This is a genomic window from Mannheimia sp. USDA-ARS-USMARC-1261, assembly GCF_000521605.1.
Taxonomy (GTDB): Bacteria; Pseudomonadota; Gammaproteobacteria; order Enterobacterales; family Pasteurellaceae; genus Mannheimia; species Mannheimia indoligenes.
Genome location: NZ_CP006942.1, coordinates 57,672 through 288,357 on the forward strand (window position 1 = coordinate 57,672; position 230,686 = coordinate 288,357).

The 230,686-nt window shown below is 39.7% G+C and carries 214 protein-coding genes, 12 tRNA genes, 3 rRNA genes and 2 pseudogenes (2 of these 231 only partly in view); 135 read left to right on the forward strand and 96 right to left on the reverse strand.

Annotated elements, in window-relative coordinates:
* Positions 1-125, forward strand: partial view of a hypothetical protein gene (locus X781_RS00245; RefSeq protein WP_025234999.1) — the 3' portion only. 160 nt of this gene lie to the left of the window's left edge; only the last 125 of its 285 coding nucleotides appear in the window; the start codon falls outside the window, past its left edge; its stop codon occupies positions 123-125.
* Between the two features lie 98 nt (positions 126-223).
* The gene (locus X781_RS00250; protein ID WP_025235000.1) at positions 224-1,267 is read left to right on the forward strand and encodes a Gfo/Idh/MocA family oxidoreductase; all 1,044 of its coding nucleotides are present in this window, start codon (positions 224-226) and stop codon (positions 1,265-1,267) included.
* 162 nt (positions 1,268-1,429) lie between these two features.
* Here X781_RS00250 and X781_RS00255 read toward each other — a convergent pair whose 3' ends face one another.
* Entirely contained in the window at positions 1,430-2,458 is a 1,029-nt protein-coding gene (locus tag X781_RS00255) for an Abi family protein (RefSeq protein ID WP_038643830.1), read from the reverse strand.
* 267 nt (positions 2,459-2,725) lie between these two features.
* On the opposite strand from X781_RS00255, the gene X781_RS00260 reads away from it, so the two are divergent.
* The 21 genes from X781_RS00260 to X781_RS00360 all read left to right on the forward strand — a co-directional run bounded on the left by X781_RS00260 (position 2,726) and on the right by X781_RS00360 (position 22,747).
* Complete coding sequence (locus X781_RS00260) at positions 2,726-3,832, forward strand: transglutaminase-like domain-containing protein (protein WP_025235001.1); 1,107 nt, start codon at positions 2,726-2,728, stop codon at positions 3,830-3,832.
* Complete coding sequence (locus tag X781_RS00265) at positions 3,807-4,187, forward strand: mercuric transporter MerT family protein (RefSeq protein WP_025235002.1); 381 nt, start codon at positions 3,807-3,809, stop codon at positions 4,185-4,187. Before X781_RS00260 ends, X781_RS00265 begins: the two co-directional genes overlap by 26 nt.
* A gap of 1 nt (position 4,188) precedes the next feature.
* Positions 4,189-4,494 carry a heavy-metal-associated domain-containing protein gene (locus tag X781_RS00270; protein WP_025235003.1) on the forward strand — a complete coding sequence of 102 codons (306 nt, stop codon included), beginning with the start codon at positions 4,189-4,191 and terminating at the stop codon, positions 4,492-4,494.
* A gap of 238 nt (positions 4,495-4,732) precedes the next feature.
* On the forward strand, positions 4,733-5,287 hold the full coding sequence (gene srlA / locus X781_RS00275; RefSeq protein ID WP_025235004.1) for a PTS glucitol/sorbitol transporter subunit IIC: 555 nt from the start codon (positions 4,733-4,735) through the stop codon (positions 5,285-5,287).
* Between the two features lie 31 nt (positions 5,288-5,318).
* Positions 5,319-6,311, forward strand: coding sequence for a PTS glucitol/sorbitol transporter subunit IIB (gene srlE, locus X781_RS00280; protein ID WP_025235005.1), 993 nt, complete (start codon positions 5,319-5,321; stop codon positions 6,309-6,311).
* 73 nt (positions 6,312-6,384) lie between these two features.
* Positions 6,385-6,750: a PTS glucitol/sorbitol transporter subunit IIA gene (gene srlB, locus X781_RS00285; RefSeq protein WP_025235006.1), complete on the forward strand. Its 366-nt coding sequence runs from the start codon at positions 6,385-6,387 to the stop codon at positions 6,748-6,750.
* A 47-nt stretch (positions 6,751-6,797) separates the two neighbouring features.
* Positions 6,798-7,586, forward strand: coding sequence for a sorbitol-6-phosphate dehydrogenase (gene srlD, locus X781_RS00290; RefSeq protein ID WP_025235007.1), 789 nt, complete (start codon positions 6,798-6,800; stop codon positions 7,584-7,586).
* An 84-nt stretch (positions 7,587-7,670) separates the two neighbouring features.
* Entirely contained in the window at positions 7,671-8,039 is a 369-nt protein-coding gene (gene gutM, locus X781_RS00295; protein ID WP_038643832.1) for a transcriptional regulator GutM, read from the forward strand.
* A gap of 74 nt (positions 8,040-8,113) precedes the next feature.
* Entirely contained in the window at positions 8,114-8,761 is a 648-nt protein-coding gene (hxpB, locus tag X781_RS00300; RefSeq protein ID WP_025235008.1) for a hexitol phosphatase HxpB, read from the forward strand.
* A 41-nt stretch (positions 8,762-8,802) separates the two neighbouring features.
* Positions 8,803-9,600, forward strand: a complete 798-nt coding sequence (gene srlR / locus X781_RS00305) for a glucitol operon DNA-binding transcriptional repressor SrlR (RefSeq protein WP_025235009.1) — start codon at positions 8,803-8,805, stop codon at positions 9,598-9,600.
* A gap of 10 nt (positions 9,601-9,610) precedes the next feature.
* Positions 9,611-10,546 (forward strand): KpsF/GutQ family sugar-phosphate isomerase, encoded by a 936-nt coding sequence (locus X781_RS00310; protein ID WP_025235010.1) that lies wholly within the window; start codon positions 9,611-9,613, stop codon positions 10,544-10,546.
* 303 nt (positions 10,547-10,849) lie between these two features.
* Positions 10,850-12,727: a PTS mannitol transporter subunit IICBA gene (locus X781_RS00315; RefSeq protein WP_025235011.1), complete on the forward strand. Its 1,878-nt coding sequence runs from the start codon at positions 10,850-10,852 to the stop codon at positions 12,725-12,727.
* A 57-nt stretch (positions 12,728-12,784) separates the two neighbouring features.
* Positions 12,785-13,924, forward strand: coding sequence for a mannitol-1-phosphate 5-dehydrogenase (locus X781_RS00320; protein ID WP_025235012.1), 1,140 nt, complete (start codon positions 12,785-12,787; stop codon positions 13,922-13,924).
* 8 nt (positions 13,925-13,932) lie between these two features.
* Positions 13,933-14,448, forward strand: a complete 516-nt coding sequence (locus X781_RS00325) for an MltR family transcriptional regulator (RefSeq protein ID WP_025235013.1) — start codon at positions 13,933-13,935, stop codon at positions 14,446-14,448.
* 183 nt (positions 14,449-14,631) lie between these two features.
* On the forward strand, positions 14,632-16,497 hold the full coding sequence (locus X781_RS00330) for an SLC13 family permease (protein ID WP_025235014.1): 1,866 nt from the start codon (positions 14,632-14,634) through the stop codon (positions 16,495-16,497).
* A gap of 234 nt (positions 16,498-16,731) precedes the next feature.
* Positions 16,732-17,730, forward strand: coding sequence for a 3-dehydro-L-gulonate 2-dehydrogenase (gene yiaK, locus X781_RS00335; protein ID WP_025235015.1), 999 nt, complete (start codon positions 16,732-16,734; stop codon positions 17,728-17,730).
* Between the two features lie 113 nt (positions 17,731-17,843).
* Positions 17,844-18,305, forward strand: a complete 462-nt coding sequence (locus X781_RS00340) for a YhcH/YjgK/YiaL family protein (protein ID WP_025235016.1) — start codon at positions 17,844-17,846, stop codon at positions 18,303-18,305.
* 8 nt (positions 18,306-18,313) lie between these two features.
* Positions 18,314-18,796, forward strand: a complete 483-nt coding sequence (locus X781_RS00345; RefSeq protein WP_025235017.1) for a TRAP transporter small permease — start codon at positions 18,314-18,316, stop codon at positions 18,794-18,796.
* Entirely contained in the window at positions 18,793-20,070 is a 1,278-nt protein-coding gene (locus X781_RS00350; protein ID WP_025235018.1) for a TRAP transporter large permease subunit, read from the forward strand. Before X781_RS00345 ends, X781_RS00350 begins: the two co-directional genes overlap by 4 nt.
* Positions 20,071-20,174: 104 nt before the next feature.
* Positions 20,175-21,161 (forward strand): TRAP transporter substrate-binding protein, encoded by a 987-nt coding sequence (locus X781_RS00355; RefSeq protein ID WP_025235019.1) that lies wholly within the window; start codon positions 20,175-20,177, stop codon positions 21,159-21,161.
* Positions 21,162-21,286: 125 nt separating this feature from the next.
* Positions 21,287-22,747, forward strand: a complete 1,461-nt coding sequence (locus X781_RS00360; protein WP_025235020.1) for an FGGY-family carbohydrate kinase — start codon at positions 21,287-21,289, stop codon at positions 22,745-22,747.
* A 128-nt stretch (positions 22,748-22,875) separates the two neighbouring features.
* Here X781_RS00360 and X781_RS00365 read toward each other — a convergent pair whose 3' ends face one another.
* From X781_RS00365 to X781_RS00405, 9 genes are all read right to left on the reverse strand, one after another.
* The gene (locus X781_RS00365; protein ID WP_442914796.1) at positions 22,876-23,769 is read right to left on the reverse strand and encodes an IS256 family transposase, variant Zn-binding type; all 894 of its coding nucleotides are present in this window, start codon (positions 23,767-23,769) and stop codon (positions 22,876-22,878) included.
* Between the two features lie 122 nt (positions 23,770-23,891).
* The gene (locus X781_RS00370) at positions 23,892-25,103 is read right to left on the reverse strand and encodes a capsule biosynthesis protein (RefSeq protein ID WP_025235022.1); all 1,212 of its coding nucleotides are present in this window, start codon (positions 25,101-25,103) and stop codon (positions 23,892-23,894) included.
* A 23-nt stretch (positions 25,104-25,126) separates the two neighbouring features.
* Positions 25,127-27,214: a capsular polysaccharide biosynthesis protein gene (locus X781_RS00375; RefSeq protein WP_025235023.1), complete on the reverse strand. Its 2,088-nt coding sequence runs from the start codon at positions 27,212-27,214 to the stop codon at positions 25,127-25,129.
* A gap of 24 nt (positions 27,215-27,238) precedes the next feature.
* A complete protein-coding gene (gene glf, locus X781_RS00380; protein WP_025235024.1) occupies positions 27,239-28,390 on the reverse strand; it encodes a UDP-galactopyranose mutase in 1,152 nt (383 codons plus the stop codon).
* 53 nt (positions 28,391-28,443) lie between these two features.
* Entirely contained in the window at positions 28,444-29,373 is a 930-nt protein-coding gene (locus X781_RS00385; RefSeq protein ID WP_025235025.1) for a glycosyltransferase, read from the reverse strand.
* Positions 29,374-29,379: 6 nt separating this feature from the next.
* Positions 29,380-30,102: a hypothetical protein gene (locus X781_RS00390; RefSeq protein WP_025235026.1), complete on the reverse strand. Its 723-nt coding sequence runs from the start codon at positions 30,100-30,102 to the stop codon at positions 29,380-29,382.
* Positions 30,103-30,131: 29 nt separating this feature from the next.
* A complete protein-coding gene (locus X781_RS00395) occupies positions 30,132-30,848 on the reverse strand; it encodes a hypothetical protein (RefSeq protein WP_025235027.1) in 717 nt (238 codons plus the stop codon).
* Between the two features lie 18 nt (positions 30,849-30,866).
* On the reverse strand, positions 30,867-31,607 hold the full coding sequence (locus tag X781_RS00400) for a hypothetical protein (RefSeq protein WP_025235028.1): 741 nt from the start codon (positions 31,605-31,607) through the stop codon (positions 30,867-30,869).
* Between the two features lie 118 nt (positions 31,608-31,725).
* The gene (locus tag X781_RS00405; RefSeq protein WP_158497203.1) at positions 31,726-33,483 is read right to left on the reverse strand and encodes a glycosyltransferase; all 1,758 of its coding nucleotides are present in this window, start codon (positions 33,481-33,483) and stop codon (positions 31,726-31,728) included.
* 314 nt (positions 33,484-33,797) lie between these two features.
* Between X781_RS00405 and X781_RS00410 the strand changes: the two genes are divergently transcribed.
* From X781_RS00410 to X781_RS00450, 10 genes are all read left to right on the forward strand, one after another.
* Entirely contained in the window at positions 33,798-34,976 is a 1,179-nt protein-coding gene (locus X781_RS00410; RefSeq protein ID WP_025235030.1) for a polysaccharide biosynthesis/export family protein, read from the forward strand.
* A gap of 72 nt (positions 34,977-35,048) precedes the next feature.
* On the forward strand, positions 35,049-36,152 hold the full coding sequence (locus X781_RS00415) for a capsule biosynthesis protein (protein WP_025235031.1): 1,104 nt from the start codon (positions 35,049-35,051) through the stop codon (positions 36,150-36,152).
* On the forward strand, positions 36,152-36,949 hold the full coding sequence (locus tag X781_RS00420; protein ID WP_025235032.1) for an ABC transporter permease: 798 nt from the start codon (positions 36,152-36,154) through the stop codon (positions 36,947-36,949). Before X781_RS00415 ends, X781_RS00420 begins: the two co-directional genes overlap by 1 nt.
* Positions 36,946-37,593 (forward strand): ABC transporter ATP-binding protein, encoded by a 648-nt coding sequence (locus tag X781_RS00425; RefSeq protein WP_025235033.1) that lies wholly within the window; start codon positions 36,946-36,948, stop codon positions 37,591-37,593. Before X781_RS00420 ends, X781_RS00425 begins: the two co-directional genes overlap by 4 nt.
* 190 nt (positions 37,594-37,783) lie before the next feature.
* Positions 37,784-38,095 carry a DUF883 family protein gene (locus tag X781_RS00430; protein WP_025235034.1) on the forward strand — a complete coding sequence of 104 codons (312 nt, stop codon included), beginning with the start codon at positions 37,784-37,786 and terminating at the stop codon, positions 38,093-38,095.
* 90 nt (positions 38,096-38,185) lie between these two features.
* Positions 38,186-38,593 carry a phage holin family protein gene (locus X781_RS00435; protein WP_025235035.1) on the forward strand — a complete coding sequence of 136 codons (408 nt, stop codon included), beginning with the start codon at positions 38,186-38,188 and terminating at the stop codon, positions 38,591-38,593.
* Positions 38,594-38,597: 4 nt separating this feature from the next.
* Entirely contained in the window at positions 38,598-38,876 is a 279-nt protein-coding gene (locus X781_RS00440) for a hypothetical protein (protein ID WP_235068755.1), read from the forward strand.
* Positions 38,877-39,092: 216 nt separating this feature from the next.
* The gene (gene tnaC / locus X781_RS12640) at positions 39,093-39,176 is read left to right on the forward strand and encodes a tryptophanase leader peptide (protein ID WP_428981785.1); all 84 of its coding nucleotides are present in this window, start codon (positions 39,093-39,095) and stop codon (positions 39,174-39,176) included.
* Between the two features lie 82 nt (positions 39,177-39,258).
* Complete coding sequence (tnaA, locus tag X781_RS00445; RefSeq protein WP_025235037.1) at positions 39,259-40,677, forward strand: tryptophanase; 1,419 nt, start codon at positions 39,259-39,261, stop codon at positions 40,675-40,677.
* A 64-nt stretch (positions 40,678-40,741) separates the two neighbouring features.
* Entirely contained in the window at positions 40,742-41,956 is a 1,215-nt protein-coding gene (locus X781_RS00450) for an aromatic amino acid transporter (RefSeq protein WP_025235038.1), read from the forward strand.
* A gap of 76 nt (positions 41,957-42,032) precedes the next feature.
* Here the strand turns inward: X781_RS00450 and X781_RS00455 are convergent, their stop codons facing one another.
* Positions 42,033-43,625: a glycerol-3-phosphate dehydrogenase/oxidase gene (locus X781_RS00455; protein WP_025235039.1), complete on the reverse strand. Its 1,593-nt coding sequence runs from the start codon at positions 43,623-43,625 to the stop codon at positions 42,033-42,035.
* A 364-nt stretch (positions 43,626-43,989) separates the two neighbouring features.
* On the opposite strand from X781_RS00455, the gene glpT reads away from it, so the two are divergent.
* Both glpT and glpQ read left to right on the forward strand, forming a co-directional pair.
* Complete coding sequence (glpT, locus tag X781_RS00460) at positions 43,990-45,435, forward strand: glycerol-3-phosphate transporter (RefSeq protein ID WP_025235040.1); 1,446 nt, start codon at positions 43,990-43,992, stop codon at positions 45,433-45,435.
* Between the two features lie 70 nt (positions 45,436-45,505).
* The gene (glpQ, locus tag X781_RS00465; RefSeq protein ID WP_025235041.1) at positions 45,506-46,579 is read left to right on the forward strand and encodes a glycerophosphodiester phosphodiesterase; all 1,074 of its coding nucleotides are present in this window, start codon (positions 45,506-45,508) and stop codon (positions 46,577-46,579) included.
* A gap of 71 nt (positions 46,580-46,650) precedes the next feature.
* Here glpQ and fbpC read toward each other — a convergent pair whose 3' ends face one another.
* The 3 genes from fbpC to X781_RS00480 all read right to left on the reverse strand — a co-directional run bounded on the left by fbpC (position 46,651) and on the right by X781_RS00480 (position 50,916).
* Positions 46,651-47,697: a ferric ABC transporter ATP-binding protein gene (gene fbpC / locus X781_RS00470; protein ID WP_025235042.1), complete on the reverse strand. Its 1,047-nt coding sequence runs from the start codon at positions 47,695-47,697 to the stop codon at positions 46,651-46,653.
* 97 nt (positions 47,698-47,794) lie between these two features.
* Positions 47,795-49,831: an ABC transporter permease gene (locus X781_RS00475; protein ID WP_025235043.1), complete on the reverse strand. Its 2,037-nt coding sequence runs from the start codon at positions 49,829-49,831 to the stop codon at positions 47,795-47,797.
* 50 nt (positions 49,832-49,881) lie between these two features.
* Positions 49,882-50,916 carry an ABC transporter substrate-binding protein gene (locus X781_RS00480; protein WP_025235044.1) on the reverse strand — a complete coding sequence of 345 codons (1,035 nt, stop codon included), beginning with the start codon at positions 50,914-50,916 and terminating at the stop codon, positions 49,882-49,884.
* Between the two features lie 210 nt (positions 50,917-51,126).
* Here X781_RS00480 and X781_RS00485 point away from each other — a divergent pair, with 210 nt between their 5' ends.
* The 5 genes from X781_RS00485 (at position 51,127) to glmS (ending at position 55,539) form a co-directional block, all read left to right on the forward strand.
* A complete protein-coding gene (locus X781_RS00485; RefSeq protein ID WP_025235045.1) occupies positions 51,127-51,561 on the forward strand; it encodes a MarR family transcriptional regulator in 435 nt (144 codons plus the stop codon).
* Positions 51,554-52,396, forward strand: a complete 843-nt coding sequence (locus tag X781_RS00490) for an ABC transporter six-transmembrane domain-containing protein (protein ID WP_235068756.1) — start codon at positions 51,554-51,556, stop codon at positions 52,394-52,396. The genes X781_RS00485 and X781_RS00490 overlap by 8 nt, the downstream gene beginning before the upstream one ends.
* Before the next feature lie 96 nt (positions 52,397-52,492).
* On the forward strand, positions 52,493-52,693 hold the full coding sequence (locus tag X781_RS00495) for a glycine zipper 2TM domain-containing protein (RefSeq protein WP_025235047.1): 201 nt from the start codon (positions 52,493-52,495) through the stop codon (positions 52,691-52,693).
* A 157-nt stretch (positions 52,694-52,850) separates the two neighbouring features.
* On the forward strand, positions 52,851-53,612 hold the full coding sequence (locus tag X781_RS00500) for a DeoR/GlpR family DNA-binding transcription regulator (RefSeq protein WP_025235048.1): 762 nt from the start codon (positions 52,851-52,853) through the stop codon (positions 53,610-53,612).
* Between the two features lie 91 nt (positions 53,613-53,703).
* Positions 53,704-55,539, forward strand: a complete 1,836-nt coding sequence (gene glmS, locus X781_RS00505) for a glutamine--fructose-6-phosphate transaminase (isomerizing) (RefSeq protein WP_025235049.1) — start codon at positions 53,704-53,706, stop codon at positions 55,537-55,539.
* A 132-nt stretch (positions 55,540-55,671) separates the two neighbouring features.
* Here glmS and X781_RS00510 read toward each other — a convergent pair whose 3' ends face one another.
* The 9 genes from X781_RS00510 to ltnD all read right to left on the reverse strand — a co-directional run bounded on the left by X781_RS00510 (position 55,672) and on the right by ltnD (position 64,125).
* The gene (locus X781_RS00510) at positions 55,672-56,499 is read right to left on the reverse strand and encodes a cysteine ABC transporter substrate-binding protein (RefSeq protein WP_025235050.1); all 828 of its coding nucleotides are present in this window, start codon (positions 56,497-56,499) and stop codon (positions 55,672-55,674) included.
* A gap of 20 nt (positions 56,500-56,519) precedes the next feature.
* The gene (locus tag X781_RS00515; RefSeq protein ID WP_025235051.1) at positions 56,520-57,251 is read right to left on the reverse strand and encodes an amino acid ABC transporter ATP-binding protein; all 732 of its coding nucleotides are present in this window, start codon (positions 57,249-57,251) and stop codon (positions 56,520-56,522) included.
* Positions 57,252-57,518: 267 nt separating this feature from the next.
* Positions 57,519-57,833: a hypothetical protein gene (locus X781_RS12455; protein WP_025235052.1), complete on the reverse strand. Its 315-nt coding sequence runs from the start codon at positions 57,831-57,833 to the stop codon at positions 57,519-57,521.
* 291 nt (positions 57,834-58,124) lie between these two features.
* Complete coding sequence (locus X781_RS00525; RefSeq protein ID WP_025235053.1) at positions 58,125-59,597, reverse strand: GntT/GntP/DsdX family permease; 1,473 nt, start codon at positions 59,595-59,597, stop codon at positions 58,125-58,127.
* 14 nt (positions 59,598-59,611) lie between these two features.
* Complete coding sequence (gene denD / locus X781_RS00530) at positions 59,612-60,559, reverse strand: D-erythronate dehydrogenase (protein WP_025235054.1); 948 nt, start codon at positions 60,557-60,559, stop codon at positions 59,612-59,614.
* Positions 60,560-60,571: 12 nt separating this feature from the next.
* Entirely contained in the window at positions 60,572-61,348 is a 777-nt protein-coding gene (gene otnI, locus X781_RS00535; RefSeq protein WP_025235055.1) for a 2-oxo-tetronate isomerase, read from the reverse strand.
* 1 nt (position 61,349) lies between these two features.
* Entirely contained in the window at positions 61,350-61,982 is a 633-nt protein-coding gene (gene otnC / locus X781_RS00540) for a 3-oxo-tetronate 4-phosphate decarboxylase (protein ID WP_025235056.1), read from the reverse strand.
* Entirely contained in the window at positions 61,979-63,220 is a 1,242-nt protein-coding gene (otnK, locus tag X781_RS00545) for a 3-oxo-tetronate kinase (protein WP_025235057.1), read from the reverse strand. Before otnK ends, otnC begins: the two co-directional genes overlap by 4 nt.
* Entirely contained in the window at positions 63,220-64,125 is a 906-nt protein-coding gene (gene ltnD / locus X781_RS00550; RefSeq protein WP_025235058.1) for an L-threonate dehydrogenase, read from the reverse strand. Before ltnD ends, otnK begins: the two co-directional genes overlap by 1 nt.
* Positions 64,126-64,299: 174 nt before the next feature.
* Here ltnD and X781_RS00555 point away from each other — a divergent pair, with 174 nt between their 5' ends.
* Positions 64,300-65,058: a DeoR/GlpR family DNA-binding transcription regulator gene (locus tag X781_RS00555; protein WP_025235059.1), complete on the forward strand. Its 759-nt coding sequence runs from the start codon at positions 64,300-64,302 to the stop codon at positions 65,056-65,058.
* Between the two features lie 3 nt (positions 65,059-65,061).
* On the opposite strand, the gene X781_RS00560 is transcribed toward X781_RS00555, so the two are convergent.
* From X781_RS00560 to ulaG, 6 genes are all read right to left on the reverse strand, one after another.
* Positions 65,062-65,730, reverse strand: a complete 669-nt coding sequence (locus X781_RS00560) for an amino acid ABC transporter permease (protein ID WP_025235060.1) — start codon at positions 65,728-65,730, stop codon at positions 65,062-65,064.
* Positions 65,720-66,379 carry an amino acid ABC transporter permease gene (locus X781_RS00565; protein WP_025235061.1) on the reverse strand — a complete coding sequence of 220 codons (660 nt, stop codon included), beginning with the start codon at positions 66,377-66,379 and terminating at the stop codon, positions 65,720-65,722. Before X781_RS00565 ends, X781_RS00560 begins: the two co-directional genes overlap by 11 nt.
* Positions 66,380-66,516: 137 nt before the next feature.
* Positions 66,517-67,236 carry an L-ribulose-5-phosphate 4-epimerase gene (locus X781_RS00570; RefSeq protein ID WP_025235062.1) on the reverse strand — a complete coding sequence of 240 codons (720 nt, stop codon included), beginning with the start codon at positions 67,234-67,236 and terminating at the stop codon, positions 66,517-66,519.
* Complete coding sequence (locus X781_RS00575; RefSeq protein WP_025235063.1) at positions 67,233-68,093, reverse strand: L-ribulose-5-phosphate 3-epimerase; 861 nt, start codon at positions 68,091-68,093, stop codon at positions 67,233-67,235. The genes X781_RS00570 and X781_RS00575 overlap by 4 nt, the downstream gene beginning before the upstream one ends.
* An 89-nt stretch (positions 68,094-68,182) precedes the next feature.
* Positions 68,183-68,926, reverse strand: coding sequence for an HTH-type transcriptional regulator UlaR (gene ulaR / locus X781_RS00580; RefSeq protein WP_025235064.1), 744 nt, complete (start codon positions 68,924-68,926; stop codon positions 68,183-68,185).
* An 84-nt stretch (positions 68,927-69,010) separates the two neighbouring features.
* Positions 69,011-70,102 (reverse strand): L-ascorbate 6-phosphate lactonase, encoded by a 1,092-nt coding sequence (ulaG, locus tag X781_RS00585; RefSeq protein WP_025235065.1) that lies wholly within the window; start codon positions 70,100-70,102, stop codon positions 69,011-69,013.
* A gap of 363 nt (positions 70,103-70,465) precedes the next feature.
* Here ulaG and X781_RS00590 point away from each other — a divergent pair, with 363 nt between their 5' ends.
* From X781_RS00590 to X781_RS00605, 4 genes are read left to right on the forward strand one after another with little or no spacing between them, the layout of a single operon-like run.
* On the forward strand, positions 70,466-72,259 hold the full coding sequence (locus X781_RS00590; protein ID WP_025235066.1) for a PTS ascorbate-specific subunit IIBC: 1,794 nt from the start codon (positions 70,466-70,468) through the stop codon (positions 72,257-72,259).
* 50 nt (positions 72,260-72,309) lie between these two features.
* Positions 72,310-73,029, forward strand: a complete 720-nt coding sequence (gene aphA / locus X781_RS00595; RefSeq protein WP_025235067.1) for an acid phosphatase AphA — start codon at positions 72,310-72,312, stop codon at positions 73,027-73,029.
* Positions 73,030-73,070: 41 nt separating this feature from the next.
* The gene (locus tag X781_RS00600; RefSeq protein WP_025235068.1) at positions 73,071-73,541 is read left to right on the forward strand and encodes a PTS sugar transporter subunit IIA; all 471 of its coding nucleotides are present in this window, start codon (positions 73,071-73,073) and stop codon (positions 73,539-73,541) included.
* A gap of 37 nt (positions 73,542-73,578) precedes the next feature.
* The gene (locus tag X781_RS00605) at positions 73,579-74,259 is read left to right on the forward strand and encodes a 3-keto-L-gulonate-6-phosphate decarboxylase UlaD (RefSeq protein WP_025235069.1); all 681 of its coding nucleotides are present in this window, start codon (positions 73,579-73,581) and stop codon (positions 74,257-74,259) included.
* Between the two features lie 69 nt (positions 74,260-74,328).
* On the opposite strand, the gene X781_RS00610 is transcribed toward X781_RS00605, so the two are convergent.
* The 4 genes from X781_RS00610 to X781_RS00625 all read right to left on the reverse strand — a co-directional run bounded on the left by X781_RS00610 (position 74,329) and on the right by X781_RS00625 (position 78,939).
* Positions 74,329-75,468: a glycerate kinase gene (locus tag X781_RS00610; protein WP_025235070.1), complete on the reverse strand. Its 1,140-nt coding sequence runs from the start codon at positions 75,466-75,468 to the stop codon at positions 74,329-74,331.
* A 9-nt stretch (positions 75,469-75,477) separates the two neighbouring features.
* Complete coding sequence (locus tag X781_RS00615; protein WP_025235071.1) at positions 75,478-76,857, reverse strand: GntP family permease; 1,380 nt, start codon at positions 76,855-76,857, stop codon at positions 75,478-75,480.
* A 122-nt stretch (positions 76,858-76,979) separates the two neighbouring features.
* Positions 76,980-78,074 carry a CdaR family transcriptional regulator gene (locus tag X781_RS00620; RefSeq protein ID WP_025235072.1) on the reverse strand — a complete coding sequence of 365 codons (1,095 nt, stop codon included), beginning with the start codon at positions 78,072-78,074 and terminating at the stop codon, positions 76,980-76,982.
* 31 nt (positions 78,075-78,105) lie between these two features.
* On the reverse strand, positions 78,106-78,939 hold the full coding sequence (locus X781_RS00625; protein WP_025235073.1) for an alpha/beta hydrolase: 834 nt from the start codon (positions 78,937-78,939) through the stop codon (positions 78,106-78,108).
* Positions 78,940-79,165: 226 nt separating this feature from the next.
* Between X781_RS00625 and X781_RS00630 the strand changes: the two genes are divergently transcribed.
* Genes X781_RS00630 through X781_RS00640 form a run of 3 tightly spaced genes read left to right on the forward strand, consistent with a single transcriptional unit; the run spans position 79,166 to position 82,768 of the window.
* The gene (locus X781_RS00630; protein WP_025235074.1) at positions 79,166-80,710 is read left to right on the forward strand and encodes a YjjI family glycine radical enzyme; all 1,545 of its coding nucleotides are present in this window, start codon (positions 79,166-79,168) and stop codon (positions 80,708-80,710) included.
* Position 80,711: 1 nt separating this feature from the next.
* A complete protein-coding gene (locus X781_RS00635) occupies positions 80,712-81,500 on the forward strand; it encodes a 4Fe-4S cluster-binding domain-containing protein (RefSeq protein ID WP_025235075.1) in 789 nt (262 codons plus the stop codon).
* 11 nt (positions 81,501-81,511) lie between these two features.
* Positions 81,512-82,768, forward strand: coding sequence for a NupC/NupG family nucleoside CNT transporter (locus tag X781_RS00640; RefSeq protein WP_025235076.1), 1,257 nt, complete (start codon positions 81,512-81,514; stop codon positions 82,766-82,768).
* Between the two features lie 81 nt (positions 82,769-82,849).
* On the opposite strand, the gene X781_RS00645 is transcribed toward X781_RS00640, so the two are convergent.
* The 4 genes from X781_RS00645 to X781_RS00660 all read right to left on the reverse strand — a co-directional run bounded on the left by X781_RS00645 (position 82,850) and on the right by X781_RS00660 (position 87,161).
* Positions 82,850-84,715: a UDP-glucose:protein N-beta-glucosyltransferase gene (locus tag X781_RS00645; RefSeq protein WP_025235077.1), complete on the reverse strand. Its 1,866-nt coding sequence runs from the start codon at positions 84,713-84,715 to the stop codon at positions 82,850-82,852.
* 10 nt (positions 84,716-84,725) lie between these two features.
* Positions 84,726-86,060: a 30S ribosomal protein S12 methylthiotransferase RimO gene (rimO, locus tag X781_RS00650; protein ID WP_025235078.1), complete on the reverse strand. Its 1,335-nt coding sequence runs from the start codon at positions 86,058-86,060 to the stop codon at positions 84,726-84,728.
* Between the two features lie 133 nt (positions 86,061-86,193).
* Complete coding sequence (mtnN, locus tag X781_RS00655) at positions 86,194-86,886, reverse strand: 5'-methylthioadenosine/S-adenosylhomocysteine nucleosidase (RefSeq protein ID WP_025235079.1); 693 nt, start codon at positions 86,884-86,886, stop codon at positions 86,194-86,196.
* A 53-nt stretch (positions 86,887-86,939) separates the two neighbouring features.
* On the reverse strand, positions 86,940-87,161 hold the full coding sequence (locus X781_RS00660; protein WP_025235080.1) for a SlyX family protein: 222 nt from the start codon (positions 87,159-87,161) through the stop codon (positions 86,940-86,942).
* A gap of 86 nt (positions 87,162-87,247) precedes the next feature.
* On the opposite strand from X781_RS00660, the gene fkpA reads away from it, so the two are divergent.
* The 6 genes from fkpA to X781_RS00690 all read left to right on the forward strand — a co-directional run bounded on the left by fkpA (position 87,248) and on the right by X781_RS00690 (position 90,779).
* Positions 87,248-87,973 carry an FKBP-type peptidyl-prolyl cis-trans isomerase gene (fkpA, locus tag X781_RS00665; RefSeq protein WP_025235081.1) on the forward strand — a complete coding sequence of 242 codons (726 nt, stop codon included), beginning with the start codon at positions 87,248-87,250 and terminating at the stop codon, positions 87,971-87,973.
* Positions 87,974-88,068: 95 nt separating this feature from the next.
* Positions 88,069-88,737 carry a helix-turn-helix transcriptional regulator gene (locus tag X781_RS00670; protein WP_025235082.1) on the forward strand — a complete coding sequence of 223 codons (669 nt, stop codon included), beginning with the start codon at positions 88,069-88,071 and terminating at the stop codon, positions 88,735-88,737.
* The gene (gene tusD / locus X781_RS00675; protein ID WP_025235083.1) at positions 88,737-89,114 is read left to right on the forward strand and encodes a sulfurtransferase complex subunit TusD; all 378 of its coding nucleotides are present in this window, start codon (positions 88,737-88,739) and stop codon (positions 89,112-89,114) included. The genes X781_RS00670 and tusD overlap by 1 nt, the downstream gene beginning before the upstream one ends.
* 1 nt (position 89,115) lies before the next feature.
* Positions 89,116-89,487: a sulfurtransferase complex subunit TusC gene (gene tusC / locus X781_RS00680; RefSeq protein ID WP_025235084.1), complete on the forward strand. Its 372-nt coding sequence runs from the start codon at positions 89,116-89,118 to the stop codon at positions 89,485-89,487.
* 8 nt (positions 89,488-89,495) lie between these two features.
* On the forward strand, positions 89,496-89,768 hold the full coding sequence (gene tusB, locus X781_RS00685; RefSeq protein WP_025235085.1) for a sulfurtransferase complex subunit TusB: 273 nt from the start codon (positions 89,496-89,498) through the stop codon (positions 89,766-89,768).
* A 63-nt stretch (positions 89,769-89,831) separates the two neighbouring features.
* Positions 89,832-90,779: a hypothetical protein gene (locus X781_RS00690; RefSeq protein ID WP_025235086.1), complete on the forward strand. Its 948-nt coding sequence runs from the start codon at positions 89,832-89,834 to the stop codon at positions 90,777-90,779.
* Positions 90,780-90,902: 123 nt separating this feature from the next.
* Here the strand turns inward: X781_RS00690 and X781_RS00695 are convergent, their stop codons facing one another.
* From X781_RS00695 to X781_RS00705, 3 genes are all read right to left on the reverse strand, one after another.
* Entirely contained in the window at positions 90,903-91,796 is an 894-nt protein-coding gene (locus X781_RS00695; RefSeq protein WP_442914790.1) for an IS256 family transposase, variant Zn-binding type, read from the reverse strand.
* A 133-nt stretch (positions 91,797-91,929) separates the two neighbouring features.
* Positions 91,930-92,682, reverse strand: coding sequence for an esterase family protein (locus tag X781_RS00700; RefSeq protein ID WP_025235088.1), 753 nt, complete (start codon positions 92,680-92,682; stop codon positions 91,930-91,932).
* A gap of 10 nt (positions 92,683-92,692) precedes the next feature.
* Positions 92,693-93,877 carry an ATP-grasp domain-containing protein gene (locus X781_RS00705; protein ID WP_025235089.1) on the reverse strand — a complete coding sequence of 395 codons (1,185 nt, stop codon included), beginning with the start codon at positions 93,875-93,877 and terminating at the stop codon, positions 92,693-92,695.
* A 306-nt stretch (positions 93,878-94,183) separates the two neighbouring features.
* On the opposite strand from X781_RS00705, the gene X781_RS00710 reads away from it, so the two are divergent.
* Both X781_RS00710 and X781_RS00715 read left to right on the forward strand, forming a co-directional pair.
* Positions 94,184-94,615 carry a PAS domain-containing protein gene (locus tag X781_RS00710; protein WP_025235090.1) on the forward strand — a complete coding sequence of 144 codons (432 nt, stop codon included), beginning with the start codon at positions 94,184-94,186 and terminating at the stop codon, positions 94,613-94,615.
* Positions 94,616-94,695: 80 nt separating this feature from the next.
* On the forward strand, positions 94,696-96,252 hold the full coding sequence (locus tag X781_RS00715) for a diflavin oxidoreductase (protein WP_025235091.1): 1,557 nt from the start codon (positions 94,696-94,698) through the stop codon (positions 96,250-96,252).
* A 75-nt stretch (positions 96,253-96,327) separates the two neighbouring features.
* Here the strand turns inward: X781_RS00715 and ffh are convergent, their stop codons facing one another.
* The 8 genes from ffh to mutY all read right to left on the reverse strand — a co-directional run bounded on the left by ffh (position 96,328) and on the right by mutY (position 101,237).
* On the reverse strand, positions 96,328-97,728 hold the full coding sequence (gene ffh, locus X781_RS00720; protein ID WP_025235092.1) for a signal recognition particle protein: 1,401 nt from the start codon (positions 97,726-97,728) through the stop codon (positions 96,328-96,330).
* A 354-nt stretch (positions 97,729-98,082) separates the two neighbouring features.
* Positions 98,083-98,158: transfer RNA gene (locus X781_RS00725), tRNA-Asn, on the reverse strand.
* Between the two features lie 5 nt (positions 98,159-98,163).
* Positions 98,164-98,239 (reverse strand) — tRNA-Phe (locus tag X781_RS00730).
* A gap of 171 nt (positions 98,240-98,410) precedes the next feature.
* Positions 98,411-98,486: transfer RNA gene (locus X781_RS00735), tRNA-Asn, on the reverse strand.
* A 5-nt stretch (positions 98,487-98,491) separates the two neighbouring features.
* A tRNA-Phe gene (locus X781_RS00740) sits at positions 98,492-98,567 on the reverse strand.
* A 131-nt stretch (positions 98,568-98,698) separates the two neighbouring features.
* Positions 98,699-99,796, reverse strand: coding sequence for a membrane-bound lytic murein transglycosylase MltC (gene mltC / locus X781_RS00745; RefSeq protein ID WP_025235093.1), 1,098 nt, complete (start codon positions 99,794-99,796; stop codon positions 98,699-98,701).
* 18 nt (positions 99,797-99,814) lie between these two features.
* Positions 99,815-100,084, reverse strand: coding sequence for an oxidative damage protection protein (locus tag X781_RS00750; protein WP_025235094.1), 270 nt, complete (start codon positions 100,082-100,084; stop codon positions 99,815-99,817).
* Positions 100,085-100,094: 10 nt separating this feature from the next.
* Entirely contained in the window at positions 100,095-101,237 is a 1,143-nt protein-coding gene (gene mutY, locus X781_RS00755; RefSeq protein ID WP_025235095.1) for an A/G-specific adenine glycosylase, read from the reverse strand.
* Positions 101,238-101,318: 81 nt separating this feature from the next.
* Between mutY and gloA2 the strand changes: the two genes are divergently transcribed.
* The 15 genes from gloA2 to X781_RS00830 all read left to right on the forward strand — a co-directional run bounded on the left by gloA2 (position 101,319) and on the right by X781_RS00830 (position 118,528).
* A complete protein-coding gene (gloA2, locus tag X781_RS00760) occupies positions 101,319-101,711 on the forward strand; it encodes an SMU1112c/YaeR family gloxylase I-like metalloprotein (RefSeq protein WP_025235096.1) in 393 nt (130 codons plus the stop codon).
* A 1-nt stretch (position 101,712) separates the two neighbouring features.
* The gene (locus X781_RS00765) at positions 101,713-102,582 is read left to right on the forward strand and encodes a DMT family transporter (protein WP_025235097.1); all 870 of its coding nucleotides are present in this window, start codon (positions 101,713-101,715) and stop codon (positions 102,580-102,582) included.
* Between the two features lie 15 nt (positions 102,583-102,597).
* Positions 102,598-103,308, forward strand: a complete 711-nt coding sequence (gene sfsA / locus X781_RS00770) for a DNA/RNA nuclease SfsA (RefSeq protein ID WP_025235098.1) — start codon at positions 102,598-102,600, stop codon at positions 103,306-103,308.
* A 69-nt stretch (positions 103,309-103,377) separates the two neighbouring features.
* Complete coding sequence (locus tag X781_RS00775; protein ID WP_025235099.1) at positions 103,378-103,881, forward strand: cytochrome b; 504 nt, start codon at positions 103,378-103,380, stop codon at positions 103,879-103,881.
* Between the two features lie 133 nt (positions 103,882-104,014).
* Positions 104,015-104,536 (forward strand): ATP-dependent protease subunit HslV, encoded by a 522-nt coding sequence (hslV, locus tag X781_RS00780; RefSeq protein WP_025235100.1) that lies wholly within the window; start codon positions 104,015-104,017, stop codon positions 104,534-104,536.
* Between the two features lie 202 nt (positions 104,537-104,738).
* Positions 104,739-106,061 (forward strand): HslU--HslV peptidase ATPase subunit, encoded by a 1,323-nt coding sequence (gene hslU / locus X781_RS00785; RefSeq protein WP_025235101.1) that lies wholly within the window; start codon positions 104,739-104,741, stop codon positions 106,059-106,061.
* Between the two features lie 67 nt (positions 106,062-106,128).
* Positions 106,129-107,001, forward strand: a complete 873-nt coding sequence (locus X781_RS00790; RefSeq protein WP_025235102.1) for a VirK/YbjX family protein — start codon at positions 106,129-106,131, stop codon at positions 106,999-107,001.
* Positions 107,002-107,356: 355 nt separating this feature from the next.
* The gene (locus tag X781_RS00795) at positions 107,357-107,857 is read left to right on the forward strand and encodes a toxin-activating lysine-acyltransferase (protein WP_025235103.1); all 501 of its coding nucleotides are present in this window, start codon (positions 107,357-107,359) and stop codon (positions 107,855-107,857) included.
* A 15-nt stretch (positions 107,858-107,872) separates the two neighbouring features.
* Positions 107,873-110,722, forward strand: a complete 2,850-nt coding sequence (locus X781_RS00800; protein ID WP_025235104.1) for an RTX family hemolysin — start codon at positions 107,873-107,875, stop codon at positions 110,720-110,722.
* Positions 110,723-110,796: 74 nt separating this feature from the next.
* Complete coding sequence (locus tag X781_RS00805; RefSeq protein ID WP_025235105.1) at positions 110,797-112,923, forward strand: type I secretion system permease/ATPase; 2,127 nt, start codon at positions 110,797-110,799, stop codon at positions 112,921-112,923.
* A gap of 11 nt (positions 112,924-112,934) precedes the next feature.
* The gene (locus X781_RS00810) at positions 112,935-114,371 is read left to right on the forward strand and encodes an HlyD family type I secretion periplasmic adaptor subunit (protein ID WP_025235106.1); all 1,437 of its coding nucleotides are present in this window, start codon (positions 112,935-112,937) and stop codon (positions 114,369-114,371) included.
* Positions 114,372-114,592: 221 nt separating this feature from the next.
* Positions 114,593-115,378: an ABC transporter ATP-binding protein gene (locus tag X781_RS00815; protein ID WP_025235107.1), complete on the forward strand. Its 786-nt coding sequence runs from the start codon at positions 114,593-114,595 to the stop codon at positions 115,376-115,378.
* A gap of 8 nt (positions 115,379-115,386) precedes the next feature.
* Positions 115,387-116,553, forward strand: a complete 1,167-nt coding sequence (locus tag X781_RS00820) for an ABC transporter substrate-binding protein (protein WP_025235108.1) — start codon at positions 115,387-115,389, stop codon at positions 116,551-116,553.
* 15 nt (positions 116,554-116,568) lie between these two features.
* Positions 116,569-117,312, forward strand: coding sequence for an ABC transporter permease (locus tag X781_RS00825; RefSeq protein ID WP_025235109.1), 744 nt, complete (start codon positions 116,569-116,571; stop codon positions 117,310-117,312).
* 157 nt (positions 117,313-117,469) lie between these two features.
* Complete coding sequence (locus tag X781_RS00830) at positions 117,470-118,528, forward strand: acyl-CoA dehydrogenase family protein (protein ID WP_025235110.1); 1,059 nt, start codon at positions 117,470-117,472, stop codon at positions 118,526-118,528.
* 116 nt (positions 118,529-118,644) lie between these two features.
* Here X781_RS00830 and X781_RS00835 read toward each other — a convergent pair whose 3' ends face one another.
* The 3 genes from X781_RS00835 to X781_RS00845 all read right to left on the reverse strand — a co-directional run bounded on the left by X781_RS00835 (position 118,645) and on the right by X781_RS00845 (position 121,643).
* Positions 118,645-119,190 (reverse strand): carboxymuconolactone decarboxylase family protein, encoded by a 546-nt coding sequence (locus X781_RS00835; protein WP_025235111.1) that lies wholly within the window; start codon positions 119,188-119,190, stop codon positions 118,645-118,647.
* A gap of 152 nt (positions 119,191-119,342) precedes the next feature.
* Positions 119,343-120,854: a glycerol kinase GlpK gene (gene glpK / locus X781_RS00840; protein ID WP_025235112.1), complete on the reverse strand. Its 1,512-nt coding sequence runs from the start codon at positions 120,852-120,854 to the stop codon at positions 119,343-119,345.
* A 3-nt stretch (positions 120,855-120,857) separates the two neighbouring features.
* Positions 120,858-121,643 carry an MIP/aquaporin family protein gene (locus X781_RS00845; protein WP_025235113.1) on the reverse strand — a complete coding sequence of 262 codons (786 nt, stop codon included), beginning with the start codon at positions 121,641-121,643 and terminating at the stop codon, positions 120,858-120,860.
* A gap of 195 nt (positions 121,644-121,838) precedes the next feature.
* Here X781_RS00845 and X781_RS00850 point away from each other — a divergent pair, with 195 nt between their 5' ends.
* The gene (locus X781_RS00850; protein WP_025235114.1) at positions 121,839-122,204 is read left to right on the forward strand and encodes a CrcB family protein; all 366 of its coding nucleotides are present in this window, start codon (positions 121,839-121,841) and stop codon (positions 122,202-122,204) included.
* 59 nt (positions 122,205-122,263) lie between these two features.
* Here X781_RS00850 and X781_RS00855 read toward each other — a convergent pair whose 3' ends face one another.
* Positions 122,264-123,586, reverse strand: a complete 1,323-nt coding sequence (locus X781_RS00855) for an anaerobic C4-dicarboxylate transporter (protein ID WP_025235115.1) — start codon at positions 123,584-123,586, stop codon at positions 122,264-122,266.
* 149 nt (positions 123,587-123,735) lie between these two features.
* Between X781_RS00855 and dapF the strand changes: the two genes are divergently transcribed.
* Positions 123,736-124,560, forward strand: coding sequence for a diaminopimelate epimerase (dapF, locus tag X781_RS00860; protein ID WP_025235116.1), 825 nt, complete (start codon positions 123,736-123,738; stop codon positions 124,558-124,560).
* Between the two features lie 36 nt (positions 124,561-124,596).
* On the opposite strand, the gene X781_RS00865 is transcribed toward dapF, so the two are convergent.
* The gene (locus tag X781_RS00865) at positions 124,597-125,136 is read right to left on the reverse strand and encodes an RBBP9/YdeN family alpha/beta hydrolase (RefSeq protein ID WP_025235117.1); all 540 of its coding nucleotides are present in this window, start codon (positions 125,134-125,136) and stop codon (positions 124,597-124,599) included.
* Between the two features lie 79 nt (positions 125,137-125,215).
* Between X781_RS00865 and X781_RS00870 the strand changes: the two genes are divergently transcribed.
* Complete coding sequence (locus X781_RS00870) at positions 125,216-125,539, forward strand: DMT family transporter (protein WP_025235118.1); 324 nt, start codon at positions 125,216-125,218, stop codon at positions 125,537-125,539.
* A 56-nt stretch (positions 125,540-125,595) separates the two neighbouring features.
* Here X781_RS00870 and xylB read toward each other — a convergent pair whose 3' ends face one another.
* Together xylB and xylA are read right to left on the reverse strand one after the other, a co-directional pair.
* A complete protein-coding gene (gene xylB, locus X781_RS00875) occupies positions 125,596-127,041 on the reverse strand; it encodes a xylulokinase (protein WP_025235119.1) in 1,446 nt (481 codons plus the stop codon).
* Between the two features lie 152 nt (positions 127,042-127,193).
* Positions 127,194-128,513, reverse strand: coding sequence for a xylose isomerase (gene xylA, locus X781_RS00880; protein ID WP_025235120.1), 1,320 nt, complete (start codon positions 128,511-128,513; stop codon positions 127,194-127,196).
* 245 nt (positions 128,514-128,758) lie between these two features.
* Between xylA and xylF the strand changes: the two genes are divergently transcribed.
* The 6 genes from xylF (at position 128,759) to gntR (ending at position 135,907) form a co-directional block, all read left to right on the forward strand.
* Positions 128,759-129,760 (forward strand): D-xylose ABC transporter substrate-binding protein, encoded by a 1,002-nt coding sequence (gene xylF / locus X781_RS00885; protein ID WP_025235121.1) that lies wholly within the window; start codon positions 128,759-128,761, stop codon positions 129,758-129,760.
* Between the two features lie 63 nt (positions 129,761-129,823).
* On the forward strand, positions 129,824-131,338 hold the full coding sequence (xylG, locus tag X781_RS00890; RefSeq protein WP_025235122.1) for a D-xylose ABC transporter ATP-binding protein: 1,515 nt from the start codon (positions 129,824-129,826) through the stop codon (positions 131,336-131,338).
* A gap of 3 nt (positions 131,339-131,341) precedes the next feature.
* Positions 131,342-132,469 carry a sugar ABC transporter permease gene (locus X781_RS00895; RefSeq protein WP_025235123.1) on the forward strand — a complete coding sequence of 376 codons (1,128 nt, stop codon included), beginning with the start codon at positions 131,342-131,344 and terminating at the stop codon, positions 132,467-132,469.
* 142 nt (positions 132,470-132,611) lie between these two features.
* Positions 132,612-133,592 carry an aldo/keto reductase gene (locus X781_RS00900; protein ID WP_025235124.1) on the forward strand — a complete coding sequence of 327 codons (981 nt, stop codon included), beginning with the start codon at positions 132,612-132,614 and terminating at the stop codon, positions 133,590-133,592.
* A gap of 86 nt (positions 133,593-133,678) precedes the next feature.
* Positions 133,679-134,839 (forward strand): XylR family transcriptional regulator, encoded by a 1,161-nt coding sequence (locus X781_RS00905; protein WP_025235125.1) that lies wholly within the window; start codon positions 133,679-133,681, stop codon positions 134,837-134,839.
* A gap of 72 nt (positions 134,840-134,911) precedes the next feature.
* Positions 134,912-135,907, forward strand: coding sequence for a gluconate operon transcriptional repressor GntR (gene gntR / locus X781_RS00910; RefSeq protein WP_025235126.1), 996 nt, complete (start codon positions 134,912-134,914; stop codon positions 135,905-135,907).
* A gap of 28 nt (positions 135,908-135,935) precedes the next feature.
* On the opposite strand, the gene X781_RS00915 is transcribed toward gntR, so the two are convergent.
* A complete protein-coding gene (locus X781_RS00915) occupies positions 135,936-136,457 on the reverse strand; it encodes a gluconokinase (protein WP_025235127.1) in 522 nt (173 codons plus the stop codon).
* Positions 136,458-136,642: 185 nt separating this feature from the next.
* Between X781_RS00915 and idnD the strand changes: the two genes are divergently transcribed.
* Genes idnD through X781_RS00930 form a run of 3 tightly spaced genes read left to right on the forward strand, consistent with a single transcriptional unit; the run spans position 136,643 to position 139,836 of the window.
* Positions 136,643-137,686 carry an L-idonate 5-dehydrogenase gene (gene idnD / locus X781_RS00920; protein ID WP_025235128.1) on the forward strand — a complete coding sequence of 348 codons (1,044 nt, stop codon included), beginning with the start codon at positions 136,643-136,645 and terminating at the stop codon, positions 137,684-137,686.
* 13 nt (positions 137,687-137,699) lie between these two features.
* Positions 137,700-138,464 (forward strand): gluconate 5-dehydrogenase, encoded by a 765-nt coding sequence (gene idnO, locus X781_RS00925; RefSeq protein ID WP_025235129.1) that lies wholly within the window; start codon positions 137,700-137,702, stop codon positions 138,462-138,464.
* Positions 138,465-138,486: 22 nt separating this feature from the next.
* Entirely contained in the window at positions 138,487-139,836 is a 1,350-nt protein-coding gene (locus tag X781_RS00930; protein WP_025235130.1) for a GntP family permease, read from the forward strand.
* A gap of 92 nt (positions 139,837-139,928) precedes the next feature.
* Here the strand turns inward: X781_RS00930 and rfaD are convergent, their stop codons facing one another.
* Together rfaD and def are read right to left on the reverse strand one after the other, a co-directional pair.
* On the reverse strand, positions 139,929-140,858 hold the full coding sequence (gene rfaD, locus X781_RS00935; protein ID WP_025235131.1) for an ADP-glyceromanno-heptose 6-epimerase: 930 nt from the start codon (positions 140,856-140,858) through the stop codon (positions 139,929-139,931).
* 94 nt (positions 140,859-140,952) lie between these two features.
* Positions 140,953-141,465 carry a peptide deformylase gene (gene def, locus X781_RS00940; RefSeq protein WP_025235132.1) on the reverse strand — a complete coding sequence of 171 codons (513 nt, stop codon included), beginning with the start codon at positions 141,463-141,465 and terminating at the stop codon, positions 140,953-140,955.
* A gap of 87 nt (positions 141,466-141,552) precedes the next feature.
* Here def and dprA point away from each other — a divergent pair, with 87 nt between their 5' ends.
* The gene (gene dprA / locus X781_RS00945) at positions 141,553-142,692 is read left to right on the forward strand and encodes a DNA-processing protein DprA (protein WP_025235133.1); all 1,140 of its coding nucleotides are present in this window, start codon (positions 141,553-141,555) and stop codon (positions 142,690-142,692) included.
* 29 nt (positions 142,693-142,721) lie between these two features.
* Here the strand turns inward: dprA and X781_RS00950 are convergent, their stop codons facing one another.
* The 4 genes from X781_RS00950 to X781_RS00965 are packed head-to-tail and all read right to left on the reverse strand — an operon-like array spanning position 142,722 to position 146,107.
* The gene (locus tag X781_RS00950; protein ID WP_025235134.1) at positions 142,722-143,654 is read right to left on the reverse strand and encodes a transketolase family protein; all 933 of its coding nucleotides are present in this window, start codon (positions 143,652-143,654) and stop codon (positions 142,722-142,724) included.
* Positions 143,644-144,468 carry a transketolase gene (locus X781_RS00955; RefSeq protein WP_025235135.1) on the reverse strand — a complete coding sequence of 275 codons (825 nt, stop codon included), beginning with the start codon at positions 144,466-144,468 and terminating at the stop codon, positions 143,644-143,646. Before X781_RS00955 ends, X781_RS00950 begins: the two co-directional genes overlap by 11 nt.
* Positions 144,468-145,826 (reverse strand): PTS ascorbate transporter subunit IIC, encoded by a 1,359-nt coding sequence (locus X781_RS00960; RefSeq protein ID WP_025235136.1) that lies wholly within the window; start codon positions 145,824-145,826, stop codon positions 144,468-144,470. The genes X781_RS00955 and X781_RS00960 overlap by 1 nt, the downstream gene beginning before the upstream one ends.
* Before the next feature lie 11 nt (positions 145,827-145,837).
* Complete coding sequence (locus tag X781_RS00965) at positions 145,838-146,107, reverse strand: PTS sugar transporter subunit IIB (RefSeq protein WP_025235137.1); 270 nt, start codon at positions 146,105-146,107, stop codon at positions 145,838-145,840.
* Positions 146,108-146,327: 220 nt separating this feature from the next.
* Here X781_RS00965 and X781_RS00970 point away from each other — a divergent pair, with 220 nt between their 5' ends.
* The 9 genes from X781_RS00970 (at position 146,328) to X781_RS01010 (ending at position 152,114) form a co-directional block, all read left to right on the forward strand.
* A complete protein-coding gene (locus X781_RS00970) occupies positions 146,328-147,347 on the forward strand; it encodes a LacI family DNA-binding transcriptional regulator (protein WP_025235138.1) in 1,020 nt (339 codons plus the stop codon).
* Positions 147,348-147,460: 113 nt separating this feature from the next.
* Positions 147,461-147,874 (forward strand): preprotein translocase subunit SecE, encoded by a 414-nt coding sequence (gene secE, locus X781_RS00975; protein WP_025235139.1) that lies wholly within the window; start codon positions 147,461-147,463, stop codon positions 147,872-147,874.
* Between the two features lies 1 nt (position 147,875).
* Positions 147,876-148,439, forward strand: a complete 564-nt coding sequence (nusG, locus tag X781_RS00980; protein WP_025235140.1) for a transcription termination/antitermination protein NusG — start codon at positions 147,876-147,878, stop codon at positions 148,437-148,439.
* A gap of 417 nt (positions 148,440-148,856) precedes the next feature.
* Positions 148,857-149,285 (forward strand): 50S ribosomal protein L11, encoded by a 429-nt coding sequence (gene rplK / locus X781_RS00985; RefSeq protein WP_025235141.1) that lies wholly within the window; start codon positions 148,857-148,859, stop codon positions 149,283-149,285.
* A 4-nt stretch (positions 149,286-149,289) separates the two neighbouring features.
* Positions 149,290-149,979, forward strand: coding sequence for a 50S ribosomal protein L1 (gene rplA / locus X781_RS00990; RefSeq protein WP_025235142.1), 690 nt, complete (start codon positions 149,290-149,292; stop codon positions 149,977-149,979).
* Between the two features lie 286 nt (positions 149,980-150,265).
* A complete protein-coding gene (rplJ, locus tag X781_RS00995) occupies positions 150,266-150,757 on the forward strand; it encodes a 50S ribosomal protein L10 (RefSeq protein ID WP_025235143.1) in 492 nt (163 codons plus the stop codon).
* A 55-nt stretch (positions 150,758-150,812) separates the two neighbouring features.
* The gene (gene rplL / locus X781_RS01000; protein ID WP_005621166.1) at positions 150,813-151,178 is read left to right on the forward strand and encodes a 50S ribosomal protein L7/L12; all 366 of its coding nucleotides are present in this window, start codon (positions 150,813-150,815) and stop codon (positions 151,176-151,178) included.
* A gap of 295 nt (positions 151,179-151,473) precedes the next feature.
* On the forward strand, positions 151,474-151,713 hold the full coding sequence (locus tag X781_RS01005; protein ID WP_025235144.1) for an antitoxin: 240 nt from the start codon (positions 151,474-151,476) through the stop codon (positions 151,711-151,713).
* On the forward strand, positions 151,710-152,114 hold the full coding sequence (locus X781_RS01010) for a type II toxin-antitoxin system VapC family toxin (protein ID WP_025235145.1): 405 nt from the start codon (positions 151,710-151,712) through the stop codon (positions 152,112-152,114). The genes X781_RS01005 and X781_RS01010 overlap by 4 nt, the downstream gene beginning before the upstream one ends.
* Positions 152,115-152,290: 176 nt before the next feature.
* On the opposite strand, the gene X781_RS01015 is transcribed toward X781_RS01010, so the two are convergent.
* Positions 152,291-152,551, reverse strand: coding sequence for a helix-turn-helix domain-containing protein (locus tag X781_RS01015; protein ID WP_025235146.1), 261 nt, complete (start codon positions 152,549-152,551; stop codon positions 152,291-152,293).
* A gap of 213 nt (positions 152,552-152,764) precedes the next feature.
* Between X781_RS01015 and X781_RS01020 the strand changes: the two genes are divergently transcribed.
* The 7 genes from X781_RS01020 (at position 152,765) to X781_RS12355 (ending at position 163,820) form a co-directional block, all read left to right on the forward strand.
* Positions 152,765-153,259, forward strand: coding sequence for a hypothetical protein (locus X781_RS01020; protein ID WP_025235147.1), 495 nt, complete (start codon positions 152,765-152,767; stop codon positions 153,257-153,259).
* A gap of 11 nt (positions 153,260-153,270) precedes the next feature.
* Entirely contained in the window at positions 153,271-153,573 is a 303-nt protein-coding gene (locus tag X781_RS01025) for a hypothetical protein (protein ID WP_025235148.1), read from the forward strand.
* A 327-nt stretch (positions 153,574-153,900) separates the two neighbouring features.
* Positions 153,901-157,926, forward strand: coding sequence for a DNA-directed RNA polymerase subunit beta (rpoB, locus tag X781_RS01030; protein WP_025235149.1), 4,026 nt, complete (start codon positions 153,901-153,903; stop codon positions 157,924-157,926).
* Positions 157,927-158,107: 181 nt separating this feature from the next.
* Complete coding sequence (gene rpoC / locus X781_RS01035; RefSeq protein WP_025235150.1) at positions 158,108-162,391, forward strand: DNA-directed RNA polymerase subunit beta'; 4,284 nt, start codon at positions 158,108-158,110, stop codon at positions 162,389-162,391.
* Between the two features lie 212 nt (positions 162,392-162,603).
* A complete protein-coding gene (locus tag X781_RS01040; RefSeq protein WP_025235151.1) occupies positions 162,604-162,960 on the forward strand; it encodes a helix-turn-helix domain-containing protein in 357 nt (118 codons plus the stop codon).
* Positions 162,960-163,487, forward strand: a complete 528-nt coding sequence (locus tag X781_RS01045; RefSeq protein ID WP_025235152.1) for an ImmA/IrrE family metallo-endopeptidase — start codon at positions 162,960-162,962, stop codon at positions 163,485-163,487. Before X781_RS01040 ends, X781_RS01045 begins: the two co-directional genes overlap by 1 nt.
* A 195-nt stretch (positions 163,488-163,682) precedes the next feature.
* Positions 163,683-163,820 carry a hypothetical protein gene (locus tag X781_RS12355; protein ID WP_200865317.1) on the forward strand — a complete coding sequence of 46 codons (138 nt, stop codon included), beginning with the start codon at positions 163,683-163,685 and terminating at the stop codon, positions 163,818-163,820.
* 171 nt (positions 163,821-163,991) lie between these two features.
* Here the strand turns inward: X781_RS12355 and hemL are convergent, their stop codons facing one another.
* Positions 163,992-165,272 carry a glutamate-1-semialdehyde 2,1-aminomutase gene (hemL, locus tag X781_RS01050; RefSeq protein WP_025235153.1) on the reverse strand — a complete coding sequence of 427 codons (1,281 nt, stop codon included), beginning with the start codon at positions 165,270-165,272 and terminating at the stop codon, positions 163,992-163,994.
* Positions 165,273-165,414: 142 nt separating this feature from the next.
* On the opposite strand from hemL, the gene wecA reads away from it, so the two are divergent.
* Genes wecA through rffA form a run of 5 tightly spaced genes read left to right on the forward strand, consistent with a single transcriptional unit; the run spans position 165,415 to position 170,370 of the window.
* Positions 165,415-166,479, forward strand: a complete 1,065-nt coding sequence (wecA, locus tag X781_RS01055; protein WP_025235154.1) for a UDP-N-acetylglucosamine--undecaprenyl-phosphate N-acetylglucosaminephosphotransferase — start codon at positions 165,415-165,417, stop codon at positions 166,477-166,479.
* An 11-nt stretch (positions 166,480-166,490) separates the two neighbouring features.
* Positions 166,491-167,300, forward strand: a complete 810-nt coding sequence (locus X781_RS01060) for a Wzz/FepE/Etk N-terminal domain-containing protein (protein WP_025235155.1) — start codon at positions 166,491-166,493, stop codon at positions 167,298-167,300.
* 48 nt (positions 167,301-167,348) lie between these two features.
* Positions 167,349-168,593 (forward strand): UDP-N-acetyl-D-mannosamine dehydrogenase, encoded by a 1,245-nt coding sequence (gene wecC / locus X781_RS01065; RefSeq protein WP_025235156.1) that lies wholly within the window; start codon positions 167,349-167,351, stop codon positions 168,591-168,593.
* The gene (gene rffC, locus X781_RS01070) at positions 168,581-169,225 is read left to right on the forward strand and encodes a dTDP-4-amino-4,6-dideoxy-D-galactose acyltransferase (RefSeq protein ID WP_025235157.1); all 645 of its coding nucleotides are present in this window, start codon (positions 168,581-168,583) and stop codon (positions 169,223-169,225) included. The genes wecC and rffC overlap by 13 nt, the downstream gene beginning before the upstream one ends.
* A complete protein-coding gene (gene rffA / locus X781_RS01075) occupies positions 169,222-170,370 on the forward strand; it encodes a dTDP-4-amino-4,6-dideoxygalactose transaminase (RefSeq protein ID WP_038643841.1) in 1,149 nt (382 codons plus the stop codon). The genes rffC and rffA overlap by 4 nt, the downstream gene beginning before the upstream one ends.
* 34 nt (positions 170,371-170,404) lie before the next feature.
* On the opposite strand, the gene glnA is transcribed toward rffA, so the two are convergent.
* A complete protein-coding gene (glnA, locus tag X781_RS01080; protein WP_025235159.1) occupies positions 170,405-171,826 on the reverse strand; it encodes a type I glutamate--ammonia ligase in 1,422 nt (473 codons plus the stop codon).
* 170 nt (positions 171,827-171,996) lie between these two features.
* Here glnA and X781_RS01085 point away from each other — a divergent pair, with 170 nt between their 5' ends.
* From X781_RS01085 to rrf, 11 genes are all read left to right on the forward strand, one after another.
* Positions 171,997-173,058: a TDP-N-acetylfucosamine:lipid II N-acetylfucosaminyltransferase gene (locus tag X781_RS01085; RefSeq protein WP_025235160.1), complete on the forward strand. Its 1,062-nt coding sequence runs from the start codon at positions 171,997-171,999 to the stop codon at positions 173,056-173,058.
* The gene (locus X781_RS01090; protein WP_025235161.1) at positions 173,058-174,323 is read left to right on the forward strand and encodes a WzyE family oligosaccharide polymerase; all 1,266 of its coding nucleotides are present in this window, start codon (positions 173,058-173,060) and stop codon (positions 174,321-174,323) included. Before X781_RS01085 ends, X781_RS01090 begins: the two co-directional genes overlap by 1 nt.
* On the forward strand, positions 174,313-175,035 hold the full coding sequence (gene wecG / locus X781_RS01095; protein WP_025235162.1) for a lipopolysaccharide N-acetylmannosaminouronosyltransferase: 723 nt from the start codon (positions 174,313-174,315) through the stop codon (positions 175,033-175,035). Before X781_RS01090 ends, wecG begins: the two co-directional genes overlap by 11 nt.
* A gap of 156 nt (positions 175,036-175,191) precedes the next feature.
* A tRNA-Arg gene (locus X781_RS01100) sits at positions 175,192-175,268 on the forward strand.
* Between the two features lie 28 nt (positions 175,269-175,296).
* Positions 175,297-175,372, forward strand: a tRNA-His gene (locus tag X781_RS01105).
* 27 nt (positions 175,373-175,399) lie between these two features.
* A tRNA-Pro gene (locus X781_RS01110) sits at positions 175,400-175,476 on the forward strand.
* 188 nt (positions 175,477-175,664) lie between these two features.
* Positions 175,665-177,204: ribosomal RNA gene (locus X781_RS01115) — 16S ribosomal RNA — on the forward strand.
* A gap of 109 nt (positions 177,205-177,313) precedes the next feature.
* Positions 177,314-177,390, forward strand: a tRNA-Ile gene (locus X781_RS01120).
* Between the two features lie 50 nt (positions 177,391-177,440).
* A tRNA-Ala gene (locus X781_RS01125) sits at positions 177,441-177,516 on the forward strand.
* 312 nt (positions 177,517-177,828) lie between these two features.
* Positions 177,829-180,729, forward strand: a 23S ribosomal RNA gene (locus X781_RS01130).
* 145 nt (positions 180,730-180,874) lie between these two features.
* Positions 180,875-180,990, forward strand: a 5S ribosomal RNA gene (gene rrf / locus X781_RS01135).
* The 16S, 23S and 5S rRNA genes sit together here with 5 tRNA genes alongside, the layout of an rRNA operon.
* A gap of 209 nt (positions 180,991-181,199) precedes the next feature.
* Here the strand turns inward: rrf and X781_RS01140 are convergent.
* From X781_RS01140 to X781_RS01185, 10 genes are all read right to left on the reverse strand, one after another.
* Positions 181,200-181,991 (reverse strand): glycosyltransferase family 2 protein, encoded by a 792-nt coding sequence (locus tag X781_RS01140; RefSeq protein WP_025235163.1) that lies wholly within the window; start codon positions 181,989-181,991, stop codon positions 181,200-181,202.
* Positions 181,988-182,689 carry a UDP-2,3-diacylglucosamine diphosphatase gene (lpxH, locus tag X781_RS01145; protein ID WP_025235164.1) on the reverse strand — a complete coding sequence of 234 codons (702 nt, stop codon included), beginning with the start codon at positions 182,687-182,689 and terminating at the stop codon, positions 181,988-181,990. The genes X781_RS01140 and lpxH overlap by 4 nt, the downstream gene beginning before the upstream one ends.
* A gap of 73 nt (positions 182,690-182,762) precedes the next feature.
* On the reverse strand, positions 182,763-183,284 hold the full coding sequence (locus tag X781_RS01150) for a DUF1523 family protein (protein ID WP_025235165.1): 522 nt from the start codon (positions 183,282-183,284) through the stop codon (positions 182,763-182,765).
* Positions 183,285-183,294: 10 nt separating this feature from the next.
* Positions 183,295-184,083 carry a TatD family hydrolase gene (locus X781_RS01155; protein ID WP_025235166.1) on the reverse strand — a complete coding sequence of 263 codons (789 nt, stop codon included), beginning with the start codon at positions 184,081-184,083 and terminating at the stop codon, positions 183,295-183,297.
* A 10-nt stretch (positions 184,084-184,093) separates the two neighbouring features.
* Positions 184,094-185,071, reverse strand: a complete 978-nt coding sequence (locus tag X781_RS01160) for a DNA polymerase III subunit delta' (RefSeq protein WP_051411622.1) — start codon at positions 185,069-185,071, stop codon at positions 184,094-184,096.
* Positions 185,071-185,691 (reverse strand): dTMP kinase, encoded by a 621-nt coding sequence (gene tmk / locus X781_RS01165; RefSeq protein WP_025235168.1) that lies wholly within the window; start codon positions 185,689-185,691, stop codon positions 185,071-185,073. Before tmk ends, X781_RS01160 begins: the two co-directional genes overlap by 1 nt.
* Before the next feature lie 10 nt (positions 185,692-185,701).
* Positions 185,702-186,751: an endolytic transglycosylase MltG gene (gene mltG, locus X781_RS01170; RefSeq protein WP_025235169.1), complete on the reverse strand. Its 1,050-nt coding sequence runs from the start codon at positions 186,749-186,751 to the stop codon at positions 185,702-185,704.
* A 90-nt stretch (positions 186,752-186,841) separates the two neighbouring features.
* A tRNA-Lys gene (locus tag X781_RS01175) sits at positions 186,842-186,917 on the reverse strand.
* A 22-nt stretch (positions 186,918-186,939) separates the two neighbouring features.
* Positions 186,940-187,015, reverse strand: a tRNA-Lys gene (locus X781_RS01180).
* A 22-nt stretch (positions 187,016-187,037) separates the two neighbouring features.
* Positions 187,038-187,113, reverse strand: a tRNA-Lys gene (locus X781_RS01185).
* Between the two features lie 209 nt (positions 187,114-187,322).
* On the opposite strand from X781_RS01185, the gene ppa reads away from it, so the two are divergent.
* The gene (ppa, locus tag X781_RS01190; protein ID WP_025235170.1) at positions 187,323-187,850 is read left to right on the forward strand and encodes an inorganic diphosphatase; all 528 of its coding nucleotides are present in this window, start codon (positions 187,323-187,325) and stop codon (positions 187,848-187,850) included.
* Between the two features lie 54 nt (positions 187,851-187,904).
* Positions 187,905-188,660, forward strand: coding sequence for a M48 family metallopeptidase (locus X781_RS01195; RefSeq protein ID WP_025235171.1), 756 nt, complete (start codon positions 187,905-187,907; stop codon positions 188,658-188,660).
* 89 nt (positions 188,661-188,749) lie between these two features.
* On the opposite strand, the gene trpS is transcribed toward X781_RS01195, so the two are convergent.
* The 5 genes from trpS to rppH form a co-directional block, all read right to left on the reverse strand.
* Positions 188,750-189,781: a tryptophan--tRNA ligase gene (gene trpS / locus X781_RS01200; RefSeq protein WP_025235172.1), complete on the reverse strand. Its 1,032-nt coding sequence runs from the start codon at positions 189,779-189,781 to the stop codon at positions 188,750-188,752.
* Positions 189,782-189,835: 54 nt separating this feature from the next.
* On the reverse strand, positions 189,836-190,501 hold the full coding sequence (locus tag X781_RS01205) for a phosphoglycolate phosphatase (protein WP_025235173.1): 666 nt from the start codon (positions 190,499-190,501) through the stop codon (positions 189,836-189,838).
* A gap of 66 nt (positions 190,502-190,567) precedes the next feature.
* Positions 190,568-191,365: a prolipoprotein diacylglyceryl transferase gene (lgt, locus tag X781_RS01210; protein WP_025235174.1), complete on the reverse strand. Its 798-nt coding sequence runs from the start codon at positions 191,363-191,365 to the stop codon at positions 190,568-190,570.
* A gap of 7 nt (positions 191,366-191,372) precedes the next feature.
* Positions 191,373-192,161: a sulfite exporter TauE/SafE family protein gene (locus X781_RS01215; RefSeq protein WP_081732087.1), complete on the reverse strand. Its 789-nt coding sequence runs from the start codon at positions 192,159-192,161 to the stop codon at positions 191,373-191,375.
* 2 nt (positions 192,162-192,163) lie between these two features.
* The gene (gene rppH, locus X781_RS01220; protein ID WP_025235176.1) at positions 192,164-192,808 is read right to left on the reverse strand and encodes an RNA pyrophosphohydrolase; all 645 of its coding nucleotides are present in this window, start codon (positions 192,806-192,808) and stop codon (positions 192,164-192,166) included.
* A gap of 608 nt (positions 192,809-193,416) precedes the next feature.
* On the opposite strand from rppH, the pseudogene lldD reads away from it, so the two are divergent.
* Positions 193,417-194,562 (forward strand): annotated as a pseudogene (lldD, locus tag X781_RS01225) (FMN-dependent L-lactate dehydrogenase LldD).
* 40 nt (positions 194,563-194,602) lie between these two features.
* Here lldD and X781_RS01230 read toward each other — a convergent pair.
* Both X781_RS01230 and X781_RS01235 read right to left on the reverse strand, forming a co-directional pair.
* Positions 194,603-195,262: an NAD(P)-dependent oxidoreductase gene (locus X781_RS01230; RefSeq protein WP_025235177.1), complete on the reverse strand. Its 660-nt coding sequence runs from the start codon at positions 195,260-195,262 to the stop codon at positions 194,603-194,605.
* Positions 195,263-195,309: 47 nt separating this feature from the next.
* Positions 195,310-196,158, reverse strand: a complete 849-nt coding sequence (locus tag X781_RS01235; RefSeq protein ID WP_025235178.1) for an MBL fold metallo-hydrolase — start codon at positions 196,156-196,158, stop codon at positions 195,310-195,312.
* A 231-nt stretch (positions 196,159-196,389) separates the two neighbouring features.
* Between X781_RS01235 and X781_RS01240 the strand changes: the two genes are divergently transcribed.
* The 3 genes from X781_RS01240 to X781_RS01250 are packed head-to-tail and all read left to right on the forward strand — an operon-like array spanning position 196,390 to position 197,968.
* On the forward strand, positions 196,390-196,656 hold the full coding sequence (locus X781_RS01240; RefSeq protein ID WP_025235179.1) for a type II toxin-antitoxin system prevent-host-death family antitoxin: 267 nt from the start codon (positions 196,390-196,392) through the stop codon (positions 196,654-196,656).
* Positions 196,656-197,078 (forward strand): type II toxin-antitoxin system VapC family toxin, encoded by a 423-nt coding sequence (locus X781_RS01245; protein WP_025235180.1) that lies wholly within the window; start codon positions 196,656-196,658, stop codon positions 197,076-197,078. Before X781_RS01240 ends, X781_RS01245 begins: the two co-directional genes overlap by 1 nt.
* Entirely contained in the window at positions 197,078-197,968 is an 891-nt protein-coding gene (locus tag X781_RS01250; protein ID WP_025235181.1) for a LysR family transcriptional regulator, read from the forward strand. Before X781_RS01245 ends, X781_RS01250 begins: the two co-directional genes overlap by 1 nt.
* Before the next feature lie 128 nt (positions 197,969-198,096).
* Here X781_RS01250 and X781_RS01255 read toward each other — a convergent pair whose 3' ends face one another.
* The 5 genes and pseudogenes from X781_RS01255 to X781_RS01275 all read right to left on the reverse strand — a co-directional run bounded on the left by X781_RS01255 (position 198,097) and on the right by X781_RS01275 (position 205,865).
* Complete coding sequence (locus tag X781_RS01255; RefSeq protein ID WP_025235182.1) at positions 198,097-199,155, reverse strand: NAD(P)-dependent alcohol dehydrogenase; 1,059 nt, start codon at positions 199,153-199,155, stop codon at positions 198,097-198,099.
* Between the two features lie 133 nt (positions 199,156-199,288).
* Positions 199,289-199,948 (reverse strand): NAD(P)H-dependent oxidoreductase, encoded by a 660-nt coding sequence (locus X781_RS01260; protein ID WP_025235183.1) that lies wholly within the window; start codon positions 199,946-199,948, stop codon positions 199,289-199,291.
* A 24-nt stretch (positions 199,949-199,972) separates the two neighbouring features.
* Positions 199,973-200,783 (reverse strand): annotated as a pseudogene (locus tag X781_RS12615) (oxidoreductase).
* A gap of 201 nt (positions 200,784-200,984) precedes the next feature.
* Positions 200,985-203,903 carry a type III restriction-modification system endonuclease gene (locus X781_RS01270; RefSeq protein WP_025235186.1) on the reverse strand — a complete coding sequence of 973 codons (2,919 nt, stop codon included), beginning with the start codon at positions 203,901-203,903 and terminating at the stop codon, positions 200,985-200,987.
* A gap of 3 nt (positions 203,904-203,906) precedes the next feature.
* Positions 203,907-205,865 carry a site-specific DNA-methyltransferase gene (locus X781_RS01275; RefSeq protein WP_025235187.1) on the reverse strand — a complete coding sequence of 653 codons (1,959 nt, stop codon included), beginning with the start codon at positions 205,863-205,865 and terminating at the stop codon, positions 203,907-203,909.
* 266 nt (positions 205,866-206,131) lie between these two features.
* Between X781_RS01275 and X781_RS01280 the strand changes: the two genes are divergently transcribed.
* Positions 206,132-207,025 carry a LysR family transcriptional regulator gene (locus X781_RS01280; RefSeq protein ID WP_025235188.1) on the forward strand — a complete coding sequence of 298 codons (894 nt, stop codon included), beginning with the start codon at positions 206,132-206,134 and terminating at the stop codon, positions 207,023-207,025.
* Positions 207,026-207,098: 73 nt separating this feature from the next.
* Here the strand turns inward: X781_RS01280 and X781_RS01285 are convergent, their stop codons facing one another.
* Positions 207,099-207,650, reverse strand: coding sequence for an NADPH-dependent FMN reductase (locus X781_RS01285; RefSeq protein ID WP_025235189.1), 552 nt, complete (start codon positions 207,648-207,650; stop codon positions 207,099-207,101).
* A 186-nt stretch (positions 207,651-207,836) separates the two neighbouring features.
* Here X781_RS01285 and X781_RS01290 point away from each other — a divergent pair, with 186 nt between their 5' ends.
* A complete protein-coding gene (locus tag X781_RS01290) occupies positions 207,837-209,198 on the forward strand; it encodes a patatin-like phospholipase family protein (RefSeq protein WP_025235190.1) in 1,362 nt (453 codons plus the stop codon).
* Between the two features lie 51 nt (positions 209,199-209,249).
* Here the strand turns inward: X781_RS01290 and X781_RS01295 are convergent, their stop codons facing one another.
* Complete coding sequence (locus tag X781_RS01295; RefSeq protein WP_025235191.1) at positions 209,250-212,255, reverse strand: glycoside hydrolase family 2 TIM barrel-domain containing protein; 3,006 nt, start codon at positions 212,253-212,255, stop codon at positions 209,250-209,252.
* 497 nt (positions 212,256-212,752) lie between these two features.
* Here X781_RS01295 and menB point away from each other — a divergent pair, with 497 nt between their 5' ends.
* The 4 genes from menB (at position 212,753) to X781_RS01315 (ending at position 217,549) form a co-directional block, all read left to right on the forward strand.
* Positions 212,753-213,610 carry a 1,4-dihydroxy-2-naphthoyl-CoA synthase gene (gene menB, locus X781_RS01300; RefSeq protein WP_025235192.1) on the forward strand — a complete coding sequence of 286 codons (858 nt, stop codon included), beginning with the start codon at positions 212,753-212,755 and terminating at the stop codon, positions 213,608-213,610.
* An 81-nt stretch (positions 213,611-213,691) separates the two neighbouring features.
* On the forward strand, positions 213,692-216,094 hold the full coding sequence (mrcB, locus tag X781_RS01305; RefSeq protein WP_025235193.1) for a penicillin-binding protein 1B: 2,403 nt from the start codon (positions 213,692-213,694) through the stop codon (positions 216,092-216,094).
* 176 nt (positions 216,095-216,270) lie between these two features.
* Positions 216,271-216,777, forward strand: a complete 507-nt coding sequence (locus X781_RS01310; RefSeq protein ID WP_025235194.1) for a Dps family protein — start codon at positions 216,271-216,273, stop codon at positions 216,775-216,777.
* Positions 216,778-216,841: 64 nt separating this feature from the next.
* Positions 216,842-217,549 carry a tRNA1(Val) (adenine(37)-N6)-methyltransferase gene (locus X781_RS01315; RefSeq protein WP_025235195.1) on the forward strand — a complete coding sequence of 236 codons (708 nt, stop codon included), beginning with the start codon at positions 216,842-216,844 and terminating at the stop codon, positions 217,547-217,549.
* 57 nt (positions 217,550-217,606) lie between these two features.
* Here the strand turns inward: X781_RS01315 and rraA are convergent, their stop codons facing one another.
* Both rraA and X781_RS01325 read right to left on the reverse strand, forming a co-directional pair.
* The gene (gene rraA, locus X781_RS01320; RefSeq protein ID WP_025235196.1) at positions 217,607-218,104 is read right to left on the reverse strand and encodes a ribonuclease E activity regulator RraA; all 498 of its coding nucleotides are present in this window, start codon (positions 218,102-218,104) and stop codon (positions 217,607-217,609) included.
* Between the two features lie 86 nt (positions 218,105-218,190).
* Entirely contained in the window at positions 218,191-219,102 is a 912-nt protein-coding gene (locus X781_RS01325; RefSeq protein WP_025235197.1) for a mechanosensitive ion channel family protein, read from the reverse strand.
* A gap of 100 nt (positions 219,103-219,202) precedes the next feature.
* Here X781_RS01325 and rluC point away from each other — a divergent pair, with 100 nt between their 5' ends.
* The 7 genes from rluC (at position 219,203) to X781_RS01360 (ending at position 225,440) form a co-directional block, all read left to right on the forward strand.
* Positions 219,203-220,165, forward strand: coding sequence for a 23S rRNA pseudouridine(955/2504/2580) synthase RluC (rluC, locus tag X781_RS01330; RefSeq protein ID WP_025235198.1), 963 nt, complete (start codon positions 219,203-219,205; stop codon positions 220,163-220,165).
* Positions 220,166-221,014 (forward strand): dihydropteroate synthase, encoded by an 849-nt coding sequence (gene folP, locus X781_RS01335; protein ID WP_025235199.1) that lies wholly within the window; start codon positions 220,166-220,168, stop codon positions 221,012-221,014. It begins immediately after the preceding gene.
* A 14-nt stretch (positions 221,015-221,028) separates the two neighbouring features.
* Positions 221,029-221,379, forward strand: coding sequence for an ArsC family reductase (locus X781_RS01340; RefSeq protein ID WP_025235200.1), 351 nt, complete (start codon positions 221,029-221,031; stop codon positions 221,377-221,379).
* A 101-nt stretch (positions 221,380-221,480) separates the two neighbouring features.
* Complete coding sequence (gene dapE, locus X781_RS01345) at positions 221,481-222,629, forward strand: succinyl-diaminopimelate desuccinylase (RefSeq protein WP_025235201.1); 1,149 nt, start codon at positions 221,481-221,483, stop codon at positions 222,627-222,629.
* Positions 222,630-222,739: 110 nt separating this feature from the next.
* A complete protein-coding gene (locus tag X781_RS01350; RefSeq protein ID WP_025235202.1) occupies positions 222,740-224,074 on the forward strand; it encodes a cation:proton antiporter in 1,335 nt (444 codons plus the stop codon).
* A gap of 97 nt (positions 224,075-224,171) precedes the next feature.
* On the forward strand, positions 224,172-225,200 hold the full coding sequence (locus tag X781_RS01355; RefSeq protein ID WP_025235203.1) for a YeeE/YedE family protein: 1,029 nt from the start codon (positions 224,172-224,174) through the stop codon (positions 225,198-225,200).
* A gap of 18 nt (positions 225,201-225,218) precedes the next feature.
* Positions 225,219-225,440, forward strand: coding sequence for a sulfurtransferase TusA family protein (locus tag X781_RS01360; protein WP_025235204.1), 222 nt, complete (start codon positions 225,219-225,221; stop codon positions 225,438-225,440).
* A 62-nt stretch (positions 225,441-225,502) separates the two neighbouring features.
* On the opposite strand, the gene X781_RS01365 is transcribed toward X781_RS01360, so the two are convergent.
* The 5 genes from X781_RS01365 to dnaK form a co-directional block, all read right to left on the reverse strand.
* Entirely contained in the window at positions 225,503-227,011 is a 1,509-nt protein-coding gene (locus X781_RS01365; protein ID WP_025235205.1) for a catalase, read from the reverse strand.
* Between the two features lie 248 nt (positions 227,012-227,259).
* Positions 227,260-228,399: a molecular chaperone DnaJ gene (dnaJ, locus tag X781_RS01370; protein ID WP_025235206.1), complete on the reverse strand. Its 1,140-nt coding sequence runs from the start codon at positions 228,397-228,399 to the stop codon at positions 227,260-227,262.
* 101 nt (positions 228,400-228,500) lie between these two features.
* Positions 228,501-228,809: a hypothetical protein gene (locus tag X781_RS01375; RefSeq protein WP_442914784.1), complete on the reverse strand. Its 309-nt coding sequence runs from the start codon at positions 228,807-228,809 to the stop codon at positions 228,501-228,503.
* A 103-nt stretch (positions 228,810-228,912) separates the two neighbouring features.
* On the reverse strand, positions 228,913-229,338 hold the full coding sequence (locus X781_RS01380; protein ID WP_025235208.1) for a virulence-associated protein VapD: 426 nt from the start codon (positions 229,336-229,338) through the stop codon (positions 228,913-228,915).
* A 125-nt stretch (positions 229,339-229,463) separates the two neighbouring features.
* Positions 229,464-230,686, reverse strand: the 3' portion of a protein-coding gene (gene dnaK, locus X781_RS01385; RefSeq protein WP_025235209.1) for a molecular chaperone DnaK. It continues 676 nt past the right edge of the window; the window shows 1,223 of its 1,899 coding nt (coding positions 677-1,899); its start codon lies beyond the right edge, outside the window; it ends in the stop codon at positions 229,464-229,466.

Consider the following 230,686-nt stretch of genomic DNA (forward strand, 5'->3'; position numbering starts at 1 on the left):
AGGAATATCGTAGTGAACATAGTAGCCGAGGCAGAGCCAAATTAAATGTACAAAAGCAATGCCGTGCAAACCACAGTGAAATGTTTTGTGAAGAAAAAGATATTGTTTGCAAAACCTATGATTAGTTAAACAAGCGGTCGTATTTTATCTGTTTTTTGCAAAATTTTCTTAAAATTTGACCGCTTGTTTATTCTAGCAGATAAAATTTTTATGAGGATTTTCTATGCAACCCATCAATATTGCCATCGCAGGTGCCGGCTTTTCCAGCCGAGTTTTTCATATCCCGTTTTTGAAACAAGATGCTCGTTTTAATATTGTAAAGGTATATGAACGTACCTCTAACAATGCGGCAGAATGGTTGCCGAATGCAGAAACAGTGCGGGATTTCAACGATCTTTTAACGCCAGAAGTGGATTTAGTGCTGATTACCACACCGAATCAAACCCATTATGCAATGATAAAAGAGTCGTTGCTTGCAGGCAAACACGTTTTAGTTGAGAAACCGTTAGTGGCAACAGTTGCTGAAGCGGAAGAATTGGCAGAACTTGCTAAACAGCAAGAAAAGGTACTTTATGTGTACCAAAACCGCCGTTGGGACAGCCATATTGCGACGGCAAAATCGCTAATGGAGCAAAATTTACTGGGAGAGTTGGTAGATTGCGAAATTCGTTTTGACCGTTATGCGAAAGAGAAAAATGCCAAAGTATGGAAAGAATCAGGTGAGCTTGGTACAGGTTTAGTGTATGATTTAGGCGTACATTTAATCGACCAAGCTTTGTATCTTTTTGGAAAGCCGGAGGCGGTGTATGCTGATGTGCGTTATCAGCACGAAGGGGCGTTGGTTGATGATAACTTTGATATTCAGCTCTATTATGCTAACGGTTTTAAAGTGGTGCTGAAAGCCAGCCGATATGCTCGTGAACCTAGCCCGACATTTGTATTACACGGAAAATTAGGCTCTTATCTGAAACAAACTCCCGATAATCAAGAAGATTTGCTGAAAAATGGCGTACAACCTATTGGCAAAGATTGGAATATCGAAGAAAAGGAGAACTGGGGAATTTTACACACTGAAGTGGAAGGCAATGTGGTTCGCCAGCCCTATCCAAATGCAGAAGTCAGTTATCAAAATCTGTTTGATGATTTATACCAAGTGATAGCCCACAATGCCGAACCGATTATCAAGCTAGAGGAAGTCATTTTTGTACTCAAAGTGATTAACGGTGTATTTGAAAGTGCAAAATCAGGGCAAAAAATCTATTTGTAAAATTTTGATCATTTCTGACCGCTTGTAATAAAAAATGGGGGAAAATATATTCATTTTCCCTCTTATGGCATAAGCATCCACGTTTGTGCCTTTTAATACTCAGTTAATTTAAAGATCTAACTGTTAGTCAAAATATCTAACTAAATTCGGAATATTATTTCTCTATCTTAACGCCTTATCCCAAAAACTATCCAACTCCCAATTTTGTGGAATCCCCATATATTCTTTTTGAATTTGAGGGTAGTTATCTAATAATTCTTTTAGTCTTTTTATCCAGGTAGAATTAGGGCTAATTTCATATAACATCACTTGAATAGCAACCAAAATAGGATAAAGACGCTTATCTGCATTGATATTTGTATTATTCAATGAAATTGCAGACGAAAGCCATTGTGTGTTTTTACTTATTGGGATTTTAATAATACGTCCAAATTCTCTATTCCATAGTCGGCTGTGGTGAGCACAAATATTTCGTACATCATTTAAGACTTTTAGCCAAGACTCTAAAATAGGTGCTTGTACACCAAAATGTTGTGCTATTGGCTTTTGGTATTTTTCTAATAATCCTGAGTATAAATGGCTTAACTCTCCCCAAGTTAGCATTTCAATCATCATCCAAGAAGGTAATAATTTAGGTGTGTTATATTGTGTGAGGTAATGCCGTAAGAAATTTTCTTTACGAACATTATTGAGTAAGCGATCACGCTCTTTATCGTCAATATTGTTGTTTTTATATCTTTTTAAAATATGCTTTTCATCACGTTCTAATCGTTGTTGCTCATCAGTAAGTTGTTTTTCGATATTAGCTAGAAGGCGGTAAAGATTAAAATTATTTTGGAAATAATCTTCTTTAATATACCAAAAAGGATTTTGAGATTGTATGCTCATCTCATTATTAATTTTTGTACGAATAGAAACTTCAATACGTTCAATCGCATCAAGCACTATTAATCTTAGTTCACGGTCGAAAATATATAAATTAAGAATATCATTAAATTTGGTATCAGGCTTAAATTGATGAGAAGTATTACCTAGTTGTTGAAAGGGAATCGTATAAGCAGAAAAACGATAATAGCTAATATGCTCTAAATAGCGTTCGGCACGGGTTTCATCGGGAATAATTAAACCTCTCTCTTTCCACTGTTGTACAAGTTCTGAATTAGATTTAGCTGGTTTGATGAATTGGCTCATTTCTATTTTCCGTGTAAAAAAAAACCTGCAAATTTGTGCGTAACTAAGTGAACTTAGTCATAGGCATAGCAGGTATGTTATTTATTATAATATCACAGAAGATATTTTTTACAACTATATCTAAATCTAATAATGCTTCCTTGATAATTTAGCTAACTCCCATTGCTTTTCCCCCTTCAATTGGCTAATATGCAACCTCATCCGTAGTTAGAATACTTAATATGTTAAGTTTTAACTGTTTCTTCAATCTAATAAGGATCATTTCTAATGAATAAACTTATTGCTTCTCTTGTTGCATCAAGCTGTGCAACTGCTTTTGCAGCCCCGGTTCAACACAATAATTTCCACACCAACACTCATACTTATGAATTTACCCAATCTTATGATTTAGTGGTTCCACAAGGTTCTTCCGGCACAACGAATTTATGGATTCCGCTGCCGTCTGATACCGACTATCAAACTGTTAAATCCATTGAATTTGAAGGCAGCTATAAAACGGCGTATATCACCGAAAATAACGCTTATGGTGCAAAAACCCTTTATGCCACTTGGGATAAAGATGCACCGAAACGTGATATGAAAGTGAAATTGGTTATCCAAACTCAAGACCGTGAGCCAATGGCTCAAGGGGCGTTGAAAGATTACCAAATGCCGGAAAAAATCATCTATTCTGTGGATGTGTTGGAATACCTCAAACCAACCGCACACATTAAAACAGACGGTATTGTGAAAGAGTATGCCGATAAAATTGTGGGTAACGAGAAAAATCCACTGAAACAAGCTGAACTTATCCACAACTGGATTGTAAACAATATGGAGAGAGATAATTCCGTATTAGGTTGCGGTGATGGTGATGTGGAAAAAATCTTAACCACCAAAGTGCTGAAAGGCAAATGTACCGACATCAACTCTGTATTTGTGGCATTAGCTCGTGCTTCAGGCATTCCGGCACGTGAAGTGTTTGGTATCCGTTTAGGTAAAGCGGATAAAATGAGCCAATATTCCAAAACCGCTTTCGGTAGCTCAAAAGATGGTATTGCAAACGAAAACAGCGGACAACACTGCCGTGCGGAATTTTATTTAGCCGGCTTCGGTTGGGTGCCGGTGGATTCTGCCGATGTAGCGAAAATGCGTTTAGCCGAGAAAAAAGAAGTGGCAGATGCTGATGTTCAAGCGGTGTCGAAATACTTATTCGGCAACTGGGAAATGAACTGGGTCGGCTTTAATCACGGTCGTGATTTCAACTTATATCCACAACCTGAGTTAGCACCGCTTAACAACTTCGGTTATCCGTATGCAGAAGTAGGTGGCGATCCGTTAAATTCCTTTGATGCAAAAGAATTTGGCTATGAGCTCATCTCCAAAGAATTATAATAGTAGCTATAACAACAAATTCATTACAATGTGTATCACCGCTGTAGTAACAGCGGTGAGTTCCACCTTGTGTTGCATTGCACCGCTCATTTATTTGTTGTTTGGAATTTCATCTCCTTGGCTGATGGAATTAAATCAGCTTGAATTTTTGCAAATTCCAATGCTAATTCTTTCACTTTGTGCATTTGGCTACGGTTTTTGGCTACTTAATTTTTCCAATAAGATTATTTGCACCAAATACTTCTCTCGCAGAACCTTAGTGATTTTGTATTGGGTGGTGTTTGTTATTGTGATGTTCTTTCTAACTTACCCTTATGTTTTGCCTTATATTTTAGAAATGTGGGGTGGAGAATAAAATGAAAAAATATGTCGCATCTGTGTTGTTGGCTTTTGGATTGATTAATTCAAGTTATGCACAAGAAAAAGCCGTTCAAACCGAAATGCAACAAGCTGAAAAAACGGTTGTACTTCACATTCCTGAAATGTACTGCCAGCTTTGTGTCTATTTAGTAAATAAAGAATTGCGAGCGGTAGAAGGCGTAATTTCGACCAAAGCCTCAATGAAAGAACGAACCGCAACCGTAGTCGCCAAAGCGAATGTGGATAATCAAGCGTTAATACAAGCGGTCGAAAAATTGAAATATTCTGCAAAAGTGATGTAAGAAATAAGCTCAAACAAAGGTTTGAGCTTTTTCTTTTATTAATCCCTCTCTCATTTTCTTATCAAAGTATTCATCTATATTTGTTTTCAAAATAAAACAAAATTGATTTGATTTGAAATGTTTTTCTGGTTTTGTGATCTTAATCACAGTTTTCAAAATGAAAATGTTTTACTATTTGCACATCTCGACACAGAGATGAAAAAATGTAATTTTTATTTTGAAAAATACGGAGGTCTTTATGATCGAAACAATCACACACGGAGCAGAATGGTTTATCGGTTTGTTCCAAAAAGGTGGTGAAACCTTAGTTGGAATGATAAATGGTATTTTGCCTCTTTTAATTTCATTACTGGTAGTAATGAATGCATTGATCAAATTCATTGGGCAAGATCGTATTGAAAGGCTTGCACAACGCAGTGCAGGAAACCCGATTTCTCGCTATTTAATCTTACCTGTTATCGGAACATTTGTTTTTTGTAATCCGATGACATTGAGCTTAGGGCGTTTCTTACCTGAGCGTTACAAACCAAGCTACTATGCAGCTGCATCTTATAGTTGCCACTCAATGAATGGATTATTCCCTCATATCAATCCGGGTGAGTTATTCGTTTACTTAGGTATCGCCAGTGGATTAACCACACTAGGCTTACCACTTGGTCCTTTAGCTATCAGTTATTTGCTAGTAGGTATGTTCACTAACTTCTTCCGTGGCTGGATTACGGACTTCACTACCGCATTTTTTGAAAAGCGAATGGGTATTACATTAGATAAAGAAGTTCATTTATCTCACTAATTAAACAGAATGAAAAGTAGAGGAATGTATTATGAGTAACAAAGCTATTTATATTGAAAAAGGCAATGGCGGTTGGGGTGGTCCATTAACATTACCTGTAGTAGAAGGCAAAAAAGTGCTTTATATGACAGGAGGAACACGCCCTGCCATTGTGAATAAATTAGTGGAATTAACAGGCTGGGAGGCAGTAGACGGCTTCAAAGATGGCGAGCCACCGGCGGAAGAAATTGGTATTGCGATTATTGATTGTGGTGGTGTATTACGTTGTGGGCTTTATCCGAAACGCCGTATTCCAACTATTAATATTCACGCAACAGGTAAATCAGGTCCATTAGCTGAATTTATCGTAGAAGATATTTATGTATCGGCGGTAAAAGAACATAACATTCGCTTAGTTGATGCAGAAGAGGCTTCTTCTGTAGTTACTGAGCCCAAAACAGTCGTCCCAAGCCAAGCGAAAGAGTATGACTCAAGTAAAAAAATTACCGAGCAAAGTGATGGTTTATTAGCAAAAATTGGAATGGGAATGGGCTCTGTTGCAGCATTATTCTTCCAAGCAGGACGAGATACGATTGATACCGTGCTTAAAACCATTTTACCGTTTATGGCATTCGTTTCCGCCTTAATCGGGATCATTATTGCTTCAGGCTTAGGAGATGTGATTGCACACGGCTTGACACCGTTAGCTAACAGTCCAATCGGATTAGTGATTTTAGCCTTGATCTGCTCATTCCCTCTCCTCTCGCCATTCTTAGGTCCTGGAGCGGTTATTGCACAAGTTATTGGGGTGTTAGTAGGTACACAAATCGGTTTAGGCAATATTCCACCACATCTAGCCTTACCTGCTTTATTCGCAATTAATGCTCAAGCTGCTTGTGATTTTATTCCTGTCGGTCTTTCAATGGCAGAAGCAAAACAAGATACCGTAAGAGTGGGCGTTCCTTCCGTATTGGTCGGTCGTTTCTTAACCGGGGCACCAACAGTGCTGGTTGCTTGGGCAGTTTCAGCATTTATCTATCAATAATGAATTACAAGCGGTTAAATTTACAAATTTTTTTGCCAAATGCACCGCTTGTAAATAAAGAGAGAACATCTATATGGCAATTATTTATACAACGACCTTTACTAAAATTGGTAATTTTGCTCAAGAATCCTTACAAGACAATATGTTAATTACTTTTAAACAGGGTGCTCCTGCAGACTTGGAAGATTATTGCTTCATTCATAATCCATCTGAATTAAGCAGCCCTTTACAAGTGGGTGATATTGCAGAGTTTGATGGTGTAGATTATCCAATTACAGCAGTCGGTAGCGTTGCATCAGAAAACTTATCATCGCTCGGACACATCACTTTCCGCTTTGATAGTTCAGCAGAGGCTGAATTTCCGGGAAGTGTTCACGTTATCGGAACACCACCGCAAGGTTTATCGGAAAATTCAACCTTGATTATCAAGCGTGATTAATAACGGATTACAACTTATTTCAAATTGAAAATTTAGAGGAATACATTATGAAAAATGAAAAAAAAGTGGCTATCGTTGTAGGTGGTGGTCAAACACTTGGAGCTTTTTTATCTGAAGGGTTAGCTGATGCTGGCTATCGTGTAGTTGTTGCTGATTTAAACGGTGAAAATGCACAAAAAGTGGCTAAAGATATTAATGCAAAACAAGGCGAAGGTAATGCGATTGGCGTGCAAGTAGATGCTGGAGATGAACCAAGTGTTGAAGCATTAGCTAATGCTACCGATGCCGCATTTGGGCGTGCAGATGTATTAGTTTATAGTGCAGGCACGGCAAAAGCATCGCCTATTTGGGATTTCAATTTAAACGATTTTGATTTATCGGTAAAAGTGAATTTAACAGGTTATTTCTTAACCGCAAAACATTTCTCTCGTTTAATGATTCGTGATGGAATTAAAGGACGGATTATTCAAATTAACTCAAAATCAGGGAAAGTTGGTAGTAAATATAATTCAGGTTATAGTGCCGCAAAATTTGGCGGCGTAGGCTTGACACAATCTTTAGCGTTAGATTTAGCAGATAAAGGCATTACCGTGCATTCATTAATGTTAGGTAATTTATTGAAATCACCGATGTTCCAATCGTTAATTCCACAATATGCAGCGAAACTTGGTATTCCGGAAAGCGAAGTAGAACAGGTTTATATCGATAAAGTACCTTTAAAACGTGGTTGTGATTATCAAGATGTATTGAATGTCTTAAAATTCTATGCCAGCGAAGAAGCAGCGTATTGCACAGGACAGTCTATTAATATTACCGGCGGACAGGTGATGTTCTAAGAGCATAAGCGGTTGGTTCTGTTCATTATGGAAGTTGCAAAAAAATGAACAAAATCGACCGCTTGTATTTTATTTGGAGGAGCAATGAATTCAACAACCGTCTTCATTATTTTTGCTATAGTAATGTGGCTTTTACAAATTTTATTCGGGTGGCTTCAAATCAAAGCATTTAATCAAGCCTTTATGGAAATTAGCCGGAAAGGAAAAGTAACTGTTGGGCGTAACAGTGGTCGCTTTAATCCAAAATCCATTATTGTGCTGGTATTTGATGAGCAGAAAAAAATTGTTGATAGCCTTTGTATGAAAGGATTCTCTGTTTTTGCCAGACCACAAAAATTAGATGATGTAATTGGCTTATCCATTGATGAAATTGTACCAGAAAAAATCTTTCCAACGGATAAACGCTCACAGTTTGCCTTAAAAGTAGCTATCTCTTCCGGATATAATGCTTAGGATCAAAAATAATATAATTTTTATTTCATTTTGAATATTTTTTATTTGAAATGAGATAATATAGAGAGGAAAGAATGAAGATAAGCAGTGTCATTTTTGATATGGATGGGGTAATGATTGATTCAGAACCCCAATGGGCGGAAGCCCAAATTGAAGTATTAGAAACGTTAGGAATTAATATTACGGTTGAAGATTGTGAAAAATTTACAAGGGGTAAACGCATAGATGAACTTAGCGAAACTTGGATAAAAAAATTCAATTTAACGATTTCTAATGCCGAATTAAGTGAGGCTATTCTTACTTATGGTTGTAATGCGATACAAAAATCAGGCTCTGCGTTAGCAGGATTATATGAATTATTGGATTTCTTACAGTCTAATAATATCAGACTTGCTGTGGCAACATCATCGCCACCGGTTATTATCGAGGCGGTTTTTGATCGTTTAAAATTATGGGATTACTTCCCTATTCAATGTACCGCAATGGACGAAGATTACGGCAAGCCACACCCGGCTGTTTATCTGAGTGCAGTAAAGAAACTTGGTATTGAGAAACAAGAATGCATTGTTATTGAAGATAGTGTAACGGGCTTAATCGCAGCAAAAGCGGCAAATTTAACCACTTTTTTAGTTAATCCACATTATCAAAACGAAAAATTTTCGATTGCTGATGAAAGAATGTTTTCCCTTTTAGATGTAATCACAAAGTTAAAACAGTATTAGCATAGATTGAAATCTCCAATCGTTGCTAATTGGAGATAAAAATGAAACCATTTGAAAGACGACAACAAATTTTAGCGTATTTAGCCAATCACGGTAGAACGGAAGTGGATGTGCTTGCAGCTTATTTTAAGCTAACAGGGGCAACTATTCGTAAAGATCTCACTGCTTTAGAAGATGATAATAAAGTGCTACGAACTTATGGTAGTGTTGTGTTAATTTCGGATGAAACCTTTGATAGAAAAGAAAAAATAGCAACTACAGATAAGGAAGATAAACCAATTTCACAAAAAACAGGGATTAATCTTCAACAAAAACAACGTATTGGACAAAAAGCCGCAGAATTAATTAATGAAGGAAACTCTATTATTTTTGATGCGGGCAGTACAGTGCTTCAAATGATTCCCTATCTAAAACCATTTGATAATCTCTCTTTAATGACAAATAGTTTAACGATTTTTAATGAAATTTTAAAACTCAATAAATCGTATAACTTACTTATTTCCGGTGGCACATTTCGTGAAAAATCAGCATCATTTCACGGTTATTTTGCTGAATCAGCTTTTATTGGTTCAAATTTTGACATACTCTTTATCGGTACTGATGGATTAGATTTAGATGTTGGATTAACGACTTTCAATGAAGTATATAAAGTCAGTTCTCTAATGTGCGATGCTGCAAATAAAATTGTCTTACTTGCGGACTCCAGTAAATTTGGACGTAAAAGCCCCAATATCGTTTGTGGTTTAGAGAAAATCCATACTATTATTACCGATGAAGGATTATCTCAAGAAATGAGAGAACAAATTAAATCGAAAGGAATTGAGTTGTTAGTTGTATAAGGGCACAAAAATGAATCATTTAGACAGTGCAAAAGAAACGCTAAGCCTTTACGCTCAGCAGATTATCACGCTAAACCATCGACTCTCTGAAGAATTTAATGAGGTCGTTGAAATGATGCTGGCTTGTCAAGGGCGAGTGGTGGTAGGTGGTATTGGCAAATCAGGATTAGTGGGGAAAAAGATGGTGGCGACATTTGCCTCCACAGGAACGCCAAGTTTTTTCCTTCATCCAACAGAAGCTTTCCACGGCGATTTAGGAATGTTAAAGCCGATTGATATGGTCATTTTAATTTCTAACAGTGGCGAAACCGATGATGTGAATAAGCTGATTCCCAGCCTGAAAAATTTCGGTAACAAAATTATTGCGATGACGGGCAATCCTTACTCCACACTTGGGCGAAATGCGGATGTGATTTTAAATATCGGCGTAGAGCGTGAGGCTTGTTTAAACAATCTTGCTCCAACCAGCTCGACGTTGGTTACTATGGCATTAGGTGATGCATTGGCGATTGCATTGATGAAAGCCCGTAATTTCCGCCCTGAAGATTTTGCCCGCTTCCACCCGGGTGGCAGCCTTGGTAGAAGATTGTTAAATCGAGTGCGAGATGTGATGGTGCGAAACTTGCCGATTGCCGATCTCAATACCCCGTTTACTGAATGTTTATCTGTGATGAACGAAGGCAGAATGGGCGTTGCAGTCATTATGCACGAGGGAAAATTGGAAGGGATTATTACCGATGGTGATATTCGTCGAACTTTAGCCAAATACGGTGCGGAAAGCCTAAGCAAAACCGCAGAAGAAATTATGACCCGTAATCCTAAAACGATTAATGATTCCGTATTCTTAGTCAAAGCGGAAGATTTAATGAAAGAACTTAGAATTCACTCGCTTATTGCAGTTGATGACAACGGTAAAGTTACCGGCTTGATAGAGTTCTCGAGTTAATTTTGTAGGGACGCACTGCGTACGTCCGTTTAAAAGCGGTTATTTTTTATTAAAATTTTGCAAAAGAAATATATTTTTGGATGCAGGCAGTGTGTCCCTACGATTAAAACCGAACAAATTTTGTTTGGTTTTTTTGTATTAAAATTAAAAATGTGATCAAGATCACATTTTTTAAATTACGCCTAAAAAAATAATGTGATCTAGTTCACATTTTTGAGAGAAATATTTTTGTAACTTTTTAAAATGGTGCTATTTTGCACAGGATTTATTCAACCCTAATTTTCTCTCCTTTTCGAGGTTCTTATGTCTAATTTAAAAGTGAAAGTTCAAGGCTTTGGACGCTTTCTCTCTAATATGGTGATGCCAAACATCGGTGCATTTATTGCCTGGGGTTTCATCACTGCTCTCTTTATTCCAACAGGTTGGTTGCCGAATGAAACCTTCGCTAAACTGGTTGGTCCGATGATTACTTATTTGCTACCGCTTTTGATTGGTTATAGCGGTGGTAAATTAGTCGGTGGCGAACGTGGTGCGGTTGTGGGTGCAATCACCACAATGGGTATCATCGTGGGTTCTGAAATCCCGATGTTCTTAGGTGCAATGATTGTAGGTCCATTAGGCGGCTGGGCGATTAAAGCATTCGATAAAGCGATTGACGGTAAAGTGAAAAGCGGTTTTGAGATGTTGGTAAACAACTTCTCGGTTGGTATTATCGGTATGATTTTAGCGATGCTTTCATTTGCGTTCATCGGTGGTATTGTAACCCAAATTTCTGCGGCATTAGGTGCTGGCGTGGGTGCATTAGTTGAAGCAGGTTTATTACCATTAACGTCAATCATTGTTGAACCGGCGAAAATCCTGTTCTTAAACAACGCAATCAACCACGGTGTATTCACCCCACTTGGCACAGCGCAAGCACAAGAAGTGGGTAAATCTATCCTGTTCTTAATCGAAGCGAATCCGGGTCCGGGTTTTGGTGTCTTGCTTGCTTATATGTTCTTCGGTCGTGGTACAGCAAAACAAACGGCAGGTAGTGCATCAATCATTCACTTCTTAGGTGGTATCCACGAAATTTACTTCCCGTATGTGTTAATGAGCCCACGTTTAATCTTAGCGGTAATCGCAGGTGGTGCAACAGGCGTTTTAACTAACTCATTATTAGGCGGTGGCTTAATCGCTCCGGCATCTCCGGGTTCTATTTTCGCAATCCTTGCGATGACTGCACCGGGTGCACATTTTGCGGTAATTGCTTCTGTAGTGCTTTCTTGTGCGGTAACTTTTGCGATTGCTTCAGTATTACTTAAAACACAAAAAACTGATGCTTCATTAGAAGATGCACAAGCACAAACCCAAGCAATGAAAGCAGAGAGCAAAGGTGTTGCGGTAGCTGCGGTAAACGGCAATATCCGTAAAATCTATGTAGCGTGCGATGCAGGTATGGGCTCAAGTGCTATGGGTGCAAGTATGTTACGTAAAAAAGTACAAGCAGCCGGCTTAAACATTGAAGTACAAAACTTAGCGATTAACGATTTACCGAAAGATGCACAGTTGGTTATCACTCACAAAGACTTGACACCTCGTGCTCAACAACGTGTGGCAACGGCTCAACATTTATCATTAACCAACTTCTTAGACAGTGCGTTTTACGATAGCTTAATTGCGAAATTAGGCAACAACCAGCCACAACAAGCGGTTGAAAATAGCCAAAATTTTGCAAATCCGGTTGTGGTTGAAGGAGCACAAGAAGAAGGCTTAAAACTTCAAGCATCGCAAGTGTTCTTAGGTTTAACGGCAAACAGCAAAGAAGAAGCTATCCGCTTTGCTGGTGAACAATTAGTGAAAGCTGGCTTTGTGCAACCAAGTTATGTTGATGCAATGTTCGCTCGTGAACAACTGGTTTCAACTTACTTAGGTGAAGGCTTAGCCGTTCCACACGGTACAGCGGATGCGAAAGATAGCGTACTCAAAACCGGTATCGTCGTTTGTCAATATCCGAACGGTGTTCGCTTCACCGATGAAGAAGATGGTGTAGCGAAATTAGTAGTAGGTATTGCGGCAAAAGGCAATGACCACATTCAGATTTTAAGTGCGATTACCAACGCTTTAGATGATGAACAAGCAATGCAAACTTTAACGCAAACTCAAAATGTAGATGAAGTATTAGCATTATTGGCTAAATAATATTATGGGGCGACTTTCGCCCTTTGTCTTTATATTAATTTTTTCGGAGAACAAATTATGAACGCACTCCATTTCGGTGCAGGCAATATCGGACGTGGCTTTATCGGTAAATTATTGGCAGATAGCGGCGTGTTCGTTACTTTTGCTGATATTAACCAAACTCAAATTGACCAAATCAACCAAAACAAACAGTATGGCGTGAAAATTGTGGGCGATGCAAGCCGTGTTGAAATGGTTAAAAATATTGCGGCGATCAATTCTAAAGATGAAGCGGCAGTGATTGAACAAGTTAAAACAGTTGATTTAATTACCACTGCCGTTGGTCCAAACGTATTAGGCTTTATCGCCCCACTTTTTGCAAAAGCACTAGTGGCTCGTGTGGAAAGCGGTAATACTCAACCGTTAAACATTATTGCCTGTGAAAATATGGTGCGTGGTACAACGTTCTTTAAAGGCAAAATTTTTGAAAACTTAACTGCTGAGCAACAAGCAGAAGTGGAAAAATTGGTCGGTTTTGTGGATTCTGCGGTAGATAGAATTGTGCCACCGGCAGAGCTAAACGAAAACGATCCGCTTGAAGTAACGGTTGAAGAATTTAGTGAATGGATTGTGGATAAAACTCAATTTAAAGGCTCAATTCCAGATATTAAAGGAATGGAATTAACCGATAACCTAATGGCATTTGTGGAGCGTAAATTATTTACGCTTAACACAGGGCATTTAATTTGTGCTTATTTAGGTAAACAAGCTGGTGTGCAATGGATCAAAGAAGCAATCGCAATTGATGAAATCAAAGCCCAAGTTAAAGCCACAATGGAAGAGAGCGGTACGGTGCTAATTAAGCGTTACGGCTTCGATGCACAAGCTCACGCTGCCTACATCGAGAAAATTCTTAAACGTTTCGCCAACCCATACTTAAATGATGATGTAAACCGTGTCGGTCGTGAGCCAATCCGCAAACTCAGCCCGAATGACCGTTTAATTAAGCCACTTTCAGGCACATTAGAATATGGTTTACCACACAGCAACTTAGTGAATGGCGTGGTAATGGCGTTGCAATATCGTAATGAAGAAGACCCACAAGCGGTCGAATTGAGCCAATTTATTGCAAATCACGGTGTAGCCGCAGCAGTTGAGAAATACACCGGTTTAACCGACCAAGCTGTGATTGCGAAGGTTGTTGGGTTATATCAGTAAGTCTGGATATTGTGGACTACATCGACAAACTGAGTGAGGAAGCTACGTTACGGGGCTTTCTCGCCACCACAAATCAGCTGTTCACCAATGCGGTGGAACAGTTGATTGAGCGGGTGTTTCGCAAAACGGATTTTGCATTAAAATCAGTGGTGGATTCCTTGTTTGAACATCAAGGTCCACTCGCTGATCTTTCTGTTCGCTTAAAAGTTTTACTCGGCTTAGGTGTGATTTCGCCTAAAGTGTTTGAAGATATTTCGCTTTTTCTTGAAGTGAAATCCCATTTAAGCGAAGAGGAAGAAGACTTCTCCTTCTCCCACCCTGCGGTGGTGCAATTTGCCAAAGATTTAAACCACGTCGATTTTTTGCCGATTAATGAATTGCTGAATGTAAAAGCAACAAAAGGCAATAAAGATTCAATGTTGTTTCAAATGCAGCAAATGCGGTTAGAAAAGATCGTGCGTTCCAGCTTGATTTTGGCGGTTACTGAAATTGATGAACAGTTAAATGTGGAAAGCCCGTTATAATCGTTAGGGACGCACTCTGTGCGTCCATTTACAAGCGGTTAGATTTTGCTAAAATTTTACAAATATAAATTAATAGATGCACGCAGTGTATCCACCTAAATTCCTTCTCTTTTTGATCTTCTCGACTTTTTTATTTCCCTAAAGCGGTGTAATCTATCTCTAACTATTTTGGAGGATAAGACTATGCAATCGCTTCTTGCTTTCGTGCCTGATTTTTTACAGCAGCCGCTCTTTTGGGTAATGGCTCTCCTTGTGTTTGCCATTTGGCAATTTATCCAAAACAAACTGCGGATGGATGTTGTCGCTTTAATCGTAATGCTCTTTTTTAGCCTAACGGGCATTTTGTCGGTAAAAGAGGTATTAGCTGGGTTAAGCGATCCAAATGTAGTGCTGATTGCTCTCCTTTTTATTGTGGGTGAAGCCTTAGTGCGAACAGGGGTAGCAAATCAAGTAAGCGATTGGCTGATGCGTGTTTCGGGAGCAAGTGAAACAAAGGTATTAGTGCTATTAATGCTTTCCATTGCAGGGCTAGGCTCTTTTATGAGTTCCACCGGTATTGTGGCGATTTTTATTCCTGTGGTATTAGCGATTTGTGCCGGAATGGGAATTTCCCCCCGCCGTTTAATGATGCCGTTGAGTGTGGCAGGCTTGATCAGCGGTATGATGACCTTAATTGCTACACCTCCCAATCTTGTTGCTCATTCCGAATTAGTAAAATCGGGCTTTGAAGGCTTTAGTTTCTTTAGCTTTACGCCGATTGGCTTAATCATTTTAGTGCTAGGTATCGGCTATATGCTTGTTGCCCGCCGTTGGTTAGATAATGGTGAACAGCGTGAAGAGCTAAACTCAGCTAAACATTTTTCGATGTCTCACTTAATTGAAGAATACCAACTACGTGGCAGAGCCAAAATGCTATTAGTTGAGCCAGATTCTATCTGTGTCGGCAAAACCATTGGACAACTAGATTTACGCATTGTGCACGGCTTGAACATTGTCGCCATTCAACGTAATAAACATTTCAGAACCATCACGATAAATGCTTCTGTAAATGAAGTGTTTCAGCCCAAAGATATTTTGTTACTCGATACCGCCTTAGACGATGAAGCCTATCAACAACGTTGCGAGGAGCTTAAGCTTCGCCCGATTGAACTAAAGGGTGAGTTTTTCTCAACCCATTATCGCTCGGTAGGTATGGCGGAAATTTCAGTAATGCCTGAGGCTGAATGTATCGGCAAAACCATTCGAGAGTTAAAGTTTCGCTCAAGATATCATTTAAGTATTGTCGGTTTAAAACGGGGTGGTGAAATCATACAAGATGAATTGCTTGATACGCCGTTGAGATTTGGGGATTTGTTATTAGTAATGGGGGTTTGGCAGCAAATTCACCGAATGGATGGCGATCACCGTGATTTCTTCTTGCTAAGAGCCCCAACAGAAAGCAAAAATGCACCACCGGCTCTAAGCCAAGCACCGCATGCTCTTTTTTCTGTATTCACAATGGTGGTGCTGATGATTACAGGCATTGTGCCGAATGTAATGGCGGCATTAATTGCTTGTTTAATGCTAGGCAAATTCCGTTGTGTCGATGTGAAAAGTGCCTATGATTCCATTCATATGCCAAGCATTATTTTAATTGTGGGTATGATGCCGTTTTCTATCGCCTTACAAAAAACAGGTGGGGTAGATTTAACCGTCCGCCTTTTACTTGATGTGATGCAGGGTTTAGATGTGCATTTTGTCTTGATTGTATTATTTGTTTTTACGGCAATTCTAAGTGCGTTTATTTCCAACACCGCAACGGCGATTTTGGTGATGCCGATTGCGATTGCTATCGCTAACCAATTAGGCTACTCAGCTGCTCCGTTTGCAATGATTGTAGCGGTTTCCGCTTCTGCTGCCTTTATGACACCGGTTTCCTCACCGGTAAACACAATGGTGCTTGCCCCGGCTGGTTATAAATTTGTGGATTTCGTCAAAGTCGGTGTACCGTTTACGGTGCTGGTGATGCTGGTTTCGGTATTTGTGATTCCTCTGCTTTTCCCACTCTAATTTCTTTCAATACAAGCGGTTATTTTTTTGTAAATTTTTACAAAAAAATGACCGCTTGCTTGCCTTGTTAAAAGTGTGATCTACCTCTCAAATTTACAAAAATATTTATAACCATTTGATTTTAAATGATTTTTATATTTTTGCTTTGATTGACTTTAAACTGCCTTAAGAGTGCCTTATGAAACGTAATTTTACTATTTGAAATTTTAACTTTTAGAGGTGTACAAAATGACTATTCGAGTATCTTATGAAGATTTAAAAGCTCAATTTAAACGTGTGTTACTTTCTCGCAATGTGCGTGAAGAAATTGCGGAAGAGTGTGCAACCGTGTTTGCGGATACTACCCAAGCTGGTGCGTATTCACACGGGGTAAACCGTTTCCCACGTTTTATTCAACAGTTAGAGAACGGTGATGTGATTCCTGAAGCCGAGCCGACGAAGGTATTATCATTAGGTGCAATCGAGCAGTGGGACGCCCACCAAGCCATCGGTAACTTAACTGCGAAAAAAATGATGGACAGAGCGATGGAACTTGCATCACAAAACGGTATCGGTGTGGTGGCATTGCGTAACGCAAACCACTGGATGCGTGGCGGTTCTTACGGCTGGCAAGCGGCAGAGAAAGGCTATATTGGTATCTGCTGGACAAACGCCTTAGCGGTTATGCCACCTTGGGGGGCGAAAGAGTGCCGTGTAGGTACAAACCCGCTTATCATCGCTGTGCCAACTACCCCAATCACAATGGTGGATATGTCTTGTTCAATGTACTCTTACGGAATGTTGGAAGTTCACCGCTTAGCAGGTCGCCAAACTTTCGTAGATGCCGGTTTTGATGATGAAGGCAACCCAACCCGTGATCCGGCAACTGTGGAGAAAAACCGCCGCTTAATGCCAATGGGCTTCTGGAAAGGTTCAGGCTTATCTATTGTGTTAGATATGATCGCAACATTGCTTTCTAACGGTGAATCTACAGCGGCAGTAACCGAAGATAAAGATGACGAATACTGCGTTTCACAAGTCTATATCGCTATTGAAGTGGATCGCTTAATTGACGGCAAAACCAAAGACGAAAAACTCAACCGTATTATGGATTATGTTCGCACAGCAGAGCGTGCAGACCCAGATGTAGCAGTTCGCTTACCGGGACACGAATTTACCCAAATTCTTGCTGATAACAAAGCCAACGGCATTCCGGTAGATGATACCGTTTGGGCGAAATTGCAGGCGTTGTAAAGAAAAACTCCCCTCTTTTCTAAAGAGGGGGATTAGATCGAGCGAATGTATCGTTCATCTGAAAAAATACAAGCGGTTCAATTTCCAAAAAATTTTGCAAAACGGAGCAATCAATGTTTTTCGGTCATATTTCAAATTACAATCCTGCTCAATATCCAAAAGCGATTCAATTCGCCTTGGATTATTTAAAAAATACCGATTTTGATGCGATGGAAGCCGGCGTTTACGAACTCAAAGGGCGTGATATTTACGTTCAAGTGTTAGATCTTGAAACGAAAGAAAAATCTGCTTATCAGCCGGAAGTGCATCAAAATTATTTAGACGTGCAATATTTACACAAAGGTGTGGAATTAATGGCGGCATCCATTGATTTAGGCAATAACCCTGTTGCGGTGGAATATAACCCTGAGCGTGATATTCAATTTTATGCATCAGTGCAAAATGAAAATGAATTCCGCTGTGAAGCCGGCAACTTTGCGGTGTTCTTTCCTGAGGATACACACCGAACAGCCATTTTGGCAGGAGAAGCAAAAATCCGCAAAGTGGTGGTAAAAATTAAAATGAGTGAAATTTGAGGTAGTTTATGAAAGCCTTTGCTCAATTAGTTGGAAAAGCATTAGAGGCATTGGTGGTAATTATTTTATCCGCTATGTCTATCTTGGTTTTCCTCAATGTCGTATTACGTTACGGCTTTAATAGTAGTATTAACGTTACAGAAGAAGTTTCACGTTATATGTTTGTGTGGCTTGCTTTCTTAGGTGCGGTATTGGCGTTTAGTGAAAACCAGCACGTTAGAGTAACAATGCTGACAGATAAATTATCGCCGGTTGGTAGAAATATTTTAAGTGTGTTTACTGATTTAGCGATGTTGTTCTGCTGCTACTTAATTGTAGATGGTAGTTGGATTCAATTTAATCTTAACTTGAATAACTTTGCCCCAATTTCGGGCTTACCGCAAGGAATTACTTTCCTTGCAAGCACGGTTGCAGGTGTATTAATCGGTATCTTAATTGTTGTACGCATTGTTGCAACCATTGGCGTAATTGCGAAAGGAGAAAGTAAATGACTGTTGTAATTTTTCTTTCCGTATTACTTGGCTCGATTTTATTAGGCATTCCGGTTGCATTTGCACTTTTAGTCTGCGGCGTGGCTTTAATGCTGCACTTAGATCTGTTTGATGCTCAAATCCTTGCTCAACAAATCGTCAGTGGTGCAGACAGCTTCTCACTAATGGCGATCCCGTTCTTCATCCTTGCCGGTGAAATTATGAACGAAGGTGGTTTGTCTAAACGCATTATCGATTTACCAATGAAGTTAGTGGGGCACAAACGGGGTGGCTTGGGCTTTGTGGCAATCTTAGCTGCAATGATTATGGCGAGCCTTTCCGGTTCTGCGGTGGCGGACACGGCAGCGGTGGCGGCAATGTTGTTACCGATGATGAAAACCACCGGTTATCCGATTGATAAATCTGCGGGCTTAATCGGCACGGCAGGGATTATCGCCCCAATCATTCCGCCGAGTATTCCGTTTATTGTATTTGGTGTGGCAAGTGGCGTATCCATCACAAAATTATTCTTAGCGGGTATTTTCCCGGGCATTATGATGGGTATTTGCTTAGCAGCACTTTGGTGGTGGCAAGCTAAACGCTTGGATTTAATGACCTTCTCCAAAGCAACCAAAGAAGAGTTATGTATCTCGTTTAAAAACAGTATTTGGGCGTTATTGTTACCAGTGATCATCATCGGCGGTTTCCGCTCAGGGATGTTCACGCCAACTGAGGCAGGTGCGGTTGCGACTTTCTATGCGTTGATTGTTTCGCTGTTCGTTTACCGTGAAATGAAGTTCAAAGACTTATACAAAGTGGTATTAGCGGCAGCAAAAACGACCGCTGTGGTAATGTTCTTAGTGGCAGCAGCGAACGTAACCGGTTGGTTAATCACCGTGGCAGAGTTACCGACAATGCTCACCGAATTACTAGAGCCGTTAATTGAAAGCCCAACAACCCTATTATTGGTGATTATGCTTGCAGTATTTATTATCGGTATGGTGATGGATTTAACCCCAACCGTATTAATTCTAACCCCGGTATTGATGCCGTTAGTGGAAGAAGCAGGTATCGACCCGGTGTACTTTGGTGTGTTATTCATCTTAAATACGTCAATCGGCTTAATTACCCCACCGGTGGGCAACGTGTTAAACGTGATTACCGGTGTGTCAAAATTACCGTTTGACCAAGCAGCTAAGGGCGTATTCCCTTACTTAATGATGATGATTGGATTATTACTCTTATTTGTATTCTTCCCATCATTAATATTAGTCCCTTTAAGCTGGATGCAGTAATGAATTTTTAACCTAACAAGCGGTCAGATTTTGTAGAAAATTTGTAAAAAAACGAACAAATTTAACCGCTTGTAAACCATAATTTTTAATCACAGGAGAACCCTATGAAACTTTTTAACTTAAAAACTTTAGCCGCATTAGTTGCAGGTGTAGCCGTAATGAGTTCTTCAGCAATGGCTGAAACTTCACTACGTTTCGGTTATGAAGCACCACGCTCCGACAGCCAACACATCGCAGCGAAAAAATTCGATGAGTTATTGGCTGAAAAAACCAAAGATGAAATCAAATTAAAATTATTCCCGGACAGCACCTTAGGTAACGCACAAACCATGATCAGCGGTGTGCGTGGCGGTACTATTGATATTGAAATGTCAGGTTCACCAAACTTCACCGGTTTAGAGCCAAAATTAAACGTGATCGACATTCCGTTTATCTTCAAAGATCGTGAGCACGTTTACAAAGTGTTAGACGGTGAAATCGGTCAAGGCTTATTAAAAGATTTAGAAGCCCAAGGCTTAAAAGGCTTAGCATTCTGGGATGTTGGTTTCCGTGCGTTCTCTAACTCAAAACACGCGGTGAACAAGCCGGAAGACATCAAAGGCTTAAAAGTTCGTACCAACCAAAACCCAATGTACATTCAAGCGTTTAACTTATTAGGCGGTAACCCGGTGCCAATGCCGTTATCTGAGCTTTACACCGCGTTAGAAACCCGTGCGGTAGATGCACAAGAGCATCCAATCGGTATTTTCTGGTCGGCAAAATTATACGAAGTACAAAAACACTTAAGCTTAACTAACCACGGCTACACTCCGTTAATCGTGGTAATGAACAAAGCGAAATTCGACAGCTTAGCACCTGAACTTCAAACTGCATTATTAGAAGCAGCGAAAGAAGCGGGTCAATTCCAACGTGATCTTAACGTGAAAAACGAAAAAGAGATCATCGAGAAATTACGTAAAGCAGGCATCGAAGTTATCGAGCAAGTGGACAACGCACCGTTCAAAGCGGCAGTGGAAGCAGAAGTTCGTAAAGCCTTCGTTGAAAAACACGGCGATGAATTATTGAAAAAAGTGGATGCTTTGGCACAATAATATAAGCTAAAGTAAGTCTCTTAACATAATAACTTCGCATTAAAACCGACAAGCGGTAAGAAATTGCAAATTTTTTGCGAAATCCAACCGCTTGTTGTTCTTCTTCAGGTTGTAAGGAAAATATGATGAATTACACACTCGGCATTGACTGCGGCGGTACTTTTATCAAAGCGGCACTTTTTGACAATCAAGGCAATATTCAAGCACTTCATCGTGAAAATGTATCTGTAATTAGCGAAACAGCAGGCTACGCAGAGCGTGATATGCAACAGCTTTGGGCGGTTTGTGCGGAAGTGGTACGTGTAACGATCGAAAAAAGTGGCGTAAACCCAAGCGATATTAAAGGCGTTGGTATTTCCGCTCAAGGTAAAGGGGCATTTTTGCTCGATAAAAACAAGCAACCGCTTGGGCGTGCCATTCTTTCTTCCGACCAACGCTCTTTAGAGATTGTGAAACAGTGGCAAGATGAGGGGATTCCACAGAAACTTTACCCCATCACTCGCCAAACGCTGTGGACAGGTCATCCAGTTTCCATTTTGAAATGGATACAGAAAAATGAACCCGAGCGTTATGCACAAATCGGCTCAGTGCTGATGTCGCACGACTATTTGCGTTTTTGTTTAACCGGCGAGCTACATTGTGAGGAAACCAATATTTCTGAAAGTAATCTCTACAATATGGCGAAGGGTGAATACGATCAAAGCTTAGCTGATTTGCTCGGTATGTCTGATGTGTTGGAAAAATTACCGCCGGTGATTGAGCCGAATAAAATTGCAGGTTATGTAACTGAAGATGCGGCAAAATTAACAGGTTTAGCCGTAGGTACACCTGTTGTTGGTGGTTTATTTGATGTGGTTTCAACGGCTCGCTGTGCAGGTTTAGATGATGAAACAAAACTCAACGTGGTACTAGGGACTTGGTCGGTGGTAAGTGGTATTACTGATAATATCGATTTAAGCCAAGAATTACCATTTGTTTATGGGCGTTATGATGAGTCAGGTAAATTTATTGTGCACGAGGCAAGCCCGACATCGGCAGGCAACTTGGAATGGTTTGTTAAACAATGGAGCAATTTAAGCTACCAAGAAATTAATGAGGGCATTGCCGCATTACCACCGGCAGGTAGCTCGGTGTTGTTTGTGCCGTTTCTTTACGGCTCAAATGCAGGTTTGGGTATGCAGGCAAGTTTCTACGGAATGCAGTCTTACCATACGCAAATGCACTTGCTGCAAGCGATTTATGAAGGGGTACTGTTTAGCTTAATGACGCACTTAAACCGTATGTTTATTCGCTTCCCACAAACTAATGTGCTGCGAGTTACAGGCGGACCGGTGAAATCAACAGTCTGGATGCAAATGTTGGCGGATCTAACAGGAATGAGGCTCGAAGTACCACAAGTGGAAGAAACAGGCTGCTTAGGTGCGGCATTGATGGCTATGCAAGGTGTTGGGTTGGATATTAGTCAAGTACAAGCCCTAAATGCAGAAATGCAAGTGTTTGAGCCAAATACTGAAAATTACTCAGCATATCAGACGAAATATCAGCGTTATCAAAAACTAACTGAGGCACTTAAAGCGATGATTTAACGGACTTTAAACACGTTTTACAAGCGGTCATATTTTGTAAAAAAATTGGGGATAGTGGACAAAATTGAGTCTGATTTCCCAATGAACTAGCCATAGTGGACATTTTTGAGTCTGCTATGGCTTTATTTTCAACTCTTTTGGCAAACAAAATCCTTTATAAACATCATCTTATGTTCATCAGTTAGTCCTTGATGTGGCACTAATTTGACTTTCATTTGTCTAAAAAATGACTCCACCAAGTTGGTTGTATGTGCAATGTTTAACTCGGGATACGCTTGATAGGTAAATAGATAGTTTATGCTACGTTTTAAACCCCAATAAGCACTCCGTAATCGCTTATGTTTAAATCGTTTTGGGTTGGTTGCAGAATGTTCATTGAAATAACCTTTATGTTTATTTAACCATACAGATAGGGCTAGAGTAAGTGTCTCTTGTGTTTGAAATTTAAGTGAGTAATAAAGCGATAGTAGCTCTTTTCCTGCCTCTGATTTTGGTGATTTTGTTAAATAAAAAATACCTCGCCCGATTTGATGGAAGTGGCACATTTGGGTAGGAATATTGGGGTAAGCATTTAATAATCCTCTTCTTCCATCACAGGTAATTGATTGAATGTTAATTCCTTTTTCAATTAACGCTGAGATAGCGTCAAAATAATATTGATTTTTCTCCGCAGAAATAAAGCGAAAATAAATCGGCTTTAAAGATAAGGAATCCATTAGGATAAGTACAGCAAAACGTTGTTTAAAGTGAGTGGTATCCATCACGATATTTACTGTTTGAGGAAGAGATTTTTGCTCGGCTTTTGTCGCTTTTTCGAGATGCCTTCTAATCGTCCGTTCAGAACATTGGTATTCAAAAGCAAGTTGTTGAATCGTTTGTTTTTGAGAACTGTACTTAAACCAAATTTCTTCGGAATTAAGTCGCTTAGATGCGACAAAGTTACGGTTACAATCAAGGCATTTATAGCGTTGGATACCGTTAATTTTACCGTATTTTTTGAGATTAAAAGATGAGCAGAAAATGCAATTTTTTAGGCATTTTTATAAAAAGTAGGTTAAAGCCTTATATTACAAGGTTTTAACCTAATTTACAGACTCAATTTTGTCCACTATACCAAAAATTGCAAATTATGACCGCTTTTGGTTTATAAATTATAGGGATAACGAAGAATAGATTTATTATAGAAATTACCGTTAATATGTGTTTTATGTAAATGATATTGGCGATAACCTTTAAAGACTTCCTCATTTGGTGGTTGTGGGTTCACCCAAAAAGTATCTAATGATTGCTGATCCGTTAATCCTTCAAAATCGTAATTTGCTCGCCCTAAGGTTTTTACCGACATATTATGTAATAAACCTGAAAGCCCGCTTGTTGAATTTAATGTAACCATACCTTTCCCTTTTCTTAAGAAAACAGGTAAAGGTACATCGTGAATATAAAAAACTTTATTGTTTAGATGAGGGTATTTTTCTAAAAATTCATAAATTACAATTTTATAATCAATAAACCCTCTATCCATTGGATGATGTTTGATAATTAAATTTAAATGTGAGGGAGCAAATTTTGCAAAAGAAGTTAATACTTCTCGTAAAAAAATCTCAACACTTTTTTGATCGCTATGTATTCTTACTTGTGTGTCATCGTAAACTTGTAGTGGTACAATAAAAAAATTGCCGAATTCACCATTTTCTACTCTTTTTGCAAAGCCACTATCATATAACCAATAACATAGTCTTTTTATGAGAGATTTTGACCATAATTTAAGATAATACCCTAAATTAATAAAACGATGATGTTGATATTTAGGATATTCTTTACGTTTCTCATAGGCTTTTAAATAATAATGAATCGCTCTTTTTGCCATATATTTAAAGCCTTTTGAAACTTTTTCAGGCTCAGGCGAATTTAGTTTTGAATATTCTAAAAAGAAAGATTGATTTCTTGGCAGTGGAGAAAATGCATTTACACCCCATTTTTCAAGCGTAATATATTCGGGGCGGAAATAACCTTCTTCAAATGCCCAGAAAATAATATCTAAATTTGAGCAAACATTTTTAGCTATCTTATGGTAATAACGATTATCACCAAAACATAAGATATTATCTATTTTATTTTTCCGGCAAAAATTAACTAAGAAATTTTCAAAATTTTCTAAACTATCACGATAAGCAAAAGTATTTGATCTATCATTCGGATAAAAATATTCATCACCACCATTGAAGTTTAATTTAAAGACGGTTTTTTGTTCTTTTTCTAGCCAATTTGCAAAATCTGTGAAAAAATATCCTATCGGACCTTGTAATAACAAAATCCGTTGGCTATTTTTAATTAATTCATCTAAATAATGTTCCATTCAGAGACCTTCGCTAAATTTAATTAATGCTGTGAAGTTTGACTAAAAACTCGATAAAGTTGTTTTAACTTTCCATATTGTTTACTTATCCAAGAACGCTTAATACCGTGATTAGATAATTGTTGCTTCTGTTGCATTAATAAATTAATGGCTTGATTGGCATCAATAAATTTACCCTGAATGGGGTCAATATAAAGCGGATAATAAATTAATGTTGCTGCAATTAATTGTGATAATGTAAGTGTTTTATTACGGCGTTCTATTTGTAATAAATCTTCTGTTAGCCCCCAACCAGCATAGAAAGGTATTCCATAACAATGCACTTTTTTACCTCTTAATAATGCTTCGAAACCAGCTAGAGAAGTCATTGTGTGCACTTCATCCACTTTTAAAATACAATCTAGAATATTCACATTATCGACAATAAGATCAGCAAAATGGAGAACTTCCAACTTTGGAATATTGCCAATTCTATTTCCACTAACTACATCAGGATGCGGTTTATAAACAATATAGGCTGTAGGGTTTAGCTCTCTGACTTTTTTTAATAAATCCAGATTTTTCTTAATTTGTGGAGAACCTGATTTAATTGAAGCATCGTCTTCAACCTGCCCCGGTACTAAAATAATTTTTTTGCCTTGAGCATTAAAATCGACATCGCCACTACCTACATTGTATTTTCCAATATGGCTTGCAACTAACTTTTGTCTTAGAGCTTCAGCATTAGACAAATCATTATCAGAAAAATGTTCTGCCTTCAATAAAATTTGTTCTAATCGAGAAGTAGTTTCCGAATTAAAATAAATGCCTAAATCATCAATCACTAATGAAAGTGGAGCAACTAAATTTGCTCCTAGCCCAACAGAACGAATAAAACCATCTTCCATTCTTAGTAACGGAATATTATTTTGTTTCGCAAATTGTAGAATTTCAGGCTTACCATTACTCCAAACAAGAATTTTTGCATTCTCTGCAAGCGGTCGTTTTTTTAGAGAATTTAGCGAACGAACAAAATACAATTTACATTGTGGTGGGTTAAAAAATGGCTTAATGACTGCCTGTTTCCATAATGACATTCCAATGCAATAAATATTTCCGCTTAGACGTTGATTCAATATTTTTACTTTATGCAAATAATCAATCACATCAAAAATTGAACCACTCTCGCCAGTATTTGGATTAATATAACGGCTATAATTAAAATAAGCAGCATAAAAAAGCTGAAGTAATGAACGTTTTACCCTTCTATTTTGCTGAAAAAGTGATTGAACATTCTCATTTCGATCATCCGTTACCCCCCAACCGGCAAACCAGGGTACGCCGAAAGTAATCACTTTTTTGCCTAATAACAATGCTTCAAACCCCATTTGAGAAGTTACGCAATACACTTTCTCACACCATTTAATTAAACTTGCCGGGTTTACATCTTCGGTAATAATCCGTACTTTATCGGTATATTGGGGTAAATCAGTTAGATAGCCTTTTTTCTTACCACTTAACACATCTGGATGGGTTTTTACCCAAATTTGAGCATCAGGATTTTCACTTATTGCTGTTTCTAACATATTATTAAAATCAGCTTCATTTGCCTGACCATATTTCACTGCCATATCGCCAAAGGTTTGGTCGATAACTAACACAATCTTACTCTCTGGAGGGACTTGCTCGCAGAAATCTAATGCGTGATTATATTTTGACAGTTGGTAAGTTAAAATTTGAGATAAAGCTTTCTCTGCGATTTTGATATTAGCTTCACCTTGCAGAGGTTTGTTCAGTAATAGATTTTCTAGACGAGATGGACGAGTCGTATCGTAATATATCCCTACATCATCATACACAAGAGAAAATGGTGGATAGCCTTTTACGCCCAAACCTAATGAGCGAAGAAAGCCGTCTTCTAATGATACAAAGGGCAAGTTGTGCTTAACTGCATAAGCACGGGCTTTTTGAGTAGAGGGGCGAAGCCCCCAGCCGAGAACTTGATCTACTTGAGTTTTAGAGAGAAACTTAATCGCAAAATAAGATTTTCGGATTACAATACATTCAGGTAAAAAACTTTGCAAAAAAGGGATTTTTAAAATCCCTTGAGAAAAGATAAAAGAGTAATACATTTTAAATATAGATATTCAGGTAGTTTAAATATCCATATTCACATAGAAAGGCTTAAACGCTTTATTTTCTTTAATAGCCTTTTTAATTTCATCTGCTGTTTCTAAAGCTTCTTTAATTGTTACGTCCATATCCAAATAACGATAAGTGCCTAATCTCCCAACAAATGTTACTTGGGTTTCTTTATTTGCTTTTTCTACATATTGACTTAATAAAGCTCTGTCTTTCACTAAACGAATAGGGTAATAAGGAATGTCTTTTTCTTCACAGAAACGGCTATATTCTTTATAACAAATAGTCTTTTCGTGTTGTTCCCAAGGAGCAAAATGCTTATGTTCAGAAATTCGAGTATATGGAACTTCTTCGTCTCCATAATTGATTACTGCATTACCTTGGTAATCCCCATCCATTCTGAATGCTTCAAAGTCTAATGTTCTATAACCTAAACGTCCCTGTTCAAAATTAAAGTAAGCATCTAATGGACCAGACCAAAAGATATGATCAAAATCAGCTTTCATCTCTGAGTTAAAAGGAGTGTTAAGGCGAATTTGGATATTTTCGTGTTTTAAAATGTTCTCTACAATTACCGTATATCCATCTTTTGGCATACCTTGGAATTTATGAGCAAAATAGTTATCATCGTAGTTAAAACGAACAGGTAAACGTTTTAGAATGCTTGCTGGCAGTTCTTTTGGTTCCACGCCCCACTGTTTTTTGGTATATCCATAGAAAAATGCTTTATATAGATCTTTACCAACAAAACGCATCGCTTGTTCTTCAAAAGTTTGAGGATCTTCAATAGATAAATCAGCTTGGCTCTCAATTAAGGATTTTGCTTCCATTGGTGAACAAGTTTTACCAAAAAATTGATTAATTGTGTGTAAATTAATTGGAAGGGAATAAACTGCTCCTTGACTAATTGTTTTTACACGATTAACAAACGGCATCCACTCACCAAACTTATTAACATAATTCCAAACTCGCTCATTATCAGTATGGAAAATATGAGGTCCATAAATATGCACCATTACATTTGTTTCAGAATCACGTTCAGAATAACAATTACCTGCTATATGATTACGTTGCTCTATAACTGTAACCTGATAACCTTGCTCAGCAAGTTCTCTTGCAATTACTGCATTCGAGAATCCAGCACCAACTAATAAAAACTTTTTCATTTAAATCTACCTATAAAATAATTAATTTTGTTTCAGATGAATGTAATATAGGATTATAATAGAAATCTATTCAAAAATTTTAAATCATTCCTCATTAAACCAAAAACACCAAAGAAAGAAGCTATGAAATAATTATAACATCCTCTAAAATCTAATTTTCTATGAATTAGATAAAAGAATATATAACTTACAATTTCTATAAAAATCTTTCTTGTTCTTTTAAATCCTTTGAGATTTTCTCTATACATATAAAATTTATTTCTAACAGAAAAGAAATTCTTGATTTTATTATCAATATGATAGAATACCTTATTTCCAACCTCAAATATTTCATTTAAAGATGTTGGATGAAATATCTCGCCTTCCGTTACAACCCCCACTTTAAATCCCGATTTAATAATTCTTTTCTTATATTCTACCTCATCACCTCGAATAAAAAAAACAGGATCAGGATAACCAATCTCCTTAATTACATTATAATCAAATAATGCACCATTAAATAATTTTAAATCTCCTTTAATGATTTTATGTTGTTTAACCTTATCTAAATCACTATATTTTATGCCTTCTACATTGTAAAGAAAAGCTGTTTTGCCTCTATTCTTTATGTCAACTACTATAGGAGAAACAACATCTAAATCATATTCATATTTCTTACTTAATAGTATGTTTATGAAATCATCATCTTCTAATACTGCATCGTCATCTAAAGTAATTATAAAATCACTAGAAAGATGAATAGCCTCTTTTAACCCTATATTAAAACCACCTGCACCCCCGATATTTTCTCTGGTAATATGTAAAGTTATGTTGATAGCCTTTCTATAATGGTTAATAACAGATACTGTTTGATCATTGCTTGCAGTATCGACAATTATAACATTATTAACCTTAACACTCTGCGATAATATATGTTCCAGTAATCTACCAATAACACTCTCTGAATTATGGGTTACTATAACTATAGCTATATTTTTTCCCATTTTGTATTATCTGCAAGTTCTTGGACGAGGCTTACCCGTTTTTAAAATAACATCGGGAGCATATCCTAAGTGCTCATATAATTCCTTATGTTTTGGTATTCTCATTTTTAACATTCCCTCTATATTATTAATATGATTGTATACTATCTCTTGGGCTTTAATATAATCAAGATGATGATCAGGATTGTTTCTAACGAAGCGAGGAGCACTAATTGGATTATTATTTGAATCTATTAACGCATATAAGCAATTAATGGTTGGAATAACTTCAGAAATTCTGTTTGCAAAATCTAGCATCAATTTTCCTCTTACTTTGTAAGGTAAAGGAGGATAATCCCAATAATCATCCTTAAGAGCTGTTGGAGGAGCTGTAAAAACAGCAAAAATTTTAGAAAATCCCATCCTATTTAAGAATTTTTTCATTTCTAATAATCCTTCGCACATTTCATTTAAAAAACGAGGAATATCATAATAATGTTGATGATGCATTTTATAAGGTAAATTAAAATCAATATCTACATTACCAAAATGAAGAAAGATATTTGCATCTTTAGAAATCGTTTCAAGATAAGGAATATAAGGTTTCATATCTTCATTGGATTTTTTTAAATTTCTTAATCCTCTTGCACTCCAACCTGATGCCCAAAATGGATAATACTGAGGATTATTCCCAAATATATAATCAAATACTTCAGATGAAGATGAACCAAAAACAATAATATCACGCATAATTAAACTAAATAATCCTTTTCATAACATTATCTACAAGTCCTTATTCTAGGGGAATTATCCTTTAAAATAGACTTAATATGCTTAGGCATATGTACATATAATTCGGTATGCTTGGGATTTCTTTGCTCTAAAATTCCATCAATTTCTAATAAATTAGAATAAACTACATCTTGTGCTTTTACATAATCAATATGGTGATCATTTTTATCCCTTAAAAATGAGGAACTACAAACAGGATTATCTACCGACTCAATTAAAGAATAAAAACAATTAACCATAGGAATAGAATGAGATAATTTTTTTACAAAATTTAAGTATAAATTTCCTCTTGTTTTATGAGGTAAAGGAGGATATGCCCAATATACATCAGGTAATCCTATAGGAGCTATAGGAAGAGCAGCATATATATTTGAAAAACCTAATTTATTCAGGTAATCTCTTAATGCTAGAATTCCCTCACACATTTCATCTATAAATTTAGGAAAATTATAGAATCTTTGATTATGGATTTTATAAGGTAGGTTAAAATCTAAATCTACGTCCCCAAAGCAGAGAATTATATTTGCATCTTTTGATATTTGGGATAAATAAGGAATATAAGGTCCCATTACATTATTAGGTTCTTTTAATCCTCTTGCACTCCAACCTGATGCCCAAAATGGATAATAATGAGGATTATCACCAAAAATATAATCGAAAACCTCAGTTGATGACGTTCCAAAAACTACTAATTCTTTAGACATAAAATAATCCAACTTAACTTATATACATGTATTTGCTCTTGGTTGCTGCTCTTTCCTTACAGTATCAACACCGACATTTTTATGAATATAATGTACTGTATGCTTTGGGTTTCTTTGCGAGAGCATACCTTCTAATTCAGATAAAGCAGAATAAACAAGGTCTTGTGCTTCAATAAAATCGATGTGATGACTAACCCTAGCCCTTGTATAATCAGGTGAACAAATAGGATTTTTATATGATACTATCAGTTTATCTAAGCAATTAATACTCGTTGTCAACTTGCTTACTTCACTAGCAAAATCTAGCAGCATTTGCCCTCTAATTTTTAAAGGAAAAGGCTTAAATTTAAAGACATTTTCCCAATGACTACTTGGCAACCAGATAGGTGGTGAAGTAAATACAGGATATATATTTTCAAAACCGTAATTTTTCTGTAAAAATGCTCGAAAAGCAATTATACCATCAATCATTTCTTTCAAGAATAAAGGAAGATTATAAAATCCAGTATCTCTTGCTAGTATAGGTAAACCAAATTCAATATCTGTCATACCAAAATGGAGTAGAATAATAGAATCTTTAGGTAATGTTTCTAAGATAGAGGCATAAGGCTTAATATCCACATCAGAATGTTTAATTTGATTTAAACTTCTAGCACTCCAGCCAGATGCCCAAAATGGGTAATAGTTTTTATTCTTCCCAAAAATATAATCAAATATTTCTGCAGAAGAGTCTCCAAAAACAACTAGTGGTTTTTCCATTAATATATTCCTTCTTACTAGCGTATGAAATTTTGAAATCATTTTATTATCCATATTTTATTGCTATTCAATAGACTTCCTACTATAAAAAATAATAGGGAGCCTATAATATAGGCGTTTATGAAAATATAGTCTTCCAAAAATCAAATTTCTTATATTCGTTAATTGTATTCCAATTATCTTCTTTAATTGCATTAATGTATGTTTTTCTTGCTTTTAGTATCTCTGAAAGTAATTGGCGGAAAATTTCTTTATCAGGCGAATATAAGTAAAAATAGCTCTGAATACCATTAGTTTTAATATAAGGTTTACAGGCAACATTTTGAGGAGCAACATCTCTATCCCATAAATGTTTGGCTTTATGCTTAGAAAAATCATTCATATAAAGCAACATTGTTTGTTTGGCGAAATTAATTCTTCGCTCAGTTGAAATCCATTTTGGTTTTAATTCATTTTCACCAGCTGGATTAAATACGGTGCTTTCTAAACTCACCGGTGCAAATTTTTTGGCAATATCGCTGACTTTTTTATGAACTTCATTCGCTGGGACATCAAATAATGCGGTTCCTTTAGCGAAATCATTAATAGCTTCTAAAATTAATTTAACAGACTGATAATCGTGACATAATAAAAGATTATAAATTTTTAAGAATAATTTATTTACATTTTCACTTTTTAATTGCTCATAGCTACTTGTCAAAATCATTCTATTTCTGAAATCATAATACGTTTGCCACCCACCGATTTTTGCATAGAACGGTTCGTGCCATAAAGCAACGCCAGGTAACCCAACGGTTTCTACACCATTATTTTTTAATCGTAATCCGTACTCTAAGTCATCACCACGAATAAAAATCGGTGCTGGAAGATTAATTTCTGCTATTTTCTTCGTTGGAATCATACAGAACCACCAAGCATTATAATCAATCTTCGTTACTTTATTAAATAAATGGAAATTTGCCATATCAGCAACATCTAAATTATGAAAAATTGCTTTTATATTGCCATTATGATCCAATTTTCCACCGTATTCGTGCATAAAGTTAGGTCTTAATAGATCTAACATTTGCCCACCGACAGCAATTTCCCTTTTAGCTAAGCTTGCAAAGCAAAATGCTGTTTTAATAACATTAGCGTCAAGGATAATATCATCATCCATTAATAGATGGAGATCTGATATTTCATTTTGAGAGGCTTCATACAATGTTCTAGTAAATCCCCCCGCTCCACCTAAATTACCTTGCTTATAAACTTGAATTAAGGTTGGATTAGCCTCTATTAGTTTAACTAGCTTCTTATTGGAAAATAAATCTCCTTGATTAACAATAATAATCTTGCTTAAGTTTGGTAGTTTTTTAGAAAGATCTACTAAGGACTCTAAATTCTGGCATAAGAAATCTTCCTTATTAAAGGTACATAATCCAATACTTAATTTTTTATCAATAGTATTAGGAATACAAAATTCAATAGACTCAATTTCAGTATGAGTGTCTTTGGAATCTATATCGATAAATATGCGACCGCTATCAGGAATTAAATCATCCAAAGATAGATTTAATTCTATGGTCTTCATTTCCGATGAAACTAAATGGGAGTCTAATAGTAGGTAGCATCCATTCATAGGGCTATCTCTATAAATAGATATAATGCAATCACCTTTGAATTTTACAGAGAGGGTAATAGATGAGAGAGTAGTATATTGTTCCCAATAACTTTCGTAAAAAGAGTTTAGGTAACTATTAAAAGACACCTTTGAGTTAGGGTGTAAAACCAGAGATGAACCTGTTAAATTTAAATCATAACGACCATATACAAGATTTAAATATAATTTTTTAACCTTTTCTAAGTTAGACCTAGGAAATTGTAAAGATTGCATAGAAAACATAATTAAAAACTTAGATTTGATGAAAATAACATATAATAGTAAATGATAAAAAATATCTTAAATTTGGTTAAAATATTTAATTTTAACTTTATCTTGTAAAGATATTACTAAACTAACTGGCTTTTATACTAAGGATTATATCATTTAATCTCTTAAAAGATAAGTATTCTTTAAAACTTTTAAATTTTTGCAAGATTTTGGTAAATTTTACTACTTTACCTTCTATTGATTCAATATCATATATTACCCAGAGTAAAGAGATATATGATATACTACTCATACCTTAATAATTAACAATTATGCATATGAAGATAAAAAAAATCACCTCTATTTTAGCAGTAATAACCTTACTTTCAGCCTGCTCTAGTCTACCCACCTCAGGTCCTAGCTATAGTAAGGTGTTAGAGGCAAATGAGAGAACATCTGAAGCAAACCTACCCGAAGTTAATCTAATCAAACTAGATAATATTACCGCACAGAATTTATACCAAGCCCAACAAGCCCAACGTTTTTCGGGTTTTGATGGCTCAATGGGTGGCGGTGGTTATGCCGGTACAGTCAATGTGGGGGATGTATTGGAAATTTCTATTTGGGAAGCTCCGCCTGCGGTTTTATTCGGTGGAACATTTAGTACTGAGGGGCAAGGGAGCGGGCATTTAACCCAACTTCCTCCGCAAATGGTTAATAAGAATGGGACGATAACAGTACCATTTATTGGTAATATGAAAGTGGCAGGTAAAACACCAGAAGCTGTTCAAAGCCAAATCGTTGGGGCATTAAGTCGTAAAGCAAATCAACCTCAAGCTTTAGTACGCATTGCGAGTAATTTATCATCTGATGTAACAGTAGTTCGTCAAGGTAATAGTATCCGTATGCCGTTAAGTGCGAATAATGAACGCATTTTAGATGCAGTTGCAGCAGTAGGCGGTACAAGTGAAAATATTGAAGATGTAACTGTTCGTTTAACACGTGGAAATAAAGTGCGTTCTATGGCATTTGAAATATTAATTGCAGATCCATCGCAAAATATTGTGTTGCGTTCCGGTGATGTTGTAGCTTTAATGAACACGCCTTATAGTTTTACCGGATTAGGGGCAGTGGGTAATAATCAGCAGGTGCGTTTTTCAAGTAAAGGAATCACTTTAGCCGAGGCTATCGGTAAAATGGGTGGTTTAATTGATGAGCGTTCAGACCCCCGAGGTGTTTTTGTATTCCGTCATATTCCATTTACACAATTAGATTATAACGATCAGTCTTTATGGCGTGAAAAAGGTTATACAGAAGGAATGGATGTACCAACGGTTTATCAAGTAAATCTACTTGAGCCACAATCGATGTTTTTATTACAGCGTTTTCCTGTTCAGGATAAAGATATCGTTTATGTATCAAATGCACCACTGTCTGAATTCCAAAAATTCTTGAGAATGATTTTCTCGATTACATCGCCAATTACAGGTACAGCGAATACGATCAGAACTTTTTAATTATTGATTAAAAATATATTTGCAAAAAAATCTAAAAAAATAACCGCTTATAAGCTATTTATTGAGGACATTATGTCGAAAAAGAAAAAAAGTTTTTTAGCCAATCCATTACTTTGGCTAACAGTAATTATTCCAACAGCTTGTGCGAGTATCTATTACACGTTATTTGCTTCTGATATTTATGTTTCAGAATCAAGTTTTGTTGTACGTTCTCCTCGTAATCAATCTAGCTTAACCGGTGTGGGAGCGATATTACAAAACTCCGGCTTTTCTCGTTCACAAGATGATACTTATTCTGTACAAGAGTATATGCGTTCGCGTACTGCGTTGGAGCAACTTGAAACGGAATTACCTGTAAAAAGCTTTTATAGCACACAAGGTGATATTTTAAGCCGTTTTAATGGTTTGGGTTTAAATGATTCACAAGAAGCATTTTATCGTTATTTTAGAGAGCGTCTTAATATTGATGTTGATGCGATTTCTGGCATTGCTACTTTACGCGTTCGAGCCTTTAATGCTGAAGAAGGGCAACAAATTAATGAAAATCTTCTCAGACAAGGTGAGGATTTAATTAATCGTTTAAATGAGCGGGCTAGAAAGGATACTGTTGAGTTTGCGGAACAGTCAGTTCAAGATGCTGAAAAAAATGTGAGTGATACAGCTCTAGCATTAAGCCAGTACCGTACAAAAAATAAAATTTATGATTTACCTGCTCAGTCAGGAGTTCAACTTTCGTTAATTTCAACTTTAAAAAGCGAATTAATCCGCGTTGAAACTCAGTTAGCACAACTGCAATCTATTACACCGGAGAATCCTCAAGTTGCAGCACTACAAACAAGACAAAAGAGTTTGAGAAAAGAAATTGATGAACAATCAAAACAACTTTCCGGTGGAAGTACTTCTGTTGCAACTCAAACAGCAGAATATCAACGTTTAGTATTAGCAAATGAGCTTGCTCAGCAACAACTTTCCGCAGCAATGACCTCATTACAAAATACGCGTGGTGAAGCTGATCGTCAGCAACTTTATTTAGAGGTGATTGGTAAACCAAGCAAGCCGGACTGGGCATTAGAACCCTACCGAATTTATAATATTATTGCGACTTTCTTTATCGGCTTAATTCTATTTGGGGTATTAAGTTTGTTGGTTGCAAGTATCAAAGAGCATAAAAACTAATGCGATATGGTGATAATACAACGTTTAAACGTTCTTGCGTTATTCAAAAAAGAGTAATTCACGCTCTTTTAATGAGGGAGTTAATTACTCGCTATGGACGTAAAAATATTGGTTTTTTGTGGCTTTTTGTTGAACCTCTACTATTAACTTTACTTATTGCACTATTATGGTCATATAGCAAAGCCGATCAATTTTCTACGCTGAATATCATTGCTTTTATGATTACAGGGTATCCTATTACTATGATGTGGAGAAATGCATCTAATCGAGCCAAAGGGGCTATTGAGGCAAATATTAGTCTTCTATATCATCGAAATGTAAGGGCATTAGATACTATTTTTTCTCGTGTTTTGTTGGAGGTTGCTGGTGCAACAGTTGCACAAATTTTCATAATGATAGCATTTATTACCTTAGGTTGGATTGAGCCTCCTAACGATGTATTCTATATGCTAATAGCTTGGATATTAATGGCATTTTTTGCTTTTGGATTAGGATTGATTATTTGTGCTATTACATATTATGTTGAAGCTTTCGGGAAAATATGGGGGATTTTGAGTTTTGTACTATTTCCCCTATCTGGTGCAATGTTTTTTGTCCATAACCTCCCCCCTAAGGCACAAGAAATAGCTCTTTGGTTTCCTATGATTCATGGTACAGAAATGTTTCGTCATGGTTATTTTGGTGAAACAGTAATTACTTATGAAAGTATCAGTTTTATTATTGTCAGTGATATTATTTTTATTTTCTTGGGATTATTGCTGGTAAGGAATTTTAGCGAAGGAATTGAACCAAGATGATTAGTGTTAAAAATGTAAGTAAGCGATATCGAACAAATAGTGGTTGGAAAACTGTATTAAAAGATATCAATTTTGAGCTGAAAAAAGGTGAAAAAGTCGGTATTTTAGGTAGAAATGGGGCAGGGAAATCAACACTAATTCGCTTAATGAGTGGTGTAGAACCACCAACAACAGGTGAAATTGATCGTCAAATGTCTATCTCTTGGCCCTTGGCATTTAGTGGTGCATTTCAAGGAAGTTTAACCGGAATGGATAATCTACGGTTTGTAAGTAGAATTTATGGTGCAGATTTTGATTATGTAAAATCCTTTACAGAAGAATTTTCTGAACTAGGCGAATACTTATATGAGCCGGTAAAAAGCTACTCATCCGGTATGAAAGCAAGACTTGCTTTTGCTTTATCACTTTCAATTGAATTTGATTGCTACTTGATTGATGAGGTTATTGCGGTAGGGGATTCTCGATTTGCAGCAAAATGTAAGCACGAACTATTTGAAAAACGCAAGGATCGCTCACTCATTTTAGTCTCCCATAGCCCTGCCTCTATCAAAGAATATTGTGATTCAGCAATGGTTTTAGAAGAGGGGATTATGCATACCTTTGATACTATTGATAATGCCTATAATTTCTATAACAGAAAATAACAACAAGCGGTCATATTTTGTAAAAAAATTGCAAATTATGACCGCTTGTGGTTTATTTAATTTTAAAATTAAATTAAATAAAGTTTAAAAATAAAGATTGACATCGGTGTATAGTGTCTGTATTTTAAATAGTGAAGCATAAATGAATTATGTTTTATGTCATATTCACTAAATATTAAGGAGAGTAATTATGGCTAAGAGTTTAGATGCAAAACGTGAAGAATTAACGAATGAAATTCGTGAAATCTTAAAAAATGCAGAAGAATTATTTAACGAAACATCAGATTCATCTACAGAAGAATATAAAAAATTAAAACACAGATTATCTGAACAGTTTGATGATGTTAAATATCGTTTCGCTACATTAAAAGACGATACTGTTGAGAGTGCTAAAAACGTTGCAAAACAAACAGATACCTTAGTGCAAGATAATCCATATAAAGCAATTACTGTTGCCGGTGTGGTTGGGTTATTATTAGGTGTTTTAGTTGCAAGAAGATAATAATTTTCTTTAAATTAATTAAAATGTTTTAATTAGATAATTAAGCCACACCTTTTGGTGTGGCTTATTGTTTAATACAAGGAATGTGATATGTTAGATAATATTAAATCCGGATTTAGAAATAGTCTTGTTACTTTATTAGAAATAATTCAAGTTCGTGGTGAAATGGCAAGGTTGGAAATTAATGAACAAAAAAATCAATTAATTTCTGTTTTAGTTTTAGCATTATTAGTCTTTATATTTTTATTATTTGCATTTGTTAGTTTATTATTTGCTTTAGATAATTATTTATTACCAGAATATAAAGTAGTAGCATTTTTTGCTATTTCAGGCATAAGTTTAGTGTTAGTTTTACTTTTTGTTTGGGGAATTATAGCTTCATTGAAAAAACAAACCAGTTTTATGCAAAGCACATTAGATGAACTGAAATTAGATATTGCCGCATTTAAAAGTGCATTAACTTTTAAAGATACTTTTAGGGATAATAATGGGGAGTAATAAAATGGAAGATTTAAAACTAACCGAGAAAGAATTGTTGATAATGAAAGGCAATGCCCTGAGAATGCGTTTTAAAGCGGAAACCAAAAAAACTAAAAATGATATTGTTCAACCCTTTAAACAAGCGAGAAATACGGGCTTATCGCTTATTTCGTCTCCTGTTGCAACAACGGCAGTATTAGAGTTTATGTTGAAGAAATTCCTGAAAACTAAAGGAGTTGGTTATTCCGCATTGGGATTAATTGCTCTGTTTTTATTGAAGCAGAAGCAAAATAGACGATAATCAAGATACAAGCGGTCAATTTTACAACTTTTTTTGCAAAATTGACCGCTTGTTTTTATTCGCATTAATTTTATTTCTGGTGTAAATGTTGTGAATTAGATCACATTTTTGATATTTAGGAGATGATAAAAGCTTTACTTTCTATATACTTATCCAACCATTATCTATCACTATTTTCTACCAACCCTTGAGAAACATATTATGGAGGGACATATTATGAAATTTCTCAAAAGTGTATTAAGTCGATGGTTTAATCTCGATCATAAGCTCTCCTTTTTCTTTCCCTTAATCTCCTGCTAATTCAACCAATTGGTTCTTCTTTTATTTTTAATCAATCTTTCTATTTTTATTTTTGCTAACTAAGGTTAGTAAGGGATTTTTTATGCAAAATTTTAAACATTTACCTGAACCGTTCCGTATTCGTGTTATTGAACCTGTTAAACGCACTACGCGTGAATATCGTGATCAAGCGATTTTAAAAGCCGGAATGAATCCATTTTTATTAGACAGCGATGATGTTTTTATTGATTTGCTGACCGACAGTGGTACGGGGGCAATTACTCAAGATATGCAAGCTGCAATGCTACGTGGTGATGAAGCTTATAGTGGTAGTCGTAGCTACTATGCGTTGGCGAATGCTGTGAAAGAGATTTTTGGCTATCAATATACCATTCCAACCCACCAAGGGAGAGGTGCGGAGCAGATCTATATTCCTGTGTTGATCAAAAAGCGTGAGCAGGAAAAGGGCTTAGATCGTAGCAAAATGGTGGTGATCTCCAACTATTTCTTTGATACCACGCAAGGGCATAGTCAAATCAACGGTTGCACGGTGAAAAATACTTATACCAAAGAGGCGTTTGATACCGGCGTGCGTAGCGATTTCAAAGGTAATTTTGACTTAGAACAGCTCGAAAAAACGATTTTAGAAGCTGAACCGAAAAACGTACCGTATATTGTTTGTACCATTACTTGTAACTCTGCGGGTGGTCAGCCTGTTTCAATTGAAAATATGAAAGGTATGTATGCGATTGCCCAGAAATATGATATCCCTGTAGTGATGGATTCTGCCCGCTTTGCCGAAAATGCCTACTTTATTCAGCAGCGTGAAGAAGCCTACAAAGATTGGACGATTGAGCAGATTACCTTTGAAAGCTATAAATATGCTGATATGTTGGCGATGTCGGCGAAAAAAGATGCGATGGTACAGATGGGCGGTTTGCTCTGCTTTAAAGATGATAAATGGTTCGACGTTTATACTGAATGCCGCACGCTTTGTGTAGTGCAGGAAGGTTTCCCAACCTACGGCGGTTTAGAAGGCGGTGCTATGGAGCGTTTAGCCGTCGGGCTGCGTGATGGTATGCGTCAAGATTGGTTAGCATATCGCATCAATCAAGTGCAATATTTAGTGGATGGTTTGGAAGCGATCGGTGTGGTTTGCCAACAAGCTGGCGGGCACGCGGCGTTCGTGGATGCAGGCAAACTGTTGCCACATATCCCACCAGAGCAGTTCCCGGCACAAGCTCTTGCTTGTGAATTGTATAAAGTAGCAGGTATTCGTGCGGTGGAAATCGGCTCGTTCCTGCTTGGACGCGACCCGAAAACAGGCAAACAACTGCCTTGCCCTGCGGAGTTACTACGTTTAACGATTCCGCGTGCAACTTATACCCAAACTCATATGGATTTTATTATTGAAGCGTTCCAAAAAGTGAAAGAAAATGCTGCAAATATCAAAGGGCTGACTTTTACCTATGAACCGAAAGTGTTAAGACATTTCACCGCGTTATTAAAAGAAGTGGAATAACTACACGAATAGCTACCCCTGCTAAGGAAGGGGTAGCCAAATAATATTCAATAAGGAGTTCCTTATGAAAAAACAACCTTCTGTTTTTGGCGGTGCGTGTATTATTGCCAGCGTGTGTGTTGGTGCGGGAATGCTAGGACTTCCTAGTGCCGGCTCAGGGGCTTGGACAATCTGGACAATATTAGTGTTGTTGCTAACTATGTCAGTGATGATGCTTTCTGGTTTTATGCTTTTAGAAGCCTATAGAAAGTATGATTTACGAGCTTCGTTTAATACAGTTACCAAAGATGTATTAGGCTGCCAAGTTAATATGATTAATAACTTAGCAGTCTATTTTGTTGGTGGGATTTTACTTTATGCGTATATCACCTCTTCCGGTTTGATTTTACAAGAGCTTCTGGGACTAAGTAGCAAAGTTGCCTCAGCGTTGTTTGTGTTGGTGTTTGGGGCTTTTGTCTGGCATTCAACTCGTGCGGTGGACAGAATTTCGGTTATTCTAATCGTCTTTATGGTGCTGAGCTTTGCATTTAGTATTTTGGGATTAACGGCAAATATCAGCTTTGATACGTTGTTTGACACCCAATCCACCAATGATTCAGGCTACTTTAAATATGCGATGATGATGTTACCTGTAGCATTAACTTCCTTTGGTTATCATCACTCAGTGTCATCAATGCGAGCTTACTACGGTGAGGAGAAAAAAGCGGCAAAAGCAATTTTCTATGGTACTTTAATTTCATTCCTGCTTTACTTTGTTTGGGTGGTAAGTATTTTCGGTAATTTACCACGAGATCAATTTGCCCCTATTATTGAAAGCGGTGGTAATGTGGATGTGTTGTTGAAAATCTTAGGTGGTGTGGTTGATTCAGCGTCAGTCAAACACTCATTGAATGCGTTTTCGATGGCGGCAATTTTATCCTCATTTATCGGTGTGGGGTTGGGAGTGTTTGATTTTTTGGCAGACTTCTTTGGTTTCCAAAATGACAAAGCAGGCAGAACTAAAAGTTATCTTGTTACTTTCTTGCCGCCGTTGGTACTCTCTATTCTGTTCCCATTCGGTTTTGTGACGGCGATTGGGTATGCAGGGGCAGTAGCAACGATTTGGACGTGCATTATCCCTGCTGTGTTGGTTTATAAAGTTCGCCAGCAAGGTTTGCAAGAGGGATTTAAAGTGGGTGGTGGCAATCTATTGATTGGTGCGGTTATCCTGTTTGGTGTATTGGTGGCGGTATTCCACTTCCTTGCAATGTTTGAGATGTTGCCGGTTTACAAAGGCTAAAGTATTGAAATAAAAATAGCGAACATTAAGTTCGCTATTTTTTTGTAATTTTTATGAAAAATATGACCGCTTGTGATTAATTTTGCGGTTGGTAATCCACAAGTAAGTAGTGTTTTGCCACTTCAAGGAATTGAGATACTTGGGCTTGTTGCCACACTTCATCTTTACCCATTTCTTTCGCCATAATTGCAGCAACTTTAGCTGCACTGTCAATTGCAGCTCTTGCATCAGTAAAGAGTAAGCGAACGCGGCGTGCTAATACATCTTCTACTGTTTGAGCCATCTCATTACGAACCGCCCAAATCACTTCAGCCACAGTGTAATCCAATCTTGGGTGGAGTTTTTCCGCATATTCAGGGTAAGCGGTCATTAAGCCTCGTAGTTCCGGAATGTCTGAACCATAAACGTAGAGATGATCTTGTAAATTAACTAATTCTGCTGGAATATTACCGTGAATAGATAAATCGACCGTTCTACAAGGTTTGTTGCCTAATTGTGGGTGAACTTTTAATGCTTCTTCCACCGTATCTTCTGCCATTTGGCGATAAGTTGTCCATTTACCACCTGTGATAGTAACCAAGCCACTAGTCGGGTCGGTTAAAACTTTATGGCTACGAGAAACCTCTTTCGTGCTTTGACCTTCTTTTTCAGGTGCAGCAAGCGGGCGTTGTCCTGCGAATACGGCTTTTACATCATCTCGGGTTGGTTTTTTTGTCAGATATTGCCCAGCAGTAGTTAAAATAAAGTTTACCTCTTGTTCTAACGGAATAGGTTCGTAAGATGGGTGTTCGATTAACGTATCCGTTGTGCCTACGACTAGCACATCGTGCCAAGGCACAGCGAATAGCACACGACCGTCTGAGGTTTTAGGAATCATTAATGCATCATTACTTGGTAAGAATGATTTATCTAACACTAAGTGAATCCCTTGACTTGGCACAACGAATTTTTTCGGGCTGCCGTGATCCATACTTAAAATATCATTCATAAATACGCCGGTTGCATTAATCACTGCTGTACCAAATACTGTATGCTCTTGTTGGTTTAGCTCATCGTAGAAAGTTACGCCATCAATTTTGCCCTGTGGTGTTTTGTGCAATGACGTTACTTTAGCGTGGTTTAGCACTGTTCCGCCTTGTTCTACCACTGTTTGAGCCATATTTACGGCTAAACGAGCATCATCAAATTGTCCGTCTTGATAAACTGTTCCTGCACGCAAACCCAAATCGTTTAATGTTGGTAAACGTCTTTTTGCTTCAGCTTTATCAATGTTTTGGGTTTTACCTAAACTGAGATTGCCTGAAAGCATATCGTACATTCCTAAACCAACACGGTACATTAAACAATCTTTAAGGGTGTAGTTTGGAATAATGAAACTTTGGTTTTTAAAGAGGTGAGCCGCATTTTTAGCTAAGCGACCACGTTCACGCAATGCCTCTCTTACTAATGCGACATCACCATTGGCTAAATAACGCACACCACCGTGTACTAATTTAGTACTACGGCTTGATGTCCCTTTAGCGAAGTCGTGGCTTTCTAACAATAAGGTTTTATAGCCACGAGAGGCGGTATCTACTGCAATACCTAAACCGCTTGCACCACCACCAATAATAATGAAATCCCATTTTTGCGTTTGTTGCACTTGAGCGAGTTGTTGATTTCTTTGCATTTTTTGCTCCTTTTGTTCGATGCTGATTGCTCGAATTTGAACTTAATTTAAACTTTATTAGCATAAACGAAAATAAAATGAGTTCAAATAGATTTGTTTGAAAATCAGATCTATATCACAAAATTATTGAATTTAAATCGTAAGTTACTGCTTTTCAGTTGTGTAAAGTGGCTTTTTTATAAGTAGTTAGATTAGATATACAAGAACAAAATGCGTATTTTCGAAAATTTAAAATGGTTTAAAGTGAAAATTTTGTGAAATAAATCACACTTTTGCAAAAAATAACTTTGTCATTTGTTATTTTCAGATATTATTGACCGACCTAAGAATAGGTATGACTTAATAATTATATTGGAGAATAAAAATGTTTGGTCCATTTAAACCCGCTCCGCATATTGCGGAGTTGCCGGCGGACAAAGTTGATGCAAGATACAAATTCTTACGTTGGCAAGTGTTTGCAGGTATTTTTTTCGGCTATGCCGCTTATTATTTTGTGCGTGCTAACTTCGACTTAGCACAAAAAGGTTTAATTGAAGCCGGTTTATACAACAAAGCGGAACTCGGTATCATCGGTACCGGTGCCGGTTTAGCGTACGGTTTATCAAAATTTGTGATGGCGTGGATGTCAGACCGCTCAAATCCAAAAGTATTCTTACCGTTCGGTTTATTACTGTCCGGTTTATGTATGACTATGATGGGCTTGATGCCGTGGGCAACTTCAGGCATTGCAGTAATGTTCGTGATGATCTTCTTAAACGGTTGGTTCCAAGGTATGGGTTGGCCGCCGTGTGGTCGTACGATGGTTCACTGGTGGTCTAAATCTGAACGCGGTACTATCGTTTCTATTTGGAACTGTGCTCACAACGTGGGTGGTATGGTACCGGGCTTAATGGTGATTTTAGCCGGTGCAATTTTCTACAACACATATGGTGTTGAAGCAACCGCAAAAGATATTTGGCAACAAGCGTTGTACTATCCGGGTATTGCAGCGATGATTGCGGCGATTCCAATCTATTTTATGATGAAAGACACGCCTCAATCTTGCGGTTTACCACCGGTTGAAAAATGGCGTAACGACTATCCGGATGATTATGATGAGAAAAAATCTGAAACCGAATTAACCACCAAAGAGATTTTATTCACTTATGTATTAAAAAATAAACTCTTGTGGTACATCGCAATTGCGAACGTATTTGTTTACTTAATCCGCTATGGCGTATTGAAATGGTCTCCGGTTTATTTAGGTGAAGTGAAACATTTCAACATTAAAGGTACTGCGTCTGCATACATTATTTATGAACTTGCAGCAATTCCTGGTACATTATTATGTGGTTGGGTGTCTGACAAAATCTTCAAAGGTAAACGTGGTTTAACCGGTTTCGTGTTTATGATTTTAACCACTGCAGCGGTTGTGGCATTATGGCTGAACCCAGCAACGCCGGAAGCAGAATTGGCACAATATGCCGGCCGTGCTTGGTATGAAAACCCATATCAGTTAATGGACTTTATTTTGATGACGACTATCGGTTTCTTAATCTACGGCCCTGTAATGCTTATCGGCTTACACGCCCTTGAATTAGCACCGAAAAAAGCTGCAGGTACATCAGCAGGTTTCACCGGTTTATTCGGTTACTTAGGTGGTACAGTTTCTGCATCTGCGGTAGTAGGTTGGGCTGCTCACGAATTTGGCTGGGACGGTGGCTTCTATGTGATGATCGTAGGTGGCGTATTAGCTGTGTTACTGATGTTTATCGTGATGATTGAAGAAGGTAAACACAAAGCAAAATTAGGCGACCACTACGGTAAATAGTCGTTAATCTATTAGCAAAAGGAAGAGCAGAAATGTTCTTCCTTTATTTTTAACACAATGAGGTAATTCTATGAAATTTCAATTCAAAACATTAGTTGCGGCATTAGCATTATCAGCAGCGACATTGAGTGCCTATGCACAACAATCGGATAAGTTAGTTATTGCTCATCGTGGTGCAAGTGGTTATTTACCTGAGCATACTTTAGAGTCTAAGGCACTTGCATTCGGGCAACAAGCGGACTATTTAGAGCAAGATCTTGCAATGACGAAAGATAATCACATTATTGTGATCCACGACCATTTCTTAGATGGCTTAACCGATGTAGCGAAAAAATTTCCGGAACGTAAGCGTGAAGATGGGCGTTACTATGTAGCAGATTTCACCTTAGAAGAAATTCGCACACTGGAAATGACTGAAAACTTCAAAATTGAAGATGGTAAGCAGGTTCAAGTTTATCCAAAACGTTTCCCACTTTGGCAGTCCAATTTTAAAATTCATACGTTTGAAGAAGAAATTGAGTTTATTCAAGGCTTAGAAAAATCAACGGGTAAGAAAATTGGGATCTATCCAGAAATTAAAGCACCTTGGTTACACCACAAAGAAGGTAAAGACATTGCGTTAGAAACGTTGAAAGTGTTGAAAAAATATGGCTACGATAAAAAATCATCGCCAGTTTATCTACAAACTTTCGATTTCAATGAGTTAAAACGCATTAAAACTGAATTACTTCCTCAGCTTGGTATGGATGTGAAATTAGTACAACTTGTGGCGTACACCGATTGGTTTGAGACCGAAGAGAAAGACAAAGACGGCAAATGGATTAACTACGACTACGACTGGATGTTCAAAGAAGGAGCGATGGCGGAAGTGGCAAAATATGCTGATGGCGTAGGTCCGGGCTGGTATATGTTGATTGACGATAAAAACTCAAAAGTAGGAGATATTAAATATACCCCACTTGTAAAAGAGTTAGCTAAACATAAGTTAGAAATTCACCCTTACACTGTGCGTAAAGATGCGTTAGCTCCATTCTTTGAAAATGTAGATCAAATGTATGACGCACTATTGAATAAAGCAGGGGCAACGGGTGTATTTACTGACTTCCCAGATACTGCCGTTGAGTTTTTAAAAAAACAGAAATAATTAATGCTTTTTAAATAGCAAGCGGTCTGATTAGTAAATTTTTTTGCAAATCAGACCGCTTGTGTTTAGGGCTATTCTTGATTTAACAAGAAAATACCATTTTGGCTTAAGTGAATATAATATTCCGCTTGGTTTTCATTATATTGATCAGGGTTGAGGTTTACCATCAGCTCTTTGCCTTGCCACTCCACTGCAATTTCCCAATGAGCACCCATATAAACCGCGTGTTTGATTTGGCAACGTTGATTTTCTTCACCATCAGCTTGCAAGCGGATTGCTTCTGGGCGGATACCAACCAAGCAGTCGCCGTTCGGTACATTGAAGCGCGCTGAATTAGCAAGAATAAAACTGAAATTGCCAATTTGGATTTGGTCATCCAATTTCTTCGCCGGCAGAATGGTCGATTCGCCCATAAAGTTGGCAAGGAATAGCGAGTTTGGCTGTAAATAGAGATTTTTTGCCGTGTCTTGCTGTTTGATAATGCCTTTATCCATCACAATTACTTGGTCAGACACCGCAAAGGCTTCCGATTGGTCGTGAGTAACATAAAGTGAAGTAATATTCAGGCGTTGCTGTAATTCACGGATTTTTTCTCGCATTGAACGGCGAAGGTTAGCATCTAAGTTACTTAATGGTTCATCAAATAAAAGCACCTTTGGTTTTAGAATTAACGCACGTGCCAGAGCCACTCGTTGCTGTTGTCCGCCTGAAATCTGATCGACAAAACGGTCTTCAAACCCCGCTAAATCGACCAATTCCAACGCCTCTTTCACACGCTGTAATCGTTCTTCTTTCGGCACCCCTTGCATTTTTAAGCCATAGCCGACATTATCGCCAATCGACATATGCGGAAAGAGTGCATAGGATTGGAATACAATACAGATATCACGGTTCTGGATTGAGCTTTGGGTAACATCTTCGCCATCAATAAAAATTTGCCCAGAAGTCGGGCTTTCTAGACCTGCGACTAAACGTAGTACGGTGGTTTTTCCACAGCCTGAAGGTCCAAGCAGGGTAATCATTTTGCCTTTTGGAATGCTGAGGTTGAGATTATTGATAACAGTTGCTTTGCCGAAAGATTTAGTTACATTTTTTAATACTAAGAAATCGTTATTCATATTTTGTCCTTTTAATTATATCCCTCTCTCTGAAAAATACTTCTGAACGAAGTATTTTTCTGTCTCTCTCCCATAAAGGGAGAGAGTAGATGTCTTTTTACATTTTCTTTGCCTTAGAGCGAGCAATACGTGTATCGCCGACGATCCAATCGAAAATCAAAATAATCGCCATCATCACAACAATCAAAATTGAGCCGTAAGCAATCGCAATACCGTATTCGCCATCCTCTACTCGGTTGAGAATATAAGAGGTTGCAACACGCGTATCAGCAGTAACTAAGAATACAATTGCACTCACGGTAGTCATTGCCCGCACGAAGCTGGTTACTAAAGCGGAAAGCAAGGCTGGCTTGAGGAGCGGTAACACCACAAACAACATTGTTTTAAATGAGCCGGCTTTTAGCGAAAGAGAGGCTTCATCTAACGATTTGTCCAATTGCCCTAAACCGGCAATGGCGGCACGCATACCTACAGGCATATTTCGCATTACCATTGAGAGGATAATAATCATACCTGTACCCGTTAAATAAATCGGTGAATCGTTGAAGGCGAGAATGTAAGACACTCCGGCTACCGTTCCCGGCACGGCAAAGCAAAGTAAAGTTAGAAATTCCAACGTTTTTTTGCCTTTGAAATCACGGCGAACCGTAACATAAGCAATCAACAAACCAAACAGAGCGGTAATTGGAGCGGCAGCAGCGGCGAACAACACGGTTTGAATGAGTGATGGGAAACCGCCATCGCTAAAGCCTTGCCCGAACAGCTTGATGTAGTTATCAAGCGTTAAGGTGTAATCCACACCCCAGTTCACGGTAAAACTGCCGTAGAAAATGCTGCCGTAAAGCACCAAGTTGAACGTTCCCCAGAACAACAATGTGCAAATAATGAGCCATTTCATACCGCTTGGTAAATCTTGCACATCGCCACGATAAGATTTTCCTGATACCGTTACATAAGAGCGGTTGCCGATCCAGAGATATTGGATCACGAAAATCGCAAGCGAGAACACGAGCAAGATTGCCCCAAGTGTACTTGCTGAGGCATAATCAAGTTGCGAGCCAGCAATATAGAAGTAGATTTGAGTAGCGATCACATCAAAACTGCCACCTAAAACTAATGGGGTACTGAAATCGGCAAGGGATTGGATGGCGACTACCAAGAATGAGTTAGCCAGAGCAGGTTTGAGTAACGGGAAAATAATGTTAAAGAAGGCTTGATAGCGATTAGAACGCAAGGTATAAGCGGCTTCTTCTACAGACGGATGAATGGATTTCAACGCTCCTTCCAAAATCATAAAAGACATTGGTGTAAGTGCGAGGGTGTGAGCAATCACAATCCCGGTATAACCATAGAGCCAGTTACTGGCAAAACCAAAGTGTTCCACTAAAAATTCTGTTACGTAACCTGAACGCCCAAGCATTAGCGTTACGCCTAAACCTACCACAAAGGGAGGAGTAACAATAGGTAAAATCGAGAAAATTCGCCCGATGAACGCAGAGCGTTTAGCAATACGAGTGGTATAAAGTGCAAAAGCCAAACCAAACAGGGTGGAAAGTACGCCTACCGTTCCCGCAACCGATAAAGAGTTCCCCACCACTCGTGCCACATAAGGCTGTTGTAAAATGGTTAGCACTTGGCTTGGCACAAACTCGTCGCCGTTGTAGAACATTGAAACGAAAATCGCAATGGTTGGGTAAACAATAAAGAAGAAAATCAGCAAAATAATGCTAATCAATGAGCCGATAATAAAGCGATCGCCCTGCATTACTTTAAGAATAGCGAGATTATTGGTGGCTAGCCCTGTAATGGCAATAATCAGAGGCAATACCGCATAGCCTAAGCTGATTTTAAGTACAATTGCCGATAAGAAAATAAAAGCAAATAATAAACCTAAGCCGACTAATTCTAGCTTAGCTCTGCGTTTACAAGCGGTCGGATTTGGCAATAAAAATGCAAAAAGCGGTAAGAACCACGCCCAAGTGATATTTAAATTTGACCAACCCATCGCATTAAAAAGCTCGTCTTTTGTTGAATCAAACAAGCCATAATCTAATGCTTTAGCGGGCAATAAGAGAAAACCGAGTAAACCGATAACCACCCATACAAGCGGTCGGGAAAAAGAAAAACTCTGCATAATACCTCACAGATAGAAAAGAGGGGGAAAGCCCCCTCTAAAAGATAGGATTATTTCGCTAATTTAACTTCATTAACCCATTTGTCAATCAAGCGTTTACGCTCTTCACTTGATCCATATTTCTCAAAATTGTAGTCAATTAAGTTTAAATCTTTTGGATTGAGAGCATAAGGCGAGGCTTCTGCTGTTGTATTGGTTAAAACTTGGAATGCATTCCCTTTTTGCCAAGAGAGTTCTTGAGCTTCTTTAGAAAGCGACCAATCCACGAACAATTTCGCATTTTCAAGATTTCTCGCCCCTTTTAAGATACTCACACCACCAAGCTCATAGCCTGTACCATCAGTGGGGGCTGTCATCTCAATATTTGCTCCGTTTTTCTTCTCAATAGCATAGTCGTGTAAGAAGCCGATACCGATAGTAGTTTCGCCTCGAGCGGTGTTACGAGCCGGCGTAATGCCTGACTTGGTGTATTGTGAGATATTTTTGTGTAATTTACGGAAGTATTCAAAGGCTTTTTCTTCGCCCCAAAGTTGCACGAAAGTCGCAATCGCCGTATAAGCCGTACCTGAGCTTTGCGGGTCTGCAATTTGAATTTCGCCTGCTAAACGTGGGTCAAGTAACTCTTCCCAAGTGGTCGGCACTTTCTCAATACCTAATTTTTTCAAACGATCTAAGTTCACGCCGTAACCTAAAATCCCCATATACACCGCAGAGGAATAATTGCCTTTTAATTTTGCAGGATCACGAAATTTTTCGATAATTTGGGTAAGGTTTGGCGATTGATAAGGTTCTAACAAGCCCATTTCTGCCGCTTGTGAATGCGGATCAAGCGTACCGCCGTACCAAACATCCGCCTGAGGGTTATTTTTTTCTGCTTCAATTTTCGCTAATGTGCTACCCGAACCGTTACGCACAAACGAAACTTTTACATCATATTTCTTACCGAAAGCTTGAACTTCTTGCTCACAAAGCTCGTTCGTCGCACTACAATAAACCGTTAAACGACCTTCCGCCAATGCTGATTGAGTAAATAATGAACCGAGTAATAAAGTAGATGCTGTCAAAGCTAATTTTTTCAATTTCATTGTGGTTTCCTTAAAGTTAGGGAGAAAATTAGGCGAAATATAGCAAAAAACGGGACGTAATTCTGTGAACTGCTTCACAGTTCAACCAAACAAGTGGTCGAATTTGCTTGGGATTTTGCAAATCAGCTTCTAATAAAAGTTGAAATTAGTCCTAAAAATGACTAATATGACAAAATTAGTCAATTTTAGGATTATTTTTAGGAGAAAAGTTTGCAAAATTATCTCGATCAAATCGGCGATACTTGTACCAATATGTTGATAAGTTACGGCTTGTTCGCAAAAAAGCATCAAATTAATGAAAATGAATTAGCCATTCTCTATACGCTTTGGGTAGAAGGAGCTTGTACCCAAAAACACATTGCTGAAAAATGCCAAATTGCCAAACAAACGATTAATACGCTATGCAGGCGGTGGGAAATTGAGGAAATTTTGCAAAGTGTTATCAGTGAGCAAGATAGACGAGAAAAAACCTTGTATTTTACGGATAAAGGCAGAGCATTTGCTCAACCTATTATTGAAGAATTACTGAGCAGAGAAAATCAAGTTATTAATGCGTTTGGCATACAGAGAATAAAATTTTTACTTGATGAGTTTAAAGCATTGCAAACTGCTTTAAGCCAAAAGCTGGAGAAACATAGTGGCTAGAACAATTCAGACGTTAAAAAATATTGCTAAGATTCACCGTTCGAAATTATTGGCAACCTTTTCGCTTGTGGCATTAGAAAATGTATTGATTTTGCTTTATCCACTTGTTGGTAGCTTTGCGGTAAATGCAGTATTGGCGGGCAATGTTTTCAACGCCTTAGTGTATGCTTTAGTGGTTTTAATTATTTGGGTGGTTGGTTCAGCAAGACGAGCGGTGGATACTCGAGCGTTTGTTAGAATTTATGCCGATTTACCCATCAAGGCAATTATTAATGAAAAGCAAAAAGGTACAACTTCTTCGGCAACGGCTCACGCAAACTTAGCTCGTCAATTTGTCGCCTTTTTTGAAGAGCATTTGCCGATTTTGATTACAGCTTCATTTTCAATTGTCGGCTCAGTAGTGATGTTGCTGATTATTGAATTTTGGTCAGGTGTGATTGCGTTGACGATTTTAATACTATTTTTGCTGATTTTACCGAGCTATACACGTAAAAATGATCGGCTCTATTTTAAACTGAATAATCGCCTTGAAAATGAAGTACATACTATCGAACGTATTAGAAATGCTGAATTGGTTAAACACTATGATTTGTTATCGAAAATTCGGATTGCCATTTCTAATCGTGAAGCAGTGAGCTTTTTGGTTATTGGCGTTGTGTTGAGCATTTTATTTGGCGTAACCTTAGCTATTCTTGCAAATAAAAAGGTAGAGGCTGGACATATTTATGCCGTCATTACTTATATGTGGAGTTTTGCAATGAGCCTTGATGATATGCCAAGATTGGTTGAAAAATTCTCAGAATTGAAAGATATAGGTAATCGAGTAGAGGTTTAACGATTAATTTATTGAACCTTTTCCAAAAGATAAAATCTTATAAATTGGGTCAAGGAGATTGACCGATTTGAAATTGATTAATAATGAGGGATTAATATGAAATCTATGTTAAAAGTTGTCGGAGTAGCCCTTTTAGCGGTTGCAGTATCAGGCTGTAACAATATGACAAAATCGCAACGTAATACAGCGATTGGTGCTGCTGTTGGTGGTGTTGCAGGCAATGTGATCGGTAATTCAACGGGTGCAACCTTAGGTGGTGCGGCACTTGGTGGTGTAATTGGTAGCCAAATCAAATAATTGCAAAAAATTGACAGAAATGAACCGCTTGTATCGCCAAAGAACAAGCGGTTTTGTTTTGTATAGATTTTGTAAATTATGGATTTCTTGCTTTTCTTTTTATTTTCTTTCTTTATAATGCACAAAGTTTTGAAACGAAACTTAAGTGAAGATTGTAATGTCAAAACGTAACACGCAACAACGCCGTCATTTAATTGTACAGATGGTACAATCGCAACAAGAAGTGAGTGTTGATGAACTCGCTACACTGTTTGAAACTTCAGAAGTTACCATTCGCAAAGACCTAACCGCTTTAGAAGAAAGTGGTTTTTTATTGCGAAAATATGGTGGAGCAGTGAAAATCCCATCAGAAATGATGGAGGAAGAATTTATTGAGCAACTTTCGATTCAAAAGAAAATGATTGCTCAAGCCGCTCGAGATTGTATTCGAGATCATAACCGTATCATTATTGATAGCGGCAGCACGACGGGGGCTTTGGTTAAAGTGTTAAACCAAACAGGTTTAGTGGTGATGACCAACTCGCTGAATTTAGCAGCGGAATTAACCTCTTTGGAATGCGAGCCAACAGTATTAATGACAGGTGGTACTTGGGATAGCCGTTCAGAATCTTTTCAAGGAAAAGTGGCTGAACAAGTACTACGTTCGTATGATTTTGACCAACTTTTCATTGGGGCTGATGGGTTAGATCTCGCTCGTGGAACAACTACTTTCAATGAATTGGTAGGGTTAAGTCAAGTGATGGCAGATGTGAGCCGAGAAGTGATTGTGTTGATTGAATCACAAAAAATCGGGCGAAAAATGCCTAATATTGAATTGGAATGGTCGAAAATCACCAAAATTATTACCGACAACCAATTAAGTTTCGAAACGAAAGAACAAATCGAAAAGATGGGTGTCGAAGTGCTTATTGCGAAGTAAGCATATTAAAACAGATATGTAGGGGCGAAGTACAATTCGCCCTCACAAGCAAAATTATTTTATCGTTATTTATTAATAGGAAAGCAAATTTATGTGTGGAATTGTAGGTGCAGTAGCACAGCGTGATGTCGCAGAAATCTTAGTTGATGGTTTACACCGTTTAGAATATCGTGGCTATGATTCAGCCGGTGTGGCGGTATTAAATGCCGATGAGAAAAAAATGCAGATCGTTCGCCGTGTCGGTAAAGTAAAAGCTTTAGACGATGCATTAGAAGCAAAACCATTATTAGGCGGTACAGGTATCGCTCATACTCGTTGGGCAACACACGGCGAGCCATCAGAAACCAACGCTCACCCGCACCGTAGCGGTAAAATTGCGGTGGTACATAACGGTATTATCGAAAACTACGAAGAATTAAAAGTTGTGTTACAAGAGCGTGGCTATGTGTTCCAATCGCAAACCGATACAGAAGTTATCGCACACTTAGTTGAGTGGGAATTGCGTTCAGCTTCTTCATTATTAGAAGCGGTACAAAAAACCGTAGTACAACTTCGTGGTGCATACGGCACAGTGGTATTAAACGAAGAAGAGCCGGAACATTTAATTGTAGCTCGTTCAGGCAGCCCGCTTGTAATCGGTTATGGTGTAGGTGAAAACTTCTTAGCTTCAGATCCGTTAGCATTATTAAGCGTTACCCGCCGTTTTGCTTATTTGGAAGAAGGCGATGTAGCAGAAATTACCCGCCGTTCTGTTGAGATTTACGACCGTCAAGGCAACAAAGTAGAACGTGAAATTCACGAAGGTAACTTTGAAGCAGATGCTGCTGATAAAGGTCAATACCGCCACTATATGCAAAAAGAGATTTTTGAACAACCGGTGGCAATTATGAACACCTTAGATGGTCGTATTAAAGACGGTAAAGTGGATCTTTCAGCGATTGCTCCAAATGCCACTGAGATTCTCTCTAAAGTGCAACACGTGCAAATTGTGGCTTGCGGTACTTCATACAATGCCGGTATGGTGGCTCGTTATTGGTTTGAATCTTTAGCCGGCGTAAGCTGTGATGTGGAAATCGCCTCAGAATTCCGCTACCGTAAATTTGTAACACGCCCGAACAGCTTATTAATCACGCTTTCTCAATCAGGCGAAACCGCAGATACTTTAGCGGCATTACGTTTAGCGAAAGAGTCTGGCTATATGGCGGCGATGACGGTGTGTAACGTGGCAAGTTCATCTTTAGTGCGTGAATCTGATTTAGCATTCTTAACCAAAGCCGGTGTGGAAATTGGCGTAGCATCAACTAAAGCCTTTACCACCCAATTAACCTGCTTATTGTTATTAAATGTGGCAATCGGTCGCTTACAAGGGAATATGAGCGAAGAAAAAGAGCATCACATCGTGCAATCTTTACAACGCTTACCAGCTCAAATTGAAAGTGCGTTAGTGTTCGATAAACAAATCGAAAAATTATCGGAAGATTTTGCTGACAAACACCACACGTTATTCTTAGGACGTGGCGAATATTATCCAATCGCAATGGAATCAGCCTTGAAATTAAAAGAGATTTCATATATTCACGCTGAAGCCTACGCAGCCGGTGAATTAAAACACGGTCCGTTAGCGTTAATCGACAGCGATATGCCGGTTGTGGTGGTTGCACCGGAAAATGATTTACTTGAAAAAGTGAAATCAAATATCGAAGAAGTACGTGCCCGTGGCGGTCAATTATATGTATTTGCCGATCACGATGCCGGCTTTGAAGAAGCAGAAGGCTTTAAAACCATCGTTCTACCAAAAGTAGATGAAGTAACTGCCCCAATTTTCTACACCGTGCCGTTACAACTACTTTCATACCACATCGCATTAATTAAAGGCACAGACGTGGATCAACCTCGTAACCTTGCAAAAGCGGTAACGGTAGAGTAACAAAAGAAAAACCTTATTCATCACTGAATAAGGTTTTTTTCTTCCTTGAAGCTTGCAAGCGGTCAAAAAAGTAGAATTTTTTGCAAATAGTCTATGCTAATCAATCGCAAGGTAAGCAATCCGTTCACTTACTTATTTTGCTAAAAGATCTTCTTTTTCGCCATAAACAGGAACTAAAGTTTTCTTATAAGCTTCTTTTAATTTGCCATTCGCTTTAAGTTCGCTAATTTCTTTGTTCACGAAATCAAGTAACGCTTTATTACCCTTTTGTACCGCCGGTGCAATTTGCTCAGATGGACCGATATTGCCAATTGCAACATCAAAGTCTACGTTCTCTTTTGCCCAAGCCCAAACTAATGCGTTGTCGTGTGCAAGAGCAACGCCACGTCCGTCTTTTAATGCATTAAAGGTTTCGGTGTTATGGTCGAATTTTAATAACTGAATTTCAGGGTGGTTTTTGCTGAAATAAGCATCAGCTGTTGTGCCTTTATTCACTAATAAGGTTTTGCCCTCAAGTTGTTTAACATCTGTAATTGGGGCATTTTTTGGAGAAACCACACCTAATGCTACGTTCATATAAGGCTCGGCAAAATCAACCACTTCCGCACGTTCAGGTGTTTTAGTAAAGTTGGCTAAGACTAAATCTACTTTATTTGATTTTAGGTATTCCACACGGTTTGCTGCTTCTGTGAGTACGAATTCCACTTTGTCAGGGCTACCTAGCAAATCATTAGCGATTTCTTTCGCAATTTCCACATCAAAACCTTGACTTTTACCATTAGCATCAATGTAACCAAATGGTGGTTTATCGCTAAATACCCCAATGCGGATTATACCTTTTTCTTTAATTTGAGCGACGCTATCTTTCGCTTGAGTAGAGCCATTGTTATCACAAGCAGTTAATGTAAAAGCTGCAAGTGCTGTTGCCAGTAAGGTTTTTAAGAGTGTTGAACGTTTCATAATAATTCCTCAAATAGTAGTTAATAATCTAAACCGTGTAAGAACTGTTTTGCCCGCTCGGTTTTCGGTGCTTTAAAAAATTCTTGTGGAGAAGATTGCTCGATGATTTCGCCTTTATCAATAAATACAATACGATCGGCTACCTTCTCTGCAAACCCCATCTCGTGGGTAACAATGAGCATTGACATTCCCTCATCTGCCAATTCCAATACCACATCTAACACTTCTCGTACCATTTCAGGGTCAAGTGCTGCCGTAATTTCATCTAGCAAAATAACTTCAGGGTTCATACACAACGCTCGAACGATGGCGATCCGTTGTTTCTGCCCGCCAGACAGTTCTCGTGGAAAAGCGGTTTTTCTATCAAATAAACCAACTCGTTTTAAGAGTAAATCTGCCTGAGCTTCCACTTCTTCCCGACTGCGTTTTTGAGCCTTTAATGGGCCAAGTAAAATATTTTCAATAACATTTAAATGGGAGAATAATTCATAGCTTTGGAATACCATTCCCACTTTTTGCCGAGATTGCTCCCAGCTCAAATCTTTGCCAAATTCACCGACACCTTGCATCGTAATTGTGCCACCTTGTTTATCTTCCAATCCATTAATACAACGAAGCAAAGTACTCTTACCACAACCGGAAGGTCCAAGCAGCACAACAACTTCGCCTTTATGCAAATCTAAACTCAGATTATTAATTGCGACAGTCTCGCCATATTTTTTATGCAAATTTTGAATAGAGAGTAAAGGCATATATGCGTTGGTTAAGTTATTTGATGAGTTCATTTTGCAAAAAAATTTTTAGGAAAGGAAATTATAAGACGCTATTTTGTATAACTTTTGATTATAAGAATAGAGCGGATTTTAGATGGGTTAGGTAACGGAAATGTTACCTAACCCTTAAGATTAATTTCATTTTACGTACGAATGATAACCTCAACTTAGTGGCGTTTTTGTTGAAGTAACCACTCAATCACTTCAGGGCTATTATAGATAGCGTCCCAAGTATTATAAGGGTTGTTATTGATGATGCCCTTTTACCGTATTGTCAAATGGGTCAAAGACTTGCTCATATTGTGGAACAAGAACAAAACTTGGTTCATAAGGTAAGGTTGCAATTGCATCTTTGCTCAAAATAAGGTGAGCAAGATTATCTGGACCAACCTGTCCTGAACCGTGTAGGAAAATAACAAGCGGGTAGTTTTTATCATTTTTTTGCAAGGGCGAATAGAGGCGATAGTTCAGCTTGTTTTCTGGATTATCTAAGAACACCTGTTTTGCTACGAAGTCGTCCAGGTAGGTTGTTTTGATGTTTTCAGGCTCAGAGGTTTGCAAAAAATTCAGGAATTCTGACCGCTTGTACTTTCTCGCTTTCTGCAATTTTGCCGTCTGCCTCTTTGATTTTGAATTTCATTGGTTCTTTGTTAGCTTCTTTTAAGTTATACGGCACAGCATTTTTATCTGCGGTATCTAATATTTACTTCTCCGTTAGGTTTAACTTCATCGGTTGCGTATAAGAAGGTAGAGAATGCTAGACCAGCAAGAAGAGAGAGTGGTTTTTTCATCATATTTCCTTGTATATAAAAATAGACTATGAGAGTGTTCTCATAGTCTATTTATCATTGATTACTTATTGAAGGTTTTATTTTGAGCCTTGATGTAGAGAGCGATAATTGCCATCACACCAACAGGGAATGCAAGGTCAAATAATGAACCATCGTTACCCCAAACAAGATTAGCTAGAATAACGCTAATGCCGCCGATACCCCACGCAATAGTGGTTGGTACAGACCAAACAATCATCTGTTTTTTCACATCATTGATACCCATCATTCGGTTTACCACCCAGAATAAGCTGTCGTTAAAGTAACCGAAGAAGAGTGAGCCCATTGTTGCCGCTTGTGCTGCTAATAACATATTCACGCCCGGAATTTGAGCTAAGATTGGAGCGGAAATAGACGCTGCTGTAATCATTGCAACTGTACCAGAACCCTGAATAAAGCGAACCATTGTTGAAACAATAAACGGAATTAAAATTGGCGAAATCGGTAATTGTGCAATTTGTTCTGCTAATTGTTTACCTGCACCGCTATCACGCAATACTGCACCTAACGCACCGCCAGCACCAGTTACTAATAAGATAATACCTGCAGTTTTAACCCCTTCTTCAAGATGAAGTGCAGTTGTATTTCTATCAGTATTTGGAAGAAGTGTATAAACAGCAACTAATACACTTAACGCAAGTGCAATCATCGGATGACCGACGAAAGCGAAGAATTGATAGATAGCTGATTGAGTTAATTCCGTATTGCCTTTTGCTGCTAAATCAAACATTGCTTTAATGAAAATTAGGGCAATAGGAAGCACGATAGGTAATAAAGATAAACCTAAACTCGGTAAATTTTTCTTCTCACGGCTTTCGATGTAGTCATCAAATTTTTGTTTTAACTCTTCTTGAGTGAAAACTTGTTGGTTGAACTCTGGGTATTTTTTATCTAACCATTTAGCATATAGAATAATTCCTACAACTGGTAATACTGCCATCGCCATACCTACTAAGAGCATTAAGCCAAGATCAACGTTGAATAAGCCTGCTACACCTAAAGGACCCGGTGTTGGCGGTACAGTGTGGTGTGTTACCACTAAGCCACCAGCAAGAGCAACTCCTAAGGTTAAGAGTGAGCGTTTACCGTTTTTTGCTAATGCTTTAGCTACAGGGTAAAGAATAACGAAAGCAGAATCGACGAAGATAGGAATACTAACTACATAGCCTGTGATAGCTAATGCCCATTCTTCTTTTTTCTTACCTAACATTTTGATAAAGCTGTATGCCATTTTTTCTGCTGCCCCAGAAACTTCAAGCACACTACCCATCATTACACCCAAGCCGATAACAATACCGATACCACCTAATGTGCCACCAAAACCTTTACTGATAGCACCTAAAGTATCATTTACGGACATTCCACCGATAAGACCAGCAAGGGCGGAGGCAATTAACATTGCAATAAATGCGTGAACACGTGTTTTTAATACTAAATAGACTAAGACAAATACAGCAATTAATAGTCCAATAATCGGAATGGGTAAGCCAAACATAGAATTGCTCCTAATTACATATCATATTGAATAAATTGTTGGATGACTTCTTTGAAGTTGTTATCAGCCGTAAAGCCAAGTTTGAGAGCTGTAGCCTTATCTATCTCAACCGGCCAGCTGGCAACAATATTGTTAATATTTTCATCAAATTTGAACTGGACTTTGTCTAAGATTTGTTCTCCTTTTATTGAAACTAAATCAGATAGCATTTGCTCTACGCTTACTGTAAAACCCGGTAGATTAATCACGTGCCAGTCGCGTGGTGGCAAACTAGGTAAAGTTAATGCGTGGATAAAGTTATTAATTACCGTATTCGGGCTGGAAAGCCATAAACGTAATGAGCCTGATACAGGGCAGGTAGCCTCTTCCCCGTGTAAAGGTTCACGGATAATACCGCTTACAAAAGAAGAAGCTGCTTTATTGGGTTTACCCGGGCGGATACAAATTGTAGGTAAGCGAAGCACAATGCCATCAACAAAACCCTTGCGAGAGTAGTCATTGATGAGCAATTCACACATTGCTTTTTGTGAGCCATAAGTTGATTGTGGTGTAACTGCTGTACTATCAGTAATTACATCTGGTAGCTCGCCGCCAAATACCGCTAATGAGCTAGAGAAAATAAAGCGAATATTCGGGTTATTTTTGCGACAAATTTCAAGGAGATTACGAGTTGCTAAGAAATTAATTTCATAACCTAAATCAGGGTCTTGCTCTGCATGGCTACTCACGATTGCAGCTAAATGGAAAATAGCGGTCGTTTTTTCGGTAATAATTGCATCTAAACCTTCTGGATTTCTTAGATCCATTTCTAAACAACGTACACGAGAGTCATTATTTGGTGCCGTTGGTTTAATCACATCAACTAACACTAATTCTTCAATTTTGTCTGAATGCTGAGTTAATAAGGTTTTTGCAAGGCGTTGTCCTAAAAAGCCTGCTCCACCTGTAATGACGATATTCATTTTATCTATCCTCTATTTATATTGCTCGAACCAACCTAATCCTGCGGTTGTTTCCGCTCTTGGTTTATATTCACAACCCACATAGCCGTCATAACCGATTTCATCGAGTTTGTTGAAAATGTATTCGTAGTTAATTTCGCCTTCATCAGGCTCGTGTCTATCCGGCACAGATGCAATCTGAATATGAGCAAATCTGCCGTTTAATTTATCGGTTAAACGAGAAAGATTGCCGTCCACATTCTGTGCGTGGAAATAATCAAGCTGAACAAATACATTGTCTCGATTAACGGCTTTTACAATTTCCAATGTATCAAACTGGCTTTTTAGCAGATAGTTTGGTTTTACTTCAGGGCTGAGTGCTTCCAGTAACACCTTGATGCCGTGCGGTTTAAATTTGTCTGCGGCATATTGCACATTTTTGATAAAAGTCTGTTTATAGGCTTCACGATCTTCGCCTTCCGACACAACCGCAGCCATAACGTGCACATTTTCACAACCTAATGCGAGAGCATATTCCAATGCCAAATCAATATCACGATGGCTGTCAGCTTCACGCCCCGGGATTGCCGAAACACCCCACTCACCCTTAGAAATATCACCTGCTGCAGTATTGAATAGCACTTGCTTTAAGCCGTATTTCTCTAACTTAGATTTGAGTTCTTCAGCTGGGTAGTCATAAGGCCAAAGGTATTCAACATACTTAAATCCTGCTTTTGCTGCCGCTTCGAAACGCTCTAAAAACGGCACTTCGTTAAACATCATCGTTAAATTTGCTGCAAATTTAGGCATTTTATTTTCCTCTGTTTTTTAGGTCATTCACTTCGTCATCAGTGAGATAACGGACTTTCTGACCCTGTAGAATAAAATGAAGTTTGGCGGTTTCTTCCAACTCTTCGGTGTTATCCACTGCATCAACTAAATCTGAACCTGTTACTACAACACCGTGATTTGCCAGTAAAAAGGCTTTACCATCTAAGGCTCTTTCGCCTAATTCTCTTGCAATATTGCTATCGCCCGGTCGGTAGTAAGGAATAACGGGCAATTTCCCAACACGCATTACATAGTATGGTGTGAAGGCTTTCATTGCGCTATCTGTGTCCAGATTTTCTAAGCAAGAAAGTGCAGTTAAATAAGTTGAATGTAGATGCACGATTGCTTTGCAATTTGGATTTTTCCGGTACATTGCCAAATGGAAAATCGATTCTTTAGAAGGTTTATCGCCCTCAAGTACATTTCCTTCCATATCTAGAACTGAAAGACTCTCAGCCTGTAGCCGTCCGAGTGATGAACCTGTTGGTGTAACTAAAATACGATTTTCATCTAAACGAACGGAAAGATTACCCGCTCCGCCTACAGTATAGCCTCGCTCAAATAAAGAGCGAGCGAGGTTTACCATTTCAATTTTTTGTTCTTGTTCGGTCATTGGTACATTCCTTGTGCATAAGAGAAGAAATCTTCTTTTCCAAAGTTTCCGGATTTCAATACAAGAAAAATTGGTTTTTCGACCGCTTGTAACCACGGCACACCCGGTGCAATTTGCTTACCGATGTGGAAACCACTAAATCCAAGCTGTTGAACTACAATGCTAGAGGTTTCACCACCTGCGGTAATAAAGTTGGTTACACCAAATGCGTGCAGTTTTTCCGCTAACTTGGCGAATGTTGTTTCAATAGCGTGGCTGGCTTTGTCGCCGCCGAATTGGGTTTGGATCTCTTTGAGTTTTTCCGGCGGTACTGTGGCATAAACCAAAGGAGCCAAGTCGCCATCTAAATTCTCAACAACCCATTGGTAGATTTCTTCTACATAGTTCGGGTTATTAATCGCTTTTTCTGCTTCTAAGAAATAGCTTGGAGCTTGTTGCTTGTACGCACTCACTTGGCTGTTCGTCATTACTGAGCAAGAGCCTGAAAGTACGACGGTTTTGCCTTTGCTTGGCACAAATGCATTCGTGCCTTTCTTACCACCTGAACGGTAAGCCGCCATATAAGCCCCTAAGCCTGAGCCACCGGTGACTAATTTGAAATCCGCCACGGCTTCGGCAAGTACCGCAAGTTGCGAATTATCCGCTGCATCTACAACGGCATATTTGTAGCCTTGTGCTTTTAATTCGGCAAAGCGAACTTTCACACGCTCCACTCCTTGAATCACATCAGCATAAGCAACCAACCCTGTTTTACCTTGAGATTGAGCGTCCATTAAACGCACTAAGTTGGCATCTTTCATGGGGGTAATTGGGTGGTTACGCATACCTGATTCACTTAACAGCACATCACCAACGAATAAGTAGCCGTTAAAGATCGTACGACCATTGATAGGCAAGGCTGGCGTTACTACGGTGAAATCAGTTTCTAATGCTGACATTAACGCATCGGTAACTGGGCCGATATTACCTTTTTCGGTACTGTCAAACGTTGAGCAGTATTTAAAATAGAATTGTGTGCAGCCGTTCTGTTTTAGCCATTCAAGGGCAGAAAGTGATTGTGCAATAGCCTCATCAACTGGGTTTGAGCGGGATTTCAAGCTAATTACAATCGCATCAACTTCGCCGTTTAATGCCGTTTTTGGTACACCGTTCATCTGCACGGTGCGTAAGCCATTTTCTACTAAGAAGCTGGCAATATCGCTCGCACCAGTAAAATCATCTGCAATAATGCCTAACATTAGTTGTCTCCCTTTTTTGGTAGCTCAATACCGCTGAAAATTTTGATGACCGCACTGTCATCTTCTTTGCCGTAACCTGCATTGCTTGCTTCAGTAAACATTGAGTACGCTGTGCTTGCTAAATGAAGTGGGAAGCGTAATGATTTTGCAGTGTCGTTTACTAAACCTAAATCTTTTACAAAAATATCTACCATTGAAAGCGGGGTGTAGTCGCCATCAACAACGTGTTTCATACGGTTTTCAAACATCCAAGAGTTACCTGCTGCATTAGTTACCACATCGTACATCAGATCTAACGGAATGCCGGCACGAGCGGCTAATGCCATCGCTTCTGCACCCGCCGCAATATGCACACCCGCTAAGAGTTGGTGGATAATTTTCACAGTTGCACTTAAGCCGATCTCTTCGCCGATGTTATAAACTTTTCCTGCAACAGCATCTAAAACAGGTTTTAGTTTCTCAAACGCTTCACTTGAGCCTGATGCCATTACGGTCATTTCACCTTGTGCTGCCTTAGCTGCACCACCTGAAACAGGGGCATCTAACATAATTAAGCCAAGATCTGTTAATTTCTGTGAAATCTCTTTCGCATCTTGTGCAGAAATGGTTGAAGACACCATCACCGCTGTACCTTTTTTCAGATGTTGTGCTAAACCGTTCTCGCCGAATAGCACAGCGTTCACTTGGTTGGCATTCACAACTAATAACAGTACTGCATCTAAATCAGCTGCAAACTCAACCGCACTATTGCCAACACCCTTTGCCCCTGCTGTTTTTAGGGTTTCTAAGTAAGTTGGATTTAAATCTACACCGTAGGTATCTAAACCAGCTGCGATACAAGATTTTGCAGCCCCCATACCCATTGCACCTAAGCCGACAACGGCAACGCTATATTTTTGACTCATTGTTTATTCCCTCAAATAAATTAATGAACTTGCTGGACGTATATTAACCAATCGGAAAGATAAAATCTGTGATGAAGATCACAAATATTAACAATTAATGTTAAATTTTGTGATTTTAATTTTGGAAGCTAAATCTGATATAATTTGTAACAACAACTAAAATTAGGCGAAAAAATGATTCCTATCGAACGACAACAAAAGATATTGCAATTTATTAATAATAATGGGGTGGCGAGCATTCAATTTTTGGCAGATAAGTTAAATGTGTCGCATATGACTATACGCCGTGATATTCAAAAACTTGAAGATGAAGGCAGAATTTCGTTAGTTTCAGGGGGGGCTCAATCTGTTGAGCGATTAGCGGCTGAGTTACCACATATTGATAAATCAACTTTATTTCACGATGAAAAATCCGCCATTGGTACTTTAGCGGCAAAGTTGATTTCAAACCATACTACTGTGTATCTTGATGCAGGAACAACAACCTTAGAAATTGCTCATCAAATTGCAGAGAGAAAAGATCTGCTGGTTATTACAAATGACTTTGTAATCGCTCATTATCTTAGTAATGCAGGAAAATGTGATTTAATTCATATAGGTGGGAGTGTTTGTAAAGAAAATTTCTCAACAACAGGTTCACTTGCTGCGGAGTTTCTTAAAAATCTTTCTATTGATATTGCCTTTATTTCAACTTCGTCTTGGAGTTTGAAAGGCTTAACAACGCCAAATGAAAATAAAATTCCTGTAAAAAAAGCGATATTGCAATCATCAAAACAGAATATTTTAGTAACCGATTCCTCTAAATATGGAAAGGTGGCTACTTTCTTTGTTTGCCCTTTAACCGTATTTGATCAAGTTATTTGTGATAACGGATTATTTGAAAATGTACAAGATGCACTTAAAGGGCTTGGGGTTAAGCTATATTTAGCCTAGTTATCAACTTTCCCATTTATGCTCTAATTTATTCGCCAATAATGAAAGTGGGTAGCAAATAATAAAATAAAGCACGAAAATGAGCCCATAAACGAAAAATGAAGCATTTGGGCTAGTGAGTAGCGAGTTTTCAATAATCTGTTGTCCTACTTTTACCACTTCAATTACCCCAATGAGTGCGGCAAGTGAGCTGGTTTTAATCATTCGAGTAAAGAGATTAATCGTACTTGGTAGCAGTCGGCGAGTACCTTGCGGTAACTCAATGTAGCGAAAAATTTGCATACGAGTTAAGCCGATTGCTTTGGCGGATTCGATTTGGTGTTTTTCGATTGAAGCTAAAGCCCCTCGTACTAAATCGCCCATTTCAGCTGTTCCCCATAAGGTAAATACCCAGATACAAACCCAAACACCGCTAATATGAATATCTAACCAAGTTGATAGTCCAAAATAGAGCATAAAGAGCCAAACTAAAATTGGTACAATGCGTATTGTTTCGAGGTAAAAACGAGCAAATCCGCGTACAATCAGGTTATTTGAACGCATAATCAAGCCAAATAATGTGCCGAAAACGAGCGATAGTGTAACGGATATAAAGGATATTTTAGCTGTTAGCCATAGCCCTTGAGCCAAGCGGGCGGCATTTTGCCCTTCCCATAACCAATCAAACCCCATATTTGGCCTTCCTTACTCTGTTTTCAAAATGACGGACCAGAAGCGATATTGGTAGCAAGATAATTAAATAAGCAATGAATAGCATAAATAACGCTTCGTTGGTTTTGTAATCCATACCAATAATATCTTTAGTAACAAATAATAATTCTGCTACGGCGATAGCACTAATAACAGAGGTTTCTTTAATTAAAAAGAGTACATTTGCCCCAATGGCTGGAATAGATACTGCCCACGCTTGTGGGAAAATAACATATCGGAAGATTTGGTAAGGTTTTAAGCCGATAGATTTTGCAGCCTCTGTTTGCCCTTTGGGAATAGCTTGTAAACCGGCTCGTAGGCTTTCTGCCATATAACTAGAACCCAGAAAAACTAAAGCGATTACACCACAAGTGAAGCCGTCCCACTTAATCCCTATTTTCGGTAAGCCATAGTAAAGGAAAAAGAGTTGAATGAGCAAAGGCGTATTACGAGAGAGCTCTATATAACCTTTTGCAATACTATCAAGCGGTCGTATTTTGTAAGTAGTAATAACGGCAACAATCAACCCGAAAAAGAGAGAAAGGGAAATTCCCCAAAACGAGAGTTGCAGGGTAAGCCAAGCTGCATCTAAAAATTTGGGGATACTGTTATAAATATAAGTCCAATTCATATTGCATAAACATTTTGGAGATAATGAAGGCTATTGTGTGAGAAGTAAAATAAAAAGGGAAAGAATTAGAACTACTTTTTTATAGAGATTAGTTATAAAAAAATCAGCACATTGCTGTGCTGATTTTTTAGTTTGAATTATTGACCATAGTAAGCATTTTTACCGTGTTTGCGGAGATAGTGCTTATCTAACAATTCTTGCTGCATTGGCTCGATATCCGGGCGAACTTGGTGGCTGATAAAATTCATATAGGCAACTTCTTCTAGCACAACTGAATTATGCACCGCATCGTGTCCGTTTTTACCCCAAGTGAATGGACCGTGTGAATGCACTAATACGCCCGGAATAGCAGTTGGCTCAATACCACGAGTACGGAAAGTTTCCACAATTACACGCCCCGTTTCTAACTCATATCCGCCCGCAATTTCTTCAGGAGTCATTTTACGTGTACAAGGAATTGCACCGTAGAAATAATCACCTTGTGTTGTACCGAGTGCTAACAGATCTTTACCTGCTTGAGCCCAACCCACAGCGTTGCGTGAATGCGTATGTACTACGCCGCCAATATCTGTAAATTCACGATAAAGTTCTAAGTGAGTTTCTGTGTCCGAAGATGGCTTTTTATCGCCATATACACGGTTGCCTTGTAAATCAACAAGCACAATATCTTCAACCGTCATTGCATCATATTCAACACCTGATGGTTTTATAGCAACCAAGCCTGTTTCACGGTCAATTTCACTTACATTGCCCCAAGTGAAAGTAACTAAACCGTGTTTTGGTAATTCTAAATTTGCTGTTAAAACACGTTCTCTTAATGCTTGTAATGCCGGTGTTAATTCGGTTAATTGAGTCATAGCGTGAAGCCCCCTTCTGTCATTTTTTGTTCAATCCAACGGCGAGCATTAATAATCTCAGCGATTGGCTCTTCTGCTTTTTCTGTCCACATTTCGATTAAAAATGCACCACGATAATTTAATTCAGCCAGCGTTCTAAAGCAAGCAACAAAATCTACACAGCCATCACCGAACGGCACATCACGGAATTGTCCTTTGCAAGTTTCAGTTACTTTGTAGGTATCTTTCAAGTGGATTGCTGAAATTTTATCCATTCCTAATTTAAGTTCTTCCGCTACGTTATCATTCCACGCAGAGAGATTACCTAAATCAGGATACACCGTAAACCAAGGAGATTTGATAATATCGTCCCATTTTTTCCAGCGAGTGATGGAACTCATAAATTTGGTATCCATAATTTCCACTGCAATAGTAACTTGGTTGCTTGCCGCAAGCTCTACAGCCCACTCTAAGCCTTCTTGGAAGCGTTGGATCGTACCTTCGTCTTGCTCTTCATAATAAACATCATAGCCGGCAAGCTGAATGGTGCGAATGCCGAGATCAACTGCTAATTGGATAGCCTTTTCCATAATCTCATAGGCTTTTTGACGCGTTGCTTCATCACGAGAACCGAATGGGAAACGGCGATGCCCTGATAAGCACATTGATGGAATAGTTACACCCGTATTAATGATCGTTTTCACTAATTTAATACGCTCTTTTTTGCTCCAATCAAGGCGGGCGAGGCGTTCGTCCGTTTCGTCAATCGACATTTCCACAAAGTCAAAACCGCAGACTTTAGCGATGGAAAGTCTATCTTGCCACGAAATATTTTTTGGCAAGGCTTTTTCGTAAATACCGAGTTTGTGTTTTCTCATAGTTTTCCCTAAGGTTGATTTTTATTGTATAGAAAGAGTACAGCAAGCGGTGTGATTTTTGCAAAATTTTGCCGAAATCAGACCGCTTGTTATGCCAAAATAATTTCTAATCCTTTTGCCTTTAATTCTTGAATAATTGCGGGGTCGGCTTCTTTGCCGGTGATCAGCAAATCGATTTTATCAAATTCTTTGAATAACATTCCGACTTTTTTGCCGAGCTTGGTGCTGTCCATTAGCACTACATAACGTTCGGCGTGCATTGCCATTTGTTGTTCGGCATTGGCGATGATCATATCGGTTTTAAATAAACCTTCGGTGGTTAATCCTTTACCGCTGGTGAACATTGTAGTCGCAGCATAGGTCATCTCATTTTGGGTGTTGAGCGAGAGCATTACTTTTTTATTTTTATTATATTGCCCGCCCATAATCACTACATCATCGTGAGAGCCTTCAATCAACTGATTTGCAAGCGGTAGATAATTGGTAATAATTTGCAATTTTCGCCCACAGAGTACATTGCCGAGCATTTCCATTGTTGAGCCGCAAGTTAAAATTAAACTTTCTCCTTCTTTGCATAAATGCCCAGCTGCTTCAGCAATACGTTGTTTTTCTTTGGCATTGTTGGTTTTTTTAGGCTCTTTATTTGAAGGTGAAAAAATTGCTTCTGCCCCGTTTCTCACTTTTTTTAATTTGCCTTGCTCATTTAATTTACTAATATCTCGCCTTGCGGTGGCAGGCGAAATATTTAGCAACTGCATAATATCAGTAGTTGAGAGAACTTTACGTTCGCCCAGCAATGCTAATAATTCTTTGTGTCTGTAGCTTTCGTTCATTATTCCTTCCTTGTTTGCATTGTTATTGTAAGTTGTAATGAACCTTAAAGATAGAGGCGAATGAAATTCGCCTCTAAGTAGCCATTACAGCATTGATTTAAATTGAATATTTGGCTCTTGCTCGAAGCAGTCATCAAAACCACGAGGGTGGTGGTATTCAATTAAATCTTTATCGCGAGGGTAAACATATTTGCCACCCACTTCCCAAATGAATGGGTGGAATTGGTATTGCAAGCGGTCTTTACGCATACGCCATAAATCAATGATTTCTTGCGTACTTGCCATAAAGTTTGTCCAAATATCGTGATGAACAGGAATGATTACTTTACAACGTAAGCATTCTGCCATACGCAATAAATCGACAGAAGTCATTTTATCGGCAATACCGACAGGGTTTTCGCCATAGTTATTTAAAGCAACGTCAATATCAAATTGTTTACCGTGTTTAGCAAATTGGATTGAGTAGTGAGAGTCTGCACCGTGATAAATGTTACCGCCAGGGGTTTTAAACACATAGTTTACTGCTTTACGCCCCATTTCTTCGTCAGACGGACAAAGTCCGGCTAACTCACCACCTCGTTCTTCAGCACCTTCAACAGGTAAAGTTACGAGACAGGTGCGGTCGAAAGAGTCTAAAGCGTGAATTTCGACGTCTTTTAATTTCACTACATCGCCTGGTTTCACGATGATAATACGTTCTTCCGGCACGCCCCATTTTTTCCATAATTCCGCACAATGCCAAGGACCAACAAATTTAACGTGATCGAGTTTAGGGTTATTACAAATGGCAGCAGCGACGTTTACGTCAATATGATCTGAGTGATAGTGAGAAGCGAGAATGAAATCAACCTCATTGATCGCAAAAGGATCTAATACCATTGGTTGAGCTCGTAAGTTTGGTTGTAATTTACGCACACCTGCCATATTTGCCATTTGATGCCCACGCACCATATCTTTTACTTTCTTAGTTGATTTACCACGTCCACACCATAAATCCATACAAATATTTGCACCGGCAGGGGTTTTGATCCAAACACCTACACAGCCTAACCACCACATTGCGAAATTGCCTTCAGGCACAACTTCTTCTTCAATTTCTTCGTTTAACCAAGTCCCCCATTCTGGAAAAGTTGAAAGAATCCAGCTTTCACGGGTAATTTCTTGAATTTTGCTCATTGTGAACTCCTGTTTTGTTCATTTAAAAGAATAATTTAATCAAAATAAATCATATATAATCATAATTAAATAGCCAACTACTTTTTTAGAAAAATGTGATCTAAGTCTAATTTTGGTATTTATTTTTATAAAAATATATTTTAACTATTTGTTAGTTATCTATATTTTAAATATAAAATAGTATTTATAGCTATTTATAACAGTGGAATTAAATAATCAGAGTATATAAAAATAAAATGTGATCTTGCTCACAAATAATAAAAAATAATCTTTTGCAATCTGATAAGAGCATTTATCATTTAATTGATGCCGTAATAGGCTATATTTCCCTCAAATTCAAATCTCTCAAAAAGAGGCTAAATTATGGACTTTTTAACTGAAATTCTCCTTTTCTTAAAGGAGCAGGTGTTAAATAAAGCACATTTCTTATTGGGTATTGTTGCCTGTTTGGGCTACATTCTTCTTAAAAAAGACACATCAACCGTACTTAAAGGCACAATTAAAACCATCGTCGGTTTTATGATTGTACAAGCCGGTTCCGGTTTCTTGGTGACTAACTTCAAACCGGTGATTGACGGATTAGCAAAATATCACCAATTAGCAGGCGCGGTTATTGACCCTTACACCAGTATGCAATCTACCATTCAAACGATGGGCGAAAACTATTCTTGGGTAGGTTATGCCGTAATTGGTGCATTATTGTTAAATATCTTGCTCGTGGTGTTCCGCCGTTTAACCGGTATCCGCACGATTATGCTTACAGGGCATATTATGTTCCAACAAGCGGGCTTGGTTGCAGTGTTCTATATGATTATCGGTGCTTCATTTTGGGAAACCGTGATTTATACCTCTGTGTTAATGGCGCTTTACTGGGGTATTTCTTCCAACATTATGTACAAACCGACCCAAGCGGTCACAGGCGGTGCTGGTTTCTCTATCGGTCACCAACAACAAATTGCCTCTTGGATTGCGGTGAAAATCGCCCCGAAACTTGGCGATAAAAACGATACTGTGGATAAAATGAAATTACCGAACTGGTTAAACATTTTCCACGACAGTATTTCGGCGACTGCTTTAGTGATGACCGTTTTCTTCGGCATTATCTTACTTTCTTTTGGTTTAGATAACTTAAAAGAGCTTGCCGGCAAAACCAACTGGTTTATGTACATTCTTGAAATGGGCTTGAAATTTGCGGTAGCGATTCAAATCATCGTAACCGGTGTGCGTATGTTTGTGGCGGAACTTTCAGAAGCATTCAAAGGTATCGCAGAACGCTTAATTCCAAACTCAGTATTGGCAATTGACTGTGCGGCCATCTACGCCTTCTCACCAAATGCGATGGTATTCGGCTTTATGTGGGGTGCTATTGGTCAATTCGTAGCAGTTGCCGGTTTATTAGCGGTTGGCTCACCGGTATTGATTATTCCAGGCTTTATCCCGATGTTCTTCTCTAACGCCACAATCGGTGTGTTCGCAAACCAATTCGGTGGTTGGAAAGCGGTGATGAAAATCTGTTTTGTAATGGGTATCATCGAAGTGTTAGGCTCTGCGTGGGTTATCCAAATGCTTGCAAGCCAAGGCACCACTTTCAACGGCTGGATGGGTATGGCAGACTGGGCATTATTCTTCCCACCAATCCTGCAAGGTATCATCAGCGTACCGGGTTTCTTCTTCGTGATTGTAGCAGCGGCGATGGTGTATATGTTCTTCGCATCTAAACAACTTCGTGCTGAAGAAGCGGAAGCGGCAGCAAAAGGCTTAACCCTTGAACAGTTAGACGGCTACGGCTTAGATGAAGTGAAAGCTGAGGAAGCTCCAAAAGCGGCGGTACAAGCGGTCGAAAATGCTGAAAATTCTGCAAATCCGATTCGTATCCTCGCGGTGTGTGGCTCAGGTCAAGGCTCATCAATGATGATGAAAATGAAGATCAAAGGCTATTTAGACAAACGCGGTATTCCAAATATTATGGACTCTTGTGCGGTAACTGATTACAAAGGCAAATTAAGTGAAGTAGATATTATTGTATCAAGTAAACATTTAGCCAATGAAATCGACGTACCAGAGGGTAAAGCGGTACTCGGCGTGCAAAATATGCTAAACCCGAACTCATTCGGCGATGAATTAGTTGAATTAATCAACAAACATCAGGCAAAATAATCTTAATTCCCCTTACTTTGTAAGGGGAAATTTACTAACAGGAATAATATATGAAATTCTCTCGTACTTTTCTATTCACTTTACTATCCACCGCCTTAGTATGTTCTGCTCAAGCAGCACCAAAAGAACCATACACTCAACCGGGTTTTGACACTCGTAGCATTGAAAAACAACAAGCACCAATTCATTGGGTTTCAGTCGAGCAAATCAAAGCAAGCCTTGAAGGAAAGCCGCCAATGAATGTTAGTTTTGATATTGATGATACTGTATTGGCAAGTAGCGGTTGTTTCTATTATGGTAAAGAAAAATATTCACCAAATGATTACAGTTATCTGAAAAATCAAGATTTCTGGGATGAAATCAATGCAGGTTGTGATAAATACTCTATTCCAAAAGAGGCTGCCCGTGAACTTATTAATATGCATCAAGAGCGAGGAGATAAAGTTTTCTTCATCACAGGGCGTACAGCCGGTAAAGATGATCAATTAACACCATTGTTAGCAAAAACATTTGGCATTAAAGATATGCAGCCCGTGAATTTTATGGGTGGACACGGCGTAGATCAACTTAAAACTAAATTTAATAAAACGGCAGGCATTTTAAAACATAATGTACAGTTACATTATGGCGATAGTGATGATGACATTCTTGCAGCAAAAGAGGCGGGTATTCGTGGTATTCGTTTATTGCGTGCAACCAATTCAACTTATTTACCGTTCCCACAAGCAGGTGGATATGGTGAAGAAGTTTTAATTAATTCTAGTTATTAATCTGTTATGATTTGTATAGTAATTATCTTTAAGGAAAGAAAATGAACTTAAAACAATCTCTTATTGAAAACAATTCAATTCTTCTTAATCAAAAAGCAGCAAACTGGAAAGAAGCAATTAAACTAGGTACAAATTTACTTGAAAAATCAGGGGCTATTGAACCTCGTTACTACGATAACATTATCAGTAAAATTGAAGAAATGGGACCTTATATTATTCTTGCACCGGGTTTAGCAATGCCACACGCACGCCCTGAAGAGGGTGTGGTTAAAACGTCATTTGCGTTAGTAACTTTGGTAGAACCTGTTTATTTTGATGGCGAAGATGAACCTGTTTCTGTGTTATTTACCCTTGCAGGGAGCGATTCAGACCGCCATATGCAAGGTTTGATGGAAATTACCCAAGTTTTAGACGATGAAGAGAGTGAAACAGGGGTCAATTTAGAAAAAGTCTTAGCCTGTAAAACTGCTGATGATGTTTATGCAATGATTGATAACGCATTGAACGGCTAGTATTAACAAATTTTAAAATCCACAGAGGAATATTAATATGTCAAAACCCTTACTACAAATCGCATTAGATTCACTCAGTTTAGAAAAAGCCGTTGCGGATGCAAAACAAGCTGAAAATTTAGTAGAAATCATAGAATGTGGCACAATTTTAGCCTTTGCAGAAGGTATGAAAGCTATTTCTACCTTACGTGCATTACACCCAAATCACATCATTGTGTGCGATCTAAAAACCACCGACGGTGGTGCAATTTTAGCGAAAATGGCGTTTGAAGCAGGTGCAGATTGGCTCACTGTTTCTGCCGCTGCTCATCCGGCAACCAAAGCTGCTTGTAAAAAAGTAGCTGATGAGTTCAATGCAGCTCACCCGGAACTCAAAGTGAAAAAAGAGATTCAAATTGAAATCTACGGCAACTGGACAGTTGAAAAAGATGCGAAAGAGTGGGTGGAATTAGGGGTTACGCAAGCAATTTATCATCGCTCTCGTGATGCAGAATTAGCAGGTAAAGGCTGGACAGCAGAAGATATTGAGTTAATGAAGCAACTGTCTGATCTAGGCATTGAAGTATCTATCACTGGTGGTATTGTGCCGGAAGATATCCACTTGTTCAAAGAAATTAAAAATGCCAAAGCCTTTATTGCCGGTCGTGCATTAGTGGGGGAAAAAGGCAAACAAACTGCTGAAGCGATTCGTGCAGAAATTGAGAAATACTGGGGCTAATGAGCCTCTATAAAAGAATAGAGTTCTAGCTATCAACTAGAACTCTATTTTTATGTGTTGAAAATAGCTTTATTTAGCTGCCGCTATTTTCCATAGCCTTGCAACATTCTCTGCGGTGGAAATCAGATTTTCTTTACCGAGTTTCAGCGTTTCTTCAAGACTACCCAACTGTCGGATAATCGGGAACACTGCATCAATACCGTGTTGATAAACCACAGGGTAGTCTTCTCGTAAACAACCGACAATCGCAATTACAGACTTGTCAAACTGCTTAGCCGTTTTGGCAACGCCAATCGGGGTCTTACCTGCGATGGATTGAGCATCCATTCTGCCTTCGCCTGTAATCACTAAATCTGCGTTTGCCACTTTTTCGGCAAGACGAGTGGCTTCAATAATAATGTTCACTCCGGAACGAAGTGTAACATTTGGCAGCAGTAATAAACCGCCTCCCATCCCGCCAGCCGCTCCAGCTCCTGCGGTATCGGCAATATTTATACCAAGCTGAATTTGAGCTTGTTTGGCGAAATGGCGGAGAGCATTATCTAAGGTTTTGACCATCTCAGGTGTTGCTCCTTTCTGCGGTCCAAAAATGGCGGAAGCCCCACGCTCACCACATAACGGATTATCCACATCACAAGCGACTTCAAAGGCGACTTGAGATAAACGTGGGTCTAAACCACTTAAATCAATCTGTTGAATTTGATTTAACGCTTCGCCACCAAAGCCGATTTCTTGCTTTTCCGCATTGCGGAATGTTGCCCCTAAAGCTTGTAACATTCCCACTCCGCCATCGTTAGTAGCACTGCCGCCAATGCCGAGAATGATTTTTTCCACCCCGAAATCGAGTGCGGCTTTAATCAGCTCGCCAGTGCCGTAGCTGGTGGTGATCAGTGGATTTCGCTCGTTGTTTGGTACAAGATGTAAGCCACTTGCCGCCGCCATTTCAATAAAGGCGGTTTTTTTATCGCCCGATAGCCCGAAAAACGCTTCAACTTGGTTTGCAAGCGGTGCTTTTACGCTGATTTTTTGCAAATTACCTTGAGTGGCATCAATCAGCGATTGCACTGAACCTTCACCGCCGTCTGCCATTGGTACAAGCTCATAATCAGCATTCGGAAAAATGCGGGAAAAACCTGTTTGAATTGCCTGAGCCACCTCTAAAGCGGTCAGGCTCTCTTTAAATGAATCGGGAGCAATTACAATCTTCATCATACTTCCTTACAATAATACTAATGAGAGTAGATACACTGTAAGAATACCAACCACGCCCATAATGAAGGTTAGCGTGGTTTGTGTGCGATAACCCTGTTGCGGCGTGAGTTTGGTAAAGTTAGTAACCACCCAGTAATAGCTGTCGTTGGCGTGTGAGACACACATTGAGCCTGCCGCAATTGCCATCACGGTTAAGGCAGCTGCCATTTCGCTGGTTAAACCTAATGCGTTCATTAGTGAATCAGGGGCGTTAAACATTCCCATAATAGAAGCTGTGGTGATAATCGCCACTGTTGAGCTGCCTTGTGCGGTTTTCAAAATAGCTGAAATCAAGAATGGGAAGAAAATGCCTGCGGTGCTGATAATGTGAGCGTTTTGTTTGATGTAATCCACAAAACCTGCTTGAGTAATCACATTACCTAACACGCCACCTGCTGCGGTAATGAATAGGATTGGTCCGACTAATTTCAAGGTATCGTTAGTTAAGCTGTCAAACTCTGCCATTTTACCGCTCGAAGCCAGTAAGAAAATCGCAAAGACGACACCAACTGCAAGAGCGATAATTGGGTTGCCGACAAACTGTAAGAATATACCGAAATCACCACTTACGCCTGCGATTTTAGCGATAGAGCCTAACGCTATTAAGATAATCGGTACAAAAATCGGGGCAAGGCTTAAAAAGCCATTCGGTAATTTTCCATAGTGTTTCAGTAAGTCTTCATAACTTTGGTTGATGATTTTATCTGCTTCCGCTTCTTCGCTAACCGAGACTTGTTTGCCGATATATTTTGCAAAGAAGTAGCTGGCAATTAGCACAGGAATTGATACCACAACGCCCATTCCGATAACCAATAATAAGTTATGGCTTAATCCTACTGCACCCGCAGCTGCAATCGGACCGGGTGTCGGAGGAATAAAAACGTGAGCAGCATATAAACCGGCACTCAGTGCAACTGCCATTCCAACCGGATTTGCCAAGATTTTTTTGCGAATCGCTTCACGGATAGGGTTTAACACCACAAAACCGCTATCGCAGAAAACAGGAATGCCGACAACCCAGCCCATAATCAGCATTGCAAGCTCAGGGCGTTTTTGCCCAACCACTTTAACTACCATATCGGCAAGTTTCAGGGCTGCTCCTGTTTTTTCTAAAATCGTTCCGATAATTGCCCCAAAGATGATGACAATCCCGATACTTTTAAAAGTGTTACTAAACCCTTCGCCGACAATAGACGGAATTTTCGCCAGCGGTAAACCGGCTAATAGAGCCAATGCCAATGAAATCGACATTAATGCCAAGAAAGGGTGAACTTTCAGTTTGGCAATCATATAGATCATAATGATGATTGCCACCACAAAGGTGAGAATAAGTGCAATACCGGACATAATCAGTCTCCTCGTTGTAGAATAATCAACCCATTATTGGAGATCTGCCGGTAAAAATCTTTATATGAAATTGCAAAGAATTTGTTAAAAATGACCGCTTGTTTTGTATTTTTCTACAATTTTTACGATAAAACCGCACCAAGATAAAGCACAAATTTTTGCTCTATGTTATTGAAAGATAAGCCGGTAATCTGCTCGATCTTCTCTAACCGATAGCGTAGGGTATTTGGGTGGATAAACAATTTTTGTGCGGCGTGATCCAGATCACAATTTGCAAAAAAATAGTGGCGAAGACTTTTCAGTAGCACCTGTTTTTTATCTGAATTCAGCAATGCTTGGAAAGGGACAAGTAACGTTTTTGCCTCCCAAGAGTGGCTAAAACTATGTAGCAAAGCCGGCAGTTTGAAATCTTCAAAATAAATAATCCGCTTGCGGCTTTGGATCTGCTCGGCATAGTTGAGCGTATAGCGAGCGGTTTGGTATGAAATATTGGTTTGTGATAAATTTTCAACCGACAAACCTACCACTGTTTTAAAGGAAATTTCGGGATCAGTCAGTTTATTTAAGGTATTGCGAATCAGTGATTTATCATTCGATAAATTATTCAATAAGGCGATTTTATCCAAGCTAATTACCGCAGTGAGCAATGCAGGGAAATGGTGCTCGAAGAAATCTATTAAGTGTTGCAATTTCTCAGCGGTTGGCGTATTCACTTTAATCAATATAACCGACAGTGGTTTTGCAAAATCTTGCTCAAAAAAGACCGCTTGTTCGTGAATCTCTTCCGTGCTGAGTGTGCCTTTTAGCAAAGCTCGCACAAATTCTTCACGATAACGCCGTTGCCAACGCTCTTGTTCCAGCTCAAAGGCTTGTTGCATAATCAGCTCTGCCGCCATTTTCACTAACTGAGCATATTGGCGAATGTCTTGCGGTTGCCCTGAAATTCCTACTACCCCCACAGTAGAGCCGAGATAGTGTAGTGGTAAGTTAATGCCTGCCTTTGCCTCATAGTGCCACTGTTTTGCAAGATTTTCATCAATTTCGACCGCTTGATCTTGACGTAACGCCAACACTGCCCCGGTATGTCGCTGCCCGATACGAGTGGTATCGCCGGAGGCAATAATGACGCCTTCGTTATCCATCACATTGACGGAATTGGGAATAATCTGCATCGTGCGTTTTACAATACGGTCAGCAATGGCTCGGTTGAGTTTCATCTTTTATCCTGTTGCAATCGGCACAGCCTGTTTAGCGTTTTAAGAGCGAGAAATGTAAAAACTCGACAAAATGATCAGCCCAGTGCATTTCGTGGTGGATTTCGTTCGCCATAATGCGTAGGAGAATGTTGTCCAGTGGCACGCCGGTGCGAATTAGCGACCGGTAGTAATTGAGCGAGCAGTCAATATAGGTTTGATTCATATTGGAGATAAAGTGTGAATCGATTTCATCGCCTTCATTTGTGCCAACTTGAATAAACACTTTGGTGTTTGGTTGGATTGGGTGCTGGTGCGTAAAGCGTAGGAAATCTGGCTCGCTAAACCACGAGGCAAGAGAGAATACGCCTAAATGCCCGAAAATATGAGGGTAGGCACTTCCCATATAAGCAGTGATAATGCCCCCCATTGAGCTACCGGCAAGTAATGTATGCTCACGCTGTGGTTTGGTTCGATAGTGGATATCAATAAACGGCTTCACTGTTTCCACCACCCATTTGGCATAATCGCCGCCTAAACCACCTGCATTTTTGGTTTCAGGTGTTGAACCTGTGGTGGTTTTCCAAGGACCATATTCATTTAAACGTTCTGTGCCTGCATTATCAATGCCGACAATAATCATCTTTGGTAACTCCGGGTGCGATTTAATGGTTGGAATAATCTTCCACGAATGCCCGGAGTAAGACTCTTTGCTGTAAAACACATTCTGCCCATCGTGCATATATAACACAGGGTAAGTTTCCCATTTTTCGTGATGATAATCTTTCGGCAGCAATACCCGAATACGGCGATGGTGATGTAAGTATGGCACATATAAAAAATGTTCCTGCATTTCCAGATAGTGATGATTGAAATGTTTATGTGCCATTATGTTTATTCCTTTCTGATATTAAATGTTGTCATCACCTTATTTTACACCTTAATTTTATGACGAGAAACAAGCGGTCATAAAAAGTGAATTTTTTGCAAATTCAAGCAATCGTTTGCCTTATTCTTTTTCGATATATAAAAGAGAAACTGTGATCTACATCACAGTAATTTTAGCCGAGCTTAGTTAAAATTCCTCCTGATATTTCCAATAAAAGGAGAATGCTATGCAGGCTTCATTACAAGATATACTTGATGTGGTAAAAGCAAAAAATTTAACTTATCAACAAAAGTTGATGAGTTTGGGTAATATTGCCGAGCGGTTATTTAGCCCCGTTGAGTTACTCGGTTATACCGAAGAAGAGTGGGCGTATATTAACAATCAGATGATTTGCGATCTGTGTGAAGGTTATGCGATTTACCGCCCTCGTTATATTCTGCCTGATTATAATGTTTATATTCAAAAAGGTTGTAAATTCTTAGATTTACCACCGCCAACCAATCTTGATGAAGTGCTGGACGGGTTATTGATTCTCTACTCTCACGTTCCGTCAATTACCACTTTCCCTGTTTATATCGGGCGTTTAGATGAATTATTAGATCCGTTTATTACCGATGAAGAACAAGATTACATCAAAATTAAACGTTTCTTAAATCATATCGATAAAACCATTTCAGACTCATTCTGCCACGCTAATATTGGACCTTATGATACCAAAGCAGGGCGTTTAATCTTAAAAGCTGTGATTGAACTTGAAAACACCACGCCGAATATGACGATTCGTTATGATAAAACCAAAACCTCTCGTGAATTTGCGGAATTAGCAGCGAAAGCTTGCTTGTTGGTTTCAAAACCTTCTTTCGCCAATGATGCCTACTACCACCAAGATTTAGGCGATGAATACGGCATTGCGAGTTGTTATAACGCCTTACCGGAATGTGGCGGTGCTTACACCTTAACCCGTTTACGTTTGGGGACGATTGGGCGAGCGTGTGCAACGGTAGATGAAATGGTCAATAAACTATTGCCAAAAGTAGCCAAGTTAGCACTTTCTACAATGGATAAACGCCATAAATTCTTGGTAGAAGAAAGTAACTTCTTTGAAAGTAGTTTCTTAGTTCACGAAGGATTTATTAAACGCACGAACTTCACGGGTATGTTTGCGATTGTAGGGCTTGCTGATGCAGTCAATCATTTATTAGAGCAAGAAGGTTTAAGCGAAACCTTCGGACAGAGCAAGCGTGGCGATGAAATTGCAACCCTGATTATGGATAAACTTCAAGAAGTCAATAATGCTCATCAAGGTGTGTATGCAGAACGTACCAACGATCACTATTTACTACACGCTCAAGTTGGGGCAAGTAACCACGCAGAAGATAAATTGAATACGCCGGCTCACCGTATTCGTGTCGGTCAAGAACCAACACTGTTGGCTCATTTAAAACAATCCGCCCCTTTCCATAAATATTTCCCATCGGGTACAGGCGATTTGTTTGCGTTTGACCAAACCTACACCGACCATTTAGATGCCGTTGTGGATATTATTGATGGCTCATTTGAACAAGGTTATCGCTACATTACCACTTACTTGAAAAATACCGATTTAATTCGCGTAACGGGTTATTTAGTGAAGAAAAGTGAGGTGGAACGTTACCGTCAAGGCGAAGCCGTATTGCGTGATACCACTTGGTATGGTGCGGGTACGGACGATTGTGCCAAAGTATTCGACCGTCAGTTGCGTGATGAAGAAAATGTAACTGCGGCACAATAAAATGGCTGCACTTTCTGATATTTTTGTGCCGTTGCATCGCATTATTCCCTTTTCTAATGTGGAAGGGCAGGGTAACCGCACAAGTATTTTTCTACAAGGCTGTAAGCTGAACTGCTTGTATTGCCATAATCCGGAAACAATTCCTCGTTATACAGAGGAGGCAAAACAGGTTAGTTTGCAATACTTATATGATCAGGTGATGGAGGCTGTGCCTTTTATTCGGGGAGTAACTATTTCGGGTGGCGAGCCGACGATTCATCATAAAAAATTAGTTCCGCTGTTTGAAGCATTTCACCGAAAAGGCTTAACCTGTTATTTAGATAGCAGTGGCTTTTTTGATTTTGAGGCAACAGAGCCGTTAATTAAGGTTACCGATAAATTTCTGTTTGATCTCAAAGGTGATGGAGTAGGTTTACAAACGCTCTGCTTTGATCGAAAAAATCAAACCGGCAAAGTGCCTGAACAGGTTATTCCAAGCGTTAATCATATTAAGCCTGAAAACTTGGCTCGTAATTTGCAAAATTTAGCCAAATTATTACCGCTTGATAAGGTGGAAGAAGTGCGTTTGGTTTACCTCAACGAGTTTTATGATGCCTATCATTTACTCGAAAAAGTAGCTCAATTACTTAAGCCTTATCCAAACGTATTGCTCAAAATTATTCGGGTGCATACTAAAGGAGCAAGAGACGAAGAAGGTTTAGCCTGCTTTGTACCAAGCATTGAGCAAACAGATAAACTGGCGGCATTTGCCAAACAGTGTGGAATAAACAAAATTATTACTATCTACTAACGGAGTTCTCTATGGATATATTCATTAGTATTATCGGCGTATTTGTCCTATTAGGTATTGGGGCTTTACTGTCTAATAATCGACGTGCAATTAATTTGCGAACCGTATTTGGAGCATTAGCCATTCAAATTGCTTTTGCTGCACTTATCCTGTATGTACCGGCAGGGCGTGATGCGTTACTTGCTACCGCAAATGGCGTGAGTAAGGTGATCAATTACGGTAATGAAGGGATTTCATTTTTGTTTGGTAACTTAGCTGATCCAAGCAATAGCAGTATTGGCTTTGTGTTCGCCATTAAAGTATTACCGATTATTATCTTCTTCTCTGCACTGATTTCATTACTCTACTACATTGGCGTGATGCAATGGGTGATTAAAATTATTGGTGGCAGCTTACAAAAATTACTCGGCACTTCACAGGCGGAATCAATGTCTGCGGCAGCGAATATTTTCGTTGGGCAAACAGAAGCTCCATTAGTGGTAAAACCTTATATCAGCCGAATGAGTGATTCAGAACTCTTTGCGGTGATGGTGGGTGGAACAGCATCTATCGCAGGTTCTGTAATGGCTGGTTATGCAGGAATGGGTGTGCCTTTAACTTACTTAATTGCAGCATCATTTATGGCTGCTCCAGCAGGTTTGTTATTTGCGAAATTAATGTATCCGCAAAACGAGCACATTTCAGATACCATTGATGAAAATGTTGAAATCGATAAACCAAATAATGTGGTGGAAGCCTTAGCTAATGGTGCAAGTTCAGGGGTATCTTTAGCGATTAATGTTGGTGCGATGTTAATTGCCTTCATTGCGGTAATTGCATTACTTAACGGTATTATCGGCGGAATTGGTGGCTTATTTGGGCGTGAAGATTTAACGCTACAAATTATATTAGGTTACATTTTCCAACCACTTGCATTTATTATTGGTGTGCCTTGGGAAGATGCTGATATTGCAGGGCAGATGATCGGTATGAAATTAGCGGTAAATGAGTTTGTAGGTTATCTGGAATTTGCCAAGTATCTGCAACCTGATTCAGTTGTGCAACTAAGCGATAAAACCAAAGCAATTATTACTTTTGCATTATGTGGTTTCGCTAATATTAGCTCCATTGCAGTATTAATTGGTGGTATCGGCAGTATGGCTCCAACTCGCCGTTCAGACATCGCTCGCTTAGGCTTAAAAGCGGTAATTGGCGGTACATTAGCGAACTTAATGAGTGCAACTATTGCAGGTTTCTTTATCGGCTTAAGTGGTGCTGCTTTAGGTTAATACAAGAGGTCAAATTCGATAAATTTTTTGCAAAAAGCCTAAGTAATTAATGATTACTTAGGCTTTAACTTTATCGGTAATTTAATGTTGGGTTTCCAGCCATTCATTTACTTTGGCTAAGAATATTTTCCCCATTGGGCTTGGATCGCCAGAGAATAAGGTTTGCAGTTTATTATTCTCAATAATATCCCGTCTGAGAGCTAAACGTTCTTCGTGATTTTCCGCTAAACGAATTGCTTGAGCAACATATTCATCTGCGGTTTGAGTAATAAGCCACTCAGGTAATCCAAGACGTTTAAATAATCCTTCATCAATATGTTCGTGAACTTCATCCCCAGTTTTACAAATGCCGACTAAACCTAGGGTTACCATATCAATAATGCCATTAGTATTCCCGAATGGGAATGGGTTTAGCATCATATCGCAGTTTTTTAGGATATTTAGATATTGAGCGTATGGTTGATGTGGGTAGGCAGTTGCATCATTACCTAAATAACTTTTGATAAAACGCTCTACATATGGATGTGTAATACCTGTCGATTGTCCTAATGCGAAATGGAAATGGACTTTCACTTTTGCGTTATCACGAATAGCCCTTAGTGCTTGTAAGAAATATGGGTTTAATTTCATCGTTGTTGAAGCAATACCAATATTAACTACTTCAGGCTTTTCACGTAGGTTATAGGTTATCTCTTTTGGAGTTAATGCTGAAGGTACATAAGGCAAAGCATCTTTTGGTAAACGTAGTAATTGTTCACTAAAGCATTCTTCAGAGCCGACATAATCATCTTCCACAATCACATATTCTATAAAATCTGAATGCGTGGTTGCCGGATGACCTAATGCAATTGCTTGGATTGGAGCTAAGCGGGTATTACTTGCAAAGATAGTTGTTAAGTCCATACCAATACTAGGCATATAAAAAACCGCTGGATTATATTTATCACAAATTTCTTTTAGCAAGAGCAATCTGTCGAATAAAGTGCCACTTTGTGGATAGGTGTAAAATTCATCAAAAACAGATTTGCCTGCTTCATCTATGGAATTTCCCCCTAAACCAATTATATGAAAATGATCACGAGCTGCAATTAAAGAAGTCGAATGTGTACGGTAAATAGAATGTGAGGAAGTAAAATTCTCAATTAATACTACCATAATAGGTTTTCCACTCTTATAGCCAAGAGTTCTAATTTCCCTATCTTCCCAGCCGGCAGCCAGTAAGTGGCGACGGATAACACTGTTTAATGCTCGTTTGATATTATGTTTATTGTTTTTAACATCATAACTGCAGTGCATATATACATCGTGAGAAATTGCATTAGGCAGTTGATCTAAGTTCTCAAATTGGGCTAATTTTTCAGGAAACCATTGTAAAATAGCAGCACGTTTTGTGAATGCAACAGGTGTTCCAATAAAACGAGGTGATTGTAATGCAAAACACAGTGAAGCTGTAAGTTCCTTAGAAGCATTCCAGGCAGCATCTAGATTCAACAGAATATTCGATTCTGGTAAATATAAAATACAGAATTTGGTTAAGGCTTGTATAGTTGCTTCTAAATCTACTGCATTTGGATTAGTGGAAGTCTTATTTTGATTATAAGTACGCAATATATGATCTGCATTGATATACGGAGAACTTGCGAAAATAAGTGCAATCCAACGTTGTGCAGTTAGAAAGCTAATTGCATCAGATTCCGATATTTCTAATTCAGGATCTTGGAATAATTGCGTAATGGCTACTGCCATACGAGTACAAAAATAAATTGTTCTATCTGGCTCTAACTCATCTAATTGATGAGGTGCATCAAATTCAATATCGTAAATATTCCCAAAATGACTATCTAACTTGTTGAGAATAGATAATAGTTCAGCACAAGCTAAATCATAATCTTTGTTAGCCACCGCTTGTTCGAAGCGAATGACACTCGGCTGTTTTTCTTCTGACATAATTTTGTCCTTAGTTCAACGTTCCCCACAGATCGTACTCATCTGCATTGGTAATGGTTACTGAAATAACTTGACCGACACTCACGTCTTTATTTTCAAGATTATCAACATACACGACACCGTCAATTTCCGGTGCATCAGCCATTGAACGCCCGATAATACCTTCTTCATCAATTTCATCAATGATTACAGGTAAGGTTTTACCGATTTTAGCCTGTAAACGCTCGGCTGAAATTTGTTGCTGTAACTGCATAAAGCGGTGGAAGCGTTCTTCTTTTACTTCTTCCGGTACTTGATCCGGCATATCGGTTGCAACTGCACCTTCCACCGGGCTGAATTTAAAGCAGCCGACACGGTCAAGTTGGGCTTCTTTTAAGAAATCGAGTAATAGTTGGAAATCTTCCTCTGTTTCGCCCGGGAAACCGACAATAAAAGTGGAACGTAGCGTTAATTCAGGGCAGATTTCACGCCATTTTTTGATACGCTCAAGGGTTCTTTCAATCGAGCCGGGGCGTTTCATTGCTTTTAAAATTTTCGGGCTGGCGTGCTGAAGTGGAATATCCAAATACGGCAGAATTTTGCCTGCTGCCATTAGTGGAATTAAATCGTCTACGTGTGGATACGGATAAACGTAGTGCAAACGCACCCAAACGCCCATTGAACCTAATTGCTCACAAAGTGTGATTAAGTTACTTTTAATCGGCATACCGTTCCAGAAAACGGTTTTAGTGGCTTCTTCTTTTTTGCGATCTAATGAGTAAGCAGAGGTGTCTTGAGAGACAATTAATAACTCTTTTACACCAGCGTCCACCAAGCGTTTTGCTTCATCTAATACTTGTACGATAGGGCGGCTTGCCAAATCGCCACGCATTGACGGAATGATGCAGAATGTACAACGATGATCACAGCCTTCTGAAATTTTTAAGTAAGCGTAATGCTTTGGTGTGAGTTTTACGCCTTGTTTTGGTACAAGGCTAGTGTAAGGATTAAATTCCGGTTTCGGCACATATTTGTGAACGTGGTTCATCACCGCTTCATAACTGTGCGGACCTGTGATCTCCAATACTTTCGGGTGAACTTCGCGAATTTGGTTCTCTTTTGCTCCTAAGCAGCCTGTAACGATCACTTTTCCGTTTGCTTCTAAGGCTTCGCCAATGCTTTCCAATGATTCTTGCACCGCAGAATCAATAAATCCGCAGGTGTTTACAATCACTAAATCGGCATCTTCATAGCTTGGAATAATGTTATAACCATCAGCACGCAGCTCGGTTAAAATACGTTCGGAATCAACTAAATTTTTAGGGCAGCCTAAGCTGATAAAACCAATATTCGGGGTAGCACTCATATAACTCTCAACAATTAAAAAAGAAAATGCCTACAACTTTTGTCTTGTAGGCAAAAAACTAGCGAGATTTTACAAAAAATTGCCGCAAATAGCGATAACAAGCGGTCATTTTTTGATAAAGTTTTGCAAATAGTTAGTCAATATCATTCAGCATTGCTAACACAATAGCAGATGATTTCTCAGCCGCTAAAGGTAAAAATTCTTCAAATGATAGATGAGACTCTTTATCTGCCACATCAGAAACCGCTCTCACAATCACGAACGGCACGCCAAAACCATTACAAACTTGAGCAATCGCCGCCGCTTCCATTTCTACTGCCACAACATTTGGGAAGTTTTGGCGGATTTCGTTAATTTTTTCTTTGCCATTGATAAAGGCATCGCCACTACAAATTAAGCCTGAAACCACATTAAAACCTGCTTTTTTCGCTTCTTTTTGGGCGAGTTCGACTAATTGTTCGTTTGGCTCAAATGCGGCTGGATTTGCAGGAAGTTGCCCGATTTCATAGCCGAAAGCGGTTACATCAACATCGTGATGACGTACTTCGGTTGAAATGAGAATATCGCCCACATTTAAGTTTGAGTCTAAGCCACCAGCAGAACCTGTGTTAATAATCATATCAGGTTGCGTGAGCTGAATAAGTAATGTTGTACCGATGGCAGCCGATACTTTACCAATGCCTGATTGTAATAACGCAATACGCGTATTGTTAATTTTTCCTTCAAAAATTTTACAGCCTGCTAATTCCGTGATTTTCGGTTCAACCATTAAGTTGCGTAAAATTTCAACTTCTTGTGCCATTGCACCAATAATACCAATTTTCATTATTTTGCTTTCTCTACAATTCTATTTAATTAAAAAATGCTATTTTAACAGCATTAATAGTGAGGTGGGGGTGTTTCTTCAGAACGTGAAGCCACTTGGCTTACTTGAGCCCCTTTTAATTTTTCAGCAATATGGCGAATTTGAGTTTGTAGCTTATCTATCGCAAATTGTTGCTCGATTAATGATTGATTTAACTCCTCAATAATCAACTCTTGAAAGGCAACTTTCGTCTCCAATTCGGTAATTCTTGCCGATAATGTACAATTATTATCCATTTTAGTGAAAAAAAGGTTGTGTGAAATGAAATTACACTTTACCCTATCTAAAGTCTTCTTAACAGTTATTTTTATAAGGAAAAATTATGTTAAAAATGAAGTTATCCGTAGCTGCCGTTCTTGCAGGGGCATTTTTTGCAACAAATGCAATGGCTGAAGAAAAAGCTGATCCAAAATTTGTTGATGAATCATCTTATGCGGTTGGTGTATTAATGGGTAAAAATATCAATGGTGTGATCGAATCACAAAAAGAGATTTTTACTTATAATCAGGATAAAATTTTAGCGGGTGTGCAAGACACACTGAAGAAAACAGGTAAATTAACTGATGAAGATTTACAAAAACAGTTAAAATCTTTAGATGCTTATTTGTCAGCGAAAGAAGCTAAAATTAACGAAGAAAAAACGAAAGCCACTGTTTCAGCAGGCGATAAATTCCGTGCAGATTACAAAAAACAAGCCGGCGTGAAAGAAACCTCTTCGGGCTTGTTATACAAAATTGAAAAAGCAGGTGAAGGCGAATCTCCAAAACCGCAAGATACGGTTAAAGTTCACTATAAAGGTACTTTAACAGACGGTACGGTGTTTGATAGTTCATACGATCGTGGTGAGCCGATTGAATTCCAATTAAACCAACTCATTCCGGCGTGGATTGAAGCAATCCCAATGTTGAAAAAAGGCGGTAAAATGGAAATTGTTGTTCCACCGAAATTGGGCTATGGTGAGCGTGCAGCAGGTAAAATTCCAGCCAATTCAACCTTAAAATTTGAAATTGAATTATTAGATTTTAAAGCGGCAGATGCTAAGAAATAATTGATATTCAATTCTCATTGAAGCTACACAAGCGGTTAGATTTATTATAAGATTTGCAAAAAATGTGATAAAACTAACCGCTTGTAATTTATATTATGACCAAAAAATTCACGCCTTTTTCTGATGAAGATCACGCAATTCTTGCTTCTTACTTCCCCATTGTAGATGGCATTGCCGCTCTTATCGGCGAGCATTGTGAAATTGTTCTCCATTCATTAGAGTTTCTTGAACATTCCGCGATTTATATTGCAAACGGACACAATACCAATCGTAAAATTGGCTCACCGATTACTGACCGTGCGTTAAAATCGCTACATCATATGGCAACGGATAGCGTGTCTAAGCCTTATTTCACCAAAGCAAAAGGCGGCGTGTTGATGAAATCTATCACGGTGGCTATTCGTAACGGCAAGCAGCACGTTATCGGACTGTTGTGCATTAATATCAATTTAGAAGTGCCGACTTCGCAATTCCTCAGCTCCTTTATTGCTCCGCAAGACGAAGCGGCAGATGTTACCTTTGCCAGTTCGGTGGAAGATTTAGTAGCTCAAACCATTCAAACCACCATTGATGATGTGATGGCGGATCGAACGATTTCTAACAATAATAAAAATCGCCAAATCGTAATTTCTCTGTTTGAAAAAGGCATTTTTGATATTAAAGATGCGATTAACCAAGTAGCTGAGAAGCTGGATATTTCTCGCCACACGGTTTATCTCTACATTCGCCAAATCAAGCAACCGGAGAAAGGGGAGAGTGATTAATGGACTATGTATTAGCGATAAAATCTCCCGTTTATGGCTCGCAAGGGGCGTATTTAGCCTACCAAGTGGCGGAAGAATTATTACAAGCAAAGCACAATATTCGCCAAGTATTCTTTTTTCAAGAAGGCGTAAGTAATGCCAATACATTGGTTAATCCTGCAAGTGATGAAATTAATTTAATCGAAAAATGGCAAAAATTAGCCGAATTACACCGCTTGCAACTGCATTTGTGCATCGCCGCCGCTCAGCGTAGAGGCATTGTGGATGAGCAAACTTCCTCTTCCGCCACCACCAATTTAGCACAAGGTTTTACCCTCGCAGGGCTTGGTGAATTCAGCCAGGCTGTATTAAAAGCGGACAGACTTCTCACGTTTTAAAATGAAAAAATATAAAATTGCTTTTCTTTTTACCCAGCCTCCTTTTGGTTCATCAGTTAGCCGTGAAGGGCTAGATGCCTTACTTGCGGCAAGTGCATTTTGTGATGAGCAAGAGCTCGCTATTTGCTTTATCAATGATGGCGTGTTCAATTTAATTTCAAATCAACAGCCGGAACAAATTCTGCAAAAAGATCATATCTCTACGTTTAAATTGTTAGATCTTTATGATTTAAGTGAATGTTTTGTCTGCCAAGAGAGCGTGAATGTGCGTAGATTGGAGAATGCACGTTGGATATTGCCAAATGTTCAATGTAAAACGCAAGCTGAAATAATGATGTTACTCAATCAAGCTGAAAAAGTGATGACTTTTTAAGGAATACAATGCTTTATACCCTTTCCAAAGCACAATATGATGATGAAATGCTTAGTCTGTTACATCATTTGAATGACAATGATGCCGTCATTTTATGGCAAGATGGCGTGTTACAAGCGGTCAAAAATCCACAATTTTTTGCAAATTTGCCCCGTTGTTATCTCTTAGAACAAGATGTTATCGCAAGAGGATTACAACAAACTCTCTCTGAATTTCGCACCATTTCATTAGCAGAATGTGTGAAATTAACTGAACGTTATTTTCCTCAAACAGCATTGTAATTTTCTTTGTAATGGCAAATAAATTGAATTATGATGGGAGCTACTTTAAAAGGAGGAGTTATTATGAGAACAAAATACCTTGTTTCTTTACTTGCAGTTGCCCCTGTTTTTGCTGTGGCACAACAAAATGATCCAAATTGGGTTGATCAGCAACATAGCAAAGCCAGTAATACATTGGACCGTTGGGCAAATAATATTAACGATTGGTTAGGCGAAGCTGACCCAGACAAGCCCGGTACGGCTTCTTTGCGTGTTATGCTAGACAGCCGCTGGGATAAATATGACAAATTTACCGTTAAGCCTCGTGTTCGCGGTAAAATCAAATTGCCCGTATTAAAAAAACATCTAAATGTGGTATTTGGTGATGACGAGCTTGATAATGAATTAACCGATAAAAACCACGTTGGAAAATTATACAAAGATATTAAGGCTAACAAACGTTATAATTCCCGCGAAGCAAGAGATTCTAACGCTTCTATCGGTTTACGTTGGTCTGATGGTATTAAAGCATTAGGGATTGAAACCGATTTTGACGTTGGTGTTCGTTCCGGTAGCGATATTTTCGGGCGTGTCCGTGTTAGTAAAGATTGGAAAATTACCGACCAATTTACTACTCGTTTAGAACAAATCTATCGTTATGGTTCGGAGAGTAAGCACTATTTACGCACAAACTTTGAAAATAAATATAATGAAACGGATACAACCTTCATTATGAATCATACTCATTTTGAGTATCGTAATGATTTAGATGAAGAAAGAAGCTGGGGAAACAGTTTATATCGTCAGCATAACTTCAAACCGCTTACGCATATCAGTTACGGTATCAGCTTCGGTGGACGTTTAGATAAAGATTTATCAAGATTTAATCACTGGGGACCATTTGTAACTTACCGCCAACCAATTTGGCGTAATTGGCTCTTTATCCAACCGGAAATTAGTTTCTACAACGATAAAGATAAAGATCGTAAGCACTTTATTCACACATTTGTACGTTTAGAAGCGATTTTCTAATTTCTATCTATAAATTACAAGCGGTTGATTTTACAAAATTTTTGGGATAGTGGACAAAATTGAGTCTGATTTCCCAATGAACTAGCCATAGTGGACATTTTTGAGTCTGCTATGGCTTTATTTTCAACTCTTTTGGCAAACAAAATCCTTTATAAACATCATCTTATGTTCATCAGTTAGTCCTTGATGTGGCACTAATTTGACTTTCATTTGTCTAAAAAATGACTCCACCAAGTTGGTTGTATGTGCAATGTTTAACTCGGGATACGCTTGATAGGTAAATAGATAGTTTATGCTACGTTTTAAACCCCAATAAGCACTCCGTAATCGCTTATGTTTAAATCGTTTTGGGTTGGTTGCAGAATGTTCATTGAAATAACCTTTATGTTTATTTAACCATACAGATAGGGCTAGAGTAAGTGTCTCTTGTGTTTGAAATTTAAGTGAGTAATAAAGCGATAGTAGCTCTTTTCCTGCCTCTGATTTTGGTGATTTTGTTAAATAAAAAATACCTCGCCCGATTTGATGGAAGTGGCACATTTGGGTAGGAATATTGGGGTAAGCATTTAATAATCCTCTTCTTCCATCACAGGTAATTGATTGAATGTTAATTCCTTTTTCAATTAACGCTGAGATAGCGTCAAAATAATATTGATTTTTCTCCGCAGAAATAAAGTGAAAATAAATCGGCTTTAAAGATAAGGAATCCATTAGGATAAGTACAGCAAAACGTTGTTTAAAGTGAGTGGTATCCATCACGATATTTACTGTTTGAGGAAGAGATTTTTGCTCGGCTTTTGTCGCTTTTTCGAGATGCCTTCTAATCGTCCGTTCAGAACATTGGTATTCAAAAGCAAGTTGTTGAATCGTTTGTTTTTGAGAACTGTACTTAAACCAAATTTCTTCGGAATTAAGTCGCTTAGATGCGACAAAGTTACGGTTACAATCAAGGCATTTATAGCGTTGGATACCGTTAATTTTACCGTATTTTTTGAGATTAAAAGATGAGCAGAAAATGCAATTTTTTAGGCATTTTTATAAAAAGTAGGTTAAAGCCTTATATTACAAGGTTTTAACCTAATTTACAGACTCAATTTTGTCCACTATACCAAATTTTTTACAAAATCAACCGCTTGTCTATTTAATCTAATTAAATAATCCCTTGTCTTTCTAATTTATTTAAGAAATAAGGTATCTGTTTACGCCAAGTCGGCCAGTCGTGGTCGATATCAAAACCCCAATAATCAAACCAAGCCTCAATACCTTTTGCCTTAAAGGCTTCTTGTAGGCGACGGGTATCTTCAACGTGTTGTTCTTCCCAAGCACCTTGTCCAACGGCAATAACATAATGGTTTTGACGATAACGATCTAAGAACCAATCATCGTTTTGTCCCCATACATAATCAATCGGCGAGTTAAAATAGACCGCTTGATCACCATAAAATTCGCCTGTGAAGAAACGTGCATCGTAAACACCGCTTAACGCAATAGCAACATCAAATAAATCAGGGTGGCGTAGGGCAAAATTCACCGTATGGAATGCTCCCATACTGCAACCTGTCGCCATCATTGTGCCATTCCATTGCGATTCGTGGCGTATTAACGGCACAAGTTCGTGAATAATGTAGCGGTCGTAAGCATTGTGAGCCAATGCCATATCGTGTCCTGATTTATGCTTAGATAACCAAGATTCTGCATCATAAGAGTCCGGCGTATAGAATTTAACCAAACCTCTTTCGATAAATGAACGGCACGCATCAATCATACCAAAATTGCCATATTCATTTTCATTACCGCCTGATGACGGAAAAACAATAACGGGTTTGCCTGCGTGTCCGTAAACGTTGAATGACATCTCACGCCCTAATTCGCCACTCCAGTGGCTTCTTTTTTCAAAATGCATAGTTCACCTCTTATTGCTTAGCTTGTGCGAATTGTGCGATTTCACGCATTTGTTCCATTGTTTCAGTGCGAGCTAAAATGCCTTTCTCGCCCATTACTTTGGCAAATACGCCCGGTACAGTTTGCACGCTGATAATATTGCCTGCAAACTTCTCACATACGGCTTCAATTGAATTTACATAGTTTTGATTTGCTTTGCGAGAAATATAAACCACATTCCAAGGGTGTTGAATATCTGAGTAGAATTTGTTTTCTTTCACAATATTTGCAAATTCACGGAATACATCAAAATCGTTGGCGTAGTTCCACATATCAATGGTTAAACCACCCGGTGGACGGCAATTAATTTCAAGTGGCAATATTTCGTCTTTTTTACTGCCTTTCACACGGAAAAATTCAAAGTGGAAAAAGCGTTCTTTGACGTTAAAAGCGTCCACACATTTTTTACCCATTTCAACTAATTTTGGTGAAATTTCGCGTGGCACGTAGTAATACATATCACTATCTTTAGATACGGTATCTAATACCGCTTCAGAATATTCCAGGCTGGAGTAGAACACAATATTGCCTTGGTGGTCGGTTAAACCGTCAAAGGTAATAATATCGCCATCAATAAACTCTTCCATAATGTATTCAACGGTTGGCGTTTTATAACCAAAAAAGGCTTCTAATTCTTCAGCAGATTTAATTTTATAAGTATCGCTTGCTCCGACGCCTGAGTTTGGCTTGATGATCACCGGGAATTTTAATTCTTTCGCTAATTTGCGAGCATCTTCATCATTTTTGAACACTCGACCTTTTGCCACTTTTAAGCCTGTTTTACGGAAAACTTCTTTCATTTGGGCTTTGGTTTTAATTGCCAACATATCGTCAGTTTTATAACCAAACACGTTAAAGTCGGTACGCAATTTGGCATCCAATTCCAACCAATACTCATTGTGCGATTCAATGCGATCAATCCGCCCATATTTGTGAGCAAAATAGGCAACTGCACGGTAAACCTGTTCATAATCTTCCATATTATCGACACGATAATATTCCGTTAAAGAATTACGAAGGTTTTCGCTAAGCGATTCATAAGGTGCATCGGCAATACCTAAGGTATTAAAACCCGCTTCACGCAAACGAACGGCAAAAGTTTCAAAGTTCGTAGGGAAGTGAGGGGAAATCATCACAAAATTGAGTGGTCTGGACATAAGTTTTCCTTTTGAGTTTGCATATTATTAATTCAATAAAGTGATTGTAGGCTAAATTAATTAAATTGCAAAATATATTCAAACAAATAACTTTGCAACAAAAAATAAACTTTTAAATAACGTGTGTTTAATGATTTTGGAATTGATATTTAACAAAAAAGTAACCTTATTAATTTACTAGGATATTTTTCACAAACTCGCACTATTTCTAATTTACATCACAATGGCTATCTATTATGCTAATTGTATTCATCAGTGCTGATACTGGTAAATTACAACATCAATCTATCTAATGGGAGATTTAAAATGGCTGAACAAATTGTTCCTTCAAATGAAGCTATCTTAAAAGCAGTACAAGATACCTTAGTGATTTCAACTACCGATTTACAAGGTGTAATTACTTACGCTAACGATCTTTTCTGTCGTTTAACAGGTTTTTCTCGAGAAGAGTTAATTGGACAACCTCACAATATCGTTCGCCACCCAGCAGTGCCGAAAGAAGTTTATAAAAATATGTGGGATACCATTCAAGCAGGTAAAATTTGGACGGGTATCGTACCAAACTGCGGTAAAGGTGGTGTAGTTTATGTGGTTGATACCACCGTTCAGCCAATGTTTGATGAAGCAGGCAATATCACAGGTTACATCAGCGTTCGCCGTGTAATTAACGATTTAATGACAAACTTTGAAGCAGTAGAAACAGCCAAAGAAATCTTTGATGACTTCTACGGCGAATAATTAAAAAGCTAGGATTGCGTGTAAAAGAAGCTCTCTTTTGCACGCAATTTTTTATTCCTTTTAGTTTTCGAGGAGTTTTTATGTCTCTCATTACCCATATTCACATCGCTTATGGTTCAGAGTCTGGCAACGCAGAGAAACTTGCCCAACAGTTAGCCCAACAACCTTTTTTAAATCACTACTCAATGAGCCTTTCCACCCTTAATGAAACGGATTTAACCACTTTCAAACCAAATAGCTTATTGCTGGTTTTAACCAGTTCATTTGGTGATGGCGAACCACCTGAAAATGCTGATGAATTTGCAGAAAAATTGGAAAATTTGACCGCTTGTAATGTGAAATATGCCATTTTCGGACTGGGTGATATTACTTACGATAAATTCTGTGGCTATAGCAAACAATTAGACTGCTTATTGCAGGCAAAACAAGCCCAAGCCGTGATTGAAAGGGTAGATGCAGACCTAAATTATCAAGAAATCTTTAAACAGTGGTTGCCACTTGTGCAGCAGGTTTTAACTCAGCTTAATGAAGCTCCGCTAACCCATCAGCTTTCTGTACAAGTGTATGGAGAAGATGCGACTTATCAAGCAGAAGTGCTAGAAATTAAGCATTTAGCCAATTCAAATCCGCCTGTTTATCATCTTCGATTATCGCTTAAGAATAGCGGTATTTTCTATCAAGCAGGGGATTTAATTTATATCAAAGTAAACCAGCCTGAACAGCTGTTAAACCAATATGCTGAGTGGTTTGATGATACACAGGCTCTTGATGTACTACGCAATAAAGAATTACGCTTATTAAGTAAAAATGTGCTGCGTGATATTCAAAAAATTTGTGGCAGCCAAGCGTTAAAAGACTTAACGAAAATTTCCAACAAAAAAGCACTAGAACAATATTTATACGGACGAGATTTATTAGATGTGCTACAAGATTTTGACCCGAACAAAACCGTTACATTAGCGGATTTAGAGCCGATGTTATCCAACTTATCCGCTCGTGCTTATTCAATTAGCTCTTGTGGTAAAACGCACTCTGATTATGTGGATTTATGCGTTCGACACGTCTATTATGATTTAAACGGCAGAGCTTACCAAGGCACAGCGAGCGACTATCTAGCCAAATTACAAGCGGGTGAATTTGTTTCAATTTTTGCAAAAGCAAATCCAAACTTCCGTTTACCTGAACATTTAAATGCTCCTGTAGTAATGATTGGTTCCGGTACAGGTATTGCACCGCATATTGCCTTTTTACAAGAGTTAGAAAGCCAATATCAAAATGTGGAAAGCTACCTATTTTTTGGGGAGCGTTATCGTTCGAAAGATTTTCTCTATCAAGCAGAATTGGAAAACTATCTCGCCAACGGCACATTAACGCAACTATTTACTGCATTCTCACGCGATCAGGCGGAGAAGTTTTATGTGCAAAACGCTTTAGCTAACCAAGCCGAACTCGTTTGGAAATTGATTCAACAGGGGGCTTATTTCTACATTTGTGGAAGTAAGGCAATGAGCAAAGCCATTGATGCGGAAATCATTAAAATTGCGGAAGAAATCGGCGGTCAGCCTTATGTGGATGATTTTAATAATATCATTGCAAAGCTTGTGGCAGAAGGGCGTTTAATGCGAGATGTATATTAATCTTTAAAACTCCTCAATGAAAAAGGCACAAAACTGAATTTGTGCCTTTGTGTTTTGCAAAAAAATGTGAAAATTTTACCGCTTGCCGAACATTCCGCCTAAGTTGCCAAGACCACCTAAGCCTCCCATTCCTCCGCCCATTAAGCCTTTCATTCCACGCATCATTTTCGACATTCCGCCTTTACGCATTTTTTTCATCATACGCTGCATATCGTCAAATTGTTTGAGTAGTTTATTGACATCTTGTACCTGTGTACCTGAACCGAGTGCGATACGGCGACGGCGTGAGCCTTTGATAATATCCGGGTTAGCTCGCTCTTTTAGCGTCATAGAGTTGATGATCGCTTCCATTTTCACGAACATTTTGTCGTCCACTTGATTTTTAACGTGATCAGGTAAATTTTTCGCTCCTGGGAGTTTGTCTAACATCGACATCATTCCGCCCATTTTCTTCATTTCGATAAGCTGCTCACGGAAATCTTCAAGGGTGAAATCGTCCCCTTTCTTGAATTTTGCCGCCATTTTCTCAGCTTTTTCTTGATCGACCGAACGTTGTAAGTCTTCAATTAACGACATTACATCGCCCATACCTAAAATACGGGAGGCAACACGATCAGGATGGAACGGCTCTAACGCATCGGTTTTCTCGCCCACACCCAAGAATTTAATCGGCTTGCCGGTGATTTGGCGGATAGAAAGTGCCGCACCACCACGAGCATCACCATCAACTTTGGTGAGAATTACCCCGGTGAGCGGTAATGCTTCATTGAACGCTTTTGCCGTATTTGCCGCATCTTGACCGGTCATTGCATCAACGGTAAACAAGGTTTCAATCGGGTTCAGCACAGCGTGAATTTGTTGGATCTCTTCCATCATCTCGCCATCAACATGCAAACGACCGGCGGTATCGACAATCAACACATCAAAGAAATTGAGTTTAGCGTGTTTGAGTGCAGCTTCAGCAATCGCTACCGGCTTTTGACTGGTTTCGGTAGGGAAGAAGTCCACTTTTAACGCTTCAGCAAGCGTTTGGAGCTGTTTAATCGCCGCCGGGCGGTAAACGTCGGCAGAGACCACTAATACTTTTTTCTTGTGGCGTTCTTTTAAGAATTTCGCCAATTTGCCGACCGAGGTGGTTTTACCCGCACCTTGTAAACCCGCCATTAAAATGACCGCAGGCGGTTGAGCCGCAAGGTTGAGTTCCTCATTGGCTTCGCCCATCGCACTTTCTAATTCGCTTTGGACGATTTTTAAGAATTCTTGACCCGGAGTGAGGCTTTTGTTTACCTCAACGCCTACTGCACGCTCTTTGACCTTATTAATAAAATCACGCACCACAGGTAGGGCAACATCCGCCTCAAGCAATGCCATACGCACTTCACGCAGGGTGTCTTTAATATTTTCTTCGGTTAAACGACCTTTACCCGTAATGTTACGCAGGGTTTTGGAAAGTCTATCGGATAGGTTCTCAAACATATTGGGTTCTCAATGTGCAAAATTTTAGAAAAAAATGACCGCTTGCAAGCGGGAAATTACGGACATTATACAAAAAAAAGCGGTGGGATTATAGGGAAATAAAAAAACGACATAGGGGTTTAGGCTATGTCGTAAAATTTGACGATATTCGAGGAATCATTATTATTTAATTATTGTGTTGAGGATAATACTCCGAATACTTCTTAAAAGTGAAGTAAAATTTTCATATTTGTTTCAGAAATGAGAGGTAAATCACATAATTTTTTATAATTTTATGCACAGCAGTTAAAACGATTAAAAGAAAGTGCGAAAAAGGAAAAAGCCCCGATAATTTCTTATCAGGGCTTCAAAATATGGCTCCTCCTGCGGGACTCGAACCTGCGACATATGGATTAACAGTCCACCGTTCTACCGACTGAACTAAGGAGGAATAGATGGTGCCTCGAGGCGGAATCGAACCACCGACACGGGGATTTTCAATCCCCTGCTCTACCGACTGAGCTATCGAGGCAACTCGTCATTTGCGGAGTGCATTATGCTGATTTTTTAGGGCTTCGTCAAATATAATTATCAGAAATTTAACCTTTTTGATCGCATAATACTAAAAATTGAACAATCTCATTCAATTGTGCATTTGTAAAAAGTAAAAACCCCGATAATTTCTTATCAGGGTTTCAAAATATGGCTCCTCCTGCGGGACTCGAACCTGCGACATATGGATTAACAGTCCACCGTTCTACCGACTGAACTAAGGAGGAATAGATGGTGCCTCGAGGCGGAATCGAACCACCGACACGGGGATTTTCAATCCCCTGCTCTACCGACTGAGCTATCGAGGCAACGTCGTTGCGTGGTGCATTATGCTGATTTCAGTCCCCAACGTCAAACACTTTTTGCTGAATTTAAAAAAATGCCTGTTTAAATGTGCTTTTTTTATACTTTTAGGCTAAAAAACAACATAATTCACGCATTATCGAATATTTCGATATTTTTCTCTCGCTGTTGTTACTTTTCTTAAATAATTTCTTGCTTGAGAAGATGGGTGAGCGGTGGTTAAAATACGATAAACCGCATCGGCAGATAAATCGTTAATTCTATCAATTGCCTCATACTTATCGGAATCAAACACCCGCAATACCGCTCCGGCACCACTGTTATAGGCAGAAATCATTGCATAGCGTTTTGCAACAGGGTCAGCAATGCCATCTAAGTATTCATCACGCAAAATAGTTAAGTAGAGCGTACCTGCATCAATATTATTTGATGGATTATAGAGATATTCACGGCTTGGTTGCCCCCCCATACCTTTACGGGCAAAAATATCACGTCCAGCAGTACGAGGCACAACCTGCATCAAACCAATTGCATTCGCATAACTTACCGCATAAGGGTTGAATGCCGATTCCACTTCCATAATCCCTAAAATGAGGCTTGGCTCAATGCCATATTGTCTCGCCATTTTACGCACAAGCGGTAAGTATTGTCTTGCACGGACTTCAACGTGCCCTTCCACCATTTTAATCGCTACATACATCGCATTTCGACCATTTTTTAAGCGACGAGTTTGGGCTTTATGTTGAATAAGATAGGTAGCAAAATCATTTGCAAGAGCGACATTAGTAATATCGCGACCGAATTGATCTTTTATCTGACCTTTTAAGAACGGATTTGTACTAATTGGCACATCGCCTGATGCAAACAAGTCAATGCCTTTAGGATCTCGACCCATTAATAAAGTGTGAACAATGGAGTTGCGGAGATGATTTTGATCGCCTAAGGTCTCAATAGTAATCACCCCTTCTTCAAAGGAAATGTGGCTACGAGTGTAGAATTTATCCGTATATTTTACGTAATCTTTTTTACTCGCCACTAAAAGCTCATTACTTCCCCAAATATCATCAATATTATGAGAAAACTGACCGGTTAAAATATCTAACCCATTAGTATCTTTTGAATAATCTACACGAGTAGATTTCGGTTTTTTACCACTGGAAGATTTATTGCTTCCACAGGCAATAAGAAAAGGAATAATTGCCAGCATTGGCAAATATTTTGCATATTTTTTCATTTTGAATTTAACCTTGAATTATTCGATTGGCTTGTAGCCTTCAATGACGATTTCTTTACCTTCAAACAAGAAATTGACCATCTCTTCTTCAAGTAATTTGCGATGTTCCGGATTCATCATACTGAGTTTTTTTTCATTAACGATCATTGTTTGTTTTTTGATCCACTCAGACCACGCTTGTTTGCTGATAGTATCAAAAATACGTTTGCCGAGTTCGCCCGGATACAGTTGAAAGTCTAAGCCTTCGGCATCTTGTTTTAGGTATTCGCAAAATACGGTACGAGCCATAATCTAATCCTTAATTTTTGTTTGTTACGCTAAACGCCAGTTCATCTAAAATGCGTTTAACCGGCGTGGCTAAACCTATTTCATTATGTTGGCTGAAATCATACCAATAATCCGCCTCTGAAGATACAGTAGAAAGGTAATTTCCTGCGTTTTCTTCTGCCACAAGCGGTAAGATTTTAGCTATTTTTTGCACATTTAGATCTACCAAAATGGGGGTGATATCTAAATGAAAATGGCTGAATGTGTGTCTAAAAGTGGTTAATTGTTGCGAAATTTGTAAATTTCCTACTAAATCTGACCGCTTGAGTTCCTCTAAACTGCCAAATTGTGGAAAGGCAAATAATCCACCCCAAATACCTTTTGCTTCCCGCTTTTGTAATAACACTTTTGAGCCATTTTTCAGAATTAAAAAATAGGCTTGGCGTTCGGGGAGCGTTTTCTTTGGCTTCTTGGCTGGGAATTTATCCCACGCTTGCATTGTATTTGTTTGGCAATGTTCTTGTAACGGGCAGAGCAGGCATTTGGGCTTAGAGCGAGTACAAATCATCGCCCCCAAATCCATCATTGCTTGGTTAAAATCAGCCACCTGTTCCGTTGGCGTAACACTTTCACTTAACTGCCAAAGTTGATTTTCAACCGCCTTTTCGCCAGCCCAGCCTTCCACCGCAAAATAGCGGCTTAACACACGTTTAACGTTGCCGTCTAAAATCGGGTGCGGAGCATCTAACACCGAAGACAAAATCGCCCCCGCTGTACTTCTCCCCACACCGGACAATGCCAACACATCATCAAATGTTGTGGGAAACTCACCACCAAATTCATCTCGAATCTGCTGTGCTGCTTTATGCAAGTTTCTCGCTCGTGCGTAGTAGCCCAAGCCCGTCCATAAATGCAGCACTTCATCAATAGAGCCATTAGCTAAGTCAGTAACAGTTGGAAATCGTTCCGTAAAACGTGCAAAATAAGGAATAACGGTGGCAACTTGAGTTTGTTGCAACATCACTTCTGACAACCAAACTTTATACAAGGTTTTATTTTGTTGCCAAGGCAAATGTTTACGCCCGTATTGCTCAAACCAAGCTAATACAGATTTTGCAAATGGATCAGACACTTTCGCTGTTGCTAACGGATATTGTGAAGAATTGCTATTCATTAAACATCTTGAAATCGAAAAAAGAAATCATCATACTGCAAGCGGTTGTTTTTGCCAAAAATTTTACACATCGAGGAAAAAATGAAATCTCCTATTCTAGGCTTCCACCACGTTGCTATGATTGTGTCGGATTATGAAAAATCCAAACATTTCTACACCCAGATTTTAGGTGCGGAAATTATTGAAGAAACCTACAGAACCGCACGAGATAGTTACAAATTAGACTTACGTTTTCAAGACGGCTCGCAAATTGAATTATTTAGCTTTCCGGTTACGCCACCTCGCTTTAGCTCGCCTGAAACTTGCGGATTACGTCATTTGGCATTCAAAGTTGAAAACATTGAACAAGCCATCGCCTTTTTAGAACAGCACAATTTGGCACACGAAGGCATTCGCCTTGATGATCTTACCGGCAAACGTTTCACCTTTTTCCGAGATCCTGACGATCTACCGCTAGAATTTTACGAGATCTAAAATGGTATATTTACTGATTGCAACCTTAATTTGGGCAAGTTCATTTATTGTGGGTAAAGTGGCGATTGCTGAATTTGACCCTGTGCAAATTATGCAAATTCGGCTGACGCTGGCGGCATTTATCGCTCTGCCGTTTTTTATGCGAGCCTATCGAAAAATTCAGCAAAATCAGCAAATTAAAGTTTGGTTGATTAGTTTTCTTACTTTTCCGCTCTGTGTAATCTTGCAATTTTCAGGTTTGAAATTAACTTCAGCGGCGAGTGCGGTTGCATTGCTTGGGCTAAATCCGCTTTTAACGGTATTGGTGGGCTATTTCTGCTTTAAAAAACGGGCAACAAGGCTAGATTTTATCTTAAGTTTGTTCGCTTGTGTCGGCATTCTAATTATGGCAGCAGGGAGTGATGATAGCGGTTCAATTAATATGCTGGGGCTATTGCTCGTAACGTTAGGCAGTTTGAGTTTTATTATTGGAATGTATCTCAGCAAAGACATTTTACAATCCGTTAAAGTTACAGATTTAACCAATATCACACTAGTACAAGGGGCAATTACCGCTTTACCCATCACATTATTCTTCGCCGAAGATTGGCAATTGCCAACCGGATTGTCGGCGTGGGCGAGTGTGATGTATCTCGGTATTATTTGTACCAGTTTAGCAATGTTGTTGTGGAACAAAGGCATTAGCCAATCATCCCCTATTCTCGCAGGCATTCTGCTTGCTCTTGAGCCTGTGTTTGGATTATTAATGGCGTTACTCTTTTTATCGGAGCAACTGAGCTTTATCACTTGGATTGGTATTATTATCGTCATTTGCACAGCGTTACTTTCTGTTTTTCTGCCGATGATGAAAAGATACAAGCGGTCATTTTAAAAGGATTTTTTACTAATGCAATTTCCTCCTCTTTCTAGTGGCATTTTGCTTCGTCGTTATAAGCGTTTTCTTGCCGATATTCAGCTACCTCACGGCGATCAAATTACCATTCATTGCCCGAATACCGGAGCGATGACAGGTTGTGCTAATGTAGGCGATACGGTTTGGTTTTCCACTTCCAATAACCCGAAACGTAAATACGCCCACACTTGGGAGCTGACCCAAACACAATCGGGCGATTTCATTTGCGTAAATACTTTGAGAGCCAATCAGCTTGTGCAAGAAGCGTTGGAAAATCAATGGATTAGCGAGCTTGCTGAGTATCAGCAAATTTTACCCGAGCAAAAATATGGAAATGAGAACAGCCGTGTCGATTTTTTATTAAAATCTGACCGCTTGCAGGATTGTTTTGTAGAAGTGAAATCCACCACATTGTTAATGGAAAACGGGGTGGGAATGTTCCCCGATGCGAAAACCGAACGAGGGCAAAAACACTTGCGAGAACTGGCAAATATTGCCGAACAAGGGCTACAAGCGGTCATATTTTTCGCCATTTTACATACTGGCATTGAGAAGTTTGAAGTAGCAAAACAGATCGACCCTAAATATGCAGAATTGCTTGAGCGAGCTAAAAAACAAAATGTGAAAGTTTTGACTTATAAAGTAGATGTGATATTTGAAAACAGTAAGCCGTACGGAATACGATTAAATCGAAAATTGCAATAATCGGAAATAGCTTGTGTATAAAAGTACTTTTTCTATTATACTTCGCCCGAACATTTACTAGGAGAACTTATGCGTTCAGATAATTCACAAGTTTACGGCACAATCAGCCGTACATTACATTGGACGATGGCAATTTGCTTTGGTTTTATGCTTTATACAGGGCTTCAGGGAGAGGCGTTTCGTGAGTGGTTGCCTTATCACAAATCTGTTGGGGCAATTTTAATGTTGCTTATCGTTATTCGAGTGATTTGGGCGATCATCAATCGAAATAACCGCCCTGCACCTGATAATATTTTTGTTACACTCGGACATTTTGCACTTTATGTGTTAATGCTTGCTGTACCAACCATTGCTTTAATCCGCCAATATGGGGCAGCACGAGGTCCGTTAGACGTGTTTGGTGTGAAAGTGATGGAAGGCTCTACAGAAAAAATCGAATGGGCGGTCTCACTGGGTAACAACTTTCACGGCGAACTTGCGTGGGGGCTATTTGTGTTATCGGCTGGTCATATTGTGATGGCGATTTACCACCAAATTAAAGGTAAAAAGATTTTAAACCGTATGGCTCACTAAAATAAAAAAGAAGATGGCTTGAGAAATTCAAGCCATTTTTTTGCAAAAAATTCAGTAAAAACGACCGCTTGTAATTGAAATGCAGAGAATGAGCCCCATATAAGCGAAAGTTTTCTAAAAAGAAGGATTTAAAATGACAACAATTGTATGCGTGCGAAAAGACGGAAAAGTGGCTATCGGTGGTGATGGTCAGGCAACACTTGGCAACTGCATTGAAAAAGGCACAGTGCGTAAAGTTCGCCGTTTATATAAAGACAAAGTGGTAACAGGCTTTGCCGGTTCAACGGCTGATGCCTTTATTCTACGTGATTTATTCGAGAAAAAATTAGAATTACATCAAGGGCATTTAGTGAAATCAGCGGTGGAATTGGCAAAAGAGTGGCGTACTGAGCGTGCTTTACGCCGTTTAGAAGCAATGATGATCGTAGCAAATGAAAGTGAGTTCCTGCTGGTTTCAGGTTCAGGCGATGTGATTGAGCCGGAACAAGATGTACTGGCAATCGGCTCAGGCGGAAACTACGCCAAAGCCGCCGCTCTCGCATTACTTCGCACCGAAAATAACCTCTCTGCGAAAGAGATCGTTGCCGAATCGTTAAAAATCGCCGGCGATATTGATATTTACAGTAATCATAACCACGTGATTGAAGAAGTTTAAATTTTACTCCCCTCTTTAGCAAAGAGGGGCAGGGGGGAGATTGGGCAGAAGTGATTGACGAAGAAAATACTCAATTTTGCCACTACATATCTCATTAAATATGAATGTAAAAGATTTCCCTCACTTCGCTAATTTATACTGCCAAATCTCCCCTAACCCCTCTTTGCTAAAGAGGGGAACGACTTAATAAGGAACAAAATATATGTCAATGACCCCTCGTGAAATCGTCTCAGAATTAGACGCTCATATTATCGGACAAAAAGATGCAAAACGTGCGGTGGCAATCGCTTTGCGTAACCGTTGGAGAAGAATGCAGTTATCTGAAGATCTTCGCCAAGAAGTTACGCCGAAAAACATTTTAATGATTGGTCCAACCGGTGTGGGTAAAACGGAAATTGCCCGCCGTTTGGCAAAACTGGCAAATGCTCCGTTCATTAAAGTGGAAGCGACTAAATTTACCGAAGTCGGCTATGTGGGTAAAGAAGTGGATTCGATTATCCGTGATTTAGCGGACGTTTCGATGAAATTGGTTCGCCAACAAGCGGTAGAAAAAAACAAAATGCGTGCTCAAGATGCGGCGGAAGATCGCATTTTAGATGTGTTATTGCCACCGGCGAAAGATCAATGGGGGAATGTTCAAGAGTCAGATAATCAATCTACCCGCCAAACGTTCCGCAAAAAATTGCGTGAAGGTCAGCTAGACGATAAAGAGATCGAAATTGATGTTGCCGCTCAAGTGAGTGTGGAAATTATGACGCCACCGGGAATGGAAGAGATGACTTCTCAGTTACAATCTCTATTCGAGGGAATGTCGCCGAACAAAACCAAAAAACGCAAAATGAAAATTAAAGATGCGTTAAAAGTGATGTTAGATGAAGAAGCGGCGAAATTAGTTAATCCTGAAGAACTCAAACAACAAGCAATCGAAGCTGTAGAGCAGCACGGGATTGTGTTTATTGATGAGATCGACAAGATCTGCAAAAAAGGCGAACACTCAGGTGGAGATGTTTCTCGTGAAGGGGTTCAACGTGATTTACTGCCGATTATTGAAGGATCAACCGTAAACACTAAACACGGTATGGTGAAAACCGACCACATTCTGTTTATCTGCTCAGGTGCGTTCCAAGTAGCTCGCCCGTCTGATTTATTACCGGAGTTACAAGGTCGTTTACCGATTCGTGTGGAATTAAAATCATTAACCAAAGAAGATTTCGAGCGAATTTTAACCGAGCCAAACGCCTCATTAACGCTGCAATATCGTGAGCTAATGAAAACCGAAGGCGTTGAAATTGAGTTTACCAAAGAAGGTATCAGCCGCATTGCGGAAAGTGCTTTCCGAGTGAACGAGAAAACCGAAAACATCGGGGCAAGACGTTTACACACCGTGCTTGAACGCTTAATGGACGGCATCTCGTTTGATGCGAGCGAGCGTCGTGGAGAAAAAATCGTAATTGACGAAAACTATGTTTCCGAAGCGTTAAATGATGTGGTGGAAAATGAAGATTTAAGTCGTTTTATTCTTTAATTTGAAATAAACAAGTTGCCTCATTCTTATGCAATTTTTGAGTAAATCAGACCGCTTGTACAATGTGATGAAAATGAAAAATCAGTACCAATGGCCGAATGCCCATGAACTTTACCCGAATAGAGGGACAAAATCTTATGCCGGAAAACGCTTGCGTTTTAATCTGCGTTCTTGGCTACACCGAGATAAAATTCAGAAATTCAAACTATTCATTGAACAAAACCCACAATTGCTCCCTTTGCTCAATGCCAGACCGAATTACAGTTATCCACTCGCTCACCGCTTTTTAGACAAGCGTTTTTCCTCTACGCAACGCTTGGAGCAGATGTGTGATAATTTGTTGTTTTTACCGCAAAAGCTAAGCCATCTTCCACCATTATGGGAACAAAAAGTCAGTTTCGGTGAGGTCATTTCTGATTTTGAGCTGATATTAAATATTAATGAACATCAACCAATGGAAGGTTTTTGGGCATTAGAACTCCGCTATAAACCTGCCGATCAGCTTGTCTATTTATTAACTTTCGGAAAATTAAATAACGCACTGTTAATTGCGGTGATTCAAGGTCCGAATTTTGATGGTTCAAAAGAATTAGTAAAACAACTCACCAAAGGCTGCTATGGCTTACGTCCTGCTTATTTAATGGTGGAAGCAATGAAAGCCTTGACTTCTGTATTGGGCTACGAGAGTTTGTTGGGCATTCCACAGAAATATCAAAACAAATCCCGCCTAGTGCAAAGCAAACGTTATGTGGTGGATTATGATGCAATTTTTGCTGAATCAAACGGTGAGAACAGAAAATATTGGCAATTACCACTGGAATTGAAAAGTAAAAAAATGGACGAAATTCCAAGCAAAAAACGCTCAATGTACCGCAAACGCTATGAAATGCTGGAAAATTTAAAGTCAGCGATGAAAGCTATATTAATCCCAGAAGCTTAAAATAAGCGGTCTGATTCTTGCAAAACTTTGCATAAATCAGACCGCTTGCATTTTATTTAGTACTCATCTCTTTTTAGAAAATTTTATCCCTCACCGCTATTTTATAAAACGATATCTATTTCTTAAATAAAACGAAAAGTAAATGTTACATTAATTTCACAATGTAACTATTTTGTTTATTTTCCACACATTTTGTATGGTTTTAAAACATTTTATTTTACAATTGGTTTATATAAAAGACAAAAAATATACTTAAACCCAATAATGCAGTAAAAAATCCTGTGGTAGGATCACATAATGGATATATTGTGCTAAAATATTTGCCCTAATTTAGAATAATTATCGAGTGCAAATTATGAATCAATATTACTTTAATCTACTGGGAAATATTACTTGGTTGTGGATGAACTCACCTCTTCATAGAGAGTGGAATTGTGAGCTATTAGCTCGTAATGTGATTCCGGCAATTGAAAATGAACAATATATGCTACTTATTGATAATGATGTTCCAATTGCATATTGCAGTTGGGCAGATTTAAGCCTTGAGGCTGAAGTGAAATATATTAAGGATATTAGTTCATTAACACCGGAAGAATGGCAGTCTGGCGATAGACGTTGGATTATTGATTGGGTAGCACCATTCGGGCACTCCCAGCTACTTTATAAAAAAATGTGTCAGAAATACCCTGATACTCTCGTCAGATCTATACGTTTTTATCCAAAACAAAAAGAACTGGGCAAAATTGCCTATTTTAAAGGGGGTAACTTAGATAAAAAAACAGCAAAAAAACGTTTCGATACATATCAAGAAGAGCTGGGGGCAGCTCTTAAAAATGAGTTTAATTTTACTAAATAAAAGGAGACATCCCTTATGGGTAAACTTGCTAATATTTCAACAAACTTAAAAAATTCATTGCAATCCGGTTTGCATAAAACAGGGCAATCTTTAAACCAAGCCGGTCAATCTTTAAAAGCCGGAGCGAAAAAGCTCATCCTCTATATTCCAAAAGATTATGAATATGATTCAGGAAGAGGAAACGGTTTACAGGATTTAGTCAAAGCTGCTCACGAATTAGGTATTGAAGTACAAAGAGAAGAGCGTAATGGTATTGCTACCGCTCAAAACAGTTTAAGTACAATTCAAAATATTCTTGGGTTTAGCGAGCGTGGAATTGTATTGTCTGCTCCTCAACTTGATAAACTGCTTCAAAAATACAAAATCAGTAAATCACCAGGTTCATCAGAAAATGTGGCTAAAAATTTGGGTAATGCACAAACTTTATTATCGGGTATTCAATCTATCCTTGGCTCAGTTCTTGCTGGAATGGATTTAGATGAAATCTTGAAAAATAAAGGAAGTAAGCTTGAGTTAGCTAAAGCCGGTCTGGACTTGACAAATTCCTTGATTGAAAATATTGCAAATTCTTTGCAAACATTTGATACCTTTGCAGATAAAATTAATCAATTTGGTTCAAAATTGCAGAATGTAAAAGGTTTAGGTGCTTTAGGAGATAAACTTAAAAACTTTAGTGGCTTCAGTAAAGCCGGTCTTGGTTTAGAAGTGATTTCCGGTTTACTTTCCGGTGCAACAGCAGCTCTCGTTCTAGCAGATAAAAATGCCTCTACAGGTAAGAAAGTCGGTGCAGGCTTTGAGCTTGTAAACCAAGTTGTTGGCAACATCACCAAAGCTGTTTCCTCTTATATTTTAGCTCAACGTGTTGCGGCAGGTTTATCTTCTACGGGTCCTGTTGCGGCATTGATCGCCTCTACAGTATCACTTGCTATCAGCCCTCTAGCATTTGCAGGGATCGCTGATAAATTTAATCACGCCAAAGCATTAGAAAGTTACGCTGAGCGTTTCAAAAAATTAGGTTACGATGGGGATGATCTACTTGCTCAATATCAAAGAGGAACAGGTACGATCGATGCGTCTGTAACGGCAATCAATACAGCATTGGCTGCAATTTCAGGTGGTGTTTCTGCCGCTGCTGCAGGTTCTTTAGTTGGTGCTCCTATTGCTTTACTTGTATCTGGTATTACCGGTGTTATCTCAACCATTTTGCAGTATTCTAAACAAGCGATGTTTGAACACGTTGCAAACAAAATTCACAATAAAATTGTGGAATGGGAAAAAAATAATCCAGGTAAGAATTACTTTGAAAATGGCTACGATGCACGTTACCTAGCCGGATTACAAGATAATATGAAATTCTTACTCAGCTTAAATCAAGAATTACAAGCTGAACGTGTCATTGCTATTACTCAGCAACAATGGGACAAAAATATTGGTGATTTAGCCGGTATTAGCCGATTAGGGGACAAAGTTATCAGTGGTAAAGCCTATGTTGATGCTTTTGAAGAGGGTAAACACCTTAAAGCCGACAAGCTGGTACAACTAGACTCGGCAAAAGGTATTATTGATGTAAGTAATACTGGAGGAGCAAAAACACAACATATTTTATTCAGAACGCCATTATTAACACCAGGTACTGAGCATCGTGAGCGAGTACAAACCGGTAAGTATGAATACATTACTAAGCTCAATATTAATCGTGTAGATAGCTGGCAAATTAAAGATGGGGCAGCAAGTTCTACTTTAGATCTCACAAATGTGGTGCAACGTATCGGTATTGAGCTAGATCAAGCAGGTAATGTAACTAAAACCAAAGAAACAAAAATTGTCGCTCAACTTGGAGCAGGCGATGATAATGTCTTTGTTGGTTCCGGTACAACAGAAATTGATGGAGGGGAAGGGCACGATCGCGTTCACTATAGTAGAGGTAATTATGGTGCACTTACTATTGATGCAACCCAAGAAACGCAAAAAGGTAGCTATACAGTAAAACGTTTTGTTGAGACAGGAAAAGCATTACATGAAGTTACTTCAACACATACGGCGTTAGTAGGTAGTCGTGAAGAGAAAATAGAGTATCGTCATAGTGATAATACACAACACGCCGGTTATTACACTCAAGATACTTTAAAATCCGTTGAAGAAATTATCGGCACATCGCATAACGATATTTTTAAAGGAAGTAAATTTAATGATATTTTCCACGGTGGTGATGGTGTAGATACTATTAACGGTAACGGTGGTAATGATATCTTACTCGGAGGCAAAGGAGACGATGTCATTGATGGTGGTGATGGCAATGACTTTATCGATGGGGGTAAAGGTAACGACCTCTTATATGGCGATAAAGGCGATGATATTTTTGTTCACCGTCAAGGCGATGGTAATGACGTTATTAGTGATTCTGAGGGTAATGATAAATTATCGTTCTCTGATTCAAACTTAAAAGATTTAACGTTCGAAAAAGTTAAATATAATCTTGTCATTACGAATACTAAGAAAGAGAAAGTTACTATTCAAAACTGGTTCCGTGAAGCTGATCTTGCTAAAGAAGTGCGTAATTATCAAGCAACTAAAGATGAGAAAATTGAAGAAATCATCGGGCGAAATGGTGAGCGGATTACCTCAAGTCAAGTCGATGATCTTATCGCAAAAGGTAACGGTAAAATCGATCAGAATGAACTGACAAAAGTAGTTGATAACTATGAATTGCTCAAGCGTAGTCGAAATGTAACAAACAGCTTAGATAAATTAATTTCATCTGTGAGCTCGTTTACTTCGTCTAATGATTCGAGAAATGTACTAGTGAATCCGACTTCAATGTCAGATCAAAATTTATCTTCTCTTCAATTTGCTAGAGCAGCTTAATTTTTAATGATTGGCAACTCTATATTGTTTTGCACATTATGGAGTTGCCCTTTTATTTTATAAAAGGAGACAATATGGAAGCAAATCATCAAAGGAATGATCTTGGTTTAGTCGCTCTTACGATGTTAGCACAATATCATAATATTTCGCTTAATCCGGAAGAAATAAAACATAAATTTGATATTGATGGAAAAGGGCTTTCTTTAACCTCTTGGCTTTTAGCCGCAAAATCGTTAGCGTTGAAAGCAAAACACATTAAAAAAGAGATTTCCCGCTTACATTTGGTTAATTTACCTGCCTTAGTTTGGCAAGATAACGGTAAACATTTTTTATTAGTAAAAGTGGATACCGATAATAACCGCTATTTAACTTACGATTTGGAAAAAGATACACCGCAAATTTTATCACGAGACGAGTTTGAAGCTTGCTATCAAGGGCAGTTAATTCTGGTTACTTCCAGAGCCTCTGTCGTGGGGCAGTTAGCAAAATTTGATTTCACTTGGTTTATTCCTGCGGTGATCAAATACCGAAAAATCTTTCTAGAAACCTTAATTGTTTCAATCTTTTTGCAAATTTTTGCTCTAATTACACCGCTATTCTTCCAAGTGGTAATGGATAAAGTATTGGTACATCGAGGTTTTTCAACCTTGAATATCATTACTGTTGCCTTAGCTATTGTGATCATATTTGAAATTGTATTAAGCGGTTTACGGACCTATATTTTTGCCCACAGTACCAGCCGGATTGACGTGGAATTAGGGGCTAAATTATTTCGGCATTTGTTATCGCTACCTATTTCTTATTTTGAGAACAGACGGGTTGGCGATACGGTTGCACGAGTTAGAGAATTAGATCAAATTCGGAATTTTCTTACCGGACAAGCATTAACTTCGGTCTTGGATTTACTGTTCTCTTTTGTCTTTTTTGCAGTGATGTGGTATTACAGCCCGAAATTAACCCTAGTAGTTCTCGGCTCATTACCCTGCTATATTTTATGGTCGATTTTTATTAGTCCGATTTTAAGGCGACGTTTAGACGATAAATTTGCTCGAAGTGCTGATAACCAATCATTCTTGGTTGAATCAGTAACTGCTATCAATATGATTAAAGCTATGGCTGTTACTCCACAAATGACCGATACGTGGGATAAACAATTGGCAAGCTATGTTTCATCAAGTTTCCGTGTAACCGTATTGGCAACCATTGGGCAACAGGGAGTTCAGCTTATTCAAAAAACCGTAATGGTAATCAACCTTTGGTTGGGTGCACACTTAGTGATCTCAGGTGATCTTAGCATAGGACAATTAATTGCCTTTAATATGCTTTCCGGGCAAGTGATTGCACCGGTAATCCGCTTGGCACAACTCTGGCAAGATTTCCAACAAGTTGGTATTTCTGTTACACGTTTAGGTGATGTTTTAAATTCCCCGACCGAACAATATCAAGGAAAATTATCACTACCTGAAATACAAGGCGACATCGCGTTTAAAAATATTCGTTTTAGATATAAACCGGATGCTCCTACGATTTTAAATAATGTGAATTTAGAGATTAAAAAAGGGGAAGTAATCGGGATTGTTGGGCGTTCAGGTTCAGGTAAAAGTACACTAACAAAATTACTTCAACGTTTTTATATTCCTGAAAACGGTCAGGTACTTATTGACGGGCACGATCTTGCATTAGCTGACCCAAACTGGCTACGCCGTCAAATCGGGGTGGTTTTGCAAGATAACGTCCTGTTAAACCGTAGTATCCGAGAAAATATAGCCCTATCCGAACCGGGAATGTCAATGGAACGTGTGATTTATGCAGCAAAATTAGCTGGTGCTCATGATTTCATTTCAGAGCTACGTGAAGGTTATAACACTATTGTTGGTGAACAAGGCACAGGGCTTTCCGGCGGACAGCGGCAACGGATTGCGATTGCACGAGCTTTAGTGAACAACCCTAAAATCCTGATTTTTGATGAAGCGACTAGTGCTCTCGATTACGAATCTGAACATATTATTATGAAAAATATGCAAAAAATATGCCAAGGAAGAACCGTGATTTTGATTGCACATCGGTTATCAACAGTCAAAAATGCCGACCGAATTATTGTGATGGAAAAAGGGGAAATTGTAGAACAAGGTAAGCATCACGAATTGCTGCAAAACAATAACGGGCTTTACTCCTACTTACATCAATTACAACTGAATTAAGAAGGAAAACAATGAAAATATGGCTTAGTGGTATTTATGAATTTTTCCTACGCTATAAAAATATTTGGGTAGAAGTATGGAAAATTCGTAAAGAATTAGACCACCCAAACAGAAAAAAAGATGAAAGTGAGTTTTTACCGGCACATTTAGAGCTGATTGAAACCCCGGTTTCTAAAAAGCCACGCCTAATTGCCTATTTAATTATGCTGTTTTTAGCGGTGGCAATTGTGCTTGCAAGTGTCAGTAAAGTGGAAATTGTGGCAACTGCACCCGGTAAATTAACCTTTAGTGGTAGAAGTAAAGAAATTAAACCGATTGAAAATACGATCGTACAAGAAATTTTTGTTAAGGACGGGCAATTTGTAGAAAAAGGTCAATTATTAGTCAGTTTAACTGCTTTGGGCTCTGATGCAGATATCAAAAAGACCATTACTTCACTCTCTTTGGCAAAACTAGAGAACTATCGCTACCAAACCCTACTTACTGCCATTGAAAAAGAGTCATTACCGGTTATCGATTTATCCAACACTGAATTTAAAGATTCATCGGAGGAAGACAGGTTACGTATTAAGCATTTAATCGAAGAGCAATACACGACTTGGCAAAAACAAAAAACGCAGAAAACTTTAGCTTATAAACGTAAAGATGCAGAAAAACAGACCATATCTGCTTACGTTCGTAAATATGAAGGTGCAACTCGTATTGAGCAAGAAAAGTTAAAGGACTTTAGAAAACTTTATCAACAAAAGTCTTTATCTAAACACGAACTTCTCTCGCAAGAAAATAAAGCCATCGAAGCACAAAACGAGTTGGCGGTTTATCGTTCAAAATTAAATGAATTAGAAAGTGATCTTCTCAATGTGAAAGAAGAACTTGAATTGATCACACAATTCTTTAAAAGCGATGTATTGGAAAAATTAAAACAGCATATTGAAAATGAGCGTCAGCTCCGGCTTGAGTTGGAAAAAAATGACCAACGTAGACAAGCTTCTATGATCAGAGCTCCGGTTTCCGGTACGGTGCAACAGCTGAAAATTCATACTATAGGTGGTGTTGTTACCACAGCTGAAACCTTGATGATTATTGTGCCGGAAGATGATGTATTAGAAGCTACCGCTCTGATTCAAAACAAAGATATCGGCTTTGTTGCTGCAGGGCAAGAAGTGATCATTAAAGTAGAAACTTTCCCTTATACCCGATACGGCTATATTACCGGAAGGATTAAACACATCAGCCCGGATGCTATCGAACAACCTAATTTAGGATTGGTGTTTAATGCAACTATCAGTATAGACAAACAAGCACTCTCATCTCCGGACGGTCATAAAATAGAGCTTGGCTCAGGTATGACGATTACCGCTGAAATCAAAACAGGTGAGCGAAGTGTAATGAGTTATTTGCTCAGTCCATTAGAAGAATCTGTTACAGAAAGTTTAAGGGAACGCTAAATCGAACCTAAACAAAGCCATAATAGCCATTTTGCAGCTGTTATGGCTTTACTTTTATATGCATAAATAGATAGATTTTTAGCATCACAAGCGGTTAAAAAAAGAGGTTTTTTACACTTTTATAACAAATCGTTCTATATCAAAATTTCTAATTCTTTTCTTTTATAGACAATTTCCTCTATTTTTTCTGCATCCAAAATAAACAATTAAAAAGAGGATTTATGAGCCTTATTGTTACTGATCTTTCTCTTGGCTATGAGAAAAACAGGCAAACCAAGACAATTTTGCAAGATGTGAATTTTGAGGTAAATAGCGGTACGCTGACTTCTATTTTAGGTCCGAGCGGTGTGGGTAAATCATCATTACTGCGTGTGATTGCTGGTTTAGATAAACCATTAAGTGGTAATGTCGCATTGTTTGGGGAACAAATCAGCCAGCCACACCCGGATGTTGGTTTTGTGTTCCAATCTGCCACATTATTGCCTTGGCTTTCGGTCAGAAATAATGTGGCATTTGGGCTGGATTTTAAATGCCGCACGCCACTTTCAAAAGCAGATATTCAAAAACGGGTAGAAGAAGCATTAGAGGAAGTCGGTTTAAGCCACGCTATTGATGCGATGCCGCACGAACTTTCGGGCGGTATGGCTCAGCGTGTGAATTTAGCTCGAGCTTTAGCTCGTCAGCCGAAAGTGATTTTGCTTGATGAGCCGTTTTCTGCCCTTGATGAAGTCATTCGCAGCCAAATGCAAACCTTATTACACGATATTGTTCGTTACCATAATGCCGCGGCAATTATGGTAACGCACGATATTGATGAAGCCTTATTAGTTTCTGATGATGTGCTATTACTTGGCGGCACGCCTGCTCATATTGTTGGGAAATGGTATTTGTCTTATCCATTCCCTCGTACCGATTTGCTTAGTTTAAATCATATTCGAGTGGATATTTTACAATCTCTCAAGCAGTCTCAGCAGACAAATCAGCCAGAGATTGATTTCGTGATTTAGGGGGATTTATGGATCAGCAACGCAGAGATTTTATGAAATTACTCAGCCTGTTTTCGGTTGCAGGGAGCTTTCCGTTATTACAAGCCTGTGAGCAGGTGCAAAAAAATGCGGAAAATCGACCGCTTGTGATTGGCTATTTGCCGATTACCGATGCAACCCCTTTGCTTGTCGCTCACGCGAAAGGATTATTTGAAAAGCACGGCGTGAAGGTCGAAAAGCCGGTGATGTTCCGCAGTTGGGCACAGTTGGTAGAAGCCTTTTTAAGCGGCAATGTGAATGTGGTGCACCTGCTTTCGCCGATGAGTTTATGGGCGAAATATGGGGCAAATGCTCCGGTGAAAGCGGTGATGTGGAATCACTTAGCAGGTTCAGCTCTCACGGTTCGCCCTGAAATTAATAGCATTGCAGAGTTATCGGGCAAAACGGTAGCAATTCCGTTTTGGTATTCGATTCACAACATCGTATTGCAACGTTTATTGCGTGAAAATGGATTGAAAATTACCGAAAAAGAGCCGAAAAGCGGTGAAGTGCGTTTAAGTGTAATGGCTCCTTCTGATATGGTGGCGGCACTTGCAAGTGAAGCTATTTCTGGCTTTATTGTTGCAGAACCTTTCAATGCATTAGCAGAAGCTAAAGGGGTCGGCAAAGTACTGCGTTTTAGCGGCGATGTGTGGAAAGATCACGCCTGTTGCTTAACCTTAATGCACGAATACGACATTCAACATCGCCCCGAATGGGTGCAAAAAGTGGTGAATGCTTTAACCGAAGCTCAGGTTTTTACTCTCGCCAACCGTGCGGAAACTGCTAAATTATTGGCTAGAGGCAGTGGCTATACGCCGCACGATCAAAAAGTGTTGGAAAACGTACTAGCCCCAAGTCAAGCACAGATGGATAAATATGTGGAAACGGGGGCGATTGTTAATCCGCATTGGCACCAAGAACGCATTGGTTTTCAACCTTATCCGTTTGATTCTTATATGGAAGAGTTGGTGAAAATGCTGAAAGAAACACACATCGCAGGCAATAACGCCTTCTTACAACCGCTTGATCCTGTAGAAGCCGCAAAAGCGATTAACGAACCAAAGTTTGTGCGAAAAGCGATTGAAGAAGGAGGTTGGATTGAAACCTTCAACTTACAAGCAGGTTGGACAAGAACGGAAGAAATCAGCATATAGAGATTAAGGAACAGTATGAAACAGAAATATATTTATGGCTTAGCAGGTTTATTGCTACTGCTTTTAAGTTGGCAATTAGGCACAACGTTATTAAGCCAAAGATTACCGATGGCATCAATGTTAGCTCCAGCCAAAACGTGGGAGAGTTTTGGTTGGCTGATTTCTTCGGGTGAAATTTTTCCGCACTTATTGGCAAGTTTAAAAAGAATTGTTGTAGGATTAGCGGCAGCATTGTTAATTGGTGTACCCGTTGGGTTATTACTTGGCTTTTCCCGCCATTTGGAAATGCTTTGCACGCCATCATTTCAGCTGCTGAGAATGATTTCTCCACTTTCGTGGATGCCCATCATCGTAATGTTATTAGGCGTAGGTGATTTGCCGATCTATTTCTTACTCGCTTTTGCAACGGTATGGTCATTAATTATTTCCACCGCCTCAGGGGTGAAAAATATCGACTCGCAATGGCTACAACTGGGTAAAGTGATGTCAGCCTCTCGCAAAGAATTGTTGTGTAAAATTGTTGTGCCTGCTATTACAGGACACGTTCTAACGGGCTTACGAGTGGCAGTTGGTATTGCGTGGGTGGTGCTTGTACCTTGTGAAATGTTAGGCGTAAACGAAGGCTTAGGCTATTTCATTTTAGACACTCGCGATAGATTAGCCTATTCTGAATTAATGGCAGTAATTGTCATCATTGGCTTAATTGGCTGGGCATTGGATAGTTTAATTCGCTTAGCGTTAGCGAAAGGCGGAAAATAATTTCATCATTTACAAGCGGTTGTTTTTTGCAAAAAAATTGCAAAATATAACCGCTTGTTTATTCCAAAAAAGCATATTACTTTCCTTTCTTTTATTTCATCGCAATAAAAAAGCCTATTAAGATAACCTTAATAACACATTATAAGGGGTAAACACAATGTCAGTACTTTCGACATCTTTTATTGAATGGCTGCAAGAACACGCAGAGAGTTTAGATCAATCTAACCAGCACGCTGATTTGTTAATTCGCAAAATTGCGGCTGAAAATCTGTTCAAAATTGGGGTGCCGACAGAATTGGGGGGCAATGGCGGTAATTTAGTTGATGCGATTAAAGCGATTTCTGAGCTGGGTAATCACTCATTAGTGGCGGCTTTTGTTTCGTGGGGACATCGTACTTTTATTGAGCATATTATTGCTTCGAAAAATCCTATTCCTAGAGAAATCTATTTGGCAGATTTGCTGAGTGGCAATTTAACTGCCGGCACTGGGTTATCGAACGCGATGAAATTTCTGGCTGGCATCGAAGAGTTAAATGTCAAAATTAGTGAAGAAAACGGCAAACGTTATTTAAATGGTCGCCTGCCGTGGGTAACGAATTTACGTTCAGACCGCTTTGTAGCAAGTTTTGTGGCGGGTTTTGAAGATGAGCGTAAACCGATTGTGATTGCGATTCCTTCTACGGCTCAAGGTTTAACCCGCACCAAAGAATTGGAGTTTATGTCGTTACAAGGGACGAATACTACCGCTCTCATATTTGAAAATGTGGAATTACTAGATGAATGGATTCTGGCTGATAACGCTCCGGAGTTTTTAGCAGCAACTCGCCCTGCGTTCTTAGGTTTACAATTTGGTTTACCCTTTGGTTTAGTGGAAAAAAGTTTAGCGGAAATTGAAAAATTGCTCTCATTCCGAGCGATTCTCACTTCTGAATGGCAAACTCAAGTTGATGCTTTAAACGATATTAAAACTCGTCTATTTAATGGCTTAAATGACGAAGGCTATTTCGTTCGCCACCCGAAAGAGCTATTTCAAGCCAGAATCGATATTGTGAATGTGGTTGCACAAGCCATTTTGTTAGAACTACAAGCCAGTGGTGGGCGTGGCTATTTGAAAAATGATACCTCAGGCTTCAGCCGCCGCTGGAAAGAAGCCGCATTCTTACCCGTTGTTACCCCAAGTGCAGTGCAGTTAAGAATGGTATTGGCGAATTGTTAAGAAATGGAGAGGCAAATGTTTGCCTCTTTTTTATTTGCAAAAAATGAGATAAAAAGAACCGCTTGTAGATATAAAAAAGGACGCATTGAAAGCGTCCTAATTTGATTTGATCCCTATTACGCAAAAGGCTGTAGCTCTGGGTTAATTGGAGTTTCTGCAATGTTGTTTACATAGTTGCATAACGTTGCCAAACTCACACCTAAAATCACGTCAATTGCATTTTGTTGATTATAACCTACAGCAAAAAACTCATTGAGTTGTGCTTCAGTCAATTTTGCTTTTTGTAGCATTACTGCAAGAGTGAAACGAGCTAAAGTGTCTAATTTATCATCAGAATCAATGCGAGAGATTGCACGCAACGCATTTACGACTTCTTCAGGCATTTTTAACAATTTTAACGCGATTTTAGTATGACCTGCCACACAGAATCCACAACCGTTTACCACCGCTGCAGTAATTTGTACCACTTCACGTTCCTCAGCAGTTAAGCTGTTGCGACCGTTAATACCGCCTATTGTGCGGTAGGTTTCTAACGCAGTCGGGGCATTTGCTAACACGCCGATAAGATTTGGGATAAAGCCATTTGCTTGTTGTACCGCTTTTAATGCTTCTTGTGCGGCTTCCGGTGCAGATTCAATAGTGTGAATTTGAAATTTTGACATAATTATTCCTTATCAATTTATGGGTTGAATAGGCTAATCATAAATAAAACATTCTTCTACAACAAATCAAAATGACTATGTGATATAACTAAAAGATCTTAAAAGGGAGTATAGTTGCCGATACTCCCTTTCTGTTTAGTTTAAGTTGGAAATTACTCTTCAGCGTCCTCTTTCGCCCATTCTAATGAACGGCGAACCGCTTTTTTCCAGCCTTTGTAGCGTTTAGCTCGTTTTTCTTGGTCGCCATCCGGTGTGAAGGTTCGTTCAATTTCTGCTTTATCTTTTAGCTCCTCCAAATCTTTCCAGAAACCAACTGCAATACCGGCAAGATAAGCAGCTCCTAACGCAGTAACTTCTTTCACTTTTGGACGCTCAACTTTGGTGTCTAAAATATCTGCTTGGAATTGCATTAAGAAGTTGTTTGCTGTCGCTCCGCCATCAACACGCAATGCTTGCAGTTTCGCTTTTGAATCAGACTGCATTGCTTCTAACACATCTCGAGTTTGGTAAGCGATAGATTCCAAAGTTGCACGCACGATATGATTGCGGTTTGCCCCACGAGTTAAACCGAAAATTGAGCCTCGTGCATACGGATCCCAATATGGTGCACCTAAGCCGGTAAATGCCGGTACAACGTAAACGCCGTTTGAGCTATCTTCTTTCGTCGCAAAATATTCGCTATCGAAACTGTCGTGAACAATTTTTAGCTCATCACGTAACCATTGAATGGAGGCTCCCGCAATAAAGACAGAACCTTCTAACGCATATTCAGGCTCGCCTTTCGCATTACAAGCAATGGTGGTTAATAAGCCGTTTTCGGACTGAATAGCGGTATTACCTGTATGCATCAGCATAAAACAGCCTGTGCCGTAGGTATTTTTCGCTTGCCCTTCCTTAACACATAAATGACCATAAAGAGCCGCTTGTTGGTCGCCTGCGATACCTGCAATTGGAATACGCACACCGCCTTGTCCGCCGATATTGGTTTTGCCGTAAATTTCAGAGGAATTTTTCACTTCCGGTAACATTGAGCGTGGAATATTCAGTAATTCCAGCATCTTATCGTCCCACTGCTTGGTGTGAATGTTAAATAACATCGTACGAGAAGCATTTGTATAATCGGTAATATGCACACGCCCTTGGGTTAATTTCCACACCAGCCAAGTGTCGACCGTACCGAACAATAACTCGCCACGTTCTGCTTTTTCTCTTGCTCCTTCTACGTTGTCTAAAATCCATTTTACTTTTGTGCCGGAGAAGTATGGATCGACAACTAAGCCTGTGGTTTTACGAATATACTCTTCGTGTCCGTCTGCTTTTAATTTATCGGTAATATCAGAGGTACGGCGGCATTGCCATACAATCGCATTATAAACAGGTTTACCGCTCTCTTTTTCCCACACAATGGTAGTTTCACGCTGGTTAGTAATACCAATTGCAGCAATACTATCAGGGCTAATACCTGCCTTTGCCACCACTTCATTTAAGGTCGAACTTTGGGTAGCCCAAATTTCCATCGGGTTATGTTCTACCCAACCGGCTTGTGGATAAATTTGGGTAAATTCACGTTGTGCCACTTCAACAACATTGGCATTTTTATCTAGTAATACCGCACGGGAGCTTGTTGTGCCTTGATCAAGGGCGATGATATATTGTTTGTCCATAGATTACTCCTGAATATTTGCCGGAAGGTTTTTGTGAATAAGATTTTTATAGCCCCAAGCACCGAATAACGCACCGCAGATTGGAGCAACAATTGGAATAATGAAATAAGGGATTTCTTTACCGCCGGTGAGTGCAATTTCGCCCCAACCTGCAAGGAAAGCAAAGAGTTTAGGTCCAAAATCACGAGCCGGGTTCATCGCAAAGCCTGTTAATGGACCGGTTGCCCCACCGATAACAGCGATTAATAAACCAATGAGCAATGCCGCTAAGGCTTTATTTGGTAAGCCGTTTTTATCATCACCGATTGCTAAAATGGTAGACATTAACACGGCAGTAATCACAAATTCCACAATAAATGCCGTTAATAATGTAATATTTGGGTTGGGATAGGTTGAGAACACACCGGCAAAACCAACAGTTTCTCCTCGAACAAGACCTTGAGCTGCTTCGGCTGCTGCAAAGAGATCGCTATACATAAAATAGATAAGTGCAACAGAGCAAAAAGCACCTGCTACTTGAGCGATGATATAGGGTAGAATTTTGTGTTTTTCAAAACCGTAAAATGCAGCGAGTGCGATAGTTACAGCTGGGTTAAGGTGAGCACCGGAAATCCCGGCAGAAATATAAATTGCCATTGATACCCCAATGCCCCAAACAATTGCAATTTCCCATAAACCGAAACTTGCACCAGCAACTTGTGCAGCCGCTACGCAGCCGGCACCAAAGAAGAGAATGAAAGCTGTACCGATAAATTCGCCGATACAAGCATTGCGTAAGGTTCTGTCCATAACGTTCCCCTTAAGAAGAAATGATTGAAAACCAATAAAGAAATGTTTGAAAATGAAAATATTTTCGAGCTGATATTGCCAAAACACCATTTTTTAAGCAAATGGGAAATTTTAAATTTGTGAAATCCATCACATTATTTTTTTAAATCAACTATTTCTAGGTATAATTTTACAAATCATTTTTTAGGGCAAAATATGTACTCAGTTTTTATACTTTCAACCGGTGCAGTACTTGGGGCATTGTCTCGTTGGCAATTAGGCGTGTGGGTGAATCCATTACTTAATCAGCTTGCATTAGGCACATTGTTAGCAAATTGGGCTGGTTGCTTTCTGATTGGTATTGCGATGGGGTTTAATTTAGGCGATAGCCAAAGATTATTATTTATTACAGGCTTTCTCGGCAGTTTCACCACCTTTTCAAGTTTTTCCGCAGAGTTAAGCGAGAAATTATTAGCGGAAAAATGGGGAGAATTTATCACTGTATTAAGCCTGCATTTAGTGGGCGGCATTGTACTCACAATTTGTGGCATTTTGCTCACTCGTTGTCTAACAAGCGGTTAAATTTGCTGAAAAATTTGCAAATAAAAAACCTCCCAATCGGGAGGTTTTTCGTGGAACTTTTACAGTAACATATTCGATAGTAATAAACCGAAGCCGATACTGAAAATCATACTGAGTAAGCCCGGTAGCATAAAGCTGTGGTTGAAAATATATTTACCGATGCGAGTTGTACCCGTTGTATCAAAGTCGATTGAAGCAATAATCGGACCATAGTTCGGAATGAAGAAGTAGCCGTTTACGGCAACAAATACCCCGATTAATACCGGTGCAGGAATACCGATTGCAATCGCCACAGGGAATAGAGTTGCAACCGTTGCCCCTTGGCTATTTACTAATACAGAAAGTACGAATAGTGCGAATGCAAATGCCCAAGGTGCAGTTTCAACTAAGCCTGACACCATAGATTTTACTTCATCCATATGACCTTGCATTAAGGTATCGCCTAACCACGCAATACCGAAAATCGCAATTACCGCACGCATACCAGCGTGGAATACTGAGCCTTTGGTAATTTCATTGCCATCCGGCTTGCAGAGTAAAATGATTAATGCACCTACGCTTAACATTACGATTTCAATGGTGTGAGCCATACCCATCGGTTTGCCGTCAAACACTGGGCGAAGTGAAGGCATCGCACCCATTAAAACTACTAATAATGCACCGAATAAGAATAAGCCAACGGATAATTTTGCAGTTGGTTTTAACGGTAATTCGGTTGGGTTTGCGGTGATGTGGTTTGCTTTCACATACTCAGGATCTTGCAATAATTTTTGATAGTGTGGGTCGTCTTTCAACTCTTTACCCATTTTATTCACAAATACGCAAGCTAAACCTAAACCTAATAATGTTGAAGGAATGGTAACCATCAGCACATCGCCTAAGGTAATGCCTTGTGGTTCAAGGAATGCTACCACTGCGACGACTGCCGCTGCAATCGGGCTGGCTACAATCGCAAATTGTGAGGCAATTACCGCCATTGAGAGAGGACGCTCAGGGCGAATACCGTTATGGCGGCTTACCTCAGCGATTACAGGTAATACAGAATAAGCAACGTGTCCTGTACCTGCAAGCACAGTAAATGTCCAAGTTACAAGTGGTGCGATAAAGGTAATGTGTTTTGGATTTTTACGCAAAATACGAGTGGCGATTTTGATCATATAATCTAAACCACCGGCGGCTTGCATTGCAGCCGCTGCTGCAACTACCGCCATAATCATAAACATTACATCAATCGGTAATCCTGCCGGTTTTAAGCCAAAGCCAAATGACAAAATGGCTAAACCTAAACCACCAAATACCCCTAATCCGATACCGCCAACGCGAGCACCGACCAAAATGCACAGTAACACTATAGCAAATTGGATAATAAACATAGCAGACATAATCTGACTCCTTTATATTAAAAAAATGAAATCGATCACAAAAGAAATTGATATTTCTTCTTAAATTAATCGCCGGCTACTATATCAATAAAGCAAAGTAATCTCTATAATCTAAATCAATAAAAGCTTTAAAAAATTTAAGGAAAAGTATGCAATTTTCAAAAATGCACGGACTTGGTAATGATTTTGTGGTGGTTGATGGTGTAACCCAAAATGTGTACCTGACAGAGGAGATGATCCGCACTTTATCAGACCGACATCGCGGAATCGGGTTTGACCAACTTTTATTAGTCGAACCGCCTTACGATCCGGAATTGGACTTTCACTACCGCATTTTCAATGCCGATGGCAGTGAAGTTTCACAATGTGGAAATGGGGCGAGATGTTTTGCCCGTTTTGTAACCTTAAAGGGTTTAACTAGCAAAAAAGATATTTATGTTAGCACCGCAAAAGGCAAAATGGTGCTGACGGTGCAAGATGACGACAAAGTGCGAGTGAATATGGGCGAGCCGATTTGGGAACCTGCACAAATCCCATTTACGGCGAATAAATTTGAGAAAAACTATATTTTACGCACTGATTTGCAAACCGTTCTATGTGGGGTGGTGTCGATGGGTAATCCACATTGTGTGCTACAAGTAGATGATGTAAAAACTGCACCAGTGAATGAACTCGGACCTTTGCTCGAAAGCCATGAACGCTTCCCTGAACGAGCGAATATCAGCTTTATGCAAGTGGTGAATCGCAATCACGTCAAATTACGGGTGTATGAGCGAGGTGCAGGCGAAACCCAAGCTTGTGGCAGCGGGGCGTGCGGCACGGTAGCGGTCGGTATTATGCAAGGCTTGTTGGATAATAAAGTACAGGTGGATTTGCCCGGTGGTTCACTCATTATTGAATGGCAAGGCGTAGGGCATCCTCTTTATATGACAGGCGATGCAACACATATTTATGATGGATTTATCAAGCTGTAATTATTGTCGGGAGGGTTAAGCCCTCCCATTTTTTCATTAAATTAACTTCTTCACCAACTCCAACACCACAGGTAATTCGGTTACACCCTCTCTATCCAAGAAATGTCCACCCTGATTTAGGCGAATATAGTCCGCTTGCAAATGTTGAGCGAGAGCATCGCTGTATTTATGATTAACGATAGTATCGTCTAACGCACTCACTACATAGCTTGGAAAATGCGATACGCTCGGTAAAATCGCATAATAATTGGTAAAGGCAGACAGTTCGGGTAAATTTTCTATGGGTTGATAAAAGCCGGACACAAACACTGCCCCTTTAATTTTGGCGTAATTTTTCGCTAAAAAATTCAAAATGGCGATACAGCCCAAACTATGCCCGACAAAAATGGTTTGATCGTTAAGCTCCACATTTTGTGCAAGATGATTTAACCAACCATCTAATGATGGATTTTCCGAATTGGGCATATTCAGCCGCTCACAGCTAACGCCCAATTTTGCTAATTCTTGCTCCAACCACGGAAACCAATGTTTATCGGCATTTGCTGTATAACCGTGAACGATATAAACCTGTGCCATTACACACCTCCTAATTTGACTAAAAAGATTGTAGCAAAAAATGCTAAAATAGCCACATATACTACTTATAAGGAACTCAATGAACGTTTGGATTTTATTAGCGATTTCAATTTGTTTGGAAATTGCTGCTACTAACTTATTAAAATTAAGCAATGGTTTTACCAAAGCCGTACCAACCATTAGCTCGCTGGCACTTTATGGCTTATCGTTTTACTTTCTCTCAATTATTTTCCGCACCTTACCGGTGGGCATTGTTTATGCGGTTTGGTCTGGTGTAGGAATTGTGCTTACTGCCATTGTTGCGTATTTCGCATTCGGGCAGAAAATAGACTTGGCAGGCTTGGTTGGTATTGCGTTGATTTTAGCTGGTGTATTGGTGATTAATTTATTTTCGAAGGTATGATTACAAGCGGTCATTTTTCTGCAAAATTTTGCGAGAAAATGACCGCTTGTTAGTCTTTATAAACCCTTCAACCTCTGATAAATTTCCGCAAATTTTTGGCGTTTTTCTTGATATTCCGCATAGCGAGCCGGGTTTGGCTGATAAACCTGTTCTAACGGTAGCGGCTGGCAGAACTCGGCAATATCTTGGTTTGGATTTAATGCAATTTGAGCCAGTTTCGCTGCCCCTAATGCCGGACCAACATCGCCACCTGTGCGGTATTCAAAGGTTTTACCGCTAATATCGGCAAGCAGTTGTCGCCAGTAGGCACTTTTTGCTCCCCCACCAATTAAGGCAATATTTTCCGCTTTCACGCCGGTTTCGTGAAGTACATCAATCCCTTCCGCTAAATCAAAACTCACGCCTTCAATCACGGCTTTTGCCATCGTAACTTGGTTATCGTTATGACTTAAACCCCAGAATAGGCCTTTGGCGTAAGGGTCATTATGCGGTGTACGTTCGCCTGATAAATAAGGCAAGAAAATCGCATCAGAAGCAGTTTGGTTAGCTTCAACTTGTTGGAATAAGGTTGGCACATCTTTAACACCAAGCGATTTTGCCGCCCAATCGACCGAAGATGCCGCACTTAAAATCACCGACATCAAATGCCAGCGATCCGGTAAGGCGTGGCAGAAACTGTGAACCGCTTTTTGTGGATTAGCGTGGAATTTATCGCTCACTACAAAATAAACACCTGAAGTACCGAGTGAGAGCATTGCTTGCCCTGTTTGGTATAAGCCAATACCGATTGCACCTGCGGCATTATCGCCACCACCTGCCACAATCGGTACAGATTTCATTTTCCACTGTTCGGCAAGAGCTGGGCGTAAATAGCCTGTGATTTGGTTGCCCTCAAATAGTTTTGGCATATTTTCAATGTCTAATCCGCAGGCATTCAGCAGAGAAATGTTCCAATCCCGTTTACCTACATCAAGCCACATTGTGCCGGAGGCATCGGACATATCAGAAGCGTATTCGCCTGTCATTAAGAGCCTTAAATAATCTTTCGGCAACAACACTTTACTCACTTTTTCCGCTACATTTGGTAAGTGTTTCTCCACCCAACGCAATTTCGGGGCGGTAAAGCCCGGCATCATTAAGTTTCCAGTAATTTCACGGCTATTAGGCACTAGTTTTTCCAACTCTTCGCATTCAGCAAAACTGCGTCCGTCATTCCATAAAATAGCCGGGGAAAGCACATTATCTGCGTTGTCTAGTAAGGTTGCTCCGTGCATTTGCCCTGTCAAACCGATAGCTTTTACTCCACTTAAATCGTGTTTCGAAACGAGTTCAAGCATTGCTTCATTAGTGGCATTCCACCAATCTTGCGGATTTTGTTCAGACCATAATGGCTGTGGGCGGGAAATAGGCAATGATTTTTGCGTAATGGCAATAATGTGTTGATTTTCATCGAGTAACACGACTTTCACACCCGATGTGCCGAGATCGATTCCAATATACATAAATATTCCTTTGTCATTGAATACAAGCGGTCATTTTATTCGGGAAATTTGCAATTTAACGTTTTGGAGATCCATCACCCCTCTTTGCTAAAGAGGGGGATCAGATCGAGCTTAAATTTGCAAAATTTTTACAAAAAACAACCGCTTGTAGATTAACGATAAATATAGCTATTCACTAAATTTTCTAAATATTCTTGCTGACCCGAAACCGGTTTTGGATCTAAGTCTTGGGTTTCTACGATTCTAGCAAGATCTTCAAGGCTGGCTTTGCCAGTTAATATTTGCTGACCTAGATCTTGATTCCAGCCTGCATAGCGATTATCCACTACTTTTTGCAACGCTTGGTCTTCAATCATTTTCGCTGCACGTTTTAGTGATAATGCTAATACATCCATTGCACCAATATGGGCGTGGAATAAATCATACGGGTCGGTACTTTGGCGGCGGATTTTTGCATCAAAGTTGAAACCACCTGTAGTGAAACCGCCTGCTTTTAAGATTTCGTACATTACAAGGGTGTTTTCCTCCACGCTGTTCGGGAATTGGTCGGTATCCCAGCCTAATTGCGGGTCGCCGCGGTTTGCGTCGATAGAACCGAAGATGCCTAATGCCGTTGCGGTTGCAATTTCGTGTTGGAATGTATGCCCTGCAAGCGTAGCGTGGTTGGCTTCAATGTTCATTTTGATTTCATTTTCTAAACCGAACTGTTTTAAGAAACCGTAAACGGTTGCGACATCATAGTCGTATTGGTGTTTGGTTGGCTCTTGTGGTTTTGGCTCAATTAATAGTGTGCCTTTAAAGCCGATTTTATGTTTATGTTCTACCACTAATTGCATAAAGCGACCGATTTGTTCACGTTCACGTTTGAGATCAGTATTGAGTAATGTTTCATAACCTTCACGTCCGCCCCATAATACATAGTTTTCACCGCCTAAACGTTTGGTGGCATTCATTGCGGTGAAAACTTGTGCTGCCGCCCACGCAAATACTTCCGGATTTGGGTTGGTGGAAGCACCTGACATATAGCGAGGGTTGGTAAAGCAGTTTGCGGTTCCCCATAATAATTTCACGCCGGTTTCTGCTTGTTTTTGCTCTAAAATATCCACAATGGTGTTGAAATTGTGTTGATATTCCTTAAAGTTGTTGCTTTCCGGTGCAACGTCTACATCGTGGAAGCAGTAGTAAGGCACGCCTAATTTTTGGAAAAATTCAAAGGCAATTTCCGCTTTTTGCTTCGCACCTTGCAGTAAATCACCGGTTTTTTGCCAGCTTCTGTCAAGCGAACCTACACCGAACATATCATTCCCTGTCCAGCAGAATGTATGCCAATAGCAAACCGCTAAACGCAAATGTTCTGCCATTGTTTTGCCTAAAATCACTTCATTTGGATTGTAGTGTCTGAATGCGAAAGGATTGGTTGAGTTTGCCCCTTTGTATTGTACTTTTGAGATTTTGTCGAAATAGTTAGACATAACAATGCTCCTATGTATTGGAAAAATGATGTTTCGGCGACATCATTGGAGAATTATCAAAACCATTCAATTACGATATTTCGTTTTTTAATTTAGATTATTGGTTAATGTGGCGTAGATCACAAAAGTGAAAAATCGTAATGGTATTGAGAAATATGATAATTGCACTTCATTTGAAATCAGCCCAGACTTTGAGCGAGCGAGAACAGGCTCAAACATTATTTTTATAACCAATGAGGTGAACTATGAAACTCAAGTCCAAATTATTAGCAGTTGCTACCGCCACCTTAATGGCATTTAGCCACTCGGCAATTGCCAAAGATCTGAAAATCGGTATGTCTATCGATGATTTACGCTTAGAACGTTGGCAAAAAGATAGAGATATTTTTGTGAATAAAGCGGAAGCCTTAGGTGCAAAAGTGTTTGTGCAGTCAGCAAATGGTGATGCAACAGCTCAAATTTCTCAAATTGAGAATATGCTAAACAAAGATATTGATGTATTAGTGATTATTCCGTTTAACGGCGAAGTGTTATCAAACGTGATTGCGGAAGCGAAAAAAGAAGGTGTTAAAGTTTTAGCTTATGACCGCTTAATCAATAATGCAGATATTGATTTCTATGTTTCATTCGATAACGAAAAAGTGGGTGAGTTACAAGCACAAAGCATTATCGAGCAAAAACCGGAAGGGAATTATTTTTTAATGGGTGGTTCACCTGTTGATAATAACGCGAAATTATTCCGTAAAGGACAAATGAAAGTGCTACAACCGCATATTGATAGCGGCAAAATTAAAGTGGTGGGCGACCAATGGGTGGATTCTTGGTTAGCGGAAAAAGCCTTACAAATTATGGAAAATGCTTTAACCGCCAATAAAAACAACATTGATGCAGTAGTGGCTTCAAACGATGCCACTGCAGGTGGTGCAATCCAAGCATTAAGTGCTCAGGGCTTATCTGGCAAAGTGGCGATTTCTGGTCAAGATGCAGACTTATCGGCAATCAAACGCATTATTGCGGGTACACAAACAATGACTGTTTATAAGCCAATTACGAATCTTGCAGATAAAGCAGCTGAAATTGCAGTAGCACTGGGTAAAGAAGAAAAAGTTGAAAGCAATGCGAAATTAAATAACGGCAACAAAGAGGTTGAATCTTACTTATTAGAGCCTGTGGTAGTAACCAAAGACAATATTGATGACACCGTGATTAAAGACGGCTTCCACACTAAAGACGCAGTATATAAATAAATCACTTTAATTTTTCTAGATGGCGAGGCTTCCTCGCCATTTTTTGAAAATAAGGGGCTAAGTATGGCGAAATTATTAGAAATGAAGAACATCACTAAAAAGTTTGGTGAAGTTGTAGCATTAAATAATATTTCAATTTCCCTTGAAACCGGTGAAATACTTTCTTTGTGTGGTGAAAATGGTTCAGGCAAATCAACCTTAATGAAAGTATTGTGTGGCATTTATCCTGCCGGTGAGTATGAAGGGGAAATCTATTTTTCCGGCGAAAAACTGATTGCCAAAAATATTAAAGATACTGAAGAAAAAGGCATTTCCATTATTCACCAAGAATTGACCTTAGTAAAAAATATGTCGATTTTGGAGAATATGTTTTTAGGGAATGAAATTACCAAATCAGGTATTACAGATGACAATGAAATGTATCTACGTTGTAAAACTTTGTTAGAGCAAGTGCAACTGGATATTGACCCAAACACCAAAGTAGGGGAGTTAGGCTTAGGGCAACAACAATTAGTCGAAATTGCTAAAGCCTTGAACAAACAGGTACGTTTATTAATTTTGGACGAACCAACCGCCTCTCTTACTGAAAAAGAAACCGATATTCTGCTTAATCTAATTAAAGACTTAAAAGCTCATAATATTGCTTGCGTTTATATTTCTCACAAATTGAACGAAGTTAAAGCTATTTCCGACAAAATTTGCGTGATCCGTGATGGCGAACATATCGGCACTCGCTCGGCAATCGGTATGAGTGAAGATGACATTATCACGATGATGGTGGGGCGTGAAATTACCTCGCTTTATCCACACGAACCGCACGAGATTGGCGAAGAAATTCTCCGTGTTGAAAATATTACCGCTTGGCATCCGACTAATACGCATATCAAGCGGGTCGATAATGCTAATTTTGTGCTACATAAAGGCGAAATTTTAGGTGTAGCAGGTTTGGTCGGTTCGGGGCGAACCGAAATGGCACAATGTATTTTCGGATCTTATCAAGGCAAATATCAGGCTGATGTTTATCTCAATAACCAAAAAATAAAAATCAAAAATTGTGCTCAAGCCATTGAAAATCACATTGTAATGGTGCCGGAAGATCGCAAAAAACACGGCATTGTACCGATTATGGGAGTTGGCAAAAATATTACTCTCTCTGCATTGCCGCAATTTTGTTTTGGAAAAAAAGTGATAAATGAACCGCTTGAAGAGACCATTATCAACCAATCTATTGCCAAACTAAAAGTAAAAACTTCCTCGCCTGAATTAGCCATTGGACGTTTAAGTGGCGGTAATCAGCAAAAAGCAATTTTAGCAAAATGTTTGCTGCTCAATCCGAAAATCTTAATTTTAGACGAGCCGACACGAGGTATTGATGTGGGGGCGAAATATGAAATTTATAAACTCATCAATCAATTAGCTCAAGAAGGAATGGCGATTATTGTGATCTCTTCCGAATTGCCAGAAGTATTAGGCATTAGCGACTGTGTGTTAGTAATGCACGAGGGCAAAATCAAAGCAAACCTCATCAACCAAAATTTAACCCAAGAAAAAGTGATGGAAGCGGCACTCAAGGAGTAATCTATGAACAAGTTAAAATCAATCAATTTACAAGTCTATATTATGCTGATTGCCATCGTGGTGATTATGAGTTTTTTCTCAATTGCAACAGATGGTGCCTATTTAAGTGCCAGAAACATTTCTAACCTGCTACGCCAAACTTCCATTACAGGTATTCTTGCCATTGGTATGGTATTTGTGATTATTTCCGCTGAAATTGACTTATCTGTTGGTTCACTAATGGGTTTACTTGGCGGCTTTGCTGCGATCAGTAATGTCTGGTGGGGTTGGCCTTTACCGCTAACCATTGCGGTTACACTTGTTTTAGGCTTGATGATCGGGGCGTGGAACGGCTGGTGGGTGGCTTATCAAAAAGTACCATCTTTTATTGTAACCCTTGCAGGTATGTTGGCATTTCGTGGCATCTTAGTCGGTATCACTAACGGTACAACGGTTTCGCCTATTAGCAATGAAATGACAACAATTGGTCAAGGCTACTTGCCTGATATGGTCGGTATGGCTTTAGGTACAATCGGTATTCTCTGCTTTATTGCTTGGGGTAGCTACCAACGTAAGGCAAGACAAAAACTTAATTTAACCGTTCCTACCTTCCCAAAAGAAACTTTCAAATATGGCATTGTAGCGATGATAGTATTAGGGGCAATTTATCTGCTCAATGATTATCGTGGCGTACCATTCCCGGTATTGGTATTAGTGGTATTAGCGATTGCAGGCACATTCCTAGCTCGTAAAACTGCCTTTGGTCGCCACGTTTATGCGATTGGTGGTAACATTGATGCCGCACGTCTCTCCGGTATTGCAGTTGAAAAAATCAAACTTTCCATCTTCGCATTAAACGGATTATTAGTCGCCATTGCAGGTTTGATTTTAAGCTCTCGCTTAGGAGCTGGTGCTCCGTCAGCAGGGCAAAATGCCGAGCTTGATGCTATCGCTGCCTGTGTGATTGGCGGAGCAAGTTTGGCTGGTGGTATCGGCACAATTTACGGTGTAGTCATCGGAGCATTTATCATCGCCTTACTGGATAACGGAATGAGTATGCTTGATGTGCCAACCTTCTGGCAATATATCGTAAAAGGTGCGATTTTACTGCTTGCAGTATGGATGGATACTGTTAGCAAGAAAAAAGCCTAATTGCTCCCCTGATGCAAGCGGTCGTTTTTTGTAAAAAATTTGCAAGAAACGACCGCTTGTCTAGAATGATATAAATGTAAATCTTTAATAGCCCTAAATTGTTTTGAAACAGAAACATCACTTTCACTCAGCGGAGATACTTATGAAACAACGCAGATTTGGTAAAACCAACAAAATGGTGTCAGAAATTGGTTTAGGCACTTGGCAGCTTGGGACGAAATGGGGCGATCCGTTTAATCACCAAGAGGCGATGGCAATTTTAGAAACCGCCTATGAGCAAGGCATCAATTTTATTGATACGGCTGATGTGTATAACAACGGGCAAAGCGAGAAAGCGATTGGCGAAATCTTGAAAAAATATCCTGACTTTTTCTATGTGGTAACCAAGTGTGGGCGAGCGTTAAATCCACATACAGCTGAAATGTACACGCCACAGGCAATCGAAAAGTTTGTTGAGGGTAGTTTAAGCCGTTTAGGTACAGAAAAGTTAGATATGATTTTGCTCCATTGCCCGCCAACCTCGGTGTATCGCAATGATGAGATTTTTGCAAAATTGGAACAGCTTAAGTCTAGCGGAAAATTGATCGACTACGGTGTGAGTATCGAAACTGTCGAAGAAGGTTTGCTGGCAATGGATTACGATATTGCCGCAATGGAAGTCATCTTCAATATGTTCCGTCTAAAACCGTTGGAGCAACTTTTCCCAACCGCACAGCAAAAAGATGTGGGCATCATTGCCCGAGTGCCGTTAGCAAGTGGTTTATTAACCGGCAGATACAGTGCTAGCACACAATTTGGCAAAGATGATCACCGAACATTCAACCGACAAGGTGAAGTCTTTGATAAAGGCGAAACTTTCTCTGGTGTGGATTATCAACTTGGCTTACAAGCAGTAGAAGAGCTGAAAGCCTTATTCGGTACGGAAGATTTAATTCCTCACGCATTACGTTGGGTATTGATGAATGAAGCCGTTAGTACAGTAATTCCAGGTGCAAGTAAAGTTTCACAAGTGATTACTAACGCAGCAGTGGATAACTTCCCGCCACTTACTGAAAATGAAATGCAAAAAGTGGAAGAGATTTACAACTGCTTAATCCGCCCAAGTGTGCATCATTTGTGGTAAATTTCTAAGAGCAAGCCACGAATTTTCGTGGCTTTTGCTTGTTCCCCGATTTTGATTTAATATTATTCTATTCACGGAGGGGAACAATGACAGAGCAATATCATAAAATCGCCCTGCTTTTTAATGCAAATAAAATTTACGATCGTGGCGTAATGCGAGGGATTGGGCAGTTTATTCAGGCTTCTCAATGCTCTTGGGATATTTTTATTGAAGATGATTTTGTCTATCATAAAAATACCATTGAAAGCCTCTCCATTGACGGTATTATTGCCGATTTTGACGATCCTGAAACCGTTGAGCTACTAAAAGGCATTAATGTACCGATTGTCGGTGTGGGCGGTTCTTATCAAAATCCTGATTTTTACCCGAAAGTACCTTATGTCGCAACCGATAACTATGCGTTGGTAGAAGCAGCATTTCTACACTTAAAACAAAAGGGTATTAACCAGTTTGCCTTTTATGGCTACCCGGCAGAAACGGAAAAACATTGGGCGGTAGAGCGTCAAAACGCTTTTATTCAGCTGATGGAAAAATATGAACATCAACCGAATTGTTACATTGGCGACCAAACTCATTCCGATAACTGGCTCGAACTGCAAACGAAACTCGGTGAATGGCTGCAAACCTTGCCGCCTCACACAGGAATTATTGCGGTAACAGATGCTAGAGCCAGACACCTTTTACAAACTTGTGAACATCTAAAAATTGCCGTGCCGGAGCAGCTTTGTGTGATTGGTATTGATAACGAAGAGCTGATTCAATATCTCTCCCGTGTGTCGCTTTCCTCTGTTACACAAGGCACAACACAAATTGGCTATCACGCAGCGAAGTTGCTTTACCGCAAACTAAACGATCTGCCTGTTTCATTTAAACCGATTTTGATCCCTCCGCTGAAAGTGGAAGAACGCCGTTCCACCGATTACCGTTCTTTACAAGATCCTCTGGTTATTCAGGCAATGCACTACATTCGCCATCGGGCTTGTCAGGGAATCAAGGTTGAGCAAGTGTTGGATCATCTGAAGATTTCTCGCTCTAACCTTGAACAGCGTTTTAAAGAGGAGATGAACAAAACCATTCATCAAGTTATCCACGAGGAAAAGCTGGCTCGAGCAAGATATATGCTCAAATTTACCGATATTTCGACCCAAGAGATTGCCAATGTGTGTGGATACCCTTCCTTACAGTACTTCTATGCGGTGTTTAAAAAAGAATTTGGCAAAACCCCGAAAGAGTTTCGGGAAGAGTAGTTACAAGCGGTCGTTTTTACGCAAAATTTTGCATATAATGAGCAATATTTTTTATTACTCAACGCATTCTAAATGACCAAACACAAACGCCCTACTTTGCAAGATATTGCCTCCCATCTCGGCATTACCAAAATGACAGTCAGCCGTTTTCTGCGTGATCCGAACACGGTAGCGAAAGAGACGGGAGAACGCATAGCACAAGCGATTGAGCAGTTTGGTTACATTCCGAATCGAGCCCCTGATATTCTTTCGAACGCCAAAAGTAGAGCGATTGGCGTGCTTGTTCCCTCTCTTACCAACCAAGTATTTGCGGATGTGATCAAAGGCATTGAACAGATTACCGACAAGGCGGGCTATCAGACAATGCTTGCTCACTACGGTTATAGCGAAGAGAAGGAAGAGAAACGGATTGAATCGCTGCTTTCTTATAATATTGATGGCATTATTCTCTCTGAAAATCACCATTCTGCCCGCACGCTAAAAATGCTGGAAGTAGCTCGTATTCCAGTGATTGAGATAATGGAGTGCGAAGGTAGCATTCAACAAGCGGTCGGATTTGACAATATTTCTGCGGCACAAGCGATGGTGGAAACGATGATCAATCGAGGAAGCCGCTACATTGCCTATTTCGGGGCGAGAATGGACAAACGCTCTCAACTTAAAATGCAGGGCTACGAGCAGGCGATGCAAAAACACGGTTTGACACCATTGAATATCACGACCGAAGAGCATTCCTCTTTTACGCTCGGAGCAGAACAACTCCGCCAAGCTCTAGTTCAACAACCGCAGCTAGATGGTGTGTTCTGCACCAATGACGACTTAGCCATCGGAGCATTATTTGAATGCCAACGTTTAGGCATCGCTGTGCCGGAACAGATCAAAATAGCAGGCTTTCACGGACACGATGTTGGGCAATCCCTTACTCCACAGCTTGCCAGCGTGATTACCCCTCGCTTACAAATGGGCAGAGTGGCAGCACAAGAATTGCTCAACCGCATTCACGGCATACCGCAACAAAGCCCGATCATCAATTTGGGGTATCAGATTCATTTGGGAGAGAGTGTGTAGGGGCAAATTGTAATTTGCCCCTACGGTGTTATTTGGCTAACAATGGTTTAACCGCCTCCACACATCTCTCCACCACTTCTTCAAAACTACCGTCGATATCAATAAAGAGCACATCCGGTTCGTCTGCTTGTGGAATTTCGAGAGTGTTGAACTGGCTTTGCAACATTTCGGGTTTCATAAAATGTCCTTTGCGTTGTTTCATTCGTTCCAGCACCAGCTCAAATGAGCCGTTTAGGAATAGGAATTTTACATCAGCATTGCCCTCGCGGATTTGATCACGATATTTTTTCTTTAATGCCGAGCAGACAATAATCCCTTTTTCGCTTTTCTGTTCTAGGCTGAAAGCGGCATCGTTAATTCGCTCTAACCACGGGCGGCGGTCATCATCATTTAGCGGTGTACCACTTGCCATTTTCACTATGTTCGCACGAGGGTGAAGATCATCCCCATCAATCAATTTCAACCCTAATTTCTGTGCAACAGCCGTACCAACAGAGGTTTTACCGGTGCTGGATACCCCCATTAAGATAAATGCTTTTCCTTGAGACATTGTCTGCTCCTATGTTATCGGTAACTCTTATTTGAGCTTAATTTAGCAGTTTAAAACGAAAAATCATCTGCTATTTCTAAGAAATTTGAAGTAGATCACAAATTTAAAATAAAAATTACGCAACCGTTTACTATTTATTAATTTTTATATATGTTACCGATAACATTTATATGAGGGAAAATGCTATGAAAATATCTACCTTATCCTGTGTTGTGAAAGGAAAAAAGTCAGTTGATGTTGTTTCACAAGAAATTAACTTTGATGAACAAAATCAAGGACAAACATTGGTGCAAATTACACGAGGAGGAATTTGTGGTTCAGATCTTCACTATTATGAACATGGAAAAGTTGGTAACTTTGAAATTAAGCACCCTATGATTTTAGGGCACGAAGTCATCGGTAAAGTTGTAAAAACTAACTCTCGAGCGTTATTTGAAGGGCAGAAAGTTGCTATTAATCCGAGTAAGCCTTGTTTCAATTGTAAATATTGTTTGAGTGGGGAAACTAATCAATGTGAAACAATGAGATTCTTTGGGAGTGCGATGTATAACCCTCACGTTGATGGAGGATTTACTCAGTATAAAGTGGTAGATGACACACAATGTATTCCATATCCCCAAGAAGTTTCTGACGATATTATGGCATTTGCAGAGCCATTAGCCGTCACTATTCATGCTGCCAAACAGGGTGGAGATTTACAAGGTAAAAAAGTATTTATTTCCGGTGTGGGACCTATTGGATGTTTGACTGTTGCTGCTGTAAAAGCTCTTGGTGCAACTGAAATTATTTGTGCTGATATTAGTCAACGTTGCTTAGATCTAGCATTAGAAATGGGAGCAACCAAAGTATTACACGCAATAAATAGTGATTTTTCTGACTACTTAAAGCATAAAGGTGAGTTTGATGTTTCATTTGAAGCATCGGGACATTCATCTTCAGTAGAACGTTGCTTATTAGTAACTAAAGCAAAAGGAACTGTAGTGCAAATTGGTATGGGAGCACCTATTCCTGAATTTAATATGATGACACTTATTGCCAAAGAAATTAATTGGAAAGGCTCTTTCCGTTTTGTTGAAGAGTTTAATACTGCTGTGGAATGGCTGGGTTCGGGTAAAGTTAATCCGCTACCATTACTTTCTGCTGTATATTCTTTTGAGCAGCTGGAAACTGCACTACAGCAAGCAGGCAATAAAAATGAAATTTCAAAAATTCAGCTAACATTTGCATAACCGGGAGGCAATGATGCGTGATTTATTTTCTTTAAAAAATAGACGAATCTTAATTACAGGCTCAGCTAGAGGCATTGGGCGTTTGTTAGCTGAGGGTGTGGCGGAATATGGTGCTGAGGTTATTATTAATAGTACCAATCAAGAAAAATCTCAATTAGTAGCTGATGAGCTTAATGCGAAAGGATTGAAAGCTTATGCTGTTGCTTTTGATGTTACTGATACACAAGCAGTACATCAAGCAATAGACTATATTGAAAGCAATATAGGAACAATAGATGTTTTAATTAATAATGCAGGTATACAACGCCGTTATCCATTCTGTGATTTCCCTGAGCAAGAATATGATGAGGTTATTAAGGTTAATCAAAAATCGGTATTTATTGTTTCTCAGGCTGTTGCTCGTTATATGGTTAAGCGACAATCAGGAAAAATTATTAACATCGGCTCGATGCAAAGTGAGTTAGGAAGAGACACAATCACTCCATATGCAGCCTCTAAAGGAGCAGTAAAAATGTTAACGAGAGGGATGTGTGTAGAGTTGGCTCGCTATAATATTCAGGTGAATGGTATTGCTCCAGGTTATTTTAAAACTGAATTAACTCGTCCTTTAGTTGAAAATAAGGAATTTTCTGACTGGTTATGTAAACGTACACCTGCTGCTCGTTGGGGAAATCCTGAAGAGCTAATTGGAGCAGCCGTTTTCCTATCATCTAAAGCCTCAGATTTTGTAAATGGACATTTACTCTTTGTTGATGGCGGTATGCTTGCTGCCGTTTAATTTTATTATTAAGGAATAATTTATGTTAATTTTTGTTTTAATTGCGTCAATAGCATTGCTATTGCTACTTATCATCAAATTTAAAGTACATGCTTTTGTTGCTTTAGTCTTAGTTAGTTTACTCACTGCTATTGTAACTGGAATACCTGTAGATAAGATTCTACCTACACTTCTAGGTGGATTTGGTAATACATTGGCTGCCGTTGCATTACTAGTTGGATTTGGTGCAATGATAGGGCGTTTATTAGAGATTACAGGTGGTGCAAAAGTATTAGCTGATACTCTAATTAACAAGTTTGGTGAGAAAAGAGCACCCTTTGCACTTGGTGTAGCATCTTTCTTATTTGGTTTCCCAATTTTCTTTGATGCTGGTTTAGTTGTAATGCTACCAATTATTTTTAGTGTAGCAAAACAGTTTGGTGGCTCATTATTCCGTTATGCTTTCCCTGCAGCGGGGGCATTTGCTGTAACTCACGCTTTCTTACCTCCTCACCCTGGTCCTGTAGCATCAGGAGAGTTATTAGGAGCTAATATTGGCTTACTTACCATTGTGGGCTTAGTTTTGGCAATTCCAACATGGTATTTTGCAGCTTATTTATATGGTACTTATTTAGGCAAAAAATTTGAATTACCTATTCCAAAAGCGTTTTTAAACTCCGCACCAATTAATGAAACAGCCGTATTAAACCCACCAAGTTTTAGAAAGGTATTAGTTATTTTATTAATGCCATTATGTTTAATAATGTTAGATACTGTTTTGAATACTTTATCAGTTGCAAAAGTTGTAGATGGATCAGCATTATGGGTGCAAAGTTTACGTTTAATTGGTAAAACGCCAGTTGCTTTGCTTATTAGTTTATTAGTTACGATCTTTTTATTAAAAGAACAACGTAGTGTTGAACAAATTGAAAAAATTTGTGATAACGCATTAGGACCGATTTGCGGTATTGTTTTAGTAACGGGTGCTGGCGGTATGTTTGGTGGTGTACTACGTGCAAGCGGTATCGGAGATGTATTAGCTAACTTATTTGCTGATACTGGAATGCCGATTATTGTAACAGCATTCTTAATTTCTACTGCTCTTAGGGTGGCTCAAGGGTCAGCAACAGTTGCAATTACCACTACTTCTGCATTGATTGCACCTATGGTTGCAGCAAGCACAGGTTTAAGTGAATTTGATTTATGTTTTATCATAATTTCGATTGCATCTGGTGCAACTGTTTTGGCTCACGTTAATGACAGTGGTTTCTGGTTAGTAAGCCGTTTCTTGGAAATTGATACCAAGACTATGTTTAAAACGTGGACAGTACAAGAAACACTAATTGGATTAGTTGGTTTCGGTCTTTCGTTTGTGGGCAGTATTCTTCTGTAAAATAGGTGATATAGTATAAATAACAAGCGGTCGTTTTTTTGTAAAATTTTACAAGAAAATGACCGCTATTTTTTATTTACAAAGAGATATAGTTACTTACGATTCAACCAAACCATATACTCCGCCGTACCTTCTGCCACAGTTTTAAATTTACCTGTGTAGCCGGCAGCTCGTAAGTTCGTGAGATCTGCTTGTGTGAAAGTTTGGTAGCGAGATTTTAAGTGTTCCGGGAATGGGATTGTTTCAATTTCGCCTCTGCCATGGTATTTGATTACCGCATTTGCCACTTCTTCAAATGACTCTGCTTTACCTGTTCCAAGGTTGAAAATGCCCGATACACCGTTTTGCCACGCCCAAAGATTGACTTTTGCCACATCTTCTACATAAACAAAATCACGCAAGAACTGCTCAGAACCTGCGAATAATTTCGGGTTTTCGCCTTTTAGCATTTGATTATTGAGATGGAACGCTACACTTGCCATCGAACCTTTGTGTTGTTCACGAGGTCCGTAAACGTTGAAGTATTTGAATCCACAAACCGGCGAATCGGCTTCCGGTAAGATGCTGCGGACATATTCGTCAAATAGGAATTTTGAGTATCCGTAGGCATTTAACGGACTTTCAAATTCACGTTTTTCGATGAAATTATCAGAGCGTCCACCGTAAGTTGCAGCACTTGAGGCATAGAAAAACGGAATTTGTCGATCCAGGCAGAAATGCAATAACTCTTTTGAATATTCGTAGTTATTTTGCATTAAGTATTTGCCATCCCACTCGGTGGTTGCCGAGCAAGCACCTTGATGGAAAACCGCATCAATCTCGCCAAAATCATCACCAGCAATAATAGAAGCAATAAAATCTTCTTTATCGCAGTAGTCGGCAATATCTAAATCCACTAAATTGATAAATTTTTCGCCATTTTTCAGGTTATCTACCACTAAAATATCTCTACGACCGATTTCATTTAACGCTTTGATAATATTGCTGCCGATCATTCCGGCACCACCGGTTACGATAATCATTTTTTTATCCTTTTTAACTGTTCAACTTGATTTATTATGGTTTTATTGCATTGAATTTGCAAATTTTTACGCTTTTTTAACCGCTTGTAGATACTTATTTTGCTCTCGCAATCTGCTTTTTCAGCTTCTGCATTTTTTCTTTAATGCGTTGGCGTTTGAGAGCGGAAATATGATCCACGAATAGTACACCATTTAGGTGGTCGATTTCGTGTTGAATGCAAATGGCGAATAAGTCGTTTGCCTCAAAGATAATTTCCTCGCCTTTACGGTTTAAGGCTTTCACTTTTAATTTTTCTTTGCGTGGCACTAGGGCACGGTGTCCTGGAATGGAGAGGCAGCCCTCTTCAATACCTGTTTCGCCACTACTTTCTAATATTTCAGGGTTGATGAGAACCACTTGGTTGGTTTTATCGCCTTCAATATCAATCGTAATCACACGTTTTAATACGCCCACTTGCGGTGCGGCTAAACCGATGCCTTCGTGTTCATACATTGTTTCAAACATATCATCAATAAAACGATTTAATTCTTCATCAACCTGTTCTACAGGTTCGCACATTGTTGCAAGCCCTTCATCAGGGTAGAGTACAACCTCTAATACAGCCATTTTTGTGATCTCTCTCGAAAAGTTTAAAAAATTCGTTTGGCTATTTTAAACCTTTTCTTATTATTAGGGAAGTGTTGAGGAATAAAAATGGCATATCAATACAATTTATTACGATTATTACAAGTTCCGCAATTTGGTGCACAGCGGATTGGGCGATTATTAAGCGAGGTTGATTTTGCTCAATTTTGCGATTATGACAAATTGCAGCTTAAGCAAATGGGCTGGAATGAAAAGCAAATTCAACGTTGGTTTAATCCGGATAAAAATTGGATTGAGCAATCCCTTACTTGGGCGGAACAAGAAAACCAACGAATTATCACATTATTTGATGAGAGCTATCCGTTTCTTTTACGTCAAATTTCCACTGCACCACCGCTGCTTTATATAAGGGGGGCAGTAGAAAGTCTTACATTACCACAAATTGCAATTGTAGGTAGTCGAGATTATTCCCCTTATGGAGAATATTGGGCTGGACAGTTTGCTGAACAACTCACTCAACATAATCTAGCCATAACCAGCGGATTAGCGATTGGCATTGATGGTTTTGCCCATAAAAAAGTGGTTGAACAGCAAGGCATCACAATTGCGGTTTTGGGGAGTGGTTTAAATCAGGTTTATCCTGCTCGGCATAAAAAATTAGCGGAGCAGATTGTGGATTTAGGTGGTGCGTTGGTGTCAGAGTTTTCACCCAATCAGCCACCGATGGCAGAAAATTTTCCTCGTCGTAATCGGATTATCAGCGGTTTATCGCTCGGCACTTTAGTGATTGAAGCAACTATCAATAGCGGATCATTGATTACTGCTCGCTATGCGTTGGAGCAAGGGAGAGAGGTTTTTGCCTTACCGAATGCGGTGCAAAACCCGTATGCTCAAGGTTGCCATAAATTAATTAAAGAAGGGGCGTTGTTAGTGGAAACTGTCGCAGATATTTTAGAAGCTATTAGTCATCAATACCAACCACAGCAAATCTCTTTATTTGATAAGCCTTCACTATCAGTAAGTAAGTCCTTACATGCGGTTGAGAAAGAGAAAATTTTTGCAAAAGATTTGCCAAATCTGACCGCTTGTCAGCAGCAAATTTATCAACATATTAACCTAGACCCGATTTCTATTGATGATTTAGCAAAAGCAGTAGAAATGCCGATAGAAGCTCTTTTGGTGGAATTGCTGGGATTGGAATTATTAGGTGTGATTAGGCAGGTAAGTGGGGGTTATGTAAAAATTTAACCCATAGAGTTGGTACTCTATGGGAATGTTTAAAATAACTCAAGAGCTTTTTTCATAATATCTTCAGAGGTCAGTTGATACTCTTTCATTAAAAAATCTTGCGACCCAACTTGACCATAACGTTGGTTAATTCCTATTCGCCTCATTGGTATAGGATGGGTTTCCACTACTACTTCTGCTACGGCAGAACCTAAACCATTTTGAATACTGTGGTTTTCGCAAGTTACGATTTTACCTGTAGTTTTTGCACATTCAATAATACATTCTTTATCAATAGGTTTTAATGTAAACATATCAACAACTGTAGCTTGAATGCCTCTTTGAGCTAATAAATCAGCCGCTTTTAATGCTTCTGCAACCATAATACCATTTGCGATGAGGCTAATATCTTTACCTTTTCGAAGTACTTTAGCTTTGCCAATGGTAAATTTTTCACCTTTCGGATAGATGGTAATAGCATTTTTTCGAATAGTACGAACCCAGTAGAAGCCTTTTAAATCAACCAGTTGCTCAATAATGTTTTCCATCATTGTACCATCGGTAATTTCCAATACGTTTGCATAAGCTAGTCCACGTATTAGCCCCATATCTTCAAATGACATATGGGTTCCTCCATTGTAAACAGCAGTAATGCCTGCATCAGAAGCAATGACTTTTACGTTGTTTTTTTGATAATCAATGGACATAAATAATTGATCTAAGCAACGACGACTAGCAAAAGCAGTAAATGTATGTACGAATGGAATATGTCCAGCAATAGATAAACCTGCAGCCATTCCAACTACATTTGCTTCCATAATACCGCAGTTAATAACTTGATTTGGAAGTTGTTTTTGTACTTTATCCATAGTCATACAGCTCATTAAGTCTGATTCAAGTTGGATTATAAGCGGATTATTTTCCATTCGTTTTTGCAAAGTATCGGCGTAGATCTTACGCATTTCTAATGCATCAACTTGCATATTTGGCCTCCAACTGGGTAATAGCTTGTTCTATAGCTAGACGAGAATCTTGATCTAAACGAAGATGGTGGCAGTTATTCAAATTTTCTAAATAATATACACCTTGTCCTTTTACGGAATTTAAAATAACTACTAACGGTTTAATATGCGACTGTGATAGAATTTTATAGAGTGTCATAATATCATCGCCTTTTACTTCTACAGTTGAAAACCCGAAACTTTGGAATTTCTTTTCTAAATCAAAGGGATTGATGATATCGGTTAAGTAACCATCCAACTGTTGTTTATTATAATCTACGAATATAGTTAAGTTAGTGAGTTGATGATGGGCAATAAACTGAAATGCTTCCCAACATTGCCCTTCATTCAATTCTCCATCACCAACAATGCAGAAGGTTCGATTTGGCATTTTACGTAATTGGTGGGAAAGAGCGATACCTGCAGCAATAGAAATACCTTGTCCAAGCGAGCCGGTAGTTACGTCTACCCCGAGAGTTTTTAATCTATCGGGGTGGCTTGGTAAATTAGTACCGTTTTTATTTAAAGTAAGTAACTGATTAAGAGGGTAATAACCTTTTAGAGCAAGCGTAGAGTAGAGAGCGGGTCCTGCATGCCCTTTTGATAATACAAAATAGTCTCTTCCAGACCATTGTGGATCTTTAGGGTCTAGATTCATTACCTTGCCGTATAATACGGCAAGGGTTTCAACGATAGATAAACTACCACCAAAATGACCGAATCCTAAATTAACTAATGATTTGAGTGTTTCGACTCGGATCTGATTAGCGAATTTTTTAAGTTCGAGTTCATTCATTATTCCTTCTCCTTAGAATTTGTTCTATTGGCGAAGTAGTTATAAGCAACTAGTAGTGCGAATAAACTAACAATAATGGCAGTTATCATATTTTTATCAAATAGTTGTGCCATATTACCTAGTACAATCCCGACTCCACCAAAATCAGAGTCTGAGAAAGTAGTATTAGCAAAGCCTAATGAACCAAGTACAGGAAGTAAAAATACAGGTAAGAATGTAATTAATACACCGTGTGCAAAAGCTCCTATAATTGCACCACGACGACCGCCTGTTGCATTACCGAATACGCCAGCAGTTGCTCCACAGAAAAAGTGGGGAACAACACCAGGTAAAATCAATACCCAATTAAGTTGACCTAAAATAGCTAGGCTAACGACACCTCCTGAGAAACTAGCTAGGAAACCAAGTAATACTGCGTTAGGTGCATAGGGGAATACAATTGGACAATCAAGAGCGGGTTTTGCATTTGGTACCAGTTTTTCCGAGAAACCAGTAAAAGCGGGTACTATTTCAGCGAGTACTAAACGAACACCTTGTAAAATTACATAAACACCAGCTGCAAAGGTAATAGCTTGAATAGTTGCATAAACCAAGTAATGTTGCCCTCCACTTAGAGTCGAAACGTATTCACTACCTGATGCAATTGCTAAAATATAGTAAATTACCATCATTGTGAGTGAGATAGAAATTGAGCTATCACGTAAGAAACTAAGATTTTTAGGTAAATTCATTTCCTCAGTAGATTTAGAACCTTTACCTACAAGGCTGCCGATTGACCCTGCAAGTACATAAGCTAAAGTACCAAAATGACCTAAACCAACGTCGTTACTACCAGTAATTTGTTTCATATAACGATGAGCAATAGCAGGGAAAAATGCCATAATCAATCCAAGAGTAAGCGAGCCAACAAATACGAGTTGTATACCTTCGAAACCAGCTACTGTAAGGATTACACCTATCATACAGGCCATATAGAATGTATGATGACCTGTTAAGAAAATAAATTTTAAACGAGTAAAACGTGCAACTATGATATTTGCCGCCATACCGAATGCCATAATTAGTGCAGTAGCAGTTCCGTATTTTTCTACAGCCACTGAAACAATTGCTTCATTGTTTGGAATTATACCTTGTACACTAAAGGCATGTTCAAACATCCCACCTAACGGTGTCAGAGAGCTTAATAATATAGTGGCACCACCACCTAAAACTAAAAAACCTAGAATTGTTTTAACTGTACCTTTTATAATATCAGAGAATGATTTTTTTTGAGCAATAAGCCCTACCATTGCGATTATACCGACTAATACAGCGGGAACTTTTAGAATATCTAAGATAAAAAAGAGTAAAGATTCCATACAACACCCCATTAACGATTAAAATAAGCGGTTAATTTTTCTTCAAATTCTGCCAAGCCAACCATATTTTTGATGACAATAATTTTGTCTGCAGGCACATTACTGCTTGCTGCAATATCCTTAGCCATTACAAATAGATCTGCGTCGTTTGGTGTAACAGAAGCAAGGTCAGTATGACTTACGTCTGCTTCTACTCCAATTTTATTTAGTGCTTTTTTGATGTTCATTTCCATCATAAAACTACTACCTAAACCCGAACCACAAACAGCCATAATTTTCATAATTAAATCTCCATTGATTGTTTATTAAACAGAATTAATATGTAGTTATACTATAAAGTTAAAATGATAACGCTATCAAACAGAAAAATTTAAAAATGTGATAGCGTTAACATTTTTGAGAATTGGTTGGCTGTTTTTTGAGCGTTTAGAGGATTGGTTCTTTTTTATTAAATCGCAATATATTGATTTATCCTATAATACTAAATATTAGGAATAAATTATGACAAATGAACCAATTAGAAATAGAAGATCTTCAGGCAGAATTACTTTAGCAGACGTTGCGAAAGTAGTTGGTGTTGGGCAAATGACAGTTTCGCGTGCATTACGCACCCCTGAGATGGTTTCAGAGCCATTACGCAAACGTATAGAAGAAGCTGTTATTGAATTAGGATATGTCCCTAATTTTTCTGCACGACAATTAGCATCAGCAGAGGCTCGTAATTTAGTGATAGTTACGTCATCAATTACTTCTGTAGAAAATACGCTTATCTTATCTGCATTACAGAAAAGTTTATCAGAGTTAGAATTACAAATTGTTATTTTAATAGCTACACAAAAATCATGGTTTAAAGAGTTATTGAATCACGCTCCGCAAGCAATTGCTTTTCTAAATGTAGAATGCCCTGAAGAGGTAAGTGAGTGGATCAAAAATAGTAAGATTCCGACTGTTGAAATAGGAACAATTAAGGATAATCCTATTCATTTAAATGTAGGAATTGATAGTAAAGAAGCAATGGAAAATATGATCCATTTTTTGATAAAAAAGGGGTATCGTGAAATTGGTTTACTTTCGGCTAAACAGGATTTACAGATTTTTAAACAATACTTAGAAAGTTGGCATACTACATTATTTACCAAACATATTGATCCCTTAATGATTCACCACATTGCTGAAGAAATTTCTTTTTCTGCAGGAGCTACATTATTAAACGATGCTTTGTTAAATTGGGGAAATATAGATGCATTGGTTTTTTTATCAGATCAATTAGCTTGTGGGGCACTATATGAAGCATTACGGCGGCATATAAATATTCCTAAAGAAATTGCAGTTGCTAGTCTTGGTGGGTTAGAAGTCGGGAATATTTCTTATCCTAGATTGACAACAATTGCAATTCCTTACGAGCAAATGGGGAAAATAGCAGGTAAACAATTAACTACTCTTCTAAAGGGGAAAAGGTTGCTAAGTGATGAAATGGTAGTGAAGTTATCAACTAAATTAGTAGAGCGTGATAGCACATAGTAAAAAGATTTATATAAAATTAGCAAAATATCGTGGCAACTTTTGTAGAAAATGATAGAATTTAACGCTTTAAAAATAAATGTTCGATTTTTTTATTCATTTCTAGGTTATATATGGCTACTGAGATTAAAACAAAGTCCCTTGAACAAGTTGAACACAAAGGGGCAAAAAGTAAAGGTGTAAATACCGTATTATGGGTGTTATCCATTGCACTTTTAGTGGTTGCAGCAGTAGGAAATACTTATTTTGCATCACACTTTTCATTAATTGTTCGAGTGCTTTTATTGGTGGTTTTATTGATTGGAGCAGTAGCACTCGCAGCTATTACTAATCAAGGTCAAAAAGCAATTCATTTTATAAAAGATTCTCGTACAGAGCTTCGCAAAATTATTTGGCCAACCCGCTCTGAAGCAACGCAAACCACGTTAATCGTACTTGCAATGTGTGTGGTTGTTGCGTTAGTGCTATGGGGTATTGATTCAATTATTGTGGCATTAATTACATTTTTAACAAATTTAAGGTTCTAAAATGAGTGAAGTAGAAGCAAAAGAAAGCAGCTCAAAACGCTGGTATGTATTACAAGCATTTTCAGGTTTTGAAAACCGTGTGGCAGTAACATTACGCGAATACATCAAACTTCATAAAATGGAAGAGCAGTTTGGCGAAGTATTAGTGCCAACCGAAGAAGTTGTAGAAAATGTTGGTGGCAAACGCCGTAAAACTGAGCGTAAATTCTTCCCCGGCTATGTGTTAGTGGAAATGGAAATGAATGACGATACCTGGCACTTAGTAAAAAGTGTTCCGCGTGTAATGGGCTTTATTGGCGGTACGGCGGATCGTCCTGCACCAATTACCAAGCGTGAAGCTGATCGCATTCTAAACCGTGTTCAAGAAACGGCAGAAAAACCACGCCACAGAAAAGAATTCCAGCCGGGCGAAAGCATTCGAGTAACAGAAGGTCCATTCGCAGACTTTGCCGGTACAGTAGAAGAAGTGGATTACGAAAAAGGTCGCTTGAAAGTGTCTGTATCAATTTTCGGTCGTGCAACACCGGTTGAGCTTGAATTTGGTCAGGTTGAGAAACAGTCTTAATTTAGACAAATTTATTAATAACCCCGCAAATGCGGGGTTTTGTTTTTTTATTGTTTGTTGTCATTAAAGTGTCATAAATATTGAATAGAATTTGTAGCGGTAACATACCACAACCTATGAGAGGACTTTATGAAAAAACTAGCTCAATTGACTTTTTCCGCTATTGTTGCATTCTGCTTTATGACATCAGCCAATGCACAACAAGCGGTCAAAAATACGCAACATTCTGCAAAAGCGAAATAGCAAGCGGTTCATTTTCATTGATTTCTTGCGAAATAGAAAATCTGCTTGAAAAACGTTCGCCGACTCATTATAATACTGCCCTCATACGAGCCGTTTGGCTCGTATTTTTATGTAAAACAAACCACAGGGGAGCTGATTTTCAGCGTTATCACCCACAACAAAGGAAACTTTAAAATGGCAAAAAAAGTCCAAGCCTACGTTAAACTGCAAGTTGCAGCGGGTATGGCTAACCCATCACCACCAGTTGGTCCTGCATTAGGTCAGCAAGGTGTTAACATTATGGAATTCTGTAAAGCATTCAACGCTCGTACTGAGAGCTTAGAAAAAGGTTTACCAATTCCAGTTGTTATCACTGTATATGCAGATAAATCTTTCACATTCGTTACCAAAACTCCACCGGCAGCAGTATTACTGAAAAAAGCGGTAGGTATCAAATCAGGTTCTGGTAAACCGAACAAAGATAAAGTGGGTACAGTTACTCAAGAGCAAATCCGTCAAATCGCTGAAACTAAAGCAGCAGATATGACTGGTTCAACTATCGAAACGAAAATGAAATCAATCGCTGGTACTGCTCGTTCAATGGGCTTAATCGTAGAGGAATAATACAATGGCTAAATTGACTAAAAAAATGAAAGCAATTAAAGCTGGCGTAGATTCTACTAAAGCTTATGACATCAACGAAGCAGTTGAAGTGTTAAAAAAATTCGCAACAGCGAAATTCGTTGAAAGTGTTGATGTTGCAGTAAACTTAGGTATCGATCCTCGTAAATCAGACCAAAACGTACGTGGTGCAACAGTATTACCACACGGTACAGGTCGTACGGCACGTGTTGCTGTGTTCACTCAAGGTGCTAACGCAGAAGCAGCGAAAGCAGCGGGTGCAGATTTAGTGGGTATGGAAGATCTTGCAGAGCAAATCAAGAAAGGCGAAATGAACTTTGACGTTGTTATCGCTTCTCCGGATGCAATGCGTGTTGTAGGTCAATTAGGTCAAGTATTAGGTCCACGTGGCTTAATGCCAAACCCGAAAGTAGGTACTGTAACTCCAAACGTTGCTGAAGCAGTTAAAAATGCAAAATCAGGTCAGATCCGTTACCGTAATGACAAAAATGGTATTATCCATACTACTATCGGTAAAGCAGACTTCGCACCTGAGCAATTAAAAGAAAACCTACAAGCGTTGTTAGCGGCTTTAACTAAAGCTAAACCAACAACTGCTAAAGGTATCTTCATCAAGAAAGTAAGCATCTCTACAACTATGGGTGCTGGTGTAGCGGTTGATCAAGCTTCACTTTAATTTCTCGTTAGAAGTTAAAACTTTACAGGGTCGCAGATTATCTGTATAATTTGCGACCTTAACTTGCGAGAGCAAGCTGATGGTGCTTAGCCTAATCTAAGCCCCGTCTAAGACTGTAGGGGTGAAAACTTAATTATCCTACATAGATGGTGAACAGACAGAATTCTCTGCTTCTGTACACCTTAGGCTCAGAAGATTGCAACTTGTTGTAAAACAAGCGGTGATATTTTTGGGATTTTTTGTAAATTCTACTTGAAAGAGTAGAGTGTATCAGGAGCTAAAACCAATGGCATTAAATCTTCAAGACAAACAAGCGATTGTTGCTGAAGTAAACGAAGCTGCCAAAGGTGCACTTTCAGCTGTTGTTGCGGATTCACGTGGCGTAACAGTTGAAAAAATGACTGAGTTACGTAAAGCAGCTCGCGAAGCTGGTGTTACAATGCAAGTTGTACGTAATACTTTATTACGTCGTGCAGTGGAAGGCACAGAATTCGAGTGCTTAACAGATACGTTTACCGGTCCAACTCTTATCGCATTCTCAAATGAACACCCAGGTGCAGCAGCACGTTTGTTCACTGAATTTGCGAAAACAAACAAAGAGTTTGAACTTAAAGGTGCAGCCTTTGAAGGTAAAAGACAAGATGTTGCATTCTTAGCGACATTACCGACTTACGAAGAAGCAATTGCACGTTTAATGGGCACAATGAAAGAAGCTGCGGCAGGCAAACTTGTTCGCACTCTTGCAGCATTACGCGACCAAATGGAAGCAGCTGCTTAATTTTAGCAGTACTTCTTTATTCGTTTAACTTTATTTACTTTAGGAATCGATTGTTATGTCATTAACTAACGAACAAATCATTGAAGCGATTGCTTCTAAATCAGTATCAGAAATCGTTGAATTAATCACAGCGATGGAAGAAAAATTCGGCGTTTCAGCAGCGGCAGCAGTTGCAGCAGCAGCTCCAGCAGCAGCGGCAGCAGAAGAGAAAACTGAATTCGACGTAATCTTAGCAGAAGCTGGTGCAAACAAAGTTGCTGTAATCAAAGCAGTACGTGGTGCAACAGGTTTAGGCTTAAAAGAAGCTAAAGACTTAGTTGAATCAGCACCTGCAGCGTTAAAAGAAGGCATCTCTAAAGGTGAAGCTGAAGCACTTAAGAAAGAATTAGAAGAAGCTGGTGCGAAAGTAGAAATCAAATAATTTTTGATTTAACTTTTCCCGAACTTCAAGTTCAACAAACCCCGATGGAAACATCGGGGTTTTGTTTTTGCAAGCGGTGATTTTTATCCGATTTTTTGCAAAAAATGGCAGAAAAACGACCGCTTGTTATTAGATTTCAATAGATATGTTTAAAAATCACGAGAATTTAAAGGTATTTTATTGATATGTTTATCGGATAAACATATATATTGTGCATAAAAACGGCTATTGCAATCAATGAAAAATAAGCATAGTATATACTCATAACATTTAATGTATATATTGAGGGCGTGGTATGCGAACAAAAGTTTTCCAAAGTGGTAATAGCCAAGCGGTGAGGATTCCGTTTGATTTCCGTTTTGACGTAGATACCGTAGAGATTTTACAAGGGCAGAATGGCGATGTTATTTTGCGTCCGGTGAAACCTCAAGCCGATATGGAATTTCTAGCTTTATTTTCCGATTTTGATGATGATTTTATTCAGGCATTGGAAGATCGTGATACATCTCCACCACAAGAGCGAGATGATTTATGATCTATATGCTTGATACCAATATTTTGATTTATTTAATGAAAAATCGACCGCTTGCGGTGGCAGAACGTGTAGCACAACTTACGCCAAGTGATCAATTAGTTATGAGCTTTATTACCTATGCTGAATTGCTCAAAGGAGCAAATGGCAGTGCTAATCCGGAAAAAGCCTTAGCGAATATCGAAAAGTTGAAACAACGTATTTCAGTTGTTTACCCAAATGAAAAAATCTGTGAATTTTATGGTGTTTGGGCAAATAAATTGAAGTTACAAGGCAAGCCCATTGGTGGAAATGATTTATGGATTACTTGTCACGCTTTAGCTTGTAATGCGATATTAGTAACGCATAATGTCAAAGAGTTCGAGCGAATTGAAGCATTAAATTGGCAAGATTGGACGTGTTAAAAATGTAGGGGCAAAATATTTTTTGCCCTTTTTGGTATTTGATATTTGAATAGGGCGAAAGATGTTTCGCCCCTACGGTGCGGCAATGATTTAATCAATATTGTAGCGGTGGGGCAAGCCCCGCCTTACGTTGAGATTATTTGCAAAAAATAGTAGAAAAACGACCGCTTGTTTTTTTATTTTTGAATTAAATCATCTACTGAATAGTCGCTTTTCAGTAGGTCTATTAGGCTGACGTTTAGGGCGTCGGCTATTTTCCCCATCGCATCAATTGAGATGGCTCTTTTCCCTCTTTCGACATCACTTATATAAGCTCGGTTCAGTTCGGCGTCAAAAGCTAATGCCTCTTGAGAAATATCCTTTAATCGGCGGATTTTTCTAAGATTATTGGCGAAAGTATGTCGAATCGGGTGGCTGGTCAGCGTTTCATTTTTCATTCCCTTAGTATTGTTTTTAGGGATAAACCTATCAATCTACTAATGAATACTAAATGTAGCCTATCGTTTATATCATTCTTCTAATTTCTCGCTAGAATACTTTAAGGAAAATTGAACAAATAAAAATCAATTTTTCAAGGGAGTATACTCCCTTTACTTCCTATTGACATAGGAAGTAAAACATCTCTATCAAACCATTTCTAAGGATTTATTATGTACAAAAAATTTCTTAAATCTATTTTATTAGTTACCGTTGCAACCTTTTCTCTTTCGACTCTGGTGAGTGCTAAGCCAATTCCTAAAAATTTAGTAGCAAATCAAATTTTTCAAGGACTTCTGGGGGGGACTTATACACAAAAAGACATAAATGTAGCACTTAAAAAAGAGCAACCTAATGTGATGGGCTTTGAAGCTTATCACCAATTGACTGGCTATTTGCAGGGAGATAAAGATAGAAGTATTGATAAATCTTATTTTTATGCTAAAAAAGCAGCCACTAAAAATGATGTTTTGGGTAAATATACTTTAGGGGTTTTATATTTGCTAGGTTATAAGCAGGAAAATAGACTAGGGGAGACAGGAAGTAAACTCAAGGGATTAGAGCTGATTGAGCAGGCTTGTTTAAAGGATAAAGTAGTAGAAAAATATAGTTATTCTGTTGAGATTGCTTCAATGTGTTCCGATGTAGAAAAAGAGTACAAAAAATAAGGTAATGGATTATGGTGTTTTTTATTGTTTTAGCTGGATTATTTATTATCGCTGGATTTGGGTTGTATTTAGCTCAAGGTAAAATACCTGACTTTGGAATCAGCTCAGTGCAAGTCGGAAAAGTGATTGTTGTTTTATGTATTAGTGGTGGATATGCTCTTACTTTGGGAAATGTAGTGACTATTCAAGGTTCAAAAGCAACCATTAATTATGTTGAATGGGGCTATTATTTCTTAATTTCTATCTTCGCTATCGGTTTTGCAAGCCTATTTTTCGGTAGTAAATTAGCTCAAGACGAAGAGAAAAACCAATAATTTTTCCCATAAAAACAAGCGGTCAAATTGTTGTAAAATTTTGTAAAACCCGCTATAATTTACAACCATTTTTAGTAAAAATTGGCTGACGGCTTGACCGGTCAGCCTTTTGTGCTTGAACGCAAGTGTTGGTTTTGTCATTTTAATCAACAAAATTTGCAAATTTCCTGCCCAATTTGACCGCTTGCAGTAGTGATTTTTGACTGCTTGATTGGCGATTGGAAAATGACACCTCGTACAGTTTTTTATAATGCCACTTCCAACCGAGTCTTTCGTGTCGGATTGTGTAATCTCAACCAAAATATATTTCAGAGGCTATCTTAAAAAATGGCATATTCATATTCCGAGAAAAAGCGTATCCGTAAGAGCTTTGGCAAACGTCCACAAGTTCTGAACGTACCTTATCTATTAACAATTCAGCTTGATTCTTTTGAAAAATTTATTGAAAAAGATCCTGAAGGGCAACAAGGTTTAGAAGCGGCATTCCGTTCAGTTTTCCCGATTGTGAGCAACAACGGTGCAACTGAATTGCAATACGTTTCTTACGAATTAGGCGAGCCGGTGTTTGACGTGCGTGAATGTCAAATTCGTGGCACAACCTATGCTGCACCATTACGCGTGAAATTGCGTTTAGTGTCTTACGACCGTGAGGCTGCTGCCGGTACAATCAAAGATATTAAAGAGCAAAACGTGTATATGGGCGAAATCCCTTTAATGACCGACAACGGTACTTTCGTTATCAACGGTACTGAGCGTGTTATTGTTTCTCAATTACACCGTAGCCCGGGTGTGTTCTTCGATTCTGACAAAGGTAAAACCCACTCTTCAGGTAAAGTGCTTTATAACGCACGTATTATTCCTTACCGTGGTTCTTGGTTAGATTTCGAGTTCGATCCGAAAGATAACTTATTCGCCCGTATCGACCGTCGCCGTAAATTACCGGCAACTATCATTTTGCGTGCATTAGGCTACACGACCGAAGAAATCTTAAACTTATTCTTCGAGAAAGTTAAATTTGAAATTGTTGATAACAAATTATTAATGACGTTAGTGCCTGAGCGTTTAAGAGGCGAAACAGCTTCATTTGATATTGCGGCAAACGGTAAAGTGTATGTTGAAATGGGTCGCCGTATCACTGCTCGTCATATTCGTGCATTAGAAAAAGATAACGTTACCCAAATTGAAGTGCCGGTTGAGTACATCGTCGGTAAAGTAGCAGCACAAGATTATGTTGATTTATCATCAGGTGAAGTGATCTGCCCTGCGAATATGGAAATCTCAATGGAGATGTTAGCGAACCTTTCGGCAGCAGGCTATAAAGAGATCGAAGTACTATTTACCAACGATTTAGATCACGGTCCATACATTTCTGAAACATTACGTGTTGATCCAACTTACGACCGTTTAAGTGCGTTAGTGGAAATTTACCGTATGATGCGTCCGGGCGAGCCACCAACAAAAGAAGCGGCAGAAGCGTTATTTGATAATATGTTCTTCTCTGCAGAGCGTTACGATTTATCTGCGGTAGGTCGTATGAAATTTAACCGCTCTTTGGAGATTCCAGAAGGCGAAGGCACTGGCATTTTAAGCAACGATGACATCATCGGTGTGATGAAAAAATTAATTGAGATCCGTAACGGTCGTGGCGAAGTGGACGATATCGACCACTTAGGTAACCGTCGTATCCGTTCTGTAGGTGAAATGGCAGAAAACCAATTCCGTATTGGTTTAGTTCGTGTTGAGCGTGCAGTGCGTGAGCGTTTATCTTTAGGTGATTTAGATGGCGTAACACCACAAGATTTAATCAATGCGAAACCGATTTCTGCGGCAGTGAAAGAGTTTTTCGGCTCTTCACAACTTTCGCAATTTATGGACCAAAATAACCCGCTTTCAGAGGTTACGCACAAACGCCGTATTTCTGCATTAGGTCCGGGTGGTTTAACCCGTGAGCGTGCGGGCTTTGAGGTTCGAGATGTTCACCCGACTCACTACGGTCGTTTGTGTCCAATTGAAACCCCAGAGGGTCCAAACATCGGTTTGATCAACTCACTTTCTGTGTATGCTCGTACCAATAACTACGGTTTCTTAGAAACCCCATTCCGTAAAGTGGTTGATGGTCAAGTAACAGAAGAGATCGAGTACTTATCAGCGATTGAAGAGAGCAATAATATCATTGCTCAGGCGAACTCAAACTTAGATGAAAACTTCCGCTTTACTGATACTTATGTAACTTGCCGTCAGCAAGGTGAGTCAGGTTTATTCAAGCCAGAAGAAGTTCAGTATATGGACATCTCAACTCAACAAGTGGTTTCTGTGGCGGCAGCGTTAATTCCGTTCTTAGAGCACGACGATGCGAACCGTGCGTTGATGGGGGCGAATATGCAACGTCAGGCAGTTCCAACATTACGTGCGGATAAACCATTAGTCGGTACGGGTATGGAAAAACCAATTGCCCTTGACTCTGGTGTAGCGATTGTTGCAAAACGTGGTGGTACAGTTCAATATGTTGATGCATCTCGTATCGTAGTTAAAGTGAATGAAGATGAAACGATTCCGGGTGAAGCAGGTATCGACATCTATAACTTAATTAAATACACCCGTTCAAACCAAAACACCTGTATCAACCAAGTACCTTGTGTGAACTTAGGCGAGCCGGTAGCTCGTGGTGAGATCTTAGCAGACGGTCCTTCAACAGACTTAGGTGAATTAGCGTTAGGTCAAAATATCCGTGTGGCATTTATGCCTTGGAACGGTTATAACTTCGAAGACTCAATGTTAGTGTCTGAGCGTGTGGTTCAAGAAGATCGCTTCACGACAATCCACATTCAAGAATTATCTTGTGTAGCTCGTGATACCAAATTAGGTGCTGAAGAAATCACAGCAGATATTCCAAACGTGGGTGAATCTGCATTAAGCAAATTAGATGAATCGGGTATTGTTTACATCGGTGCGGAAGTGAAAGGTGGCGACATCTTAGTCGGTAAAGTAACCCCTAAAGGTGAAACCCAATTAACACCGGAAGAGAAACTATTACGTGCGATCTTCGGTGAAAAAGCATCAGACGTTAAAGATTCTTCACTTCGTGTACCAAACGGTACTTCAGGTACGGTTATCGATGTTCAAGTATTTACCCGTGATGGCGTAGAGAAAGACAAACGTGCGAAAGAAATCGAAGAACTTCAACTTCGTGAAGCGAAGAAAGATTTATCTGAAGAGTTAGAAATCTTAGAAGCCGGTTTATTCACTCGTGTTCGCAACTTGTTAATCGAAGGCGGCGTGAAAGAGTCTGCACTAGATGGCGTTGCTCGTGAGAAATGGTTAGAACAAACTTTAGATGACGAAGCGAAACAAAATCAATTAGAGCAGTTAGCGGAACAACACGAAGAGTTACGCAAAGAGTTTGAACGTAAACTTGAAATCAAACGTAACAAAATCATTCAAGGCGATGATTTAGCACCGGGCGTGTTAAAAGTAGTTAAAGTGTACCTTGCGGTTAAACGCCAAATCCAACCGGGTGATAAGATGGCTGGTCGTCACGGTAACAAAGGTGTTATCTCAAAAATCAACCCTGTTGAAGATATGCCATACGATGAAAACGGTCAGCCGGTTGAAATCGTGTTGAACCCGTTAGGTGTTCCATCTCGTATGAACATCGGTCAGATCTTAGAAACTCACTTAGGCTTAGCGGCTCGTGGTATCGGTGATCAGATCGACAAGATGATTAAGCAACAGCAAGAAATTGCTAAATTACGTGAATATATCCAAAAAGCGTATGACTTAGGACACGGTTCACAAGTGGTTGATTTAAGCACCTTCACAGATGAAGAAGTAATGCGTTTAGCACAAAACTTACGTAAAGGTTTACCGCTTGCAACACCTGTATTCGATGGTGCTCACGAAACGGAGATCAAAGGCTTATTAGAATTAGGTGGCTTACCGACTTCAGGTCAGATTACCCTTTACGATGGTCGCACAGGTGAGAAATTCGAGCGTCCTGTAACTGTTGGTTATATGTATATGCTCAAATTGAACCACTTAGTTGATGACAAAATGCACGCACGTTCAACTGGTTCTTATAGCCTTGTTACTCAACAACCGTTGGGTGGTAAAGCACAGTTCGGTGGTCAGCGTTTCGGTGAGATGGAGGTTTGGGCATTAGAAGCATACGGTGCTGCTTACACCTTACAAGAAATGCTCACAGTGAAATCAGATGACGTGAACGGTCGTACGAAGATGTACAAAAATATCGTAGACGGCACACATTATATGGAGCCGGGTATCCCAGAGTCATTTAATGTAATCACCAAAGAGATCCGTGCATTAGCGATCGATATGGAGTTAGACGAAGCGTAATAGTTGATTTTCCCTTGATCAAACTCCTCTCTTTAGAAAAGAGGGGAGCAGATCGGAGAATAAACTACAACAAGCGGTCAAATTTCGTAAAAATTTTGCAAAATCTAACCGCTTGTAGACAAAATTTACTCGCTCGGCTAATTGCGGGGCGAACTTAAAAACCTACCCTAGGGGCAAAAAAGTGAAAGACTTAGTGAAGTTTTTAAAAGCACAAACAAAATCAAGCGATGATTTTGATGTGATTAAAATTGGTTTAGCATCACCGGACAAGATTCGTTCTTGGTCGTTCGGTGAAGTAAAAAAACCGGAAACGATTAACTACCGTACCTTCAAACCAGAGCGTGATGGTTTATTCTGTGCACGTATTTTCGGACCGGTAAAAGATTACGAGTGTTTATGTGGTAAATATAAACGTTTAAAACATCGTGGTGTAATTTGTGAAAAATGCGGTGTTGAAGTAACCCAAACTAAAGTACGCCGTGAGCGTATGGGTCATATCGAATTAGCGTGTCCGGTTGCTCATATTTGGTTCTTAAAATCACTTCCGTCCCGTATCGGCTTAATTTTAGATATGCCGCTACGTGATATTGAACGTGTACTTTATTTCGAAAGCTATGTAGTAACTGAACCGGGTATGACTGATTTAGAGAAAAATCAGCTATTAACCGAAGAACAGTTTATGGATGCTGAAGAGCGTTGGGGCGATGAGTTTGAAGCGAAAATGGGTGCAGAAGGTATCCAAGCATTACTTCGTGATTTAGATTTAGAACATCAGTGCGAAGTATTGCGTGAAGAGTTACAAGAAACTAACTCTGAAACCAAACGTAAAAAAATCACTAAACGTTTAAAAACTTTAGAAGCGTTCTTGCAATCAGGCAACAAACCTGAGTGGATGGTAATGACAGTATTACCGGTATTGCCACCGGATTTACGTCCGTTAGTTCCGCTTGATGGTGGTCGTTTTGCAACTTCTGACTTAAACGATTTATATCGCCGTGTAATCAACCGTAATAACCGTTTAAAACGCTTATTAGACTTAGTTGCACCGGATATCATCGTGCGTAACGAAAAACGTATGTTACAAGAGTCTGTAGACGCGTTATTAGACAACGGTCGTCGTGGTCGTGCGATTACCGGTTCTAACAAACGTCCGTTAAAATCTTTGGCAGATATGATCAAAGGTAAACAAGGTCGTTTCCGTCAAAACTTATTAGGTAAACGTGTAGACTATTCAGGTCGTTCAGTAATTACCGTAGGTCCATACTTACGCTTACACCAATGTGGCTTACCGAAAAAAATGGCATTGGAATTATTCCGTCCGTTTATCTACTCTAAATTAGAATCTCGTGGCATTGCATCAACTATCAAAGCTGCGAAGAAAATGGTAGAACGTGAAGATCCGATCGTATGGGATATTCTTGCAGAAGTTATCCGTGAGCATCCGATTCTTCTGAACCGTGCACCAACGCTTCACCGTTTAGGTATTCAAGCGTTTGAACCGTTACTGATCGAAGGTAAAGCAATCCAGTTACACCCACTTGTGTGTGCGGCGTTCAACGCGGACTTCGATGGAGACCAAATGGCGGTACACGTTCCATTAACACTTGAAGCTCAGTTAGAAGCTCGTGCGTTAATGATGTCTACCAACAACGTACTTTCACCGGCAAGTGGTGATCCGATTATCGTACCATCTCAAGACGTTGTATTAGGCTTGTACTATATGACCCGTGAGAAAGTAAACGGTAAAGGCGAAGGAATGTACTTCCTAGACCCACGTGAAGCGGAAAAAGCTTACCGTACCGGTCAGGCAGAATTACACTCTCGTGTTAAAGTGCGTGTAACCGAATATGAGAAAAATGAAACAGGCGAGTTTGTTGCTAAAACTGAATTAGTGGATACCACTATCGGTCGTGCAATCTTATGGATGATTGCACCAAAAGGTATGCCATTTAGCTTATTCAACCAAACATTAGGTAAAAAAGCGATCTCGAAATTAATTAACGAGAGCTACCGTCGTTTAGGCTTGAAAGAGTCTGTGGTTTTAGCTGACCAAATTATGTACACAGGTTTCGCCTACGCGGCACGTTCAGGTGCATCGGTTGGTATTGATGATATGGTTATCCCAGAACAAAAATACTCAATCATTGAAGCAGCTGAAGCAGAAGTTGCTGAAATTCAAGAGCAATTCAATGGCGGTCTAGTAACTGCCGGTGAGCGTTATAACAAAGTAATCGATATTTGGGCGGCGGCAAACGAACGTGTTGCAAAAGCGATGATGGAAAACCTTTCAACGGAAGAAGTCATCAACCGTGAAGGTAATCCTGAAAAACAAGCATCATTCAACAGCATCTTTATGATGGCAGACTCCGGTGCTCGTGGTTCTGCGGCACAGATTCGTCAGTTAGCGGGTATGCGTGGCTTGATGGCACGTCCGGATGGTTCGATTATCGAAACGCCGATCACGGCAAACTTCCGTGAAGGCTTGAACGTTCTTCAGTACTTTATTTCTACCCACGGTGCACGTAAGGGTCTTGCGGATACGGCATTAAAAACAGCGAACTCAGGTTACTTAACCCGTCGTTTAGTGGATGTAGCACAAGATTTAGTGATCATCGAAGATGACTGTGGTACACACGAAGGTATCGTGATGACCCCATTAATCGAGGGTGGTGATGTAAAAGAAGCTCTGCGTGATCGTGTATTAGGTCGTGTGGTAGCGGAAGATGTGTTAAAACCGGGTACAGATGAAGTATTAATTCCACGTAATACCTTATTAGATGAAAAATGGTGTGATGTGGTGGATCGTGAGTCAGTTGATGTGATCAAAGTACGTTCGGTGGTAACTTGTGATACAGACTTCGGTGTGTGTGCAAAATGTTACGGACGTGATCTCGCACGTGGACACTTAATTAATCAAGGTGAAGCAGTGGGTGTTATTGCGGCACAATCTATCGGTGAGCCGGGTACACAGTTAACGATGCGTACGTTCCATATCGGTGGTGCGGCATCTGCGGCAGCGAAAGAATCTAGCATTCAAGTGAAAAATGCAGGTACGATTAAGCTTACTAACGCGAAATTCGTAACTAACAAAGACGGCAAAATCGTATTAACTTCACGTAACACGGAATTAACTGTTATCGATACCTTTGGTCGTACCAAAGAAAACTACAAAGTGCCTTACGGTGCAGTGTTATCGAAAAATGACGGTGCAGAAGTAAATGCAGGTGAAGTAGTAGCAAACTGGGATCCGCACACAATGCCGGTTATCTCAGAGGTATCAGGTCGTATCCAATTTAGCGACATCGTTGATGGCTTAACGGTAACTCGTCAAACGGACGAATTAACCGGTTTATCATCAATCGTAGTGCAAGATGTGGGTGAGCGTGCAACTGCAGGTAAAGATTTACGTCCGGCACTACGTTTAGTTGATAGCAACGGTAACGATATCTTAATTCCGGGTACAGACGTTCCGGCACAATACTTCTTACCGGGTAAAGCGATTGTAACCTTAGATGACGGTGCAGAAATCGCGGTGGGTGAAGCGTTAGCTCGTATTCCACAAGAATCTGTAGGAACGAAAGATATTACCGGTGGTCTTCCACGCGTAGCAGATTTATTTGAAGCACGTAAACCGAAAGATCCGGCAATCTTGGCAGAAATTTCAGGTATCGTATCATTCGGTAAAGAAACCAAGGGTAAACGCCGCTTGGTAATTACTCCGGCTGAAGGCGAAGCGTACGAAGAAATGATTCCAAAATGGCGTCAATTAAACGTATTCGAAGGCGAGATGGTACAACGTGGTGATGTAATCTCTGATGGTGCAGAAACTCCACACGATATCTTGCGTTTACGTGGCGTACACGCAGTAACAGACTACATTGTAAACGAAGTACAAGAAGTTTACCGCTTACAAGGGGTAAAAATTAACGATAAACACATTGAAGTTATCGTTCGCCAAATGTTACGTAAAGCAACCATTACCAACGCTTACGACTCTGAATTCCTAGACGGAGAACAAGTCGAAGTAGCTCGTGTGAAAATTGCTAACCGCAAACGTGAAGCAGAAGGCAAACCACTTGTTGAGTTTGAACGTGAATTGCTTGGTATTACCAAAGCATCACTTGCAACAGAAAGTTTTATTTCGGCGGCATCGTTCCAAGAAACCACTCGTGTGCTTACTGAAGCAGCAGTGGCAGGTAAACAAGATGAGTTACGTGGCTTAAAAGAAAATGTAATCGTTGGTCGCTTAATCCCGGCAGGTACTGGTTTTGCTTACCACCAAGCTCGTGCGAAAAAACGTGCACAACTTGAAGCAGGCATCGCAGTAGCCCATGAGTTTGAAGCTCCAGCTGCAAAAGAAAACTCATTTGTTACTGATGCAGACATCGAAGCTGAATTTGAATTCGTTGCAGACGATGCAACTCAAAGTTTAGCAGCGTTGTTAAATGCGGGTGAGGAAGAGTAATAGCTCGTAGGGTGTGGTGGTGCTGCCACACCGATAAATTAAACGAAGCCCCTAGAATGGAAGTTCTAGGGGCTTTGTTCATAAAATATTCACTTGATTGTTGATTAAATAAGTAATATTTGCATTAAATTAACCTGGATGTTAATATTTTAACTGATAGGTTAATTTAGCTGATTGAAAGCTAAGATTTATCTTATGTAAAGGAGTGTATCATGAAACTAACAAATTTTGGTAAATTTATAAGGGGGTATCGAGGGGTTCATAATATCTTACTAAAACAAATGGCGGATGCTTTAGGTTTTAGTTCAGCATTTCTTTCATCCATAGAGAATGGTAATAAACCAATTCCCCAAGATATAGAACAAAAATTAATTAATAGTTATACCTTTACTGATGAAGAAAAAGAAGATTTATATCGATCTATTGATACAACGAGAAAGCAAAGTACTATCGAAATTCCACAAAATTCCTTAGATCAGATGTTAGTTGGTGCGTTTTGTCGTAATTTCAATGAGTTAGATGAATCAAGAAAACAAGAATTATTGAACTTATTAAAAGGAGTTAAATAATGAGTTCTGTATTTTATCAAGAGGGGTTTTCAGTCCCTGCGCTATCTAAACAAAAAATTGATACTATTACTCAGTTTATTCGAAAGGCTAACCCACATTGGGTAAATGAACATGGTGCAATAGATGTGCTTGCCTTGTTGGAATTTGAATATCAGAAATATCATATACTTCCAGATAATGAAATGAAAGGTATTCTTGGATTAACGTTACCAACAGGTGATATTCTATTAAGACAAAGTGTTTATGATGGTGCATGTGATGGTAATGGTAGAGATCGATTTACTATCGCACATGAGATTGGGCATGGTATATTGCATCAAGAATATATTGGTTTAGCTCGCCCAGTAGGAAGCAGTACTAAAATTTATTGTAATGCAGAATGGCAAGCGAATGAATTTGCAGGAAGACTTTTATTACCAGACAGCTATATAGCACTCTATCAAGATATGTCTGTTGGAGATATTGCAGAATTATTCGGTGTTAGCTATGAATGTGCTCAAACAAGAATAGCTAAATTTGGCAAATAAAAACCCAATCATAAAGATTGGGTTTATGGAGAGTAAAGATATTGGCGTATCAATACTCGATATTGTTCTCCTTCCGCAATATCCAAAGCATATTGAAGAACAAACTTTCTGAAAAAAGTGTTCGCTATTTTAAACTAATCGATATGTTGTTGTCTACGAGCAAGTGAAGGTAATTAAACCTTTGAGGTAAATAATATGCAACAGCATAAACCTGCTCCTAAAGGCTTTAAATGGATTTGTACACCGCAACGGAAAGTACGTGGTAAATCCTCAAAAGTCTTATATGCAAAGGACTATGGTTATCAAGCTTGGTGCTTTTTAGTTCGAGCTTAACCTTTAATAAAGTTTATAGTTCTAAAAGATATAAAGTTATTCTTCTTGATAGCACCCGTCTTCTTACGGGTGCTTTTTTAATGATACTGATAGTTTAAGTGTCTATGCTTGTGCCATTCTGTACTATACAAGCGGTCAAATTTCCCCAAAACCCAATCGCTTGTAAATTTCTTAAAGCTCCCCAAACGCTTTATCCACCGCTTCCAACGTGCGAGCAATATCTTCATCACTATGAGCTAAAGACATAAATCCTGCCTCAAATGCAGATGGTGCTAAATATACACCTTGTTCCAACATTAAGTGGAAGAAGTGGTTGAACTTCGCGGCATCGCATTTCATCACTTCTTGGAAGTTGGTTACTGCTTTTTGTTCGGTGAAGAATAAGCCGAACATTCCGCCAACATATTGTACTGTGAGTGGTACGTTATGTTTATCAGCAAGGGTTTTAAAGCCTTCGGCTAATGTTTTAGTTTTCGATGCGAGAAGTTCCTCATTGCCTGATTTTGATAATTCGGTTAAGCACGCCAAGCCTGCTGCCATTGCAATCGGGTTGCCTGAAAGTGTGCCTGCTTGGTAAACCGGACCGGTTGGGGCGATGTGTTCCATAATTTCTTTTTTACCGCCGAATGCACCCACCGGCATACCGCCGCCGATAATTTTGCCGAGTGTAGTTAAATCAGGTGTAACGCCGTAGTAAGATTGAGCTCCACCAAGTGCGACACGGAAGCCCGTCATTACTTCATCAATAATAAATACTGCACCGTATTGAGTACAAAGCTCACGCAAGCCTTGCAAAAAGCCTTCTTGTGGCGGAATACAGTTCATATTACCGGCAACAGGCTCAACAATTAAACAAGCGATCTCATTTGGATATTGTTCAAATGCTGCTTTCACCGAATCTAAATCGTTATAAGTGCAAGTAAGCGTGTGTTTTGCAAAATCTGCCGGTACGCCCGGACCACTTGGCTGGCCAAGTGTTAAAGCACCTGAACCGGCTTTCACTAGAAGCGAATCAGAATGCCCGTGGTAGCAGCCTTCAAATTTGATGATTTTATCTCGCCCTGTGTAGCCACGAGCTAAGCGAATAGCAGACATTGTAGCTTCTGTGCCGGAGCTTACCATTCTCACCATTTCAATCGATGGTACTAATTTGCAGACTAATTCGGCAAGGGTGATTTCAGCCGCAGTTGGAGCACCGAAACTTAAGCCGTTTGGCACGGCTTTTAATACGGCATCAATAATAGCCGGGTGGTTATGCCCTAGCACCATTGGTCCCCAAGAACCAACGTAGTCGATATATTGTTTGCCATCGCTATCCGTAATATAAGCACCTGCGGCTTTTTCAATAAAAACAGGTGTGCCACCGACTCCTTTGAATGCACGAACGGGGGAGTTTACCCCGCCCGGAATCACTTTTTGGGCTTGTTCAAATAGTTGTTCTGACATTGACATAATAATTCCTTTTCAGTTTTGATAAATTTGCTCTCTATTGTACTGAAAAGCCCCTATTTTCGCTAAAAAATTTTGCGACTTTGCTGCCTTGTGCTATGCTGAACATCTATTTTATTGCTCATTTTTTTGAGGTAATCCCACTATGTGGCTTACTTTTCTTACCGTTTTTATCGTTTCGTTTCTTGCCTTAATCGTTATGCGACCAGTGGCGGAATTTGTGGGTTTAGTCGATAAACCAAACTTTCGTAAACGCCATCAAGGTTTAATCCCGTTAATTGGTGGTATTGCATTATTTATCGGTAATCTCACCTTTTATTTTATGCAGTGGCAAGATATGCGACTGCCGGAGCTTTATCTCACGGCAGTTTCTATTTTGCTGGTTATCGGCGTGTTAGATGATCGCTTTGACATCAGTCCACTACTGCGAGCCGGCATTCAAGCCGCGTTAGCAGGGGCGATGATTTACAGTGGCTTATCGCTGAGCAGTTTAGGGCAGATAATCGCCCCATTTAGTATTGAGCTAGGCTGGCTTGGCATTGTATTTACCGTTTTCATTACGATTGGTGTTATTAATGCCTTCAATATGGTTGATGGTATTGATGGCTTATTAGCAGGACTTTCAAGTGTGAGCTTCGCAGGGCTCGGCACATTAATGTTTATTAAAGATGAGCCAACTTTAGGCTATTGGTGTTTTGCTATCATTCTTGTACTACTGCCGTATGCAATGTTTAACTTAAGTCTATTCGGTGCAAAATGGAAAGTATTTATGGGCGACTCAGGCAGTATGCTGATTGGCTTTACTATTATTTGGATTTTACTGTTAAGCACGCAAGGACAAGGCTCACCAATCAGCCCGATTACAGGGTTATGGCTGATTGCCGTTCCTCTTATTGATATGGTGGCAGTAATTATTCGCCGTTTGAAAAAAGGTAAAAGTCCGTTCAAACCTGACCGCTTGCATTTGCACCATTTAATGATGCGAGCAGGATTAACCTCTCGCCAAGCCCTGTTAGTGATTACACTTTGGGCTGGTTTTTGTGCCACACTTGGCATATTGGGCGAAGTATATTACTGGAACCAATGGGTAATGATGTTGATGTTCATCGGTTTGTTCTTTTTATACGCCTATTCAATTACCCACGCGTGGCGTATAACGCGTTTTATTCGCCGTTTGAAACGCCGTGCAAAACGCACTAAACAAGTTTAAAGGAAATTGTTGTGAAAACGCTATTTTATCGTTTTTTAGTTCTAATTTTATTTGCTGCCATTGGGGGCGGTGCTGGTTATGGCTTAAGTTATTCGCAGCCGGAAAAATGGAAAGTAACCGCACAATTTGAACAACCGAATGTACCTGATTTAGGTAACTACTATTCGTTACTCTCTACCTATCATTTTTTGAGTAGTAGTACGCCTGAGCTTAGCAATCAAACTGTACAAAAAGAAGCGGTTGAACAAGTTTATGAAGAATTTAAACGTAATTTAACCTCAGCAGATTTACTCCAAGCCTATTTAGTAGAAAGTGAAGTTGTGAAGTTAAAGGCACAAGTTGAGAAAAAATCGACAGCGATTGTTGCAGCTGAATTAGTGGAGCAGTTTAGTTTCCAAAAAGATGTAGCCACTTCTGCCGATAATTTGAGTTTAACGTTAGAAAATGCAGAAGATGCTCAAAAATTATTAACGGATTTTATTCCACTGGTAAATACTCAAGCTCGTGAGAGGTTAAACGCCGATTTAATTGCGAAATGGAAGGTGTTATTCCAACAAATTAAAACGGCATCAGAGTTAAATGTTGGAGCAAAAGGTAATCAAGACTGGGCGGCAAAATTGCAAATGATGCGTTCGGTTCAGCCATTAGATAACCAATTAAAAGCTTATCGTTTGGTGAAATCGCCATCTGTTCCACTAAAAGCAGAATCGCCGGATCGCCTATTTTGGTTAATGATTGGTGCATTAAGTGGATTGCTTATCGGCTTTGTGTTGAGTTTTGCAGTAAGAGCAAAAACGAATGCAACATTAGAAAATGTATAATTAAAATGGCATACGTTAGTGTGCCATTTCTATTTTTAATGGGTAAAGATGCAAAAAACTAAATTTAATCGAATTTGTATTATTGGCTTAGGCTATATCGGGCTGCCAACGGCGGTGGCTTTTGCCAATGCAGGTAAGCAAGTGATTGGGGTGGATATTAATGAGCAAGTTGTAGCAAGCCTCAAGCAAGGCAAAATTCATATTATTGAGCCTGATTTGCAAACAGCCTTTACACAAGCGGTCAAAAATGGACATTTTTTTGCAACTCAAACGCCTGAGGAGGCTGATGCCTTTATTATTGCCGTGCCAACGCCGCTATTAGAGAAAAAGCCCGATCTCTCCTATATGCAAAATGCTGCTTTAGCTATCGCCCCTTATTTACGCAAAGGGAATTTGGTGGTGCTTGAGTCCACTTCGCCTGTCGGTACAACAGAAAAATTAGCCGAGTGGTTAAGCCAAGCTCGTCCCGATTTAGCCTTTCCTGCCGATGTGCATATTGCCTACTGCCCTGAACGTGTTTTACCCGGCAGAATAATGACAGAATTGGTGGAAAATAACCGCATTATTGGTGGTTTAACCCCCCAATGCAGCCAACAAGCGGTCGATTTATACCAAATTTTTGCAAAAGGAAATTGTATTTCAACCCAAGCACGCACGGCTGAAATGTGTAAGCTGGTGGAAAATAGCTTTCGTGATGTAAATATCGCTTTTGCCAACGAACTTTCAATGATTTGCGATGAGCTGGATATTAATGTGTGGGAGCTCATTGAGCTTGCTAATCAGCACCCAAGAGTGAATATTCTACAACCCGGAGCCGGCGTGGGCGGACATTGCATTGCGGTTGATCCTTGGTTCATTGTTTCTCAATCGCCTCAATTAGCCCGTTTAATTCGTACTGCACGAGAAGTAAATAATGCCAAACCGCAATGGGTGTTAGAAAAACTCAAAGCCCTTGTGGCGGATTGTGCGGTAGAGAAAAATTGTAAACTCGGTGATCTAACCATTGCTTGTTTCGGTTTAGCCTTTAAGCCGGATATTGATGATTTGCGAGAAAGCCCAGCCCTAGCAATTACGCAACAGATAGCTCGATGGCATAAAGGCAGTGTGATGGCGGTTGAACCAAATATTCAGACGTTATCGTTAGAAAATATAACATTAGTTGATACTGCTACAGCACTTTCCCAAGCAGATATTATTGTTCTATTGGTTGATCATACACCATTCAAACAAATCTCAATTGATCGTGTAAAACAAAAATATTTGCTTGATTGCCGAGGAGTATGGCTAAGATGATCGCACCTGATAAATGGCTCTCTGATTTTTTCGGCAGAGAAATCGTGCAAGCAAAAGTAGCAGCTGATAATTTTGTTCACATAGACCGACTGCAAAAACAAGGTTTTATCTTTGTAGAAGGCGAGGTGGAATTTGCATTCGATCTTGCAAAATTTTCGCAAAATCCGACCGCTTGTAGTGAAGCAAAGGCGGCGGATTTGCCTGAGTTAATTTCATTATTTGGTTCTGCTTTTCCAAATAGCCGTTTCCGCCCGCCTTATTTTTCTATAGAGGAAAATCAACGTTTTTATCAAACTTGGATTGAAAATGCGGTAAAAGGCGAATTTGATGATATTTGCCTGATTAAACGAAATGAATTAGGGCAACTTCAAGGAGCGATTACCGTTCGTTTATTCGCCGGTAAGCAAGCTAAAATTGGCTTACTGGCGGTAGAGCCTCGTTTTCAGCAACAAGGGATGGGTTCTGCATTGTTGCACGCTGCAATCTATTGGGCGAAGCAACAGCAGGTAGATAAGTTATTTGTTGCTACGCAAAGTAGTAATCTGAAGGCTGCTCGGTTGTACCAATCTCTAGGGGCAAATATACAAGCGGTCTATTATTGGTTTTATCCTGCAATTTTAAGCAATTTATGAAAAATACAGATCTTATCCCATTCAATCAACCACCGATTATTGGCTCGGAACTTGGCTATATTCAACAAGCAATGGCGAGTGGAAAGCTATCAGGCAATGGTAAATTTACCCATTTGTGCGAACAGTGGCTGGAGAAAAACCTCACGCACAGTAAAGTGCTACTCACACCTTCTTGCACGGCAGCCTTAGAAATGGCTGCGATTTTGTTGGATATTCAGCCTGGTGATGAAGTGATTATGCCAAGTTACACTTTTGTTTCTACTGCCAACGCTTTTGTGTTGCGTGGGGCGAAAATCGTGTTTGTGGATATTCGCCCTGATACAATGAATATTGATGAAAACCAAATCGAGCAAGCAATCACACCGAAAACCAAAGCCATTGTGCCTGTGCATTATGCAGGCGTGGCGTGCGAGATGGAAAAAATTATGGCGATTGCTGAAAAGCACGGGCTTTATGTAGTGGAAGATGCTGCTCAAGCGGTTAATGCCTTTTATCAAGGCAGAGCATTAGGTTCAATCGGGCATATTGGTTGCTATAGCTTCCACGAAACCAAAAATTACTCAGCGGGTGGCGAAGGTGGAGCAATCGTGCTGAATGATCCGACATTGATCGCTAGAGCAGAGATTTTACGGGAAAAAGGCACGGATCGAAGCAGGTTTTTTCGCGGCGAGGTGGATAAATACCGTTGGCAGGATATTGGATCGAGTTTTTTAATGTCGGAAATTCAAGCTGCCTATTTGTATGCTCAAATTGAAGTGGCAGATAAAATTAATCAAAAACGATTAATTTTGTGGCAGAACTATTTGCAAGCCTTTTTGCCGTTAGCTCAAACAGGCAGAGTAGTGCTACCAAGTTCGGCAGAACAATATCAACATAACGGGCATTTGTTTTATCTGAAACTGAAAGATTTAGCTGAACGTTCGGCGTTTATTGCGTTTATGAAAGTTCAAAAGATCTTAACAGTGTTTCATTATGTACCGTTGCATTCCAGCCCTGCCGGGGGGAAGTTTGGCAGATTTAGTGGGGAAGATTGTTTTACTACAAAAGAAAGTGAACGATTAGTGAGATTGCCGCTCTTTTATAATTTCACTGAGCAAGAACAATCTAGAGTTATTGAGGCGGTGATAAGCTTTTTCGAACAATGAAAAAACGGCTGAGATTATTCTCAGCCGTTCTCTATTATGAATAATAAAGTTCAAATTCTACCGGGTGTGGGGTCATATTCACACGCTCCACTTCTTTGCGGCGAATGCCGATATACGCATCAATAAAATCTTTAGTGAACACGCCACCTTGAGTTAAGAATTCAAAGTCATTGCTTAACGCATCAAGAGCAGATTCTAACGATGAAGCAACTGTTGGAATATCTTTTAACTCTTCCGGTGGTAAATCATATAGGTTCTTATCCATTGCATCGCCCGGGTGGATTTTATTGATCACACCGTCTAAACCTGCCATTAATAATGCGGCAAAGCAAAGGTAAGGGTTCGCCATTGGGTCTGGGAAGCGAGCTTCTACACGAGTCGCTTTCGGGCTGGTTACTGCCGGAATACGGATAGATGCTGAGCGGTTACTTGCCGAATAAGCCAGTAATACCGGTGCTTCAAAGCCCGGGACTAAACGTTTGTATGAGTTAGTCGTTGGGTTGGTGAAGGCATTTAATGCTTTAGCGTGCTTGATGATACCACCGATATAGTAAAGGGCAGTTTCAGATAAGCCTGCGTATTTGTCGCCCATAAAGACGTTTTTGCCGTCTTTGCTTAACGACATATTACAGTGCATTCCCGAACCGTTATCGCCTGCGAACGGTTTTGGCATAAAGCAGGCTGTTTTACCGTGTTCAACCGCTACATTTTGCACGATATATTTGTAAATTTGGGTTTCGTCCGCTTTTAACGTTAAGCTATTAAAACGGGTTGCGATCTCATTTTGACCCGCAGTTGCAACTTCGTGGTGGTGAGCTTCGATCACTAAGCCCATTTCTTCCATCAGTAAGCACATTTCTGAGCGAATATCGTGAGCAGTATCAATTGGGGCAATCGCACAGTAGCCGCCTTTTTTCAATGGGCGATAGCCATTGTTACCGTCTTCAAATTTACGGTTAGTATTCCAAGCGGCTTCAACATCATCAATTTTGTATGAGACATTGTTCATCTCGGTGCTGAAACGCACATCGTCAAACAGGAAAAATTCCGGCTCAGGTCCGAACATCACGCTGTCGGCAATACCGGTAGATTTTAAATAGTTTTCTGCACGTTGAGCGATAGAGCGAGGGTCGCGGTCATAAGACTGCATTGTGTTAGGGTCGTAAATTGAACAGCGGATAGTGAGGGTAGGAATGCGAGCGAAAGGATCAACAACAGCAGTTTCGGCAATTGGCATTAAAAGCATATCGGCTTTATTAATCGCTTTCCAGCCCTCAACGGACGAGCCGTCGAACATTTTGCCTTCCTCAAATAAGTCTTCAAGATCATTGATGACCAAACTGACTGGTAATGAAACTCCGTGCTCTTTACCTTTAATATCAGTAAATTTTAATAAGACAAATTTGATATCATTGTCTTGAATCAGTTTAGATACGTTAGCGATTGCGTTCGACATAATATAAGTATTCCTCGTAGCGAAATTAATAAATAAAAACTCGCACATCATAGCATTTTTTTAGCTGGAAATGTGATGTTTTTTAGTCGCATTTATGCAAAAGAAATTTCGGCAGAATTGTCAATTTTTGTTAAAATTGGAAGTATTTTTTGGCTGAAGGAAATAACGTTATGCAACCGATTTATCATATTTTAGGCTCGGATATTCCACACCATAATCAGCGTGTTTTAACGTTTTTTCAACAAGAGTTGCTACCTACGTTGCCGCCTTCTTCCCATTATTTTTATGTAGTGGGTAAGGATATACTTAAAACCTATTTCCCTGATTTGGAGATAACGACTTTTTCTACTCAAAAACAAATTGCTCAAGCACTCATTGCAAAAAATCAGCAAAATCCGACCGCTTGTTTTATCTTACACGGTCAGTTTAATCTGTGGGTTTGGCTTGCCATTGCGTTAGGAAAATTATCAACAGAAAATATTATCTGGCATATTTGGGGAGCGGATTTATACGAAGTCTCAGCTTCTTGGAAATTTAGGTTATTTTATCCAATTAGGCGGTTTGCTCAACGTAAGTTAAAGCAAGTCTGGGCAACAAGGGGTGATCTGGATTATTTCTGGCGACGTGTAAGATCAAGATCGGAACAGGATCGGTTAATCTATTTCGCAACGAAATTGCCGGATCGACATAGCGTGCAGAGAATTAAAAATGATCAATTAACTATTTTATTAGGCAATTCAGGCGATCCTTCTAATAATCATATTCAAGCATTAAAGGAAATACAGCAGCGTTTGGGCAACAACGTACGAATTATTGTGCCAATGGGCTATCCGGCAAATAATGAAGGTTATATTCAGCAAGTGGAAGCTGAGGGCAAGCGGTTATTTTTAGCGGAAAATTTACAAATTCTGCGAGAAAAATTGGATTTTGACGAATATCTTTTATTGCTTTCACAATGCGATCTCGGCTATTTTAACTTTGAACGCCAGCAAGGCATTGGTACGATTTGTTTGTTGATCCAACAGAATATTCCTTGCGTGTTGCACCCGAATAATCCGTTTGGTTTGGATATGCAAGCCGAGCAAGTGCCTTATCTGTTGGCGGAGAATATGACATTTTCAAAAATTCAAGCTGCCAAACAACAATTAGGTGATATGAATAAAAACAACATTGCGTTTTTTCCTAAAACTTATCTGAAATTATGGCAAACACAATTAACTGAATTTACATAATGAATAATTTACTGTTTCTTGGCGGATTTTACCTCGTTTCCGTAGGGCTATTTTTAACCGTACTTTATCGGCTTTATCAGAAATCGGGCTTTACTTTCCATTTACTGTTCAGTCTGATCTATTTTATTACCTTTTACGCAGGCTTCCCGCTTTCTCTCGCAATGGCATTAGGCTTTGATTACTTACTCCCAAATATTGAACATCAATGGTTGGTGTTTATGACAAGCGGAGTGGGCTATTTCATTTATTTTGTCGTTTATTCTTACTGTTGCCGTTTTTCACTGCCGTTTGAGCCAAAATCTGCAAGTTTTCAGGCAAAAATAACCGCTTGTATGTTGGCGTTAGTTGCCATTTCAACGTTATTTTACTTCCTTTATTTAAACGGTTTCCTCTTCTTTAAATTAGAAAAGTATAGCCAACTGTTCGCTAAAGATTGGGTCGTGCTTTCAGCATTAAAACGTTTTTTCTACTTTTTATTGCCGGCTCTGCTGATTTTTTTCTTCTTATATAAGAACAAAAAAGCGTGGTGGACTGTGCTGATTATCGGCGGATTATTTGGCTTACTAACCTATTTCGCCGTAGGCGGTACAAGGGCAAATTTAGCATTGGCAGTGGCATTTTTCTTGCTGATTGGTTTGCAGCAAAAGTATCTTTCACTATCCACTGTAGTTTGGCTAGGGTTAAGTGGTGTAATCGCAATGTTTTTCCTCGCTCTCGCTCGCTATAAATTGAATCTTTCTGCCAGTGAAACGATCTACACCTTTTTATATTTGAGCCGAGATACCTTTTCACCTTGGGAAAATCTCGCCCGCTTATTATCTTCTGATGTGGAATATCAAGGCTTAATGCCGATTGTGAGGGATTTCTATGTCTATATTCCACAATCTGTTTGGCAAGAACGCCCCGATATTGCGTGGAACACGGCAAATTATTTTACTAAAGTGATTTTGGGGAATCATTCAGGCTTAGCCATTTCACCTACGTTATTAGGTTCTTTCTATATTATGGGCGGATTTGGGTTGATCGCGATTGGAATGGCGGTTGTGGCGTTTTTGATTAAAATGTTAGATAACTTTTTTACCTATGGAAAAGCAGTCAATTCCGCATTAATTCAGGCGTATTGTTTCGGTAATTTGTTCAACTTGATTGTTTTAGTCCGAGAGGGAATGGACGCTTTTGTCTCTCGCTTCCTCTTTTTTACGATTGTTTTTGCCGCTTGTTGGCTATTAGCGAAGTTAATAGGTGGGAAACAAGATGTTCGATAACGTCATTATTCGTGGCATTAGGTTACAAGCGGTTAAAAATCAGGAAATTTTTGCAAATTTTTTAATGAATGAGCAGAGTATTCAACAGGGAAGATTGATCGCCATTAATGCGGAAAAAGTGATTAATGCAGAAAAAAATCCACAGCTACACCAAGTGATTGCTGACTCTGAGTTTAACTATGCAGATGGGATCAGCATTGTTCAGTCGGTAAAAAAGAAATATCCAAATATGGAAATAGAAAGAATTGCAGGAGCAGATTTATGGGAAAAACTAATGCAAAAAACAGGGGAGTTGAATGTGCCTGTTTTTTTAGTGGGTAGCACTTCTGAGAATTTAAAGTTAGTTGAAGCTAAGTTAGCGAAATGGAGTGTCAATATTGTCGGCACGCATCACGGCTATTTTAATGAAGAAGATGAACACTCTCTTATTACCCAAATTAAGCAAAGTGGAGCGAAATTTATCAGTGTTGCAATGGGAACGCCAAAGCAAGAGCTATTTATTCAAAAAGTCTATAAAGAATATCCGCAGGCTCTCTATATGGGGGTAGGGGGAACTTACGATGTTTTTACCGGAAAGACAAAAAGAGCACCTAAAATCTGGCAAAATTTAGGACTGGAGTGGTTTTATCGCTTATTACATCAACCCACACGTTGGCAACGACAACTCAATTTGCTGAGATATGCTTATTATTATGTAACGAATCAGCTCTAAAAATCAGCATATTTGATATTTATTACACGTTTTGAATAAAATAAAATCAAATGAGATGTTTTTTTAAATTTTTTTGAAAAAGTGCTAGACAAGGGGAATGGAAATCTATAATATACGCCTCCGTTGCGACGCAATAACTTATTGATGTAAATCAAAGCGTTCGTAGCTCAGTTGGATAGAGCGTTGGCCTCCGGAGCCAAAGGTCGCAAGTTCGAATCTTGTCGAGCGCGCCAGAGTCAATGCAGCACTATCAACACAATGGTGGCTATAGCTCAGTTGGTAGAGCCCTGGATTGTGATTCCAGTTGTCGTGGGTTCGAATCCCATTAGCCACCCCATTTAAATATACTCTTATGAGTAACTGACGGCGAGTAGCGCAGCTTGGTAGCGCAACTGGTTTGGGACCAGTGGGTCGTAGGTTCAAATCCTATCTCGCCGACCAATTCTTTTTTGCTCTTTAACAATTTATCAGACAATCTGTGTGGGCACTTGTTGATTGACTTGATTTTAAAAATATTTTTTAATTTTGAAGTCTTAATAGGTGCTAACTAGAAATTCATTTTAACTTTTTTAAGTTTACTTAAATTAGTGTGATTATTTTATGTCAGCAGTATTGAGCGATTGAACTTTTAATTGAAGAGTTTGATCATGGCTCAGATTGAACGCTGGCGGCAGGCTTAACACATGCAAGTCGAACGGTAACAGGGAGAAGCTTGCTTCTTTGCTGACGAGTGGCGGACGGGTGAGTAATGCTTGGGAATCTGGCTTATGGAGGGGGATAACTACTGGAAACGGTAGCTAATACCGCGTAATGTCTACGGACTAAAGGGTGGGACTTTCGGGCCACCTGCCATAAGATGAGCCCAAGTGAGATTAGGTAGTTGGTGAGGTAATGGCTCACCAAGCCGTCGATCTCTAGCTGGTCTGAGAGGATGACCAGCCACACTGGAACTGAGACACGGTCCAGACTCCTACGGGAGGCAGCAGTGGGGAATATTGCACAATGGGGGGAACCCTGATGCAGCCATGCCGCGTGAATGAAGAAGGCCTTCGGGTTGTAAAGTTCTTTCGGTAGCGAGGAAGGTGATTGTTTTAATAGAGCAATCAATTGACGTTAACTACAGAAGAAGCACCGGCTAACTCCGTGCCAGCAGCCGCGGTAATACGGGGGGTGCGAGCGTTAATCGGAATAACTGGGCGTAAAGGGCACGCAGGCGGACTTTTAAGTGGGATGTGAAAGCCCCGGGCTTAACCTGGGAATTGCATTTCAGACTGGGAGTCTAGAGTACTTTAGGGAGGGGTAGAATTCCACGTGTAGCGGTGAAATGCGTAGAGATGTGGAGGAATACCGAAGGCGAAGGCAGCCCCTTGGGAATGTACTGACGCTCATGTGCGAAAGCGTGGGGAGCAAACAGGATTAGATACCCTGGTAGTCCACGCCGTAAACGCTGTCGATTTGGGGATTGGACCTTGAGTCTGGTGCCCGTAGCTAACGTGATAAATCGACCGCCTGGGGAGTACGGCCGCAAGGTTAAAACTCAAATGAATTGACGGGGGCCCGCACAAGCGGTGGAGCATGTGGTTTAATTCGATGCAACGCGAAGAACCTTACCTACTCTTGACATCCAGAGAAGCTTGTAGAGATACGAGTGTGCCTTCGGGAGCTCTGAGACAGGTGCTGCATGGCTGTCGTCAGCTCGTGTTGTGAAATGTTGGGTTAAGTCCCGCAACGAGCGCAACCCTTATCCTTTGTTGCCAGCGATTCGGTCGGGAACTCAAAGGAGACTGCCGGTGATAAACCGGAGGAAGGTGGGGATGACGTCAAGTCATCATGGCCCTTACGAGTAGGGCTACACACGTGCTACAATGGCGTATACAGAGGGCAGCGAGCCAGCGATGGGGAGCGAATCTCACAAAGTACGTCTAAGTCCGGATTGGAGTCTGCAACTCGACTCCATGAAGTCGGAATCGCTAGTAATCGCAAATCAGAATGTTGCGGTGAATACGTTCCCGGGCCTTGTACACACCGCCCGTCACACCATGGGAGTGGGTTGTACCAGAAGTAGATAGCTTAACCGCAAGGGGGGCGTTTACCACGGTATGATTCATGACTGGGGTGAAGTCGTAACAAGGTAACCGTAGGGGAACCTGCGGTTGGATCACCTCCTTACCAAGAATCAAGAAGCGAGAGCTTGATGGCGTAAAGCCAGAACGACAGCAAGTGTTCACACAGATTGTTTGATAGATGAAAGTAAAGACAAAACCGAAGGTCATCCGTTGGGTCTGTAGCTCAGGTGGTTAGAGCGCACCCCTGATAAGGGTGAGGTCGGTGGTTCAAGTCCACTCAGACCCACCACTCGAACGATGCGAAAGCCGAGCAAGAGTGAAAACAACGGAAGATGAATTGGGGATATAGCTCAGCTGGGAGAGCGCCTGCCTTGCACGCAGGAGGTCAGCGGTTCGATCCCGCTTATCTCCACCAATCATCATACCTAAGGTTGCAAGCGGTAGAAAATACCGAGATTTTTGCGATTTTAGGTATGATGATAGGCGAAAGCCGATTGTCTAATGTTCTTTAAAAATTTAGAAACAAGCTGAAAAACTGAGAGATTTTTCAAGTTCACTAAAGCAAAAAGCAAAAAGCAAAAAGCAATAGTGAATAAATTGAAAGTCTGAGTATAAAAAATCTTGAGTGAACAAAAGCACTCAAGTGTTTAGTTGAATAATATCGCTTCAAATAAAATCGTTTGATTGATTTAAATGAAAATTTAAATGAAAACATTTGAGGTTGTATAGTTAAGTGACTAAGCGCACAAGGTGGATGCCTTGGCAATCAGAGGCGAAGAAGGACGTGCTAATCTGCGAAAAGCTTGGATGAGTCGATAAGAGGCGTTTAATCCAAGATATCCGAATGGGGAAACCCAGTAGATGAAGAATCTACTATCATTATCTGAATACATAGGATAATGAGGCAAACCGGGAGAACTGAAACATCTAAGTACCCCGAGGAAAAGAAATCAACCGAGATTTCGTTAGTAGCGGCGAGCGAACGCGAAAGAGCCAGTTAGTGATAGCAAGTTTGTTAGGAGAATGAGCTGGGAAGCTCAATCGTAGAAGGTGATAATCCCGTATCCGAAAACATTCTTGTGGTACTAGGCTAACAACAAGTAGGGCGGGACACGTGATATCCTGTTTGAAGATGGGGGGACCATCCTCCAAGGCTAAATACTCCTGATTGACCGATAGTGAACCAGTACTGTGAAGGAAAGGCGAAAAGAACCCCGGCGAGGGGAGTGAAATAGAACCTGAAACCTTGTGCGTACAAGCAGTGGGAGCAGATTTATTCTGTGACTGCGTACCTTTTGTATAATGGGTCAGCGACTTATATTTTGTAGCAAGGTTAACTGAATAAGGGAGCCGAAGGGAAACCGAGTCTTAACTGGGCGTGTAGTTGCAAGGTATAGACCCGAAACCCGGTGATCTAGCCATGGGCAGGTTGAAGATTGGGTAACACTAATTGGAGGACCGAACCGACTAATGTTGAAAAATTAGCGGATGACTTGTGGCTGGGGGTGAAAGGCCAATCAAACCGGGAGATAGCTGGTTCTCCCCGAAATCTATTTAGGTAGAGCCTTATGTGAATACCTTCGGGGGTAGAGCACTGTTTCGGCTAGGGGTCCATCCCGGATTACCAACCCGATGCAAACTGCGAATACCGAAGAGTAATGCATAGGAGACACACGGTGGGTGCTAACGTCCATCGTGGAGAGGGAAACAACCCAGACCGCCAGCTAAGGTCCCAAAGTACTAGTTAAGTGGGAAACGAAGTGGGAAGGCTTAGACAGCTAGGATGTTGGCTTAGAAGCAGCCATCATTTAAAGAAAGCGTAATAGCTCACTAGTCGAGTCGGCCTGCGCGGAAGATGTAACGGGGCTAAAACTAGTCACCGAAGCTGCGGCATCAATGGATACATTGTTGGGTAGGGGAGCGTTCTGTAAGCGGAAGAAGCTGAATTGAGAAGTTTGGTGGACGTATCAGAAGTGCGAATGCTGACATAAGTAACGACAAAACGAGTGAAAAACTCGTTCGCCGGAAGACCAAGGGTTCCTGTCCAACGTTAATCGGGGCAGGGTGAGTCGGCCCCTAAGGCGAGGCTGAAAAGCGTAGTCGATGGGAAACGGGTTAATATTCCCGTACTTGGTGTAATTGCGATGTGGGGACGGAGAAGGTTAGGTTATCAGGGTGTTGGATATCCCTGTTTAAGTTGGTAGGTGGGAAGATTAGGCAAATCCGGTCTTCCATTAACACTGAGAGATGATGACGAGGCACTACGGTGCTGAAGTAACCGATACCACGCTTCCAGGAAAAGCCACTAAGCGTCAGATTACACTGAACCGTACTATAAACCGACACAGGTGGTCAGGTAGAGAATACTCAGGCGCTTGAGAGAACTCGGGTGAAGGAACTAGGCAAAATAGCACCGTAACTTCGGGAGAAGGTGCGCCGGCGTAGATTGTAGCCCCTCGCGGGTGAAGGTTGAACCGGTCGAAGATACCAGCTGGCTGCAACTGTTTATTAAAAACACAGCACTCTGCAAACACGAAAGTGGACGTATAGGGTGTGATGCCTGCCCGGTGCTGGAAGGTTAATTGATGGTGTTATCGAAAGAGAAGCTCCTGATCGAAGCCCCAGTAAACGGCGGCCGTAACTATAACGGTCCTAAGGTAGCGAAATTCCTTGTCGGGTAAGTTCCGACCTGCACGAATGGCATAATGATGGCCAGGCTGTCTCCACCCGAGACTCAGTGAAATTGAAATCGCCGTGAAGATGCGGTGTACCCGCGGCTAGACGGAAAGACCCCGTGAACCTTTACTATAGCTTGACACTGAACATTGAATTTTGATGTGTAGGATAGGTGGGAGCCTTTGAAGATGACACGCCAGTGTTGTTGGAGGCGTCCTTGAAATACCACCCTTTAACGTTTGATGTTCTAACGAAGTGCTCGGAACGAGTACTCGGACAGTGTCTGGTGGGTAGTTTGACTGGGGCGGTCTCCTCCCAAAGAGTAACGGAGGAGCACGAAGGTTTGCTAATCACGGTCGGACATCGTGAGGTTAGTGCAATGGTATAAGCAAGCTTAACTGCGAGACAGACAAGTCGAGCAGGTGCGAAAGCAGGTCATAGTGATCCGGTGGTTCTGAATGGAAGGGCCATCGCTCAACGGATAAAAGGTACTCCGGGGATAACAGGCTGATACCGCCCAAGAGTTCATATCGACGGCGGTGTTTGGCACCTCGATGTCGGCTCATCACATCCTGGGGCTGAAGTAGGTCCCAAGGGTATGGCTGTTCGCCATTTAAAGTGGTACGCGAGCTGGGTTTAGAACGTCGTGAGACAGTTCGGTCCCTATCTGCCGTGGGCGTTGGAGAATTGGTTGGGGCTGCTCCTAGTACGAGAGGACCGGAGTGGACGCACCGCTGGTGTTTCGGTTGTGTCGCCAGACGCATTGCCGAGTAGCTATGTGCGGAAGAGATAAGTGCTGAAAGCATCTAAGCACGAAACTTGCCAAGAGATGAGTTCTCCCAGACTATAAGTCTGTAAGGGTTGTTGGAGACTACGACGTAGATAGGCGTGGTGTGTAAGCGTAGTGATACGTTGAGCTAACACGTACTAATTGCCCGAGAGGCTTAACTATACAACGCTCAAGTGTTTTTGGAAGCGAAAGCGAGAAAGACGAGAAGCGAAGTAGAGTAAAGACTAAACAGAAGACAAACAAAGAAAAGACGAACAGAGAAAGCATACTCAAAGTAACAGCTTGTTTTTAGATTTTAACGGATTTTCCCGACGACAATAGTGCTGTGGTTCTACCTGATTCCATTCCGAACTCAGAAGTAAAACGCAGTAACGTCGATGGTAGTGTGGTGATTCGCCATGTGAGAGTAGAGCATCGTCGGGTTTTTAATTTGAAGCGAAAGCGGAAGAGACAGAAGAAAAGAACGAAGACATAAACATAAATAAACAAGGCATAAAGAGCCCCTAAGTAGAGATACTTAGGGGTTTTTGTTTTTTATCTTAGCATAACCATAACCATAGCATAGAAGGTTATTTTGCAAAATAAGGTATAAAAATGACCGATTGTTATTAAGGGAAAGTTACAGCTTGTTTTTAGCTCCATTCAAGTGTGTAAGGCTTAATGCCAATTTCTTTACTATTAAGACATCCCTGTAGAGTTCTAACATTATTAACAATATTTTCAGTAATTAGGTTGGCTTGTCTCATTTTTTCTTCAGTAACATTAGGATCTTTTTCATTAAATAAAATCGCATTCAGTAATCTTTCGGCGTGCATTCCATCTCGGTAGTAGTGTAAAACGCCAACATCGTTAAATGCTGTAGCTACTGAGCTGATTTGTGTAGTTGCTATGCCTAATGCACCATCTTCTCCACCTAATTCTCTAAAGAGTTGATGATGTGGGAATCCACCGCAAGCTAAGAAAAATGAGCGACGGAATACGACATTTCCTCCACAGGTCATTCGCATATATTGCCAAGCTTGGCCAAAATTGGGGTGGGTACTGTAGCGTTTATCTAAGTCAATCGGCGTTAATGCCAGGCGAACCAAAGCAGTTTCAGGTTTGAATTCAAAAATCTTTGTGGCTACCTGTAATGCTCCGTTTTCATAAGCATCATCAGCATCTAAAAAGGCGATTAAATCCGCTTCACTTTGTAATGCTCCCCAATTACGGGTTTTTGCCACGCCATTATTTTGAGGCATTTGTTCTACTCTAATTTTATCAGGTACTTGGGCTTGTAAATATTGAGCTAGAGCAAGTGTATTATCAGTTGAGCCATCATCAATCAGCCATAGTAGATTTAATTCCGGTTGATTTAATACACTTTGAACAGCTCGAACAAGCGTGTTTTCGGCGTTGTAGCAAGGAATAATGACATCAATCATATAAATTCTACCCCTTGTTTGGTTACTCTCAAAATAGAAGCGTAATTTTCTTTCCAGTCGCCTAATACAATACGCGTAAAGCTAGTATGTTGATGGATTGCTTGGCGATGTGTATGTCCGTGTATAAGTTGCTTTGTGCCGAATTTAGCGACAATTTGAGATGTAAATTCATTATTCACATCCATAATTTCAGCGGATTTACCACGCTTTTCTTGTTTGCTTTTAGCGCGGATCTTTTCTGCAATATGAATTCGCCAAGAAAGTGGAAACATTAAAAAGATTGTTTGTCGCCATTTTTGGTGGACTTTTTTACGGAATTGTTGGTATTTTACGTCATCAGTACAAAGTGTGTCGCCGTGGCAAAGTAATGTGGATGTGCCGAATAAGTCAATGATGTGATAATCAGGTAAAATAATCATACCCGTTTGTTCGCTAAAACGTTTCCCAATTAAAAAATCACGATTTCCACAAATAAAATAGCATTTTGTACCGCTTGTCGTGAGGGTTTTAATTGCATTTTTAACAGTTGAAATGAGTTCAGACTCTTCATCATCGCCAATCCAAAAATCAAACAGATCGCCTAAGATATAAACTGACTCAGCAAGCGGTGCTTTTTCTTGCATAAATTGCAAAAAAAGATCGGTAATTTCAGGTTGATTTTCGTTTAAGTGCAGATCGGCAATAAAATAATAAGTCATTTGATATTTTTGATAAAAAGAAAACGGTTCAATTTTTTACAAAATCGAACCGTTTGTCAAAGGTTTAATTAGCTTAATCTTTAAAGATGCCGCGAATGAATTGCACCGAGAGGAAGAATAAGAAAGCGAGTACAGCATAAAGGACATAGCTCATAATCGGTTTACTTACAGTTTCCGCTTCAGCTAATGGCTTGATAGAAACAATATTTCTAAATTCATTTAGCCAGTTAATACGCCAGCCGTAATATTTAATTTGCACACGTTGTTTCTCATTTGCGTAGGCTTGTGCTTTGGCTTGAATATCCGCTGAACCAAATTTGAAATAAGGCGGCAAGCCCCAGCCCGTATCTTCGTTACGGTACACCATCACTTTCTTGGTTTCTGGCTCTTCGGTAAAGAGGAAGTAAACATCACGCACTTGACCATCAGCAGGGTTTGATTTGCTAATCACGCCGTCTTTATCCATTCTGCGAACTTCCATTCCCGTTACTAGCGTTTCTTCATAGCTTGGCATTGCGTAATTAACTGCTCCGCCTAACACAATAAAAAAGGCAAGTGAGACTAAAATTAGAAAATATTTGAGCATAATTCTCATATTCTGTTCCTTATAATTGAATTTTAAATAAGTTTTGCACATTTTCGGTTGTAATGCGAGCAAATTCTTCTGTTGAAACCCCTTTTAATGTAGCAACATATTCACAAGTTTCTCTCACATAAGCGGGCTGATTTGGCTTTCCTCGATAAGGAATGGGAGCTAGATAAGGCGAATCTGTTTCCACTAATAGACGATCTAATGGTACTTTTCTAACCACATCTCGTAATTCTTCCGCATTGCGAAAGGTAATAATACCCGAAATGGAAATATAAAATCCGATATCTAAGGCACGCTTTGCCATTGTCCAATCTTCCGTAAAGCAATGCAAAACACCACCGCATTTTTCTGCATTATTTTGTTCTAATATATCCATTGTATCTTGATGTGCTGAGCGAGAATGGATAATTAATGGCTTGTTCAGTTTATTTGCAATTTCAATTTGTTGAACAAAGAGCGATTGCTGTAATGCTTTGGTTTCTGGTGTGTAGTGATAGTCCAAGCCTGTTTCGCCAATGGCAACCACTTTTGGATCTTGAGCAAATTCAAAGAGTTTATCGTAATCAAAAGGTTCATCTTCCACATTTAATGGGTGTACGCCACAAGAAAGTGATACGTCATTGCGATGAGCAGTTAAATTTTTCATTGCTTCAAAACGCCCAACAGTGGTACAAACAGAAAGAAAATGATGAATGCCACGAGCTTTTGCGTTTTCAATCACTTCATCAATATTTTTATATCGGGTGTCGTAGTCTAAAGAGTCTAAATGACAGTGTGAATCTATAATAAATAAGTCTTTCATTTTTTTCCTTTTATTCAAAAATCAAAACCAACTTCGTTAAACAATCCAATAACATCAATTCCTGATTTACCGCATTTATTTGCACTAAATCTCGCTGGGTTTGTTGGATGATTTGCTGCCCTTGCAGTAATCCGTGAGCGGTGAGTTGCTGACTAAATGGGATAATTCCATTTTGGAGATCTGGATTGAGCCAACCTTGTATGATGTTCATTTTGGATTTGAGAGCATCATTGAAGAAACTTTCGAGCCATTCAAGTTGTTGTAAAACATCCTCTTTTTCTTTGTCGAAGGCTTGAAAGAGTAGTACAACATCTCGGCTTTTATAGAAACGCCAGAAGGTTTGTAGGAACGCTTTTCGTTGTTGCAAGCGGTCATTTTCCAGAAAAGTTTTGCAAATAAGTGGGCGAGAGCGACAAAGGCGGAGAGCGGTTTCTAGCTCGTGCATTGAGGTTGTAGGAAATTCCGTTTGCAACCATTGCATTGCTTCCGTAGTTTGTGGAGCATAAAGTACCCACGTTTGGCTGCGGCTTTGAATGGTCGCTAACACGGTAGATTGCAACGGGGCTTCCAGCAAGAAATAGACATTCTCACGTGGTTCTTCAAGGGTTTTGAGTAGAGCATTGCTGCTGGCTTCGGTTAAGCGATCTACTCCTCGAATATAGACAACCGTATTACCTCCTTGTTGGGCGAAATTTTGTAGGTTAGCGATCAACTCTCGCACCTGATCGATACCGATATCTTTTCCCTCAATAGGTTCTAAGATATGGAGGTCAGGGTGATTTTTACTTTGTATAAGTTGGCAACTTTTGCATTGCGAGCAAGGTTCGTTGCTTGTTTTTTCGGTGCAAAGTAACCACTCAGCCACTTTTTCAATTAAAGTGTCTGTGCCAAGTCCGATATCGGTTTTAAACAGCAGGGCGTGGTGTCCGTATCCATTTAAAAATGAAGCGATTATTTGTTGGTAAGTGCTTTCAAGCCAAATGTACATTATTTCAGCCAATTTCTGATTGCGTGTTGAATATCTGCGGTAACTTGTTCAATTGATTGTTCTGCATTGATAATGACTGCTTTATCATTATTTTGCGTGAGTTCTAAATAACGCTCACGGGTGCGATAGAAAAAATCTAAACTTTGCTGTTCAATTCTGTCTAATTCGCCTCTGCCTCTGGCTCGCTCTAAACCGATAACAGGATCAAGGTCGAGATAAATCGTTAAATCGGGTTCAAAAGTGCCAAGCACTGATTCTTTTAAGGTTTCGAGTAATTTGCGATCTAGTTTACGTCCACCACCTTGATAGGCTTGGGAGGACATATCGTGCCTGTCGCCCAGCACCCATTTACCTTCGGCAAGTGCCGGTTTGATGACATTTTCCACCAGTTGAACACGGGCAGCATAGAGCATTAATAATTCTGCTTTATCAGTTACAGGCTCTTCGGTTTCGTGCTTAATTAAATGACGGAGTTTTTCGGCAAGAGGAGTACCACCCGGTTCACGGGTCATCACGATATTTTGAATACCTGCTTGCTCTAACTCTTTTAAAATTACTTGGTGAGCAGTTGTTTTACCTGCACCTTCTAAGCCTTCAATCACAATAAATTTTCCACGCATAGATTTCTCGCTATTTTTTCTGTTCGTTACTTTGATTATTTTTGCGTTTACGTTCAATTTGAATCCACTCTTGTACCGCTTTATTATGCTCGCTCAGGGTACGACTGAATTTGTGTCCGCCTGTGCCATCGGCTACAAAGTATAAATACGGTGTATCGTCAGGATTCGCCACTGCCTTGATAGAAGCCTCGCTTGGCATCGCAATTGGCGTTGGTGGTAAACCATCGATTTGATAAGTGTTATATGGCGTTACTTCTTCTAAATCTTTACGGCGGATATTACCATCGTAGCGATCACCCATTCCATAAATCACTGTTGGATCGGTTTGCAGACGCATTTTAATGCGTAGACGGTTAATAAACACCGAAGCAACTTGAGGGCGTTCGCCTGCAACGCCGGTTTCTTTTTCCACAATAGATGCAAGAATTAACATCTCATACGGATTAGCAAGCGGTAGATTTTCCGATTTATTTTGCCAAGCTTGCTCTAACGCTGTTTTCTGCTTTTGGTAAGCACGTTTTAGCAAGGCTAAATCTGTGGAGTTTGGCGTGTAGCTGTAAGTATCTGGGGCAATCCAACCTTCCATTTTTTCGTGTGGAATACCCAGTAATTCAGCGATTTCTTTTTCTGATTTATCTTTTAGCGTCTGTTGTAAATATTTCGCTTGGCTAAGTTGTTCACGCCAAACCTTGAATGTTCTGCCTTCAATAAACTGCACATTTAATTGCACTTCTTTCCCTGAACTTAAATGAGCGAGTAAATCTTTTACGGTTGTTAAACCATTTAAGGAATAAGCCCCGGCTTTGAATTTACTTAACTCAGGGTGCAGTCGCATCAAATAGGGGAGTAGATCCGCATCATTGTGCGTAACAATGCCTTGTTCTTCTAATAAAGTAGCAAGTTTTTGGCTGGAAACACCTTTTTCCAACACAAAAAGTTGGTTTTCTTGAACGGTAATTTTATGTTCTGCTAAGGCATTCAGTTTTTGGTAGCCATAAAATAGCCCACCACAGACGATAACACCGGCTAGACCTAATGCAATAAGGATTTTTTTTAACATTGAAATTGAATAAATTAAGGAAAAACGAGTTGAATTTTACTATAAAGCGGTCGTTTTTTCAGAAAAATTTGCAAATGTGATTTGAATAAATGGTGGGTCATGAAGGATTCGAACCTTCGACCAACGGATTAAAAGTCCGCTGCTCTACCGACTGAGCTAATGACCCTCAAAGAGGTGTTATAAGATAATGGTGGGTCATGAAGGATTCGAACCTTCGACCAACGGATTAAAAGTCCGCTGCTCTACCGACTGAGCTAATGACCCTCAAAGAGGTATTATAAGATAATGGTGGGTCATGAAGGATTCGAACCTTCGACCAACGGATTAAAAGTCCGCTGCTCTACCGACTGAGCTAATGACCCATAATCTTGCGTAACGAGGGCATATCATACGGATTTTTGAAAGTTTGGCAAGTTTTTTTTCTCTAAAAAATGTTGAGTGTGTGGTTTATAAGCAATTTTACGGAAAATTAAACAGTTTGATACAAAATACAAACGGGCTTTTATCTTTTTATGAAAATAAGCTATAATCACGCCGTTTATTTAACCATCAATTTTAGAAGGAAACCAAAATGGGCTTAGAATTAGTTCCAGCTGGTAAAGAGTTACCAGATGATATTTATGTTGTTATTGAAATCCCTGCAAATTCAGATCCAATCAAATATGAAGTGGACAAAGAGACAGGTGCATTATTTGTGGATCGCTTTATGGCAACCGCAATGTTTTACCCGGCAAACTACGGTTATGTAAACCATACATTATCATCAGATGGCGACCCGGTTGATGTATTAGTACCAACACCATACCCATTACAACCAGGTTCAGTAATTCGCTGCCGTCCGGTTGGTGTGTTAAAAATGACCGATGAAGCAGGTGGTGATGCAAAAGTAGTTGCAGTTCCGCATACGAAATTAAGCAAAGAGTACGACCACATTAAAGATGTAGGTGATTTACCGGCGTTATTAAAAGCACAAATCCAGCACTTCTTCGAAAGCTATAAAGCATTAGAAGCAGGCAAATGGGTAAAAGTTGAAGGTTGGGGTGATGTAAATGAAGCCCGCCAAGAAATCTTAGAATCTTTTGAGCGTGCTAAAAAATAATTTTTGATCTGAATGCCAAGCAGATTTGTTTGGCATTTTTTGTGGGAAATCGATATGAATTTTATTAAAAAATTAGGTCTTTCAGCTTTTTTAGCCACTGCAATGGTCTCTTGTGCTACAACGGAAAGTATTAACCAAGAGGCGGCTCACAGTTATGCTCAAGTAAAATCACAAGCTCATCAGCAAAATGCGATTGATACTACATCTCCTACCGCAAAACGTGTGCACGCGGTATTTCATAAGATGAAGCCTTACGCAGAAAAGTCAAATGCAACAGGTACGCCTTTCCATTGGGAAATCACGGTTTTAAAATCGGATGAACTCAATGCGTGGGCAATGCCGGGCGGTAAAATGGCATTCTATACCGGTTTAGTGGAAAGACTTGATTTATCTAATGATGAAATTGCGGTAGTGATGGGACACGAGATGGCTCACGCCTTAAAAGAACACGGAAAATCGGATCGTACAGTAACGATGATTAGTGGCATTGTAGGCACGATTGCAGATATTGCAGTAACAGCTTCAACAGGTATAAGCACTGAAGGTTTATTAAGTACCGGTGTTGATTTGATTGCTACTAAGCCATTCTCTCGTAGCCAAGAAAATGAAGCAGATGAAGTTGGTTTAATGTTGATGGCTGAATCAGGTTATAACCCATCAGCAGCACCAAATGTATGGATTAAAATGAGCAAAGCAAACGGAGATTCAGGTTTGTCGATTTTTTCAACCCACCCGTCAAATGCGGATCGCCAAGCTAACTTAGCTCGTCTTGTACCGGAAGCAATGAAAGTTTATAACGCACGTAAATAAGATGACGACAAGCGGTTGATTTTTACTAATTTTTTGCAAAAAATGCTCTTGATAATTCAAGAGCATTTTTGTTTTTGGCTTCTACTCAATTAGTAACGCACAAAGCCGACTAATTCGTAGACCTTATCTAAAGTTGCTTTGGCTCTCGCTCGGGCTTTGTCTGCACCTTCACGGTAGATTTTTTCAAGCAAGGCTTCGTCTTGGCGGTAGTGGTGGTAGCGTTCTTGTAGGTTAGTTAAAAGTTCAGACACTTTATCTGCCACTTCGGTTTTGAGGTGTCCGTACATTTTACCTTCAAATTCGGCTTCTAATTCAGCGATAGTTTTGCCGGTAATCGCAGAGAGAATATCCAATAAGTTAGATACGCCCGCTTTATTTTGCACGTCATAACGTACTACAGGTGGTTCATCGCCGTCGGTCATTGCACGTTTGATTTTTTTTGCTACTGCTTTCGGATCTTCCAACAAGCCGATAACGTTATTGCGGTTATCGTCTGATTTTGACATCTTTTTAGTCGGCTCAAGGAGCGACATCACTCTCGCTCCTGATTTCGCAATAAAGACTTCCGGTACGGCAAAAACCGGCTCAATCACATTGCCCTCCGCATCTTTTTTGCCATATAAGGCATTGAAGCGGTTAGCAATATCACGAGTGATTTCTAAGTGCTGTTTTTGGTCATCGCCCACCGGCACTTGGTTGGCTTGGTAGAGCAAAATATCTGCTGCCATTAGCACTGGGTAAGTAAATAAGCCCACGTTCACATTTTCTTCATAACGAGCAGATTTATCTTTAAATTGAGTCATTCGGCTCATTTCGCCAAAATAGGTGTAGCAGTTTAAGATCCACGCCAGCTGTGCGTGTTCAGGAACGTGAGATTGAATGAAGATCGTGCTTTTGTTCGGATCGATACCGCAAGCCAAATAAAGGGCTAACACGTCAAGGGTGGATTTGCGTAACGCTTCTGGATCTTGACGCACGGTAATCGCGTGCTGATCGACAATACAATACACACAGTCATAATCATCTTGCATTTTTACCCAGTTGCGTAATGCCCCTAAGTAGTTGCCAATCGTCAATTCACCAGAGGGCTGCACGCCACTAAATACAATAGGTTTGGTCATTTTATCTTCTCGTTTTAATTGCAAAAAATTGTGGAAATTATACCGCTTGTCGCCTTATTCGCCTACAATTTTCAACACGTCTTTAAATTCGGATGTTACAAAAGTCGGCTCTGATTGCTCAATGGGAATATTATAGTTATAGCCGTAAGTCAAACCAATTACATCACAGCCTGCTGCTTTCGCCGCAATGACATCATTTTCAGAGTCGCCAACAAAAAGAAATTCTTGTGGTGTAATGCCAAATTTTTCGCAAATAAAGAACATTGGGTCTGGATGAGGTTTGATTTTAGGGAGGGATTGCCCGCCTAAGGTTTCATCAAAGAGATGATAGATGCCGAACGCAGACAGCACCGGCTCAACCAATTTGGTCGGTTTGTTGGTAATGACGACGAGTGGGTAGCCTTTCGCTTTGAGTGCCTCTAAGGTGTCTTTTACATCTGGGAAGAGCGTACTTTCTTCGCACACATAGGTGGCGTAGTATTTGTCAAAGCTCATTCGCATTTTGACGAGTTCTTCCGCTTGGAAGATTTTACCGGTGTGAGCAATGGCATTTTGGAAGAACATATCTCCGCCTTTGCCAATCCAGGTTAGTACTTTCTCTTGTGTAACCGTTGGCAGACCAGCTTCTAAAAACATTGCATTTGCGACTAGAGTGAGGTCGGGAAGGGTGTTAATTAGCGTTCCGTCTAAGTCGAAACCAATTACTTTGTATTTTTTCATTGTATCTCCTTAAAAACACAAGCGGTCGTTTTATGCAAATTTTTTGTAATTTTCGACCGCTTGTCATTATTTCACTTTGTTTACTTTATACGCCCACGCCATAATCAAGATTCCGCCGATAATCATCGGTAAAGAGAGCAATTGCCCACGCGTGATTAAATCAGCAGTAGTATTTACGTTAGGGTCGATTTCTCGGAAGTATTCCACAATAAAGCGGAACGTGCCGTAGCCAATTAAAAATAAGCCTGCAACAGAGCCTGTCGGACGAGGCTTTTTGATGAACCAGTTGAGGATAAAGAGTAGCACCACACCTTCTAAAAAGGCTTCGTAGAGCTGTGATGGATGGCGGGGTAGATAGCCACCACTTGGGAATAATACCGCCCAAGGTACATCGGTTACACGTCCCCAAAGTTCATCGTTAATGAAATTGCCGATACGCCCCATTCCTAGTCCGAATGGTACGAGCGGTGCGATAAAATCAGCCGTTTGCCAGAAACTGCGTTGTTGGCGGTAAGATACCCAAATCATCGCCACAATCACACCAATTAAACCACCGTGGAATGACATTCCACCTTCCCAAATACGGAAAAGGTAGAGTGGATCTTGCAAAAAACGGTCGAAATTGTAGAAGAACACATCGCCAATACGCCCGCCTAATACTACACCCCAAAAGCCGGTATAGATTAAGCTATCGACTTGTTCGGTTGTCCACACGCCGTTAGAATTTTTGGCTCTTCTCATTCCTAACCAGTAAGCGAAGGCGAAGCCGGCTAAATACATTAAGCCATACCAACGCAAGGCAATCGGACCAATTTCAAAGACGATCGGGCTGATTTGTGGGAATTGGATAAATTGTTCGTTCATAGTTTCCTTATTTTAAAAACATATTAATGGCGATAGCCACAAGCAACATTGCAAAGGCTTTTTTTAGCATTGGAACCGGTAACGCATTGGCGGCACTTGCTCCCATTTTTGAGGTAAAAAATGAAGTAGAGGTAATGCCGATGAGTGCAGGTAAGTAAACATAACCTAAAGAGTAATCAGGCATTCCTTCTAAGCCCCAACCGCTCACAATAAAGCTGATTGTGCCGGATAAACCTAAAAATGCACCACAAAATGAAGATGTGCCGATAGCCCGTTTAATATCTAAGCCACGATCGCTTAAAAACGGCACAATAAATGCACCGCCTGCGATGCCAGCCATACTGGATAATGCTCCAATCACACTGCCACCCACAAGTGTAGTTTTTAAGGTAAGAGGTTTATTTTTGGGAACTTTTTTCAAAGTAAAAAGCATTTTTCCGGCAAGATATAACACCATTACAGCGAAGATTTTAGACATTATTTGCGGATCGAGTCTACTTACTACCAAGCCCGATAAAAATACTGAGATCATTAATGCCGGAATAAAAGATTTGCTGGTTTGTACATCAACATTTCCTAACTTATGATGGCGTTGAGCAGACGAAAATGCAGTAATAATAATGGTTGAGAACGACGTGCCTAATGCGGTGGACATTATATATTCAGGCGGCACGCCTGCCATTGGCAGTAAAAAAACCAAGCTCGGGACGATGATTATACCGCCCCCAATACCGAATAATCCTGCTAAAAAGCCAACAAATACCCCTAAAAATAGACAGCTTAACAAAATAGTCATTATTATTTTCCTTTTTGGTTATGTTGATGCCAACCCCGATACGGCTTGCGATTTTCCTGTTTATAAGGTTTGGCGGAGTCCTGAAAGGATTTTCTAGTCGCGTGAGAAAATTTTTCATCACGCTCGGTACGAGATTTCTCAAGCGGTCTATCTTCAGCATTTTTTTGCATATTATTTTGCAGAACCTGTGCAAATTCTTTCATTGCTTTACGATAAACATCTCGTTTAAAAGAAACGACCTGACGAACAGGATACCAAAAGCTTACCCATCGCCAGCCGTCAAATTCCGGATTTTTCGTCGTTTTTAGATTAATTAGACTTTCATCACTAATAAGTTGCAATAAAAACCAACGCTGTTTCTGTCCAATACACACAGGACCAGATCCTTCATTGCGTACCAAACGTTTTGGCAGTTTATATTTCAGCCAATATTTAGACGCCCAAAGCAATCGCACATCTTTCTTTGTTAAGCCGACTTCTTCATAAAGCTCACGGTACATTGCTGTTTCAATGTTTTCTCCCTCGTTAATGCCACCTTGCGGAAATTGCCAAGAGTTTTGACCAAACCGTTTTGCCCACAGAACTTGTCCGTGCTTGTTACAGATTACGATTCCAACATTTGGGCGGTAGCCATCGAAATCGATCACTCGACCACCTAATGAATAAATTTAGAATAAGAGAATTGTTTCATACTTTGAGTTGATTTGCAAAAAATCCATTAAATCCGACCGCTTGTGAATAACTTTGTGGATAACTATTGAATTTCAAGGGCATAAGCTGAGGATAACTACGCTGAACGTTGTAAAATAGAGTAGTTAATCAGATCTGAAAATACGATCTTTTTCTTAAGCAATGATCTGGATAAAGTTCAAGTTGTTGATTTTTTTCTCATCAAAATAAGGTTAAATTTTAAAATGAGTAAACAGAAACATTTTTGTTTATCAAAGAAGATTGAGTTATCCCCACCATTTGTGGATAAAGATGTGATAATTTTTCAAAATAGGCGTGAATAACTCAAATTAGCCTTTTGTTATTTTTATAAATGCTAATTAAATCAAAGAGTTAATGGTAATTTTTCTCTCTGTGAATAATCGATTATTTTGCTGGTTACTTTTTGTTCTCTCATATTTTTGTGCTGGTTGGTTTGTAACAAAAATGTGATCTATTTCTCATATTTTGTAAATAATAGTAATTCTTATTTTTATTTTAAAGTAGAATAACCGCACTTTTTTCTTAATGATTTATGAGGTTTTAAATGATCATTTCATCTGCAAACGATTACCGCCGTGCGGCAAAACGTCGTGTTCCCCCTTTTATGTTCCACTATGCGGACGGCGGTTCTTACGCCGAACAGACCTTACACCGTAATGTGAGCGATTTGGAAGACATTGCCCTGCGTCAACGAGTGTTAAAAGATATGTCGCAATTAGACACCAGCATCGAGCTGTTCGGCGAAAAGCTCTCTATGCCGGTAACACTTGCCCCTGTTGGTGCACTGGGAATGTATGCTCGCCGTGGTGAGGTGCAAGCCGCCAAAGCAGCGGATAACAAAGGTATTCCCTTTACCCTTTCCACCGTCTCAATCTGCCCGATTGAAGAGGTTGTGCCGGCAATTAAACGCCCGATGTGGTTCCAGCTCTATGTGCTAAAAGATCGGGGATTTATGAAAAATGCGTTAGAACGTGCCAAAGCCGCCGGTTGCTCCACACTTGTATTTACCGTAGATATGCCGACTCCCGGTGCACGCTATCGTGATATGCACTCTGGAATGAGCGGCCCATACAAAGATATTCGCCGAGTGTTGCAAGCAATGGTTCACCCATTCTAGGCATGGGACGTCGGTATTCAAGGTAAACCACATACTCTGGGTAATGTGTCAAAATATATGGGTAAGCCGATTGATCTGAACAACTACATCGGCTGGCTGACCGATAATTTCGACCCGTCTATTTCGTGGAAAGATTTAGAGTGGATTCGTGAATTTTGGGACGGCCCGATGGTGATCAAAGGCATTCTCGACCCCGAAGATGCCAAAGATGCCGTAAGATTTGGTGCAGACGGCATTATCGTCTCTAACCACGGTGGTCGCCAGTTAGATGGGGTACTTTCTTCCGCTAAAGCCTTACCAAGCATTGCCGATGCGGTAAAAGGGGAGATCAAAATCCTCGCCGACTCCGGTATCCGTAACGGCTTAGATGTAGTGAGAATGCTGGCACTTGGTGCTGATTGCACGATGATCGGACGTTCCTTTGTTTACGCTCTTGGTGCTGCCGGTCAAGCCGGTGTGGAAAACTTGCTCGACATCTTCCTTAAAGAAATGAAAGTGGCGATGACACTTACCAGCAATGCTAAAATCAGCGACATTACCCGAGATGCGTTGGTCGATCTCAATAAAATATAAATATAAGGGCTGATTAACAGCCCTTTATGACGAAGTATCTTTATTTTGCGGCAACCGTAAAACGTTGGAATAGGTGAGCTTTTTGCTCAACATCATCAGCGATAGCAATGGCTAAATCGGCAACAGAAATACCGGCTGGGATATCACCATTCATCAGCAATTCCTCCCCACCTAAACGGTATGAGCCTAAACGTTCTTCGCTAAAGTCACCGTCTGCACCTAAGCAGGCAGGAGGGGAGATAAATGCCCAGTTTAGATCACGGCGATCACGCAAATCGTTCAACAAATTACGGGCGGCATTAGCTCCGTCATAAATTTCTTTTGGGAAATCAGGCGTATCGATAACTTGTAAATTAGGTGCAACATATAAACTACCAGCTCCACCAACGACTAATAAATACGGTACTTCAGCAGATTTTGCCGCTTCTACAATCGCCTTTGCTCCACGTGTAAAATCTACTCCGATATTTGGGTTTGTCCAGCCCGGGTTAAAGGCACTGATTACTGCATCAACGCCTTTTAGTTGCTCAGCAAAATTTGCATTTTCTACGTCAAAAGCGACCGCTTGCACGTTGTCGGCTTTCGCCACGTTTTCCACATTACGGGCAAATGCCACCACTTGATGACCACGCTCCGCTAGCTCTTTCACCACCGCTGAACCCACATAACCTGTTGCACCAATCACTGCGATTTTTTTCATTTTTTGCTCCTAATTTGAGAGAGGTTTTACACGAAACAAAGGGCAAATTACCACTTCATTTCGCCTTTATTTACTTTTGCACCTAAGCCAAGATTACCTTCTGCCGCTAAGCTTGGATAAGCCTGTTTCATTTTGGCAATCACTTCGCCACTGTCTTTGCTTTCGGCTAAAACTTGCTCATATTTTTGTAAATAAGCCTTATTAAATTCAAGGGTTGTTTTATCGCTCGCTTTGCCTTTGAATGAATGTCCTGCCACGATGTTTTCAGGATTTAAAGCAATCATTTCATCGAGTTGAGCCAACCACGCTTGACGTGATTGCACAGTTTGCGTGTCGGCAAGCCATAGGTGCATATCATTAAATACGCCTACATTGCCGGCAATGGCTTTGAGTGATGGAATCCAAACATAAGGGCGGTGTGCCAGTTCGCCAGTTGTACCACGCAGTTCAATTTTTTCGCCATCAAGCGTTAAAACGGTCTCCTTCATTACTTCCGGAAGCACCACATTTTTCGGGGCATTTTCGCCCATTCTTGGCGACCAAACGCTTAATTTCGTTTCTACCTTGCTTTCGATTTTTTCTAATACCGCAGGCGATGCCACCACTTTCACATTAGGGAAAATTTCTTTGAGTGTCGCTACCCCAAAATAGTAATCAGGATCGGCATTGCTAACTAAAATGGTGCTTAATGTTTTTTTGCTATCCAAAATGTTTGCCGCAATTCGCATCGCATCGGCACGAGTAAAGCCACTGTCAATTAAAATCGCTTCTTTTTCGCCCATTACCAATGTGGATTGCACAGAAAAGCTATTTTCATCGGCTGAATAGGTTTTGATTTCTAACGCATTGGCAATGCTTGCACTCATCATTAAAGTTGCCAATAGTAATTTTTTCATTTTTTGTTTCCTTTTGTTGGTTGATTTATTTTTGTTTGGTCAGCAACAACGCCCACCAAACGACTTGATGTGGTGCATTATAGTGAAATAAAAAATGGGAAAAATAGCGATTTGTGAATATGATTGTTTCATTATTTGAAACATTAAATGGATTGCTTTATCATCAGAATTGAAAAGAGCATAAAAAAAGACTACACTTTGTCTATATGTATCTACAAATAAGGAGTGACTATGAGTGTAATGACCTGCCGTGAATTTAATCAAAAAACCAGCCTTGCCCAAAAATATGCGGAGACCGCACCGGTGATTATTACCCATCGAGGTAAGCCGACTTTTGTGTTGTTGAAGTATGAGGATTATCAACCGCAAAAAACCGCTCGAAGTGCCTTACACGCTTTGTTAGATCTGGATCATTCCCCCGATGTGGCGGATATTGAGTTGGAGTTAAAGCCCCGTAGTCGAGCCCAACGTCCGCCGGTCGATTTTGGAGATGAGTGATGTTTTTACTCGATACTAATGTGGTCAGCGAACTGCGAAAAGTGAAAAAAGGGATGGCTAATCCAAATGTAGTAGCGTGGTTGGCAAAGCAAAATCCGAATGATTTTTACATTAATTCTATTGTGCTAATGGAACTGGAACGGGGCGTTTTGGCGATGGAGCGAAAAGATCCTACGCAAGGTGTTCATCTACGCCATTGGCAAAATCTGTTTCTCAACCAAATTTTGCATAAGCCGATTTTACCCATTGACGAAACCACCGCCCAAATCTGTGCCAAACTGCATATTCCCGATCACGCCCCTGAAAATGATGCGTGGATTGCAGCCTCCGCTATTCAACACCATTTGATTTTGGTTACTCGCAATACAGCTGATTTCGCCAAAACAGGGGCAAAATTGTTTAACCCCTTTGAGCCACAATAATGGACAGAATTCAAGCAATTAATATCTTTTTAACCATTGTCGAAACCGGCAGTTTTACTGCCACTGCTGAAAAATTAGATTTATCTAAACCGATGGTAAGTCGTGCAGTGGCGATGTTGGAAGAGTGGTTCAATGCTCGTTTGTTACAACGTACCACACGCAAAGTTTCGCTTACTGAAGCAGGGGAACAAGCGGTTGAATATTGCCAAAAAATTGCAAACTTAACAGAGAATATAGAGCAAGATTTCCTCGCCCGTTCGGGGGAATTAAGCGGAACATTGCGGATTTCTGCCGCAATTTCGTTTGGTGGCTCGCACCTGGTTACTGCGTTACAAGCTTTTATGCAAAAGCACCCAAAAGTGTCGGTGCAATTACAGCTTTCAGATCAGAAAGTAGATTTGTTTGATGAACGTATCGATCTCGCTCTACGCTTTACCGATAACCCGGATGCAGGTCTAGTAGCTCGAAAATTAGGCACTATTCATTCACGACTGGTTGCTACACCTACTTATCTTGCTCAATATGGTGTGCCAAATAAACCCGAAGATTTGGTTCATCACCGCTATCTTGCTCACGCTAATGTAAACCGTAAGAGCTGGAAGTTTTATCGAGATGGACAAGAAACGATTTTAGAGCTAGTAAGTCCTTTCTGCGTTAATGATACGAATGCGTTACTTAATGCCATTATGGCAGATGGCGGAATTGCAATGCTCCCAAACTATATGCTGACAGAGCAACTCAAACAAGGGCGTTTGCAACCTTTGCTGACCGACTGGCAATTGCCGATTTATCCTCTATATGCTCTCTACCCAACTCGTCATCATTTACCGCTAACGGTACGTGCTTTGGTGGATTTTCTGGCAGAGTATTTTGCGAAGCAGAATTGGTAGGTCGCAATTAGCACTAAGCAAGCTAATATCCATAGCATAAATTTAAGCGTTTTTTTAAAATCGTTACCTTTTTCCAAAAGAAAACCGATTGAGCTTAACACTCAATCGGTTGTTGGTATCAGCTCAATTTAAGCCTTTAAACTTGCCATATCAATTACAAAACGATATTTCACATCTGATTTCAACATACGTTCATAAGCATTGTTGATATTTTGCATATCAATCATTTCCACATCTGGTACGATGTTGTGCTCCGCACAGAAATCCAGCATTTCTTGAGTTTCTTTAATACCACCGATGACAGAAGCCGCAATTGAGCGTCTGCCCATAATCATCGGTACGGTGTTGATTGTTTGTTCTAGCTCACCGACTAAGCCGACTAGAACCAATGTGCCATCTAATGCTAGAGTTGGAATATAAGGCTTTAAATCGTGAGTGTATGGCACGGTATCAATAATCACATCAAAAGTATTAGCCACTTCTTGCATTTGAGCTTCATCGGTTGAAAGCACAACACGGCTTGCTCCTAAGCGGAATGCGTCATCAGATTTTCCTGCCGAACGAGTGAACAGAGTAACTTCCGCTCCCATTGCAGCCGCTAATTTTACCGCCATATGTCCAAGACCACCTAAGCCAATAACACCGACTTTCGAGCCTTTTTGCACATTCCAGTGGCACAGTGGTGAGTAAGTGGTAATGCCGGCACAAAGTAGTGGAGCAACCGCTTTGGTATCAAGTTTTTCAGACACTTTTAACACAAAATCTTCACTCACTACCACGCCTGTACTGTAACCACCTTGTGTAAGTGAACCATCAAAGCGGTCATTTGAGCCATAAGTACCGATATGTCCGTGTTCACAGTATTGCTCTAAGCCGTGCTGACAAGGCGAGCAAGTACGGCACGAATCGACCATACAACCCACGCCCACTAAATCACCGATTTGGAATTTATTTGCTTTGCTACCCACTTTGGTTACTCGACCAATAATTTCGTGTCCGGGAACGATAGGATAGGTGTGAGTAAATCCCCAGTCATTACGAGCTGTGTGTAAGTCGGAATGGCACACGCCACAATATAAAATATCAATTAACACATCATCTTCACGCAATTCACGGCGTTCAAAAGAGTGGGGCTCAAGGTCAGTTGTTGCACTAAATGCAGCATAGGATTTTACAGGGTAAGTCATAGATTTTCTCCGTTAAGCTTAAAGTGAATGTAATGTTCTTAAATGAAATTCAATATGTTCGCTGATAAATCTGAATTGCAAAATATTAAACAAAATAGACCGCTTGTTTGTTACAAGCGGTCTGATTTTTTAATTATTCTACAAATTGCACAACTTGCTCAAAGGTTTTGCGGGATTTTTGGCGGATTTCTTTATCTCGATAGCCAAAGGTGCACATCACTGAAATGCCCCACTCGTTCGGGTCGAATAAGCCTGCGTCAGCCAAAATTTGGTTTACTTCTTTATAAGCAAAACCTTCGATTGGGCAAGAATCTACGCCAATCATTGCTGCCCCGGTCATCATATTACCTAGTGCGATGTAAGTTTGTTTACTTGCCCAGTCGAACAGGCTGCGTTCGTTGTCTAAAATACCAATATCTTGTTCTTGGAATTTTTTATACACCGCCATTGCTTTTTCACGAGCCTCGCCTTCTAAACCACGTCTATCCATAATTTCAGCAAAATATTGGCTATCAAAGCGAGCATTTTTCTTGGCTAAAATTACCACGATATGGCTTGAAGTTTCCATCGTTGGAATGCCCCAGCAATATGGCTTGATTGCTTGGCGAAGTTCCGGATTTTGTAACACGATAAACTGCCACGGTTCAGAACCAACCGAGCTTGGGCTTAAACGACCCAGTTCTAAAATATAGTTCATATCTTCAGCCGGGATTTTTTTACTGCCATCGTAAGAACGGGTTGAAGCACGGTAGTGGAAGGCGTTTAACACGTCATCTTTGTTTAAAAAATTCATTTTGTTTCTCCGATAAAAATTAGTTTACATAAAGCCGCGTTGATATTGGTGTGGTACAAATTGCATTGGACTGCCGTCAAATTGATTTTGCTGATATTGAGCGTTCAGCACCCAATTCGGATCACGCAATAATGCACGCCCAACGGCGATTAAGTCTGCATTTTCTAAGCCTAAAACGTGGTCGGCAACGGCTGGATTGTCCAACATTCCCACCGCAATTACAGGTAAAGAGGTCGCTTTTTTGATTTTTTCCGCAAGATAAACTTGATAACCTGCGTAAAATTCCGGGTGGTTGCCTGTGTGTAATACGCCATCACCGCCACCACCACATCCAGCACGTCTGCACCGGCTGCCACAAAGCGTTTAGCAACTTCAACACCATAATCACTATCAAAACCGTCTTTGCCGTACTCTTGTGCTGAAATTCGCACGATTAACGGCATCTCCGCAGGCATTACGTCTTTTGCGGCTTTGATGACTTGTTCACCGAATAGCATTGGATCTTTGCCGTATTCATCTGTGCGTTTATTTGATTTTGGCGAGTAGAATTGTTGGATTAAATAGCCGTGTGCGGCGTGAAGTTCAATCGTATCAAATTTATCGTTCCATAAACCTAAGCAATTTGGGGTGATACGACCGTTTGGATCGATATTAGTCATCTCAACAATAATCAAACCAACCCCACCAATCGCACGGCTGGTGAATGCACAAAATGCCAATCGTTCGGCACGCCGTCAGTGGCGGAATATTGACACATCGGTGGCATCACCACACGGTTTTTCAGTTCAAGATTTTTGATTTTAAAAGGGGTGAATAATTTTCTAAATTTAGCCATTTTGGGATTCCTATGAAAAAACTGACAGAATGATAAGTAAAGGGGAATATCGTTTCAAATTGATTATTCTTATATGGAGATATAAGGAAGGATAATATATAAAAGCAAACAAGCGGTCAGAATTTCCCAAAATTTTGCAAATTTCAGGCAGATTTTGACCGCTTGTTATTCCACTATCATTTGAATAGCAGGGAGGGTTTATTATTCAGCCCCTCTTAATTCATCTAAAATCCGCTCAATATGCTTGCCTTTAAATTGCGTTTTAAATTCAACTTTAATGCCTGTATCTGCACTTAATTTATCAAATAAAATTTGTGCATATTTGATTTTTTCTTTTTCATCGGTACGTAAATCAAATTCATAAGCATCTTTGGTTTCTACCACGAGATTTAAAGTTTGTGTGCCATCTTTATGGTGCAACACATAAGCAAAATCAGGCGAATATGTTCCGCCCCCTGCCACAGGAATGGCAATGGTATTTTTGGGTATTTTGGTAAAGACGGTAACATAATCCAAATTAAGCAGGATATTTTCTTTTTCAAGGGGCGAATCATAAAATAGTGTTTCAAACAAATAATTATTCGCTACCATATCTTTTTCGCCTACACGCCCAATATCCGATGATGAAATACTATCTTTAACATTGCCTTTATCATCGGTAAATGCCGTTGGGTGAACTTGGCTATTGACTTCGGTATAGCCAATGGTTTGGGTTGCCAAAAAATGTTGCAATAACCATTTTCTAAACAAACTATGAATATGTCTAATATTATGGCGAGTTTGATGTGTGTTATCCGTCCAATTTAATTCCGCTAACACTTGATGTAAACTTTTTAGGCTCACATTCAAGCTCATCGCCAATTCATTGGCAAATTCGCCATAGCTAAGTACATAGCCTGTATTTTCTATCAGCTTTTCTCGTCCGCCATATTTCACCTGAATATCATCAGACTGCACCTGCAATTCTTGTGCTTGCATTGTGGCATAGCTTGTGTCCAATTTACCCATTACATTGTTGGCAAAAAATTGTTTTAATAACTCATAAAAAGTGTGTTCATTGTCAATTTGATAATTTAACACCACTCGGCGGTTTAGAGTTTCCCACAGCGTTTTTAAAGCGTGATATTTATCTTTTCTAATCAGTACGGTTTCTTTTTTACCGATACCTGTTTGAATTTTATTGTTCAACGAACTTTCAAATTCAAAGGCTTTAGGGTAGGCAAGTTGTAATTTTTGCCAGCCGTTTTCCAATAAATTTAAATCGTCATCAATAATGCCATCATCTGCCAAATGGTTAATGATTTTGCGTTTGGTTTCATTAGGATAAGCGAGTAAAATTTTGGCAAGCAATTCATCTTCTAATTTTTTTGGAATAATCACTTTTTCGCCTGATTTTTCACGGATGTCCCGAATTAAATCTGACACAAAATCTTTTTCACTAAAATCCACAAAATAATTTAAATAAAACTGCTCGCTTTTTTCACGGTGCATAAATTCATTGACAGGCAAACGAAGTCCACGCCCCACTTCTTGAAGTTTACTGGTTTCAGAACCGCTTGACCGCAATTTACAAATGACAAACACATTAGGATTATCCCAACCCTCACGCAATGTCCATTTTGAAAAAATAAAACGGCGTGGATTATCCAAATCAAGGAGTTTTTCTTTTTCATATAAGATTTCATTGATTTGTTTTTCTATATGTTCGTCTTTATTATTGTTGTCATCGCTAAAATAACCGCCGTGCGTTTGGCTAATATCTGCCAAAGTTTTTTGCAAATAGGCTTTATAAAATTCATTGCTTTCATTTGCCAATCTTTTTTCGGCTTCATTGATAACCATTGCCTCAAAACGAGATTTTAAGCTATCGGGCAATCCTTGTTCATCACGATAACCTGCAATATCATCAATAAAAATCAGCGAAAGCGGTTTAATGCGTGGCGTTCTGGTTAATAGGGTGCGTTCAATATCAAAATGACGAATCACCGCTTGATAGAGCATTTGTTCTTGCAAAGATTGATTAAACGAATAAGGCGAGATAATCTCCCCTTTTTGTAATGTCAGCCCATTAGAAAGCACCGCCATACTGCTATTAAATTCATTTAATAATAAATGCGACATTTCGCTATGAATAATGCCTAATGAACCATTTTTGCTAATTTCTAAGCGTTTTGGGGTCTTTTTATGACTGTGAGTAATTTCAAAAACCGCTTCACTTTTACTGTCGCTTTGTCCAATAAATTTGATGAGCATATCATCAACACCGTCAAATTCGGTAATAAAAGCACGCACCCCTTTTACCAAATTTTGTTCAAAAGCATCAAGTGAAGTTAGCGTATGAATCAGATTTTCAAAACCATCAAAAGTTGCCCCAAATCTTAAAATATATTGAGCGTTGAGTTTTAAAACATTTTGCCAAGTTTTACCACTGGCTTTGACACGGTGCGGTTCATCAATAATCAAAAAAGGCTTAACCGCCGATAACGCATCAAACGATGAGCCGTGAGCCTCTTGGAATAAATCTTGGTCAATGGCAATGTTCATCGTCTCCGAATTTAACATACCCATATTAATCAATAAAATATGAATGGTTTTTTCATCGGTGGCATTGATAAAATTGATTAAATTTTCTGGGACTTGTTGCTTGTCTTTTTTATTGCCTTTTTTGGCATTTACTTCATAAAGCTCAATGCGTTTGCCAAAATCATCAAAAAAACGACTTCTGGCGGACGCACTTTCCAAAAAGTTTTTTGTGCCTGCTTTAATCGCAACCGTTGGCACAAGTACAATAAATTTATTAACCCCAAAAGATTGATTTAAAGAAAACATTGCCCTTGTGTAGGTATAAGTTTTGCCTGTACCCGTCTCCATCGCAATATCAAAAATATTGGATAACGAATTGCCTGTTTTATTTAATGCTTTGGCAAAACTTGGGCGAGTTTGAATTTCTGCTAGATTGCGTTTTTTCTGCGATTCGTTTAATTCTAAAACAGGATTGCTTTTTAATCGTGTTTCAAGATTTTGGGCATAAGAAATCTTAGCATATTCAAACATTTGCAAAATGTCTTCTACGGCGGATAATTGATGTGGTAAATCATTTTCAAAATTAAAGCCAGCCATTTTTTACCCCTTATCTGCACGATTTCGTTGAATCAAATACAATTTATTGCCTTTTCTGGGTTTGTATTGACCTATCGCCTCACTTAATTCTCGCTTGGCTTTACTGTCAAAGTGCGGTTCTAAAATGACGATTTTATCAATATTAAATTCATCGGTGGTATCGTCCAAACGGCGTAAAATCATCGCCAAATGCGAAGTGTCAAAACCTGTATCAAGCAAATATAGCACCGTGTCATAACGATACGCCATATAACCGCCCAAATCCACCTGCTCTGGTGTCTGGTGCAAAGGCATACCGTCTTGTACACACCAAGTGGTAAGAATATTTTGGCAATCTGTATTGCTTAATTGCAGATTTTCTAATAACTGTAAGCCGTGTGCAGGGCTTTCTGCCAATGTGCCAAAATTATCAGGCACAGGGACAATGCGATATTCTTTATAGCCTAAATCGCCTGTATAATTAGGATTTTCCGCTTTAATTTTTTCAAGGCTTTTTTCAATACGGGCTTTGGTGATTTGATACAAATCGTGAGTAAGATTATATTTATCCAAGAAATTTATTGCATTTTTAATAATTTCTTTTCCATCAGAACTGGAATTCTCATATGCTTTATCTAAATCTTCAAGAATTTGCACACATATAAAATGATTTTGAAGTTCGATTGGTTTTTTTGCATTCAATCTCATAACCGCCTCTGCTAATGTTCCAGAGCCAGCAAAAAAATCTAATATAATTTCGTTATTGGTGCAACAATTGTCAATTAAATCGATAATTAACTGAGTTGGTTTTGGGGTTGCAAAAACTTTACTGTCAAACAAATTAATTATTTCGGTAGTTGCAGTATCCGTTAAATAGGAAGAGTCCTCTAATATACTTCTGGGTTTTTGTCTTAAATCTTCACTCCAATAATCCTTGATATAAATTGTCCCTTTGGGGCTAGAATACAGTCTATGGATAATAGGTTGTGCAAACTGTTTGCTCCAAACCCAACGACCATCTTTTCCATTAGGTAGTTTTGGAAAAATCTCTTTTAGAGAGTTATTTTTATTTTGTTCTAAAAATACTTTTCCTGTTTGTAAGTCCGCATAAATTGGATAATAGCAGTTAGGACTATCTTCTCTTCTCGCACCCCTTCCTTTTTTTCTAAACAAACCATCTGTCTTGTATTTTCCAAACTCATCTTGCTTATTAAATGTATCTATATAGTCTTCAGAAGCTCTAATCCCTAAAAAAGGCTCTGCCATTTTATTCTTTTGGTATACTAGAATAAAATCGTGATTTGTAGAAAATCCATCCTTACTTCCCATTCCATTTGCGCTTTTCTTCACAATAAGCGTATCAACAAAATTCCCCTCCCCAAAAATTTCATCACAAAGTAATTTTAATTGGGCTTGTTCATTATCATCAATAGAAATAAAAATCACGCCATCGTCTTTTAAAAGCTCTCTGGCAAGTTTGAGGCGTGGATACATAAAAGTGAGCCACGCACTATGACTGGACGCACGAGCATTGATAAATCCGTGAATATATTCGGCGACTTCCTCGCTTTCGCCTGTGATTTTTGCAATTTCGGCGGGCGTATATTTGCGGTCATCTTGATAAACAAAACCGTCCGAACCTGTATTATAAGGCGGGTCAATATATATCATTTTGATTTGTTTGCGATAGGCTTCACGCAAATGCTTTAAAACAGCTAAATTATCGCCTTGAATTAGGATATTTTGACTGTTTGAATGTTGGGCGTTGTGGGCGTGATTAGCGGACAAAAGCGTACGGTTTTCGTCATACACAAGGGCTTTGGCATAGGATTTGCCCCGCCAGTCAAGGCGATAGGTTTCTTGGGAAAAAGAAATATCCGCTTGGGTTAAGGTGGTTTGAAACTCATTAAATTTGAAATTGCCGTCCGCATCAAATAGTGCCGGACTATGGGATTTAAGTAGATCTAATAGAGATTGGCTCATTGTAATACCATATTTTTATAATTGAAATTATTTTAAGAATTATAGCATTTTATAGGAAGAAGAGAGCAGATAAAGGATTTATTTGCCAGCAATAATGATTTCATTTTTGCCATATTTTATTATGGACAGGAAAAGGGAATTGATAAGCGGTCAAAATTCCTCAAAATTTTGCAAATTTTCACCGCATTTTGACCGCTTGTGTTTTTCCTGATAGTTGAAAGTGCTATTATCATTCTAATTTTTCTGATTTCATTTAAGGTATAACAATGAGCGATATAAGAACCCTTGATTTAAACTTGCTAAAAGCCTTTGTCGTATTGTTAGACGAATGTAATGTGAGCCGTGCGGCGAAGCGGCTTTCAGTTACGCAACCTGCGATGAGTGGGATTTTGAATCGGATGCGAGAGAGCTTTAACGATCAATTATTCGTACGAGTGCAACACGGTATGCAACCTACCGAACGGGCATTACAATTGGGGCAGACTGCTCGTAAAATTTTGCAAGAAATTAATACGATGTTACAACCACCGAAGCTAGAGCCGGAAAAATTGTCGATGACACTCCGTATTGCCGCGATGGATTATGTGCAGCAAATTATCGCTCTGCCGCTGATTTTACGCCTTCGCTGCCTTGCTCCAAATATACAGGTGGCGTTATTGCCTGTGCAAGGACAGAATATTAAGACTTTGTTTGAGCAGAATAAAATTGATTTAGCATTGGTTAGTCAGCAGCATTTAAGTGCAGATATGCCAAGAACAGTGCTGTATGAAGAGCGTTATGTTTGTGCGATGAGCCATACGCATTCTCTAGCCAATAAAAAACTGACCTTAGAGCAGTTTTGTGAGCTGCCTTTTGCAATGCTTTCTTATAACGGTGGTGAATTTAGCGGAGCAACAGATATTGCCTTACAAAAATTAGGTAAACAACGCAAAGTGATGGTTTCGGTAAATCATATTTCACTTTTACCACAACTGTTACAAGGTTCAGATTTAGTAGCTGTGCTGCCTGAACATTTAGCCAAGACCTTACCTAACGTGCATTTGCAAGCTCCACCTATCGAGGTAGAAGGCTTTACGATGATGATGGCGTGGCACGAGCGAACCGAACAAGATATTGCCCATCGTTGGTTAAGAGATATTTTGAAAGATGTAGTGAAATAAGCATTTTTGTATTTTACGCACTAAAAAAGCCGTTTATCTTTTTGAGATAAACGGCTTTCATTATGTTAAAAAATTAAAATTTTTCTACAAAATCAGCATAAGCATTAATGAAGTTTTGCATTGAGCCTTTTAACGCATCATTTGCAATTTCACCATCTTCTGCAAATACACCACCAAATAGGTTACCTACATTTAATGCAAATGGTAGAGTTGGCATATTCACGAATGCACCGGAGGTGATAGTACGAATTTGATCCGCTGCACGTACACCACCAGCAGCACTTGCTCCAACAGTAACGATACCAGCCGGTTTGCCAATCCATTTGCTTTCACCCATTGGACGAGAAACCACATCAATAGCATTTTTCAACATTGCTGAAATGCCTGCATTGTGTTCAGGGGTAACGAATAAAACGCCGTCTGCCTTTGAAACTGCTTCACGCACACGAGTGTATTGTGCCGGGCTGTTTTCGTCTAAATCACGGTCGTAAAGTGGAAGATCTGCAATTTCAACAATGTTTAATTGAATGCTTGCCGGTGCCATTTTTTGTAAGTGGCGAACCGTTAATTGACTAAATGAAGTTTTGCTGCCACTGCCGATTAATACTGCAATTTGTTTTGCCATTTTATAAATTCCTTAAAAGAGTAACTAAATTTGTGCCTATTTTATCCCTTTCTGTTTATGGAATAAAGCCCATATAGTGAAAGTTACTCTTTACTCATAATAAATAATCTTGCAAATTTTTAGTAAATTTCGACCGCTTGTATAATAAAATCATTATAATCGTTACAGATTAGCGTAGAGGTTCTTATGTCTGTTTTAAAGAAAATAAAATCTGTTTCAACTTTAGGCGTAGTAGCAATGTTATCGGCTTGTAGTTTGGTTACTTATAAACCTGTTGATACCATTAAACAAGTGAGCCTTGATAGTGGATACCGCCAAAAGAGCGTATTCAAAGAAGGGGCTAAAGACGGCAACATTATTGTTGTAATGTTTTCAGGTGGTGGCACACGGGCTGCCGCACTGGGTTATGGCGTGTTGGAGGAGTTACAAAAAGCAAAAGTGAAGGGCACAGAGAAGGGAAATACGTTATTAGATAATATTGATATAACCTTTGGTGTGTCGGGCGGTTCGGTATTAGCCACTTATTTTGCGTTGGAAGGAAAAGCGATTATTCCTAAATTTGCGAATAACTTTTTAAAATCAAATTTCCAGAAAGATATTATTACGGAGGTATTTTCGGTCTCTAATTTACCTCGTTTAAGCTCACCGCAATTTGGACGGGGAGATTTATTGCAAGAACGCTTTAATTTAGCCCTTTATAAGGGCAAAAAATTTGGCGATTTAGTGAGAAACCGCAAAGGACCGTTTGCCGTGATTAGTGCAACGGATATGAATATCGGGCAGCAACTTACGTTCACCCAAGAAACCTTTGACGGGCTTTGCCTTAACCTAAATGATTTGGAAATTGCCCGAGCAGTGGCGGCTTCAAGTTCTGTGCCGCTGATTTTTGCTCCGCTTACATTGAATAATAATGGGGGAAATTGTCATTTCAGCTTGCCGAAAGCCTTTACTGAACAAGAAAAAGTAGTTGATGGTTTAACCACTAAGCAGATTGAAGAAACGGAACATACACTGAGCTTTTATCAAGATAGCAAAGAACGCCCGTTTATCCATTTAGTGGATGGTGGACTAACGGATAACTTAGGTTTGGCTTCTATATTAGATATTTCAGATTTGGTTGGTATTGAAGATATGTATAAACGTGCCGGCGAGCTGGGGGTTAAGAATGTTATCGTTATTAATGTCAATGCTCAAAATGAAGTATCAAGTGAAATTGATAAATCCGCCAATGTTCCCGGCTTGAAAGATGTGGTGAATACGATTATCAATGTTCCTATTGATAGCACCACGCAAATTAACCTTCAACGCTATAGCCAATTTAGCGATAGTTGGAATAAATATGCCAACGAACAGCAAACCAAAATTGAGATGTTTTTTGTCAATTTAGGCTTAAAAGAACTGCCTGATGGTCAGTTGAAAAAAGAAGTATTAAATATTCCAACCTCTTTTTATTTGCCGGAAAAAGATATTGATAAATTGCGTGAATCTGCTCGCATTTTGTTAGAACAATCTGAAGTTTATAAAAAAGCAGTAATGGCTTTGCAATAAAGTATATTGTTATTATAAAAGGTAAGGGCGAATTGCAATTCGCCCTTATGATTACAATATAATTTTCACTTTCCAGTCAAAATTTTCTTCATTTAACCGATATTGCTCTTTCAAACTCGGACCGCAGGAATTTGAACCGATGCCGCTCATTTTATAATCGACACATAAAACCGTTGAATCGCTTTCCACTAAATCATAACTGTGGGTTTTAGCCGTTAATTCTTCCTGTGTATAAGGCGAGAAATTAAAGCTAAACGGCTTTTCTGCGGTAACGGTTAAATTCGGTAATTGCAGATAATGCGTACCAAAATGACTGCCGTTTTCTTGTGGTTTGAGGTAAGCTGTGTGGTTTTCTGATGCAGTGGTTTGATAACGTCCGAGCTTCGCTAAATGGTGTTTATCCATATAACTTTCTCGCTCGCCGTAGCCGAAATATTCCGCTTGATGATTGGCTTTATGGAGGAAGAAACGCAGCCCAAAGCGTGGTAAAAACGGCAAATGGGTTGGGCGTTTCGCTTGCACGTTTAGCTCAATTTCGCCGCTCGGCAAAATATGATAAACCACTTTCAGCGTTAAAATTCGGCTTTGAGCAGTTGCTACAATGCCACATTCTGCTACGATTTTCACACCGTTTTCATCTTGCGAAAGCGAGGTGGAATAGGCTCGGGTGTAGCATTTGTCGTAGCCCGCTTTTTGCCAAAACTCTCGGATTAAACGGTCGTTATCTGTTGGAGCTCGCCAGATATTGAAATCAAGCGGTTGCTCAATCATCGGCACGCCATTTTTCTCGATTGCAGTGAAAATGCCTTTAAGTTTATCGAAGTGGTAGCGATATTCCCCATTTATGATCTGCCAGCCATTTGCAATATTTTCCACAAAAATCACCGCTTGTGGACGAGAGGGAAGCTCGGGTTTCACCATTTTTTCGCTGAGAACGAGTTGGTCAAAGCCCAAATAGTGATCTTTTGCTAATAAAGCTGAGCCTTCACGTAAGCGATAATCAAGGGTTAAAATCTGTAATTTTTCGCTCGAAGTAGGCAATTCCAACGGCAAACAAGCGGTCTGATTTGACTCGCAATTTACCAAAAGTTGCCCCTTCTGCACGGTTTCGCCATTTTCACTCAAGCAATAATGCACGGTCAGATAATCGGCAAGATTGGTGAAATCTAAATGGTTTTTTAGCCAAACTTTACCTTCTTTCAGCTCTGCTCGCACAGGGCGGTTCACATTTTTCACTTCAAGCAAATTGCTGTGCACAATGCGGTGTTGCGAAACCAAACCATCCATACAGAAATTACCATCGTGCAGGGTTTCGCCGAAGTCGCCGCCGTAGCCGTATTTATCAGAATTTGGTCGCAGAGGAGCGTGGTCGCACCATTCCCATACAAAGCCGCCGCAAGAACCGGCATATTGTTGGAACGTCTGCCAATAATCTTCCATATCGCCACAAGAGTTACCCATTGCGTGTGAGTATTCGCATAGAATAAACGGCTTACGATTATTCGGTTCGGCAAAATATTCATCAAGTCGCTCGGTGCTTGGGTACATTTCGCTGTATAAATCCAAGTTGGAGAGGTCGTTTTGATATTGCGAATGTTGGTAAATTGAGCCTTCGTAATGGGTTAGACGGCTCCGATCTCGCTCTTTTACCCAACGAGCTGCCGCCTCAAAATTTTCGCCAAAGCCTGATTCATTTCCTAGCGACCAAATAATAATCGATGTACGGTTTTTATCTCGTTCCACATTGGCGATATTGCGATCTAAAATAGCGTCTTTAAAATTAGGATCTCTTGCAAAATAACAGAAATTATCGACCGCTTGTTGGCGGATCTCTTCCTGTTTATTCGGGTTTGGCACATTTAAGAAAATACTGTTTTCAGGACTTTCAATATACACTGCACTTGAGCCGTGGGATTCAATATCGCTTTCGGCAATCACATAAAAACCGAGCTGATCGCACAATTCGGTAAACCAAGGAGAATTTGGGTAATGAGCGGTGCGGATTGCATTGATGTTGTGTTCTTTCATCAAACGCAAATCGATTAATGCCTGCTCACGGCTAATGGCATAGCCGGTTTTCGGATCGGAATCGTGGCGGTTCACGCCTTTGAATTTTATTGGCTTGTTGTTAAATAACAGCACGCCATTTTTTACTTGAATTTGGCGGAAGCCGATTTTCTGCTCGATGATTTCGGTTTGATAGCTCAATTGCAACGTGTAGAGCGTTGGAGCTTCTGCGTTCCATAATACCAAATTGCAAATTTTTGCCGAAAAATGACCGCTTGTTTGATCTAAAACTAGATTGCCTTGCGGATCAAAAAGTTGAAAATGCACTTCCTCAGGCTGATTGGTAAATTGGGTTTCTACGCTTAAATGAGCTTGGCTTAAATCTTCGCTAAGCTGATACTGAATAAAGAAATCTTGCAGGTAATTTTGCTCACGTTCCAAAATGTATACATCACGGAAAATCCCCGACATTCTGAATTTGTCTTGATCTTCCAAATAACTGCCATCACACCATTTCAGCACCACAACCACAAGGCTATTTTTACCTTGTTTTAGGTGCTTCGTAATCTCAAATTCATTAGTGCTATGGCTGATTTGCCCATAGCCGACAAATTCGTCGTTCACATAGACAAACAAGCAGGAGTCCACGCCCTCAAAATTGAGCAAATAACGTTTGTTTGGTTTTAGTTCAAAGTCGATTTCACGCTGATAAACGCCACACGGATTATTGTGCGGTACATAAGGCGGATCGAACGGAATCGGGTAGTTGATGTTAGTGTATTGGTGAGTATCAAAGCCTTGTGTTTGCCAGTTAGACGGCACAAGGATTTTGTGAGCAAAGGTAGTGTTTAGGAAATTATCGGGTAGATCGTGAAGACTTTCATAGAAATTAAAATGCCACTCACCATTGAGTAACGTAAATTGATTCGATTTTTCTCGCTCTAATTGATTAGGCGTTTGACCTTTTTGAAACGGAATAAAATAGGCGTGGTGTGGAATGCGATTAATGTGTAGCACGTTTGGATCTTGGTAATAATTCGGTAATGACATAAAAGCCTCAACGTCAAAAAATACTGAAACTATAATAACATTAATTCAGTTATAAAATACGACAATAGGTAATGTGTGGAATTGTGAGAGGGATCACAAAAAATCGATAAGATTATAGTTAGATGTTTGTTTTTGATACTCTGCCAAATCTCCCCCTCCCCTCTTTGCTAAAGAGGGGTGATCCATTTGTGATAATTTCAAATTCATCTGGCTATTTAAGATTGTAATGAATAAAGATGAGTTTTAAATTTTGTGTGATTTACCCCCCTCTTTAGCAAAGAGGGGAGGGGGAGATTTATTCGCTTCGCTCACACTGCGTGCCGTTGCTTACGCAACGTTCAAACGTAAGCGTTTGTGGCAGAGTAAATTAACGAAGAGAATTAATAAAGAGAAAGCCTCGTTAGAAATATTAAAATCATCCCTAGCCTTTTTCTTTTTCGGTTGATTCCGTTATAATCGCTTAGTTTTTATTTAAACCTCATTTAAGGAATTGAAGAATGCTATACCCAAGTGAAGAATTTTTATACGCTCCTGTACAATGGACTGATCATAGCGAAGGTTACACTGATATTCGTTACCATAAATCTAAAGACGGTATCGCAAAAATTACGATCAATCGCCCTGAAGTGCGTAATGCATTTCGCCCTCACACGGTAAAAGAGATGATCGAAGCATTTTCTGATGCTCGTTTTGATGAGAAGATCGGCGTGATCGTATTAACCGGTGAAGGGGAATATGCCTTCTGTGCGGGTGGCGACCAAAAAGTGCGTGGCGACTACGGCGGTTATAAAGATGAAAGCGGTGTGCATCACTTAAACGTATTAGATTTCCAACGTGATATTCGTACTTGTCCTAAACCGGTAGTGGCAATGGTGGCTGGCTATGCTATCGGCGGTGGACACGTTCTACATATGTTATGTGATTTAACTATTGCAGCAGATAATGCAAAATTCGGTCAAACAGGTCCTAAAGTAGGCTCATTTGATGGTGGCTGGGGTGCAAGTTATATGGCTCGCCTTGTTGGTCAGAAAAAAGCCCGTGAAATTTGGTTCTTATGCCGTCAATACAACGCTCAAGAAGCATTAGATATGGGCTTGGTAAACACTGTTGTGCCTTACGCAGATTTGGAAAAAGAAACTGTGCGTTGGTGCCGTGAAATGTTACAAAACAGCCCAATTGCTTTACGTTGCTTGAAAGCGGCGTTAAATGCAGATTGTGATGGTCAAGCCGGTCTTCAAGAGTTGGCAGGCAACGCAACGATGTTGTTCTATATGACAGAAGAAGGTCAAGAAGGGCGTAATGCGTTTAATGAAAAACGTGAGCCGGACTTCAGCAAATTCCGCCGTAATCCGTAATTTATGCTAATACAAGCGGTTGTTTTTTGTAAATTTTTTGCAAAATTTGACCGCTTACCTTTTCTAATTTAAGTTAATTTTATGTCAGACGTTGATCTAAACGAGCATAGCCAAGAAGAGCTTGAGCATAAGCCGAAAAAAAGAAGTTACATTCTTACTACCCTGTTCAAACTCGGATTGATCGGGGCTTGTAGTGTTGCCTTTTACGGCATTTACCTAGACGGAAAAATCCGTAGCAAAATGGACGGGCAAGTATGGGAATTGCCTGCTGAGGTTTATGCTCGCATTGAAAGCATTAAAATTGAAGATAATTTAACGCTTGAACAAGCGAAACAGGCATTGTTAGATAACGGCTATCGTCAAGTTTCACAGGTTGCCACACCGGGCGATTTCAAAATTGAAGAAAATCGTTTAGTGCTGCTACGTCGTGCTTTCCCTTTCCCTGAAACCCCTGAAGCTCAACGTGTGCTGCGTTTAACCTTCAAAGATGATAAATTAACTTATATTGAAGATTTAGTGCAGGGGAAGTTGATCGAGGAATTTCGTTTAGATCCGAAATTACTTGCGATGTTGCACTCCGATAGTGATGAGGAACGCCAAGCATTAAGATTGCAAGAATACCCTCGTTTGTTGATTGAATCGCTTATTTTAACCGAAGATCGCCGCTTTTATCAGCACGATGGCATTAGTCCAATCGGGATTGCTCGAGCATTAATTACTAACTATCAAGCAGGTAGAACCGTCCAGGGTGGAAGCACCTTAACTCAACAGTTAGTTAAAAACTTGTTTTTAACTAACGAAAGATCGCTTGTGCGTAAAATCAATGAAGCCTTGATGTCGGTTATTTTGGATTTCAGATATGAAAAAAACCGTATTTTAGAAACCTATCTGAATGAAATTTATTTAGGGCAGAATGGTAGCTATCAAATTCACGGTTTTGCATTGGCAAGCCAATTCTATTTTGGTCGTCCTATTCAAGAAATCAGCCTTGACCAAATTGCCTTGTTGGTGGGAATGGTAAAAGGTCCGTCGCTATATAATCCGTGGCGAAATCCACAGGGGGCAACGGAACGTCGTAATGTGGTGTTACGTTTATTGCTTGAACATCAAGTGATAAACCAAGAACTGTACGATTTATTAAGTGCTCGCCCATTAAATGTGCGTGAAAAAGGCACAATTTATCGTGAGCAACCTGCCTTTATGCAGGCATTAACGCTTGATTTGAAAAATGAGTTAGGCGAAGTGAAAGCAGCACAGCTTTCCGGTACGAAAATTTTTACAACCCTAGATCGTAAACAGCAACGTTCAGCGGAACAAGCAGTTATTATTGGCTTGGAAGATTTAGAGAGCAAAGATAAAAAAGTTACCGATTTGCAATCTGCCATTGTGGTGGCAGAGTACCGTACAGGTAAAGTGCGTGCGATTGTGGGCGACCGTTTAACCCAATTTGCCGGCTTTAACCGTGCAATTCAGTCAAAACGTCAGATTGGTTCTTTGGTAAAACCGTCTATTTACGCCATTGCGTTGGCTCAGCCAGAACTTTTCCGCCTAAATACACCTATTCAAAATAGACAGATTTCCATTAAAGTTGGCTCAACCTATTGGACACCTCGTAACTATGATCGCAGCTTTAGTGGCTCGGTAATGTTTATGGATGCTCTCGTTCGCTCACTGAATATTCCAACGGTTAATATCGGTATGAAAGTGGGCTTGAAGAAAGTGATTGCTAAGCAAAAAGAGATGGGTTGGAATAATGCAGAAATTCCGCCATATCCATCAACATTATTAGGTTCTTACTCGATTTCACCTTATGATGTAACTCGCTCTTACCAAGTCATTGCAAATGAAGGGTTAAAAACACCATTAACGACCATTGAGGCAATTATTTCGCATAATGGCGAAATGTTCTACCAGCGTGATAACGACAAAGCGAGTGAGCAAGTGCTTCCACCTGAAGCTGCGGTGCAAACAATGTACGCAATGCAACAGGTAGTAGAACGAGGTACGGCTCGTAGTCTGCAAAATGATTTTGCGAAGTTAAAATTAGCAGGTAAAACAGGTACAACCAATAATGCAAGAGATACTTGGTTTGTGGGGGTTGATGGCGAACACGTTACTACCGTATGGTTAGGTAAAGATAACAATACGGATACCAATCTAACTGGTTCAAGCGGTGCGTTATATGTTTATAAGCAATATTTGGAACGTGCGTTACCGCAGGCGTACAAATTACCAAAACTCGATACTATGCAATGGGTAGGGATTAATAGCTACGGTAGTTGGAATTGCGACAGCGGCAGACAAATTCCTGTTTGGCGTGATAAAGGACAGCGTTATTGTACCAGCACAGGCACCGTGGTTGCGGCTAAACCAAGTGTGTGGGATGCTCTTTCACTGAAGAAAGAAAATAATCCAAACCCAAAAGCTGAAGAGGCAGAAGGTAAGCAATCTATCCCAATTGAAGAAGTTGCACCGAAAGAATAGGAATAAATTTGATAGTTATTATCATTCAAATAAATTTTTGTGATAGGTTTTAGCTATGATAAGTATATATTATAACCATTTGCCTCTTTGTTATTTGAGGAGTAAGATAACCATAAATTAAATAAGCAGTATGCAATTTAATTTGAATAATTAACTATTAATAACAGGAGCATATTATGGCAATGTCAAATATCGGTTTAGATAGAGAAATCGCAAAAAAATTAGCAGATGAGTTAAATGGTTTATTAGCGACTTACCAAGTATTTTACACTAACGTGCGTGGTTACCACTGGAACGTGCGTGGCGTAAACTTCTTTGAATTACACGCAAAATTTGAAGAAATCTACGATGATTTAGTCTCTAAAGTCGATGAAATTGCAGAGCGTATTTTAACTTTAGGTCATACGCCAAATAACGGATTCAGCCAATACTTAACCCAATCACAAATCAAAGAACACATTGGTGTATCTGCGGCTCAAGAGTGTTTATACGGCACGTTGGAAGGTTTCAAAACCCTTTTAGGTCAGCAACGTGATATTCTTGCGATTGCAAACGAAGCAAACGATGAAGGTACTGCTTCTCAAATGAGCGATTACATCAAAGAGCAAGAAAAATTAGTGTGGATGTTCACTGCTGCTTGTGCAGACTGCACTAACTATGCAAAAGGCTGTTCTTGTAACTAATTTGCAATCATCCGAATTAACCCCGATAATACCTATCGGGGTTTTTTATTGTTGAAATAAAGTGATGTCGAACGGTTTTCAATTTAAACAGTTTTTTATTCAGCACGATAAATGTGCGATGAAGGTCAATACTGATGGCATTTTGCTTGGGGCAATTGCTCACATCAAAAATGTTCAGCAAATCTTAGACTTAGGCACAGGTTCTGGCTTGATTGCAGTAATGCTTGCTCAACGTACAAACAACAATTGTAAAATTACAGCACTAGAACTTGAGCCAAATGCTTACCAACAAGCGGTCAAAAATGCCGAAAATTCTGCGTGGTCAAATCGTATTACGGTTTTACAAGGTGATGTAATGCTGCAACAGTTTGAGCAGAAATTTGACTTAATTGTCAGCAATCCCCCTTATTTTGAAGACTCTTTAGCAACAAAAACCAAAGCACGAGATCTGGCTCGTTCGGTAAATGCTGCCAGCCATTTTGATTGGTTAAAACAAGCAAAAAACTGGTTAGCCCAAAGTGGTAGAATTACAATGATTTTACCCACAGAAGCGGCAGAAAAACTCATTTCACAAAGTCCCAATATCGGTTTGTATTGTATTGAGCAGTGGTCGATTTTTACTAAAGTAGGTAAAGAGCCGAAGCGAAGTATTGTGAGTTTCTGTTTGCAAAGTAAAGTGTGCGAACAAAAAGAACTGGTGATTTACGATCTGAATAATCGCTATACATCTGAATTTAAACAACTCACGCAAGATTTTTATTTAAACTTCTAACGATTTCCTTAATAAAAAAACCGACCAAGCGGTCGGTTTTTGTGAATTTTTTGCAAATTATTCGCTAATTTCGTTTAAATCCAACAATTCTTGCGAAAGAATAATACCGGTTAAATCAGCATATACATAATCTTCAGGGAAGAAAGTTACGCCACCAAAATTAACCGGCGTATCCACTTCGCCAATATCGGTATTATCTGCCCCCACAGGAATTGGAGCGAGTGCGTGAATGCCGATATCTAATCTTTCTAAAATATCTAACTGACGAACAGCACCATAAACGATAATTCCTTCCCAGCCGTTATCCACTGCCAGTTGAGCCAGCTCCGCATCAATTAATGCACGGCGAACTGCACCGCCACCATCAACTAATAATACACGCCCTTCACCTTCTTCTTCTAATACTTCGGCAATTAAACCATTGCTTTCAAAACATTTAACGGTGGTAATTTTACCGAAAAATGATGATGCTCCACCGAAGCTTGAAAAAATCGGTTCAACAACATCCACTTGGTCAGAATAAAGATCGCAAAGCTCAGAGGTATCAATACGCATAATATGCTCCTGTTCTTAAGTCATTTAGCTAAAGTATAAACCTTCGCTTTCAATTTGCAAAATTTTATTGAAAAAAGACCGCTTGTTTAATACTTCTCTTGTTCTTTATTATCTAACAAGTTGTTTTTAATATGTAATTCCATTTGATTATAAGGGATTTCCACACCTGCATTATCAAATGCTAATTTGATTTGCTCGGTAATTTCCCAATAAGCAGACCAATAGTTTGGTGTTTGAACCCAAGGACGAACAACCAGTTGTACACTATTTGCCGCTAAAGCACCTACAGCAACAACAGGTTTCGGCTCTTTTAGAACATATTCATTCGTTTCTAAAATACGCTCAATAATCTCTTTGGCTTCTTTGATATTAGAATCGTAAGAAATATCAAAGGTAAAATCAATACGGCGGGTTGGGTTGTTTGAATAGTTCACAATACTGTCTGAGAACACTTTGCCATTTGGTAATAACACGGTTTTGTTATCGCCGGTGCGAAGTTCCAACACTAATAAGCCCATTTGTTCTACCACGCCGGTCATTCCGCCGGTTTCGATTAAATCGCCTTTACGGAACGGTTTGAAGATTAATAACATCACACCGGCTGCGAAGTTTTGTAGCGAGTTTTGCAGTGATAAACCAATTGCCAAACCGGCAGCACCTATTAATGCGACTAATGAACTGGTATTAATGCCGATTTGTGAAAGCGAGGCAATCACGACAATTAAGAGCAATAAGAAATAGCTAATAGAGGAAATAAAGCTTTGTAGCATTTCATCTTTGGTTGATTTTAATGCCGCTTTGCCTAATAAATTACTGATAATTCGTGCTAAGAATTTACCGACGATAAAAATTGCGATGGCAAGTAAAATCTTAGTGCCGTAAGGGATAATCCATTCATTGAGCATCGTCTCAAAGTTCATACTACTCACTTTGTCGATTACTTTTTCGGTTTCTGCTACGACATCAATATTGGCTGCCGGTTGTGCTTTATCGGTCATTTTGGTTCCTTAAATTAAAATGAAAAGTTTTGCCAATCTGCAAAGGTTGGCGGTTTTTGTGCTAAAATTCAGGGCAGTATTTTCCCTAAAAGACAACATAATGACAACAGAAAAAGTAATTAGTGCCGGCGTTCAGTTTTTTTCTATCAATGAAGATGAAGCCGGGCAGCGTTTAGATAATTTTTTATTAGCCAAACTCAAAGGTGTGCCGAAAAGTTTGATTTACCGTATTGTGCGTAAAGGTGAGGTACGGGTAAACAAAGGCCGAATCAAGCCGGAATATAAGTTACAGGCAGAAGATGTCGTGCGTGTGCCGCCTGTGCGTGTAGCCGAGAAAAACGAAGCCCCTATTTCTACCAAACTGAATAAAGTAGCGGAATTGGAAGATCAAATTCTGTATGAAGATGAAGTGATGTTGGTGATCAACAAGCCCTCAGGCATTGCGGTACACGGTGGTAGCGGTTTGAGTTTTGGCGTAATTGAGGCATTACGAGCATTACGCCCGCAAGCTCGCTTTCTAGAACTGGTTCACCGAATTGACCGTGATACTTCGGGCATTTTGTTGGTAGCCAAAAAACGCTCGGCTTTACGTAGCCTGCACGAACAACTGCGTGAAAAGGTGGTGCAAAAAGATTACTTGGCATTAGTGCGTGGTCAGTGGCAAGCTCACACCAAAGTGATTAAAGCTCCGTTGCTGAAAAACGAATTGGCAAGTGGTGAACGCATTGTGCGAGTGAGCGAAGAGGGCAAACCTTCAGAAACTCGCTTTAGTATTGAAGAGCGTTATGCAAATGCAACTTTGGTGAAAGCCTCGCCGGTTACAGGCAGAACCCACCAAATCCGTGTGCATACTCAATACGCAGGTCACCCAATCGCCTTAGACGACAAATATGGCGACAATGAATTTGATAGCAAAATGAAAGAAGTCGGTTTGCACCGCTTATTTCTACATGCTTATTCTATTCGTTTTGAACACCCGAAAAGTGGGGAAGAGATGGTAATTACCGCACCCTTGGACAAAACATTAAAAGGCGTATTAGCAAAATTAAGAGCTGAAAAGTAGATGCAAATCCATTTCAAAAATTTTCAAAAAAATGACCGCTTGTTAGATTTAACCAAGCCACAGATTATGGGGATCTTAAATTTTACCCCAGATTCGTTTTCTGATTCAGGGCAATTTTTCTCGCTCGATAAGGCTTTGTTCCAAGTTGAAAAAATGTTGAACGATGGGGCGAGCATTATTGATGTGGGCGGAGAATCCACCCGATCGAATGCGGCAATCGTGACGCTTGAGCAGGAACTTGAGCGGGTTGTGCCTGTGGTAGAGGCTATCCGTTCCCGTTTTGATTGCTTAATTTCGGTCGATAGTTCCAAGGCGGAAGTGTTCAAGCAAGCAGCAAAAGTGGGTATGGATATGATCAACGATGTGCGAGCCTTAACCGAACCGAATGCATTAGAAACCGCTGTGGAATTAGGCTTGCCGGTCTGCTTAATGCATATGCAAGGCAATCCGCAAACGATGCAACAGAACCCTGAATATGACGATGTATTGGAAGAAGTGGCGGATTTTTTAAATCAGCGAATTTTTGCTTGTATCAATGCCGGCATTCCGAAGGAACATATTATTTTAGACCCCGGCTTTGGCTTTGGTAAAACAGTTAAGCATAATTATCAATTATTGAAACATTTTAAAGCCTTTGTGGATTCAGGTTTTCCTGTGCTTGCCGGGCTTTCTCGTAAATCAATGATCGGGGCGGTATTAGATAAACCTGTAGAGCAACGTGTTGTCGGGTCTGTTACGGCTGCATTGATTGCCGTTCAAAACGGGGCAAAAATTTTACGCGTTCACGATGTAGCAGAAACCGCTGATATGCTGAAAATTTGGCACGCAACGATTGACTCAGATAATTAATTTTAGGAGTAAAAATGACAACCTTAGTTTATGGCATTAAAAATTGCGATACCGTGAAAAAAGCCTTAAAGTGGCTGGAAGAAAACAATCAACAACCTCAATTACACGACTACCGTGTAGATGGTTTAAATACAGATTGGTTGGTCGAAATGGAAACTAAATTCGGTTGGGAAAATTTGGTAAATAAACGCAGCACCACTTGGCGAAATTTAGATGATGAAACCAAAAATAATCTGAATCGTGAAACGGCATTAAAAGTTTTAATCGAACAACCTACGTTAATTAAACGCCCGATTGTGATTAAAGATGATATTGCTTTAATTGGCTTTGTGGAAAAAGAGTATTTGGCTGCGTTTAACCTTTAATTAACCTGAGATCTTCTCCCCTCTTTGCTAAAGAGGGGGACTAGATCGAACGTAAACTCAACATTGCAAAAAAATAACCCAAAATCACCGCTTGTAATCTTATGAAAAACGAAATCATCTCTCTCGCACAAAACCTAATCCGTCGTGATTCTATCAGCCCGCAAGACAAAGGTTGCCAACAGGAAATTGCAGAACGCTTGGCAAAAGTCGGCTTCCAAATCGAATGGCTGCCGTTTGGCGACACGCTAAATATGTGGGCAACATACGGCACAGAAAATGGCAAAGATGAACCCTGCGTTGCCTTTGCAGGGCATACCGATGTTGTGCCTGTCGGCGAAGAAAACCAATGGCAATATCCGCCATTTTCTGCTGAAATTATAGATGGAATGCTTTATGGGCGAGGAGCTGCGGATATGAAAGGCTCGCTCGCAGCATTGGTAGTTGCCGCAGAAACCTTTGTGAGAAATAACCCAAATCATAAAGGCAAAGTAGCGTTGCTGATCACCTCTGATGAGGAAGCCGCAGCAAAAGACGGTACGGTAAAAGTAGTGGAAACCTTGATGGATCGTAATGAGGCGGTGCATTATTGCGTAGTGGGCGAACCTTCAAGTGGTAAGGTGCTGGGTGATGTTATTAAAAACGGCAGACGTGGCTCAATTACCGCTGATTTATATATTGAAGGCATTCAAGGGCACGTTGCCTATCCACACTTAGCAGAAAACCCAGTGCATACGTCATTGGGCTTTTTAACCGAATTGACTACTTATCAATGGGATAACGGCAACGAATTTTTCCCACCAACCAGCTTACAGGTGGCGAACATTAAAGCGGGTACAGGTAGCAATAATGTGATTCCGGGCGAGCTTTATATACAGTTTAACCTACGTTATTGCACCGAAGTAACCGATGAAATCATTAAAGCCAAAGTGGCGGAAATGTTAGAAAAACACGGTTTGAAATATCGTATTAATTGGAATTTATCAGGAAAGCCTTTCCTTGCCGGTAACGGGAAATTGGTGGAAGCCACTGTACAAGCGGTCGAAAATGTAACAAAAATTACGCCTCGTTTAGATACTGGCGGTGGGACTTCAGACGGCAGATTCATCGCTTTAATGGGAACAGAAGTAGTAGAGTTTGGTCCGCTCAATGCGACTATTCATAAAGTGAATGAATGTGTGAGTGTAGAAGATTTAGCCAAATGTGGTGAGATTTATTACCAAATTTTAGAAAGGTTGCTCGTTAAGGCATAACTCAAAATAGGCAGAATTGAATAAAAGTAAATTCTGCTTATTTTTTATATAGATATTCAATCGGAGAAGGTTTACACTAACGCCAATTTTCATATTTATAGGTAAATTTTATGCAGCTTTACTCTTATATCTGCTTGCTATTTGGGCTTGCAATGTTTATTTCGTTTTTTACAAGAAAATTGAATGAAAATATTCAAACGACCATTGCAATCACAGCTTCTGCTCTTATCGGTTCTCTCCTTATTCTTACCTTCGGTTCTCTTGGCTGGTTTAATGTTGATCAACTTGCCATTTCCATTTTCGAACAACTTGATTTCAAAAGCTTCTTATTAAACGGTATGTTAGGTTTCTTACTTTTCGCAGGGTCATTGGGTATTAAGCTCCCCTTAATGAAAGAGCAACGCCGTGAGATTGCCGTTTATGCCTTAATTTCTACCTTGATTTCTACCTTTTTAATAGGCGGTTTAATTTATGCGGTAGCAAGAATATGCGGATTAGATATTGGATTTGTTTACTGTTTATTATTTGGCTCGCTTATTTCTCCAACCGACCCTATTGCTGTGCTTGCAATTATTAAAAGTCTCAAAGCTCCAAAACGTCTTTCTATGCACGTTGAAGGGGAATCTTTATTCAATGACGGTATCGGTTTAGTGATTTTTACCACCATTTTTGCCGTAGCATTTGGGGGGCAAGAGCCTACATTGGGTGGTGTAGTAGGGCTATTTTTACAAGAAGCTGTTGGGGGCATTTTATTTGGGTTATTAACGGGTTTTATTGCTCATAAATTTATTTCTGCCACTGATGACGGAAGCCTTGAGATTTTAATCACACTTACCATTCCAACTGTTGGCTTTGTGATTGCTAATTACTTACACGTTTCAGGAGCATTAACAATGGTTGTGGCAGGGATTATGATTGGAAACTGGACACGCCGCTCAGGCTTTTCCGAACAGAGCCAGAAATACCTAGACCACTTTTGGGAGATGATTGACCATTCACTTAACTATCTCTTGTTCCTTCTTATTGGATTAAGCACCTTATTGGTTGATTTTACCTTTATTGGTGGCGTGTTGATGATTGCGGCAATTCCAATTTGTTTACTTTCCCGCTACATCAGTTTATGGATTCCGTACCAAGTGTTAAAACGCTTCCGCACTTATAACCCTTATACGCTCAAGATTATGACGTGGGGTGGTTTACGTGGCGGCTTGGCATTAGCAATGGCACTTGCTGTACCAACGGGTTCTGCCGTAATCGCTAGCTCAGAAGGAAATATTGATGTACGAGATTTGATTTTGTTAATGACCTATGCCGTAGTTACTTTCTCAATTCTAGTGCAAGGCTCAACCGTTGAACCGATGATTAAAAAGGCAAAAGCAGTTGATCCAAGACGAGTAGCCTTTAATAAACTTGGCGGTAAAGATGACTTTATTCCTCATATTTAATATAACGGAATAGCATATTATTTCACTAAAGATTATTAGCCATCTAGGCGGCTTTATACTTTAATACCTCTCTATTTATTTTAGTGAGGTATTTTTTATGTTATTAACAGGATTGTTATGTGGTTTCCTACTCGGTTTTGTAATGCAGCGTGGACGTTTCTGTATTACGGGAGCGTTTCGTGATCTTTATGTAACTAAAAGCAGCCGTATGTTTGTAGCTCTTTTAATTGCGATTACTGTTCAATCTATCGGCATTTGGTTGTTATATGAAGCGGGTTCTTTTGACTCTCCCGCAGAGAATTTACCGCTACTTGCTGTGATTATCGGAGCATTCTTATTCGGTGTTGGTATCATCTATGCAGGTGGTTGTGCAACAGGAACTTGGTATCGTGCCGGTGAAGGTTTAATTGGTAGTTGGGTAGCGTTAATTATTTATGCACTATTCTCAGCTTCAATGCGAACAGGTGTATTAGCCCCGTTCAATCAAGAATTAAAAAGTAAAGTGATTGAACAACGCACTATTTACGAAACATTTGGCATTTCACCTTGGATTTTAGTGTTTATTTTAACTGTAGTTACTTTAACACTGGCTATTCGCCATTTAAGAAAACCAAGAGGAAAAACCATTGCATTAAAACCACGAAAAACAGGTTTAGCTCATATTTTATTTGAAAAACGTTGGCATCCGTTTGTAACAGCGGTATTAGTTGGTCTTATTGCACTGTTAGCGTGGCCTCTAAGTAATGCAGCAGGTCGAAATTTTGGTTTAGGCATTACCTCTCCGAGTGCAAATGTTATTCAATACTTTGTATTTGGCGATGATAAATTCATTAACTGGGGTGTGTTTTTAGTATTGGGGATTTTAATTGGTTCTTTTGTTGCTGCAAAATTATCCAATGAATTTCGTTTTAGAGTGCCAGATGCAACCACAATGCTTCGTAGTGCCGGTGGTGGTGCATTAATGGGAATTGGGGCAAGTCTTGCCGGCGGTTGCTCTATCGGCAACGGCTTAGTTGAAACCGCATTTTTCTCGTGGCAAGGTTGGATTTCATTACCTATTATGATTTTAGGTACATCGGTTGGTGCATATTTTACAATTATTCGTCCGCAACGTTTAAAAAGTTAATTTTTAAGGAGTATTATAATGAATGTTCGTTTACCGGCTTCAGGACTTGTTTGTCCATTTCCTTTAGTTGAAGCAAAAGCAGCTATGGCAAAATTAAACAAAGGGGATAGCTTAACAATTGAATTTGATTGTACCCAAGCAACAGAAGCTATTCCAAATTGGGCAGAGGAAGAAGGCTATGAAGTAACCGATTATCAACAAATCGGCGATGCATTATGGGAGATTACGGTGGTTAAATAAATCTTAAGCATAAAAAAGCTCTACTTTCGTAGAGCTTTTCTTTTTGCGTTTTTACCTAAGAATTATAGTAAACCCGGCTGACCTAACGCAGGGTCTGTTGCACGAGCTGCAATTGCATCTTCAACAGTCATACCTAATGCTTTAGCAACACCTTCGCCGTATGCCGGATCGCAAGCATAGCAGTTACGGATATGGCGGTATTTGATGAAATCTAATGCATCACCCATACCAGCAGCAGTATTGTTGAATAATGCTTGTTTTTGTTCATCATTCATATTGTTAAACAATACGCGTGGTTGGCTGAAGTAATCTGCATCGTCTTCACGATAGTTCCAATGTGCTGCATCACCGTTGATTTTTAGTGGTGGCTCAGCATATTGAGCTTGTTCTTGCCATTTGCCGAAGCTGTTTGGTTCGTAATGAATTGTGCTACCGTAGTTACCGTCTACACGACCTTGACCATCACGAGCGTTGCTGTGTACCGGGCAACGTGGTGCGTTTACCGGGATTTGGTGGTGGTTTACACCTAAACGGTAACGTTGTGCATCCGCATAGTTGAATAAACGAGCTTGTAACATACGGTCTGGAGATACACTGATGCCCGGAACTAAGTTGCTTGGTGCAAACGCAGATTGCTCAACATCAGCAAAGAAGTTTTCAGGGTTACGGTTTAATTCAAACTCACCAACTTCGATTAATGGGTAGTCTGCTTTTGGCCATACTTTAGTTAAATCAAATGGGTGGTATGGTACTTTTTCTGCATCAGCTTCAGGCATAATTTGTACATACATTTTCCATTTCGGGAAATCGCCACGCTCAATTGCTTCGTATAAATCACGTTGGTGGCTTTCACGATCGTTTGCAATAATTGCAGCCGCTTCTTCGTTTGTTAAGTTTTTGATACCTTGTTGGGTACGGAAATGGAATTTCACCCAGAAACGCTCATTTTCAGCATTGATGAAGCTATAAGTATGTGAGCCAAAACCGTGCATATGACGGTAAGAAGCCGGAATACCACGCTCACTCATTACGATAGTAACTTGGTGGAATGCTTCAGGTAATAAAGTCCAGAAATCCCAGTTATTTGTTGCCGAACGCATATTTGTGCGTGGATCACGTTTAACCGCTTTGTTTAAATCCGGGAATTTACGTGGATCACGTAAGAAGAATACAGGCGTGTTGTTACCAACCATATCCCAGTTACCTTCTTCGGTATAGAATTTTAACGCGAAACCACGAATATCACGCTCAGCATCAGCTGCACCACGCTCACCCGCAACAGTTGTAAAGCGAGCAAACATTTCAGTTTTTTTACCCACTTGGCTGAAGATTGCAGCACGAGTGTATTTGGTGATGTCATTAGTTACAGTGAAAGTACCGAACGCACCAGAACCTTTAGCGTGCATACGACGCTCAGGAATAACTTCACGTACGAAATTAGCTAATTTTTCATTTAACCATAAATCTTGAGCTAATAGTGGACCACGTGGACCGGCAGTTAAGCTGTTTTGGTTATCAACAACAGGTGCACCGTTGTTCATTGTCAAATGTGTTACAGGACATTTAGACATAATAGAATCCTCATAAAAAAGTAAGATAGGTAATCAATTCAAAGGGGATTATAGAGGCTATAGATTTTTTCGCAATCTATTAATTTGATAATTTAGGGCTATTGAAGTTATTGTTTAATAGTTGATGGTAATTATCAGGTATTCATTAATCTATTACAAGCGGTTACTTTTAGTGAATTTTTTGCAAATATAGAATGAAAAAGTGCCTATCTGAAACAGGCACTTTTGAATGAATAATGTGATAAGTTTTATTTACCTAAATTATCAAAAAACTTCTTCACGCCATCGAAAAAGCCTTCGTGTTTCGGGCGATGTTTCGCTTTACCCTCTAAACTTTCTTCAAATTGACGAAGTAATGCTTTTTGTTCTTCGCTTAAATTAACCGGAGTTTCAATCACAACTTTGCAAATTAAATCGCCGGTGTAGCCACCTCTTGCACTTGCCACCCCTTTACCCCTCACACGGAACAGTTTGCCGGTTTGGGTTTCTGCCGGAATTTTCAGTTTTAATTTACCGTCTAGGGTTGGCACTTCAATTTCGCCCCCTAATGCTGCAAGGGTAAAGCTGATTGGCACTTCGCAATAAAGATTCGAGCCATCACGTTCAAAAATATCGTGTTCTTTCACGTGAATTACCACATATAAATCGCCTGCTGGTGCTCCATTTTCGCCTGCTGCCCCTTCGCCGGATAAACGAAGTTGATTACCGGTATCCACCCCTGCCGGAATAGTAACAGAGAGATTTTTCGCTTTTTGTACACGACCATCACCGTGGCAAGAGCGACACGGTTTTTCAATACGTTTGCCTGTGCCGTGGCAACTTGGACAGATCGCTTCCGTTACAAAAAAACCTTGCTGACGGCGAACCCGACCTGTGCCGTGGCAGTGAGAACAGGTTTCCACTTTGCTACCAGCCTCTGCACCTGAGCCGTGGCAAGTATCACATTCCGCTAAGGTTTGAATGCGAATATCCTTTTTGCAACCTTTTACAGCTTCTTCCAGCGTGATTTCGATATCGTAACGTAAATCATCGCCACGCACCACACGTTGTCGGCGACCACCGCCTCCGAAGCCACCACCAAACATTTCACTAAAGATATCTTCAAAGCCGCCAAAACCACCGCCACCGAAGCCACCAAATCCGCCAGAACCGCCACCGCCTTGTTCAAAAGCAGCGTGTCCGTATTGGTCGTACATCGCACGTTTTTCGTTGTCGGTTAAAACTTCGTACGCCTCAGTAATCTCTTTAAATTTTTCTTCCGAGTCTTTACTGCCTTGATTTTTGTCAGGGTGATGCTTTGCCGCCAAACGTTTATAAGCACGTTTGATGTCTTTCTCACTTGCCCCTTTTTCTAACCCAAGAACTTCGTAATAATCTTTTTTCGCCATAGTTTTTCCGTATTTTTGCAAAATTTTTATAAAAAATGACCGCTTGGATTATCTGTAGGGGCAAATTGCAATTTGCCCCTACGTTTTAATCATAATGCGTTTTAGCAATGCGGATTTACCGCAATATAAATCTCAACTTTGCCGTCAGGCAAATGCTTTTCAAAATCCTGTGTATAGGCTCGTTTTAACAAGCCTTGCTTGGAGCGATTTCCAATGCTTTCCCACGTTTCTGAAAGCAGAGCTTTTGTGGTAGGAATTTTCTCAAACCAGATAAAATCTTCCATCAAAATCGGATCATTACCGTTTTCTGTTTCCGTTGCAATAACCGTTTCGCCTGTTTTGTGATTGTAGATTTTATAGAACGGAAGTTGCACTTTTTCAGCTGTAGGGTAGAGCTTTAGCATTTGCAAAATTTCCTTAAGATTTATTCACAATCCTTGTAAGGATTGTTCACAGCTTCGCTGCCGTTGGCAAAGCCAACGTTCAAAAAGCGATGCTTTTTGTGACCGCTTGTTATGGTTGTTCTTCTAAACTAAACACCTGTTTTTTCAGAATTTCATCTATTTGAATACGGCTTAAGCCTGTATCAACTAATGTTTGTTCTAAAACCTGTAACTGTTTTTCAAATTTTTCTCGTGCTTTATGCACGTTGTAAGCGATGAAATCTGCGTTTAAATCGCTTTCAATCCGATAAAACTTGATATTCGATACACAAGGGTAAAACCATTTAAATTTTGCAGTAAGCTCTTGAATTGCAATAGTTCCGTGAGCCTCACTAACACCTTCGTTACCTAAATAAACACTCCCTTGCAAATTTTCAAAGCCGTGCTGTTTCAGCACATTACGAATATCGTAATAGGCATTATTGAAAGTATTACCGTGGTAGTTTTCTTTTAGACAGTTGGTGTCCATATCGAAGGTTATTAGGTATCTGCTCATAGTTCTGCCCTTTGCAAAATTTCCTTAGAATTTGACCGCTTGTTGTAGGGGCAAATTGCAATTTGCCCCTACGTTCTTATGCAAAAGGGGCGAAAGATGTTTCGCCCCTACAGGTCTGGGAAAGATTATTTATTGTCTTTCACTTCTTCAAATTCCGCATCCACTACGCCATCATCTTTTTGAGCTTGTTGTGGTTGCTCGCCGGCTTGGGCTTTCGCTTGAGCGGCTTGCATTAGCGGTTCTGAGGCTTTGATTAATGCTTCGATTTTCGCTTCGATATCAGCTTTATCTTCGCCTTTTGCCGCCGTTTCTAACTCTGCAACAGCAGCTTCAATTTTCGCTTTATCGTCAGCATTTAAAGCATCACCTGCTTCAGTGATTTGCTTACGGGTTGCGTGAGCAATACCGTCTGCTTGGTTACGGGTTTGAACTAACTCTTCAAATTTTTTATCTGCTTCAGCGTTCGCTTCCGCATCACGCACCATTTGTTCTACTTCTTCATCGCTTAAGCCTGAAGATGCTTGGATTTTGATTTGTTGTTCTTTACCTGTATTTTTATCTTTCGCAGACACGTTGATGATACCGTTCGCATCAATATCGAAAGTTACTTCAATTTGTGGCATACCACGTGGTGCTGGGTTAATACCTTCAAGGTTGAATTGACCTAAAGATTTGTTATCCGCCGCACGTTTACGCTCACCTTGTAACACGTGGATAGTTACCGCAGATTGGTTGTCTTCCGCCGTTGAGAACACTTGCGATTTTTTGGTTGGGATCGTGGTGTTTTTCTCAATTAAGGTGGTCATCACGCCGCCCATGGTTTCGATACCTAATGAAAGAGGGGTAACGTCTAATAACAATACATCTGTTACAGAACCGCTTAATACACCACCTTGCACTGCTGCACCGATTGCCACCGCCTCATCTGGGTTTACATCTTTACGAGGCTCTTTGCCGAAGAAGTCTGCCACTTTTTTCTGTACTAATGGCATACGGGTTTGACCGCCCACTAAAATCACATCGTTGATTTCGCCAACCGATAAGCCTGCATCTGCTAATGCCGTTTTTAACGGCTCTAATGAACGGTTTACTAAATCTTCCACTAACGCTTCTAATTTTGCACGAGTTACTTTGATGTTTAAGTGTTTTGGACCGCTTGCATCCGCTGTGATGTACGGAAGATTTACTTCAGTTTCTTGTGCTGAAGAAAGCTCGATTTTCGCTTTTTCTGCCGCTTCTTTCACACGTTGCATTGCCATTGGGTCATTGCGTAAATCAACGCCTTGTTCTTTTTGGAATTCTTCCACTAAGTAGTTGATCACACGGTTATCGAAGTCTTCACCACCTA

Excerpts from the sequence above, each read along its gene's own strand:
- X781_RS00250 (WP_025235000.1), top strand. The coding sequence starts at position 224 with ATGCAACCCATCAATATTGCCATCGCAGGTGCCGGCTTTTCCAGCCGA.
- X781_RS00255 (WP_038643830.1), bottom strand. The coding sequence starts at position 2,458 with ATGAGCCAATTCATCAAACCAGCTAAATCTAATTCAGAACTTGTACAA.
- X781_RS00260 (WP_025235001.1), top strand. The coding sequence starts at position 2,726 with ATGAATAAACTTATTGCTTCTCTTGTTGCATCAAGCTGTGCAACTGCT.
- X781_RS00265 (WP_025235002.1), top strand. The coding sequence starts at position 3,807 with ATGAGCTCATCTCCAAAGAATTATAATAGTAGCTATAACAACAAATTC.
- X781_RS00270 (WP_025235003.1), top strand. The coding sequence starts at position 4,189 with ATGAAAAAATATGTCGCATCTGTGTTGTTGGCTTTTGGATTGATTAAT.
- srlA (WP_025235004.1), top strand. The coding sequence starts at position 4,733 with ATGATCGAAACAATCACACACGGAGCAGAATGGTTTATCGGTTTGTTC.
- srlE (WP_025235005.1), top strand. The coding sequence starts at position 5,319 with ATGAGTAACAAAGCTATTTATATTGAAAAAGGCAATGGCGGTTGGGGT.
- srlB (WP_025235006.1), top strand. The coding sequence starts at position 6,385 with ATGGCAATTATTTATACAACGACCTTTACTAAAATTGGTAATTTTGCT.
- srlD (WP_025235007.1), top strand. The coding sequence starts at position 6,798 with ATGAAAAATGAAAAAAAAGTGGCTATCGTTGTAGGTGGTGGTCAAACA.
- gutM (WP_038643832.1), top strand. The coding sequence starts at position 7,671 with ATGAATTCAACAACCGTCTTCATTATTTTTGCTATAGTAATGTGGCTT.
- hxpB (WP_025235008.1), top strand. The coding sequence starts at position 8,114 with ATGAAGATAAGCAGTGTCATTTTTGATATGGATGGGGTAATGATTGAT.
- srlR (WP_025235009.1), top strand. The coding sequence starts at position 8,803 with ATGAAACCATTTGAAAGACGACAACAAATTTTAGCGTATTTAGCCAAT.
- X781_RS00310 (WP_025235010.1), top strand. The coding sequence starts at position 9,611 with ATGAATCATTTAGACAGTGCAAAAGAAACGCTAAGCCTTTACGCTCAG.
- X781_RS00315 (WP_025235011.1), top strand. The coding sequence starts at position 10,850 with ATGTCTAATTTAAAAGTGAAAGTTCAAGGCTTTGGACGCTTTCTCTCT.
- X781_RS00320 (WP_025235012.1), top strand. The coding sequence starts at position 12,785 with ATGAACGCACTCCATTTCGGTGCAGGCAATATCGGACGTGGCTTTATC.
- X781_RS00330 (WP_025235014.1), top strand. The coding sequence starts at position 14,632 with ATGCAATCGCTTCTTGCTTTCGTGCCTGATTTTTTACAGCAGCCGCTC.
- X781_RS00340 (WP_025235016.1), top strand. The coding sequence starts at position 17,844 with ATGTTTTTCGGTCATATTTCAAATTACAATCCTGCTCAATATCCAAAA.
- X781_RS00345 (WP_025235017.1), top strand. The coding sequence starts at position 18,314 with ATGAAAGCCTTTGCTCAATTAGTTGGAAAAGCATTAGAGGCATTGGTG.
- X781_RS00350 (WP_025235018.1), top strand. The coding sequence starts at position 18,793 with ATGACTGTTGTAATTTTTCTTTCCGTATTACTTGGCTCGATTTTATTA.
- X781_RS00355 (WP_025235019.1), top strand. The coding sequence starts at position 20,175 with ATGAAACTTTTTAACTTAAAAACTTTAGCCGCATTAGTTGCAGGTGTA.
- X781_RS00360 (WP_025235020.1), top strand. The coding sequence starts at position 21,287 with ATGAATTACACACTCGGCATTGACTGCGGCGGTACTTTTATCAAAGCG.
- X781_RS00370 (WP_025235022.1), bottom strand. The coding sequence starts at position 25,103 with ATGGAACATTATTTAGATGAATTAATTAAAAATAGCCAACGGATTTTG.
- X781_RS00375 (WP_025235023.1), bottom strand. The coding sequence starts at position 27,214 with ATGTATTACTCTTTTATCTTTTCTCAAGGGATTTTAAAAATCCCTTTT.
- glf (WP_025235024.1), bottom strand. The coding sequence starts at position 28,390 with ATGAAAAAGTTTTTATTAGTTGGTGCTGGATTCTCGAATGCAGTAATT.
- X781_RS00385 (WP_025235025.1), bottom strand. The coding sequence starts at position 29,373 with ATGGGAAAAAATATAGCTATAGTTATAGTAACCCATAATTCAGAGAGT.
- X781_RS00390 (WP_025235026.1), bottom strand. The coding sequence starts at position 30,102 with ATGCGTGATATTATTGTTTTTGGTTCATCTTCATCTGAAGTATTTGAT.
- X781_RS00395 (WP_025235027.1), bottom strand. The coding sequence starts at position 30,848 with ATGTCTAAAGAATTAGTAGTTTTTGGAACGTCATCAACTGAGGTTTTC.
- X781_RS00400 (WP_025235028.1), bottom strand. The coding sequence starts at position 31,607 with ATGGAAAAACCACTAGTTGTTTTTGGAGACTCTTCTGCAGAAATATTT.
- X781_RS00405 (WP_158497203.1), bottom strand. The coding sequence starts at position 33,483 with ATGCAATCTTTACAATTTCCTAGGTCTAACTTAGAAAAGGTTAAAAAA.
- X781_RS00410 (WP_025235030.1), top strand. The coding sequence starts at position 33,798 with ATGAAGATAAAAAAAATCACCTCTATTTTAGCAGTAATAACCTTACTT.
- X781_RS00415 (WP_025235031.1), top strand. The coding sequence starts at position 35,049 with ATGTCGAAAAAGAAAAAAAGTTTTTTAGCCAATCCATTACTTTGGCTA.
- X781_RS00420 (WP_025235032.1), top strand. The coding sequence starts at position 36,152 with ATGCGATATGGTGATAATACAACGTTTAAACGTTCTTGCGTTATTCAA.
- X781_RS00425 (WP_025235033.1), top strand. The coding sequence starts at position 36,946 with ATGATTAGTGTTAAAAATGTAAGTAAGCGATATCGAACAAATAGTGGT.
- X781_RS00430 (WP_025235034.1), top strand. The coding sequence starts at position 37,784 with ATGGCTAAGAGTTTAGATGCAAAACGTGAAGAATTAACGAATGAAATT.
- X781_RS00435 (WP_025235035.1), top strand. The coding sequence starts at position 38,186 with ATGTTAGATAATATTAAATCCGGATTTAGAAATAGTCTTGTTACTTTA.
- X781_RS00440 (WP_235068755.1), top strand. The coding sequence starts at position 38,598 with ATGGAAGATTTAAAACTAACCGAGAAAGAATTGTTGATAATGAAAGGC.
- tnaC (WP_428981785.1), top strand. The coding sequence starts at position 39,093 with ATGAAATTTCTCAAAAGTGTATTAAGTCGATGGTTTAATCTCGATCAT.
- tnaA (WP_025235037.1), top strand. The coding sequence starts at position 39,259 with ATGCAAAATTTTAAACATTTACCTGAACCGTTCCGTATTCGTGTTATT.
- X781_RS00450 (WP_025235038.1), top strand. The coding sequence starts at position 40,742 with ATGAAAAAACAACCTTCTGTTTTTGGCGGTGCGTGTATTATTGCCAGC.
- X781_RS00455 (WP_025235039.1), bottom strand. The coding sequence starts at position 43,625 with ATGCAAAGAAATCAACAACTCGCTCAAGTGCAACAAACGCAAAAATGG.
- glpT (WP_025235040.1), top strand. The coding sequence starts at position 43,990 with ATGTTTGGTCCATTTAAACCCGCTCCGCATATTGCGGAGTTGCCGGCG.
- glpQ (WP_025235041.1), top strand. The coding sequence starts at position 45,506 with ATGAAATTTCAATTCAAAACATTAGTTGCGGCATTAGCATTATCAGCA.
- fbpC (WP_025235042.1), bottom strand. The coding sequence starts at position 47,697 with ATGAATAACGATTTCTTAGTATTAAAAAATGTAACTAAATCTTTCGGC.
- X781_RS00475 (WP_025235043.1), bottom strand. The coding sequence starts at position 49,831 with ATGCAGAGTTTTTCTTTTTCCCGACCGCTTGTATGGGTGGTTATCGGT.
- X781_RS00480 (WP_025235044.1), bottom strand. The coding sequence starts at position 50,916 with ATGAAATTGAAAAAATTAGCTTTGACAGCATCTACTTTATTACTCGGT.
- X781_RS00495 (WP_025235047.1), top strand. The coding sequence starts at position 52,493 with ATGAAATCTATGTTAAAAGTTGTCGGAGTAGCCCTTTTAGCGGTTGCA.
- X781_RS00500 (WP_025235048.1), top strand. The coding sequence starts at position 52,851 with ATGTCAAAACGTAACACGCAACAACGCCGTCATTTAATTGTACAGATG.
- glmS (WP_025235049.1), top strand. The coding sequence starts at position 53,704 with ATGTGTGGAATTGTAGGTGCAGTAGCACAGCGTGATGTCGCAGAAATC.
- X781_RS00510 (WP_025235050.1), bottom strand. The coding sequence starts at position 56,499 with ATGAAACGTTCAACACTCTTAAAAACCTTACTGGCAACAGCACTTGCA.
- X781_RS00515 (WP_025235051.1), bottom strand. The coding sequence starts at position 57,251 with ATGCCTTTACTCTCTATTCAAAATTTGCATAAAAAATATGGCGAGACT.
- X781_RS00525 (WP_025235053.1), bottom strand. The coding sequence starts at position 59,597 with ATGTTTGGCTTACCCATTCCGATTATTGGACTATTAATTGCTGTATTT.
- denD (WP_025235054.1), bottom strand. The coding sequence starts at position 60,559 with ATGAATATCGTCATTACAGGTGGAGCAGGCTTTTTAGGACAACGCCTT.
- otnI (WP_025235055.1), bottom strand. The coding sequence starts at position 61,348 with ATGCCTAAATTTGCAGCAAATTTAACGATGATGTTTAACGAAGTGCCG.
- otnC (WP_025235056.1), bottom strand. The coding sequence starts at position 61,982 with ATGACCGAACAAGAACAAAAAATTGAAATGGTAAACCTCGCTCGCTCT.
- otnK (WP_025235057.1), bottom strand. The coding sequence starts at position 63,220 with ATGTTAGGCATTATTGCAGATGATTTTACTGGTGCGAGCGATATTGCC.
- ltnD (WP_025235058.1), bottom strand. The coding sequence starts at position 64,125 with ATGAGTCAAAAATATAGCGTTGCCGTTGTCGGCTTAGGTGCAATGGGT.
- X781_RS00555 (WP_025235059.1), top strand. The coding sequence starts at position 64,300 with ATGATTCCTATCGAACGACAACAAAAGATATTGCAATTTATTAATAAT.
- X781_RS00560 (WP_025235060.1), bottom strand. The coding sequence starts at position 65,730 with ATGGGGTTTGATTGGTTATGGGAAGGGCAAAATGCCGCCCGCTTGGCT.
- X781_RS00565 (WP_025235061.1), bottom strand. The coding sequence starts at position 66,379 with ATGAATTGGACTTATATTTATAACAGTATCCCCAAATTTTTAGATGCA.
- X781_RS00570 (WP_025235062.1), bottom strand. The coding sequence starts at position 67,236 with ATGACTCAATTAACCGAATTAACACCGGCATTACAAGCATTAAGAGAA.
- X781_RS00575 (WP_025235063.1), bottom strand. The coding sequence starts at position 68,093 with ATGAGAAAACACAAACTCGGTATTTACGAAAAAGCCTTGCCAAAAAAT.
- ulaR (WP_025235064.1), bottom strand. The coding sequence starts at position 68,926 with ATGAACGAAAGCTACAGACACAAAGAATTATTAGCATTGCTGGGCGAA.
- ulaG (WP_025235065.1), bottom strand. The coding sequence starts at position 70,102 with ATGAGCAAAATTCAAGAAATTACCCGTGAAAGCTGGATTCTTTCAACT.
- X781_RS00590 (WP_025235066.1), top strand. The coding sequence starts at position 70,466 with ATGGACTTTTTAACTGAAATTCTCCTTTTCTTAAAGGAGCAGGTGTTA.
- aphA (WP_025235067.1), top strand. The coding sequence starts at position 72,310 with ATGAAATTCTCTCGTACTTTTCTATTCACTTTACTATCCACCGCCTTA.
- X781_RS00600 (WP_025235068.1), top strand. The coding sequence starts at position 73,071 with ATGAACTTAAAACAATCTCTTATTGAAAACAATTCAATTCTTCTTAAT.
- X781_RS00605 (WP_025235069.1), top strand. The coding sequence starts at position 73,579 with ATGTCAAAACCCTTACTACAAATCGCATTAGATTCACTCAGTTTAGAA.
- X781_RS00610 (WP_025235070.1), bottom strand. The coding sequence starts at position 75,468 with ATGAAGATTGTAATTGCTCCCGATTCATTTAAAGAGAGCCTGACCGCT.
- X781_RS00615 (WP_025235071.1), bottom strand. The coding sequence starts at position 76,857 with ATGTCCGGTATTGCACTTATTCTCACCTTTGTGGTGGCAATCATCATT.
- X781_RS00620 (WP_025235072.1), bottom strand. The coding sequence starts at position 78,074 with ATGAAACTCAACCGAGCCATTGCTGACCGTATTGTAAAACGCACGATG.
- X781_RS00625 (WP_025235073.1), bottom strand. The coding sequence starts at position 78,939 with ATGGCACATAAACATTTCAATCATCACTATCTGGAAATGCAGGAACAT.
- X781_RS00630 (WP_025235074.1), top strand. The coding sequence starts at position 79,166 with ATGCAGGCTTCATTACAAGATATACTTGATGTGGTAAAAGCAAAAAAT.
- X781_RS00635 (WP_025235075.1), top strand. The coding sequence starts at position 80,712 with ATGGCTGCACTTTCTGATATTTTTGTGCCGTTGCATCGCATTATTCCC.
- X781_RS00640 (WP_025235076.1), top strand. The coding sequence starts at position 81,512 with ATGGATATATTCATTAGTATTATCGGCGTATTTGTCCTATTAGGTATT.
- X781_RS00645 (WP_025235077.1), bottom strand. The coding sequence starts at position 84,715 with ATGTCAGAAGAAAAACAGCCGAGTGTCATTCGCTTCGAACAAGCGGTG.
- rimO (WP_025235078.1), bottom strand. The coding sequence starts at position 86,060 with ATGAGTGCTACCCCGAATATTGGTTTTATCAGCTTAGGCTGCCCTAAA.
- mtnN (WP_025235079.1), bottom strand. The coding sequence starts at position 86,886 with ATGAAAATTGGTATTATTGGTGCAATGGCACAAGAAGTTGAAATTTTA.
- X781_RS00660 (WP_025235080.1), bottom strand. The coding sequence starts at position 87,161 with ATGGATAATAATTGTACATTATCGGCAAGAATTACCGAATTGGAGACG.
- fkpA (WP_025235081.1), top strand. The coding sequence starts at position 87,248 with ATGTTAAAAATGAAGTTATCCGTAGCTGCCGTTCTTGCAGGGGCATTT.
- X781_RS00670 (WP_025235082.1), top strand. The coding sequence starts at position 88,069 with ATGACCAAAAAATTCACGCCTTTTTCTGATGAAGATCACGCAATTCTT.
- tusD (WP_025235083.1), top strand. The coding sequence starts at position 88,737 with ATGGACTATGTATTAGCGATAAAATCTCCCGTTTATGGCTCGCAAGGG.
- tusC (WP_025235084.1), top strand. The coding sequence starts at position 89,116 with ATGAAAAAATATAAAATTGCTTTTCTTTTTACCCAGCCTCCTTTTGGT.
- tusB (WP_025235085.1), top strand. The coding sequence starts at position 89,496 with ATGCTTTATACCCTTTCCAAAGCACAATATGATGATGAAATGCTTAGT.
- X781_RS00690 (WP_025235086.1), top strand. The coding sequence starts at position 89,832 with ATGAGAACAAAATACCTTGTTTCTTTACTTGCAGTTGCCCCTGTTTTT.
- X781_RS00700 (WP_025235088.1), bottom strand. The coding sequence starts at position 92,682 with ATGCATTTTGAAAAAAGAAGCCACTGGAGTGGCGAATTAGGGCGTGAG.
- X781_RS00705 (WP_025235089.1), bottom strand. The coding sequence starts at position 93,877 with ATGTCCAGACCACTCAATTTTGTGATGATTTCCCCTCACTTCCCTACG.
- X781_RS00710 (WP_025235090.1), top strand. The coding sequence starts at position 94,184 with ATGGCTGAACAAATTGTTCCTTCAAATGAAGCTATCTTAAAAGCAGTA.
- X781_RS00715 (WP_025235091.1), top strand. The coding sequence starts at position 94,696 with ATGTCTCTCATTACCCATATTCACATCGCTTATGGTTCAGAGTCTGGC.
- ffh (WP_025235092.1), bottom strand. The coding sequence starts at position 97,728 with ATGTTTGAGAACCTATCCGATAGACTTTCCAAAACCCTGCGTAACATT.
- mltC (WP_025235093.1), bottom strand. The coding sequence starts at position 99,796 with ATGAAAAAATATGCAAAATATTTGCCAATGCTGGCAATTATTCCTTTT.
- X781_RS00750 (WP_025235094.1), bottom strand. The coding sequence starts at position 100,084 with ATGGCTCGTACCGTATTTTGCGAATACCTAAAACAAGATGCCGAAGGC.
- mutY (WP_025235095.1), bottom strand. The coding sequence starts at position 101,237 with ATGAATAGCAATTCTTCACAATATCCGTTAGCAACAGCGAAAGTGTCT.
- gloA2 (WP_025235096.1), top strand. The coding sequence starts at position 101,319 with ATGAAATCTCCTATTCTAGGCTTCCACCACGTTGCTATGATTGTGTCG.
- X781_RS00765 (WP_025235097.1), top strand. The coding sequence starts at position 101,713 with ATGGTATATTTACTGATTGCAACCTTAATTTGGGCAAGTTCATTTATT.
- sfsA (WP_025235098.1), top strand. The coding sequence starts at position 102,598 with ATGCAATTTCCTCCTCTTTCTAGTGGCATTTTGCTTCGTCGTTATAAG.
- X781_RS00775 (WP_025235099.1), top strand. The coding sequence starts at position 103,378 with ATGCGTTCAGATAATTCACAAGTTTACGGCACAATCAGCCGTACATTA.
- hslV (WP_025235100.1), top strand. The coding sequence starts at position 104,015 with ATGACAACAATTGTATGCGTGCGAAAAGACGGAAAAGTGGCTATCGGT.
- hslU (WP_025235101.1), top strand. The coding sequence starts at position 104,739 with ATGTCAATGACCCCTCGTGAAATCGTCTCAGAATTAGACGCTCATATT.
- X781_RS00790 (WP_025235102.1), top strand. The coding sequence starts at position 106,129 with ATGAAAATGAAAAATCAGTACCAATGGCCGAATGCCCATGAACTTTAC.
- X781_RS00795 (WP_025235103.1), top strand. The coding sequence starts at position 107,357 with ATGAATCAATATTACTTTAATCTACTGGGAAATATTACTTGGTTGTGG.
- X781_RS00800 (WP_025235104.1), top strand. The coding sequence starts at position 107,873 with ATGGGTAAACTTGCTAATATTTCAACAAACTTAAAAAATTCATTGCAA.
- X781_RS00805 (WP_025235105.1), top strand. The coding sequence starts at position 110,797 with ATGGAAGCAAATCATCAAAGGAATGATCTTGGTTTAGTCGCTCTTACG.
- X781_RS00810 (WP_025235106.1), top strand. The coding sequence starts at position 112,935 with ATGAAAATATGGCTTAGTGGTATTTATGAATTTTTCCTACGCTATAAA.
- X781_RS00815 (WP_025235107.1), top strand. The coding sequence starts at position 114,593 with ATGAGCCTTATTGTTACTGATCTTTCTCTTGGCTATGAGAAAAACAGG.
- X781_RS00820 (WP_025235108.1), top strand. The coding sequence starts at position 115,387 with ATGGATCAGCAACGCAGAGATTTTATGAAATTACTCAGCCTGTTTTCG.
- X781_RS00825 (WP_025235109.1), top strand. The coding sequence starts at position 116,569 with ATGAAACAGAAATATATTTATGGCTTAGCAGGTTTATTGCTACTGCTT.
- X781_RS00830 (WP_025235110.1), top strand. The coding sequence starts at position 117,470 with ATGTCAGTACTTTCGACATCTTTTATTGAATGGCTGCAAGAACACGCA.
- X781_RS00835 (WP_025235111.1), bottom strand. The coding sequence starts at position 119,190 with ATGTCAAAATTTCAAATTCACACTATTGAATCTGCACCGGAAGCCGCA.
- glpK (WP_025235112.1), bottom strand. The coding sequence starts at position 120,854 with ATGGACAAACAATATATCATCGCCCTTGATCAAGGCACAACAAGCTCC.
- X781_RS00845 (WP_025235113.1), bottom strand. The coding sequence starts at position 121,643 with ATGGACAGAACCTTACGCAATGCTTGTATCGGCGAATTTATCGGTACA.
- X781_RS00850 (WP_025235114.1), top strand. The coding sequence starts at position 121,839 with ATGTACTCAGTTTTTATACTTTCAACCGGTGCAGTACTTGGGGCATTG.
- X781_RS00855 (WP_025235115.1), bottom strand. The coding sequence starts at position 123,586 with ATGTCTGCTATGTTTATTATCCAATTTGCTATAGTGTTACTGTGCATT.
- dapF (WP_025235116.1), top strand. The coding sequence starts at position 123,736 with ATGCAATTTTCAAAAATGCACGGACTTGGTAATGATTTTGTGGTGGTT.
- X781_RS00865 (WP_025235117.1), bottom strand. The coding sequence starts at position 125,136 with ATGGCACAGGTTTATATCGTTCACGGTTATACAGCAAATGCCGATAAA.
- X781_RS00870 (WP_025235118.1), top strand. The coding sequence starts at position 125,216 with ATGAACGTTTGGATTTTATTAGCGATTTCAATTTGTTTGGAAATTGCT.
- xylB (WP_025235119.1), bottom strand. The coding sequence starts at position 127,041 with ATGTATATTGGAATCGATCTCGGCACATCGGGTGTGAAAGTCGTGTTA.
- xylA (WP_025235120.1), bottom strand. The coding sequence starts at position 128,513 with ATGTCTAACTATTTCGACAAAATCTCAAAAGTACAATACAAAGGGGCA.
- xylF (WP_025235121.1), top strand. The coding sequence starts at position 128,759 with ATGAAACTCAAGTCCAAATTATTAGCAGTTGCTACCGCCACCTTAATG.
- xylG (WP_025235122.1), top strand. The coding sequence starts at position 129,824 with ATGGCGAAATTATTAGAAATGAAGAACATCACTAAAAAGTTTGGTGAA.
- X781_RS00895 (WP_025235123.1), top strand. The coding sequence starts at position 131,342 with ATGAACAAGTTAAAATCAATCAATTTACAAGTCTATATTATGCTGATT.
- X781_RS00900 (WP_025235124.1), top strand. The coding sequence starts at position 132,612 with ATGAAACAACGCAGATTTGGTAAAACCAACAAAATGGTGTCAGAAATT.
- X781_RS00905 (WP_025235125.1), top strand. The coding sequence starts at position 133,679 with ATGACAGAGCAATATCATAAAATCGCCCTGCTTTTTAATGCAAATAAA.
- gntR (WP_025235126.1), top strand. The coding sequence starts at position 134,912 with ATGACCAAACACAAACGCCCTACTTTGCAAGATATTGCCTCCCATCTC.
- X781_RS00915 (WP_025235127.1), bottom strand. The coding sequence starts at position 136,457 with ATGTCTCAAGGAAAAGCATTTATCTTAATGGGGGTATCCAGCACCGGT.
- idnD (WP_025235128.1), top strand. The coding sequence starts at position 136,643 with ATGAAAATATCTACCTTATCCTGTGTTGTGAAAGGAAAAAAGTCAGTT.
- idnO (WP_025235129.1), top strand. The coding sequence starts at position 137,700 with ATGCGTGATTTATTTTCTTTAAAAAATAGACGAATCTTAATTACAGGC.
- X781_RS00930 (WP_025235130.1), top strand. The coding sequence starts at position 138,487 with ATGTTAATTTTTGTTTTAATTGCGTCAATAGCATTGCTATTGCTACTT.
- rfaD (WP_025235131.1), bottom strand. The coding sequence starts at position 140,858 with ATGATTATCGTAACCGGTGGTGCCGGAATGATCGGCAGCAATATTATC.
- def (WP_025235132.1), bottom strand. The coding sequence starts at position 141,465 with ATGGCTGTATTAGAGGTTGTACTCTACCCTGATGAAGGGCTTGCAACA.
- dprA (WP_025235133.1), top strand. The coding sequence starts at position 141,553 with ATGGCATATCAATACAATTTATTACGATTATTACAAGTTCCGCAATTT.
- X781_RS00950 (WP_025235134.1), bottom strand. The coding sequence starts at position 143,654 with ATGCAAGTTGATGCATTAGAAATGCGTAAGATCTACGCCGATACTTTG.
- X781_RS00955 (WP_025235135.1), bottom strand. The coding sequence starts at position 144,468 with ATGAATGAACTCGAACTTAAAAAATTCGCTAATCAGATCCGAGTCGAA.
- X781_RS00960 (WP_025235136.1), bottom strand. The coding sequence starts at position 145,826 with ATGGAATCTTTACTCTTTTTTATCTTAGATATTCTAAAAGTTCCCGCT.
- X781_RS00965 (WP_025235137.1), bottom strand. The coding sequence starts at position 146,107 with ATGAAAATTATGGCTGTTTGTGGTTCGGGTTTAGGTAGTAGTTTTATG.
- X781_RS00970 (WP_025235138.1), top strand. The coding sequence starts at position 146,328 with ATGACAAATGAACCAATTAGAAATAGAAGATCTTCAGGCAGAATTACT.
- secE (WP_025235139.1), top strand. The coding sequence starts at position 147,461 with ATGGCTACTGAGATTAAAACAAAGTCCCTTGAACAAGTTGAACACAAA.
- nusG (WP_025235140.1), top strand. The coding sequence starts at position 147,876 with ATGAGTGAAGTAGAAGCAAAAGAAAGCAGCTCAAAACGCTGGTATGTA.
- rplK (WP_025235141.1), top strand. The coding sequence starts at position 148,857 with ATGGCAAAAAAAGTCCAAGCCTACGTTAAACTGCAAGTTGCAGCGGGT.
- rplA (WP_025235142.1), top strand. The coding sequence starts at position 149,290 with ATGGCTAAATTGACTAAAAAAATGAAAGCAATTAAAGCTGGCGTAGAT.
- rplJ (WP_025235143.1), top strand. The coding sequence starts at position 150,266 with ATGGCATTAAATCTTCAAGACAAACAAGCGATTGTTGCTGAAGTAAAC.
- rplL (WP_005621166.1), top strand. The coding sequence starts at position 150,813 with ATGTCATTAACTAACGAACAAATCATTGAAGCGATTGCTTCTAAATCA.
- X781_RS01005 (WP_025235144.1), top strand. The coding sequence starts at position 151,474 with ATGCGAACAAAAGTTTTCCAAAGTGGTAATAGCCAAGCGGTGAGGATT.
- X781_RS01010 (WP_025235145.1), top strand. The coding sequence starts at position 151,710 with ATGATCTATATGCTTGATACCAATATTTTGATTTATTTAATGAAAAAT.
- X781_RS01015 (WP_025235146.1), bottom strand. The coding sequence starts at position 152,551 with ATGAAAAATGAAACGCTGACCAGCCACCCGATTCGACATACTTTCGCC.
- X781_RS01020 (WP_025235147.1), top strand. The coding sequence starts at position 152,765 with ATGTACAAAAAATTTCTTAAATCTATTTTATTAGTTACCGTTGCAACC.
- X781_RS01025 (WP_025235148.1), top strand. The coding sequence starts at position 153,271 with ATGGTGTTTTTTATTGTTTTAGCTGGATTATTTATTATCGCTGGATTT.
- rpoB (WP_025235149.1), top strand. The coding sequence starts at position 153,901 with ATGGCATATTCATATTCCGAGAAAAAGCGTATCCGTAAGAGCTTTGGC.
- X781_RS01040 (WP_025235151.1), top strand. The coding sequence starts at position 162,604 with ATGAAACTAACAAATTTTGGTAAATTTATAAGGGGGTATCGAGGGGTT.
- X781_RS01045 (WP_025235152.1), top strand. The coding sequence starts at position 162,960 with ATGAGTTCTGTATTTTATCAAGAGGGGTTTTCAGTCCCTGCGCTATCT.
- X781_RS12355 (WP_200865317.1), top strand. The coding sequence starts at position 163,683 with ATGCAACAGCATAAACCTGCTCCTAAAGGCTTTAAATGGATTTGTACA.
- hemL (WP_025235153.1), bottom strand. The coding sequence starts at position 165,272 with ATGTCAATGTCAGAACAACTATTTGAACAAGCCCAAAAAGTGATTCCG.
- wecA (WP_025235154.1), top strand. The coding sequence starts at position 165,415 with ATGTGGCTTACTTTTCTTACCGTTTTTATCGTTTCGTTTCTTGCCTTA.
- wecC (WP_025235156.1), top strand. The coding sequence starts at position 167,349 with ATGCAAAAAACTAAATTTAATCGAATTTGTATTATTGGCTTAGGCTAT.
- rffC (WP_025235157.1), top strand. The coding sequence starts at position 168,581 with ATGGCTAAGATGATCGCACCTGATAAATGGCTCTCTGATTTTTTCGGC.
- rffA (WP_038643841.1), top strand. The coding sequence starts at position 169,222 with ATGAAAAATACAGATCTTATCCCATTCAATCAACCACCGATTATTGGC.
- glnA (WP_025235159.1), bottom strand. The coding sequence starts at position 171,826 with ATGTCGAACGCAATCGCTAACGTATCTAAACTGATTCAAGACAATGAT.
- X781_RS01085 (WP_025235160.1), top strand. The coding sequence starts at position 171,997 with ATGCAACCGATTTATCATATTTTAGGCTCGGATATTCCACACCATAAT.
- X781_RS01090 (WP_025235161.1), top strand. The coding sequence starts at position 173,058 with ATGAATAATTTACTGTTTCTTGGCGGATTTTACCTCGTTTCCGTAGGG.
- wecG (WP_025235162.1), top strand. The coding sequence starts at position 174,313 with ATGTTCGATAACGTCATTATTCGTGGCATTAGGTTACAAGCGGTTAAA.
- X781_RS01140 (WP_025235163.1), bottom strand. The coding sequence starts at position 181,991 with ATGATTGATGTCATTATTCCTTGCTACAACGCCGAAAACACGCTTGTT.
- lpxH (WP_025235164.1), bottom strand. The coding sequence starts at position 182,689 with ATGACTTATTATTTTATTGCCGATCTGCACTTAAACGAAAATCAACCT.
- X781_RS01150 (WP_025235165.1), bottom strand. The coding sequence starts at position 183,284 with ATGAGAATTATGCTCAAATATTTTCTAATTTTAGTCTCACTTGCCTTT.
- X781_RS01155 (WP_025235166.1), bottom strand. The coding sequence starts at position 184,083 with ATGAAAGACTTATTTATTATAGATTCACACTGTCATTTAGACTCTTTA.
- X781_RS01160 (WP_051411622.1), bottom strand. The coding sequence starts at position 185,071 with ATGTACATTTGGCTTGAAAGCACTTACCAACAAATAATCGCTTCATTT.
- tmk (WP_025235168.1), bottom strand. The coding sequence starts at position 185,691 with ATGCGTGGAAAATTTATTGTGATTGAAGGCTTAGAAGGTGCAGGTAAA.
- mltG (WP_025235169.1), bottom strand. The coding sequence starts at position 186,751 with ATGTTAAAAAAAATCCTTATTGCATTAGGTCTAGCCGGTGTTATCGTC.
- ppa (WP_025235170.1), top strand. The coding sequence starts at position 187,323 with ATGGGCTTAGAATTAGTTCCAGCTGGTAAAGAGTTACCAGATGATATT.
- X781_RS01195 (WP_025235171.1), top strand. The coding sequence starts at position 187,905 with ATGAATTTTATTAAAAAATTAGGTCTTTCAGCTTTTTTAGCCACTGCA.
- trpS (WP_025235172.1), bottom strand. The coding sequence starts at position 189,781 with ATGACCAAACCTATTGTATTTAGTGGCGTGCAGCCCTCTGGTGAATTG.
- X781_RS01205 (WP_025235173.1), bottom strand. The coding sequence starts at position 190,501 with ATGAAAAAATACAAAGTAATTGGTTTCGACTTAGACGGAACGCTAATT.
- lgt (WP_025235174.1), bottom strand. The coding sequence starts at position 191,365 with ATGAACGAACAATTTATCCAATTCCCACAAATCAGCCCGATCGTCTTT.
- X781_RS01215 (WP_081732087.1), bottom strand. The coding sequence starts at position 192,161 with ATGACTATTTTGTTAAGCTGTCTATTTTTAGGGGTATTTGTTGGCTTT.
- X781_RS01230 (WP_025235177.1), bottom strand. The coding sequence starts at position 195,262 with ATGAAAAAAATCGCAGTGATTGGTGCAACAGGTTATGTGGGTTCAGCG.
- X781_RS01235 (WP_025235178.1), bottom strand. The coding sequence starts at position 196,158 with ATGAAAAAATTACTATTGGCAACTTTAATGATGAGTGCAAGCATTGCC.
- X781_RS01240 (WP_025235179.1), top strand. The coding sequence starts at position 196,390 with ATGAGTGTAATGACCTGCCGTGAATTTAATCAAAAAACCAGCCTTGCC.
- X781_RS01245 (WP_025235180.1), top strand. The coding sequence starts at position 196,656 with ATGTTTTTACTCGATACTAATGTGGTCAGCGAACTGCGAAAAGTGAAA.
- X781_RS01250 (WP_025235181.1), top strand. The coding sequence starts at position 197,078 with ATGGACAGAATTCAAGCAATTAATATCTTTTTAACCATTGTCGAAACC.
- X781_RS01255 (WP_025235182.1), bottom strand. The coding sequence starts at position 199,155 with ATGACTTACCCTGTAAAATCCTATGCTGCATTTAGTGCAACAACTGAC.
- X781_RS01260 (WP_025235183.1), bottom strand. The coding sequence starts at position 199,948 with ATGAATTTTTTAAACAAAGATGACGTGTTAAACGCCTTCCACTACCGT.
- X781_RS01270 (WP_025235186.1), bottom strand. The coding sequence starts at position 203,903 with ATGGCTGGCTTTAATTTTGAAAATGATTTACCACATCAATTATCCGCC.
- X781_RS01275 (WP_025235187.1), bottom strand. The coding sequence starts at position 205,865 with ATGAGCCAATCTCTATTAGATCTACTTAAATCCCATAGTCCGGCACTA.
- X781_RS01280 (WP_025235188.1), top strand. The coding sequence starts at position 206,132 with ATGAGCGATATAAGAACCCTTGATTTAAACTTGCTAAAAGCCTTTGTC.
- X781_RS01285 (WP_025235189.1), bottom strand. The coding sequence starts at position 207,650 with ATGGCAAAACAAATTGCAGTATTAATCGGCAGTGGCAGCAAAACTTCA.
- X781_RS01290 (WP_025235190.1), top strand. The coding sequence starts at position 207,837 with ATGTCTGTTTTAAAGAAAATAAAATCTGTTTCAACTTTAGGCGTAGTA.
- X781_RS01295 (WP_025235191.1), bottom strand. The coding sequence starts at position 212,255 with ATGTCATTACCGAATTATTACCAAGATCCAAACGTGCTACACATTAAT.
- menB (WP_025235192.1), top strand. The coding sequence starts at position 212,753 with ATGCTATACCCAAGTGAAGAATTTTTATACGCTCCTGTACAATGGACT.
- mrcB (WP_025235193.1), top strand. The coding sequence starts at position 213,692 with ATGTCAGACGTTGATCTAAACGAGCATAGCCAAGAAGAGCTTGAGCAT.
- X781_RS01310 (WP_025235194.1), top strand. The coding sequence starts at position 216,271 with ATGGCAATGTCAAATATCGGTTTAGATAGAGAAATCGCAAAAAAATTA.
- X781_RS01315 (WP_025235195.1), top strand. The coding sequence starts at position 216,842 with ATGTCGAACGGTTTTCAATTTAAACAGTTTTTTATTCAGCACGATAAA.
- rraA (WP_025235196.1), bottom strand. The coding sequence starts at position 218,104 with ATGCGTATTGATACCTCTGAGCTTTGCGATCTTTATTCTGACCAAGTG.
- X781_RS01325 (WP_025235197.1), bottom strand. The coding sequence starts at position 219,102 with ATGACCGATAAAGCACAACCGGCAGCCAATATTGATGTCGTAGCAGAA.
- rluC (WP_025235198.1), top strand. The coding sequence starts at position 219,203 with ATGACAACAGAAAAAGTAATTAGTGCCGGCGTTCAGTTTTTTTCTATC.
- folP (WP_025235199.1), top strand. The coding sequence starts at position 220,166 with ATGCAAATCCATTTCAAAAATTTTCAAAAAAATGACCGCTTGTTAGAT.
- X781_RS01340 (WP_025235200.1), top strand. The coding sequence starts at position 221,029 with ATGACAACCTTAGTTTATGGCATTAAAAATTGCGATACCGTGAAAAAA.
- dapE (WP_025235201.1), top strand. The coding sequence starts at position 221,481 with ATGAAAAACGAAATCATCTCTCTCGCACAAAACCTAATCCGTCGTGAT.
- X781_RS01350 (WP_025235202.1), top strand. The coding sequence starts at position 222,740 with ATGCAGCTTTACTCTTATATCTGCTTGCTATTTGGGCTTGCAATGTTT.
- X781_RS01355 (WP_025235203.1), top strand. The coding sequence starts at position 224,172 with ATGTTATTAACAGGATTGTTATGTGGTTTCCTACTCGGTTTTGTAATG.
- X781_RS01360 (WP_025235204.1), top strand. The coding sequence starts at position 225,219 with ATGAATGTTCGTTTACCGGCTTCAGGACTTGTTTGTCCATTTCCTTTA.
- X781_RS01365 (WP_025235205.1), bottom strand. The coding sequence starts at position 227,011 with ATGTCTAAATGTCCTGTAACACATTTGACAATGAACAACGGTGCACCT.
- dnaJ (WP_025235206.1), bottom strand. The coding sequence starts at position 228,399 with ATGGCGAAAAAAGATTATTACGAAGTTCTTGGGTTAGAAAAAGGGGCA.
- X781_RS01380 (WP_025235208.1), bottom strand. The coding sequence starts at position 229,338 with ATGAGCAGATACCTAATAACCTTCGATATGGACACCAACTGTCTAAAA.